Origin of the sequence: Roseivivax sp. THAF197b (assembly GCF_009363255.1) — a bacterium.
Taxonomy (GTDB): Bacteria; Pseudomonadota; Alphaproteobacteria; order Rhodobacterales; family Rhodobacteraceae; genus Roseivivax.
This window is the reverse complement of the sequence record NZ_CP045318.1, coordinates 2,888,361-3,115,035: the sequence shown is the minus strand read 5'-3', so window position 1 is coordinate 3,115,035 and position 226,675 is coordinate 2,888,361. Positions and strand designations below refer to the sequence as shown.

The following is a 226,675-nucleotide window of genomic DNA, read 5'->3' as shown; positions in this document are numbered from 1 at the left end:
TCCTCGAAGGCCCAGCCGGACCCTTCGGCCTGCAGCACATGCGGCGTCAGGCCAAGCTCCGTCATGACCTTGATGTAGGCGTCGCGGCGGCGGACGGCGTTGGGGTTGGCTGGTTGCGACATCTCGAAGAAGCACGGCGGCTCCCCGGTGCGGCGCAGGTAATCCACCGTCTGCGTGACGAAGCTGGCATTGTCGGAGCCCACGAAGGCCTCGCCCAACCCCTCGATATTGCTGTCGAAAAGGATGGTGGGTACGTCGCGGCAGAAATCCTCGATGATCTTGTGGTCCGAACTGCGCCGTCCAAGCGGCGCCAGCAGAACGCCCGCCGGTTTCATCGCGCGCAGGTTGTCGAGGATCGCGCTTTCGCTCTCGGGTTTGCCGTAGGGACTGAAGAGCGAGGGGTGAAATCCTGCCTCGATGCAACGCTCTTCGATGTTGCGGGCGATTTCCGCGAAGAACGGATCGGACAGATAAGGCACGACGATACCGACCGTCTTGGTCAGTTTCCGGTTCTGGTTCACCGCGTAGATGTTGGGGCGGTAATCATAGGTCTCGAGCGCCGTCTCGATCCGCGCGCGCGTCGAGGCCCGGACGCTGTCGGGGTCGTTGAAGTATTTCGACAGGGTCGGTCGCGAGATGCCGCTCGCCGAGGCGAACTCCTCCATGTTGCGCAGTTTTATGTGGCTCATGCGAGGCTCCGGGACCGAGTATTTTCCCCAGTATTGCCGATTTTTTTACGCGCGCAAATGATTTTCACTCCGCGCGCCACGTCAACTTCTCGCGCAACGCGGCCGCGAATGGAGCGATTCCAGAAGCTTGGCGTGTCTTCGCAAGATTTTAAGCTTTATGGCGTTCCTTGGGCGCGATTGTCCCAGAGAGATCGCGCAACACCGATGAATGCACCCAAATCCCTGTCGGAATTCTTCACCCGGACGGACCTGACCACGCTCGATAATTGCGACCAGGAACAGATACATTTCTCGGGCATGATCCAGAAGCTCGGCGGTTTGATCGCCGTGGATCCCGAAACGAACTTGGTGATCGCCGCGTCCGACAATATCGCCGATTTCCTGGGCGTCCCTGCCGACCGGATGCTGTCCGCCAACCTCTCCGATCTCGATCCGGAGCTTGGCGCCGAAGTGGCGGCGCTCTCCTACGGCACGCAGCTTCTGCATGAGGTCCTGAACTTCACCGTCACGCGCGACGGCGCCATTTTCGACACCGTGACCCATTGCCATGACGGGCTGCGCCTCATCGAGTTTCTGCCGAATTCCATCCCCTCGGCGCGGATCGCGCGCTCGAAGATGCGCCTGGCCACGAAAACGAGCGCGCAGATCATGCACGCGGACAATTTCGACGACGCGATGCGGATCACCGTGGACGCGGTGCGCGAGATCACAGGCTTCGCGCGGGTCAAGATCTACCAGTTCCTGCCCGATTGGTCGGGCAAGACGATCGCGGAGAGCTGTGCGTCCGGCATGCCATCCTATCTCGGGCTGCATTTCCCCGCGGGCGACATCCCGAAGCAGGTGCGCGAGATCATGACCATGGTGCCCTATCGCGCCATCGGCTCCATCTGCGACAATGCGGTGCCGATCCGCACGCTTCATCACCGGGGCAAACCGATTGACCTGACCTGGGCGGTTTCACGGTCCGTCTCGCACATGCATACCGCGTATTTGCGGAACATGGGGGTGGAGGCGACGTTCGGCTGTTCGCTCATGCAACGCGGCGCGCTGTGGGGCCTGATCGCGGCCCATAACGATCAGCCTGGCCTTCTGCCCTTCGACAGTTGGAGCCTCGTGCACGAGGTCGGCACGTCGCTCATGCTGCGGCTCGACCAGCATGAACGCATCCGGACCGCCTCGAAGATCACCGAACTTCGGCGGATCGAGAATGCCTTCGCCTCCGCGCTGCGCAATTCCGGCGATGTGGAGGATGTGGTCGTCACGCTTGTGCCCGTGCTGCAGGATTTCCTCGATGCCGATGGATTCGCGTTTCAATATGGCAGCAATCTGCACCTGTCCGGCCGCACGCCGCCGCCCGATATCATTCGCGACATGATCCAGTGGGCGATGAAGGAGACGGAGACGTCGGACCAGTTCCAAAGCACCGCATTTCACCGCCAGTTCCTCGCCGCCCGCGCACATATCGAAACCGCCTGCGGTGTTCTGATCCAGCCCATAGCCACGCACCGCGTCTGTCAGCTCATGTGGTTTCGCGGGCCGATCACCCAGAAGGTCGCCTGGGCCGGCAAGCCGCACAAAGCGGATGCCGATCCGTCGGGTGGCGATCCCATGGCGCGCCTCATGCCACGGGAATCCTTCGCCAAATGGGAAGAGGCGCACCGCGAGGAAAGCAAACCCTGGCTCGCCCATGAACTCGAAAGCGCGCGGGAGATCTTCAAGGAATTTCTCGATATCCTGATCGCGCAGCTCCTGCTCAAGGATGAAAACACGTCGCTGAAGCGGTTCGCTGCGACCGCTGCCCATGATCTGAAGGCGCCCCTGCGCGGCATCCGGAACGCTCTTGCCTTCATGCATGAAGACGGCTTCGAGCCCGAGGCCGTGCGCGAAAATCACGCGATGGCGGAAACCTACGCCGCGCGCCTGATCGATCTGACGGCGGGATTGCTCGAATTGGAAATGGTGCAGGAGCAAAAGCACAGTTTCTGTGATGTCGATCCTGGCAATGCGGCCCGTGACGCCCGCGCGCTGCTCAATGCGCAGATCGCGGAGGTCTCGGGCGAGGTCGACATCGCGCCGATCGCGATGGTGCGGGGAAATCCGCATCTCCTCGTGCGTCTTTTCCTGAACCTGATCGGCAATTCCCTGAAATATCGCGATCCGGACCGCCCGATCTGTGTGCGCATCATGCCGGTCGCAGGGCCGGACGGGTTCGTCAGTTTCGCGGTTGAAGATACGGGGATCGGCATTCCCGAGCAGTATGCGAAATACATCTTTGAGGCGATGCAGCGACTGCATCCCCAAAGCAAGTTCGAAGGCGCGGGGCTTGGCCTGTCCATTTGCGACCGCATCGTCAAGCGGCATGGCGGGCGCATCTATCTCGATACGGCGTATTCCGGCGGCTCGCGATTTGTCGTCTCCCTGCCCAACCCCGCCCAGGCGGAGCACGCCGCATGAGCGCTGAGCGCGACGACGGCGCGCATGCCGTTCGGACACGGATCGCCGCTGCCACACAGGCCGACCATCACGCGCTGCACGTACATCCCTGGCTGCGTCGCCTGTCTGCGCCGGATCTGACGCTTCGGGAATATTCCGTGCTTCTGCAGGCCTATTGCGCGTTTTTCTCGCGGATTGAGCAGGCCCGGCAGGCGCTCTGCGTTTTCGAGACGCTGTCTTTGGACCGGACACTCGCGGCGCTGCGTGCAGATCTGCGGTGTCTGGCTGTCCCGCTTGAACCCGTGTCCGCAGGCGATCCTGCAACGCCGGATCACCCCCGCGCGGTGCTCGCCGCCCTCTATGTGCTGCACGGGGCGCAATTCGGCGGGCAGGTGCTCCGCGGGAAGGTTGCGGGTGTGCTCCCCGGTGCGCCGCGGCATTTCTTCGGCGGGGCGCAGGACAGACGCCTCTGGGCGACACTTCTGACAGAGCTCGAAAGACATGGTCGGGATGATGCGGGATGCCAGGCCTTGTGTCGCGCGGCCGCTCAGACATTCCGCGATTTCGGGCAGTTTGTGACCGAGCATTGCATCGCCGAATTCAGCGCCTCTCCAATGTTCGGACAATTGCCGCCCATGACCTTTTCAAAGACGCCGCCCGTCATCGGCGAAGAGGCCGGTTCCGGCCGATGAGCTGCGCGTTTCGAAGCCGCAAAGCCCGACGGGAATCTCTGAAACAAACATTCGGCCGCAAACCGCTTCACACGATTCGCCACAACCGGCCCGGACCCGACGACCAACCCGGGCATGAAACCGTCAGAGACCACGGTTCAAGGGGGGATGTGCAACCTCTGGTTTAAGACGCGCGGTGCGCCTGTCCGCCTATCTCGAAGCGACGACTGAACGGGTCACGAAAATGCGCCGACTGCCCGCGATCTAGGCAATCGGGCGCGATGGATATTGATGAAAATCAAGCGCTTGGAAACAATTGCCTCTATATGTGTCATTTGGGTCAGGATTCCCTGACGCGACGTAGTTTAAGTTTACCGCTATGATCGGGGTCGCTATACATTTCACGTCTGTCGCGCTGCTCGGTATTTTTGGGTTGGCCGCATTTTTGCGAGTTTTGATCTTGGGGAGAGATTATGGAAAATCGTCGCTTGGCTCGGGACAACCAAGCTTTGCTGCGGGAGCGCTTCAAAGAGGGGATGGTCGCGCTCAAGCAGAATGATCTCGAAACGGCGGAGCAGATCTTCACCGATCTGCTCGAAGCGGAGCCCGAACTTGCCGTGGGCCATCTCGGTCTGGGCCAGGTCTTCGCCAAGTTCGAGGATCATCAGCGCGCGCTGGAACATTTCCAGGAGGCGCTGGTTCTGAAGCCCGACCTCGTGCCCGCTCAGGTTCTCGGCGCGCAGATGCTGCAGAAGCTGGGCGCTCCAGAAGAGGCGCTCGCGGAGCTTGAAACCGCTGTCGCGCTCGATCCGTCGGCCTCCACCGCCTATCTGCGCATGTCGCGCATCATGGCGGATACGGGCCGCACCGAAGACGCGCTCGGCGTTCTGCGCGATGCGGTTCTGCACAATCCTCAGGACATCCGGCTGCGTCTGTCGCTCGCCTCGGCCCTCGGGCGGGAAGGCGATATCGACGCGGCCAAGGCCGAGTTGGACCGCGTCACCCAGATGAAGCCCGATCTGTGGCTGCCGCATTACCAATTGGGCCGCATGCACATGAAAGCCGGTGAGCTCGAGGATGCGCTGAAGGCGCTCCAGCGCGCCGCAACGCTCGCGCCCGACAAGTCCCCGGTGCACCAGGCGATCGGCGCGGTGCAGGCAAAGATGGAGGAGCACGCCAAGGCGGTGAAGTCCTTCGACCGCGCGGTTGAGCTCAAACCCAACAACCTGCGCGCGACGCTGCGCGCGGCGCAGGCCCGTGCGCGGACGGGCCGTCACGCCGAAGCGCTGGACATGCTGCAGCGGCTTGGCCCGAAAGTGCGTCGCATGGGCTATGTCCAGAAGGTGATGGGCGATGTCTTCCTCGGGATGGAGCGGTACGACGATGCGATCGACACCTACCGCGCCGCGATCCTGAACGCGCAATCCATCGCGGAAAAGGCCCCCGATCTTGTCGCGCTCGCCACCGAGGCCGTGCCGGACGACAAGGCGGCCTTCGCGGTCAAGCTGCGCGACGAGATGAAGGCCCGCATGTCCGAGCTTTCCGGCGAGAACGGGGCTGCGGCCGGAGGCGGTGCGCGACGGTCGCGCCGCGGCGGACGCCAACGCTTGCTCGCCGGCTGAGGGGGGCCACACGATGCCGCGCAACCTTGTCCTCATCACCTATGACAGTTGCCGTTTCGACTCCGTGCTGGCCGCCAAGGCGCCCAACCTGCGAAAGCTGGGCGAGATCGAGAAGCGATATTCCTACGCGTCCTGGACGGCGCCGTCGCATTACACCTTCATGATGGGGCTGGTGCCGCACACCTCGCCGCCCAATGTCTACGCGTCCGAGGTCTACAAGGAAGACTTCGCCAAGTGGTCGGACCGGCTCGAGATCCCCGATCTCGCCTTCGAGACGTTCCTGCCGCAATTGTCGCTTCCGGGCATGCTGCGCCAATACGGCTATCGCACGGTGGGCCGGGTTTCGATGCCGGTTCTGAACCCGCAAACGGTGATCTCGAACGCGTTCGACGATTACAAGCTGATGTCCAACCACAACGATTTCGCGGGCATGATCGACGAGGTCAGCTTTTCGCGCGACCATCCCAGCTTCCATTTCTTCAATCTCGGCGAGACGCATTACCCCTACATGCTTCGGGACGATGCGCTGCCGCATATCTCCGGGCTGCACGGGGTGGCCAAGACGCTGGCGGCAGGCGGGGACGCCGGCGGGCGCGGCGCGGGTGCCATGTCCGTTGAGGAATTTTTCAGCGACGACGTGATGCGCGGCCTGCATGAGCAGCAGATCCGCTGCGTCGAATATCTCGATGGGTTGCTGGACGCACTTTACGACAAGGCGCCGTCGAACACGTGGTTCATGATCATGGGTGATCATGGCGAGGCATTCGGCGAGCAGGGATATTTCGGCCATGGCCCGGTCATGCACGAGAAGGTTTTCGAGGTGCCATTCGTGGAGGGGCCGCGGCCCCGCAAGGCACGACTGATTTAGACAGCGCTGCCAGGTGGGGCGGCACATTACGAAAGAGGGACAGGATGGCGGATTCAGAAAGTGACAAGCGGCGCGAAGCGTTGCAGCGGCTTCGGGAACGGCGCGGCGCCGGCGAGGGGCCGCGGCAGTTTCTGGGCCAGGGCGGTGCCGGTGGCGGAGCGGGCGCCGGTGCTGGCGGCGCGGGCGGCGGCGGCAAGCTGCGCGAACTCCTGAAAGCTCGTGCGGGCGGTGGCGCGGGCGGCGGTCTGGGTGGTGGACTGGGCGGCGGCGCGGGCCTCGGTGGCGGCGCGGCCGGTGCAGGCGGTGGCGGCAAGCTCCGTGAAATCCTCCAGGCACGGGCCGCAGGCGGCGGTGCAGGGGCCGGGCAGGGCGCAGGCGGTGCCGCGGGGCGGCGCGGCGGTCTTGGTGGCGGCTTGGGCGGCGGGGCCGGTGCGGGTGCCGCAGGCGGCGGCGACCGTCCTCTTCTGCGCAAGCTGATGCAGCAACGCGCAGGTGGCGGTGCTGCGGGCGGTGCCGGTCTTGGTGCCGGCCTCGGTGGCGGCCTGGGCGGCGGTGCCCGTGCAGGCGGCGGCGCGGCTGCAAACCGTGACCCCGACAAGCTGCGCCAGGTTCTGGAAGAGCGGATAGAGAAGTTGCAGGCGCGCATCGACGCGCTCGAAGCCGGATCGGGCACGCCCGATGACGGGATCGAGGATGCCGAGACCATCGACATCGCGGAGACCGCACCGCCGCCCGCAGCCTCGAAAGGCAAAACCACGACCTGACCTAGGAGCCCGGATCTGTGCGATCCCGTCGCACGGTCCGGTTTCGGAGTGACCCCATGGATCATGCATTCGGCATCATCGTTCTGACCCCGGCCGGCACCGGCGATCCCGCGCTCGCGGTCGCCGCGCAAAGAGCCGGGCATCTTGGGGTTCTGAACGCCGAGCTGCCCTTGCCGGAGGGCGTGTTGACCGACGCGCTCGACCATCTGGCGGCAAGCGCGCCTGCGGGCTGGGGTGTTGCCCTGTCCGACGCCGCCCTGGCGACCGAGATCGCGGGCGACTACGGCGCGCGCGGTCTGGCCACGGTGATCCTTCCCGCTGCGGCGGCCTTCGATGCGCCGACCGAGGTGGAGGCCCTGCGTGCGGCGGGTCTGCGCGTGATCCTTGAAGCCATAAGCTGGGACGACCGCCTGACGGGACCGATCGCGGCCCAGGGCGTCATCCTCAAAGGCCACGAGGCGGGCGGCCGGGTCGGCGAAGCCACCAGCTTCATCCTGTTGCAAAAAGCCCGCGCGGCTGGTCTCGCGCCCGTGTTCATTCGCGGCGGGATCGGGATGCATTCGGCGGGTGCCGTGCGCGCGGGTGGTGCGGCGGGTATCGTGCTCGACGATCAATGCCTGATGCTGCGCGAAAGCGCGCTTGCGGATCGCGTCGCCCCCGTGCTGGCCCGCATGACGGGCGGCGAGACAGCCCTGATCGAAGGGCAGGCCGGGATCCGCTGGCGCGGTGTCGAGATGCCGGGCCGGAACGCGGCGGCCACTTTGCGCGCAGTTATCGCGCAATCCGAGGTGGCGTCGCAGGACGGCGTCGCGGAAGCGGCGTTCGGCTGGGATATCGGCGCGGGCCAACTGGCCCCCATGGGGCAGGCCGCGGCCTTCGCGCCCGATCTTGCGCGCCGGTACGGTGGTCTTGGGCGGCTTTGTGCGGCCCTTCTGAAGGTCAGCGCGGATGCGGTCGCGCGCGCCGCCGACACGGATATCCTGGGCGCCGATTGTCCGCTCGCGCAGGATCACGGCACCACCTATCCCATCGTGCAGGGCCCCATGACGCGGGTCTCTGACGTCGCCCCCTTCGCGCAATCCGTGGCCGAGGGCGGCGCGCTGCCGATGATCGCGCTGGCGCTGATGCGTCCCGGTCAGGCGGACAAGCTCTTGGCCGACGTGGCCGAGCGGCTGAAGGGCAAGACCTGGGGCGTGGGCCTTCTGGGATTCGCGCCCTCGCAGCTCGTCAAGGATCAGGTCGCCGTCGCGTTGAAGCACGGCCCGTCCTTCGCGCTCATCGCAGGCGGGCGTCCGGATCAGGCTGTGGCGCTCGAGGCCGATGGCATCCCGTCCTACCTGCACGTGCCGTCACCCCGGCTTCTGTCGATGTTCCTCGAACAGGGCGCGCGGCGCTTCGTCTTCGAGGGGCGCGAATGCGGCGGCCATGTGGGCCCGATGTCCTCGCTCGTCCTCTGGGACAACATGGTGCGCACCCTTCTGGAGGAAGTGGACGACGCCAAGACCGCCTCCGAAATCCGGGTGCTGTTTGCGGGCGGCATTCACGATGCGACCTCGGCGGCGATCGTGGCGGCCTTCGCGGCCCCCCTGGCCGCGCGCGGCATCAAGGTCGGCGTGCTGATCGGCACGGCGTATCTCTTCACCGAAGAAGCGGTCCGCGACGGCGCCATCGCCGACACCTTCCAGCAGACCCTGCTCGACTGCACCGAGACCGTCACGCTTGAGACCGGCGCGGGCCATGCCTCCCGCGCCGCCATGACGCCCTTTGCCGAGGAATTCGCCGCGAAGCGCCGCGCGCTCGAAGCCCAGGGCATGGGCGCCGAGGACATGCGCGAGGAGCTGGAAAGCCTGACCCTGGGCCGTCTGCGCATCGCTTCGAAGGCGACCGAACGGCAGGGCGATGACCTGCTGGAGGTGCCCGTCGCGCGGCAGAAACAGGAAGGCATGTACATGATCGGGCAGGTGGCGCAGCTGCGCGACGGTCTGACCAATGTGAAGGGCCTGCATTCGGAGATCTGCGAAGACGGTGCCGCGCTGGTGCGCGAGATTGCCGCCGGTGCGTCCGAGCCCGAGCTGCTGCACGCCCGGCCCAAAGCGCCCGAACCTGCCGATATCGTTATCGTCGGCATGTCCGCGCTCTTGCCCGGTGCCAATGACCTCAAGGCCTATTGGGAAAACCTGCTCGACGGGCGCTCTGCGATCTCCGAGATCCCGCGCCATCGCTGGGATTGGCGGATCTATTTCGACGAGGATCCGACCGTCAAGGACAAGATCTACTCGAAATGGGGCGGGTTCCTTGAGGATATGCCCTTCGATCCGATGCGCTACGGCATCCCGCCGCGCGCGATCAAGGCGCTTGATCCGTTGCAGCTGATGACTCTCGACGTGGCGCGGCGCTGCCTCGACGATGCGGGTCTGACGGGGGAGGCGGGCGTCTCCGGCCCCCGGCTCAAGACCTCCGTGATCCTCGGCGCGTCGGGTGGCGCGGGCGATGTGGGCGCGCAATACGCTGTCCGCTCCGAGATGCCGCGCTTTCTGGGTGAGATTGACGAACAGGCGGCGGGCTTCCTGCCCGAATGGACCGAGGACAGCTTCGCGGGCATCCTCTTGAACGTGGCCGCGGGCCGCACGGCGAACCGGCTCGATTTCGGCGGCGTGAACTACACGATCGACGCGGCCTGCGCCTCGTCGCTGGCCGCCGTCTACCAGGGCGTCTTGGAGCTGGAGACGGGCCGGTCCGACATGGTGCTCGCGGGCGGCATCGACACGGTGCAGGGCCCGTTCGGCTATCTGTGTTTCTCGAAGACGCGCGCGCTTTCCCCGCGCGGGCGCTGTTCCTCGTTCGAGGCCGGGGCGGATGGCATCGTCATCTCCGAAGGCCTCGCGATGATCGCGATGAAGCGGCTGGCGGATGCCGAGCGCGATGGCGACCGCATCTATGCGGTGATCAAGGGTGTCGGCGGCTCCTCGGACGGCAAGGCCAAGTCGATGACCGCGCCGCATCCCGACGGGCAGATCCGCGCCCTTTCCCGCGCCTACGACATGGCGGGTTACGGGCCTGAAACCGTGGGCCTGTTTGAGGCGCATGGCACCGGCACCGTGGTCGGCGACACTGCCGAGATGGAAACGGTGACGCGGCTTCTGGAGGATGCGGGCGCGACCCCGCGTTCGGCCGCCATCGGCTCGGTGAAGACCCAGATCGGCCATACGAAGGCTGCCGCGGGCATTGCCGGTCTGATCAAGGCGTCGCTCGCCTGCCATCATGGTGTGCTGCCGCCCCATGGCCGTGCTGGTGCACCGAACGAGAAGCTTCTCGATGAAGAGCTGCCGCTCTACCTCGTGGATCGGCCGCGCCCCTGGCTTTCGGGGAATGGCCCGCGCCGCGCGGGCGTGTCGGCCTTTGGCTTCGGCGGCACGAATTTCCACGTCACCCTCGAGGAACATGACGCCAAGCGCGCGATCCCCGCGCTGGCCCCTGCCGCCCGCACGCGCTGGCCGCATGAGCTGCTGGTCTGGCGCGGCGCGTCGGCCAAGGGCGTGGCCAGCCAGATCCGCGCGCAGCTCGACCGGCTGGGACAGGGCTGGTCGCCCGCGATTGCAGACCTCGCGCGTTCGCTCTGGGAGGCGGCGCCGAAGAAGGGCCTGACAGCCACGCTCGTGATCTCGGATCCCGCGCAACTGCCCGAGAAGATGTCGGCGCTGCTCGCGGCGCTTGAGACCGGCACGCCGGTCCCGCCGGGGGCCAGCTGGTCCGAGACGCCGCGCCTCGCAGATGGTGGCAAACTCGCGCTGATCTTCCCCGGACAGGGCAGTCAGTATCCCGACATGATGGCCGATCTCGCGGTGCTGATGCCGCAGATGGCCGCGGCACTGTCGCGCGCCGATGCAGCACTCGGTCAGCCGCTCAGCCGGGCGATCCTGCCCGAAGCGGTCTATGATGCCGAGGCGCGGAAAGCCGCTGCCGCAAACCTGACGCGCACCGATGTGGCCCAGCCCGCTTTGGGCGCGGTCGAGGCCGGGCTCTGGGCAATCCTCGCGGATCTGGGTGTCGAGGCGCATATGGCCGCGGGCCACAGCTATGGTGAGTTCGTGGCATTGCATGCGGCAGGCGCCATCGCGGAGGATGACCTCTACCGCGTTTCCGAAGCGCGGGGCCGCTTCATGGTCGAGGCGGGCGAGGGCGCTGATCTCGGCACCATGGCCGCCGTGCGCGCCGAACGCGCGGAGATCGAGGCGCTGATCGACGGGCTGCCGGATGTGGTCATCGCCAATCACAACGCGCCCGAGCAGTCGATCCTGTCGGGCACCCGCGCCGCCATCGAGGAGGCTGGCAAACGCGCCGAAGCGCAGGGCCTTTCGTTCCGCCCGCTGCCCGTGGGTGCGGCCTTCCATTCGCCCATCGTGGCGCCTGCGGAGAAACGTCTGGCGAGCTACCTCAACAAGATGCCGGTCTCCGATCCGCGCTTCCCGGTCTATGCCAACACCACCGCGGAACCCTACGAGGCCGGCGCGAAGAAGATCCGCACGACGCTGGCGCGGCAATTGGCGCGGCCGGTCGAATTCCTGTCGGAAGTGCGGGCGATGCATGAAGATGGCGCGCGCGTTTTCCTCAGCGTCGGGCCGAAATCGGCCCATGCGGCGATGGTGCGGCAATGCCTGGCCGGACAGGATCATGCGGCGATCACTACCGATGACGAAGAGGGCGGGCTGAAGGGCCTGCTCACGGCGGTCGGCACGCTTCTGTCCGAGGGCGCGGCGCTCAATCTGGCTGCCCTCTTCCGGGGGCGCGAGGCGCAGATCGTGGCGCTGAAAGGCCCGGTCGAGGCTGAGGATGTGCCCGGCAAGAACATCTGGATGCTCAACGGCTCCGGCGCGCGACAGGCGGGCAGCCCGCCGCTGCCGGTGCTGACGCTGGAAGACATCGAAGCGCGCAAAACGGCACGCGCTGCCGCTGCTGCCATGCCCGTCGCAGCGCCGACCGCGCAATCGACGCAATCTCCGACCGGGTCCGCTGCCACAGCGCCTTCCATGGCCCGACCACCCCGACCGCGAAAGGAGTCCATCATGGATCACTCTCCACAGGACCTGTCTCAGAGCGAGGCGGTCCATCCCACTCAATATTACGAGGGGGACAGCATCATGGCGGCATTCCAGGCCACCATGACGCGCTTCCTCGAGACCCAGGAACGGGTGATGCTTGCGAGCCTCGGCGCGCAAGTGACCCAGGCTGCGCCGCAGCGCCCGATGGCGCGGCCCCCGATGGCGCGCCCCGCACCGCGCGCGGCGATCCCCGCAGCACCGGCACCGGCCGCACCGCCCGCCCAACCCGCGTCGGCACCCGCACCGGTCTCTGCACCGGCGCCTGCCGCAGCCGCTCCTGCGCCGCAGCCTGCTCCCGCAGCGCCTGCGCCCGCTCCGACACCGGCTCCGGCAGCAACAGCCGCACCGGCAGGGGCGCTCGATCGCGACGGCATCTCGGCGCTGCTTCTCGAGATCGTCGAGGACCGCACCGGTTATCCTTCGGACATGCTCGACATGGATCAGGGGATCGAGGCCGATCTCGGGATCGACTCGATCAAGCGGCTGGAAATCGTGGGCGCGCTGATCAAGGCGCTGCCTGCCGGGCAATCGGCGGCGGCGACGCCCGCGGGCGAGACACTGAACGCGCAGAAGACCCTCGGCGCGATTGTCGACACGCTGGTGGAGCATTTGGAAAAAGAGGGGGCGACAGCCCCTTTTGATCCCGCCGGGGCGGAGAATGCGGAGCTGCAGACGCAGTCCCGACCGCCCCGGTTCGTCACGTCGCCCGAGGCGCAGGAGGGGCCCGGCCCCGCCGCGCTGCCTTCGGGCACCTACCTTCTGACCGAGGACGCGAGAGGCGTGGCCCGGCTTCTGGCGGAGAAGATCGCAGCGGCAGGCGGCACCGCCGAGATCATGCCCGCCGCTGCGGCGGAGAGCATGTCCGCGCCCCTTGCGGGTCTTGTCCATCTCGCCCCGCTCGACGCGGTTCCGGTCACGCTCGATGCCGGGATATCGGCGTGGCGCACAGCCCTCTCTCAGTCCGAGAAAAGCGCCTATGCCCTCATGCGGACCCATGCCGACAGCTTGAAGTCGGGCCGTGTCCTTCTGGCCTCGGCCATGGGCGGGATGTTCGGGCGCGACGGCGCGTCCGGGCTGATGCTGTCGGGCGGCGCCACGGGGCTTGCGAAATCCCTGCGCGAGGAATGGCCGGATACGCGGAGCCGCGCGGTCGATCTCGATCCTGCGCTCACGCCCGAGCGTATGGCCGAGATCCTGTTTGCCGAACTCGCCGCCTCCGAGGGTCGGATCGAGGTGGGCTATCCCGGTGGCGCGCGCCACATTTTCCGCAGCCTGCCCGCCGAGGTCGCGGATCTGCCCGCCGCCGATCTGCCGAAAGCGGCGACGATCCTGGCCACGGGCGGCGCGCGCGGCATCACCGCCGAATGTCTGCGGCCCTTCGCCCGGGCCGGGGCGCGGCTCGTGCTTGTCGGGCGCTCTGCCTTGCCCGGCGCGGAAGATGCCGAAACGGTCAACCTCTCGGATGCGGGCGAGTTGCGCCGCGCGCTGGCATCTGCGGCCAAGGCGTCCGGCCAGCCCGTGAAACCCGCCGATCTGGAGCGTCGGATCGCCGCCATCCTGCGCGACCGCGAAATGCGCGCGAACCTCGCCGACCTGACGGCGCAGGGGGCGGCTGCGGTCGAATATCGCATCTGCGACATGTCCGATCCGGATGCGGTCGCGGCCCTCCTGGCGGATCTCGGCCCCGTTCACGGCGTGATCCATGGGGCAGGCGTGATCGAGGATCGCCGCATCGAGGACAAGACGCCCGAAAGCTGGGACCGCGTGGTCGAGACCAAGGTGATGGGCGCCATGGCGCTCGCAGCAGGGCTGGACGCGGCACCGCCTGCCTTCTTCGCGATGTTCGCCTCCGTCGCAGGCCGCTACGGCAATTCCGGTCAGACGGATTACGCCACGGCGAATGAAGTGCTGAACCGCCTCGCCGCGTCGCTCTCCGCGCGCTGGCAGGGCACCCGCGCGACGGCGATCAATTGGGGGCCGTGGGACGCGACCAAGTTCGGCGCGGGCATGGTGTCGGACGCGGTGCGGCTCAAGTTCGAGGCGCAGGGCGTGACGCTCGTGCCTGCGGAAGGCGGGGCAGAGGCCTTCTTCGACGAGATGTTGCGCGGCCCGCGCGCAGCGACAGAGGTCACGCTTGGCGCGGGGCCGTGGGAACGCCACGAGACCGACCGTGCGGGCGGCGATCCCGCGCCCGCGCTGGCCATGGCGCCATCCCTCGTGCCCGCCTCGCAAAGTGCCACGCCGCTCCTGGCCGATCCGCGTCCGGAACCTGCGCCCAAGGGCGGCACCGCCATTCCGCGCCGCCTGACGCTTGCGGGCGATCCCTGGCTGGGCGCGCATCGCATCGGCGAGACGCCGGTCCTGCCGCTGGCCTGCGCGGCGGAGCTATGCGCCGAGGCAGCTTCCGTGATCTGGCCCGATTGGCGCGTCGCGGGCCTGTCGGATCTGCGCGCGCTCGCCGGTCTGCGCCTCGAGGGTGAGGCGGATCGCGAGCTTCTCGTGGTCGGAAATTCGGCTGAGCATGGTGATCCCACGGGCTTTTCCGCCCGCGTCGACCTGAAAGCCGCCGAGCCGCCCCATCGCGGCCATTACCGGGCCTCGGCGATCCTGCGCCCCCATGGCAGCGGCCTGCCCGAGGGCGCCGAGGAGCTGGCGCTCGATGTGATGATGGCCCGCGCGAAGGCCTCCCCCGTCTCGGCCCGCCGTGCATACCGCGAGATGCTGTTCCACGGCCCCGAATATCAGCGCGTGAAGGACCTCGAAGGGCTCGATCAGGGCGCGGTCGTCGCCCGTGTCGCGCCCAGCCCGCAAGGGGCGTTCGGCGCTGGCACGGATTGGCTGATCGATCCCGGCCTGCTTGATGCCGTCGCGCAAATGGCTTGGGTCTGGTCCATCGTCACCCGCGAGGCGCCCGCGCTGCCCAATGCGATCGAGCGTCTTATCCCGATGGGAGACGGCGTGCCCGCGCGGATGATCCTCGCGATGCGACCCGATGCGCAGGCGCCGCAGGTCCTGTGCGATGCGGTGATCGTGGATGAAGCGGATCAGCCGGTCTTCCTCGTTCAGGGGCTGGAATGCACGTCCGATCCCGGGCTGGCGCGCTTCTGCGGCTTCAAGGGCGAGATCCTGCGCGACGTGATCGGCAATCCCCGCGCCGAGGCTGCCGAATGACCAGAACGCCTGCGACCGACCGGGACATCGCCATCATCGGCATGGCCGGGATGTTTCCGGGCTCGGACGATATTCACCGCTTCTGGGCCAATATCTGCGGCAAGCTCGATTTCGTCGGCGCGCCGCCCCCCGAATGGGAGGCCGAGCGCTACCTGAACGGGCAGGGGCCCACGCATATCCCGACCGCGCGCGGCGGCTATCTCGGAGAGGCCTTCGCCGCCGATCCTGCCGAGCTGGGCGTGATGCCCACATCCGTCGACGGCTCGGAGCCCGACCAGTTCCTCGCTCTCAAGATCGCTCGCGCGGCGCTGGCGGATTCGGGTTATCTCGACGGGGATCACGAACGCACCGGGGTCATCGTCGGCCATTCCACCTACCTGCATCGCGGCAATGCCGCCGTCGTGCAGCACGGTGTCGTGCTCGATCAGACCCGCGAACTTCTGGGCCAACTCATGCCCTGGGCCGATGCGGCGACGCTCGACCGGGTCCGCGCCGAGATGGCCAAGCAGCTGCCGCCCTTCAACGCCGATATCGCGCCGGGCCTCGTGCCGAACGTCATGTCGGGGCGCATTGCGAACCGACTCAACCTGAACGGGCCGAATTACATCCTCGACGCGGCCTGCTCGTCTTCGATCCTCGCGGTTCTGTCGGCGATGGAGGAGCTGCGCCATGGCCGGTCCGACCTGATGCTGGCGGGTGGGGTCAATGCCTCGATCTCGGCCGAGGTCTACATGGTCTTCAACCAACTGGGCGCGCTGTCGGGCAATGGCCATGTGCGGCCCTTTTCCGAAGGCGGGGATGGCACGCTTCTGGGCGAAGGGCTGGGCCTTCTGGCGCTCAAGCGCCGTGCCGATGCGGAACGCGACGGCGACCGGATCTACGCAATCCTGAAAGGGGCGGGCCAATCGAGCGACGGCAAGGGGTCGGGCCTGCTCGCGCCGCGTCTCGAAGGGGAGGCGCTGGCCATACGCCGCGCCATCGAAGACGCAGGCACCGAAGCGACCCCGCCGGGCCTCATTGAAGCGCATGGCACCGGCATCCCGCTTGGGGATCAGACGGAGATCGGCGCGCTGCAGACGATCTTCGGCAATCGCGACGCCTCGGGCCTGCCCACCACGGCCATCGGCTCGGTGAAGTCGATGATCGGCCATTGCATTCCGGCGGCGGGCGCTGCGGGCCTGATCAAGACCGCGCTCGCGCTTTATCACAAGACCCTGCCGCCCACCCTGTCGGACAAGCTGCGCGACGGGCTCGGGGTCGAGGAGACGCCGATCTACGTCAACACCGAGGCGCGGCCCTGGATCTCCGCGCCGGATACCCCGCGCCGGGCGGCGGTCAACGCGTTCGGCTTCGGTGGCGTGAACTCCCATGCGGTTCTGGAAGAGGCCGCACTTGATGCCGCGCGCCCCGCCGGTGCGACGCCTGCGCATTGGCCGCAGGAGCTGATCCTTCTGGCGGCGGAAAGCCCCGCGCACCTGGCCGAGACCGCGCAACATCTGGCGGATCGCATCGCCACCCATGTCGATGCCGATCTCTCGCAGGTCGCGGCCTACCTGGCCGAACATCGTGGCACGGGCCCGGCGCGACTGGCGCTCGTGGCCGAGAGCCGCGATGACCTGATCGAGAAGCTTGGCAAGGCCGCGGACCGTCTCGCCAAGGGCAAGGGCAGCTTCCGCATCAAGTCGGGCATCATCGCGAGCGACACGCCCGTCACCGGCAAGATGGCCTTCATCTTTCCGGGCGAAGGTGCGCAATATCAGGGCATGCTGTCCGAGATCCTGACCGCCTTCCCCGAGGCGCGATCCTGGTTCGACTTCTGGGACGGGCTGTTTCCCGACCGCGAGACGCCGCCCTCCGCCTCGGTCTTTCCGCCGCCGACCACGCTGTCGGGGCCGCTGGAAGCCGCGCTTGCCGACAAGCTCTTCGGGCTCGAATTTGGCTCGGAATCGATGTTCATCGCCGCGCAGGCGCTTCTGGGCGTGACCGACCGCGTGGGCCTCGCACCCGATCTCGTCGTGGGGCATTCCTCGGGCGAGCATTCGGCGTTGGCTGCGGCAGGCGTCTTCGGCGCCACCCGCACCGCCGAAGATCGGGCCGAGTTTGCATCGCGCATCCGCTCCCTCAACCGTCTCTACCAGGAGATCGAGGCGTCGGGCGGGATTGGCGGCGGCGCGCTCCTGACCGTGGGCGGCGTGCCGCGCGAGCGTATTCTCGCACTGACCGAGGCGGATCCGGACGTGCACCTGGCGCTCGACAATTGCGAACATCAGGCGGTGCTCTACGGGAGCCGCACCCGGATGGAGGAGGTCGCCGAGGAGTTGCGACCCGAGGGCGGCATGACCGCCTTTCTGCCCTTCGACCGGCCCTATCACACGCCGCTTTTCGCCGATGTCGCCGAGAAGGTGCAGGGCGTTTACGCGGACATGGCCTTCACCGCGCCGCACCTGCCGGTCTATTCCTGTGCCACCGCCGCGCCGATGCCCGAAGCACCCGCCGAGATCCGCGCGCTGGCCGCGCATCAATGGGCGTCGCGCGTGCGTTTCACAGAAACGGTCGAACGGCTTTACGAAGACGGCGTGCGTCTGTTCGTCGAGATCGGGCCCTCGTCGAACCTCACGGGCTTTGTCGACGACACGCTGAAGGGCCGCGATGCGCAGGCCATCGCGCTCGATTCGCGCCGCCGGGGCGGGCTGTCGCATCTCTTGCAGGCGCTGGGCCGGATCTGGTGCGCGGGCCGCGAGGTCGATGCAACAGCGCTCTATTCCGATCGCGGGCTGGAGGCTGTTGATCTCGCCGCCGAGCCGAAAAAGCGCCGTGCGCGCCATATCGACAACACGCTGCCCGTGATGCGCCTGCCTGCCGAGGTGGCCGAAGAGGTCGCGGCGGACATCGCGCAGGCGTTTGGCCGAGATACCGGGGCCGCCATGCCCCCGGTCGTGCCACAACCCGCGCAGACACAACCTGTGCAGACACAAGCCGCGCTGCCCACACCTGCAGACCCGCAGCCATCCGTTGTACCTTCCGCAGCGCAGGCATCTGTCATGCAGGACGTGCCGCAAGATGTGTTGCATGGGCATTTCGACCTGATGCAACGCTTCCTCGACACGGCCGGAAATGTCGCCGCTGTTGCCATGGGAGAGGCACAAGCACCCGGTCTCGCAGCCGCGGAGCCTGCTGCTTCGGAATGGTATCCGCCGCTCTTGCACCGCATCGATTACGGCGAAGACACGCTCGTTGCAGAAAGCGATTTCGACCCGCTTGGCGATCCATTCATCGCCCATCACACGTTCTATGCCGACATGGTGTCGGACACCGATCCGGAGCTGCAATCGCTGCCGGTTCTGCCGCTCGCTGTCAGCCTCGAGATGGTGCTCGAAGCGGCGGCCGCGCTGACCGGGCAAGTGCCCACGCGCCTTGAAAACGTGCGCGCGCGCGATTGGGTCGCCTTTGACGACGGCCCCGCCACCCTGACCACCGAAGCCGTACGCACGGGTGACCGGGTCGCGGTGCGGCTCCTGCGAGATGGCGGGCTGCTCTTCGAGGCCGAAGCGGTTCTGAGTGCAGGCGACCTGCCCCCGCCGCTTGCCAATCTTGCGCATCCGCAGCCGCCGATCTGGTCCGACGACGCGCTCTATACGACGGGCATGTTCCACGGCCCGCTGTTTCAGGGCATCGCGGCGCTGACATGCTGGGATGCGGGCGGGCTCGATGCCGAATTGCACGATCTGCCGCTTGATGGCTTCTTCGGCTATGGCGAGGCGCCCGATGGCCTTCTGATCAATCCCGCCCTTCTCGATCAGGTGGGGCACGTGACGGCCTTCTGGATCGCGCAGGGCTGGGGCACGGATTTCAGTTCGTTCCCGTCCGGCATTGCCCGGATCGACCTGCCCGGCGCGCGTGCCGAAGCCGTCGCGGGTGGCAGCGTGAAGGGGCGGCTGGGCTTTCGCGACGGCGACGACCGGCCCGTGGGCGATCCTGCCTATGCCCGCTTCCTCGAAGGCGATTTCGACTGCCTCGGCCCCGATGGCACGCGGCTTTTGTCGGTGCGCGGCTGGCGCGACCGTTTCTTCGATGTGCCCCATCGCTTCTACGAGGCCCGCTACCGCCCGCGCGAGGCATGGTACGGCCATGATGCCCGCGCGCTGTTCGATGGTGCGCCGGGCGACGTGACGATCTGGTCCGTTCCGCCGTTTCCGCAGGGCTTTCTCGACGATGCGGGCGGGATCTGGACCCGCGTTCTGGCCGCGACGATCCTGTCGGGTGCGGAACGCGCGGTCTTTGCGGGGTTCACCGGCAAGCGGCGCCGCGACTGGATCATGGGCCGGATCGCGTTGAAGGAAGCCGCACGCGCGCACATCCTGGCCAGCCACGGCCTGGCGCTGCTGCCCGCGGATATCGAGATTGCGGCTGATGAGGCCGGTCGCCCCTACGTGCTGCCTGACCGCCCCGCCTTGATGGGAGTGACCGGCCCCATGCCCGAGGTCACGTTGTCCCATGCCGGGGGGGCGGCCCTGGCTGCGGCCGGGCCCGCAGGCCGCAGGCTCGGCGTCGACATGGAGACGCCTGAGGGGATCGCGCCCGATCTTCTGTCCGAAGGCGCGTTCTCCAGCGAGGAACTGAGCCGGCTCGGACTGACCGGCACGCCGGATGCCGCCGCCTTGCCCGCGCTCTTGCGTGGATGGTGCGCCAAGGAGGCGGCGGCAAAGATGCTGGGCGAAGGTCTGACCGGACGCCCCCGCGCCTTCGTGCTGAGCGCGATTGACGAAAGCGCGGCCCAAGCCCGTGTCACGGTACCTTCGGGCGGAACCGTCTCCGTTTTGCTCGGTCAGGAGGGCAATTGCATCCTGGCTCTGGCCCTGGAATGAAATTGGCTGGATATGGCCCATGTCGCGTGGGCGGCGTAGACAGCCTGCAAGCGCATCGCGTACGGTCGCGCCAAATCGGCGGCGCTGACCCTCGACCCCTGAACCGTCGCTCCTGAGGATCAAGAGGAAGTCATAATCCATGTCTCGATTTCGTATCGCTGCATTGACGATCACCGCTGTTTTCCTGGTGGCCTGCACCGCCTCTGCGGTCCGAAACCCCGAGCCCGGGGTCTCCAACTCACCGATCCGGGATGCGATCCGGGCGCGCGCCGAAGAACGCCGCGCCGAGCGTCAAAGCGATGGCGGGATCTTCAATGCGGGCGGCGGGGCAGGCGTGGGCGCGGGCGCGTCGACATCCGACCTGCAATTGGTCAGTTTCTCGTTCCAGGGCCGTGAGCGATCCTATTTCGTCGATCCGGCCACCACCGGGGCCGGCAAGTCCGTGGTCCTCGTGTTCCATGGCGGCGAGGGCGACGGCACGAAAGCGCAACGCATCACCGATCTGGCGGGCCTTGCGCGCCAGCAGGGCTTCACGGCGGTGTTCCCGAACTCGCCCGGCCAGCAATGGAATGACGGGCGGGAGACGACCGCCTCGGGTATCGACGATGTGGGCTACACCCGCGCGATGCTGAACGATCTGCGATCGCGGTTCGGAACGGATACGTCGCGCGCCTTCGCGGCAGGCATGTCGAACGGCGGAATGTTCGTGCAGCGTCTGGCCTGCGATGCGCCCGGTCTGTTCCGTGCCTATGCCGTGATCGCGGCGAACATACCGGCAAATCTTGCGAGCCGGTGCAACACCGCCCCGACCAGCCCAATGATCTTCTTCAACGGCACCGATGATCGGATCATGCCCTTCGGAGGCGGTCAGATCGCATCGTCGCGCATGCTGGGTGCGGGGGCTGGTGGCTCGGTCCTGTCGAATGCGGAAACCCGTGATTTCTGGAGCCGGATCAACAATTGCGGCCCGGCCAATACAAGCGCGCGCGAAGATCGCGTGGCCGACGAGACCAAGCTTCAGCTGATCAGCTACGACTGCGCCAACGGCGTCGACCTGCGCTTCTACCAGATCGAGGGGGGCGGCCACACCTGGCCCGATTCCGATATGGGGGGCAGCTTCATCACCGGCGCCGTCAGCCGTGAGATCAGCGCAACCAGCGCCTCGCTGGGATTCTTCCGGGGATACGGCCTGTAACTATATGACCGCGCCTGCGCCTATCCTGGTGCTGGCCGCTCCCGGAGCGGGCGGCCCGACCATTGCCTCGGCCATCGGGCGAAATTCGGGCGCGTTCGGCGTGCCTGCGCTCAATCTCGAGCTGGAGGCGAGCGTCTACGACATCGTGCTCGAAATGCAGGGGCTGCGTGGGGCGCAGATCCACGGCCTCTTGCGGGTGCTTGCGCAATGCCTGGGCGGGGAGCAGAGCCTGCATTCCGTCGAGATGGCGCGCCGCTGGCTGATGGGGCGGCTGCACCTGCCAAGTGCCGAGATCGCCCATTGGCTGACCGCGCGCCTCGCCCCGCGCCGCATCGTGCAGCCCGTGGGCTCGGGACTTCTGAGCGAAACCGCAAGGCGGCGTCTCGTGGAGATGTACCACGACGCGGAATTGCTGATCGTGACCCGCGATCCGGACAGCCACGATCATGCGCTGATGGCCCAGCACGAGGGTGCCGCGGCCATCCTTCTGGGCGCCTACAGCTCGGACGGTGCGGGCACGGCGATCCCCGATTTCGACATGCTGCGCGATCTGACCGAAGCGGGCATGGAGCAGATGCTCGAATTGCTGCCCGAAAGCCGGGCGCATCATCTGCATCTCGACGATCTGCTGGCCGATCCGGCCGCGGAACTCAAACGGCTGGCGGGCGCGCTTTCCCTGCCATCGGATGCCGCCTCTCTGCAGCGCATGATGCATCCCGAGGCCGGTCTCTTCGCCGGGACGGGGCCCTACGGCGCGCACAGTCCCAGCGATGTCCATCGGTTCGATGCGTTGAGCCAAGGCGCGCTGGTCGGCTGATCGCAGCCTGCCCGCTGCGCAGCACCCCCGATCAGGTCCCGCGCAGGATGGTGAAGCCGTTGCTTTCCGTCTCCATCTGCGCGCGCACGGCGTCGGAATTGCGGCTCAGCACCTGCAGCAGTTTCGCATGCACCGTCGTGCCCATGAAAAGGCCGTCCGGCGTCGATTCCAGCGACCGCAGACCGGTATGCGACACATGGCCAAGCGCGTCGTTGATGACCCGCTCCCACGTGATGCCGTCTCCGCTGCGCCAAAGCTGGTAGCCACCCTGAAGCGGCTCGCCGCGCGCATTCAGGGCGTAGTCGAACGGCGCCCAATGGTGCGTGCCGACATAGAGCGCGCCCTCATGCACCTCCATGCACCAGACCACCGAATTATAGGGATCATCTAGGCCCGGACCCATCGCCGATAGTGGCACTTTCAGCCCGTCGGGCGTGCAGCGCGGCTCGCCGAAGACCACATCCCAGGAGCCGTCCTGACGCACGACCAGAAGCTCCGCCGCTGCCGGGCCGACATTGTTCTCGCGGTCTTCGCCGAGGCCCGGAATGCCGCCGCCCACGTACAGATCGCCGTCGAATTCCGCGAGGGTGGCGACGGAATGGTTGTGGTTGAAGCGCCACGCGCCGTCGACCAGCACCCGCTCCCAGGTGAAGGGCGGGGTGCCTTCGGCATCCGTGCGCCACAGCTGGAAACCGCGCTTGGCGGATGCGGTGCCCGCGTAAAGGTATCCATGTGCCTTGCCGAGCGCGAAGACCGCCTCGTTGATCGGGTCGTCAAAGCCCGGCAGGCAGGCCGCCTGCCACGTATCCGGGCCGCCTTCCGGGTCGGTGGTGCAATAGACCATGGCCTCGGTTTCGGGCGGGAAGTTCAGATCGGCGCGCTCTGCCGATGTGATCCCGGCGGGCGCGGTGAAAAGCCAGCCCTTGAAAGGCGTCAGTCCGCGAAACGACATGATCGTGGAATCGTGCAACCCGTCCGACACGACAGGCGCGAAGGTGATCCCGTCTTCGGACCGCAGGATCTGTCCGCCGAAGACCGACATCACCCCGGCATAGAGGCACGGATGCGGGTCGCTCGCGCCCTGATAGACCGCGAAGGAGCGCACGCCGAACGCATCGGCAAGAACCGGCGGGCTGGTCTTGATCCCGTATTCCGCCGATCGGGCCTGGTGCCGGGCGACGCTTTCGGCGTCGGTGTCGCGGGCCGGAGCCTCGTAGACGGTTTCCCATGCACCGGTCGCGGGCTTGTGGCGCAGGATGCGCGCGCAATCCTCGGGTCCGGCGCCACGCGGGGTCGTCACGCCGAGATAGAGCCAATCGTTGTACCAGATGAGCGCATGCGCCAGCGTCGACGCCTCGTTTCCGAGCCCGCGGCGGGCAATCGTCTTGAAGGAGATCGGGGACAGGGCTGTGTTCATGATCTCATCCGTATCCGAATTGCCGGGCCAGCTTGATCGTGTCGGCCGACAGGGAGCTTTGGTCATCGCGCCAGGGCGCGGGCATGGTCACGTCCGGTTCCTGGATGTTCTGCAGGCGCGACATGTCGAGCACCGGGTTTTTCAGGAAGTTCGGGTCGTTGCCGTAGCGCGCGGAGGGGGGACCAAGCGTCGCGAAGGGCGAGCGTTCGGGATGCATCATCTCCTCGATCGCAGCGGGATCGCTTGAAATCCCGATCCATTCGCAGATCTGGGCCAGGTATTTCTCCGGATCGCTCAGCAGCATTTCCGCCTTGATGCGCAGGCATTGTCCCACGGGCAGGGTAGCCGTGAAATTCGTGATGTTCTGATGTCCGCGCAGCCAGGACATCTCGGGGTCGAGGCCGCGCCGGGTTTGCATCGTCCCGCCCGAAACCTTACCCGATTGGATGTCCTTGCGCAGCGACATCGCGGATTTGCCGGTGGTGATCGGGTTGCGCGTCAGATGCAGATAGAAAGCGCTCGGGAAAATCTCGGCGGTGCGCTGCAGATTTTCGGGTTTCAACACCGTGAGCGGGCTCTTGTCGAACAGATGCAGGTCGCCGACTTCCGACTGGATATGCTCGTAAAGCTGGGCGATGCGCCAATGGCCGCGCTGCATCAGCCATTCCTTGGCGCGGAGCACGGCCTCTTCGGACTGTTCCTTTTCGTGCAATTCGGCCAGAAGCCGCAGGATGCCCGCCAGACCGAAGGCCAGTGGGCCGCGCAGGCTTTGCAGCGCCTCGCCGACCGTTTCCACATGCGAGATGCTCAGCTCCGGCATGCCGTAAATTTCTGGGTGTTGTCCGATCATGCCGCCGATCAGCGACGTGTAGGAGCGGCCCGGCGCAATCAAAAACAGGGGATCAGGCATCTAATATTCCAAAGGACCGTCCAACAAATAACGGCCTGCGACGAAGTGATAGCCCTCGGGCAATCACGCTCGCAACCCCTTTGTCGCGGCGCTGGAAAGAGTGTGGCGCGCGGGGCTACCTGTCGGAGGGCGATGCGGGTTCCTGCACGCTTTCCACGCGGTCGAGGGCGGACCGTTCGTCTTCCATGAGCTTCAGGATCGCGCGCATCACCTTGATTCGGTAATCGAGATCGCGCCGCCGCTCCTGAAGGGTTTCGGGATCGTCCGACACCTCAAGGCTCATATCCGCCAGGTCGAGGAAGGCAGGCGTCGTGAGAAATTCCTGCACATGCCGCATGCGGGTCTGGCGTTCCTGCTGATCGCGCAGCAGGTCCTGGAGATCGCGGTCGATCGTCGTCGCGTCTTCGGATTTCGCCGCGTCGTTCATGTACTGGCCCTGTTCATTCACAGACCGGGCTTAGCAGCCCGGCATCAGAGTGCAAGAAGTTGGTGCGCCAAGGGTTGCACCCCCTCCGGCTTCGGACTTTAACCCTTGAGAGGTCCATTGCGACTTCGATGCTTTATTCCGGAGTGAGTTTTGTCCAATCGCGTTTTGATGATCGGCCTCGACGGGGCCACGTTCAGCCTTCTGTCGCCCCTGTCGCAGGAAGGCCATTTGCCCTTCCTCACGAGCCTCATCCGCAAGGGCACCGTGGCGCAGCTGATGTCCACCCGCAATCCGCTGACGCCCCCCGCCTGGACTTCGATGACCACGGGTGTCAGCCCCGAGACGCATGGTATCTACGACTTTCTGCGGCCGGCCTTCCTCGAGGATGGGGGCGTCTTCCTGAAGATCAACGACCGCCGCGACAATCACGCCGAGACGGTCTTCTCCATCGCCAATCGCGGCGGCAAGCGGACGACGGCGCTGAACTTCTTCGGTTTCTATCCTGCGCCGCCGCTCGATGGGCATGTGGCCTCGGGCTTCGTGCCCTGGAAGCACCTGCGTGGCGGCATCCACCCGCCGGAGCTTTTCGACGCGCTGCGCAAATCCGAGGATTTCGACTATCGCGACCTCGGCATGGATATCGGCGAGGAGAAGAAGGTCGTCCAGGGCCTCGATGCCGATGAGCACGAGGAATGGATCGAGCTGCAGAACGTGCGCGACAAGGCCTGGACCGACGTCATGTGCCGTCTTCTCAAGAACGATCCCACCGACCTCGCGGCGATCGTCCTAGATGGGCCGGACAAGATCCAGCACCTCTTCTGGCGCTATCTCGATCCCGATTGCGTCTCGGGAGAGCCGGGAGAGCAGACCGACAAGATCACCCGCCTCGTGACCGATTTCTACGTGCGGATGGACGAGAATATCCGCCGCATGGTCGAGGCCTCGGGCCCGGACACGAATGTCATCATCACCTCCGATCACGGCTTCGGCCCGACGGACGAGATCGTCTACATCAACCAATGGCTGGCCGATAAGGGCTACCTGCATTGGCGCGATGGCGGACATGGCGACGGGCGGGCGCAACTGGCCGCCGACAAGCTCAAGGATCATCAGGCGATGATCGACTGGAAGCGCACTGTCGCCTTCTGTCCCACGCCGTCGTCGAACGCGATCTTCATCAAGCCCGATCCGGGCGATGGCACCGGCGTCTCGGCGGAGAATTACATGGAATTCGCGCTCAAGCTGCGCGAGGAATTGCTCGACTGGAAAGACAAGGACGGCAGGAAAGTCCTCGCGGGCCTCGACATGAACAAGATGCGCGGGCGGCCCTTCGTGGAGCCGTGCCCGGACATCACGCTCAAGCTGCGCGATGGCGGCTTCGTGTCGATCATCTCGTCGGACGAGACGGTTAAGCCGCGCGATCTGGCCGACGGCACGCATCGCCCTGAGGGCATCTTCATCGCCTCCGGGCCCGCCTTCCGCGAGGATGAGCAGGTCGATCCGCTGAGCCTTCTCGATATCACCCCGCTCATGCTGACGCTGCTGGGCTTGGCCGTGCCCAAGAACCTCGAAGGCCGCGTGCCGCATGAGGCGCTGGTGCCGGGCATTCACGCCACCAAGGCAGGCCATACCCGCGCGCTCGGCGAGGCCGATCAGGACCGTGCGGAGCCCTCCGAGGAAGAGCGCGAGGCGCTGCTCCGGCAGATGAAGAAACTCGGCTATATGGACTGACGGATCCCGCCCCATGACCGCCCTCACGCTTCCCGACGTGAAGCTGAATTATCAGCTTATTGGCGCCGATCCGGGCGATGGCTCCGTGCCGGTTGTCATGATCCACGGCCTGGGCGCGAACCTGTCCTTCTGGTTCCTGGGCGCGGTGCGGTATCTCGGGCGCGACCGTCCCATGCTGCTGCCAGATCTGCGCGGCCATGGCGCGAGCTCGATGCCGGTCGAAGGCTACACGCTCGGTCATCTGGCAAATGACATGCTCTCGGTGATGGATGCTGCCGGGATCGAACGGGCGCATCTCGTGGGCCACAGCCATGGTGGCCGCGTGGCGCTGGTGATGGCGCAGCGTGCGCCTGATCGCTTCGAAAGCCTGACCATTGCCGATACGCAGCTTCGGGCCTTGCAGCCGCCGATGCGCCTTTGCGACTGGGCGCATTGGCCCGCTTGGAAGGCCGAGTTGCAGCGCGAGGGCGTGACCAGCTTCCCGCCCGAAGACTCCGAGATCGATTTCCGCCTCTTGGCCTCCCTCGGTCCGCGGGGCCGCATTCCGGCTGCGGGAGGTCCCGCTGCGGCTGGCGGCGCCGGGCTGCGCGGACGCGGTGCACGCGGCTTTGGTCGCAGGGCCGGGCTGGCCGCTGCGGCAGGCGGCGACAACCCCACCGCGACGGAGCGTCCGGGACGCGGCATCAACCTGCGGTCCCGCCAGATGGGCGCGCGCGGCGCGCAACGCTGGGAGACGCTGGTCTCCGATACCTCCGCGAAGTCCGAAATGGATGACGAAACCGCCATCGACATTCCGGCCCTCTCCGAACTGACGATGCCGGTCCTTCTGGTCTACGGCGCGCAATCGCATTGCCTGCCCACCTCCGAGATCCTGTTGCAGAAGATGCCCGGCGCGCGGCGGATCGTCGTGCCCGGCGCGGGGCATTTCTTTCCCATCGTGAAGCCGCGCCGCTTCGCGTTGGCCCTGCGCGCCTTCATCGCCGGGGTGGACACGCCGGGCCGTGCAGCCAGCCGCCGCGATCACGCGCGCCGCGAACGCCGTCCCGTGCGGCGCTTCCTGCGGGGGCGGGGACGATGAGCGGGCCGCGCGTCGCCGTCGTGACCGGTGCGACCAGCGGGATTGGCCGGGCCATGGCGCTCGAATTTGCCCGCCGGGGCTACCGTGTTCTGGGCGTGGGCCGCGCGCCGGAAAAGCTGGCGGCCCTCGGGGCGGAACTGGCCGAGGCCGGTCCCGGTCTTGCGCATGAGGCCCTGGGCCTCGACGTGGCCGACCCCGCCGCGATGGCGGATCTCGCCGCGCGCCTGCGGGAGATTGGCCGCGCGGATGTGCTCGTGGCCTCCGCAGTTCTGGGCCGGGAAGGGCAGGGCGGGCTGCCGCCGCGCACGCGCGACCTGACGCTCGCCGAATGGCAAAGGGCGATCGACGTCAACCTGCACGGGGTCTTTCTGGCCACGCAGGCAGTGCTGCCCCTGATGTTGGAAGCCGGGGATGGCGACATCATCCACATGGCCTCGTCCACCACGCCCCACGGGCTGCGCGGCACGCCACTGGCGCCCGCCTATTGCGCCACGAAATTCGCGCTGTCCGCTCTGGGCCGCAATCTCAACCGCGAACTCGGCGACGATGGCATCCGCGTGCGCACGGTCTATCCCGGCTCCATCGATACGCCGCTCATCGCCGATACCTTGCTCGACGGGCCCTTCGGCGGCACGATGGCGCCCGAAAGTTTCGCCACCGCGCTCATTGGCCTGACAGAGCTGTGCCGCGGCATGGACGTCACCGATCCGCATCTCTTGCCGATGCCCAAACGCAAAGATCAGGCCTCCGGGACCTGAGAGGAGTATGAACATGGGCGACAGCCTTTCGGGAAAATCCGCCATCGTCACCGGCGCTGCAGGCGGGATCGGCGCGGCTTGCGCGCGGCACCTGGCGGCCGAGGGCGCGCAGGTTCTGCTCGTGGACCGCAATGCCGAAGGGCTTGATGCGGTTGCAGCCGAGATCGGCGCTTTGGCCCGTGCCTTCCCGGCCGATATCACCAGCGAGGCGGACATGGCCGCAATGGCCGAAGCCGCGCTCGAGGCGACGGGCCGGATCGACATCCTCGTGGCCGCGGCTGGCATCCTGCGCGTGGGCGGTACGCTCAAGCCCGTGGCCCAGACCACGTTCGAGGAATGGAAGACGGTGATCGACGTGAACCTCACCGGCACCTTCCTGTCGAACCGCGCGGTTCTGGCCGCGATGCTGGCGCAGAAAGAGGGCGATATCGTCAATATCTCCTCGGTGTCGGGCAAGCAGGGCCGCGCCTTCGACGGACCCTATGCCAGTTCCAAGTTTGGCATCGTGGGTCTGTCAGAAAGCCTCGCCGAAGAGGTCCAGCGCGAAGGTGTGCGGGTCCAGACGGTTCTGCCCGATGCCGTCGATACCGAGCTCTGGGCGCAATCGGGCACCGCAGCCCTGAAGCCGCGCGCGATGCTCAGCCCCGAACGCGTGGCCGAGTTCGTGCATTACCTCGTGACGCTGCCGCGCGATGCGTTCCTGTTCAATTCGGTCGTGGCGCCCGTGCCGATGCGCAAACGGCGCGGCAAGGCCAAGGGATGAGCGCTGCCGCCTCGCCTGTCGACCAGCCCGTCGACCGGCCTGCGGGCATGCCCACGCGGGGCCTGTCGGCACGCGATTTCCGCCGGGTGGGCGAGGCCGGGCTCGGCGACGGGCACAACAATTACGCGCATTCCATGGCCTGGTTCAAAGGCCGCCTCTATCTCGGCACGACCCGCTCCAACATGTGCATGCTGCGGTTCCAGTCCGCCTTTGCGAAGCTGCCGCTTCAGGTCTGGCCGGTGGATTGCCCGGAGACGATGGACGGGCTCTACAAGCTGGATCGCCGCTCGCAGATCTGGGCCTTCGATCCGGCAAGCGGCCAATGGGAGATGGCGTTCCGCGCCCCCATGGTCGACGGTATCGACGGCAGGCCCGTCCCGCGCGAGATCGGCTACCGCTCGATGAGTGTCTATCAGGGGGCGGGCGATCCGGAACCCGCGCTTTACGTTTCGGCCTGGGCGCCGGGACGGGCGCCGGGCGGTCTGCTGCTGCGGTCCTATGACGGGCAGAATTTCGATCCGGTCACCCCCTACGGCATCATCGATCCGCCGTTTTCCGTGACGCGTAGCCTGACGCCCTTTCTCGGGCGGATGCATTTCGCGCCCACCGCGCAGCGCGGCACGTCGGGCGCGCAGCAGAATGCCACCGACAAGCCGCTGATCTACGGCTCGGACAATCCCGAGGCCGGGGATTGGCAGATGGTCAACCCTCCCGGCTTCGACGATCCCGGCAACAAGGGCATCTTCAGCCTCGCCGTTGCGAATGACCAGCTTTACGCGGGCACGCTCAACCTCGACGGATTGCAGGTCTGGGCGACGGATGGCACGCCCGCGGACGGCGCCGAGGGCCCATATCCCTATCGCTGGCGCAAGGTGGTTGATCGCGGCGCCGGGCGCGGGCCGCTCAATCAGGCGGTCGCGTGCATGACGGCGTTCAACGGCGCGCTCTATGTCGGCACGGGCATCCAAGGCGGCGGGTTGGACCGGGTCAACAATGTCGGCCCGGCCGCGGCGGAAATCCTCAGGATCAATCCCGATGACAGCTATGACGTCATCGTCGGCGACCGCGACGACGAGGGCCGCGCGCCTCTTTCGGGGCTGAAGGCGGGCTTCGGCAATTTCTTCAACGGTTACATGTGGTCCATGGGTGTGCATGATGGCTGGCTCTATTGCGGCACCTATGACTGGAGCGTGACCCTGCGCTGGGCGATCTACGACAAGGCCCCGCGCATGGTGCGCGACTTGCTCGACCTCGTCGGCACCCAGAGCATCGTGGACAACGAAGGCGGCGCCGATTTGTGGCGCACCGCGGATGGCGAGAACTGGATGCCGGTCACCCGGCAGGGCTTCGACAACGCCTATAATTGGGGCGTTCGGAACCTCGTCACGACGCCCGCCGGTCTGTTTGTCGGCACCGCGAACGTGTTCGGCCCGCGCGTCGCGGTTCCGGGGGAGGCGCCCGCAGGGGCGGAGGATGCAGACAGCGCCCCCGCACCGGGATGGCACTACGCCGACAATCCGCGCGGCGGCCTCGAAGTCTGGCTTGGCCGGGGGGCGCCGTCAGATGTTGGCCCGCATGGCTGAGATGCGCGGCGGCGAGAATGCGCGCGGCGCCAAGGGCAAGGGGCTTCCGCGTCCGAGGACCGTTCGCATCAAGACGCGCCATGGCAAGCGGCTCGTCTGCCTGCCGCCGCAATTGCGGGCGGGACCACCGGCCCGGTCGCTGATCCTTGCGCTTCATGGTGGCCACGGCACGGCCTATGCCTTTGCCGAACGCTCCGGGCTTTGCGAGGCGTTCCACGCCTTCGGCCACGACATCACCTTCCCGCAGGCGCTGACGCATTGGGCCGATGGCAGGCCCCCGCTCGAGGCGGGCTGGCCCGCGGATCGTGACTTCATCGAGACCCTGCACGCGAAAAGCCGCGATGCGCTCGACGCAGACGCGGTACCGCTCGCGCTGATCGGCTCGTCGAACGGCGGCATGCTGACCCAGCGCTATGCCATCGAGGCCCGGATCAAGCCCGCGATCAGCGTGGCTGTCGTCTCGGCCCTGCCGGAGGCGCTCGCCCAGGCCGCCGGAGGCGCGCCCGATCCCACGCCGATGATGCTGATCCAGGGGGCCGCCGATCCGGTCATCCCGTGGAGCGGCGGCGAGGTGCTGGATATCGGCGGCAAGACCGTGAAGGGCCGTCTTCTGTCCATCGACGACACCGTGGCCTTCTGGAAGACCCGCAACCGGATTTCCGCCCCCCCGCGCGACGCGCGGCTGCGCATCGACGGGCAGCCCGCGGAATTCCGGTACTGGCCCGGCGGTGAGGACGGTGCCGATCTGTGGTTTGTGGTCGTCGAAGGCCGGGGGCACCGGTTGCTCGATGGCGAGCCAAGATCCCCCCGCCCCGGATCGCTCGAGGATTTCATCGCACGTACCGTCATGTGGTACGTCGACCGGGAAACATTAACGCCCCATGCGGGCACGTTTTGAAGTATTGGAGTTTGTCATGATCGCCGGGGATACGTCTTACGAAACCTATGCCGAGGATGAGAATTACATCGCGGTCAATCGCGAGATGGTCGGCAGCCTCGATCTGTCCGGGATCACCCGTGTGGCCGATCTGGCCTGCGGCACCGGCCTTCTGTCGCGGCTCCTGATCGGGCGGAAGCCGGAACTGGCGATCTGCGGCATCGACCTCGACCCGGTTCAGGTCGGGCTGGCGACGAAGGGGCTCTCGGCCGATGGCGTCACGCTCCATCCCTCGCTCGAGGCGTTGCGCGCGGCAGCCGAGGCCGGGCAGGGCGGCGCCTATCTGAGCGAAGCCTCCGCGATGGAGCTGCCCTTCGCCGATGACGAGATCGACCTCGTGATCATCGGCAACGCGATCCACATGATGCCCGATCGCGATGCATTTCTGGCCGAAGTTGCACGCGTCCTGCGCCCCGGCGGGACATTCGTGTTCAACTCCGTCTTCTACACCGGTACCTTCGTGGAGGGGACCGAGGCGGTCTTCACCGAAATGATGAAGGAAGCGGTCATCGCCATGAACGAGATCAACGCCGCGCGGCGTGCGGCCGGTGAAAAGCCCGTGCCGCGCAAGCGCGGGACAGTGGCGCGCGCCTTCCGCCAGACCGACTGGCTGAGCGAGGAGGGGTGGTGCGACGCCACCCGTGCTGCGGGCTTCGAGATCGAGAGCTCGGGCCAGAGTGCCATGCCCATCACCAAGGACGGGCTCGCCGCCATCGGCGGCTATGGCGGCCTTGCCGAGGTGCTGATGAGCGGCTATCCGACCGACATCGCCAGCCAGTGCATGCAGGACGGTGTGCACAGGGCATTTCAGAACCTCGCGATCGACGAAGTGCCGAGGAACTGGTTGCAGGTGGTCGCGACCCGTATTGAGTAGTTGAGAGTTTGGGAACGTAGGGAATTCAAAATGACTGACACAGCCAGCGCAGACCTTCAGAGCACTGTCGTCACGGTTCTGAAAGAAACCATCGAGGATTGGGATCTCGAACTCGAGGAGGAGATCGGACCGAAAACGACCCTGATCGACGATTTGCAGTTCGAGTCGATCGACGTCGTGCAGTTCTGCGTCGCCATCGAACAGAAGCTCGGCACCAAGGGTCTGCCCTTCGAAAAGCTGTTCATCCAGGAAGGCTCTTATGTCGATGATGTGACCGTCGCCGATGTGGTGGCGTTCCTTCAGGCTGAATTCCACACCGCCTGATCCGCGAAAACACCCGCCGCTCGCGACGCGCATGAGACTGCCCCTGGCCCGTTCGGGCCATGCCGGTGGTCGGCGCCGCCGCGAGCGCGCAGATGCTGCAACAGCCCCGTCAGGACCCTGCGATGACCGATGATCTTGCGACGATTTCCTCGGCGGCGGATTTCCGGAAGCTGGGGCCTGCACCCTTCAACCAGACGATCCGCATCAGCCAGGCTGCGACCTGGTGGCAGGGCCATCTCTATGTCGGAGGCGGGCGCGGCCCGGTCAATCAGCGCGGCGCGGCCAGCGACGGCCCGGCGGATCTCGGTGCGGAGATCATGCGCCTTGATCCGGCCACGGGCGCTTGGCAGGCGGCCTATCACAGCCCGGTCGGACCCGATGGGGTGGCGCGCGACCGCTCCGTGCGGGGCTTTGCGCCGTTTCAGGGCACCAGCGACACGGCGCCCGCGCTTTATGCGGCGGTCGGTTCGATGTCGGGACAGGTCCAGATCCTGCGATCCGAGGATGGCAGTGCGTTTGCGGATTGCGGCCCGCCTGCCTTGGGGCTGGGAGATGCCGATATCGCGGCTGTGCGCTGTCTCTTCGCGCATGAGGGCTGGCTCTACACGACGCCCATCGGCCTCAACAAGGCGCGCGGCTGGGCGGATGACAACATCACCGATCTGGCCGTGGTCCTGCGCACCCGCGATCCCGCGGGCGGAGACTGGCAGATCATCTCGCCGCCGAGTTTCGATGATCCGGCCAACGACTCGATCAATGAGCTCTGCCTCTTCGGCGGACGCCTCTACGCCGCGACCTATAACCGGACCTCGGGCTTTCAGCTCTGGCGCTCCGGCGATCTGTCGGACGAGGCCCCGGCCTGGGTGAAGATCCTCGACAAGGGCGCGTGGCGCGGCATGACCAATCCGATGCCCACCGCGATGAAGGTCTTCGACAACGCGCTTTATATCGGGACGGGCGTGCAGCGGCAGCCGGGCCAGGGGCTCGATGCGCATGGTCCCTTCGCGCCCGAACTTCTGCGCGTGCATCCCGATGACAGCTGGGATCTGATCGCGGGGCAACCCCGTCTGACGGCGCAGGGGCTGAAAACGCCGCTGACCGGGATGGGGCCGGGCTTCGACGATCCCTTCGTGCAGGCATTCTGGCGTCTGGAAGTCCACGACGGCGCGCTCTTCGTGGGAGGCTCCGACTGGCGCTTCTGGCCGACCTATCTGGGCCGCCCGGTGCGCCCGCGCACCGATGTCTCGCCCGTGCATCTCGAATGGCTGCGGGAGATGACGGCGGAATGGCAGGGTCATTACGGGATGTGGAAAACCACCGACGGGATGCATTTTGCCACAATCACCACCGAAGGCCTTGGTCGGAGCGAGACGCAATTCGGCATCCGCGGGCTGATTTCGACGCCGCATGGCCTCGTGGCGCTGCCTGCTGCGAAACGCGGCGGCAGCGGCGGCGGGGTGGAGCTTTGGCTCGGCGGCGGCAAGAAGGATTGAGGCTTGATGACAACGACACCTTCCCCGGTTTTCATCCTCGCTCCGCCGCGTTCCTTCACCTCCGTGATGTGTGGCGTGATCGGCAGCCATCCCGAGCTCATGGCGCTGCCCGAGGTCAATCTGTTTGCCGCCGACACGTTGGAGGCGCTGGCCGCGCTTCATGCCCGCAGGCAGCGGTTTCGGCACGGTCTGCTGCGCGCGGTGGCCGAGATCGGAATCGGCGGACAGACCGAAGAGGATATCGCGGCCGCCGATGAATGGCTGAACGCGAACGCGGGCGCGACTACCGGCGAGATCTATGCCGATCTCGCGGCCTTCGCCGCCCCGCGCCGCCTTGTCGACAAGAGCCCGGTCTACGTTCTGGAGGATGGCGCGCTCGACCGGATCATCGCGGCCTTCCCGGATTCCCGCTTCATCCACATGACGCGCCACCCCTGGGGGACCTGCCAATCCATGGTCTCGTTGCGCCGCTATATCGCGGAGCAGGGCGGCTTCATGCCCCGCAGCGATGTCGATCCGGACACGTTCTGGTTGGCGCCGCATCTGCGCGTGAAGGAATTCCTCGAAAGCGTCCCGGCAGAGCAATGGCTGCGGATGCGCGGCGAGGATGTTCTGGCAGATCCGGATCTCTACCTGCCGCAGATCGCGGAATGGCTGGGACTCGACACCAGCGCCAAGGCGATCGCGGCCATGAAACAGCCCGAACGCTCGCCCTTTGCGGGGGAAGGCCCGGCCAATGCGAAATTCGGCAATGATCCGGGCTACATGAACAGCCCGGAGCTGCGGCCCTATAGGCCGAAGATCCTGCGCCTCGACGATCCCGCGCCCGAAGGCGTGGCCGGCAACGTCACCGAGGATCTGCGCTTTTACGCCAACCTATTCGGATACGAATAGGCGCAGGCGTCACGCGTTCCCGGATCACCTCAACCCTTGATCAGGGGATCCAGGACCAGAATTCGATCTGGAAGAAACGGCGGATCGACCGCAGATAGGCCTGCCAGACGGGCATCTCCTGCGCCTCGATCTTGGCGTATCCGGTGGTGCCGGAGCGCAGGAAGTCATCGGGGTTCTCGAATGTGGCCTCGACGCGCACGGTCCGGCCGAAGCCGGTATCTTCGGCGGCGGGAGCGATATTCGACACCCGTCCCTCGATGGTCTCGTCGGGATAGCCGCGCACCTTCATCCGCACGATCCGGCCCGGCTCGGTCAGGTTGATGTCGGCCTCTGGCACGGAGATGGCGGCGCTGACCTGATCGGTGCGCTCGATCTCCATGAGGGTTTCGCCCACCTGCAGGAAACTGCCCAGACGCAGCGCGAGATCGGAGGTCACGACGCGGCCATCCATGGGCGCTTCGATCCGGGTCCGTTCGATCTCCGCCTCGCGGTATTCCAGCTCGAGCGTCATGCGCTCCACGTTTGCGCGCGCGATATCGAGCTCTTCCTCCGTGGCGCTGCTTTCCACCAGCGCGAGGTTGGCCCGCGCCGTGGCGACCTGGCTCAGATTGGCATCGTAATTGCTTTCGGCCTTTTCCAGCTCCACGGCGCTGATCGTGCCGCGGGCGACCAATTCCCGGCTGCGCTCCAGCTCCAATTCGGAAAAGCGCAAGGCGGCTTCCGCGCTTTCGAGCCGCGTGCGGGCGACGTCGATCTCTTCGGTCTTGGCCCCGGCCTCGAGCTGCGCAAGCGCGGCCTCGGCGGCGCGCAATTGCGACCGCGTGAGGTTGCGGGCGTTGACCTGCTCCCAGTTCGACAGGCGGGCCAGCACATCACCGCGGGACACGAGACTGCCTTCGCTCACGAACATCTCGATGACTTCGCCCTCGGTCCGCGCGACGGCCTGGGCCCGCGCGGCCGGCAGGATTTCCACCGGGCCGCCCGCCTCATAGTTGTAGGGCAGGAAGGCCACTGCGATGAGGCCCGTCACGATCAGCGCCCAGACCACCTTGGCCGCGCCGCTTGCTGCCGCTCCTCCGGCGGGTTCTGCGACCTGCTCAAGCGGATGAGCCTGCACCTCCGCGGTCTCCGCCATGGCCGGGATCGCAGCACCACCGCCCCCTTGCAGCGCGCGGAAGCGGCGTCCGATCATCGTCTTGAGGCCAATGAGCCAGAACAGGAACGCGCCCACGAGCGCGAGGAAAATGATCACCCCGGTGCCGCCGAGATCCTGCTCAAGCGCCAGAAGCGTGTAGCCCGCAAGCGTCAGAAGCCCCGTGGCGGAAGCGATCAGAACCGCGAGGCCAAACCACAGATAGGGGGCGGTGCTCATACCTGCGAGCTGCGGCGGCAGGGGCGCGCCGAGGAAGGTATGCCGCAGAACCAGAAGCGTGCGGGGCACGAGTTGCGGCTCGTTGATGTAGACGCCGACCCAACGCTGGCCTTCAGCCGGGAAAAGCGGGAAGGCGCTGAGGACGAACATGATGAGGCCCATATTCGCAGCGATTAGGCTGATATCGGCAAAGTTCGTGCCGGTCTCGCGCGAGACGGCCCAGAAGAACGTGCCGATGCCGAACACCCCGAGCCGCGCCAGAAGCGGCGCGCCGTAGCTCCAAAGCTGGCCCTGCCGGTCAAGCGCCCGGATCCCGGTCAGGTCGATGTAGAACCGGGGTAGAACGCCGAACATCGCCTTCAGGCCAAGCTGCCGGACCCGTCCGCCATGGGCCACGATGGCCACGCCCTGGGCCAGACGCGAGACGAGGTTCACCGTGCCCGCGGCAATCACCACGAGCCAGATGCGCGAGACCTGCGAAAGCGTGCCGCGCAGATCGTCGGCCAGCGCCGTCCAGTTCTGAAAGCAGATCATACCCGCGACAAGGGTCAGCGGCACGATGGCCCAGATGAAGTACTTGAGCGGAAAGCCCGCGATATAAAGCAGCTTGAGCAGGCCGGACGGGTTGAAGAGCGGCATCCTTGCCGGGCCGTCCTCCTGATCGCCCGGTGCGGGGGCCGCGTCCATGCGCATACCGCCACCGCCCATACCGCCACCCATGCCGCCACCACGGCCGCCGCCCATGGCACCGGCAAGACCGCCGCCCATGCCGCCGCCGCCGAGGCCTCCACCTATGCCGCCCGCCATGCCGCCGCCGCCCTCCTTGCGGGCGGCCAGAAGCGCGCGCAACCGTTCGCCCTGTGCCCCGGCACCACCGCCCCGACGGCCACCGCCGCCGAACCCGCCGAAGCCGTCCTCGTCGAGGTCCAGAAAATCCCCGAAACCGTCACCGTCGGGTTTCGGCGGCGCGGCGGTCAGATTGGCGGTCACAACGTCGAAGGCATTCGATGCGGGCTCTGGCGTGACCGGATCCGCGACCGGATCATGCGTTGGCGGTGTGTCGGCCTCCGATGCCGTCTTGCGCGCCGTCGCCTTGCGGGCGCTCGCGTCGTCCCGGGCCTTTTGGCGCAGGCTTGGAGACGGGGCTTTTTCGCGGCGCGCGGCGGGTTCAGCCTCGGGTGCGGCATCGGTCTTGGTGTCCCGCGCGACGGTCTCGGCCTTTGCAGGTTTTGCCCCTAGCGCAGCCTTCGCACTTTGTGACCCGGCCTTGTCATCATCGCGCTTGGACCGTGCTGTTTCGGCGGCGCGTCTTTCCGCCAAGGAAGCGATAGAGGCGCTTTTGGCCGAGGGCCGCGTCGCCCTCCCGGCTTTCGGTGCCGCCTTGGGCTCGGGCTGTTGCGCGCGGCTCTCCTTTTGGGCCCGCGCAGAAGCTGCCTTGGGCGTTGGGGTCTCCGCGGGAGCATCCGCCTTCTTTGCGACGTCCTTCTGCGCCTCGACCGGTTCCACCGCATCGTCGCGACGCGTGGCCTTGCCGCTGGCAGGAGCGCGCTCGTCGCCCCGTTTGGGCGTCGTGGCTGCGGCTTTCGGCTCCGTCCGGTCGTGTGCGGGCCGGTCGCGAGCAGGCGCGCGCTCCGTCGCGATGCGGCGCCTGCGCTCCAGCAGGGCACCGGCGCGCGGGCCGTGCCCGAAACCGGGCGTCGGGTCCATCGCCTGCGGGTCGGACTTGTCCAGTCGCGCAAGCAGCCCCCGCACGTTCAGCTGCCGAAAGAAGGTCAGGACCTGCTCGGGCGTCAACGCGGTCTGCCCGGCATGGAGCGCGCGAAGACTGGTGCGCCCGTCGGCGCGTTGCGCGAGGTCGTATTCGGCCTGACCGATATCGAGGCTCTTGCCGCTTTCGGGATCGCTGATCCTGTAGGTCTTGCCCGAGGGACGCGCGGATTTCGCGGGCTGCTCGGTCACCTGAACGTCGGCGCGCAGCAGCGGTCGGCTGTAGGCGGCGCCAGTCCTGACCTTGTCAAAGGGATCACCCGCTTTCGACATTTCTGCCCTTTCCGCGTCGCAGGACCGAAGCGGCCCTGCCTTTCAGGCCTGCGCATCCATGGCCGCCCGTTGGCAAAACATTAGACCCTGCGCCCCAAGCGCTCAAGACACGCCGCCGCGGCCTGCGTGCTATGGTGCGTGGTGTTGCATAGCCTCATAGCTGTCGGCACATTGCGAAGGCAGGAGGAGGAGCCAGTATGGATGGACAGGGTTCGCCGCATCACGAGGTGATCGAGGCGTTGCGCGCCGAATTGGGCGACAGGCTTTCAACCGGCACGTCGATCCGCGACCTGCATGGTCGGGACGAGGCGTATTCCGCACCGCACAGCCCCGATGCCGTGGCCTTCCCCGAGACGACCGAGGAAGTCAGCCGCATCATGACGCTCTGCCATGCGCATCGCTGCCCGGTCGTGCCCTTCGGGATCGGCTCCTCGCTGGAGGGGCATGTCATCCCGCTGCACGGGGGCATCTCGATCGATACGAGCCGCATGAACCGCGTGCTCGAGGTGCACGAGGCCGATCTCGACGCGGTCGTGCAGCCGGGCGTCACCCGCAAACAGCTGAACGAGGATCTGCGCGCGACGGGGCTGATGTTCACCGTCGATCCGGGCGCAAATGCCACGCTGGGCGGCATGGCTGCGACACGGGCCTCGGGCACCAATGCGGTGCGTTACGGCACCATGCGCGAGAATGTCCTCGCGCTTGAGGTGGTGCTCGCCGATGGCCGGGTGATCGAGACCGGAACGCGGGCGCGGAAATCCGCGGCGGGCTACGATCTGACGCATCTGTTCGTGGGCTCCGAAGGCACGCTCGGCATCATCACGAAGCTCACCGTGCGGCTTTTCGGTCAGCCCGAACAGATCTCGGCGGCGACCTGCGCCTTTCCCGATGTGGCCTCTGCGGTCGACACGGTGATCCTCGCCATTCAATCGGGCCTGCCCATGGCCAGGGTGGAGCTTCTGGACGAGGTGCAGATGCGCGGCATGGCGCGCTACAATCCCGATCTCGACATGCCGGAGACACCGCATCTTTTCCTTGAGTTCCACGGCTCAGAGGCGGGCGTGGCCGAGCAGGTCGAGACATTCCGCGATCTGGCCACGGAACATGGCGGCTCCGAATTCAAATGGGCCACGCGGACCGAGGATCGTACCCGGCTCTGGGAGGCGCGGCACAACGCCTATTACGCCGCACAGGCCTTGCGACAAGGGGCCAAGGGCGTGGTGACCGATAGCTGCGTGCCGATCTCGGCGCTTGCCGAGGCTATCGCGCGCACCAAGTCCGCCATCGCCGAGGCGGGGCTGATCGCGCCCTTGGTGGGGCATGTGGGGGACGGGAATTTCCACCTGTCGATCCTGGTCGATCCCGACGTGGCCGAGGAGGTCGCCGCGGCCAAGGCCCTGGCCTCCCGCGTGAGCCGCATCGCGCTGGAACTGGGCGGGACCGTGACCGGCGAGCACGGGATCGGCATCGGCAAGATGGGCTACATGCGCGAAGAACATGGCGACGCGCTTGACGTGATGGCCGATATCAAGCGTGCGCTCGATCCCTTGAACCTGATGAACCCGGGCAAGATCGTCGAGGTGTGAAAGGCCCTAGCGGCGCCGTGTCTGCTGTCAAAAAGGCCAAAGGCGGCAATTGATCTTAGACACGTTCGAAGTCGGTGAGATCGCCCTCAAAAGCGCAGAGCCGAGCCTTGGGCCGATCCATGCACTCAGAGCGCGGAATCAAGGCTGCGTGCAGCCGCCGCGCTCCAGCGCCTGCCCGGCCCGGACGGGCTGGCGCTTGGGTGACGCAAGCACCGCCGCTCGTTCTGCGGAGGGACTTGGCGGGCATAAAGCACTCCCGTCCGACCGTTGTAGCGCCACCCCACCGGGCAGGCGCTTCGGCGTTGCACCTTTCGCGCACGTCTCTTCACCCTCGTCTCGGAAAAGCGCACCCAGAGCGCGAGATCAAAGATGCCGGCAGCCGCCGCGCCTAGCGCCTGCCCGCCCCGACGGGCTGGCGCTTTGAAACGATGAACGCGCCGACTGATCTGAGCAACGATTTGGCCACATAAAGCGCGCAAGCCCGGCGCAGCAGTGCCATCCCGCGGGCAGGCGCATCTACGTCGTTCTCTTGAGACGCGACCGAGATGCGTGCGTCTTTCTACGTCACCCGACCGCGCACCTGGTATTCCGCCGCGCGCCAGGCCTCAGTCACCATGATCTCCTCCAGCACCTCCGCCGCGCGCACCACGTCGCCTTCGTCCAGATAGAGCGGCGTGAACCCGAACCGCAGGATGTCGGGCGCCCGGAAATCGCCGATCACGCCGCGCGCGATCAAGGCCTGCATGATGGCAAAGCCCTCGGGATGGGCGAAGGAGACCTGCGACCCCCGAGCACCCGCATCCCGCGGCGAGGCGAGCGTAAGGCTGGGACAGCGCGCCTCCACCTCGGTGATGAACCGCTCGGACAGCGCGACGGATGCAGCGCGCAGGCTTTCCAGCGACACACCCTCCCAGGCATCGAGTGCAGCCTCGAGAACCGCGAGCTGCAGAACCGGCGGCGTGCCGACGCGCATCCGCTCCACCCCCGGTGCCGGGCGGTAGTCGCGCGCCATCTCGAAGGGCGCGGCGTGCCCGAGCCAGCCTTGCAGGACCGGGTCGATGCTGTCGGCAAGATCAGGGCGCACATAGATGAAGGCAGGCCTCCCCGGCCCGCCATTGAGGTATTTGTAGGTGCAGCCCACCGCGAATTCGCAGTTGCACCCGGCGACATCCACGGGCAACGCGCCTGCGGAATGCGCCAGATCCCAGATCATGACGGCCCCCGCCGCATGGGCCGCTTCGGTGATCGCGCCGACGTCATGGCGCCGCCCGGTGCGGTAATCCACCTCGGTCAGCATCACGACCGCTACGCTTTCGTCGATGGCCGCGAGCACGTCCTCCGGCGCCGGAGTGACCACGCTGTGATCGCGCCCCAGATGCCGCACCAACCCGTCCGCCATGTAAAGATCGGAGGGGAAGTTTCCCGCATCCGACAGGATCACGCGCCGGTCGGGCCGCATCTCAACGGCGGCGGACAAGGCCTGGAAAACCTTCACCGACAGCGTGTCGCCCATGGTGACCGTCCCCGCGGGCGCGCCGATGAGCCCGGCCACGCGGTCGCCCACCCGGCGCGGCAGATCCATCCAGTCGCAGCTGTTCCAGGCGCGGATCAGCTCATTGCCCCAATCGTGCTCGATGACCTGCGCCGCGCGCGCGGCCGCCCCCCGGGGCAATACGCCCAGCGAATTGCCGTCGAGGTAGGTCACCCCCTCGGGCAGGTGGAAACGGTCCTTCACGGGCAGGTCGATCACGTCGGTCATGGCGCGTCCTTCGGTATTGCGTCCCGAAGGCGGTAGCCTTTGCGGCGCTGCAGGACAAGCATCACGGGGTCGGGCGGCGGGGGGCCGGGCCGCGCGGGCAGGGCCCCAAATGGGGGCCGGGGCTGATTTCGCGTCCTCGGGGCTACATAAACCCGCACGCGTCGCGTAAAGAGGGCGCAAACCTGTTGTCACAAGGAGCGGTCCGACATGATCCGCAGAACCTTCCTGTCTCTCGCACTGGCCTTCGGCGCCGCGTCGCCCGCGATCGCGCAAGACGGCCCCATCGTCGTCGGCGAGATCAACCACTTCAAACGCCTTGCGGCCTTCGCCGAGCCCTACCGCAAGGGCTACGAGATGGCGATCGAGGAGGTGAACGCCGCAGGCGGCGTGGATGGCCGCGAGATCGAGGTGATCTTCCGCGACGATCAGGGCGAGCCGGGCGAGGCGATCCGCATCGCCGAAGAGCTGATGACCCGCGAAGGGGCCGTCATGCTCACGGGCTCGATCCTGTCCAATGTGGGGCTCGCACTGTCCTCGCTCGCGGCTCAGAAGGAATGGGTCTACCTCGCCTCCGAACCGCTGGCCGATGCGCTCGTCTGGGAGAACGGCAACGACTGGACCTTCCGCCTGCGCGCCTCGACCTACATGCAGGCCGCGATGCTGGCCGAGGAGGCCGCGAAAACCGATGCCGTCCGCTACGCGACCATCGCGCCCAACTACGCCTACGGAAAGGATGCCGTCGCCGCCTTCAAGGAGGCGCTGACCGCGCTGAAGCCCGAGGTCGAGTTCGTGGCCGAGCAATGGCCGCAGCTCTTCCAGATCGACGCGGGCGCCGAGGTGCAGGCGCTGGAACGCGCGAAGCCCGATGCGATCTACAACGTGACCTTCGGGCCGGATCTTGCGAAATTCGTCCGCCAGGGCACGGATCGGGGCCTGTTCGACGGCCGCACGGTGTTCGGCCTTCTGTCCGGGGAGCCGGAATATCTCGAACCGCTCGCGGATGAGGCGCCCGAGGGCTGGGTCGTCACCGGCTATCCCTGGTACGCCTTCGAGGACGGCCCCAATGCCGATTTCGTCGCCGCCTATACCGAAGCGTTCGGCGAAAGGCCCAAGAACGGCAGCCTCGTGGGCTACATGACGGGCCTGTCCGTGGCGGCGGCGTTCAGCAAGGCCGAGAGCCTCGAGAGCGATGCGATCCGCGCGGCGTTTGAAGGGCTCGAAGTATCCGGGCCCGTCGGCACCATCACCTATCGCGAAATCGACAACCAATCGACCATGGGCGCCTTCGTGGGCACCACGGCGCTGGAAGATGGTGGCGGCATCATGGTCGACTGGACCTATCGCGACGGAGCCGATTACCTGCCCGATGACGCGACCGTGCGCGCGCGCCAGGGTCAGTAAGTCCGGAAATGGTGAACGGGGCGGGGCGCTAGCGTCCTGCCGCCCTAAAAAGGCGCCGCGCGATGGGCTTTTTCCTCGCTCAGATCCTGACCGGGCTCGCCAATGCGGGGGCGCTTTTCATGGTGGCGTCGGGCCTGTCGCTGATCTTCGGCGTCACCCGGATCGTGAACTTCGCCCATGGCTCGTTCTACATGCTGGGCGCCTATATCGGCTACACGTTGATGCAGGTGCTGCCAGGCGCGGTCGGGTTCTGGGGCGCGATGCTGCTGGCGGGCGTGGCTGTGGGCGTCATTGGCGCCTTTGTGGAGATGGTGATCCTGCGCCGGGTCTATGCCGCGCCGGAACTCTTCCAACTCGTGGCCACCTTCGGCGTGATCCTGATCGTGCAGGATTTGGCGCTGATGATCTGGGGGCCGGAGGATCTGCTCGGGCCCCGCGCGCCCGGTCTGCGCGGCGTGATCCGGATCATGGGCGAGCCTGTGCCGAAATACGACCTCGTGCTGATCGCCGTGACGCCGGTGGTGGCGTTCTTGCTGTGGGCGCTCATCACCAAGACCCGCTTCGGCATTCTCGTGCGAGCCGCGACGCAGGACCGCGCGATGGTGGGCGCGCTGGGCGTCAATCAACGCTGGCTCTTTACCGGGACCTTCGCGCTGGGCTGCGCGCTGGCCGGGCTCGGCGGGGCGCTGCAATTGCCCAAGGGCGGCGCGGATCTGCTGATGGATTTCACCATCCTGACCTCCGTTTTCGTGGTGGTGGTGATCGGCGGGATGGGATCGCTGCCGGGGGCGTATCTCGCCTCCGTGCTGATCTCGGTGCTGGGCGTCTTTGGCGTGGCCTATCTTCCTCAATCGACGCTCGCGCTGACCTTCGTCGTCATGGTCGCGGTTCTGATGTGGCGGCCCTTCGGCCTTCTGGGCCGCGAGGAGGTGGCGGGCGAGGCAGGTCAGGTCGGCCCGCCCGAAGACCCGATCCGCCCCGCGGGCTGGCCTATGCGCGCGGCCGTGGCGCTGGCCCTTGCCGTGTTGGCGGCGCTGCCCTTCTACGGGTCGGATTTCGCGCTGGTACTGGCGACGGATATCCTGATCTTCTGTCTCTTCGCGGCCTCGCTGCACTTCCTGCTGGGGCAGGCGGGGCTGGTGAGTTTCGGCCACGCGGCCTTCTATGGCGGCGGGGCATACGCGGCGGCCCTGCTGGTGCGGCATGCGGGCGCGCCGATGGAGCTGGCGCTGCTCCTCGCCCCTCTGATCGCGGGGCTCCTCGCGCTGGCCATCGGCTGGGTCTCCTTGCGGGCCACGGGCGTCTATTTCGCGATGCTGACGCTGGCCTTCGCGCAGCTTCTCTGGTCGCTTGTCTGGCAATGGGCAGAGTTCACCGGCGGCTCTGACGGCATGGTGGGAATCTGGCCCGCCGCGTGGGCTGCGGGCAACGCGGTGTTCTTCTGGCTGGCCTTCACGCTGTGTGTCTCGGGCATTCTGGTCCTGCGCCACACGGCCCATGCGCCCCTGGGCTACGCGTTGCGGGCGGCGCGCGATAACCCGGCCCGCGCTGCGGCGACGGGCCTTCCGGTGGCGCGCCTGCAATGGGTGGCCTTCGCCTTTGCGGGGGCGATGGCGGGCCTTGCGGGCGGGCTCTTCGTCTTCGCCAAGGGCTCCGTCTTCCCGAATGAGCTGGAGATCGCGCGCAGCTTCGACGCGCTCATCGTCGTGTTCCTGGGCGGGGTCAAAACCCTGTCCGGCGGCTGGGTCGGCGGTGCTGTGTTCGAGGCGGGCGTCGACTGGCTGACCCGCTTCGAGTATTGGCGCCTGGCCCTCGGCCTTACGGTCCTCTTCATCGTGACGCTCGCGCCCGAGGGGATCGTGGGGGCCCTGCGCCGCCTCTGGCGGAGGGTGCGGCCATGAGCGCGCTTTTGTCGGTCGAGGGCCTCTCGCGGCATTACGGCGCCCTGCGCGCCGTCGACGAGGTGAGCTTCACGCTGGCCCCCGGCGATATCCGCGCCCTCATCGGCCCCAATGGCGCGGGCAAGTCCACGCTGTTCAAGATGCTCATGGGCGAGACGCGCCCGACCTCCGGCTCCGTCACCTTCGAGGGGCGCCGGATCACCGGGCTCAGCCCCGCCCAGATCTGCCGCCGGGGTGTCGGGCGCACCTTCCAGATCACCGGGACCTGGCCGTCGATGACCGTGCTGGAGAATGTGCAGACCGCGAGGCTTTCGGCCCGGCGGCGCAGCTTCGCCGTTCTGCCCTTCGCCCGGTCGCTCGAGGTTGAGGCCTCCCGCGACCTGCTGGCAAATGTGGGCATGTCCGATCAGGCGGATCGCCCCGCCGCGGTCCTGGCATACGGCGACCTGAAGCGTCTGGAACTGGCCATTGCGCTTGCCCATACGCCGAAGCTTCTCCTGATGGATGAGCCGACCGCGGGCATGGCCGCCACCGAACGCGCCGACCTGATGGAGACCGTCACCGGGATCGCCCGCGACCGGGGCATGACGATCCTCTTCACCGAACACGACATGGACGTGGTCTTCGAACATGCCCGGACCGTGATGGTCCTCGATCGCGGTCAACTCATCGCGCATGACACGCCCGATGCCGTCCGCGCCGATCCGCGCGTCCAGGAGGTGTATCTCGGCGCGGGGCTCGATCCGGAGGCGTTGGACGATGCTTGAGGCGCGCGGGATCGACGTCTTCTACGGCAAGGCGCAGGTTCTGTCGGATCTGTCGCTGTCGGTCACGCGGGGTGAGGTCGTGGCCCTTCTGGGCCGCAATGGCGCGGGCAAGACCACCACGCTCAAGGCGTTGATGCAGATGCTGCCCGTGGCGCGCGGTTCGGTGCATCTTTCAGGCACGGAGATCACCGGCATGGCCCCCTATCGCGTGGCGCGGGCGGGACTGGGCTACGTCCCCGAGGAGCGGCGGATCTTCACGCAATTGTCCGTGCGCGAAAACCTCGAAGTGGGCCGCCAGCCTGCGCGCGACGATGTCCCGGCCTGGACCGAGCAGGGGCTCTTCACCCTGTTTCCGAACCTCGCAGAACGCGCCGAGGCGCCGGGCCGCGCGCTTTCGGGCGGGGAGCAGCAGATGCTCTCGATTGCGCGCACGCTCATGGGCAACCCTTCCGTCCTGCTGCTCGATGAGCCCTCCGAAGGGATCGCACCCGTGATCGTGACGGAGATGGTGCGCGCGATCCGGCGGCTGAAGCGCGAAGGGCTGACCATCCTGCTGTCAGAACAGACGATCCCCTTCGCCCGCGCCGTGGCGGACCGGGTCGCGGTGATCGATCATGGCCGCGTGGTGTTCGAAGGCACGTTCGATGATCTGGATGCAGCACCGGAAATCCGGGCCGATCATCTGGCCGTCTGAGCGAGGTAATCCGGCGCCGCCGCGTCAGGCGTTCCAGCGCACAAGGCCCGCCTCGCTGACATCGTACCCGCCAAGCTGGTCGGCATGATCCCGAAACGCCTGACCGCGCAGGAAGTGCAGAAGCGCCTGCAGCGGCGGATCGAAGGCCCGGCGCCGGTCAAGCAATAGATCGAAGCGCTCCTCGATCACCGGTAGGAAAGCCAGCCCATGCGCGGCGGCGACGGAAGCCAGCCCGAAGGTCACATCCGCCGAACCGCTTTTCACCGCGAAAACCGCGTCTTCCTCGCTTTGCGTGGTCTGGGCGATCTGCAGCAGCGCTGCGTCGATGCCCGCCTCGGCCAATGCGTGCCGCAGGAGCCGGTCACTGCCGGTGCCCGCGGGCCGCGCGGCCACCCGCAGTCCCGGCAGGTCGGCCAGCCCGGTGATCCGCCCCTGATCCTCGGACCGCAGGACGAGGCCGCGCTGGCGGCGTGCAAACGCGATCAGGACGGCATCCATCTCGCCCGCGATCTCCTGCACATCGGGGATGTTCCAGCTTCCGTCCGTGCCAATGAGATGCAGCCCCGCCGCGATTCCTTCGCCCGCCGCGAACCGGGTCAGGCCGTCCATCGAGCCGTCGAAATAGGTGGCAAGGCCAGCCCGCGATTGTCGCAGCGCCCAGCTCAGAAGCGGGTCGTGACTGCCAAGGATGACGTCCGGCGCGTCCGGTCGGGTGGCAATTGGTCCCGGCCCGGAGCGGCCGCTTGCGATCCAGGCGCGCACCTCCGCCTCGGGGAACAGCAGCTTTCCGGTGACCTTCGAACAGGGCACCGCGCCCGAAGCCGCGAGGTCGTAGACCTTCCGCTCCTTGATCCGCAGGAGTTCGGCCAGTTCCTTGACCGTCAGAAATTCGGGCATGTGACGTCCGTTCCGGCCTTTTTCGGCTACGCTATGATCGGCTGCACAACGATCGGGAGCACGATGCCCAGAAAAACGGTGTGGCGAAACCCCCTTCCCGCAGGCGAGAAGGGGGCACTCATGACCTGCGCACTCGTTAAAAAACCACCGCCGTCATCACTTGGTCGCATTGGGAAAGAATAATTGCTGTCCATCAATCGCGAATTCTGCAATCGCGGCCTGTCCGGTCGCGGCTGTCAGCCAATCAATGAATGTTGTTCCCGCGGAGACCTTAACATCCGGACAGCGTTCTGGCGAAACGAGAATGATACCGTATTGATTAAATAGTTGCGGATCGTGCTCTACGAGGACCGAAAAGTCCGATTTGTTGCCAAAGCTGATCCATGTTGCCCGATCCGTGAGCGTGTAGGCTCCCATGCCGATGGCCGCGTTCAGCGTGGCCCCCATGCCCGATCCGGTTTCGCGGTACCAGCCGCCCGAGGCCGCCTCGAGGTCCGTGCCGGTCATCGCCCAGAGCGCGGTTTCCTTCTTGTGGGTGCCGCTGTCGTCGCCGCGCGATGCGAAGGTCGACTCGGCAGCGGCGATGCGGGACAAGGCGGCCTCGGCATCGCTTAGGCCCGCGATGCCCGCGGGATCCGCCTCCGGTCCGACGATGACGAAATCGTTGTACATCAGGTCCTGCCGCGCGACGCCGTAACCGGCCTCCACGAAGGCCTCCTCGGCGGGTTTCGCGTGGACCAGAAGCACATCGGCGTCGCAATTCTGCGCGTTGCGGATGGCCTGACCGGTGCCGACCGCCACGACATTCACCGCGATCCCGGTCTCTTCCTCGAAGCGCGGCAGCAGGTGGTCGTAGAGCCCGGAATTGGCGGTCGAGGTCGTGGATTGCACCAGGATGCTCGTCTCCTCTGCCGTGGCAGTTTGGGTAATGAGAAGGGCCAGGACAGCGGGAAACAGGCGTCGGATCATCGTGAGGTCTCTGTATTTTGGCGTTGAAAATGGTGCGGGCAGGGCCGTCAGGGCACGAGCCGCCCTTCGAGGAAATCGCGCGCAATGGCCGTTCTGGGGGCGGCCAGCACGCGCATCGCAGCACCGGCTTCGGCGATGCGGCCGCGACACATGACCAGCGCATGGTCCGCGATACGGCGCGCCTGGGCGATGTCGTGGGTGACCATCAGGATCGTGGTGCCGCGTGCAGCAACGCGGCGCAGCACCTCCTCGATCATTGCCGCGGATGCGGGATCAAGGCTGGCTGTCGGCTCGTCCAGAAGCAGCAGTTCGGGATCCGTGGCCAGCGCGCGGGCGAGGGCCAGGCGCTGCTGCTCGCCCCCCGAGAGCCGTCGCGCCGGCTGTTTGGCATGGCCCAGCAGGCCCATCTCGGCCAGGAGCGCATCACGCCGCGCGCGGTCGCGGCCCAGCACGAAATCCATGTTCGCGGCGACCGAGCGGCGCAAGAGCACGGGCTTCTGGAAGACCAGCGCCTGTTTCGGCGCGGGTCTGTCCGCCCAGTCGATCCGGCCGTCATGGGGGATCAGGCCGTGAATGGCGCGCAGCAGCATGCTCTTGCCCGCGCCATTCGGCCCGAGAATGGTGGTGATGCCCCGCTGCGGCACGCCCGCCGCCACCCCGTCGAGCACGGCATGCCCGTCGATCCGGACCGAGACGTCGCGCAGGGTCAGGCGGGGGGTGGGCGCCGTGTCGGGGTGCATGAAATCACGCATGGGCCAGTCGTCCTTCGCTGCTGCGCACCCCGTGGACGGCGGCATTCACCGCCAATGCCAGCACCATCAGCACGATGCCGAGCGCCAGGGCGAGGGCCAGATCGCCCTTCGAGGTCTCAAGCGCGATGGCCGTGGTCATCACGCGTGTCAGGTGGTCGATATTGCCGCCCACGACGATCACCGCGCCGACCTCCGCAATGGCGCGCCCGAAGCCCGCAAGCCCGACGGTCAGAAGCGCGAAACGCCCGTCCCAGAGCAGCGCGCGGATGCTCGCCATCCGGCTCAGCCCGAACGAGCGGAATTGCTCATCATATTCGAAATGCAGTGCCTCGAGCACCTGCCGGGACAGCGCCGCAACGATGGGCGCGATCAGGATGGTCTGCGCGATGATCATCGCGGCCGGGGTATAAAGCAGACCGAAGACGCCAAGGGGTCCCGACCGGCTCAGCGCAAGATAGACCATGAGGCCCACCACGACCGGCGGCAGGCCCATCAGCGCGTTCACGCAGATGATGGCCGCGCTGCGCCCGGGGAATCGCTGCGTCGCAAGCAGCGCGCCCAGCGGCAGACCGATCAGACAGGCCAGCGCTGTGGCGGTCAGGCTCACACGCAGGGACAATGCCACGATCTCCCACAGGTCCGCATCGCCCGACAGAACGAGCGTGGCGGCGATCCGCAGCGCCTCTGCCATGTCGTTCATGTCGTAAACCTGCAAAAATTCCCGAGCTATGCAAAGTTTTCACCATCGGCTGAGGTTTTGCAAGGGCGAAGGCCCGTGGCGTTGCGCGGGCCTTGGGCTATTCTCCGGCCCGAAAGGGAAAGGAAAGCGGACATGGCCGAATCCGAAGACATGCACCCTGATGATCTGCGCCAAGGCGAGATGCGCCGCGATCCGCCCAAGCTCGGCGAGGCGGTCCTGCATTTCATCGGGCTTTGCCGGACGCCTTTCGCCACGCGCGCGGACTGCCCACGGCAGGGACGTATTGACGGGCCGCTCTGTCGGCTCGAGATCGACCCAGATTGGGCGCCCGCGCTGGACGGGATCGAGCGGTTTGCCGTGCTCGACGTGCTCTACTGGCTGGACGGGTCGCGCCGGGACCTCGCGGTGCAAACCCCTGCCAAAGACGGTGTGCCCCGCGGCACCTTCTCCTTGCGCTCCCCGGTCCGGCCCAACCCGATCGGGCTGTCGCGTGTCGCCCTAGAGCGGCGCGACGGCGCGGTTCTGTACGTGCGCGGCCTCGATTGCATCGACGGCACGCCCCTTCTCGACATCAAGCCCGAGCGCTGTTCGTACACGCCGCTCGCCCCGCCGAAAGCCGCGGATCAGGAGGATGCGGCGTCGTAACTTTGCCGATGCGGTGTGCGGGGGCGTTGCGCGTCTCTGCCTGCTTCCTGAGCATTTAGTCGCGCGGGCCCGTGAAAATCCGCCCCTCATGCTTGATTCGACCGGGCGAAGTCGCGTCCACTGAAACCCGGAGAGGTCTACGCCCTTTGCGTCAGATCAAGGAATCAGGTCGGGGCGCGTGCGATTGCAAAGCCCTGGGCGCCGCGACCGGAAAAATGCGCGCGGCGTGAGGCGAAGGAGTATCAAACAGGCGCGGAGTCGCCGATCCATCGGGTGAGTGTCATCAAACGTTGATCCCGATCCTGTATGCGGTGACATGAGGGGCAGGACCGCGCCGTGCGCCGCTCCGGTATGTAAACGTTCTGTTCATCGGTCTGTTTATCGTTATCAACTTGTATTCAACTTAAGCGCGAATTTTATCGTTGGAATGCATCATCTGACACTCGTATCGTGTCAGGGCCGTTCCGAGAAACGCGATGCGCCCTGCCTGGCGCATTTCTGGGGGTGGGAAGACCCCGTCACAGGTCATAGGGAGGGAAACATGACCTTTATCACGCCAATCGCCGCCACGAAGATGTGGTTTGCCTGGACCGGTGCGCTCTGGGCGCAGCAGATCAAGGTGGCCCAGGTCATGACCGAGGCGGCGCAACAGGGCAGCTTTGCCATGATGGGGATCGAGCCGCCGAAGCCGCAGGCTGCCGATCCGGGCGCTGAAACACGGGCCAAGCGGCGCGCCGCATCGCCGCGCGTCATGGGCGCGATCAAGGAGGCAGGCCAGACCCGCCGCCCGACACGCAAGCTCGCTTCGCCACCGAGCATGCCGCCGCGCCGGACCCACGCCACGCCGGTCTGATCCCGGCGACTCCCCCGGCGACCGCGCAAAGCGTCTCGGCAGGGGGCAAACATGTGCTAGGCTCCGAAGGGCGGGCGCTGCGATCCATGCAGCCCCGCCCTTTTCAATGGAGGATGCGGCATGTGCGATATTTGCGTAATGAACAAGGTGAAGGAGCGGATGCTGTCCCGGCGTCAGTTCTTCTCGTCCGGTGCGGGCGCGGCTGCGGCGGCGGCCACGCTCGGTGCGGTGACCGCCGCACCGCCCGCGATGGCGGCGGGCCATGGCAGCGTCGTCGACATGACGCACAAGCTCAGCCCCGACTTTCCCACCTTCTTCGGGCCTCCGGGCATCTCCATGGCGCAGGAGTTCAATTTCGCAGAACACGGCTTCAACCTGTTCAACCTCTCGGTCAATGAGCACACGGCGACCCATATCGACGCGCCTTTGCATTTCTCGGCCGATGGCGCCTCGGTGGACGAGATTCCGGTGACCGATCTGGTGGCGCCGCTGGTGGTGATCGACATCGCCGCGCGCGCGGCGGAAAACCGCGATGCGCAGGTGACGCCCGACGATCTGCAGGCCTGGATCGACGCCAATGGCGAGATACCCGATCGGGCCTGCGTCGCGATGCATTCGGGCTGGGCCGCGAAATCGGGCTCTGCCGAGGATTTCGTGGGCCGCGACGCCGATGGGGTGGGGCATTTCCCGGGCTTTCATGTCGAGGCGGCGCAGATGTTGCTGGAAACCGGCGCGGCGTCGATTGCGTCCGACACGCTGTCGCTCGATCACGGGCCGTCCGCGGATTTCGCCACGCATTACGCCTGGTTGCCCACGGGCCGCTTCGGGATCGAAAACCTCGCGGGCCTCGAAAACGTGCCGGCCGCGGGCGCCACGCTGATCATCGGCGCACCCAATCACGTCGGCGGAAGCGGCGGGCCCGCGCGTATCTTCGCGATGGTCTGAGCCGTGGCAACCGTTCCGCTTCTGTCGGATGAAGAGGTCAGCGCAGAGGCGCTGGCCGTCTTCGCGGATATCCGTGCGACCCGTGGCACCGATCATATCAACAATTTCTGGCGCGCGCTGGCCCATGATCCCGCGACCCTTTCGACGACATGGGCGCGGCTCAAGGATGTGATGGCGCCCGGCGCGCTCGATCCGCTGGTGAAGGAGATGCTCTACATCGCGGTCTCCACCGCCAATGGCTGTGAATACTGCATCCATTCCCACACTGCCGCGGCCCGCGCCAAGGGCATGAGCGACGCGCAATACGGCGAGCTGCTCGCGGTGATCGGCATGGCGATGCAGACAAACGGGCTGGTCTCGGCGCTGCAGGTGCCGGTGGATGCGGCGTTCCGGGCGGAGAGCAGGGATAATATTAGTTAATATTATCCGGCCCACCGCGCGCTGAAACATGGTGCCGTGTCAGGGCGTTGAGGTGTCCGGTCGCACGGGCGAGATAAAATTAGTTAATTTTATCAGACTGTTACCTTTCGCATGCGAAAGGTTCAGCCGATCTTGCCGCGCTGTCCGCCTGTCTGTGCGCGATCCATCAGCAGGTGATCGAGGATCACGCAGGCCATCATCGCCTCGCCCACCGGGACCGCGCGGATGCCCACGCAAGGGTCGTGGCGGCCCTTCGTGACGACCTCCGTGGGCTGGCCCGACTTGGTGATGGAGGCGCGGGATTTCAGGATCGACGATGTGGGCTTCACCGCAAAGCGCACCACCACGTCCTGCCCGGTGGAGATCCCGCCCAGGATGCCGCCTGCATGGTTCGACGAATAGACCGGGCGGCCATCATTGCCGAGGAAGATCTCGTCAGCATTGTCCTCGCCCGTCAGCGCGGCGGCGGCCATGCCTTCGCCGATCTCCACACCCTTCACGGCATTGATCGACATCATCGCTGCGGCGAGCTCGGTGTCGAGCTTGCCGTAAACGGGCGCGCCCAGGCCCTCGGGCACGCCACGCGCCACGACCTCGATGGCCGCACCGCAGGAATTGCCCGACTTGCGCAGCCCGTCGAGATAGACCGCCCAGTCTTCGGCGGCCTTGGCCGAGGGCACCCAGAACGGGTTCTTCTCGATCTCGTCCATGTCGCGCTCGGGGCCGATCTGATGCGGACCCATCTGCACCATGTAGCCCTGCACTTCGAGGCCGGGCACCAGCTCCGCCAGCACCGCGCGGGCAAGGCCGCCCGCCGCCACCCGTGCCGCCGTCTCGCGCGCGGACGACCGCCCGCCGCCGCGCGGATCGCGGATGCCGTATTTCTGCCAATAGGAGATATCAGCGTGACCGGGCCGGAAGGTCTCGGCAATGTCGCCGTAATCCTTGGAGCGCTGATCGGTGTTCTCGATCATCAGCTGCACCGGCGTGCCAGTGGTCCGCCCCTTGTAGACGCCCGACAGGATGCGCACCTGGTCGGGCTCGCGCCGCTGCGTGGTGTACTTGTTCTGGCCGGGTTTGCGCCGGTCGAGCCAGTGCTGGATTGCGGCCTCGTCGATCGCGATGCCCGGCGGGCAGCCATCCACCGTGCAGCCCAGTGCCGGCCCGTGGCTTTCGCCCCAGGTGGTGACGCGGAAGAGATGTCCGAAGGTGTTGTAGCTCATGGTGCCTCGCCTCTTGCCCGCCCCTGTTAGGGCAGGCCGCGTCGCGCCTCAAGAGGCCGGGCTTGCACGGGCCCGATCGCTGCTCTAGCTGTAGGGCCACCTCGGGGTGCCCGGAAGGGCTGAGATGCGCATGATGCGAACCCGTTGAACCTGAACCGGTTAACACCGGCGGAGGGAAGGTTTGCCGGGCCACAAGCCCCCTGATCTTGCCCATCCGCCGCAAAGAGGAGGATGGGACATGAAAGCCCTCACCACATTTGCAGCGGGCACGCTTCTGGCAAGCACCGCGCTTGCGCAGGACAATGTCCTGACCGTCTATGCAGGCGATTACATCGTCTCGAAATGGGGCCCCGGCCCCAAGATCGAGGAGATGTTCGAGGCCCGCTGCGACTGCGATCTGCAATTCAGCCCGGGCGACCTCATGCCGCGCCTGCGTCTCGAAGGCGACCGGACCGAGGCCGATATCGTCTTCGGGCTCAACACCGACGTCACGAAAGAGGCACGCGAGGCGGGCCTCTTCGCGCCGCACGGGCAGAACATCGCGAACCTGACACTGCCCGTCGACTGGACGGACGAGGTCTTCCTGCCGTTCAACTACGCCCATACCGCTTTCGTCTATGACACCGACCGGACCCCAGAACCGCCGGCAAGCTTCGACGCGCTCTTGGAGGCGGGCGACGATCTCACCATCGTGATCCAGGACCCGCGCACCTCGATCTCGGGACTGGCGCTCGCGCTCTGGGTGCAGGCGGTCTATGGCGAAGACGCGCAGGATGCCTGGGCGCAGCTGTCGGACAATGTGCTGACGGTCACGAAGGGCTGGTCGGAAAGCTACGGGCTCTTCACCGATGGCGAAGCCGATATGGTGCTGTCCTACACCACCTCGCCCGCCTATCACCTGATCGCCGAGGACGACCCCACCATAAAGGCCGCCATCTTCCCCGAGGGGCATTACTTCATGGTCGAGCTGGTGGGCAAAGTCGCGGGCACCGACAACCCGGAGCTGGCCGATCAGTTCATGGAGTTCATCCTGACCGAGGAGTTCCAGTCGATGATCGCGACCGGCAACTGGTCCTTCCCGGCAGCGCTGCCGCAGGATCAATGGCCCGAGGGCTTCCAGCAGCTCGACCTGCCGGACACCGCGCTCTTCTATTCCGAGGATGAGGCGGACGCGCTCAAGGATCAGGCGATCGAGGCATGGCGCGCGGGCCTTTCGCAATAATCGCAGCCCTCGCGGTGCTGGCGGTCACGCTGGTGCCGGTGGGCGCGGTCTTGATCCGGGCGGGGGGCTTTGCGGCCTTCGCGCCCGGTGACGTGGACGCGATCCGCTTCACGCTGTGGCAGGCGACCCTGTCGGCGTTCTTCTCGATCCTCTGCGCCGTGCCCGTATCCCGTGCGCTGGCGAGGCGAAACTTTCCGGGCCGCGGGCTTCTGGTGGCGCTTCTGGGCGCGCCCTTCATCTTGCCGATCATCGTGGCGGTGCTCGGGCTGATCGCGACCTTCGGCACCAACGGCATCGTCAATCGCGTGCTCGGCGCGCTGGGCCTGCCGGAGATGACGATCTACGGGCTTCATGGCGTGGTGATTGCGCATGTCTTCTTCAACCTGCCGCTGGCCACGCGGCTCATCCTGCAGGGCTGGCTCGCAATGCCGGGCGAGCGCCTGCGCCTTGCGGCCTCTCTGGGCCTCAGCCCCTGGGCGATGTTCCGCACGCTTGAGGCGCCGATGCTCGCGCGTATCCTGCCAGGCGCCTTCGCGGTGATCTTCGTGATCTGTCTCTCATCCTTCGCGGTGGCGCTGACGCTTGGCGGCGGGCCACGCGCGACCACGGTGGAGCTCGCGATCTACCAGGCGATGCGCTTCGATTTCGACCTCGGGCGCGCGGCAGCCTTTTCGGTCGTGCAACTTGCCCTTGCCATCGCGGCGGGGCTCGTGGCGCTGCGCCTGTCGGGGGGGACGGGCTTTGGCGCGGGTCTCGACCGGATCGTGCCGCGCTGGGACGGGCAGGGCGCTGCGGCCCGCGCCCTTGATGCGGTGGCCATTGCGGCGGTCGCGCTGTTCCTGCTGACGCCGCTTGTGCTCGTGACATTGCGGGGCGTGCCGGGGCTGGTCCTGCTCGGTCCCGAGATGCTGGAGGCTGCGTGGAATTCTCTTTGGGTGGCGCTTGTCTCCACCGCGCTCTGCCTCATCTGGGCGCTGCCGCTCGCCACGCGGCGGGGCGAGCTACTGGGCCTTCTCGGTATCGCGCTCTCGCCGCTCGTTCTGGGCACGGGGCTGTTCCTGATCGTGCGGCCCTACGTCAATCCGTTCACGCTGGCCCTTCCTGTGACGGCGCTGATCAACGCGCTGGTCAGCCTGCCCTTCGCTCTGCGCATCCTGCGCCCCGAAGCCGAGGCGATCCGCGCCGACTTCGCCCGCCTTGCGCAATCTCTGGGTCTGACGCCCTGGGCGTGGTTGCGCTTCGTCTTTCTGCCGCGCCTGCGCCGTCCCTTGGGCTTTGCGGCGGGGCTGACGGCGGCGCTGTCCATGGGCGATCTCGGCGTCATCGCGCTTTTCGCCGATCCCGAGCGCGCGACGCTGCCGCTCTATGTCTACCGGCTGATGGGCAGCTACCAGATGGAAGCCGCGCAGGGTGCTGCACTTGTGCTGCTGGCCTCCAGCCTGGCGCTGTTCTGGGCGTTCGACCGGGGAGGGCGGGTGCATGCTTGAGCTCGAGGGCGTCACGATCCGGGCGGGGGACTTTTCGCTAAGTGCCGACATGGCCCTCGCGCCCGGGGAGCGGGTGGCCATCATCGGCCCGTCCGGTGCGGGCAAGTCGACGCTGCTCGACGCGATCGCGGGGTTCCGCGCGCCGGAGGCGGGACGCATCCTCTGGCAGGGGGGCGACATCACCGCCGCTCCGCCCGGTGCGCGGCCCGTCTCGATCCTGTTTCAGGATCAGAACCTCTTTCCGCATCTGAGCCTCACGCGCAATCTGGGCCTTGCCCTGCGCCCCGATGGCGGACGCCTTTCGGGCGAGGACAGCCGCAGGGTGGACGAGGCCCTCGCCGAGGTTGGCCTGCCGGGGTTCGGCGCGCGCAAACCAGCAGAACTCTCGGGCGGGCAGGCCAGCCGCGCGGCGCTGGCGCGCGTGATGTTGCAGGACCGGCCCGTGCTTCTGCTCGATGAGCCGTTCGCGGCGCTGGGCCCCGCCCTCAAGACCGAGATGCTGGACCGGGTCCGCGAGATCGCCGCGGCGCGCGGCACACTGACGCTGATGGTCAGCCACGATCCCGCCGATGCGCGCCGTTTCGCTCAGAAAACCGTGCTCGTCGCGGATGGCCGCGCCCATGCTCCGCGCGAGACGGAGGCGCTCTTTGCCGACCCGCCTGCGGCCCTTGCGGCCTATCTCGGCGCGTGACCTCAAAGGCACCCGGCCGCCGAGGCCCGCTTGAGCGCGATTGACAGGACATGCCCCGCCGGAGGACAAGGTCGGGACCAAGACCCGGGCAACACGGGTCCGCGACACCCAATGAGGCGACATGACGAGCCAACCCAAAATCGACCCTTCCCTGCGCGATTCCCTGATCGAGCGGCCGGACCTTCTGCTTGAGGATGTCGACCTGATGCGCGCGCTGGTCGCGGCGAATGAACGGGCCATGGGCTCGAATATCGTGGATCTGCGCGGTATCGCGATGGAGCGGCTGGAGGCGCGGCTCGACCGGCTCGAAGAGACGCATCGCTCGGTGATCGCGGCGGCCTACGAGAATCTCTCGGGCACGAACCAATTGCACCGCGCCATCCTGCGCATGCTCGATCCCACCGAGTTCGAGGTCTTCCTGCGCGATCTGGGCGGCGACGTCGCCGATATCCTGCGCGTGGATTGCGTGAAGCTCATTCTCGAAAGCGCCAATGCCGAGGCCGAGGCCGAGACCGTCGCGCGGCTGGGCGGCGTTCTGATCGTGGCCGAGCCGGGCTTCATCGACGGCTATGTCTCAGAGGGGCGCAATGTCCCGCAGCGCCAGGTCAGCCTGCGCCAGATCGACGAGGGCGACGCGCGCATCTACGAGGAACTGAGCGACTGGATCCGGTCCGAGGCCTGCCTGCGGCTCGATTTCGGCACAGGCCGTCTGCCGGGTCTTCTGATCCTCGGCGCCGAGGATCCGCACCAGTTCACGCCGCAGCACGGCACCGATCTTCTGTCCTTCTTCGCGGGCGTCTTCGAACGCTCCATGCGGCGCTGGCTGCAATGAGCCTCGCGGTCTCGCCCCAGGCCCGCGACGCGGTGCAATCCTGGCTGGAGACCGCGCGCGCCCTCAAGGGGCAGGCCGAGAATACGGAGACCGCCTATCGCACCGACGTCATGGGCTTCATCGCCTTCATGACGGGCTATCATGGCGACAGCCAGGGCTTGGCCGCGCTGGCTCGGATCACCACCACCGACATGCGCGCCTATCTGGCGCATCTGCGCGGGCAGGGGGCCAGCCCCCGCTCGATGGCGCGCAAGCTCTCGGCGGTGAAGTCTTTCTACCGCTTCCTGGCCGAACGCGAAGGGTTCGAGCCCACGGCCGTCCTGTCTGCCCGGGCGCCCAAGTTCCAGAAGAAGCTGCCGCGCCCTCTGACCGAAGACGCAGCACGGGCGATGATCGACAGCGTGGGCGATCAGGGTCGCGAAGACTGGATCGGCGCGCGTGACGCCGCCGTGGTCACGCTCCTTTACGGATCGGGGCTGCGGATCTCGGAAGCGCTGGGGCTCACCGGCGCCGATCTGCCGCTGGGCGAGAGCCTGCGCATCACCGGCAAGGGCGGCAAGGAGCGGGTCGTGCCCGTCCTGCCCGTGACTCGCACGGCCGTCGAGACCTATCTGCGCCTTTGCCCCTACGAGATGACGCCCGGCGCGCCGGTCTTTCGCGGACAGCGGGGCGGGGCGCTCAACCCGCGGCTGGTGCAGAAGGTGACGGCGGCGGCCCGGATGCAGCTGGGCCTGCCTGCGACCGCGACCCCGCATGCGATGCGGCATTCCTTCGCCACGCATCTGTTGCAGGCGGGTGGCGATCTGCGCGCGATCCAGGAACTTCTGGGCCACGCGTCACTTTCGACAACGCAGGCCTATACCTCGGTCGACCAGGTGCATCTGATGAAGGTCTATGCCGCCGCCCATCCCAAGGCGGGCTGAGGAGGGAGGCCATGCACCCCAACCCCGTGTTCCGCTCCGCCGATCATGCCAAGGACATCGCCTTCGCCCGCGCGCGCGGGTTCGGCACGCTCTGTGTGTCCGCCGATCCGGTGCCGCTTCTGGCGCATATCCCGTTCACGCTGAACGAAGCGGGGGATGTGGCGATGCTGCATCTCGTGCGCTCGAACCCCATCGCGCGGCGCATCGACACGCATGCGCCCGCGAAGATCGCGGTCATGGGGCCGGACAGTTACATCTCGCCCGATTGGTACGGGGTCGCGGATCAGGTGCCGACCTGGAACTACGTGGCGGTGCATCTGACCGGGCGGCTCACGCGGCAACCGCAGGAATCCATGCGCGCCATGCTCGATCATCAGTCGCAGGCGGCGGAGACGCCTCTGGCCCCGAAGCCCGTCTGGCAGACGGAGAAGATGACGCCCGAAGTGCTCGAGCGGATGATGCGTCAGATCGTGCCGTTTCATTTCCACGTGGAGCAGATCGATGCGACCTGGAAGCTCGGTCAGAACAAGCCCGACGCGGTCCGGCTTGCGGCGGCGGATGCCGTGGAGACGGATGGCATCGGGCAGGAATTGGCGGCCCTTGCCGCCTTGATGCGCGATCCCCCCGCGCTCTGAGGGCTTGCGGGTCGCGGGCCGGCCTGTAGGCTCGCGCGGAACACGCCTTCGGACCCATTCAGGAAAGGCCCCGGCCATGATGAAACTCTACAAGCTCAGCCCGTCGCCTTACGTGCGCAAGGTGCATGTCACCCTGATAGAGACGGGGCTCATCGATCAGGTCGAGCTGGTGGCGGGGGCCAATTCGCCGCTCGACCCCGATCCCGAACTGACCGCCTTGAACCCGATCGGGAAGATCCCGGCGCTGGTGCGCGACGATGGCGGCACGCTCTATGATAGCCGGGTGATCTGCCGCTATCTCGATCATGTGGCGGGGGCTGGCCTTTATCCCGAGAGCCGGGTCTGGGACGTGCTGACGCTGGAGGCCACGGCGGACGGGATCCTGGATGCGGCGCTGGCGATGACCTACGAGGCGCGCTTCCGCGAGGGTGATCTCTATTGGCCCGAATGGGTGGAGGCGCAATGGGGCAAGATCGCCCGCGCGCTTGATGCGCTGGAGGGCCGCTGGATCAGCCATCTCGCGGGACCCCTCGATGCGGGGCAGATCGCGGTGGGTTGCGCGCTGGGCTATCTCGACCTGCGTCATGACGCGCGCGGCTGGCGGGACGGGCATCCGTCGCTGGCGCGTTGGTACGAGGGCTTCGCCGCGCGGCCTTCGATGCAGGAGACAGTGCCGCAGGGGTAGAGGCAGGCTGACCCGAGCGATTGAACACTGCATAATGAGCGCGGAATCAAGGCTGCTTGAAGCCGCCGCGCTCCAGCGCCGATCCGGCCCGACCGGATTGGCGCTTTGGTGCCGCTGGCGCATCGCATGAGCGACATGCAGACCTGACGAGATAAAGCGCAAAGCACAATCGGTGCAGCGCCAACCCGCCGGACCGGCGCTTCCCAAGTGCGGCGAAGCCGGGCGCCGTAACCCACCCCAGCCCACACCGTGGCGTCTCTGTCCCGGACCCGATCCAGGACCTGGGATCGGATGCCGCACCGCGCCGATTTGCGCCGGAGGCCCCGGATCACGTCCTGGGCCACGTCGGGCGAGACCCTTGCACCGGCGCGCGCCCTTGGATACCCGATCAGGCGACATTCCGAACCTGAAAGGCCGCCCCATGCGGATGCGCGACACCTTCCTCAAACCCATGCACCCCGAAGGGCGCCGCTTCGTGGCGATTTTCGCCGCGATCACGCTGGTGCTGTTCCTGATCTGGGAGCCCTTGGGCTGGATCGGCGTGGGCCTGACGATCTGGTGCTACTACTTCTTCCGTGACCCCGAGCGGGTGACGCCGGACCGCGCGGGCCTCGTGATCTCGCCCGCCGATGGCATCGTGTCGCTGATCGAAGAGGTCACGCCGCCTGCCGAGCTTGGGCTGTCCGAGGACAAGCGCCTGCGCGTGTCGGTCTTCATGTCCGTCTTCAATTGCCACGTGAACCGCGCGCCGGTCGCGGGCCGTGTGAAAACAGTGGCTTACACCCCGGGCAAGTTCCTCAATGCCTCGCTCGACAAGGCGTCGGAGGACAATGAGCGCAACGGCATGGTCATCACCATGGCGGACGGCCGCGATCTGGGTGTCGTGCAGATCGCGGGGCTCGTGGCGCGCCGCATCCTGTGTTTCACCCAGGAGGGTGCCGAGATCGCGCGGGGCGAGCGCTTCGGCCTCATTCGCTTCGGATCGCGCCTCGATGTCTACCTGCCGCCGGGTGTCACGCCGGACGTGGCCATCGGCCAGACCATGATCGCGGGCGAGACCGTGATCGCACGGCTCGATGGAGCGGCCGAATGACCGACGGGCCGCGCGGGGACAAGCTGACGCTGGTCCAGCTTATTCCCAACATGCTGACGGTGACGGCGATCGGCCTCGGGCTGACATCGATCCGCTTCGGCCTATCCGAGAGGTGGGAGCTTGCGGTCCTGATGATTCTGCTGGCCGCGATCCTCGACGGGATGGACGGGCGGCTTGCCCGCGCGCTGGGATCGGACAGCAAGATGGGCGCAGAACTGGACAGCCTGGCCGATTTCCTGAATTTCGGCGTGGCGCCGGGCCTGATCCTGTATCTCTGGGCGCTGGACGGCCTGCGCGGTTTCGGCTGGCTTGCGGTGCTTGTCTACGCGATCTGCTGCGTCATGCGGCTCGCGCGGTTCAACGTCGCCCGCAAGGAAGAGAGCCCCGGCGGCAAGGGTGGGGACAGTGCCTATTTCATCGGTGTACCGTCGCCTGCGGGGGCGATGCTCGCGATGTTGCCGATGTTCGTCTCCTTCGCCTTCGCGGACGGATTTGCGGACGGGCCGGTGCTGCCCGACCTGCTTCTGGCGCTTTACGTGATGGGAATCGGCCTCCTGATGGTCAGCCGGGTCCCGACCTGGTCGTTCAAGACGACCCGCGTGCCGCGCCGGAACGTGAAGCTGTTCCTGGTGGGCTTCGCCATCGCGGGCGCGGTTCTGTTCACCTATGCGTGGATCAGCCTCGTGGCGCTTTGCGTGGCCTACGTGACCGTCGTGATCGTCAAGCTTTTCGCCCTGCGCCGCCGGATCAAACCCTGATTCCCGCATCCTTGTCGGTGCCCCATGCCGCGTTGCCCGTCGCGGGCGGTGCGCGACGAATGTCCCCCTCACAGGCGCATGTAGACCCGCGACACATGGGCGCTTTTGTTCAATATGCGGGTTTTGGGTTCTGGACGGGCCGGCGAAGGGCCGCTAGGTAGCTCGTCAGAACTATAGGTCCGTCTTGGACCATGTCGTCTTGCCGCTTTGCCGGCGCCAGAACGGAGAAAACCTCGTGTCGAATGCAGAAGATCACGCAGGCACCCGGAGGGACTTCCTCTATTATGCCACCGCCGGTGCCGGTGCTGTCGCTACCGGAGCGGCCGTTTGGCCGCTCGTCAACCAGATGAACCCCAGCGCCGACGTGCGCGCCCTGTCGACCATCCGGGTCGATGTCGGCGCGGTCGCCGAAGGCTCGCAGATCACCGTGCAATGGCTCGGCAAGCCCGTGTTCATCCGCAACCGCGGTCAGGCCGAGATCGAGGAGGCCCGGTCGGTCGACCTGTCCGATCTGCCCGATCCCGTTGCCCGCAACGAGAACATCCAGGGCGAGGCCGAGGCCACCGACGAGAACCGCACCCTCGACGAAGAGGGCCGCTGGCTCGTCATGATGGGTGTCTGCACCCATCTCGGCTGCGTCCCGCTCGGCAATGGCGCCGGCGACTACAATGGTTGGTTCTGCCCCTGCCACGGTTCGCACTACGACGCCGCAGGGCGCATCCGTCGCGGTCCCGCGCCGACCAACCTGCCGGTTCCGCTCGCAGAGTTTGTTGACGACACCACAATCCTGCTCGGTTAAGGAGAGTATTAATGGCTGGTATTCCACACGACCATTATGAACCGAAGACCGGGGGCGAGAAGTGGCTTCACTCGCGCCTGCCGATCGTCGGTCTCATGTACGACACTCTGATGATCCCCACGCCCAAGAACCTCAACTGGATGTGGATCTGGGGCATCGTGCTGACCTTCACGCTGGTCCTGCAGATCATCACCGGCATCACGCTCGTGATGCACTACACGCCTGACGCGGATCTGGCCTTCGCCTCGATCGAGCATATCATGCGCGACGTGAACGGTGGCTGGGCGCTGCGCTACATCCACATGAACGGCGCGTCGCTGTTCTTCGTGGCCGTTTACGCGCACATCTTCCGCTCGCTCTACTACGGCTCCTACAAGGCGCCGCGCGAAGTGACCTGGATCATCGGCATCCTGATCTATCTGTTGATGATGGGCACCGCCTTCATGGGCTACGTTCTGCCCTGGGGTCAGATGTCCTTCTGGGGTGCGACCGTGATCACCGGCCTCTTCGGCGCCGTGCCGTTCATCGGTGAGACGCTGCAGACCTGGCTGCTGGGCGGACCCGCGGTTGGCAACTACACGCTGACGCGCTTCTTCTCGCTGCACTACCTGATGCCCTTCCTCATTCTGGGCCTCGTGATCGTGCACATCTGGGCCTTCCACACCACGGGCAACAACAACCCCACCGGTGTCGAAGTGCGCCGCACCTCGAAGGCGGATGCCGAGAAGGACACCGTGCCCTTCTGGCCCTATTACGTGATCAAGGACCTGTTCGCCTTGGCGATCATCCTGGCCGTGTTCTTTGCCATCGTGGGCTTCATGCCGAACTACCTCGGCCACCCCGACAATTACGTCGAGGCGAACCCGCTGGCGACGCCCGCGCATATCGTTCCGGAATGGTACTTCCTGCCCTTCTACGCGATCCTGCGTGCCTTTGACGGCGATGTCTGGGTCGTGATCGCGGCAAGCTGGCTGACCGGCGGCATCATCGATGCGAAGTTCTTCGGTGTGCTCGCGATGTTCGGCGCAATCGTCGTGATGGCGCTGGCACCGTGGCTCGACACGTCGACCGTCCGCTCGGGCCGCTACCGTCCGCAGTTCAAGTGGTGGTTCTGGCTGCTGGTCATCGACTTCTTCGTGCTGATGTGGGCAGGCGCCATGCCGGCCGAGGGGATCTATCCCTACATCGCGCTGATCGGGTCGGCCTACTGGTTCGCCTACTTCCTGGTCATCCTGCCGCTCCTCGGCGTGTTCGAAAAGCCGCTCGCACGGCCCGACACGATCGAAGCCGACTTCGAGGCCCACAAGGCCGCGTCGGGTGGCACGAAGACCGCACCGTCCGTTGCTCCGGCCGAATAAGAAAGGATCGGAAACCGTGATGTTCAAGAAAACCCTCCTGACCGCCCTCGTGGCGATGGGTCTCTCTGCCGGCGGTGCATATGCCGCCGGCTCCGAGGGCGAAGTCATCAACTACGACTTCTCCTTCGAAGGCCCCTTCGGGACTTACGACCAGAACCAGCTGCAGCGCGGCCTTCAGGTCTACACCCAGGTCTGCTCTGCCTGCCACGGCATGCAGTATGTCTCCTTCCGTTCCTTGCAGTGGGAGGATGGCCCAGGCTTCTCCGAGGCCGAGGTGCGCGCCTATGCGGAGCAGAACTTCGAAGTCTATGACGCGGAAGAGGACGATTTCCGTCCCGCGACCCCGGTCGACAACTTCCCGGCCAACGATGCGGTCGGCGCGCCCGACCTGTCGCTGATGGCGAAGGCCCGCGCTGGTTTCCACGGCCCCTACGGCCTTGGCATCAATCAGTTCTTCAAGGGCATGGGCGGTCCGGAATACATCGCATCGCTGCTGACCGGCTATACTGGTGAGACGATCGAGCAGGCGGGCACCGTGCTTTACGAAAACACCGCCTATCCGGGTGGCTACATCAACATGGCGCCGCCGCTCTATGGCGATGACGTGGAATATGCCAACCCCGATATCGAGGTCACCATCGAGCAGCAGGCGCAGGACGTCGCCGCGTTCCTGATGTGGACCGCCGAGCCGAAGCTGATGGCCCGCAAGCAGGCCGGTTTCGTGGGTGTTGTCTTCCTGACGATCCTGTCGGTGCTTCTGTACCTGACGAACAAGCGTCTCTGGAAGCCGATCAAGGCCCGCGCCAAGGAGTGATCCTTGTCGGACAGAACTTGGAAAGGCCCCGCTTCGGCGGGGTCTTTTCGTTTGAGCCCCGATCCCCGCGCGTGATGCGATACTTTGCGCGGCGACGCGAACGGCCCCCAGGGGGCATCTTCCGCCCGCGGAGCTTTGCCCGCCCCTTGTTTAAGGGCCATCCGCAATCTAAGTCCAAACACATGAAAAATCCGCTTTCCCTCTTCAAGAAAGGCCCGACCGTTTCGGTCGTACGGCTGCAAGGCGCAATCGGCATGGGACGGGCCAGCCTGTCGGACCGGTCGGTCGCGGATATGCTCGACAAGGCGTTCAGTCGGGGCAAACCGAAAGCCGTCGCGCTCGAGATCAATTCGCCGGGCGGCTCGCCCGTGCAATCCTCGCTGATCGGGGCGCGCATCCGCCGCCTCGCCGAAGAGAAGGACGTGCCGGTCGTGGCCTTCGTGGAGGATGTCGCGGCGTCGGGCGGTTACTGGATCGCCTCGGCGGCCGATGAGATTTACGCCGATGACAGCTCCATTCTGGGCTCCATCGGGGTCATCTCCGCAGGCTTCGGCGCGCATGTCTTCCTGCAGCGCCAAGGCTTCGAGCGGCGCGTGCACACGGCCGGCAAATCGAAGTCGATGATGGACCCGTTCCGCCCCGAGAAGGAGGAGGATATCGAACGTCTCAACCGCCTTCTGGAAGAGCTGCACGGCAATTTCATCGGCCATGTGAAGGCGCGCCGCGAGGGCAAGCTCGCCGATAATCCGGACCTCTTCACCGGCGAGGTCTGGCTTGGCCAAAGCGCGGTCGAGGTCGGGCTTGCGGACGGTATCGGCCATCTTGAGACGGAGATGAAGAAACGCTTCGGCAAGGACGTGAAGTTCCGCCGTTACGGGCAGAAGCGCGGCCTGCTGAGCCGCTTCGGGGCCGAGGCCGCCGAGAGTGCCTTCCACCAGATCGAGGAGCGTGCCTCCTTCGCGCGCTACGGCCTCTGACGTGATCGTAAAGATCGTTCTCCTCTTCCTGATCTTCATGGGCGTGCTGGCGATGTTCGGCAAGCTGCGGGTGCCCGGTGCCAAGCAGCTCGCGAGCCGCAAGTGCCGCTCCTGCGGGCGCTTCAGGATCGGCAAGGGCCCCTGTCCCTGCGGGAAAGGGGGGCGGACATGATGGTATACGTGACCGGCCTGCTGGGGCTGGGCATCCTGCTTCTGGCGGGCGACGCGCTGGTGAAGGGGGCTGTGAACCTCGCGCTGCGTCTGGGTGTGCCTGCGCTGATCGTCAGCCTGACCATCGTGGCCTTCGGCACCTCCGCGCCGGAGCTGCTGATCTCGATCAAGGCGGCCCTTGAAGGCGTGCCCGGCATCGCGATGGGCAACGTTGTGGGGTCCAACACGGCCAATGTGCTGATGGTGCTGGGCATTCCCGCATTGCTGGCGGTCATGCACACATCGAGCCATGACACGCGCAAAAGCTACTGGATCATGCTGGCCTCGACCTTCCTGTTCATCGCGCTGGCGTTCCGGGGCGTGTTCGACTGGATCGCGGGGCTGATCCTCGTCGGGGTGCTTGCGCTGATCCTGGGCGATGCCTTTCGGGACAGCCTGAAGCACCGCAACGGCGCGATGGATGCGGCCGAGGACGAAGATGACCTCGAAGGTGCCGATCCGAACATGCCGTGGTGGAAGGTCATTCTGTTCCTGGCACTCGGCCTGATTGGCCTGCCTGTCGGGGCGGATCTGCTGGTCGACAGCGCGCGGATCATCGCCATGCGTTTCGGGGTGTCGGACACGGTGATCGGCCTGACGCTCGTGGCCATTGGCACGTCGCTGCCCGAGCTTGCGACCACCGTCTCGGCGGCGTTGCGCAAACAGGCGGATGTGGCGCTTGGCAATGTCATCGGGTCGAACATGTTCAACCTTCTGGCCATCATCGGCGTTGCCAGCCTGATTGCGCCCATCGATGTCGATGCGGAATTCCTGCGCTTCGATCTGTGGGTGATGCTGGCCGCGTCGCTGCTGCTGGTGCCCTTCGTCCTGATGGGGCGCGACCTGACGCGGATCTGGGGCGTGATCTTGACCGCGCTCTATGTGGCCTACGTGCTCTACGTGTTGAGCTGACAGAGCAGGAGAGACAGGTATGAGCCATGCAAAACGCGCCATCGTCACAGGCGCCGGACACCGGCTGGGCCGCGCCATGGCGCTGTATCTGGCCGACCGCGGCCTGGATGTCGTGGTGCATTACAACAGCTCCGGCGATGCCGCTGAGGAGGTCGCAGGGCTCATCCGCGACAAGGGCCGCAAGGCCGCAACCGTGGGTGCGGACCTTCTGGACGAAGCGGCGGTGCAGCGCGTCGTGCCTGAAGCGGCCGAGGCTCTGGGCGGACCGATCACGCATCTCGTCAACAACGCCTCGATCTTCGAATATGACACACTGGAAACCGCGACCCGCGACAGCTGGGACCGGCATATCGAGAGCAACCTGCGGGCGCCCTTCGCGCTGACGCAGGCCCTGGCCGCACAGATCCCCCCAGCCGAGGCGGACGAGAACGGAGAGCCCGTGGCCCAGGGCCTCGTGGTGAACATGATCGACCAGCGAGTGCGCAAGCTGACGCCGGAATTCATGACCTACACGATTGCGAAGATGGGTCTCTGGGCCTTCACGCAGACCGCAGCACAGGGACTCGCGCCCAATGTGCGGGTCAATGCCATCGGACCGGGCCCCACGCTTCAAGGTGGACGTCAGAGCGATTCGCATTTTGCCAAGCAGCGGGCGGCGACGATTCTGTCCCGGGGGGCGAATATTGCCGATATCACCGGGGCGCTTGGCTATTTCGTCGATTCGCCCGCCGTTACGGGGCAGCTTCTGTGCATCGATGGCGGTCAGCACCTTGGATGGGAAACGCCGGACGTGGTTGGTGTGGAATAGCTTCCCCAAGGTCAGGTTATGCACCGCGGCCGGGCTTTCCTTACAACGTCTGAAAAATCCAATGAATTTCAGGGCGATGTGCGATAGGCAAAATATTATGACGTAAAATCAGTGCGTTATAAAATCGCCTAAAAATTGAGCAAGTTAACAAAACTGTCGTAAACAAAGGGAAATTTCGCCTGATCCAAAATTTCCCCATAGGTTTATCCACAGGTTCCGTGGATGCAAAATGGCTTGAACCGGGACCGCGACAATTGCAGCGCAGAAAGCGAATCGCCTCAATACAGAGAATCATGAAGATCCGATGACTGACGCCAATTCCGAGAGCGAAAGCGACACGCCCCTGCGCGGGCACGAGTGCATCCAGAGTTACCTCAAGACGCTGGATTCCTCGCCCGGTGTCTACCGGATGCTCGATGAGCAGAGCCGCGTTCTCTATGTGGGCAAGGCCCGCAACCTGAAGGCGCGGGTGTCGAATTACGCGCGGCCCTCGGGGCATTCGCGGCGCATCGCGCGGATGATTTCGGATACGGCGTCGATGATGTTCCTCACGACGCGCACCGAGACCGAAGCGCTGCTGCTCGAGCAGAACCTGATCAAGCAGCTCAAGCCCAAGTTCAACGTGCTCCTGCGCGACGACAAGTCGTTCCCGAACATCCTCGTGACCGGCGATCACAGCTATCCGCAGATCAAGAAGCATCGGGGCGCCAAGCGGGAAAAGGGGTCCTATTACGGCCCCTTCGCCAGCGCGGGTGCGGTGAACCGGACGCTGAACCAGCTGCAGAAGGTGTTCCTGCTGCGCAATTGCTCGGATTCGGTGTTCGAGACGCGCACGCGACCCTGTCTTCTGCATCAGATCAAACGCTGCAGCGCGCCCTGCGTGGGCCGCATCTCGGAGGCCGAGTATGCAGAGACGGTGCGCGACGCCGAACGGTTCCTGTCGGGGCGCGACACGAAGATCCAGGAGACGCTGGCCGCGCAGATGGCGGAGGCGTCCGAGGCGATGGAGTTCGAACGCGCCGCCGCCCTGCGCGACCGCATCCGCGCGCTGACGCAGGTGCAATCGGTGCAGGGCATCAACCCGCGCGGCGTCTCGGAGGCGGACATCATCGCGCTCCATATGGAGCATGGGCAGGCCTGCGTGCAGGTCTTCTTCATCCGGGCCAACCAGAACTGGGGCAACCGCGATTTCTACCCCCGCGTGGGCGAGGATGTGGATGCCGCCGAGGTGCTGGAAGCCTTCATCGGTCAGTTCTACGACACGAAGGAACCGCCCCGGCAGCTGATCCTGAGCCACGGGATCGAGAACCCGGATCTGATGTGCGAGCTCTTGAGCGAAAAGCTGGGTCGCAAGGTCGAGATCCTCGTGCCGCAACGGGGCGAGAAGGCCGAACTGGTCGAGGGGGCGGCGCGCAATGCCCGCGAGAGCCTCGCGCGGAAGATGTCGGAAACCGCGACGCAGACAAAGCTTCTGCGCGGGCTGGCGGAAGCTTTCGGTCTCGATACGCCGCCCGAGCGGGTCGAGGTCTACGACAACAGCCACATCCAGGGCACGAACGCGGTCGGCGGCATGATCGTCGCGGGGCCGGAGGGTTTCCTGAAAAGCCAGTACCGCAAGTTCAACATCAAGGGTGAAGACCTCGTGCCGGGCGACGATTTCGGCATGATGAAAGAGGTGCTGACCCGGCGGTTCAAGCGGCTTCAGAAGGAAGATCCGGACCGTGAAAAGGGCATGTGGCCGGACCTACTGCTGATCGACGGCGGGGCCGGGCAGGTCTCGGCGGTGCATGAGATCATGGCCGAATACGGGGTCGAGGACATCCCCATGGTGGGTGTGGCCAAGGGCATCGACCGGGATGCGGGCAAGGAGGAATTCCACCGCATCGGCCAGCGGCCCTTCGCGCTTCGGCACAACGACCCGGTTCTGTACTTCGTCCAACGGATGCGGGACGAGGCGCACCGCTTTGCCATCGGCACGCACCGCGCGAAGCGCGCAAAGTCGATGGGGAAGAACCCGCTCGACGAGATCTCGGGCGTGGGGGCGTCGCGCAAGCGCGCACTTCTGGCGCATTTCGGATCCGCGAAGGCCGTGAGCCGCGCGAACCTCGCCGATCTCAAGGCGGTCGAGGGCGTGTCAGAGGCGCTGGCCGAACGGATCTACGGATTCTTCCACGAAAAGGGCTGATGCCGCAGGCGCAGGCGCGCGGCGTTATTGGATCGACAGGTTGAGATCGAAGCCGGTCGTGGCGCCGGTGTCGCGGTCATTGCCCATCTGGTAGACCCGGATCGTGTAGGTTCCGGTCTCGGGCAGGTCGATCGTCGCCGTGGTGCCATAGGTGGAGCCGTTATAGATCGCGACCCCGTCGCTGCCGGGTGGCAGGAGATTGAAATAGACAGTGCCGTTGCCGGTGCTGTCGCCGACCACAAGCTCGATGAACATTTCCTGTCCTTCGGACGCGCCAAGCCTGAAGTCGTGGTATTCGTCTCCGGTGATCGTGCCGGAGACGCGCGTGCCGAAATTACCGGTATCGAAACGGACATCGCTGGTCATCTGCGCCTGTGCGGCAGAGAGCGCGAGTGCGAACGACATGGAGAGGGCGAGTGTCAGGCGAAGCATCTTGGCGCGTCCTCGTGTTTGAAACCGTCACCAGACTACCATGAAATGCCGATCACAGGGACGGGTTTCAGCCTCCTGCCGCCTCGGGCACCGCGATGCGGGACAGCCGCGCGCGCAGATCGCCCGGAATGGGCGTCGGGCGGGTATCCGCGCCGGTCAGCACGTTGACGAAGAAGCCGAGGCTTGCGGCCTCCTCCTCGCCCTCGCGGAATAGCCCGACCTCGATCCGGTAGGACGATCCGCCCAGACGCGCGATCCTGAGGCCTGCGCTCAGCGCGTCGGGAAAGCCCACCTCGCGGAAATAGGTGCAGCCGTTCTCGACCACCACGAAGCGCCAGGCATCGGGGCCGCGGACATTGATGCCGTTCTCCATCTGCCAATAGGTGATCGCGGTATCGAAGAGCTCAAAATAGGTGGCGTTGTTGAGATGGCCGTATTCGTCATTGTCGTTCCAGCGCGTCTGCAGCGGCACGAAGGCGGGAAAATCGGCGCGGAGGGGCGGCGGCGTGCGCGGCATCAGGACCTCAGAAGTTGCGTGACGGCGGAGGCAGTCCAGCCCGCGACGAGGGCGATCACCACCGCCAGAAGGCCGTAGAGCAGCGGCTGGCCCTGCGAGAGATTGTAGAGCCAGCGGCCAAGCCCGATCTTGCGCACCTCGATATCGCGCGCCATCTGGCCTACGACGCGGCCCTCCCGGGTCAGGAAGATGCGGGTCTGGTAGGTGCCCTCGGTCAGGTTCGCGGGCAATTGCACGCGAGTGGAAAAAAGCGTCTGTTCGCGGACCGATACCGCGCCATCGTTGAGCCGGTATTGCCCTCCGGCCTCCCGGATGCGGATTACGGCATCAGTGAAGACCTGCGCATTCTCCACCTCCACCGGCGCGCCCACCGACCGGATCGCGCGCGGGATGGAGACGTGGTGGCGCAGGTCCTCGACATTGCTGAGCACCTCGCCGAAGGGCCGCGTCGTGGCCACGGCGTAGAAGGACGGGGCGAGGTCGACCTCGACCGCATCGGTATTGACCCAGACGCCCAGGACGCGCGCCTTGCGGTAGACCGTGAGCGGCACATAGGGCCCCTCCACCGTGATGACGACGTCGAGCGTACTGTCGTCCGGGATCGCGTCTTCGCGTTTCACTGCCCCGTAGATCAGAAGGTCGGAGCCGTCGAAATTGGTGGAGATCGAGACGCTGTCCTGGCTGAGATCGAGGACCACGTCCTCGGCCGCCTTTGCGGGCAGGGCAGCAGCCAGAAGCATCGCGGCAAGGGCCAGAAGGCGGCGCATCATCCGGCCTCCGTGATAACGTAAAGCTCGTCCGGGGTCAGGAACAGATCGAGGCCGAGCTTGAAGCAGACCGCGAGGACGAGAGAGGCGAGAAGGATGCGCAACTGCTCCGCCTTGAGCTTGGAGCCCACGACAGCGCCCACCTGCGCACCCAGAACGCCGCCGGCAATGAGCGCCACGGCCAGAACGATGTCGACGGTCTGCGTGGTCGTGGCATGGAGAAGCGTGGTGAAGGCGGTCACGAAGATGATCTGAAAGAGCGACGTGCCGATCACAACCTTCGTGGGCATGCCCAGAAGGTAGATCATCGCGGGCACCATGATGAAGCCGCCGCCCACGCCCATGATCGCCGCCAGAACGCCCACCGCTGCACCAACGAGAAGGGGCGGAATGGCCGAGATATAGAGCCCCGAGGCGCGGAAGCGCATCTTGAAGGGCAGGCCGTGCACCCAGACATGGCTGTGCCGCTTCTTGCGCTTGCCGCCGGATTTCGAGCGGCGCATCGCGTTGACGCTTTCGACGAACATCAGCCCGCCGATGATCCCGAGGAAGATCACGTAGGCGAGGCGCACGAGCAGATCGACCTGACCCTGCTCCTTCAGGAAATTGAACACCCAGACGCCGAAGCCCGAGCCCACGAGCCCGCCTGCGAGCAGGACCACGCCCATGCGCAGATCGACCGTGCGGCGTTTGAGATGCGCCATAACGCCCGAGACCGAGGAGGCGACGATCTGGTTGGCGCCGGTGGCCACCGCCACGGCGGGGGGAATGCCCATGAAGAACAAGAGCGGCGTGATCAGAAAGCCGCCGCCCACGCCGAACATCCCCGACAGCATGCCGACCAGCGTACCGAGCCCCAAGAGGAGGATCAGGTTGACCGAAACTTCGGCGATGGGGAGGTAAAGCTGCATGGGTCCAGAATGTGCCGCCTTGCAGCGAAAGGCAACGTGATCTGGATGTGTGCGGAGCTTAGGCTCCGCACGCCGGTCATGTTGCAGGCGCGTGGCGCCTGCGCCGGCCGGGACCTTTGGCGGGGCTGCGGCCTAGCCGACTTGCGTCTTGCCGCGACGGTCGAGGCGCAGGGCCGCGTAAAGGACATGGGTGCGCCAGCGGCCGTTGATCTGCAGGTAGCTTTGCGCCACGCCCTCGTACTTGAAGCCTGAGCGTTCCAGAAGACCGCGAGATGCCACGTTCTCAGGCAGGCAGGCGGCTTCGATCCGCGACAGGTCCAGACGCTCGAAGGCGTAGTGCACCATCGCCTCGATCGCCTCGCGCATATAGCCCTGCCGCGCGAAGGGCGCGCCGATCCAATAGCCCATCGTGCCCGATTGCGCGGGCCCCCGGCGGATATTGTCGAGGGTGAGCGCGCCCAGAAGCGACTGATCTTCGCGCCGGATAAGGAAGACCGGCACCGCCGCGCCGCCCGAGATCGAGCGGTTCGCCCAGTAGACGCGGTTGGTGAAGGCGCGCCGTGTCAGGTGATCGCCTGCCCAGGTCGGCTCCCACGGGGTGAGGAACTCGCGGCTGTCCTGGCGCAGCGCCGACCAGGCGTTGAAATCACCGTGCACGGGCGGGCGCAGCGTCAGCCGCTCGGTCTCGATCTTCAGTTTCCGGCGGCGGTTCAGCATCAGGCGGCGCGGGCGGCGTTCAGATCGTCAAGGCTGGGCGCGTCCGAGACCGGGCCGTAAAGTGCCATGGCTGCAGGCGCGCGCGTCGCGAGGTTTTCCGCAAAGATGCGGACATCTTCGAGGGTGACGGCGTCGATCCGGGCGACGGTGTCCTCGAGCGGCGGGACCTTGCCCCAGATCTGCACCATGCGGGCCTGCCGTTCCGTACGGGCGGAGGCCGACTCGAGTCCCATCAGAAGCCCGGCCTTGAGCTGTGCGCGGGCGCGGTCGAGCTCTTCGCTGCGGATGTCGGAGGCCGCGCGCTTCATCTCGTCGATGACAAGGTGGGCGAGGGCAGGGACTTCGTCCGCGGATGTGCCTGCATAGATCGTCGTGGTGCCCGTGTCGGCATAGGCGCCGGAGGTGGCGAAGATCGTGTAGCAGAGGCCGCGTTTTTCGCGCACCTCCTGGAACAGCCGCGAGGACATTCCGCCGCCGAGCACGGTCGAATAGATCTGCGCGGGATAGAATTCGGGCGCGCGGTAGCCGGGGGACTCAAACGCCAGCGCGAAATGCGCCTGTTCAAGCGCGCGGGTCTCGCGGACCTCACCGCCACCGAATTGCGCGGGGTCGGCTTCGCGGAAGGCGCGCGGCGCCATGTCTCCGAAGAGTGCTTCGGCCTGTTTGACGATCCGGTCGTGATCGACAGCGCCGGCCGCCGACAGGATCAGCTGATCGGGGCCGTAATGTTCGTCCACGAAGGCCGCGAGATCGGATTTTGCAAAGCGCGAGACATTGGCTGAGGGGCCGAGGATCGACCGGCCGATGGCCTGACCGGGATAGGATGTCTCCTGCAGCCAGTCGAAGATGATGTCGTCGGGCGTGTCGCGGACCTGACCGATCTCCTGCAGGATCACGTGGCGCTCGGTCTCGATCTCGCGCGGGTCGAAGACGGGGTTGCGGAGGATATCGGCAATGAGTTCCAGCGCGAGGGGCACGTCAGGCTCCAGCACGCCCGCGAAATAGGCCGTGGTCTCGCGCGATGTATAGGCGTTGATGTAGCCGCCCACATCCTCGATCTCCTCGGCGATCTTCAGAGCCGAGCGGGAGGCCGTGCCCTTGAAGGCCATATGTTCGAGGAAATGCGCGATGCCGTTTTCCGTCTCGCGCTCATGCCGACCGCCCGCCGAGACCCAGATGCCGAGGGCTGCGGATTTCAGGTGCGGCATGTGTTCGGTGACGATGCGGAAGCCGTTGGGCAGCGTGGTGATGCGGGAGGTCAAAGGGCGATACGCTCCTTGATGAGGGTTTCAAGCTTGGTGAGGTCGTTCTCGGCGCGGGTCATGCGCTCGGGCCGGTCGAAGAGATCGGCCATGCGCGCAGGAAGAGGTGGGCGGATGCCGGACGCCTTTTCGACCGCGTCGGGGAATTTCGCGGGATGCGCGGTGGCGAGCGTGACCATCGGCACGGCGGGGTCGAGATGCCGCTCGGCTACGTGGACACCGATGGCGCTGTGCGGGCAGAGCAGCTCGCCCATCGTCTTGTGCGCGCGGGTGATCATGGCAAGGGTTTCGTCTTCCGACACGCGGCCAGAGGTGAAATCCTCGCGCAGTTTCTCGAGCGCGCCTTGGCTGACGTGGAAGCCGCCCGCTTTCAACTCGTCCATGAGCTGGGCGATGGCCGCGCCGTCGCGCCCGTAGGCGTCGAAGAGCGCGCGTTCGAAGTTGGAGCTGACCTGGATATCCATCGAAGGCGAGATCGAGGGTTCGACCTTGTCGGTCTTGTAATCGCCCGTCGACAGGCAGCGGTGCAGGATGTCGTTCTGGTTGGTGGCGACCACCAGCTTGTCGATGGGCAGGCCCATGCGCTTGGCGATATAGCCCGCGAAGATGTCGCCGAAATTGCCCGTGGGCACGGTGAAGCTGACCTTCCGGTCAGGTGCACCGAGCGCCACGGCGGAGGTGAAGAAATAGACCACCTGGGCCAGCACGCGGCCCCAGTTGATCGAGTTGACGCCAGCGAGCCGCACCGCGTCGCGGAACTCGAAATGATTGAACATGTCCTTCAGACGCGCCTGACAATCGTCGAAATGCCCGTCGAGCGCGATGGCGTGGACGTTGCTTTCCGTCGGTGTGGTCATCTGGCGGCGCTGCACGTCCGAGACGCGGCCATGGGGATAAAGGATGAAGACATCGACCGCATCGAGGCCCCGGAACGCCTCGATCGCCGCGGATCCGGTATCGCCTGAGGTCGCGCCCACGATGGTGACGCGGTCGCCGCGACGCTTCAGCGCTTCTTCGAACATCTGGCCGATGAGCTGCATCGCGAAGTCCTTGAAGGCCAGGGTCGGCCCGTGGAAGAGCTCTGCCAGGAAATGGCCGGGTGCCAGTTGCACCAGCGGCGCGCGGGCGTCGTGGCCGAAGCTCGCATAGGCGTTCTCGATGAGGCGCATGAAGGTGGCATCATCGAAGGCATCGCCCACGAAGGGGCGCATCACGCGGTAAGCGACTTCCTCGTAGGGCAGGCCATGGAGCGCGCGAATATCGGCGTGGGACATCTGCGGGATCGTCTCGGGCACATAGAGGCCGCCGTCGCGGGCGAGGCCCGACAGCATCGTCTCCTCGAAGCCGAGCGCGGGGGCCTGCCCCCTGGTCGAGACGTATTTCATGTGGCGGAGCCTTTCGCGGTTTTGCGCGTGCGGGCGATGTAGAACACAGTCATACCCGCCCAGATCGCGGCGAGCGAGAACCATGTGATCGCGTATTGCAGGTGGTCGTTGGGGATGCCGGTGATCGACACGGGCAGGGGCTGGATCGTGGGCGCGGGCGGGGTTTCGCCCTTGGCGATCACGAGAAGCGGTTCGGTTTGCAGTGCATCGGCCATCGCGCCGATATCGCGGGCGAACCAGATATTTGCGTCGCGGTCGTTCTCGGGGGTCGAGGAGGTGCGATCATCGGGCCAGTGCAGATTGCCGGTGATCGTGGTCTTGCCTGTGCGGCGCTCCTGCCTCTTGGCCTCGTTCGGGACATAGCCACGGTCGAGCAGAATGGTCCGGCCATCGTCGGTCGTGAAGGGCGCGATGATCCGGTAGCCGGCACCCTGCGCCTTGGTCGAGACCAGCACATGCACCTCGCCCTCATCGATCGTGCCGCTGAGAGCCACGGGCTGGTAGCGCTGGTCGCTGGGCGCGATCACGGTCGGCAGCGGTTCAGGCGCGCCGTCGATGCGGGCTTCGATCTCGGCCAGAATGCCCTCTTTCCAGGCAAGGCGCTGCACCTGCCAGGTCCCGAGCGAGATCAGGATGGCACAGCCGATCAGACCGAAGAGAAGGGGGGCGATGAAGCGCATGGGGTCGGGCGGAATCCGCTTGTTTGGCTGGAGGATCATCTATCGTCTGGCGCCAGCGGGTTCAATGGAGGGCGTTGCGGCGTTGGTCGGGGCGGTGGGTTTTCACCCACCCTACGCAGGCAGTGCGCGTTGGAATGTGTTCGACGAAAGCCAAATCCCGGACATGCGAACGCCCGGCCAAGGGACCGGGCGCTGCGAGGATCTCGCTGGCGTAGGGTGGGTGAAAACCCACCTGCCGTAGAAGCTTAGCCGCCCCAGACGTAGACCGCTGCGAAGAGGAACAGCCACACGACGTCGACGAAATGCCAGTACCAGGCAGCCGCCTCGAAGCCCACGTGCTTGGTCTGCGTGAAGTGGCCGCGCTGCAGGCGCAGGAGGCAGATGAACAGGAAGATCGTTCCGATGATCACATGCGCGCCGTGGAAGCCCGTCGCCATGAAGAAGTTGGCGCCGTAGATGTTGCCGGAGAAGCCGAAGGCCGCGTGGCTGTACTCATAGGCTTGGAAGACCGTGAAGATCAGGCCCAACACGACGGCAAGGATCAGGCCGTTCTTCATGTCCTTGCGGTTGTTCTCGTGCACGAGCGCGTGGTGCGCCCAGGTCGCCGCCGCACCCGAGCAGAGCAGGATCAGCGTGTTGATCAGCGGCAGGTGCCAGGGGTCGAAGGTCTCGATGCCCGCGGGCGGCCAGACACCGTCCACGGCGGGGCTTTCGGGGCCCATCGGGTACATGGCGTGTTTGAAGAACGACCAGAACCAGGCGAAGAAGAACATCACCTCGGACATGATGAACAGGATGAAGCCGTAGCGCAGGCCGATCTGCACGACGGGCGTGTGATCGCCCACCTGGCTTTCGGCGATGACATCCGACCACCAGGCGAACATCACGTATAGGACGCCCACGAGGCCGATGAGGAACAGCCACGGGCCGCTGTCCTTCATCCAGAGCACCGCGCCGAAAAGCATGACGAAGCCCGACACCGCCCCGAGGAACGGCCAGATGGAGGGGTTCAGGATGTGGTAGTCGTGATTTTTCGCGTGCGCCATGTTTATTCCCTCGCTCGCTTTCGCGTTTGATTAGTTTGTTTCGGTCTCGCCGGCCCCGGTATCCGCGTCAACCGCTGCCACGTCTTCCGGCAGGTCGATTTCGTAGAATGTGTAGGACAGCGTGATATGTTTGAGGTTCTTCGCGTCGGCATCCTCGATGATGGAGGGGTCCACGAAGAAGTTCACGGGCATCTCGACCCGCTCACCGGGCATCAGCACCTGCTCCTCGAAGCAGAAGCACTGCACCTTGGAAAAGTAGCTGCCCGCGATGAAGGGCGCGACATTGTAGCCCGCCTGACCCGCAATGGGCCGGTCGGTCGGGTTATAGGCCTCGTAGAAGGCCAGCCCGTCGCCACCGATCTTGACCGTCATCTCGGTCTGCATCGGACGGAATTCCCAGCCGAAGCCTTTTTCCGTGTTGGCGTCGAAGCGCACGGTGATTTCCTGGTCGAGCACCGTTTCGGACGACGCCGTGGCCGTTCCGGTCGTGCCGCCATAGCCGGTGACCGCGCAGAACCAGTCGTAGAGCGGCACGGACGCCCAGGCCATGGCGCCCATGAAGGTCGCCACGCCGACGAGTTGGGTCACGGTCTTGGTCTTTGCGTCCATCGCCATCACTGATCTCCGATGATCGTGGAATTGGCGCGCGGCACCTCGAAATCGCCGCGTGTGACCTTCACGAAGGTCAGGCCGAAGACGATACCGATCAGTGCCACGAGCGTCAGGCCGACGCCCAGGTTGCGGCTGAACCGGCGGGTGTGAATTTCGTGTTTATGCGTGAGGCTCATAGGAAGACCTCCCAGGTCAGTCCGACGCGCGCCAGCGCCTGATCGGCGAGGATCGCGCCAAAATGTGCGAAGAGATAGAGCAGCGACAGTTTGAAGAACTTGCGCTCCACGAGGTAGTTGTCCGCCTCGGCCATGTCCTCATCGCGGCGCCAGATCTGGACGGCGCCCTTGAGGAACAGCGCGTTCAGCACCAGCGCGGAGGCGAGGTAGACCGGGCCTGCAACGGCGGTCACGCCCATCGCGAGCGCCAGTGCGGCCAGCAGAACGGTGTAGATCAGGATGTGACGTCGCGTGGCCGGGCGGCCATGGGTCACGGTCAGCATCGGCACGCCCGCATCGTCGTAGTCGGAGCGCATGAAGAGGGCGAGCGCCCAGAAATGCGGGGGCGTCCACATGAAGATCAGCGCGAACATCAGCACCGATTCAACGGAAACGCCGCCCGTGGCCGCGGCCCAGCCGATCATCGGGGGGAAGGCGCCTGCCGCACCGCCGATGACGATGTTCTGCGGCGTCGCGCGCTTCAGCCACATCGTGTAGATCACGGCATAGAAGAAGATGGTGAAGGCCAGGAGGCCTGCAGCGACCCAGTTGGTCGCGAGGCCTAGGAACACCACCGAAAAGACCGACAGGGCCAAGCCGATGGCCAACGCCTCGTCGCCGGTGACGCGGCCCGAGGGAATCGGGCGCTTCGACGTGCGGCGCATCACCGAATCGATATCCGCATCCCACCACATGTTGAGCGCGCCGGAGGCGCCACCGCCGATCGCGATGAACAGGATCGCGCAGAAACCGACGAAGGGATGCACGCCGACCGGTGCGGCCAGCAGGCCGACAAAGGCCGTGAACACCACAAGCGTCATCACGCGCGGCTTCAGCAGCGCGAAATAGTCGCTGAATTGCGGTTCGTCCTCATAGGCGGTTTGCAGCGATGCGTCGGTCATTCAGGCACTCGAAGGGTCGGAGGGGAAGGGGGCGGCGCGAGGGATCCCGCGCCGCTCCGGATCTTGGGATCAGATCACTCGGCCGAAGCGATCTGGATCGGCGCGTCCGTGGCGGGTGCAGCTTCGTTCGAGGCGTATTCCTCGCGCATCTGCTCCAGCCACTGGGCGTATTCCTCTTCGCTGACCACTTTCACGGTGATCGGCATGTAGGCATGCGCGATGCCGCAGAGCTCGGAGCACTGGCCGAAATAGATGCCTTCACGCTCGGCTTCGAACCACAGTTCCGCCAGACGACCCGGGATGCCGTCCTGCTTCACGCCGAAGGCCGGGATGGTCCAGGAGTGGATCACGTCGCCGCCGGTGACCTGCACCACGACGGTCTTGCCCACGGGCACGACGACCTGGGTGTCGGTGGCGAGCAGGAAGTGCTCGGGCTCGTAACCGGCCTCCACAAGCTGCATCTCGACTTCCTCATTATAGGAATTGTCGCCGCCGGTCGCGGGCGAGCCGATCATGTAGCTGTCAAAGGAGAAGCCCTCTTCGGGGTATTCGTAGCCCCAGTACCACTGGTAGCCGGTCGCCTTGATGAAGACGTCGCCTTCGGGGATTTCCTGCTGCTTGAAGAGAACCGGCAGCGAGAAGGCGCCGATGAAAACGAGCACGAGGATCGGCACCAGCGTCCAGGCGATCTCCACGGGCGTGTTGTGCGTGAAGGCCGCGGGTGTCGGGTTGGCCTTCTTGTTGTAGCGCACGATGCACCACAGGATCAGGCCGAGCACGAACAGAACGATCGCGGTGATGATGATGTTGATCATCCCGTCGAGCCATTGCAGGTCCCGCGCCAGTTCGGTTACGGCGGGCTGAAAGCCCATGGCGCCGGCGGAGGGGGCGCCGACAACCTCGTCGCTCTGGGCGAAGGCCGGTGCGGCAAAGGTGGCCGCAAGCAGGCCTAGGAGCATCGTTTTAAGTCGCATATGTCACCTTGATCGGTTCTGTCGTTCCAGCGTCGGTCGGGGTTCGCGCCGCATTCTGCGGTATGCAATGGAATCCCCGGATTGTCTCTGCGACGCTTCAAACCATATTCTTACATCCAGATAAAGATGGATGCTTGCGGCAAAGAGCCGCTTTCGCTCAATCCGACCAAAGAAGGACCCACCATGTCAGACGCGCCGTTCCGCCCGCTAGAGACGCATCTCGACCGTGACGCCGCCCTGTCGCGTCTGCGCCAGGCGCTTGAGGGCGCGGAGGATGGCGAGCTCTTTTTCGAGCGTAAACGCAGCGAGGGCGTGGTTTTCGACGATGGCCGCGTGAAGGCGGCCAATTACGACGCCTCCGAGGGCTTCGGTCTGCGGGCCGTGAAGGGCGAGGTCGCAGGCTACGCCCATTCGACCGAGATTTCCGAGGCCGCACTGGCCCGCGCGGGCGAAACGGCGCGGCTGGCCATCGGCGACGGGGGCGGAGTGATGGCACCGGCCCCCCAGCCCACGAATCGCAGGCTCTATACCGATGCGGACCCGATCGCGGGTCTGAGCTTCCCCGCCAAGCTGGAGACCCTGCGCGACATCGACGCCTTCCTTCGGGATCTCGATCCGCGCGTCGTGCAGGTGTCCGCCTCGCTTGGTGCGTCGATCCAGGAAGTGACCATCCTGCGTGCCGATGGCGGCGTGGTCAGCGACACGCGGCCCATGACCCGGCTGAACATCAGCGTCATCGTCGAGGAGAATGGCCGCCGCGAAAGCGGCACGGCGGGCGGCGGCGGGCGCGTCCTGCTCGACGGTCTCGTGGACCGCGCGGATTGGGAAGCCAAGGCGCGGGAGGCCTTGCGTATAGCGCTGATGAACCTCTCGGCCGAGGCCGCACCTGCGGGCGTCATGGACATCGTTCTGGGCCCCGGCTGGCCCGGCATCCTGCTGCACGAGGCGGTGGGGCACGGGCTCGAGGGGGATTTCAATCGCAAGGGCTCCTCTGCCTTCGCGGGTCTCATGGGGCAGCGCGTGGCGGCACCGGGTGTGACCGTGCTTGATGATGGCACGATCCCCGACCGGCGCGGGTCGATCACCGTGGATGACGAGGGCACGCCCTCGGGCAAGAACGTGTTGATCGAGGACGGCATCCTCGTGGGCTACATGCAGGACCGCCAGAACGCGCGGCTGATGGGGGTGGAGCCCACGGGCAACGGGCGGCGCGAGAGCTATGCGCATATCCCTATGCCACGAATGACCAATACCTACATGCTGGGCGGGACCGCCAAGCGCGAGGACCTGGTGGCGGAGCTGAAGGACGGCATCTACGCCGTGGGTTTCGGCGGCGGGCAGGTCGACATCACCAACGGCAAGTTCGTCTTCTCCTGCACGGAGGCCTACCGCGTGAAGAACGGCAAGGTGGGCGCTCCGGTGAAGGGCGCGACGCTGATCGGGGACGGCGCCACCGCGCTGCAGCACATCCGCGGGCTCGCCGATGACATGGCGCTCGATCCGGGCATGGGCAATTGCGGCAAGCAGGGTCAATGGGTGCCGGTGGGCGTGGGCCAGCCCTCCGTTCTGATCGGAGGGCTGACGGTGGGCGGCGCGCAGGGCTGAGACCCGCGCGCTCGTGGCGGGCCGCCGCAAGATTTTCGCAGGCCCGCCGCATTGATGCCGCTGCCCTTAAGGGCTTGTTAACGCCGCGTGCCCTATACCTGATTCTGCAAGCAGACGGGGACGGGCGAATGGCCGAAGACCATCCTTCTTCCACTCACCCCCCAATCCCACCCACCACGGAAGACGACCGTTTTGACCGGCTCCGTCTCTTGCGCTCCCGCCGGGTGGGCATTGCCACCTACCTCCGGCTCATGGCGGAGCATGGCAGCGCGCGGGCGGCACTCGATGCCTTGCCCGATGTGGCGCGCGGTGCCGGGCTTTCCGATTATCACATCTGTCCCGAAGGCCTCGTGGCCGCGGAACTGCGCGCAGGCCGCACGGCGCGGGCGCGGCTGATCTTCCAGGGCGAGACGGATTATCCTGCGGGTCTGAACGATCTTGACGATGCGCCGCCGATGATCTGGGCTGTTGGCGACACGGCCGTTCTGCAACGCCCACTCGTCGCGGTGATCGGCGCGCGCAACGCCTCCTCGCTGGGGCTGCGCATGGCGCGATCCCTGTCGACCGATCTGGGCGCGCAGGGCATGGTCGTGGTCTCGGGCCTCGCGCGCGGTGTCGATGCCGCGGCCCATGCCGCATCGATCGGGACCGGTACGGTCGCCGTGATGGGCGGCGGGGTCGATGTGCTCTACCCGCAGGAAAACGCGCGGCTAGCCGAGGATATCGTCGCGGCGGGCGGGCTTCGGATCAGCGAGCAGCCCATGACGCTGGCCCCGAAGGCAAGGCATTTTCCCATGCGGAACAGGCTGATTTCGGGCCTCGCGCGCGCCGTCATCGTCGTGGAGGCGGCGCTCAAATCCGGCTCGCTGATCACGGCCCGCGCAGCCCTCGACCAGGGGCGCGACGTGATGGCCGTGCCGGGGCATCCGTTCGACGCGCGAGCGGGGGGCTGCAATGCGCTGATCCGCGACGGCGCGCAATTGGTGCGCGGCAGCCGGGACGTGCAGGAAGCTTTGAACCTGTCGGACAGCCCGGCGAACACAGCGCATGGCGCGCGCCTGCGGGCGGCACGCGATCTGCGTCCGCCATCAGAGGTGGCGCAACCGTCGGTGCCAGCAGCGCCGCCCCTGCGCGAGATTGCAAATCTGCATCGCCAGATACTGCAAAGGCTGGGCCCGTCGCCGATTGCCGAAGATCAGCTCATTCGTGATCTGGGGCATCCGCTGGGACAGATCGGGCCTGTGCTGACGGATCTTGAACTCGACGGTCGAATCGCTCGCGCACCGGGGGGGATGCTCGCGCTCAAAGAGGCATGATGCGACGCCGAGGCCGCAACATTGCGCTTAATTCATGTCGTCGCGTTGCCCAAGAGAAACAAAAACAGCCCTCTACAATGCGTAATTGATGCGAAGCCTTGCGCGCCAAGGCATGTGCTTTAGACTTTTCCACACGCCGGATTGCTGCAGATCTCGGAAAATTTTAACAGATAACGGGACATACAATGAAAAAAGTCGCATTGCTGCTCGCCGCGACGCTCGGCCTTTCCGCTTGTGCGGAAGAGGTCTTCACCGTCGAAATCACCGTGGATCCGATCCTCGCCAAGGATGGTACGGTCGTCGATTACCGCCCGACGGTGATGGCGCCGGTTGAGGAAGACTAAGACCTTCAGGGGGTCAGGCTGACAGGCTGAAAACCTTGGACTATCGAGCGCGTCGCATATCTGTGCGGCGCGTTTTTTCGTGGTCCAGGCGGCCAAAGCCCTGCCGAACAGACCGGATGGTGTACAGAAATCGGCCTGCCCCTTGGGCGATAAACCACTGCAGCTTCATGGACTTGGCAAAAGGTTCCCTTTCATTTCTGCAAACATGCCTTCTTTCCGCGCTTTGGTTGATGCCGGTTAGGATCGCCTTAGCCTCTTTCGCCAGCAACACGGTCGATACCGCGACCGGACACTGAGAACGTGAAACGAGGACATGATACTATGACTTTCAAGACGCTCGCCCTGATCTCCGCTTCCGCCCTGACGCTGGCAGCTTGTGCCCAGCAGGAAGAGCCGCAGCCGATGGCCGCATCGACGACGCCGATCTACGCCAAGGACGGCACGATCATCGGCGAACGCCCTGTCGTGGCTCCCTCCGACGATGACGACCTTGTTTCGGGCGATATCGAGCCGGTCGACAGCGTGCTCGAGCCGGACTTCTCGGAAGACGATTAAGACTGATTTGTAGTCGGCCGCCCGCATTTTCGGGCGCCGGTACAGCGATGACAGAGCCCGCAGGTCCCGGATCTGCGGGCTCTTTTTCGCCCGCAACACGCGCCGCAAGGGCCGTGGTTTGACATTGCCTCCTTGCACCCCACGTCCAGCGCGGCCATATCTGCCCCGTCTTTTCAGAGGTTTTTTCATGCCCGTTGTCGTCGTCGAGTCCCCCGCCAAGGCCAAAACGATCAATAAGTATCTGGGCTCCGATTACACGGTGCTGGCCTCTTATGGTCACGTCCGGGATCTGCCGCCGAAGAACGGATCGGTCGATACGGATAACGGCTTCGACATGACCTGGGAGATCGCAAATGACAGCCGCAAGCACGTCAAGGCGATCGCGGATGCGCTGAAGGACGACAACGCGCTCATCCTCGCGACGGACCCCGACCGCGAGGGCGAGGCGATCTCGTGGCACCTCAAGGAAGCGCTGACCAAGCGCCGCTCGATCAAGAAGGACACCGCCGTCAGCCGCGTGACCTTCAACGCGATCACCAAGGACGCGGTGACCGAGGCGATGAACAACCCGCGCGACATCGACGCGCCGCTCGTGGAGGCGTATCTGGCGCGTCGGGCGCTCGATTACCTCGTGGGGTTTAACCTCTCGCCGGTGCTGTGGCGGAAATTGCCGGGCGCGCGGTCGGCAGGCCGGGTGCAATCGGTGTGCCTTCGTCTCATCGTCGAGCGCGAGATGGAGATCGAGGCCTTCCGGGCGCGCGAATACTGGTCGGTCAAAGCGCAGCTGAAAACGCCGCGCGGGCAGGTCTTCGAGGCACGTCTCGTCAGCCTCTCGGGCAAGAAGCTCGACCGATACGATCTGGAGAACGAGACACAGGCCGAAATGGCCGTGCAGGCCATCACCAGCCGCGACCTGTCGGTTACCTCGGTGGAAGCCAAGCCCGCCAATCGCAACCCCTCGGCCCCCTTCATGACCTCTACGCTGCAGCAGGAAGCCAGCCGCAAGTTCGGAATGGGCGCCAAGATCTGCATGTCGACCGCCCAGCGTCTCTACGAGGCGGGGCACATCACCTACATGCGGACGGACGGCATCGACATGGCCCCCGAAGCGGTGAGCGAGGCGCGCGACGCGATCAAGGACCGGTTTGGGCCGGAATACGTGCCGTCCTCGCCGCGGATCTACAAGAACAAGGCCAAGAATGCGCAGGAAGCGCATGAATGTATCCGCCCGACCGACATGACCAAGGATGCCGACAGCCTCGGGCTGCGCGATGCGGACCAGAAAAAGCTCTATGACCTGATCTGGAAGCGCACGCTGGCCTGCCAGATGGAGGCCGCGCGGCTTGAACGCACCACCGTCGAGATCGGCAGCCGCGACGGCGAGGTGGGCCTGCGCGCCACCGGCCAGGTCGTGCTGTTCGACGGTTTCCTGCGGGTCTACGAGGAAGGCCGCGACGATGTCGTCGATGATGATGACAAGCGCCTGCCGCAGATCATGGAAGGGGAGAAGACCGCCAAGGAGGGCGTCACGCCCGAGCAGCATTTCACCCAGCCGCCGCCGCGCTACACCGAGGCGACGCTGGTCAAGAAGATGGAAGAGCTCGGCATCGGGCGTCCCTCGACCTATGCCAGCGTCATCTCGACGATCCAGGATCGCGAATATGTCCGCAAGGACAAGAACCGACTCTTCCCGGAGGATAAAGGCCGGATCGTCACGATCTTCCTTCTGAACTTCTTCAAGCGCTACGTGGAATACGATTTCACCGCGGCGCTCGAGGCCGAGCTCGATGATGTCTCGGCGGGCGAGGGGGATTACAAGGAACTGCTGGCGAAGTTCTGGCGCGATTTCTCGGCGGCCATTGCCGAGACGTCGGAGCTGCGCATCGCCGAAGTGCTGGATGTGCTGGATGACGCGCTGGCGCCGCAGCTCTACCCGCCGAAGGAGGACGGAAGCGATCCGCGCCTCTGTCCCTTGTGCGGGGAGGGTAGCCTGCACCTCAAGACCTCGCGCTCTGGCGGGTTCGTCGGCTGTTCGCGTTATCCCGAATGCCGCTACACCCGGCCCATCGGGGGCGATGCCGCCGAACAGGGCGACCGGGTTCTGGGCGAGGATCAGGGCGATGAGATCTCGCTCCGGTCGGGGCGTTTCGGGCCTTACGTGCAGCGCGGCGAGGTGACTGAAGAGAACAAGAAGCCGCCACGCGCGTCGCTGCCCAAGGGCTGGTCGCCGGACGACATGAATCTCGAGAAAGCGCTGACGCTCCTTTCTCTGCCGCGCGAGGTGGGCAAGCATCCCGAAGATGGCGAGCCCATCGAGGCGGGCATCGGCCGCTACGGGCCCTTCGTGAAGCACGGCAAGCTTTACGCGAACCTCAAGGAGGTCGATGAGGTCTTCGAGATCGGCATCAACCGCGCCGTCGACGTGCTGGCCGAAAAGGCCGCCAAGCGCGGCGGGGGACGGGCCGCGGCCAAGGCGCTCAAGGAATTGGGCGAGCATCCCGAAGCGGGCGGCGCGATGAACGTGATGGACGGGCGCTACGGGCCCTACATCAAGTGGGAAAAGGTCAACGCGACCCTGCCCAAGGACGTTCAGCCCGAGGATGTGACCGTCGCCATGGCGGTGGAACTGATCGCCGAGAAAGAGGCCAAGTCCGGCAAGGGCAAGAAGAAGGCCGCGCCCAAGAAGAAGGCGGCGGCCAAGAAGCCTGCGGCAAAAAAGCCTGCCGCCAAAAAGCCCGCGGCGAAAAAGCCCGCCGCGAAGGAATAGCGGCACGGGCGATATGCGCGGCGGCCCTTTCGGGTCTGGCCGCGTATCGCCGCACGGGCGCGCGCTGCTCGAGAAAATTGCGCTGTTTCGCGGTTTCGGCCGGGGGAAATTGGCGCGGTTTCACCCGCTCACCGGCGCGGTATCCCGCCCGGAAAAGCCAAGTCCGGCGGGCGCATTGACTTCGCGTCGGCACGCCGCCACAACAAGATGAAAATCACGCTTCAGAGGGATGACTTCCATGCAGAAAGTCTACAATTCCGCAGCCGAGGCGCTCGAGGGTCTGTTGCATGACGACATGCTGATTGCGGCCGGGGGCTTCGGCCTCTGCGGCATTCCCGAGCTGCTTCTGGAGGCGATCAAGCAATCCGGTGTCAAGGATCTGACCTTCGCGTCCAACAATGCAGGCGTCGACGATTTCGGCATCGGCATCCTTCTGCAGACACGTCAGGTCAAGAAGATGATTTCGTCCTATGTGGGCGAAAACGCCGAATTCATGCGCCAGTACCTCTCGGGGGAGCTGGAGCTGGAATTCACACCCCAGGGCACGCTCGCGGAGCGGATGCGTGCAGGCGGTGCGGGCATTCCGGGCTTCTACACCAAGACCGGCTACGGCACGCAGATCGCCGAGGGCAAAGAGGTCAAGGAGTTCGACGGCGAGCATTACATCCTCGAGCGGGGTATCTTCGCCGATCTGGCCATCGTGAAGGCCTGGAAAGCCGACACGACGGGCAATCTCGTGTTCCGCAAGACCGCGCGCAACTTCAATCCGCCCGCGGCCATGTGCGGCAAGACCTGCGTCGTCGAGGTCGAGGAGATCGTGGAAGCGGGCACGCTCGATCCCGATCACATCCACCTGCCGGGCGTCTATGTGCATCGCATGATCAAGGGCAATCACGAGAAGCGCATCGAGAAGGTGACAACGCGGAAGAAAGCGGCCTGAATCAATGTCGGCTGAGACGGTCAAATCCAAGCGACTGAGCGCGGTGCTCGATGACCGGGCCGCCATGGCGGGATTTTCCCGCCTGGCACTTGGTATTGTCATCACCAATCCGCAGGTCGAGGACAATCCGATCGTTTACGTCAACACGGCCTTCGAGCGCACGACTGGCTATGCCCGTTCAGCGGTGATCGGGCGCAATTGCCGCTTCCTGCAGGGCGAGCGGACGCGCAAGGCCGATGTAGACCGGCTCCGCGCCGGGATCGAGAACGGGCGCGACGTGACGGTGGATATCCTGAACTACCGCGCCTCGGGCGAGCCGTTCATGAACCGGCTGACCATCGCGCCGATCCTCGGGGAAGACGGCAATCCGATGTACTTCTTCGGAATGCAGAAGGAGCTTCGCGACGGCGATTTCTCCTCGGATTCGGACGACTTCGTGGTCGATATCCTGAGCGGCCGGGTGCATCGTGACCTCGGGCTCATCCTGTCCAGCATCGCCCATCCCAACATGCCGGAAGACGCGCGTGAGCCCATGGTCGAGATCGAGGCCATGCCGCGGCGTCTGGAATGTCTGCAGCTGACCTACGAGGAACTGCAGCGCAGCGACAAGGACGTCCACCGTGTGGGGATCGACCTTGGTGCGCTTCTGAGCCGTGTCGCGGCCAGCGTCACCTATATCGAAAGCCGGCCGGGCATCCGGGTCGTGCAGCAATTCGAACAGCTCCAGGTGGATCTCGATGATGCCTTGCGCATTTCGCTGATCCTGTCGGAAGTGCTGTCGAACGCCTTCAGCCACGCCTTCGAGGGGCTTGAGCGCGGCTTCATTGACCTGCGGGTGACGCGTCTGACCGAAGGCGGGTTGCGGCTCATCCTGTCAGACGATGGCGTGGGCATTCCTTCCAAGATCGACTGGCCGTCGGAGACGACCGTGGGCGGAAGGCTGCTCTCGGCGCTGCTCGAGGGGCTGGACGCAACCATCAATGTCGCGCGGGGCGCGGCGGGCACCGTGATCATGGTCGATGTGCCCGTGGACCCGCACGACCTCGCACAAAAAGGAGCATGAACCATGCCATGGGATCGTGAACAGATGGCAGCGCGCGCTGCCCAGGAACTCGAAGACGGCACCTATGTGAACCTCGGCATCGGGATCCCGACGCTGGTGCCGAACTACATCCCCGAAGGCGTCAACGTGACGCTGCAATCGGAGAACGGCATGCTCGGCATGGGTCCGTTCCCCTATGAGGGCGACGAGGATCCGGACCTCATCAACGCGGGCAAGCAGACCATTACGGAGCTGCCCGAAACGTCCTATTTCGATAGCGCCACGTCGTTCGGCATGATCCGGGGCGGCAAGATCGCAGCGGCCATCCTCGGCGCCATGGAAGTGGCCGAGAACGGCGATCTGGCCAACTGGATGATCCCCGGCAAGCTCGTGAAGGGCATGGGCGGCGCGATGGATCTCGTTGCGGGCGTGCAGCGTGTGGTCGTGGTGATGGATCACCAGAACAAGCATGGCGAATCGAAGCTTCTCAAGGAATGCAGCCTGCCGCTGACCGGCACGGGCGTCGTCGACCGCGTGATCACCAATCTCGGCGTGCTCGACGTGGTCGAGGGTGGCCTGAAGATCGTGGAATGCGCCGATGGCGTGACCGAGGACGATATCCGCGCCGCAACCGAGGCGACCATCGTCAACTGAGCCTTCGCGCTCGAGGATCAGGCGGCGGCGCGGTGCCAGGAACCGGGCCGCCGTTTTCATGTCTGACAGGATCACCCCATGAAAATCGCGACCGCCGCTTACCCGATGGATATCCTGCCCGACTGGGCCGCTTATGCCACCAAGATCGGGGATTGGGTGGCCGAGGCGGCGGGGCAGGGCGCGGAGCTTCTGGTCTTTCCCGAATATGGCGCGATGGAGCTGGCCACATTGGCGGGCCTCGACGTGGCGGGCGATCTCGAAGCGTCCTTGCGCGCAGTGTCGGACCGCATTCCCGATGCGGATGCTCTGCACCGGGAATTGGCGATGCGGCACGGGGTGCATATCCTCGCCGCCTCCGCACCGGTTTTCGATGCGTCGATCGGGCCGCGTCCCGTCAATCGGGCCCGGCTCTTCACGCCCGGTGGGCAGATGGGCATTCAGGACAAGCAGATCATGACCCGGTTCGAGCGCGAGGTCTGGGGTGTCGTGCCGGGCGGGCCGTTGCGGCTCTTCGACACGACGCTGGGCCGGATCGGCTGTCTCATCTGCTATGACGGGGAATACCCGCTTCTGGGCCGAGCGTTGGCGGAGGCGGAGCTCTTGCTCGTGCCGTCCTGCACCGAAGCGCTTGCGGGATATTGGCGCGTGCGGATCGGCGCGATGGCCCGCGCGCTCGAGGCGCAATGCATCACGGTCATGGCCTCGACGGTGGGCGATGCGCCCTGGTCGGAGGCGGTGGATACCAATTGCGGCATGGGTGGGGTCTTCGGGCCGCCGGATACGGGCTTTCCACCCACGGGGGTTCTGGCCGAAGGCAGCCTGAACGCCCCCGGCTGGACCTATGCGACGGTCGATCTGGGCCGCGTCGCCGCCGTCCGGGCGGATGGCGTCGTGCTCAATCGCGCGCATTGGGCGGACCAGGCGGGCCGCGACACAGCGCCGGCGCTCCAAACGCTGCGGTGATATTGCCTCTTGAAAAAAGCGTGAAACGGGCTCATTTACCGCGCATCGCACGGTTTCCTTCGGGAAGCGGTGTAAAACCCAATGCAGGAGAGACCATGGCCAAGGAAGATACGCTCGAATTTCCCGGTGTCGTAAAGGAACTCCTGCCGAATGCGACGTTCCGGGTCGAGCTTGAAAACGGCCATGAGATCATCGCGCATACGGCAGGCAAGATGCGCAAGAACCGCATCCGGGTTCTGGCAGGCGACAAGGTGCAGGTTGAAATGACGCCTTACGACCTGACCAAGGGGCGGATCAACTACCGCTTCAAGTAAGCCGACCATTCAAGGGATCGGCGATGACAGGGGCCTCCGGGCCCCTCTCGCATGTCTGGGGGACGCATCATGGCGCTTATTCTGGGATCGGGCAGCCCCCGGCGGCTGGAATTGCTGGCAACGCTCGGGCTGACGCCCGACGCCGTGCGCCCGCCCGAAATCGACGAGACCCCGCTGAAGGGCGAGTTGCCGCGGCCCTATTGCCAGCGCATCGCCCGCGAGAAGGTCCGCGCGGTCGAGGCCGCCTCCGATGACATCGTGCTCTGTGCGGACACCACCGTGGCGCTGGGCCGACGCATCCTGGGCAAGCCCGCCGATGCGGGCGAGGCCGCGGCCTTTCTCTGGGCCTTGTCCGGACGTCGGCACCGCGTGGTGACGGCCATCGCGGTGAAGCGCGGCGCGCGGATCTGGGAACGGGACGTGGTGAGCCAGGTGAAGATGAAGTCCCTGTCCGATAGCGAGGTAAACGGCTATCTCGCCACCGGCGATTGGCAGGGCAAGGCAGGCGGTTACGGCATTCAGGGGCCTGCGGGGGCGCTGATCCCGTGGATGCAGGGCTCCTATTCGGCCATCGTGGGCCTGCCGCTTGCGGAGACCGCGCAGCTTCTGCAGGCAGCGGGTCACAACATTTGGCAGGAGGGTGCGGCATGAAGGGCGCACAGATCGCATTGGGCCGGATCGGCGAGCGGGAGGCGGCAGCGCTGATGGTGGATGGGCGGCTCGAGGATCTGTTCGTCGCGGGCGACCAACCGGCCCCCGGCACGATCTACCGCGCCATCGCGAGGCGCCCGATGAAGGGCCAGGGCGGCATCTTCTGCGACACACCGGACGGGCCGGTCTATCTGCGCCAGATCAAGGGCGTGGCCCCGGGCGATGCGCTGATGGTGCAGGTCACGGGTCATGCGGAGCCGGGCAAGGCGGTGCCGGTGACCACGAAGCTCTTGTTCAAGTCGCGCTACGCCATCGTCACGCCGGACGCGCCGGGGCTGAACGTCTCGCGCCAGATCCGCGACGAGGAGATGCGCGACGCGCTTCTGGAAATCGCCCATGAGGTGATGGAGGGCGATGCGGGCCTGATCCTGCGGTCCTCCTGCGCAGGGGCCGATCCCGAGGCCATCGCCGAGGATATCCGCGCCATGCAGGACGTGGCGGCCAAGGTCGCGGGCGATCGCGGCACCGGCGCCGAAATCCTTCTGGAAGGCGACAGCCCCGAGATGCGCGCCTGGCGGGAATGGGTCATGCCCGCCGATGTGGTCGAGGGACCGGATGCCTTCGAGATCACCGGCGCTGCCGATGCGCTGGAGGCGCTGGCCTCGCCCATCGCAGCGCTGAAGGGCGCAGGCTCCATGGCGGTCGAGGAGACCCGCGCGCTGGTGGCTGTCGATGTGAACACGGGTGGCGACACGTCTCCGGCCGCAGGGCTGAAGGCCACGATCGCGGCCTTGCGCGATCTGCCGCGGCAGCTGCGAATCCGGGGTCTGGGTGGCGTCATCGTAATCGATCCTGCGCCCTTTCCGAAAAAGGAGCGGCGGCAGGTGGAGAGCGTCTTGCGGGCTGCGCTCAAGTCCGACAGCGTCGAGACGACATTCGTGGGCTGGACGCCCATGGGCAATATCGAGTTGCAGCGCAAGCGCGACCGCGTGGCGCTGTCGGAGGTGATGGAATGAGCTGTCCGATCTGTTCGGAGAAGAGCGACGCGAAATACCGCCCCTTCTGTTCGCGGCGCTGCGCGGATCTCGACCTCGCCAAGTGGTTTTCGGGCTCCTACGCGGTGCCGTCGAAAGACCCCGAGGACATGGAAGAGGCGCTGGACGCGGCATTGGCTGCGCGGGCGCGCGATGACGGGGAGAGCACGCATTGAGCAAGATGGTTCCGATCGAGGCGCGGGAGCAGCTCATTGAGCGCGTGCGCGCTCGCTTCGCGCATGTGGACGAATGCCCGCTGACCGGCCCGCGCATCTTCTTCGAGAATGCGGGCGGGGCGCTGACGCTGAAATCCGTGGTGGAGACGAGCGCTAAGTTCGCCGCGATCCCGGACAATCAGGGCCGGATGAACGCGGCGTCGAAAAAGCTGCAGGAGATCATCGACACCGCGCGCGTGGATGCGAAACTGTTCTTCAACGCCGAAGGGGGCCGCGTCTTCGTGGGCGAATCCGGCACCGAATTGCTGTTCCGTCTGATCCGCGATGCCTGCCTTGGCGCGCCCGAGGGCGGTGTCGTGCTGGGCTCGACGGTCGAACATCCAGCCTCGCGCTCCGCCGCGCAGCGCTGGGCGGAGGTGGCGGGCAAACCCTATGTCCAGGTCCCGCATGACGATGCGGAGGGGCGCGTCACGGCGGAGGCCTACGCCGCAGAGGTCACGCCGGACACACGCGTCGCAACGATCCTGCATACCTCGCCCGTCACGGGCATCGGCATGGATATCGCGGCAATCGCGGCGGCGATCCGGGCCAAGGCGCCCGAGGCCTTCATCATCGTGGACGGCATCCAGCATGCCTGCCACGGGGGCATCGACCTCAGGGCGGCGCGCGTCGATGGCTACGTGATCTCGCCCTACAAGGTGTTTTCGCGCCATGGCTACGGCGTGGCCTGGGCCTCGGACCGGCTGACCGCGCTAGCGCATGACGCGCTGATCGGCGGGCCGGAGGGGAACTGGGAGCTCGGCACGCGGGACACGGGCGCTTACGCGACCCTGTCGGACGTTGTCGCCTATTTCGACTGGCTGGGCGGCGAGGTCTCGGATGCCAGCGATCCCCGCGCGCGGATCGAGGCGGCGGGTGCGGCCATCGCGGCGCAGGAAGAAATGCTCTGCGAGGCGATGCTGCATGGCACGGGCAACCTCAAGGGTCTTGCGGAGATGCCGGGTATCACGGTGATCGGCGGGGTGGAGAACGCCCATCGCGAGGGTCTCGTGACTTTCGTGGCCGAAGGGCGCAAGGCGGCGGAGATCGTCGAGGCGCTGGAGGGCGAAGGCGTGCGGGTGCATATCCGCAAGGCCGATCATTACTCCGGTAACATCCTGACGCCGCTCGGTTTCGAGGCGGCGGTGCGGGTGTCGATGTGCCATTACAACACGCGCGCCGAAGTGGCGGCCTTCCTCGCGGCGATGGCGAAGATCGCCTGATCAGTCGGCCCGACGGGTGCCCGACAGCGTGACAATGGCGAGGCCTGCAAGCACGAGGAGCGCGCCTGCGATGCTTTGCGTGCTCACGGGCTCGCCCACGAGGAAGGTGGCCAGAAGCCAGGCGGTGACCGGCTCGGCCAGGGCCAGCGTCACGGCGGTGGAGGCGGCCACGCGGGTCAGTCCCCAGGTGTAAAGCGCATAGGACAGACCCGTGGCGGCTATGCCGAGAAATCCGATGGCGGCCAGCGCGCCGGGGGCGGCGAGCCAGCCCAGAGGCAGGATGAACAGCACGGGCAGGGCGAATAGCGCGGCGATTGTGAAGGTCGCGGCGGCAATGGCCGTGGAGGGCGCGCGTTGGCCCACGCGGCTCGTCGCCAGCGAATAGGTGGCGTAACACGCGCCCGCGCCCAGGGTGAGCGCGATGCCCAAGGCCGATGCCGCGCCGGTCGTGCCTGCGGTCGCCAAAAGCGCAACGCCCGCGACCGACAGGACGAGACCCGCGGCGCGCAGGGGCGTGGGCAGGCGGCGAAGCGCCAGAACCTCGTAGGCCGTGGCCCAGAACGGTGCGGAGCCGATGGTGATCGCGGTGCCGATACCGACACCGGCCTCGGTCACCCCCCAGAAGAACAGCAGGTTATAAAGCCCGATGGCGGCGCCGGCGAAGGCGATGCCGCCCAGGGGCAGGCTGCCGATTGCGCGGCGGCAGGCCGGTTGCGCGAGGGCGAGCGCCACGAGCGAAAGCGCCCCCACGGCGAGGCGCAGCGCGCCCACGGCGAGCGGCGCGCGTTCGGGGGGCAGGAGGGTTTGGACGGTGCCGGTCGTGCCCCAGAGCATCGCGGCGGCAATGACCGCGACCAGGCCGAGGATGCGTGCGCTATTGTCCAACCAGGATCAGAGGCCCTTGCGGGCGGCCTTTTCGGCCAGGCCCGAGCGTTTCTGCCGCTTGGCAAGCTCGGCCATAACGTCCGACAGCGGCACCTTGCGGGCTTCCAGCATGACGAGGAAATGAAACAGCACGTCTGCGGCCTCGGAGGTCAGGGCAGCGCGGTCGCCCTTGGCGGCCTCGATGATCGCCTCGATGGCTTCCTCGCCGAATTTCTCGGCGCATTTTTCCGGACCCTTGGCGATGAGGCGCGCGGTCCAGCTGTCCTCGGGGTCGGCCTTGGCGCGTTTCGCGACGGTCCTCGCCAGCTCTTCGAGGGTCATTTCCGCACCGCGATGCCGTGCTGGGCCATGTAATCCTTGGCCTCGCCGATGGTGTAATCCCCGAAATGGAAGATCGAGGCGGCCAGCACGGCGGAGGCGCCGCCCTCGGTCACGCCTTCGACGAGGTGATCGAGATTGCCGACGCCGCCCGAGGCAATGACGGGGATCGTGACCGCGTTCGAGATCGCGCGGGTGAGCGGAATGTTGAAGCCCGAGCGCGTGCCGTCCTTGTCCATTGAGGTCAGGAGAATCTCGCCCGCGCCCTTGGCCTGCATCGTGAGCGCGAAGTCGATGGCGTCGATGCCGGTCTCCCGCCTGCCGCCATGGGTGAAGATTTCCCACTTGTTCTCGCCCACGGACTTGGCGTCGATGGCCACGACGATGCACTGGCTGCCGAACTGGTCGGCGGCCTCCGACACGACGTCGGGGTTGGCCACGGCTGCGGAGTTGAAGCTGACCTTGTCCGCACCTGCGAGCAGGAGATTGCGCACATCCGCAACCGAGCGCACGCCGCCACCCACGGTGAGCGGGATGAAGCATTGCTCGGCGGTGCGGGTCACAACATCGAGCATGGTGTCGCGGTCTTCGTGGCTTGCGGTGATGTCGAGAAAGCAGATCTCGTCGGCGCCTGCGGCATCATAGGCGCGGGCGGCATCGACGGGATCGCCCGCATCGCGCAGATCGACGAAATTGACGCCCTTGACCACGCGGCCATCGGCCACGTCGAGACAGGGAATGATCCGGGTCTTCAGCATCGCTTGGGTCCTTCTGGCTTGGCTCCGATATGCCGAAAGCCGGCGCGGATCACAAGAAAGGATGGCGGTCTTGGCGCCGGGATCCGTGCGTTCGTGTCACGGCGATGTGTTGGGCGGCGCGGAACGGTCGGAGGCGTCTGCCGGTTCGTCCTCTTTGACCGGAGGAAAACCCATGTCCATTCTGACCCGCACATTTGCCGTCCTGTCCGTGACCGCCCTGTCCACAGGGGCCGCCTGGGCCGAGTATATCGAGACCGAAAGCCCTCATTCCGTCGAAGTCACCATCGACAAGCTGGAGACGGCCGTGAAGAACGCAGGCGCCACGATCTTCGCGCGGGTCGATCATGCGGGCGGCGCTGCGAATGTGGATATGGAGATGGCCCCGGCGGAATTGCTGATCTTCGGCAATCCCAAGCTGGGCACGCCCGCCATGCAGGACGACATTCGGGCAGGCGTGCAATTGCCGCTGCGGGTTCTGGCCTATGAGGATGCCTCGGGACAGGTCTTCGTGACCTACGAGAACCCGGCCGACATGCTGGGCGATCTGGAGGTACCGGAGGACGCGCAATACGTCACGATGATGACCGGCGCGCTTGAGAAGCTCACGGGTGCGGCTGTTGCGGAGTAATTCGGCGTTGCAGGACATGCGGCCCCGGCGGTGATGCCGGGGCAGTGCGCCAATTGTTGGGCCGGATAAGGGGGCGCTCAGCCCAGGGCTGCCAGCGCAGCCTTGAGATCGAGCGCGCCGTCGTAAAGCGCCCGGCCCGAGATCGCGCCTGCAATCACGTCGGTGTCGCGCAGGGCTTCGAGATCGGCGAGCGAAGAAACCCCGCCCGAAGCGATGACCGGGATCGACACGGCCCGCGCGAGCGCCTCTGTCGCCTCGATATTCGGGCCGCCCATGGCACCGTCGCGGTTGATATCGGTGTAGATGATGGCCGCGACGCCCGCATCCTCGAAGCTGCGCGCAAGATCGGTGGCATCGACATCCGTCTCCTCGGCCCAGCCCTTGGTGGCGACTTTGCCGCCGCGCGCATCGATGCCGACCGCGACCTTGCCCGGGAAGGCGCGCGCGGCTTCACGCACGAGATCGGGATTTTCCACCGCGACAGTGCCGAGGATGACGCGGGCGAGACCCTTCTCGATCCAGGCCTCGATCGTGGCCATGTCCCGGATACCGCCGCCAAGCTGGGCCGGCACGCCGGGGCAGGCGGCGAGGATCGCCTCGACCGCCGCGGCATTGACGGGCTGCCCGGCAAAGGCACCGTTCAGATCCACGAGATGCAGCCATTGGCAGCCGCTCTCGACGAAGGCGCGGGCCTGGGCGGCCGGGTCGTCGTTGAACACGGTCGACTTGTCCATATCGCCGCGCAGGAGGCGCACGGCCTGGCCGTCCTTGAGGTCGATGGCGGGGTAGAGGATCATGAGCGGGTGTCCTTCTCGGTGGGTGCGGCCAGATGACATGACGGAACGGCATGTGCAACGCGACCTTGCGTCAATCTTGATTTGCGACGGGGCGCGCGGGCAGGGTTTGCCTGTCTCATGGAGAGGAGGAAACCCATGAAAGCCATTCTGACCGCCATCGCGGGCCTTGCGCTGAGCGCGACCGCTGCTTTCGCCGACCCGATCGAGGGCACCTGGAAGACCGAAGTCGACGAGGGCAATTACGCCCATGTGCGGATGGTGCCCTGCGGCGACAAGCTCTGCGGCGTGATCGCGCGGACCTTCAACGGGTCGGGCGAATACAACTCGCCCAACAAGGGCAAGGTGCTGGTGCGCAACATGGTCGCCCAGGGCGGCGGCAAGTATGAGGGCCGCGTCTGGCGTCCGTCGAACGACAAGGTCTATCTCGGCAAGATGGATCTTAGCGGCAACACGCTGAAGCTGCGCGGCTGCGTGGCGGGCGGGCTGCTCTGTTCGAGCCAGACCTGGAGCCGGATCCAGTAACGTCGCACAAGGTTTGAACGAAGGATGCCACGCGGTTGCCCACCCCCGCGTGGCATTTTTCGTGCTGGGTTTGTCTCGCGCGCAGCCCGCGTTTCGCAGGGCCGCGGTGCGGCGATCCTGACCGCAGGTCTGCGCACTTTATCTCTCAATATCCGGAAGACCATCGACCGACGCGCCCGGCGGGACAAAATCGCCGTGCCGGGGGGCGGCCCGGCGATGCGCGGGCGGCTTTCAGCCGCTATTCCGCGCAGCAAAGACCGACCCGATCGTAGGGCTGGGGCAACCTCACAACACCGTCACTCGGCGGCAAGCTGCAGATCCGCATAGTGGAACCCGTCCCGCGTTTCCACATTGCCCGGCGTGATCGTCAACGGCGCCGCAAATTCCGGGCTGTCCGTCACCACCGTGTGAAATTCGCCGTTCTCGCCACAGGGATCGACGCCCTCGGGCAGATCGAGCAGCAGATCCGCGTCCCAGGCGCGCCCTGCGAAATCCGGGCCGAGCTTTTCCGCGTTACATGTGGCGATCCGGGCGCGGAGGCCGCTCTCCATCATCTCGGCGGCCAGAAACTCCGTCGTTTGGGGTGTGCCGAAGATCGGAAACAGCGGCGTCAGCCCAATCCTGCGCATTTTCTCCTCGCGGTAGGCGCGGATGTCCTCAAGGAACAGGTCGCCGAAGACCATATGCGTGATCCCGTCTGCGACGAGCTTCGCGGTCTCCTCGGCCATGATCCGTTCGTATTCGGTGTTGGGGCAGGGCCATGGCAGCGTGACCTCGATGAGCGGCAGGCCGACGGACCGGGCCTGCGCGCGCAGGATCGCAAGGCGTGTTCCGTGCATGGCAACGCGGCCCGAGGGCCCGCTGATCGTGGTGAACAGCGCCTCGATCCGCGCGAGCCCGTCCCGGCGGCAGACATGCAACGCATGGGCGCAATCCTTGCCCGAGGACCAGGACAGGACCGCGCGGGGTGCGCTCACGGGGTCCAGCGCAGGAAGTTGGAAATCATCCGTAGGCCGGTCTCGGCGCTTTTCTCGGGGTGGAATTGGAGCCCGATGCGGTTCTCGCTGCCGACGATCGCGGTGACCTCCTCGCCGTAATCGCAATAGGCGATGCGCTGCGACGGGTCGGCCATGCGGATCTGATAGGAATGCACGAAATAGGCGTGATCGCCGGTTTGCACACCTTCAAGCACGGGATGCGCCTGCTCGATCACCAGATCGTTCCAGCCCATATGCGGGACCTTTAGGGTGGGATCGGTCGGCACGATCTTCAGCACCTCGCCATCGACCCAGCCAAGCCCGTCGGCTTCCTCGTATTCGTGGCCCTTGCGCGCCATGAGCTGCATGCCGACGCAGATGCCCATGAAGGGCACGCCGCGATTTTCGACCGCATCGATGAGCGCCTCGTAGACGCCGTCCTTGCCGCGCAGGGCCGCTGCACAGGCCGGAAACGCGCCGTCGCCGGGCAGCACGATGCGGTCGGCTTTTGCCACCACCTCGGCCTTGTCGGTGACGACGACCTCGCCACCCGCGCCTTCGCGGGCCATCTTCTGGAAGGCCTTGTCTGCGGAATGCAGGTTGCCGGATTCGTAGTCGATGATCGCCGTGAGCATGCTCAGAGCGCTCCTTTGGTCGAGGGAATGGCGTCGGATTTGCGGGGGTCGGTTTCGAGCGCGTCACGCAAGCTGCGCGCGACGGCCTTGAATGCGGCCTCGGCGATGTGGTGGCTGTTGAAGCCGTGCAGCGCATCGACATGCAGCGTGATGCCGCCATGCGTTGCGAGCGCCTGAAAGAATTCGCGCACGAGCTCGGTGTCGAAACTGCCGATCTTGGCGGTGGGCATCTCGACGTTCCAGACAAGGAACGGGCGACCCGAGAGATCGAGCGCCGCGCGCACCAGCGCGTCATCCATTGGCAGCAGGCAGGACCCGTAGCGGGTGATGCCGCGCTTGTCGCCCATGGCCTGCGTCAGGGCCTGACCGAGCGCGATGCCCACATCCTCGACGCTGTGATGGTCGTCGATATGCAGATCGCCATCGCAGCGGACAGTCATGTCGATCAGCGCATGCCGCGCGAGCTGGTCGAGCATGTGATCGAAGAACCCCACGCCCGTCTGATTGTCGTAGCTGCCGCTGCCATCGAGGTCGAGCGTGACGGAGATATCCGTCTCGGCGGTCTTTCGGGTGATCTCGGCGCGGCGCATGGCGGATCCTTCGAGGCTGGTTCGGGGCGGTTATAGGTGCGGGGCCCGCCGAGGAAAAGGGCAGGCGCGGGCCCATTGTGCCCCCGTGACTTCCGTGCCAGCTTGGCCGGGCCGTGAACCCGAGGAGAGATTATGAGCGCCCTGTTCATCCAGATCCGCTGCACCCCCGGAAAGACCTACGAGGTCGCCGAGAAGATCGCGCTGCGCGAGCTGCATTCGGAGCTCTATTCGACGTCGGGGGAATACGACCTGCTTCTGAAGATGTACGTCCCCGAGGGCGAGGATGTGGGCAAATTCATCAACGAGAACCTGCTGGTGATCCCGGGGATCGAGCGGTCGCTGACGACGCTGACGTTCAAGGTGTTTTGAGGGCGGGCGGCCGCAGGAAGGTGACTGCGATGCCTTTTTGGCGGGGTGATTTAGGCCTGAGACAGAAGCGGCCTTCTTGCCTGTGCCTCAAAGGGCTGAGTCCCGGCACATTCTGCGGTGCAGCGAATGACGGGTTCGAGCCCAAACACGCAAATACTGCATTTTGGTCCGGTGCAAGAGGTTCCGTTAGAAGCGAGAATTAAATTACTAGTGTTTTTAATCGTTTAATTGAGAAGCGGCCCAGTGCTTGGCAAGGTTGTCGAGCCGAGCATCATCGTTTTCGAAATCTGGTCCATTTCGACCATTGGATAAGTCTTCGTAGTGATCCAGTAGGTCGTTATGAAACCGCCATAATAGTCTTTCCGGCTCGACCGCGATTAGACCTAGATCGAATAGTCTATGAAGGTCTCGCCGCAGGAGGAGGCCGTTAGATGGTTCGGAATGACCTCCAGAAGCGTGGCTTATAATGTGACAGGCTTCCAAAGCTACTTCAACTTCGCATCCTGAAATTGCGCATCGCGTTGTGTAGGCCTTTTTAAGTTCAGAACGAAATTGAGCCTGCTCGCGACGCGACAATCGGCTAAACGTCTCATATTCTGTAGACTGCGGGGGTCTTTCCTCACCCAGAACAGCGTTTAGGTCTCCTTCTATAACGCCCTCACGGAGCTTTTTATTTCTCACCACTGGCAGACCGGCAGCCGTCAGAAATCTGGCGACTGCCGTCGTTTGCGGACTGTCCCAAATAATTCCGTATCGGATGTAAGCGAGCCTCGTAACAGCTTTAAGGAAGACGATTGAATTCTCGCGGACAAGCCAGTGGGACGCCCGAGGGGTATCGGGACGTGAATCCAGAACAAGATCTTTTGAGCTGCCGCCGCTAATTACTACTTCTTCCAGGTCGGCCCAAGCAGCGTACCAAAAATCGATGGGGATATCCTCAAACGACATAAATTATTCCTCTTAATTCAAAGTAATCAACCTGATATTAATACTCAAATTACGTGAAGCTATATAGGAATTTGCACCTGACTTTGCTTTACGCAAGACGAAACCGGGTTTTGCCCGACTGACAGAGATAGCATCTTGCATTAAATTCGCGTCAACAGCGGCGGCTCTGTAGCGCGAAGCTAAGGTCAGTGGCACTGAGTGCGGTGTGTGTGGGTGCCGATACGGTAACGGTATTCCCGGCGTTCGCATCTTGGGTTTGCGCGGTCAGACCGGTATCGAATTTCTCGTAGACGCGGCACGCGGATCGGCGCGCAGCACAATTCCCCACAACGCGCGACACAGGCGGGAGAACAGCACAATCGTGGTGAAAAAAGTCCGATGGAGCGGGCGAGGCGATTCGAACGCCCGACCCTTACCTTGGCAAGGTAATGCTCTACCCCTGAGCTACGCCCGCATATCCATCGTCGGACCCGGTTGGAGCGGGCGAGGCGATTCGAACGCCCGACCCTTACCTTGGCAAGGTAATGCTCTACCCCTGAGCTACGCCCGCTTACCAATCGAGTAGCGGGGATGTAGAAAATCGCGGCGCGCGCTGCAAGGGGAAAATCGCGCCTAGGGGCGGGAATCTTGCGCCGATCCTACCAGAGCGCGTGGGCGATGAGCGCTATGGAGGTGGCGGCGATCGACAGGATCGTGAGCAACATCCCGCCCGATCGCAGGAACATCGACGGCGTCTCACGCGTCAGCGCCAGGCCGTGCATCGCACGCCCCACCAGCAAGAGCCCGCCTGCAAGATGCAGCGCCTCCGCCGGTGCGCCCATGAGTTCGGTCATCAACAGGAGTATCAGGCCCAGAGGCGCGAATTCGGCGAAATTGGCATGGGCGCGGATGCGGCGCTCCAGTGCGACGTCGCCGCCATCGCCGAGCGATGTGCCGGTCGCCCCCCGACGGGTGATGACCCGCGCGGTCAGGGCCAGGAAGACGAGGCCCAGAAGGCCTGCATAGATCGCGGTGATCGCGAAGGGCGCGGAGCCGTCCATCAGCGCGACCGGTCGTCTTTTTCGACCGCACCGCCCTTGGCCACCCAATCGTTGAAGCCGTCTTTCATATGCGCGGCCTCGAAGCCCATCTTCTGCAACTGGAATACGGCGAGGGCCGAGCGCCAGCCCGACGCGCAATGGAAGACGTAGCGTTTGTCCTCTTGGGCGAATTCGGGCTTGTGATAGGGGCTGTCGGGGTCGACCCAGAATTCCAGCATGCCGCGGGGCGCGTGCAGCGATCCGGGGATGAAGCCCGTCTTGGCGCGCTCGCGGATATCGCGGATGTCGACGATGACCACGTCGGGCTCTGAGGCCATGGCAAGCGCCTCTTCGGTGGTGACCTCGGGGATCTGGCTGCGCGCCTCGGCAACGAGATCGGCGGCGGAGAGCTTGAGCTTGGTCATGTGTACGTGCGGCCTTGTCTGGCGGAGGGGCTGTGATGCGCTCCGAGCCTAGGCGCGAGGCGCGCGGGAAGGCAAGGGCGCGCAGGACGGCAAAGGCGCGCAGGACGGCAAGGGCGCCCGGGCGAGGCCGGGCGCCTAGCTATTATTCCGGCTCGTATTCGACCAGCAGGTCCTTGGCGTCGATCTGGCCGCCCGGTGTGGCATGCACGGCCTTGATCACCGCGTCATGCTCGGCATGCAGGCCGGTCTCCATCTTCATAGCCTCGATGGTCAGCAGAAGATCGCCCTGTTTCACCTTCTTGCCCGGCTCGACCGCGACCGAGGCCACGACGCCCGGCATCGGCGCGCCCACATGGTTCGGGTTGCCCATCTCGGCCTTGGGCGCCGCCGCCTTGCCGCCGGTGGACTTTCGGTCCGCCACACGAACGGAGCGGGGCTGGCCATTTAGTTCGAAGAAGACCCGCCGCTCGCCGTTTTCCTGCGGCTCGCCGATCGTGATGAGACGGATCTCCAGCGTCTTGCCGGGGTCGATCTCGGCGGTGATCTCCTCGCCGGGCTGCATCCCGTAGAAGAAGGTCTTCGTCGGCAACGTGCGGACGGGGCCGTATTGCTGGTGGCGCGCCACGTAGTCCGTGAAGACCTTGGGATACATGAGGTAGGCGTTCAGGTCCTCGTTATCGAATTCGACGTCCTCGAACTTCGCCGTGAGTTCGGCGCGCATCGCCTCGAAATCGACCGGCTCGAGATGCTTGCCGGGACGGTCGGTGATCGGCTTTTCCTTCTTCAGGATGCGCTTCTGGATGTCCTTGGGCCATCCGCCGGGCGGTTGCCCGAGCGATCCGCGCATCATGTCGATGACCGAGTCGGGGAAGGAGATGTCGCGCCCCGGATCCTCGACGTCGGCGCGGGTCAGGTTCTGGCTGACCATCATCAGCGCCATGTCCCCCACAACCTTAGAGGAGGGCGTGACCTTCACGATATCGCCGAACATCTTGTTCACCTCGGCATAGGTATGCGCGACTTCGTGCCAGCGTTCCTCAAGACCCATGGAGCGGGCCTGCGCCTTGAGGTTGGTGAACTGCCCGCCGGGCATTTCGTGCAGGTAGACCTCGGAGGCGGGAGCCTGAAGCGACGATTCAAACGCCGCATATTGCCCGCGCACGGCTTCCCAATAATTGGAAATCTCGCGGATCGCCTCGATGTCGAGGCCGGTTTCGCGCGGGGTGAAACGCATCGCCTCGACAATTGAGCCGAGCGTCGGCTGCGAGGTATTGCCCGACAGCGCGTCCATCGCGGCATCGACCGCGTCGACGCCTGCCTCGGCGGCGGCCATGACGGTGGCAATCGCGGCCCCGGACGTGTCGTGCGTGTGGAAGTGGATGGGCAGGCCCACCTCTTCCTTGAGCGCGCGGATGAGCGGGCCGGCCGCTGCGGGTTTCAGAAGGCCCGCCATGTCCTTCAGCCCGAGGATATGCGCCCCGCCATCGCGCAGCGCCTTGCCCATCTCGACATAGTAGTTGAGATCGTACTTGGCGCGGTCGGGATCGTTGATATCGCCGGTATAGCAGATGGCGCCTTCGCAGACCTTGTTCGTCTCAAGCACCGCATCCATCGCGACGCGCATGTTCTCGACCCAGTTCAGCGAGTCGAAGACGCGGAAGACATCGACGCCGGATTCGGCGGCTTGCTTCACGAAGCCCTGCACGACGTTGTCGGGATAATTGGTGTAGCCCACGCCATTGGAGGCGCGCAGGAGCATCTGCGTCATCAGGTTGGGCATCTTCGCGCGGATGTCGCGCAGGCGCTGCCAGGGGCATTCCTGCAAGAAGCGGTAGGACACGTCAAAGGTCGCCCCGCCCCAGCACTCGACCGAGAAGAGCTGCGGCAGGTTCGCGGCATAGGTGGGGGCCACCTTGATCATGTCGATGGAGCGCATCCGCGTCGCCAGTAGCGACTGGTGCCCGTCGCGCATCGTGGTGTCGGTGATCAGGAGCTGCTTTTGCGCCGCCATCCAATCGGCCACGGCCTGCGGGCCCTTCTCCTCGAGCAGGTTGCGGGTGCCGGGCTGCGGCTCTTCGACGTTGGAGGCGGGCGGGCGCGCGGGGCGCAGATCGGCCGCGGGTTTCGGGCGGCCTTCGACCTCCGGGTGCCCGTTCACGGTGATGTCCGCGATATAGGTCAGAACGCGCGTGCCCCGGTCCTTGCGCGGTTTGAAGTCGAAGAGCTCCGGCGTCTCGTCGATGAACTTCGTGGTGTATTGATTGTTCAGGAAGGTCGGGTGCTGCAGCAGGTTCTGTACGAAGTCGATATTCGTGGAGACGCCGCGGATGCGGAACTCGCGCAGGGCGCGGTCCATGCGCTTGATCGCCTTCTCGGGCGTCGCGGCGCGGGCCGTGACCTTCACCAGAAGCGAATCGTAGAAGCGCGTGATGACGCCGCCCGCATAGGCCGTTCCGCCATCAAGCCGGATGCCCATGCCCGTGGCCGAGCGGTAGGCGGTGATGCGGCCGTAATCGGGGATGAAATTGTTGGTCGGATCCTCGGTGGTGATCCGGGTCTGCAGCGCGTGGCCATTCAGGGTGATGTCGTACTGGCTGGCCTTGCCCGTGGCTTCGGCCAGCGATTTGCCCTCGGCGATGGAGATCTGGGCCTGCACGATGTCGATCCCGGTGACTTCCTCGGTCACCGTGTGTTCGACCTGCACGCGGGGGTTCACCTCGATGAAGTAGAACTTGCCCGTCTCCATATCCATCAGGAACTCGACGGTGCCCGCGCATTCGTAATCCACATGGGCGCAGATTTTGCGGCCGAGCTCGCAGAGCTCTTCTCGCTGGGCGGCGGATAGGTAGGGCGCGGGCGCGCGTTCCACGACCTTCTGGTTGCGGCGCTGGACGGAGCAGTCGCGCTCGAAAAGGTGGTAGATATTGCCCTGCTTGTCGCCGAGGATCTGCACCTCCACGTGGCGGGCGCGGGTGATCATCTTCTCGAGATAGCCTTCGCCATTGCCGAAGGCGGCCTCGGCCTCGCGGCGGCCTTCCTTGACCTTGGTCTCCAGCTCGTCCGGGCCTTCGATGGGGCGCATGCCGCGCCCGCCGCCGCCCCAGGAGGCCTTGAGCATCAGCGGGTAGCCGATCTCCTCCGCTTCCTTGGCGATGGCCTTCATGTCGTCGCCCAGAACCTCCGTCGCGGGGATCACGGGCACGCCCGCCTCGATGGCGACGCGCCGCGCGCTGGCCTTGTCGCCAAGGGCGCGCATGGTCTCGGCGCGGGGACCGATGAAGGTGATGCCCGCCGCGTCGCAGGCATCGACGAATTCAGGGTTCTCCGACAGAAGCCCGTAGCCCGGATGGATCGCGTCGGCGCCGCAGGCTTTCGCCACGCGGATGATTTCCGGGATCGAGAGATAGGCCTGAACCGGACCCAGCCCCTCGCCGATGCGGTAGGCCTCGTCGGCCTTGAAGCGGTGCAGCCCGAGCTTGTCCTCCTCGGCGAAGACGGCGACAGTCTTCTTTCCCATCTCGTTTGCGGCGCGCATGATACGGATGGCGATCTCGCCGCGATTGGCGATGAGGATCTTCTGGAAGTCGGGCATGTGGGTGTCCTTCAGGGAAAGTCTGCTGCCTTCTTAGGCAATCGCACCTGCCTGCTCAACTCGTAGCACTGGGTAGGACATGCCCGCGCAGATCTTTGGGGTGGCGCGCGCCCAATTGGCCCAAATTAGCGGCAAGATCGGCCTTCAACAGGGCGATCAGGTGATCGGGTCCCTCGGGGCCGAGGGCGGCGAGCGCATAATGCCAGGCCCGGCCCAGCATGATGAAATCGGCCCCCATCGCCATGGCGCGGATGATGTCGAGCCCGCCTTCGATGCCACCGTCGAAGACGATGGGCAACTCCGTGGCCGCGCGGATCGCGGGCAGGACGTCGATGGCGCATGGGCCCCCGTCGAATTGGCGTCCGGCATGGTTCGACACCCAGAGCGCATCGACGCCCGCCGCCTCCAAGCGCGGCGCATCCTCGGCGCGCAGCACGCCCTTCACGATCAGCGGCCCGTCCCAGAGATCGCGCACGGCATCGAGGTAGTCCCAGTCGGGCCCGACGCGCAGCTGGTAGCCCACATGCGCGGTGGAGGAGAGGCTGCCCTCCGCTTTCACGTATTTGTCCAGCGTCTCCATCCGGGGCAGGCGTCCCTGCATCGCCCAGGCCCAGGCCCAGGTGGGACGGAGCGCGGTCTGCGCCAGAAGGCGCGGGGTCAGGCGGGGAGGTTGGGTCAGCCCGCCCTTGACCTGCCGCTCGCGCCGGGAGGCCGCGGGCAGATCGACGGTCATAACCAGCGTGGAAAACCCCGCATCGCGGGCGCGGGCCAGCATGTCGGCGCGCACATCCGGGTCGCGGGGCGTGTAAAGCTGGTACCAGCCGCGCCCCGCGACATGTCGGCCGATCTTCTCGGGCGTCGAGGCGGCGACAGTGGACAGCGTGTAGGGCAGCCCCGCTGCGGTGGCGGCACGGGCCAGATGTCGCTCCGCCTCGGGCCAGATGAGCCCGGACATGCCAACGGGCGCCACGCCGAAGGGCAGGGCGTAGTCGGTGCCGAGAAGCGGGGTTTCGAGCGCGGGCGCGACCTCTCCATGCAGGATCGAGGGGGCGAAGCGCAGCCGGTCCAATGCCGCGCGATTGAGCCATTGCGTCGTCTCGCGCCCCGTGGCGCTGTCGAGGTAATCCCAGACAAAACGCGGCAGGCGGGCGCGGGCGCGATCACGCAGATCGGCAATGGCGGGGTAACGGGCATCAAGAGACATGGCCCGATAAGAGAGCGCATGGGCGGGTTTGTCCAGATGAGCGGGACCCGCATGGAACGGGCCGTCCGGCTCTTCGTTCCCTTCCCCAGCACAGAGTAGAATTGGAGATAAGACATGGCACGTTTCGACGGCAAACGCGTTCTGATCACCGGCGGCACGAGCGGCATCGGCCTCGCCACCGCCAAGCGCATCGCGGATGAGGGCGGCACGGTCGCCGTGACCGGCACCTCGCAGGAGCATCTCGACGAGGCCAAGGAGGCCCTGCCCGAAGGCACGCTGGTTCTGAAGAACGACGCGCGTGATCCCGAGGCGGCAAAAGCGCTGGCCAAGACCGTGAAAGAGGAGATGGGCGGCCTTGACGGGCTCTATCTCAATGCGGGTTTCGGCAAGTTCTGGGACACCGAGGAAATCGAGGCCGACGATTTCGACAAGATCATGGATGTGAACGTGCGCGGCCCGGTCCTGCAGATGGCGGCCCTGAAGCCGATGCTGAACGATGATGGCGCGGTACTGCTGACCTCCTCGGTCGCGGGGTATCTGGGCCAGGCGGAAGGTGCGGTCTACGGCGCCACCAAGATCGCCTGCTACGCGCTGGCGCGTAGCTGGGCGTCGGATCTCGCACCGAAGGGGATCCGCGTGAACGCCGTGGCCCCCGGTCCGATCGACACGCGCTTTTTCGCGGGCACCGGCATGGACGAGCAAAAGCAGGATGAGTTCGTCGAGCAGGTGAAGCAGGCGGTCCCGCTGGGTCGCGTGGGCACCGCCGAGGAAGTGGCGGGTGTGACCTGCTTCCTGCTGTCCGATGACGCGTCTTACGTGACCGGGTCGGAATACTTCGTCGATGGCGGCATGACCAAGCGCTGATCGGTGATCTGATTGTGGGCCGCGCGGCGGCCCGCTTTTCTGGCAGGCGGATCCGGGGGATCCGCCTGCGGGTGACGCGCCCTTCGACCGGATTTACCGGATTTTAGACGGCGCGCGTCGCAAGGTGAGGGGGCTCTCTGCCCCCTCACACTCCCCCGAGAGGTATTTTTGGTCCGAACGTGACAGGGGGTTGCGCTGCCTCCCTTGCGTGGGACGCGCGGGTGCATACGGGTTTGGAGCCGAGGTCCGAAGGCGGAAAAGTCGCGGGAACATTATGCGAACGCCGCTTTATCTCGAGGCCGATTGCGGCTATCTTGTCGGCCATGAGCAGTTTCGACGATATGGATGCCTTCGAGGCAGCGGCACAGCCGGGTCTGGCCGCGCGGGCGATGCAGGCGCGGGGCGCGCCGTATCTTGACGGGCTGAACCCCGCACAGCGCCAGGCGGTGGAGACGCTGGACGGTCCGGTGCTTATGCTGGCCGGGGCCGGGACGGGCAAGACACGCGCGCTGACCGCGCGAATCGTGCATCTCTTGAACCAGGGAAAGGCGCGGCCGAACGAGATCCTTGCCGTGACCTTCACCAACAAGGCCGCGCGCGAGATGAAGTCCCGCGTGGGCGGCATGCTGGGGCAGGCGATCGAGGGCATGCCGTGGCTCGGCACCTTCCATTCGATCTGCGTGAAGCTTCTGCGGCGGCATGCGGAGCTGGTGGGGCTCAAGTCGAACTTCACCATTCTCGACAGCGACGACCAGGTGCGGCTGATGAAGCAGCTCATCGTGGCGCGCGGCATCGACGAGAAGCGTTGGCCTGCGCGGCAGCTCGCGGGCATCATCGACGGCTGGAAAAACCGCGCTTTGACGCCGGACAACCTGCCTGCGGCCGATGCGGGCGCGTTCAACCACGAGGGCCCCGCGCTTTACGCCGAGTACCAGGCGCGGCTGAAGGATCTGAATGCCACGGATTTCGGCGACCTGCTTCTGCACATGGTCACGATCTTCCAGACCCATGAGGACGTGCTGTCGCAATATCAGCGCTGGTTCCGCTACATCCTCGTGGACGAGTACCAGGACACCAACGTCGCGCAATATCTGTGGCTGCGGCTTCTGGCGGGCGGGCACAAGAACATCTGCTGCGTGGGCGATGACGACCAGTCGATCTATGGCTGGCGGGGCGCCGAGGTGGGCAACATCCTGCGCTTCGAGAAGGATTTCCCGGGCGCGCATGTGGTCCGGCTGGAGCAGAATTACCGCTCCACGCCGCATATCCTCGCGGCCGCCTCGGGCGTGATCGCGGGCAACAAGGGACGGCTCGGCAAGGAGCTATGGACCGAGGCCGAAGAGGGGGAGAAGGTCCGCCTCATCGGCCATTGGGACGGCGACGAGGAAGCGCGCTGGGTCGGCGAGGAAGTCGAAGCGATGCAGAAGGGCACGCGGGGGATGCGGGACTTTTCGCTCGACGAGATGGCGATCCTCGTCCGTGCGTCGCATCAGATGCGCGCCTTCGAGGACCGGTTCCTGACCATCGGTCTGCCCTACCGTGTCATCGGCGGCCCGCGCTTTTACGAGCGGATGGAGATCCGCGATGCCATGGCCTATTTCCGGGTCGTGACCTCGCCAGAGGACGATCTGGCCTTCGAGCGGATCGTGAACACGCCAAAGCGGGGCCTGGGCGACAAGGCGCAGCAGGTGATCCAGCAGACCGCGCGGTCGCGCGGGGTGAGCCTCGTGGAAGGCGCGCGGATCGCGGTCGAAGACGGCGCGATCAAAGGCAAGGGCGGAGCGGCGCTGCGTGTGCTGGTCGAGGATATCGCGCGCTGGGGCCGGATGGCGGGCGATGCCGACCTGACTCATATGGAGCTGGCCGAGATCATCCTCGACGAGTCGGGCTATACGGGCATGTGGCAGGCCGACAAGACGCCCGAGGCGCCGGGGCGGCTCGAAAACCTCAAGGAACTCGTGAAGGCCTTGGAAAGCTTCGAGAACCTGCAGGGGTTTCTGGAGCATGTCAGCCTCGTCATGGACAACGAGAGCGATGACGGCGGCGCAAAAGTGTCGATCATGACGCTGCATGCCGCCAAGGGTCTGGAGTTTCCCGCCGTGTTCCTGCCGGGCTGGGAGGACGGGCTGTTCCCCTCGCAGCGCTCCATGGATGAGAGCGGGCTCAAGGGCCTCGAGGAAGAGCGGCGGCTGGCCTATGTCGGCATCACCCGGGCAGAGGAAGTCTGCACGATCTCCTTTGCGGGCAACCGGCGCGTCTTCGGACAATGGCAAAGTCAGATGCCGTCGCGCTTCATCGACGAGCTGCCAGAGGCGCATGTGGAGGTGCTGACGCCGCCGGGTCTTTATGGTGGTGGATATGGTGCAGCGGGCATGGCGGCCTCCGCCTCGCCCGAGATCATGGCGAATGCGCAAAGCGGCCTGCATGACCGCGCGGCGCGGGCCGATGTCTACAATTCGCCGGGCTGGCGGCGGTTGCAGGAGCGGTCGAAAGAGCGGCCCATGAGCCAGCCGCGCGAAAGCCGGAACCAGGTGATCGACCTCGATGCGGTGTCCTCCTACGTGATGGGAGAGCGGGTCTTTCACCAGAAATTCGGCTATGGCGAGATCGTGGGCATCGAAGGCGACAAGCTGGAAGTGGCCTTCGATAAGGCGGGCACGAAGAAGGTCGTGTCACGTTTTGTCTGCGCGGCGGACGACGTGCCGTTCTGAGGCCGGATCGCCGCTCGGGAACATGGCAGCTTGCGCGCATGCGTGTTGGGGCGGCCTTGACGCCTCTGCATAGCGGCCTTTCGGTCAGGGCGATTGTGCACATGCAGCATCGGCTTATGTCTGCCTCAAGCGATGCAATTCCGCATCGAGACAGCACAGGAGCCGACACATGGCCTTTGTCCAGAACGTCATCGCGCAGACCGGCCAATCCAAGCTGGCCGCACGTATCCACACCTTCCGCGAAACGCTGCGGGAACGGGCCGCGCGCCGGGCCGTCTACCGCCAGACCGTATATGAGCTGCAAGCGCTCAGCGACCGCGAGCTGGCTGATTTCGGCTTTCACCGCAGCGAAATTCCGCGTCTCGCGCGGCAGGCCGCCGACGAGAAATAACAAGACCCGGGCCCCTGCGCGCATCTCGTGCGCCGGGCGGCCCGCAGGTGCATCGCGCTGGCTTGACGCAGGCTGCGCGCACGGTCTATGAGCACCTTCACGTGGCGATTTGTTTACCGGATTGCGGGCCACGCTAAACATTCCGCTAAAGAGGTCAGCCGAGAGTGCCCTTCCGAGGAGACCCCTTTCGCTTGACCGCGACGGGGTTTTTTTGTGGCCCGAGACAGGGCCGAGACGGAGCGAAGACGATGTCCAAACGCAAGACACGCACCAACCTGGTCCATGGCGGCACGCGCCGCAGCCAATATGGCGAACTTTCCGAGGCGATCTTCCTCACGCAGGGCTTCGTCTACCCCTCGGCCGAGGCGGCGGAGAGCCGCTTCATCGAGGCGGGCGAGGACGAGTTCATCTACGCCCGCTACGGCAACCCCACGGTGCGGATGTTCGAGGAACGGATCGCCCTTCTGGAAGGCACCGAGGACGGCTTTGCCACGGCGTCCGGCATGGCGGCGGTCAATGGCGCGCTGATGTCGATGCTGAAGGCGGGCGATCACCTGGTCTCTGCCCGGGCGCTGTTCGGATCCTGTCTTTATATCGTCGAGGAAATCCTGCCGCGCTTTGGCGTGGAGGTCACGCTTGTCGATGGCGCGGACCTGCAGCAATGGCGCGACGCGGTGCGCGACGATACCAAGGCGGTGTTCTTCGAGTCCATGTCGAACCCGACGCTGGAGCTTGTCGATGTCGAGGCCGTGGCCGAGATCGCCCATGCAAAGGGTGCGAAGGTCATCGTGGACAACGTCTTTTCCACGCCGGTCTTTTCGGATGCGGTGGCGCAGGGCGCGGATGTCATCATCTATTCCGCCACCAAGCACATGGACGGGCAAGGGCGCACGCTGGGCGGTGTGATCCTCGGCACGCGCGATCATATCCGCAAGGTCGTGGAGCCATACATGAAGCATACCGGCGGCTCGATGAGCCCGTTCACGGCCTGGGTGCTGCTGAAGGGTCTCGAGACGATCGATTTGCGGGTGCGGGCGCAGAATGCGAATGCCGAAGAGATCGCGGCGGCCCTGTCGGACAATCCGCATTTGTCGCGCGTGCTCTATCCCGGGCTCGAAAGCCATCCGCAGCACGCGCTGGCGGTGCGGCAGATGGGCGCGGGCGGCACGATGATCGCCTTCGAGGTGAAGGGCGGCAAGGAGGCGGCATTCCGCTTCATGAACGCGCTGGAGGTCATCCTGATTTCCAACAATCTCGGCGACGCCAAGACCATTGCGACCCATCCCGCAACCACAACGCATCAACGGCTTGCGGCTGATCTGAAGGCCCAACTCGGCATCACGGACGGGCTGATCCGGCTGTCGGTCGGGCTTGAGGATGCCGAGGACCTCGTGGGTGATATCGAGCAGGCGCTCACGGCGATGTGACAGGGAATGTTCCCCCTTCAAACAGGGGGGAACATTTTGATCCGGCAGGTTCTTTGCCCCGTAGAAAGGCATATAAAGTGGGCAAGCCTTCGGCGACGCCCTATCTATGTCGGACTGGATGCGGAGTGCCCCTCATGAACGTTTACGATCCTGAATTCGACCGGAAGCCGAGCCGCGATGAAGCGGAAGCGGCCTTGGCCGTGCTGCGGAAATGGGCCGATCGCGCCCATGAGGCCGAGATCGAGGCGCTGGATCCTGCGGTACAGAAACTGCTGCCGGGCGCGGATTCCTATCCGGTGCTGGCGCGCGACTACGATTCCGCCTTCGATGTCGATGCGGATTACAAGAACACGCTGCCCGACCTGCAGAACGGCCCGTCCTCGCTGATCCGGGGCGCCAACCGCCCGATCCAGCATGTCGGCATCTCGAACTTCCGGCTGCCCATCGCGTACCACACCCGCGACAACGGCGACCTGCATCTCGAGACGAGCGTGACCGGCACGGTCAGCCTCGAGGCGGACAAGAAGGGCATCAACATGTCCCGCATCATGCGGTCCTTCTACAAGCATGCCGAAAAGACGTTTTCCTTCGAGGTGATCGAGGCCGCGCTCGACGATTACAAGACCGACCTCGAAAGCTTCGATGCGCGGATCAACATGCGCCTGCGCTTCCCGGTGAAGATCGACAGCCTGCGCTCGGGCCTGTCGGGCTTTCAGTATTACGACATCGCGCTGGAACTCGTCGAAATTGACGGCGTGCGCCGCAAGATCATGCATCTCGATTATGTATATTCGTCGACCTGCCCGTGCTCGCTGGAACTCAGCGAACATGCGCGGCGCGAGCGGGGCGTGCTGGCCACGCCGCATTCGCAGCGCTCGGTGGCGCGGATATCGGTCGAGCTGAAGGGCGACGACGTGCTTTGGTTCGAGGATTTGATCGACCTGTGCCGCATCGCCGTGCCGACCGAAACGCAGGTGATGGTGAAGCGCGAAGACGAACAGGCCTTCGCGGAGCTGAACGCGGCCAATCCGATCTTCGTCGAAGACGCGGCCCGGCTCTTTGCCGATCAATTGCAGCGTGACGCCCGCATCGGCGATTACCGCGTGCTGGCCAGCCATCAGGAAAGCCTGCACAGCCATGACGCCGTGTCGGTGCTGACGGAGGGTGATCTTTTTGCGCAGGAAAGCCTCGATCCGCAGCTGTTCTCGACGCTGTTTCACGTCGGCTGACGCAGACAGATTAAAGTGGATGGAGCGCCGCGCCTTCGGGTGCGGCGTTTTTTTGTGCGCGGTTCCCCCGGCGTCGAGCTGGCGGCGCGGGGTGCGTTTGCGTTTTTTTGGAAAGGTGAAGCGGCAGGGGGGCACGCGCGACCCGGAGGGTGGTCCCGGCGGCGCTTTCGGGGTCCAATAACGGCGAAGAAGGCCGCTTCGGGACCTGCGTGCACTCGGGTTGCCGATGCAGCGCCTCGGGGCAGGGCGGCGCGGGCGCGCGGGGTCTCTTGACTTGGAAGGTGGCGCGGTCCAACGCTCGTCCTCATGTTCGATCTGCGCCCCGTGGCATATGTCATCGGCCTTCTTGTGATGTGCCTCGGCCTGACCATGCTGGTTCCCATGCTGGTCGATATCGTCGAGGGGCGCGGGCAATGGGCCGTCTTCTTCGAAAGCGCCATCATGACCACCCTTGCGGGCGGTCTGATCTCGCTTGCCTCGCAGAACGCGGTGAAGGACCGGCTGTCGCTGCAACAGACCTTCCTGTTGACCACCTCGGTCTGGGCAGTGCTGCCGGTCTTCGGCGCGATCCCCTTCGTGTTGGGCGCGACCGAGGCGCGCTTCGTCGATGCCTATTTCGAGGCCATGTCGGGCCTGACCACCACCGGATCGACGGTGTTCAGCGGGCTGGAGGAGTTGCCCAAGGGCATCCTTCTGTGGCGCGGGCTGCTGCAATGGCTGGGCGGGATCGGGATCATTGTCGTGGCCATGGTCTTCCTGCCGGAACTGCGCGTCGGCGGCATGCAGATCTTCCGCTCCGAAGCCTTCGATACGATGGGCAAGGTGCTGCCGCGCGCCGCCGAGATCGCCTCCTCGATCTCGTCGATCTACATCACGATCACGCTGGCCTGTGCCCTGGCCTATCTCGCCTGCGGGATGGATGTCTTCGATGCCACCGTTCATGCGCTGACAACCGTGGCCACGGGCGGATTTGCCAATTACGACAGCTCCTTCGCGGTGTTCACGGGTTCCGCGGAATATGTCGCGGCGCTGTTCATGATCCTCGCGGGGCTGCCCTTCGTGCGCTACGTGCAGATGCTGAACGGCGATTCCCGCGCGATCTTCCGCGACAGCCAGGTGCGCGCCTTCCTGAGCATCATCGCCATCGTCTGCCTCGTGGTGGCCGCGGCCCTGCTGTGGCTCTTTCCCCACGCGCCCGAGCGCGCGGGCCGCGAGGCGCTCTTCAACATCGTGTCGATCATGACGGGGACGGGCTATGCCTCGGCCAATTACATGCTCTGGGGGCCGTTCCTCGTGGCGTTGTTCTTCTTCATCGGGCTCATTGGCGGCTGCGCGGGGTCAACCGCCTGCTCGATCAAGGTGTTCCGCTGGCAGCTTCTCGTGGTGTCCGTGCGCGCGCAGCTGGGCCGGATCCGCGCGCCGCATGGCATCTTCACACCGCGCTTCGAGGGAAGGCCCGTGGCCGATGACGTGCTGTCTTCGGTGATGACGTTCTTTCTGTTCTTCATCGTCACGCTGGGGCTGTTCGCGGTGGCGCTGGGCATGACCGGGCTCGATTTCATCACCGCTTTGTCGGGCGCTGCCACGGCTTTGGGGAATATCGGGCCGGGCCTCGGGCCGATCATCGGACCGGCGGGCAATTTCGCGCCGCTCAACGACACGGCGAAATGGCTGCTCATCCTTGCCATGCTGATGGGCAGGCTGGAGCTGATGGCGGTCTTCGTGCTCTTTACCGTGCGGTTCTGGCGCGCATGAGCTTTCCACCCATTCCCCGATGAGCGACACTGGCCCGGACCATGAGTAACGCCCTGTCCCTTGCGATCGACACCGCACCCGAGCGCCATTTTGTGCGCTTGACGGGCGCCTTCACCGTGCATCAACTGCCCGAGGCGGAACCGCGGCTGCGGGCCATCGCGGCGGACCGTGCGGTGACGCTGGATCTGGGCGGGCTGGAGCGGCTGGACACGGCGGGCGCCTGGGCGCTCGACCGGCTCGAGGCGCGGATCGCGGCGGCGGGCTTCTCCCTTGAGACGCAAGGCGCGGAGCCGCATCTCGTGGCCCTGATGGAGCGGGTGGACAAGGCCATTCCGACGCCCGACGCGCCGGAGGATACGCGCCCCAAAGGGCTGACTGGCAGGCTCGACGCCATCGGGCGGCGCGTCGTCGATATGGGCAAGCATGGCGGCGTCTTCCTGAACGCCTTCGGGATGTTCCTTTACCGGCTGGGCCAAAGCCTGCGGCATCCGAGCAAGTTCCACTTCACCGCGCTTGTCGCCCATTGCGAGGATGTGGGCTGGCGCGCCGTGCCCATCGTGAGCCTTCTGTCCTTCCTGATCGGGGTCGTGCTGGCCTTCCAGGGCGCCACGCAGCTGCGGCAATTCGGTGCCGAGGTCTTCGTGGTGGATCTCATCGCGATCTCGATCCTGCGCGAGCTGGGCATCCTTCTGACCTCGATCATCGTCGCGGGGCGTACGGCCTCGGCCTTCACTGCGGCCATCGGGTCCATGAAGATGCGCGAGGAGATCGACGCGATGCAGACCTTGGGCATCGATCCGGCGCACGCGCTTTTCGTGCCGCGAATCCTCGCGCTGATCCTGATGCTGCCGATCCTCGGGCTCGTCGCCAATGTGATGGGCCTTCTGGGCGGCGGGATCATGTCCTACCTCGTTCTCGACATCTCGCCCGGCATCTTCGTTGTGCGGCTGATCGAGGGCACGGATGTGTCGAACGTCTTTATCGGCCTCGTGAAAGCGCCGGTCTTCGCGGTCATCATCGGGGTCGTGGGCTGCAATGCAGGCATGCAGGTCGGATCGAATGCCGAGAGCCTCGGGCGGCAGACCTCGAACGCGGTGGTGCAGGCGATCTTCGCGGTGATCGTGGCGGACGCGATCTTCTCGGTCTTTTTCGCGGAGATCGGCCTATGAACGCAGAACGCGACGTCGTCATCCGCCTGCGCGGCATTCACAACCAGTTCGGGCGGCAGGTGGTGCATCACGACCTCGACCTCGATGTCTACCGGGGCGAGATCCTGGGTGTCGTGGGCGGTTCGGGCACCGGCAAGTCGGTGCTTTTGAAGACCATCGTGGGGCTTCAGACCCCGCAAGAGGGCGAGATCGAGGTTTTGGGCTACGACCTGCGCCGCGGCGGCGAGGAGGCCCGCGACAAGGTCGATGACCGCTGGGGCGTGATGTTCCAGGATGGCGCGCTGTTCTCGTCGCTCACGGTGCGGGAAAATGTCGAGGTGCCGCTGAAACACGTGCCGGACCTCGATCCGAAAACGCGCGCGGCGCTGGCGGATCTGAAGATTTCCATGGTCGGGCTGTCCTGGTCGGCGGGCGACAAGTACCCGTCCGAGCTGTCGGGGGGCATGCGCAAGCGGGCAGGGTTGGCGCGTGCGCTGGCGCTCGATCCCGATATCGTTTTCCTCGACGAGCCGACGGCAGGGCTCGATCCCATCGGGGCTGCGGCCTTCGACCAGCTTATCCATGGACTTAGCCGGTCGCTGGGTCTAACGGTGTTCCTTGTCACCCATGACCTCGACACGCTTTACGCCGTCTGCGACCGGGTCGCGGTGCTGGCCGAAAGGCGCGTTCTGGTCTCGGGCACGATTGAAGAGATGGGGCGCGTGGATCATCCATGGGTCCACGATTATTTCCACGGGCCGCGAGCCCGGGCGGCGCTGACCGCCAAAGGCGAGACGTAGGGCAAGGGCGATGGAGACGCGGGCGAATTTCATCCTGATCGGCGCCTTCACGGTGGCGGGATTCGTCGGAATCCTGGGCTTCTTCCTGTGGTTCGCGGGCGTGGAGCTCGATGAGCGCTATTCCTATTACGACGTGAATTTCGCCTCCGTCTCGGGTCTCTCCAACGCCTCTGACGTGCGCTTTGCAGGCTTTCCGGTGGGCCAGGTCGTCGATATCCGCCTGTCGCCCGACCGCGACGGCACGGTGCAGGTGCGCCTTGAGATCGACGCGGAGACGCCCGTGCGCGTCGATTCCGAAGCCACGATCGAAAGTCAGGGCGTCACCGGCGTGTCCTATGTGGGCATCAGCGCGGGCACGCCCGAGGCGCCGATGCTGGAGGCCGAGAGCGCCGAGGACGTGCCCGTGATCCCCGCAGGCCGGTCGGTACTGCAATCGTTGAGCGAGGACGCGCCGCAACTTCTGGCGGAATCGCTTGAGGTGGTGCAGGACCTCAACACGCTGCTGAGCGCCGAAAACCGGGGCCGCGTCGATCAGATCCTCGGGAATGTGGCCGAAGCCTCGGCAAGCTTCTCGACCGTGCTTGAGGATTTTTCGGCCGTGACGGCGGAAGTGTCGGATTTCTCCGAACAGATCGACCGCTTCAACACCACGCTGGAGACGCTATCGGACGACCTGTCGGTCGTGTTGCAGACCGCCGACGGCACGCTCAATTCCGTGACCGCGCTGGCCGAGGACGGGCAGGACCTTTTGCAGCGCGGGCAGGGCACGCTCGATGCGACCACGCGCACGATCGACAGCGCGCAGGGCTTCCTGTCGAACGACCTGCCTGCGCTGACCATCGAATTGCAGGGCGCCGTCGCCGATCTGCGGCGCGAGCTTCTGGTCCTGACCGACGAGGCGTCGGAGACACTGGCCACGATCAACGATGCGGGCAGTACCGCGCAGCAACGCTTCGAGGAGGCGGGCCCGCTCATCGCCGAGACCTCCGCACTGATCGCGAGCTTTGAAGAGGCGTCCGACTCGATCTACGAGACCTCCGAGAATATCGACATCCTCTTCGAGGAAGACGGCCAGTGGCTGATCGACGAAATGCGCATCGTCGTGGCAGACACGTCCGAGGTCGTGGATATCATTGCCGAGGCCGCGCGCACCGATCTGCCCGTCGTGCTTGAGGATGTGCGCCGCGCCACGACCACCGCCCGCCGGGTGATCGAGGAGGTTGGCGCGAGCGTGACCGAGACCGCGGACAACGTGCTCGAACTCAGCGATGAGGGGAAGGCGGCCCTGGAAGCGGCGACCACCACCTTCGAGACGGCGAACAACACGCTGGAGGCGGTCGATACCGCGCTCGAGACCGGCAACCGGACGCTGATCGCCGCGGAGCGGGCCTTCAATGGCGCGGACCGCGTGATCAACACCGAAGTTGCGGCCATCACCGAGGATCTGCGCAGCGCGATCACCAGCTTCGATACGGCCATCGGCGAGGTGTCCGAGGATATTCCCGCGCTCAGCCAGGATCTGCGCGAAGCCGCCGCCGCCGCACAGGCCACCTTCATCGAGCTGCAGCGCGTGGTGAGCCAAACGGGCGCACCGGTGGCGACCTTCGCCCGCGAAGGCCTGCCGCAATATTCCGCGCTGGCCTCCGAGACGCGTCGGTTGATCCGCAACCTCGACAGCCTCACGCGACAACTCAGCCGCGATCCGACGCGGCTTCTGCTTGACCGCGACACGCCAGAATTCCGAAGGTGAGCCTCGTGATGACCATGCTCCGCCCCCTCGCGCTTTGTGCGCTGATCCTGCTGCCCGGCTGCTCGGCCCTCTCCGCGTTGTCCTCCGCGACCGAGGTGCTGGATGTCTACGAGCTGCGCGCGCCCGACAACATCGCCGAAGCCCCGCGCCGGTCGCGCCTGAATGTCACCGTCGAGGAGCCCACGACCACGGGCGCGCTTCTGACCGACCGGATCATGATCAAGCCGTCGGATCTGGAGGCGCAGTACCTGCCGGGCGCACGCTGGGGCGAGGAAGTACCGGTCATGGTCCAATCGCTGATGCTGCGCGCGCTGCAGGCCACGGACGGTCTGGCCTATGTGGGCCGGGAGCCGCTGGGCCTGTCGGGCGACGTGGCCATTGTGAGCGATATCATCGACTTCCAGGCGCGCGAGGTGCCGGAGGCCGAGGCCGCCATCGTCACCCTGCGCGTGTCGGTCCAGCTTGTGCGCGAACAGGACGTGGCGATCCTGGCGAGCCGCACCTTCGTGGCAGAGGCGCAATCGGCTGGGTTGGAGAATGCACAGATCGTCGCGGCCTTCGATCAGGCGTCGGACGCGCTGCTCGTGGAATTCGCCGATTGGGTGGTGGGCGGCCTGCGCTGAGGCGCGGGGCTCAGAAAAAGCTCTGCGGGTCGATATCGACCGAGACGCGCAGATCGCCCTTCAGCTTGAACTGCCCGACCCATTCCGCCAGCGCCGGTTGCAGCGCCGTGCCCTTCGGCGCCTTCACCAGAAGCCGCACGCGGTGACGTCCGCGCACCTTGGCGATGGGCGCGGGGGCGGGCCCGTAGACCTCGGCCCCGACGGCGCGGAGCATCCCCGATTGCCGGGCCAGCGCATTGCCCAGGTCGAAGACGCGCTGCACATCCTCTGACGACAGCACGATCCCGGCCATGCGCCCGTAAGGCGGCACGCCTGCCGCTTCGCGTTCGCGCGCTTCGGCCCGCCAGAAGCCTTCCTCGTCGCCCGACAGGATCGCGCGGATGACGGGATGCTCGGGCTGGTAGGTCTGCAACAGCGCGATGCCGGGCTTCTCGGCGCGGCCCGCGCGTCCCGCGACCTGGCGCATGAGCTGGAAGGTGCGTTCGGCGGCGCGCAGGTCCGAGCCTTGGAGGCCCAGATCGGCGTCGATCACGCCCACCAGCGTCAGAAGCGGAAAATTGTGCCCCTTGGCCACGAGCTGCGTGCCGACGATGATGTCGGCGTCTCCGGCCGCGATGGCCGCGATCTCGGCCTTCAGTTGGCGCGCGGTAGTGTACATGTCCGAAGACAGGACTGCGATCCGGGCGTCGGGAAAGAGCGTGCGCGCTTCCTCGGCCAGCCGCTCCACGCCCGGGCCTACGGCCGCAAGCTTGCCCTCAACCTCGCAGGACGGACAGACCTCGGGCCGCGGTTCCGTTTCGCCGCATTGATGGCAGACGAGGCGCTTGAGGAAGCGGTGCTCGACCATGCGGGCGTCGCAATGCTTGCAGCCGATCTGGTGTCCGCAGGCGCGGCAGATCGTGACGGGCGCGTAGCCGCGGCGATTGAGGAATAGGAGCGATTGTTCCTTGCGCGCGATCCGCGCCTCGACCGCGCGCGCCAGCGTGTTCGACACCCAGCGGTCGGCGGGCAGATCTTCGCTGCGCATGTCGAGGCTGCGCATCTCGGGCAGGGCGGCGGTGCCGAAGCGCGAGGTCAGCGTGAGCCGGTCGTACTTGCCTGCCTCCGCATTGGCCCAGCTTTCCAGCGACGGCGTGGCCGAGGCCAGAACGACCCGCGCCTCGTTGATGGACGCGCGCAGCACGGCCATGTCGCGGGCATTGTAGAGGACGCCATCCTCCTGCTTGTAAGAGGTGTCGTGTTCCTCATCCACGACGATGAGGCCCAGATCCTGAAACGGCAGGAACAGCGCCGAGCGCGCGCCCACCACCAAATGCGCGCCATTCTCGGCCACCATCGCCCAGGTGCGGCGGCGTTCGGTCTGGGTGACGCCGGAATGCCATTCGGCGGGCCGCGCGCCGAAGCGGGCCTCCACGCGGGTCAGGAATTCGGCCGACAGCGCGATCTCGGGCAGCAGGACCAGCGCCTGCCGACCCTGGCGCAGACATTCCGCTACGGCTTCAAGATAGACCTCGGTCTTGCCCGACCCGGTCACGCCCTTGAGAAGCGTGCTGCCGTAGCGGTGGCTTTTCAACCCGTCACGCAGATGCTCCGCCGCGCGGGCCTGATCTTCGGCCAGAGCCTTGCTCGGCAGGGAGGGATCCAGGCGCGGGAAGGGGGTGTCGCGCGGGCTTTGCTCCTCGCGCACGACGCCTTGCTTCACGAGGCCCTTAATGACGGAGGTCGAGACGCCCGCCATCTGCGCAAGCTCCGACAGGGTCAGGGCGAGGCCGCCCATCTCGGACATTGCCTCCATGACGCGGCTGCGCGCGGCGGTTTCGCGGTCAGGGCGACCATCGCCCGCGCGGTAGACCTTGCGCATGCCGGGCGGTTGGCCGAGCCCCGGCGCGCGGGTCGCCAAGCGCAACATCTGCGGCAGCGGTGTCAGCGTGTAAGCGCCCGCGCGGATCAGAAACGCGCGCATCTCCTCGCGCATGGGCGGTATGTCGAGCACCGCGCCCACGCGGCGCAGCTTCGCGGCATCAAAGCCACCTTCGCCCGGGCCCCAGACCACGCCCATCACGCGGCGCGGACCAAGCGGCACCTCGACAAACGCGCCCAGCATCACGCCGCCTTCGGGCGCACGGTAATCGAGCGCGCCGCCCAAGGGCTGCGTCGTCAGGACCGCGATCCGGTCGCCTGCCGCAAAGAATGTGGGTGTTTCCGCTAACATCCGGGGCTTTTGCCTTGCTTGAATCTCAGGTAAAGGCTCTAGAGCCTGAGGCCAAGCCATGCGGGAGGAGTGCCCAATGAAATTCTTTGTCGACACCGCCGATATCGACGCAATCGCCGAGCTGAACGAGCTCGGGATGGTGGACGGCGTCACCACGAACCCGTCGCTCATCATGAAATCCGGGCGGGACATCCTCGAGGTCACGAAAGAGATCTGCGAGATGGTCTCCGGCCCCGTCTCCGCCGAGGTCGTCGCGCTGAAAGCCGATGACATGATCGCCGAGGGCCGCAAACTGGCCGAAATCGCCGAGAACATCGCCGTGAAGGTCCCGCTCACTTGGGACGGCCTGAAAGCGTGCAAGACGCTGAGCGACGAGGGCCGGATGGTCAACGTGACGCTGTGTTTCTCGCCCAATCAGGCGCTTCTGGCCGCCAAGGCGGGCGCGACCTTTATCTCGCCCTTCATCGGGCGTTTGGACGATCTGAACCAGGACGGGCTCGATCTGATCGCGGATATTCGCCAGATCTACGACAATTACGGCTATGAGACGCAGCTTCTGGCCGCCTCGATCCGGACCGCGAACCACATGTCCGAATGCGCCAAGATCGGCGCGGATGTGGCCACGGCACCTCCGGGCGTGATCAAGGCGATGGCCAACCACATGCTGACGGACAAGGGTCTCGACCAGTTCGTCAAGGATGCGGAAAAGGCCGGTATCAAGATCGTCTGAGCTTTGCGTTAGGCGCGAGACGCTCCATGCATCCGAAGATGCATGGGGTCAGACATGCAAAACAGCGCCCCTTGAGGCGCTGTTTTTCGTTTGGATCAGTCCCGTGTCAGCTGGCCACGCGCTTCGGCGGCTGGAACCCGATCTCGTCGGACGCCGTGAATCGGCCGCCATCGAGCTTTGCGATTTTGCCCTCGCGGAGAAGCTTTCCGAGGACGCGAAGGCGGTCCTCACGGCTGCTCTCGGCATTCTCAGCCTCACGAAGCTTGGTCATAAGCTGTGGGCGCGAGAACGCGTCGAGCCCTTCCACATGGGCCATATAGGCCGCCGCGGCTTCGAGGAGGTCGCGCAGATCGTGGGCGCCGACGCTTTCGGCATATTCCGCAAAGCTTTGATCCGGTTTCACCCCGGAGCCTTGCGGTGTTTCATCGACGAGCGCGACGCGACGCGGTTGAACCGGACGGCTGGCGGATTTGTCCACATCGACCCGTTGTTCGGCCACCAGTTTCAGCGGTGCGGGACGGCTCGGTGCCGGACGGCGTGACCGCTCCGCAGCAGGGGGCGGTGTGGCCGGGCGGCGTGGACGCACCACGTCGGCCAGATCCTCGCGGTAGCGCTCGGTCTTTTCGGCCTCGTCGGCCTTGCGACCCAGGAGCCGGTCGGCGCGGGTGGCGGCCACGGCGGCGCGCAGATGCTGGATGGCGGAGCGGCGTCCCTTGCTTTCGGGCTCGTCCATCTCGCGGTCGGTCTCGTCCATGAGCCGTCCGACGCCGGAATCGCCATCTTCGATCGGGCTTTCGGTCAGCATCGCCCGCGCGGGCGACGACATCTTGACGGTGCGCCGGGCATCCTGCGCGGTGCGGGCCATCTCGGCCTCGGTGTCGCGCGCCTCCAGATCGTCGTCTGCGAGCGCATCCTCATCCGCCTCGACCGCCTGCGCGGTCGCCCGCAGATCGGCATCCTCATCGTCGGCGAAGGCGGCATCGAGCTCATTTCCGAAGGCGTCTTCGAAATCATCCTCGTCGCTGTCTTCATCGGATGCCTGGGCGACATCGTCTTCCTGCTCGGACGCGTCGTCTGCGGCGTTCTCCGCCGTGTCCTGCGCGGGCAGGTCGTCGTCCAGATCCTCATCGTCGAAATCGTCTTCGAATGCGGCGGAGGTCGCGTGCGCGGCGGTCAGCTGGAACGGTTCAGCCGGGGCTGCGTCGATGTCATCGTCATCGTCGTCGTCCAGGTCTTCGGCCTCAAGAGCGGCCAATTCGCGGGCGAGATCGGCCTCCTCTTCGGGAGAGAGGCTGCTGTCGCCGGGCAATTCGCGCGGCGTGGGCGCCGTTTCCTCGTCCGCGTCGTCGTCGTCGGACACGGCTTCGAGCGCGCCTTCCGAAAGCGCGCGGTCGAAATCGGCACGCTTCACCTTCATGACGCGCAGCTGGTTTGCCGGGGCCGTGGCGGGCGCCTCCTCGGTTGCCACTTCCGGAAGGGCCTCCGGTTCGGGTGTGGCCTCCGGTTCAAGCGACTCGGCGACCTCTTCGATGTGATCATCGTCCGCGTCTTCCGCCGGGGTGGTGGTCTCTAGCGCTTCTGCGGCGGCTTCGGTGTCTGCCTCGGCCTCGGCTTCGCGTTTCGCCTCTGCGGCCTTGGCGGAATTGGCTTCGGACCAGGCGAGCATTTCGTCGAAGTCGAAATCGTCGTCGCTGTCCGCGTTCGGCGTCGCGTTGGGCGCTTCGGCTTCCGCGAGCGGGGCGTCCTCTTCGGACGTGTCGGCCGCAACGGGGGCGTCCACTTCAGCCACGGTTTCCGACGCGGCAAGCATGCTGGAGATGGTATCGCCAAGGTCCGAGTCGCCATCGGCAGCCTCGTCTGACAGGTCGGCTTGCTCCGCCTCAGGCGTTGCTTCCTCGCCAGTGTCGGCGACTTCGTCGCTCGAAGTTTCGGAGACATCCGCCTCGTCGTCGAGCAGTGAGGCGCGCATGGCAGCGGCCAGCGCTTCGGCGTCGAACGGATCGTCCTCTTCCGCCGTGTCGTCGATTTCCGCGGGCTCGGACGCTTTGGCGTCGTCCGCCTCTTCCGTGACCGCGAAGGCGACCTCGGCGCGCGCATTGGTCTCTTCGGCTGCCGCGACGGGGGCGCCATTCGTGTCATCCGCATGTTCGTCTTCGGTGAAGGCGCTGGCGATCACGGGCGCGGCGGCTGCAGGCACGGTCTGAGCGGACACGACGGCCCGAATGCGCGCGAGCTTGGCGGCGACGCTGTTTTCTGCAGTGGCGGCTTGGGAGGTGGCGCTCTGTGGTGCGGCGACAGGCGCAGCTTCCGTCGTGGCGATCTGGCCCTCGTCGGTCTCGTCCGCCTCGTAGATTTCCTCCGCCACCTTGGCATCGGCTGCAGCGGCAAGGGCGTCGGTTTGCGAGTCGCGCGTGGTGTCGTCGGGTTGTGCGGCGCTCACCGCTTCGGATGGGACGGGGGTCTCGTCCGTCGCCTGAGGCACGGGCGTCACGGCGGGCGCCTCCATCTCAGCGGCCTTCGGAGCCTCCGCAACCTCTTCCTTTACCGGAGCCTCGGCGGCATCAGCCGTAGCGTCTTGCGTATCCGCATGGGCATCAGCGTTAACGCTGTCGTCGCTCAGGCGAGGGCGCAAGACGACGCCGCCATTATCCTCGAACCGGGCCTCCACGCGGCGGGCGATTTCACGCTCCGCGATCCGGGCCAGCATCTCCGCATCGGGGGTGGGCGGCTCCGCGCCGAAATACCGATCATCCTGCGCCAGATCACGAAAGTATTCCGCGATAGCCTTCATCGTGTCGAACGAATCGTCGAACCCTTCGAGGGTGCACGAGAAGGTCCCGTAGGAGACCGTCAAAATTTTGCTCGAACTCACCATGGCTGCTCACTTTCAGTCTATACGCAACAGACTGTTTAGCATCGGGACAGGGACCAAAGCTGACCGAATCTGCGCCTTTCAGCGTATCATTTCGTGTCTGTATTGTGATCTATGGCTTAAATTGAGATGAATTCGCCATGATTTCCCCCATTGTTTCCAGTGCAGAACCAATCCTCCTCGTTGGAGGCGGATCCGTGGACAATGATGGCCTCCGGGATGCTGTTGGACGGTATAGCACGATTGTGGCGGCCGATAGTGGCGCGGCTGCGGTGCTGGACGCCGGGGGGATGCCTGACGCGGTGATCGGCGACATGGATTCGCTGCCCGCCGAGGCCCGCGCCGCATTGCCGCCCGAGGTCATCCACCGGATCGGCGAACAGGACAGTACGGATTTCGACAAATGCCTCGCGCGGATCGATGCGCCGCTGATCGTGGGCATGGGATTTCTCGGACGCCGGGTGGATCATCAGCTTGCGGTGTTCACGGGGCTGATGCGCCGCGCGGCGCGGAAGGTGCTTCTGATCGGGGCGGAGGATGTGGTGACGCTTTGTCCCTCCCGGATCGCGCTCGATCTCGCGCCGGGCACGCGGGTCTCGCTCTGGCCGCTTTCGGAGGTGACGGGGCGCTCGGACGGGCTGCGCTGGCCGATTGCCGACATCCCCTTTGCGCCGTGGCGGGTGACCGGGACATCGAACATGGCGGACGGGCCCGTCACGCTTGAGATGGACGCACCGGGCATGTTGCTGATCCTGTCTGCGGCGCGCGCGGAGGACGTGGCCCTGGCCCTCAGGGCGGCGCCGCATTGGTCCGCATGATCGACCGCGCCGTCACCTGTTCGCGCCAGATCACGTAGAGCCCAGCTGCACAGATCACCGCGATCCCGAAGCTCGCCTGCGGTCCGGGCAGATCGCCGAAGATCACGAAGCCGAAAAGCGTGGCGATCGGGATCTCGATATATTGCATGGGCGCCAGCGTGGTGGAGGGCGCGAATTTCAGCGACCAGATCATCAAGAGATGCGCATAGGTGCCGAGAAGCCCGAGCGCGGCGAGAAGCAGCGTGTCTTGCCAGGACGGCACCACCCACGCGCCTTGCAGAATGACGACGGGGGCCAGGATCAGCGTCGCCATCCAGCCCGAGATCGCATGCATGCGCATGGGCGCGATGTCGCGTGAGACGTGACGCGTCACCAGCATGAACAGCGCGAAGGTCACCGCGACGCCGAGGGGAAGAAGCGCGACCCAGCCAGAGTCGCGAAAGGCCGGTTGCAGCACCAATAGCGTGCCGCCGAAGCCCAGGATGCAGGCGGCAATTCGCCGTATCCCAACGGCCTCATCCAGCCACAGCCAGCCCAGAAGCAGCAGGATGAAGGGCATCACGAAGGCGATGGAGATCGCGTCGGCGAGCGGCATGTAGAGAAGGGCCGTGAACATCATGCCGATCCCCCCGATATGCAAGGCGGTGCGCAGGGCGACCAGCCAAAGGATGCGCGGGGTCAGTCTGGTACGGCCGCGCGCCCCAGCCATGGGCGCCATGAGAACCCCTTGCGCGACAAACCGGACGAGCAGGAGTTGCAGCACGGGGATCGACGCGCCGAGCAGCTTGGCGAGGCTGTCGCCAAGCGGCGCCAGTACGCAGAATCCGGCCATCAGCGCAATGCCGAGAAGCGGACGGTCGGTCGAGGGAAGGCTGCTCATGGCGCCATGCTGAGCCTTGCGCCCGGTGATGTCGAGTGGCGCGGACCGCGGATTTTCGAAAGGCCGGGTAGGCGGGTTTGGTGGGTGCCTTCGAGCATGTTCTATGGCGGGACCGCACTGCGCAAAAGAAAACCGCCCCGCGCATTCCTTCGGCGGGGCGGTCTGTGGGTCAGGCCGGGCGTGGAGAGTTCTCCGGGCGCCGCGTGCCGTCTATCCCTTATGCGAGGGCGAGGTTGGTCGCGCTCTCGCGGCCGTCGCGGCCGGTCTCGAGGTCATAGGTGACCTTCTGATCGTCGGAAAGACCGGTGAGGCCCGAACGCTCGACGGCGGAGATGTGCACGAACACGTCCTTGCCGCCTGTTTCGGGTGCGATGAAGCCGAAGCCTTTGGTGGTGTTGAACCACTTAACGGTGCCAGTTGCCATGATAGCATTCCTTGCTGTTGTATGCTGCCCGCAGAAGGCGGCAGCGCGGCGAAGTCACGTCTGGATCGATAGACCTGAGTGCCGGTTTGAAGAGAACAGCAGGGTCGACAGAGAAGATCGTTAGCCCCTGCCGTATGACAGGACGGGCGCTGTCTTGCAAGGAAATTCAGGGGCGTGTGCCACGTTCACCCGTCCTTAACCAAGCGTCGGTAGAATGACGCCCATGGCTTTTGTACATCCCTATATCGCTGGTGTGACGCTCTATTTTTCGCTCGCTTTGGCGCGGCCCGGAACGTCGCTTCTGGTCGATGAGATCGATCTGCTCCGGGCTGCCGTGCGCGATGTCTTGCGCAAGCGGCCGTTTCATATCGATGCCTTCGTGGTGCTGCCGGACGGGCTGCATGCCGTCTGGACCTTGCCCGAAGCCGATCCGAATTACTCCGAACGCTGGGGCAATGTGAAATCGCATTTCTCGCGCCATCTGCGACGGACGGGGCGCGCGCCGGATCCGCCACCGGGCCGGTTGTCGGCCAAGGCAGTCCGCAGGGGCGAGGTGGGAATCTGGGCCCAGGGCTTCACGCGCCGCGTCATCGCGGATGCGGAAGATTACCGCGCCGCCTTGTGTCGCTGCCACGATGCGCCGGTCATGCGGAACCTGGTCTCTCGTCCGCAGGACTGGCCCTACTCTTCCCTGCACCGCGATCGACGGCTGTCGGGATCGGGCGCGCCAGACCACCACGGGGCGGCTTTGCCGGTGCGAACACCCCAACCTGCGCAATCCTCTCTCTTCGCGCTCGGCTAGGCCGGGACGAAAAGCCCCCCGCCGCGAGGCGAGGGGCGCATGAGGACCTGTTCGGGATCGCGGCGATCAGCGCGCGAATTTCTTGTGCTTGATGCGCTTGGGCTCCAGCGCGTCGGCCCCGAGGCGACGCTTCTTGTCTTCCTCGTAATCCTCGAAATTGCCTTCAAACCATTCCACATGGGCCTCGCCCTCGAAGGCCAGGATATGCGTGCAGATCCGGTCGAGGAAGAAGCGGTCGTGCGAAATGACCACTGCACAGCCCGCGAAATCCGTCAGCGCATCTTCGAGCGCGCGGAGCGTCTCCACGTCGAGATCGTTGGTCGGCTCGTCAAGGAGCAGCACATTGCCGCCGGACTTCAGAAGCCGCGCCATGTGCACCCGGTTGCGCTCACCACCCGACAATTGGCCCACGACCTTCTGCTGATCGCCGCCCTTGAAGTTGAACGCACCGCAATATTTGCGGCTGTTCACCTCCGCATCGCCGAGCTTGATGACTTCCGCCCCGCCCGAAATCGCCTGCCAGACCGTATCGGTCGGGTTCAGATCGTCGCGGCTTTGATCCACGTAGGACAGGTCCACCGTGTCGCCGAACTCGATCGTGCCGCCATCGGGGGCCTCGTTGCCGGTCAGCATCTTGAACAGCGTGGACTTGCCCGCGCCGTTGGGGCCGATCACACCGACGATGCCGCCCGGCGGCAGCGAGAAGGTCAGATCCTCGATCAGAAGCTTGTCGCCCATCGCCTTGTTAAGATTGGCGACCTCGATCACCTTGTTGCCCAGGCGCTGGCCATGCGGGATGACGATCTGCGCCTTGCCGACGCGTTCGCGCTCGGACTGGCTCGCCATCTCTTCATAGGCCTGGATGCGCGCCTTCGACTTGGCCTGACGCGCCTTCTGGCCCTGCCGCATCCATTCCAGTTCGCGCGAGAGCGTGCGCTGCTTGGCCTTGTCCTCGCGGGCCTCCTGCTCGAGCCGCTTGGCCTTCTGCTCCAGCCAGGAGGAGTAATTCCCCTCATAGGGAATGCCGCGCCCGCGATCGAGCTCGAGGATCCAGCCGGTGATCGAATCGAGGAAGTAGCGGTCGTGGGTGACGATCAGGATCGTGCCCTTGTAGTCGATCAGGTGCTGCTGCAACCACGCGATCGTCTCCGCATCGAGGTGGTTGGTCGGTTCGTCCAGAAGCAGCATGTCGGGCGCTTCCAGCAGCAGCTTGCAGAGTGCCACGCGGCGCTTCTCACCGCCCGAAAGCGTCGTGACATCCGCGTTGTCAGCGGGGCAGCGCAACGCCTCCATGGCGACATCGATCTGACTGTCGAGATCCCACAGGTTCTCGCCATCGATCTCGTCCTGCAGCTGCGCCATCTCGTCGGCGGTCTCGTCCGAGTAGTTCATCGCCAGCTCGTTGAAGCGGTCGAGCTTGGCCTTCTTCCCGGCCACGCCCAGCATCACGTTGCCGCGCACATCGAGCGCGGGGTCGAGCTCGGGCTCCTGCGGCAGGTAGCCGACCTTGGCACCTTCCGCGGCCCAGGCCTCGCCCTGGAAGTCCTTGTCCATCCCGGCCATGATCTTCAGCAGCGTGGACTTACCCGCGCCGTTGACGCCGACGACGCCGATCTTCACGCCGGGCAGGAAGTTGAGCTTGATGTTCTCGAAACAGGTCTTGCCACCCGGATAGGTCTTGGAGACGCCATCCATATGGTAGACGTATTGATAGGCTGCCATGTCCGGCCCCCCTTGTTCGCGCATGTGACGTATTGGCGGCTCTCTACGGGATTTGGCGGGGTACTGGAAGGGGCGCGATGCGACCCCGCGCGCGGGAGGCGGGCATGACGACACTGGCGGAGATGATCGCACGGGTGGCACAGCCGGGACGCATCCTGTGGCTTGGGCTGAGGCCTGCCCGGCGCGAAGGCATCGTGGCGGTGCCGGAGGCCCGGATCGACGCCGCGGGCCTTCTGGGCGATCACGGCCGCGCGGGCAAGCGGGCAGTAACGCTCCTGCAGGCCGAACACCTGCCCGCGATTGCCGCCTATCTCGGGCGCGACGACATCCCGCCCGAGATCCTGCGCCGCAACATCGTCGTGGCGGGGCTGAACCTCGCGGGGCTGAAGGAGCGCCCGCTCCGGATAGGCACCGCGCTCTTGCGCCCCACGGTGATCTGCGCACCGTGCTCACGGATGGAAGCGGCTTTGGGCCACGGGGGATATGCCGCGGTCCGGGGCCATGGCGGCTGGTGCGCCGAGGTGCTGGAGCCGGGCCGCGTGGCCCTGGGTGATCGGGTCCGGCCCGAGGATGAGCACGCGGCATGATTGCCTTTCGCCCCGATCCGGTGTTTCACACCGCCCATGAGCATTGAACGCAGCGGCTTTGGCTTGTCCTTGCCCGATCATGCGCGGATCGGGTTGCTGGGCGGGTCCTTCGATCCGCCCCATGCGGGGCATGTGCATCTGAGCCGCGAGGCCATGAAGCGCTTCGGCCTTGACCGGCTGATCTGGCTCGTCTCGCCTGGAAATCCGCTCAAGGCCAACGGCCCCGCGCCCTTGGCGGACAGGGTGCAGGCCGCGCGCGCCCTGATCGCCCATCCGCGGATCCTCGTGTCGGATATCGAGGCGCGGCTTGGCACGCGCTACACGGCCGACACGCTGGCCGCCCTGCAGGGGCTTTTCCCGCGCGTGGCGTTCACATGGCTGATGGGGGCCGACAACCTCGCGCAGTTTCATCGCTGGGACCGCTGGCGCGAGATTGCGGGCACTGTTCCGATGGGCGTTCTGGCGCGACCCGGATCGCGGATGGCCGCGCTCAATTCGCCCGCCGCCCGTGCGCTGCACGCTGCGCGTCTTCCCGCACATGCCGCGCGGGCGCTGCCCGGCGCCCATGCGCCTGCCTGGTGCTTTCTGAACATGCCGATGAGTCCGCTGAGCTCAACCGCGCTGCGCGCCGAACGGGCGGGCAGGTAGCGCTGCGGCGGGTCGCGCCGGGCCGGGACCGGCTGGTCCAAATGATATTCGCGCTATCTCAGCTTTGGGGCGCGGAAAAGCCCCGCTCCCGTCCTTGTTCTGCCCAAGGCAGGCGTATTAACTCAGGGCCATGACATCGATGATTTCCCGAAGACGGCTTCTGACCGGAATGGCGGCGGCGCTCGCTGCCGGCCCTGCGCTGGCCGCGGCGCCGGAGGCCTCGCTGCGTCCCTTGGCGCGTGCGCCCGATCTGCTGATCAAGTCCATCCCGACCGTGCAGACGCTGGTGTTGGAATCGGGGCTTCAGGGGGCCACTTCGGTGGCGGTGGCGCATGTGGCGTCGGACGAGATCCTCGAAGACCATGCGGGCATGCTGAACCTGCCGCCCGCGAGTGTGGCGAAGGCGCTGACGGCGGCCTATGCGCTTGAGGCTCTGGGGCCCGAGCATCGCTTCGCCACGCGGCTTCTGGCGACGGGCGAGGTTTCCGATGACGGCATTCTCGATGGCGATCTGATCCTTGCGGGCGGGGGCGATCCGACGCTCGATACCGACCGGCTGGCGGATCTCGCCGCGGCGATGAAGGCGGCGGGCCTGCGCGAAGTGCGCGGGCGGTTCCTTGTCTGGGGCGGTGCGTTGCCGCGACTGGACGAGGTCGACGCGCAGCAGCCCGACCATGTGGGCTACAACCCGGCAATCTCGGGCCTGAACCTCAATTTCAACCGCGTGCATTTCGAATGGCGCAGGGCGGGCTCCGATTACAGCGTCACGCTTGATGGCCGCTCGGCGAAGTACCGGCCCGAAGTGTCGATGGCGCGCATGGTGGTCGTGGCCCGGCGCGGTCCGATCTACACCTACCGCGAGGCGGAAGGCCGCGACGACTGGACCGTGGCGAAATCCGCGCTGGGCAATGGCGGCGCGCGCTGGCTGCCGGTGCGCCAGCCCGAGCTTTACGCGGGCGAGGTCTTTCAGACCATGGCCGGCGCGCAAGGCATCCGCCTGAAAGCGCCCGAAAAGGTGGACGCGCTTCCGGAGGCAACCACCGAGGTCAGCCGGATCGAAAGCGACGTTCTGCGCGAAATCCTGGAGGACATGCTCCTTTATTCGACCAACATCACGGCCGAAGTCGTGGGCCTGTCGGCCACGGCGGCGCGGACCGGGGCAGTGCCCGAAAGCCTTGCCGCCTCGGCCGAGGAAATGAACCGCTGGGGCCGCGAGGTGCTGGCTCTGGACCGCATGGCCTTCGTCGATCATTCGGGCCTTGGCGATGCGAGCCGCATCTCGGCTGTGGACATGGTCCATGCGCTGGTGCGCCTGCGCACGCGGGGCACGCTGAAACCCATCCTCAAGGACATTCCCCTGCAGGATGACACGCGGACGCCGCTGCCCAATTCGGGCGTCGAGATTCGCGCCAAGACCGGTACGCTGAACTTCGTCTCGGGGCTTGCGGGCTTCCAGACGCTGCCCGACGGGACCGAACTGGCCTTCGCAATCTTCTCGGCGGATCTGGGGCGCCGGGCAGAACTGACGGTCGAGGAACGTGAGCGCCCGCCGGGTGGACGCACGTGGAATGGCCGGGCGAAACGCCTGCAACAAGCGCTGCTGCGCCGCTGGAGCGTGGTCTACGGCCCCGTCTGATCGGGCATCGAACAGGTCGCCCTGCAGTGCGGCGGAAAGGACTTCCATGGCCATCAAGATTGCGGATGATCTGCGGCTTGGCACGCGTACGGGACTGCCCGACGCGTTGCGCGTCCTCGTGAAGGAATACCCGCGTAGCGGCTGGCAGGAGCATGCGCATTTCACCGGCCTCGTGGAATTCTGGCTCGGGCGGCATGGCATGTTCCGCCAGATCTGCGAGGCGCTGCAGACAGATTCCGAGGCCGAGATGGACGGCAAGCTCGATCCGCAGATGCGCAATCAGCGGCTGTCCCGGTATGGCGGCATGTTGCTGAACGAATTGCACGGGCATCACCAGATCGAGGATCACCACTATTTCCCGAAGCTCGTGGATCTCGATGCGCGGGTGACGAAGGGGTTCGATATCCTCGAGGCCGATCACGACGACATGGACGGGCTGCTGAGCCGTTTCGCCGAGAGCGCCAACGGTGTCCTGCAGGGCAAGATCGAGACCGGGCGCTTCCGCGAGGAGCTGCTCTCCTTCGAGGCGCTGCTCGACCGGCATCTGAATGACGAGGAAGAGCTGATCGTGCCGGTCATCCTGAAGAACGGACCGCAAGGGCTGCACTGATCGGCGGACAGCAGGCGCTTATGTCAGCGCGGGAATTGCAGGCTCGCGCGCAGGCCGGGGCGATTATCCGACAGATCGAGCACGGCGCGATGGGCCTGCGCGATGGCCGTGACCAGTGCGAGGCCGAGGCCATTACCGGGGGTCGTCCGGCTCGTCTCCAACCGGTAGAGGCGCCGGGTCACGAGGCCGCGTTCCGCTTCTGGAATGCCCGGGCCGCTGTCGGTCACGCTCAGGGCCGGCCCGTCCGCCCCGTTGGTGACCGAGACGACAATCGGCGTGGCGTTGCCATGGCGCAGCGCATTCTCGATCAGATTGGCCAAAGCCTGACCCAGAAGCGCGCGGTCGCCGGTGACCGGGACCGGGCCTGACGGCAATTCGGTGCTGAGTGCTACGCCTGCCTCCTCCGCGACGGGCTCGTAAAGCTCGGCCATTTCGCGCGCGATCTCGGTCAGATCCACCGGGGCGGCATCGGCCCGCGCGCCGGCCCCTTCGATCTGGGCGATTTGCAGAAGCGACTGGAAGACGCGCACGGCGCGGTCGGCCTCGGCGCGGGCGCGGTCGGCAAGGGGCGCGCGAGGGTCGTCCTCATCGGTCTTGGCCTGCAACTCGTCGAGCAGCACCGCGATGCGCTGCAACGGCGTGCGCAGATCATGGGCGATATCGGCGCTGACCTGGCGCAGGGCCTCCGTTGCCTCTTCCTGACGGGCGGCCATGCGATTGACGCCGCGCCCGATGCGGGTGAGGTCATCCTCGCCCGAGGCACCGGGATCGTAGCGCGCGGTCAGATCGCCGCCCGCAATCCGGCTCAGCGTCGTTTCGATCCGCGCCACGCGCCGGGCGGAGCGCCGGGCGATGAGCGTGCCAAGCCCCAGCGACAGCACCACGGTCGGCAGCAGCGACAGCGCCAGAAGCCACAGGAAGGTGCGGCGCAGATCCTCCACCCGTTCGAGGCTTTGGGCTATCACGAGGATGCCGGACGACAGCCGCCGGACCTCCTGCACATAGCCGGTATGGGACAGCGCCTGACCATCCGAGGCGCTGAGGATCACGTTGCCGTCCGACAGGCGCGCATCGGCATTGCCCGCGCGGCGTCCGTCATCGCCCAGAAACAGGTAGACCCGGTCGCGAGGATCGGTGGCGCGGGCGCGCACCTCCACGAGGCGGCGCAGCGCATTGGGCGTGGCAGTGATGTCGAGGCCCGCGATCTCGGCGGTCAGATCGGCGCGGATCTCGGCCTCGGCCTGGGCCTTCAGCGTCACATAGGCACCGCCCAACGTCACGAGGTTCACAGCCGCGAAGACCAGCACGAGCCAGAGCGCGATCCGCACCGGGGTGGAGCGGATGATATTCGACAGGCTGGCGCGCGGCGTGTTCATTCAGTGATCTTGTAGCCCGCCCCGCGCACGGTGACGATCAGATCGCGGTCGAAGGGTTTGTCGACCTTGGCGCGCAGCCGCGAGATATGCGTCTCGACCACGTTGGTCTGCGGATCGAAATGGATGTTCCAGACCCCTTCGAGCAGCATGGTGCGGGTCTGGACGCGGCCCTTGCGGCGCAAAAGATGCTCCAGCAGGGCAAATTCGCGCGGCAGCAGATCGAGGGGCTGGCCGCCACGCGTCACCGTGCGGCGCACGACGTCCATCTCCAGATCGCCCGCGCGCAGCACCGTCTCGGCGGCCTCCGACATCGGCAGGCGGCGACCGAGGGCCGCGATGCGTGCCGAGAGCTCGCCGAAGGCGAAGGGTTTCACGAGGTAATCGTCGCCTCCCGCGGACAGCCCTTCAATCCGGTCATCGAGCCCGCCCATCGCCGTGAGGAAGATCGCGGGCGTCGTGACCTTGGCAGAGCGCAACGCCTTCACCAGCGAAAGCCCGTCGAGATCGGGCAGCATCCGGTCGACGACGATCACGTCATAAGGCTGGGACATCGCGAGGCTGAGCGCTTCGCGGCCCGAGGTCAGGTGATCGACCGCGTGGCCCTCTTCGGTCAGGCCACGGGTGATGAACTCGGCCGTGGTCGTGTCGTCTTCGATGACGAGTATCTTCATGGGTGTCACCCGCAAGGCAGCTCTCAGTGTCGGTCCGTTTGAGAAGGGACGCCTGCGCGCCCGTTTCAAGGCCCGGATGCGGCCTTACAGGGTCTTTGCCTCTCGTTTGAGATATCTTGCGAAATTGTAATCGCAGGGCCTGTATGGCTGCAATCTTCGAGGTCGATCTTCTCCACCATGCCCGGGGTGCTTCGCGCATGCCCCCGGACGGAAACAGACATATTCGGATCACCGAAGAGAGAAGACACATGACCCATCCCAATCGACCCGCCAGAAAATACCTGACCGGCGTGGCGCTGGCCGCCCTTGTCGCCACCGGCGGCGCGCTGAGCCTCGCGCCCGCGACCACACCGGCCCATGCCGCGCCCAGCATGGGCACCGACTATGTCGACCTCGTGGCCGAACTGACCCCCGCCGTCGTCACCATCGAGGTCACGCAACGCGCGCAGACCGCCTCCGCCGAGATCCCGCAGGACCAGCGCGACTTCATGGAGGAATTCCAGAAGCGCTTCGGCATGCCGATGCCGGGCATGCCCGGTCAGCGCGGTGGTCCGGGCGGCGAGATGAAGGGCGCGGGCACGGGCTTCGTCATTTCCGAGGATGGACGCATCGTGACCAACGCTCATGTGATCGACGGCGCCGATGAGGTCACCGTAACCTTCGAGGATGGCCGCGAATTCACCGCGGAGATCGTCGGATCGGATCCCGCCACGGACCTTGCCGTGCTCGATATCGACGCAGAGGGTCTGACGGCCGTGTCCTTCGGCGACAGCACCACGCTTCAGGTCGGTCAGAACGTCATCGCCATCGGCAACCCGTTCGGGCTGGGCACCACCGTGACCACTGGCATCGTCTCGGCGCTGGGCCGCAACATCAATGCAGGTCCCTTCGACGATTTCATCCAGACCGATGCCGCGATCAACCGGGGCAATTCCGGCGGGCCGCTCTTCAATGAGCAGGGCCAGGTTATTGGCGTGAACACCGCGATCATCTCGCCCACGGGCGGCTCGGTGGGCATCGGCTTCTCGGTGCCGTCCGAACTGGCCTCGGCCATCGTCGAGGACCTCGCCGATGACGGCACGGTGGAGCGCGGCTGGCTCGGCGTGCGGATCGCGCCCGTCAGTGAAGACGTCGCCATGGCGCTGGGCTTTGACGAGGGCACCGGCGTGATGATCGAAGACGTCACCGCGGACACGCCCGCCGAAGCGGCCGGGTTCCGCAAGGGCGATATCGTGCTGTCGGTGAACGGCGAGGGTGTCGAAACCCCGCGCGATCTGACCCGCGCCATCGCCACGCTGCGCCCCGGCGCCGAGGTTGAAATCACCTATCTGCGCCGCGGCGAGGAGACGGATGTGACCGTCACGCTGGGCGACCGGGCGAATATCGACGCCTGATCGGGCACGCCCCGGCGGGCGGCCCCAAGACGATTATCCGCCGGGGTGCGGGAAGGCGCGGGAGGGAAGTCCCGCGCCTTTTCCTGTTTTGGGCAGAGCAGGCTTCGGAAGGATCAGTTCCGGGGCCGTGGCAGGGATTGGCCATAACGGATGCGCGTCGCCGCAAATGGCGGCGATGATCGCGCGGACGCTGTTCGTCGGTCAGCCTGCCGTGACCGAGCTTGCGGAGAGAGACCCGGCTGCGCGCGCGTCATCCCCGCCCGCCGCATCGCTCTCGTCGGAGGTCTGCGTCTCCATGGCCGTTGCGATCCGGGCGAAGGTCGCGGGCAGGCGGAAGGGCAGGCGCTCCTGCATGCGCGGCGCGCCCACGCCACGCCCCCGGCCGCGAAAGCCTTCGCGCACCAGGTCATGGAAGGCGATGTAGCTTTCCTCGTAGCTCGGGATCTCATCGCCTTCGGGCGTCAGGGAGACGTCGCGCTCCACCCCCTCTTTCCAATGATTGGTAAAGCGCGCGCGGTCGGGCCAATGCGCCGCCACCTCCGATTGGATCGCACGGCGCGCCTTCAACTGGCGGCTGTCGGCGTAATGCAGATGCGCGAGGTGCAGACCCGGCGCGAGGTAATAGGGCACGTCGAGCGCGCGATGCCCGCCCGGGCGGTAGAAGACCGGCTCAAATGTCACGGCGGGCTTGGAATAGCCCGACGCCCACAGCCCGTATTGCCGCTGGGCCCAGACGGGGCGGCTGTCGTCAAACGGCGCGTCGAGATCGGGATGCTCCACCAGATCGAAGCCCGCCGCGAAAACGCAAGGCCGCGTCCGCCACTGCGCGAGCATGTCAGCCAGCGGACGGTCCACGTCCGAGCCGAAGATCAGCTCGTCCACATCGCCGGTGATGACGCAATCGTAGCTGTCATGCAGCTCGGCCTGCCGGGTGTTCAACTCGTGCCAGCGCACATCGTCGAAATTCTCCAGATCCGTGCGGGGATAGGGAATGATCTGCGCGCCCTCGGCGATGGCGCGGATTTCGGGCTCGTCCCCATGGCTGAGGATCACGCAGTTCTCGCGTCCGATCTGCGCATCGTAATGCCGAAGCCATTGGCGCAGATACCAGTGGTCGCGATAGACCATCGTCAGGGCGGCAATTCTCATCCGGGCTCACTTTTCGGGGTTTTGCGGAAAGGCTACCGGGCGGGCGGCGGCGCGGTAAAGGGGCAGGTCCGACGCGCGCCTCTTCTGTTGCCGGGAGGACAAGGCGCCTCTCGCGTCAAGTGTCGGCGGGGATCGTGGCGCGACAGGTTTGGGCGGCGGCTTCGGCGGCGGGGCGCAGTTCCGCGATCTCGCGGCGCAGATCGTCCCGGCGGCGGCGCACCTCGTCGAGATTGACGGGGACGCGGACGGTGCGGGTGCTGGTGACATCCTCGAAGCAGGGCACGCGCTGTCCGAGCCCTTCGTCATAACAGGTCGTGTAGAAGGGCACGGAGCTTTCGACACTCTCCAGCGCGAACCCTCGGGCCAGGGTCGCTTCGGTCTCGCGCAACTCCGCCTCCGCGGCCCAGAGGCTGCGATTGGCCTGTTCGACGCAGCGCTCAAGCGGGCTGAGACAGGCGGCGAGGCCCAGGCAGGCGGTCAGGCAAAGCGGGATCGACAGACGCATGGCGAATAGTCCAGATGGGTGGCCGGTGCTGGCCAGGATGCTGAAGCCACGATAGACTTGTCGTGCTGTGATCGAAAGAGGCCCTGATGCGTCCTGCGTTTATCCTGTCCTTGTTTGTCATGTTTGCGGCCTGTTCCGAGACGGACGCGCCCGCAAGCGGTGACCTTCCCGGAATGCCGCAGGATTGCGACGCGGATCGCCACGCGGCCTTTATCGGTCAGCCAGCAGACAGCCTCGAGCTGGACCATGCAGGCCCTGTGCGCGTCCTGGCGCCGGGCAGCCTGATGACGATGGATTACCGCACCGACCGGCTGAACGTCCGAACCGATGATGCGGGTATTGTCACCGATTTTTTCTGCGGGTGATCCAGATCAAAGCGGATCCTCGGGCGACGTGGCAATCCTCGGAAAACAAGGAGGATTTCCCATGTACAAGAATGTCCTGATCCCCGTAGCCCCGGATCATCCCGAGCGGCTGAGCGAACAGTTGAAAGTCGCCCGCGCACTGGCGGCGGAGGGTGCGAAAATCACTGTGGTGTCGGTGATCGAAGCCGTGCCGCTTTACATCGCCGCCGAAGTGCCTGCTGTCATCTTCGAACAGGCGCAGGACGAGGCCGAAGAAGCGCTGAAAGAGGCGCTGAAGGACGAGGGAGATGTCACGCTCGAGGTGGTGCATGGCCATGCGCCGACGCTGATCTTGGACAAAATCAAGGATCTGGGCGCTGATCTGGTGATCGTGCGGTCGCACAAGCCGGATATGAGCGATTGGTTCCTGGGCTCGACCGCGGGTCGGGTGGTGCGGCATGCCCCTTGCGGGGTGCATGTTATCCGCTGATCCGCAAACTGGGCCGGGGCGCGCCCCAAACGCGCCCCGGTTTGGCATTCGCGCCGCCTCGAGGCCGCGCGGGGTGTCGTCGGTTCAGACCCGGACGGAGCCGCCGCGCGGACCCGCGACGAGCCAGGCGATGAAGCCCAGAACCGGCAGGATGATGATCGCGAGGGTCCAGAGCAGTTTGGCCAGCGTCGAGGCGCCGGAGGTCAGCGTCTGGTAGATCGCGTAGATGTCGAGGACCAGGATGATGAGGCCGAGAAGTCCGTATTCCATTGTTCAACTCCTAAATGCATAACTTATTATCACATTAACGAAAGCTGGGCTGGTTGGTTCCGAACGAAACCGCAGCCGGACACGGCCGAAAGGCGGTGCAACAAGGGAAAGGGAGGCAATATGTTAAAAAATATCATGAATTATGCGGGGATTTTCGCCTGTCTGGGGATCGGAGCCGCGGCACAGGCCGAGGAGGCGGTGAATATCACGCCCGAACTCAGCGCGGTCACGGTCGAGACGGGGCAGGGCCCGGTCGAGATTTCGCGCATTCAGGACGTGGACAACGTGCTGACCGGCGCTTTCGCGCGCACCTCGCGGCCTTGTCCCAATTTCTGCATCCAGCCGATGCAGGCCGCCCCGGGGGTGACCACGATCGGCGAGCTCGAATTACTGGAGGCGCTGCAGGACCCGGAGGTCACGGTGATCGACAGCCGTGTGCGGCCCGATTGGGAAACCGGCACGATCCCGGGGTCGATCTCGATGCCCTACACCGAAATGGCCGACCGGCTGCACGAGCTGGGCTGTGAGCCCGATTTCGAAGGCTATGAATGTGGCCCCGACGTGGGCGAGATCGTGCTGTTCTGCAATGGGCCCTGGTGCGGACAATCGCCCACAGCCATCGGCCGGATCATCGAGGCGGGCTTCCCGGCGGAAAAGATCAGCTATTACCGTTGGGGCATGCAGGGCTGGCGGTTGCTGGGTCTGACGGTCGCGGGCGGATCCTGACCGCGCGGGCCATCGCCCCGAGGGCTGTCATGCGCTGTTGCGCGTGGCACCGGGGCGCGTAAGCTCGGCCGCGAATAGCACGCTGTTCGCAGGAGGTATCCATGGAAGCGTTTCTCGATGTGCTGGGCGCGGTGTCGCTGACCCTGCTGATCCTGACCGGCCTCTTGGCGGGTTTCATCGCCGGGGTGATCGCGGGCCGGGACCGGCTGCTTTACATGGTGCTGGGCGTGGCGGGCGCGGTGGCGCTGCCGTTCCTGCTGGCCGCGCTCGGGATCGGAATCCTGGCCGCCGGGGGCATTCTGGTCATCCTCGCCGTGGCGCTGATCGGCGCGGTGATCGTGCTGGCGATTGCGCAGATGATCCGCAGGTAGGCGCCCGCGCGCCTACCGTTTCTTGCGCCGCTGCACATTGCCCCCGCGCATGCCGCCGCGTCCGGCGGTGGAGCGGCCGGAACGCCTTGTCGCCTCTTCCGAGGCCTTCTCGACCGCCTGCTGGCGCGCCATGGGGTCGTCGGCCACGGCAAGATCCACCGCTTCGAGGCGCTTGACCTCGTCGCGGAGCCGCGCGGCCTCTTCGAATTCGAGGTTCTCGGCAGCCTTGCGCATGTCCTCGCGCAGACCGTCCAGCACCGCCTGCAGGTTCGAGCCCTGGCTTTTCGGGTCGATCTGCGCGGTCACGCGGTTCATGTCCACATCGCCCTGATAAAGCCCCGCGAGGATGTCATCGACGTTCTTCTTGATCGTCGCGGGCGTGATGCCGTGTTCCTCGTTATAGGCGATCTGCTTTTCGCGGCGGCGGTTGGTCTCGCCGATGGCGCGCTCCATCGAGCCGGTCATGCGGTCGGCATACATTATCACGCGGCCCTCGGCGTTCCGCGCCGCCCGGCCGATGGTCTGGATGAGCGAGGTCTCGGAGCGCAGGAAACCTTCCTTGTCGGCGTCGAGAATGGCCACGAGCCCGCATTCGGGAATGTCGAGACCCTCGCGCAGGAGGTTGATGCCGATCAGCACGTCGAAGGCGCCCAAGCGCAGATCGCGCAGGATCTCGATCCGTTCGATCGTGTCGATGTCGGAATGCATGTAGCGCACGCGAATGCCCTGTTCGTGCAGGTATTCGGTCAGATCCTCGGCCATGCGCTTGGTCAGCACGGTGCAGAGCACGCGGTAGCCGTTCTGCGCGACCTGGCGGATCTCATCCAGAAGGTCGTCCACCTGCGTCTCCACGGGCCGGATTTCCACCTGCGGATCGAGCAGCCCGGTGGGCCGGATGATCTGTTCGGTGAAGACGCCGCCCGTCTGGTCCAGCTCCCACGCGGCGGGGGTGGCGGAAACGAAGACCGATTGCGGGCGCATGGCGTCCCATTCCTCGAACTTCAGAGGGCGGTTGTCCATGCAGGACGGCAGGCGAAAGCCATGCTCGGCCAGCGTGAACTTGCGCCGGTAGTCGCCTTTGTACATGCCGCCGATCTGCGGAACAGATACGTGGCTTTCGTCCGCGAAGACGATGGCGTTGTCGGGGATGAACTCGAAGAGCGTCGGCGGCGGCTCGCCCGGCGCGCGGCCCGTCAGGTAGCGCGAATAGTTTTCGATGCCGTTGCAGACGCCTGTCGCCTCCAGCATCTCGATGTCGAAATTCGTGCGCTGTTCGAGCCGCTGGGCTTCCAGCAGCTTGCCCTCTGCCACGAGCTGATCGAGCCGCATGCGCAGCTCTTTCTTGATCTCGACCACGGCCTGTTTCATCGTCGGGCGCGGCGTCACGTAGTGCGAATTGGCGTAGATGCGGATGCGGTCGAAGCTGCCGGTCTTGGTGCCGGTCAGGGGATCGAATTCGGTGATCGCCTCCAGCTCCTCGCCAAAGAAGGAAAAGCGCCAGGCGCGGTCTTCGAGGTGCGCGGGCCACACCTCAAGCACGTCGCCCCGCACCCGGAACGAGCCGCGCTGGAAGGCCTGATCGTTGCGGCGGTATTGCTGCGCCACGAGATCGGCCATCACCGCGCGCTGGTCATATTCCTTGCCGGTGAAGAGATCGAGCGTCATCGCGCCGTAGGTTTCGACCGAGCCGATACCGTAGATGCAGCTGACCGAGGCCACGATGATCACGTCGTCACGCTCCAGCAGCGCGCGCGTCGCGGAGTGGCGCATCCGGTCGATCTGTTCGTTGATCTGGGATTCCTTCTCGATATACGTGTCCGAGCGCGGCACGTAGGCCTCGGGCTGGTAATAATCGTAATACGAGACGAAATATTCGACCGCGTTCTCCGGGAAGAACTGCTTGAACTCACCGTAAAGCTGCGCCGCCAGCGTCTTGTTGGGCGCAAGGATGATCGCGGGGCGCTGCGTCTCCTCGATCACGCGGGCCATGGTGAAGGTCTTGCCGGTGCCGGTGGCGCCCAGCAGCACCTGATCGCGTTCGCCCGCATTGACCGCCTCGGAGATCTCGACGATGGCATTGGGCTGGTCGCCCGCCGCGCTGTACTCGGTATGCATCACGAAGCGCTTGCCGCCTTCGAGCTTTTCGCGCTCGGCGACATGGGGTGCGGGCGCGTGCAGCAGCGCTGGCATCTGTTCGGGATTGTTGTTGTGCATCGGGCAGCATCCTTCCAGATGCACACTTGCGCCCGATTGATGCGGTTTCAAGAGGGCGGGGCGCCCGGCGGCCGGATCAGCGCACGACGTAGCGTGCGGCGATCTCCGCGATCCGCTCCGGTCCGAGGATGGGCGGCACCAGTGTCAGGAATGCGCCCGTCCCGTCGAGCAGGTAGATATGGCTGCCATGGGCATAGACGGGCTGGCCCGACGGTTCGGTGAAGAGCACCTCATGCTCCACCGCGAAGAGGTCATAGACCGGTTGCAATTCCGCAGGCATGCCGGTCAGGCCCTCGAAATCCGGGTGGTGGTTGTGCAGCGGCGGGCCAATGGTCGCGACCGTGTCGTGATCGGGATCGACGGTGATCATGACCGGGCGGGCCTCAAAGCCCTGTTCCACCAGCATATCCGTTGCCGCCGCCATCGTGGGAAGCGCTACCGCGCAGATCGAGCGGCAATTGGCATAGCCAAAGAAGAGCAGTTGCAGATCGGCCTCGGGTGCGGCTTCGGTGCGGGGCGCGCCCGATTGGTCGGTCAGCGTGAAAGGCCCGCCGAGCGCGATGGGAAAGGGAAGGCCCGCGGGGGCAGGCGTCTCCGCTCCAGCGCCGCCCGCGGCGAGGCACAGCGCCAGAAGCCACGCAGCCCCCTTCATTCGATGCCGAGCCAGTCTTTGAGGAAGGCTTCCTCTTGCGCAACACCGAGGCCCAGATAGCCCTCCGTCGCGATCTCGGCATTGATGCGCGGATCGCGCCGGAACCATGGCCCGTCGCCCGCCGCGTCGGGATGTGCATCGGCCCAATCATCGGTGAAGCGGTTCGCCACCGCCCATTCGCCATCCGGCAGGGCGCGGATGCGCTGGACCTGATAGACATGCGTGGCGCCGTTTTCCGGGTTCTCGATCATCAGCCCGTCCACCTCGACCTGCTGGCCGCAGAACGGGGCCAAATCGGCGGCCGCGCCCGTGAAGATCGGCTGGTTGTTCTTCAGCGGCATGATCAGCGCGTCATCGGCGCTGCGCAAAAGGGCGGATTGCCGACCCGGTGCGCAGGCATCGTCGCATTGACTGGAGAGCACGCAGATCGGGTCCACGACGCGGGCTTCAAACCGGGCCTTTTGCTCGCCCCAGAGGCCCCATTCATTGGCCTCCGACCCTTCGGAGAAATCCTGTGCTGCGGCAGGCAGGGCGGTGCAGGCGGCAAGGGCGAGTGCGGGTATTACACGGGCCATCTCAGTTCTCCAACGCATCATCGGGGATCGCGAAGCCCGGCACGACGCCGTAATCCTCGTGATTGAGATTGGTGATATCCATGTCCGACAGCACGGTTTCGACCATGATGTAATTCAGCCCGTCGCGGGCGTAATGCAGCCCCTCGGCGCGCACATTGTGGGAGGCCAGCGTCAGGGCCGTATCGCCGCCTGCGAGCTGATCCGTGCCGGGCAGCTTCAGAACCATGTAGACGGTGCCGTCGGGCGCGAGCAGGCCCACCGGGATGCCGCCCGCCGAGCACCAGAGCGCGCAGGTGTGATGCGCAGAGCCCACGACCGCCTCCGGCCCGCCCATGACGCCCGAGAAATAGCACCAGGTGTCGATGATCTCGCCCTCGATGGTGATCTTCTCACCCTCCTGGGCCTCAGCCATCGTCGCGGTCATCGCAACGAGTGCGGCGCTTGCCAGTGCTTTCATGCCAGCCTCCGGGTCCGGGTTCATGTCCGTCCAGTGTACGCCCTTTCCTGCGACATGTTGTCACGAATCCGTGGCCGGGCCGTGTGCTGCGGTAAATTGCCCGCCGCCTTGCCAAGGCGCGGGAATTTGACGATAAGCGGCCTGCACACCAAACGGGGGTCCTCATGCGCGCACGTATCTATCAGCCCGCCAAGACGGCCATGTCTTCCGGCTTTGCCAAGACCAGGCAATGGGTGCTGGAATTCGTCCCCGAAACACCGCGTTCCGTCGACCCGTTGATGGGCTGGACCTCGTCGTCGGACACGCAGGCGCAGGTGAAGATCCGCTTCGACACCAAAGAAGCCGCGGTGGAATATGCCAAGGATCACGGCATCGACGCGCAGGTCTTCGAGCCCAAGCGCCGCAAGCACAATGTGCGCCCCAAGGGCTATGCGGAGAACTTCTCCTACACGCGCCGGGCGGCCTGGACGCATTGAGCCGCTGACATCGGAGCGCTTGTGCTCGGGTGCAGGGACATGCGGGGTTTCGGTGAGACAGTGACGATGCGCAGGGGTCGTGGCGTTTTTCGTCCGTTCCAATAGCATTTGATTTGACCCAGCGCGCGCGGCCACTTTGAACCGCATCCCCCAAATCCGCCTTGTCCTGATCCAAGTCGCAGCCGTGTCGACGCGGAGCGCGCCTTTCGGCGCGGCTTGGTGACCAAGTCACCGTTGGTCTCACATCTCTCATGTCATGGATGGCTCAACACTTAAGGAGCCCCGCCATGACACCGTCCCATCAAAGACCCGCCGATACCTGGTCGCCGCTCTATTTTCTCGCCTCGCTCGGCGCAGGCGGGCTCGCCGTGACCTTCTTCATGTTTCTGATGTTCTGGGTGCCGCATCCCGGCCAGCCCGTGCCGATCTTCGAAGACATCCTGTCCGCCTTCACGCAGGGCGCATGGCCGCTGAAAATGGCCATTGCCGCCGCTGTCACCGGGATTTCGGGCTTCGCCGTCCTCAATATCAAGCTGCTGGTATGGAACCTGGCCCGGCTGTCCGACTTCCAAAAGACCGACGCCTACAGCGATCTCTTGCAGTCGAACGGTGAGACACAGCTTCTGGCGATGCCCTTGGCCCTCGCCATGAGCGTCAATGTCGGGTTCATCCTCGGGCTGGTCTTCGTGCCCGGGCTCTGGAGCGTCATCGAATACCTGTTTCCTCTGGCGCTGATCGCATTTGCGCTGATCGGCTATCTCGCCTTCCGCAGGATCGGCGATTTTCTCGTGCGCGTGCTGAGCGAGGGCGGCGTCTTCGAGGTCACCGCGCACAATTCCTTCGCGCAGCTCCTGCCCGCCTTTGCCCTGTCGATGATCGCCGTCGGCCTGTCCGCGCCTGCCGCGATGAGCGGCAATGCCCTGACCGTCGGCATCTCGTTGATCCTGTCGGTGATGGTGGGCGCGATCGCGGCGCTTTACGCGCTGGTCGCAGCGATCACCGCGTTCAATTCGATGCTTCATCACGGAACCGCCCGGGAAAGCGCGCCGACGCTGATGGTCGTGGTGCCGATCCTGACGGTGCTCGGCATCATGACGATGCGGCAGGAGCACGGGTTGCATACGACCTTCGAGGCCCATGGCGCGCGTGCGGACACGCTGATCCTCACGACCACGATCCTTGCCATCCAGCTTGTCTTTCTCGCGCTTGGTCTGCTGGTGCTGCGGCGCCAAAAATACGCCGATGCCTACCTTCGCGGGGCGGGCAATTCGGCGGGTGCCTATGCGCTGGTCTGCCCGGGCGTGGCGCTGAGCGTGATGCTGCATTTCTGGATCAACAAGGGTCTCGTCGGCGCAGGTCTGATCGCGCAGTTCGGGGCCGCCTATTGGGGGCTTTCGATGCTCGCCGTGGCGGCGCAGGTTTCGATGATCGCACTCGTTCTCTACCTCAATCGCCGTCATTTCGCGCCCCGCGCAACAGCTCATGCCGTCGCGGCGGAGTGAGCCCGAGCGCGCAGGGCGCTTCGGCCGTCGCTCCAGGAAAGAGAATGCCGACATGACGCAATATGCCCGATCGAGCGCCGCGGCCGCGTTGGCGTAAGCGCTCCATGCGAACCGCCTGCCGCGCAGATCGCGGCAGGCAGAGGAAAGACCCGGCATGACCCAACCCGACAGCGACGCGGTGCGCGCATCAAGAGACCGCGCCAAGACGCGCATCATCGCCCCCGTCGCCCGCGAACTTCGCATAGCCGGGCTGTTGTCGGTGCTGGCGGGTCTGATTTGGCCCGTTCAGGCCGCCGTTCTGGCCTGGGCCGTGTCCGCCTGGGCCGGGGGGGCGGCGCCCCTGGATGTGGCAGCGCGCGCCGCCGCTCTGTTCTTTCTCTGCGCGGTGTTGCGCGCCTTGCTGGAGCATCGCTCCGGCGCGCTTCTGTTCGACGTTGCGGATCGCGTGATCGCCCGGGAACGCGCATCGCTTCTGGCACGTGAGGCCCGGTTTCCCGCTCCCGCAGGCTCCGCCCAGATCGCATCGCTTGTGGTGCAGAAGCTGCCGCTCCTGCAGCCCTGGATCACCCGGTACCACGTCGCGATGACCCGCGCCTCGGTGCTGCCGGTGGTTCTGCTGATCCTCGCCTTTTCGCAATCCTGGGTCGCGGGGCTCACGCTTCTGATCGCGGGGCCGCTCATCCCGATCTTCATGGCGCTGGTGGGCATGGCCGCAGAGAATGCCTCGCGGCGCCAGATGGACGAGATCGGAACAATGAACGACATGGCGCTCGACCGGCTGGCGGCGATGCTGGATATCCGCCTTCTGGGCGCGACGGAGCGGGTGGCCGCGGTCTTCGCCACGCGGGCCGAGGCCCTGCGCGAGCGGACGATGGCGGTGCTGCGCATCGCCTTCCTGTCATCGACCGTGCTTGAGCTCTTCTCCGCGCTCGGGGTGGCGATGGTCGCGGTTTTCGTGGGGTTCACGCTTCTGGGCGAGATCGGTTTCGGATATTGGGGCAGCGAGCTGACCCTCGGTCAAGGCCTGTTCCTTCTGCTGATCGCACCCGAATTTTTCCAACCGCTCCGCGACCTTGCTGCCGCGTGGCACGACCGCGCGGCGGGATTTGCGGTGGTGGCCGATCTGGACGCGCTGGACGCCGCCCCGCGCACGGGCCTTGTGGGCGCGGGGACGGGCGCGGCGCCGCTGGGTGGTCCGGTCGAGCTGCGGATATCGGGCGCTGTGGCAGACGTCGCGGGGCGCGCGGTGCCGCTGCCCGACCTCACCCTGCGGGCCGGATACAGCCTTGCCCTGACGGGACCGAGCGGCGTGGGCAAGACAACGGCCCTGGCCGCGCTGGCGGGTCTGGTGCCGCTGACGAACGGCGAAATCAGGATCTGCGGACAGCGCCTTGGCACGGAGAACGCGGACGCGTGGCGGGCGCGGATCGCGATGATGCCGCAACGTCCGCACTTTCCCGATGAGACCTTGCGCACCTGGCTCGAACCCAAGGGAACAGGCGCGGACCCGATGCCTGCGCTGAAGCTTGCGGATGCGGCCGATATCGTGCGCCGGTTGCCGGAGGGCCTCGAGACGCGGCTCGGGGAAACCGGAGGCGGCGTGTCGGGCGGCGAGGCGCGCAGGCTTCTTCTGGCGCGCGCGATCCTGACCGGGGCCGACCTGATCCTCGCGGACGAGCCGACGGCCGATCTCGATCCCGAAACCGCGCAAAGGATCACGGCGTCGCTGCGGCGCCTGCAATCAGAAGGGCGCACGATCCTCGTGGCGACCCATGATCCGGAGCTTGCAGCGGCGATGGATGCCCGCATCGAGGTGGCGCGATGAGGGCTGTGCTGCGCATCGCGATGCTTCTCGTGCGGGCCGACCCGCAAGCCGTGGCGCGGGGCACTGCATTGTCGGTCGTGGTCCTTCTCATGGGGGCCGCGCTGCTGGGATTGTCGGGCTGGTTCATCACCGCGACGGGATTGGCCGGGCTCGCGGGCATCGGCATTGCCTTCGATGTCTTCCGCCCTTCGGCCGGGGTGCGCTTCCTGGCCCTCGGTCGGGCGGCCGCGCGCTACGGCGAACGCCTTCTGACCCATGACGCGACGCTCAGGGCCCTGGCCGCCCTGCGCGTCGTCCTCATGCGCAGCTTTGCCGGACGCGACGCGGCCCACCTCATGCGATTGCGCGGCGAAGGCGCCCTGACGCGCATCATCTCGGATGTGGATGCGCTGGACGGGGTGATGCTGCGCCTCGTGCTTCCGATTGCGGCGGCGCTCATGACGCACGCCCTGGTCTTCGCGGCGCTTGTCTGGCTCGTCGGTCTGCCGGTCGCGGCTATCGTCCTCGTGGGCTATCTGTCGCTGGCGTGTCTGATCCTCGTCCGTCTCGCGCGGGGCAGTTTGCGACCATCGGCGGAGATGGAAGAGAAAAGCCAGGACCTGCGGCGCGGGATCATCGACATGATCCGGGACCGGGAGGCGCTGATCCTTGCCGGGCAGATCGCGGCGCGGGAAACGCGGTTGATGGAGGTTGATGCAGGGGCGCGGGATGCCGCGCGCCGCCTTGACCGGGCGGAACGCGACGCGGCGATGTGGATGTCGATCCTCGTGGCGGGGGTTGCAATGGGGGCGCTCTTGGCGGGTGCGTGGCTTCTGGGCGCAGGCATGATCGATCCGGCGCTGGCCGTCATCGGGGTGTTCGTGGCGCTGGCTCTGGCGGAGACCTTGCTGCCGCTGCGCCGGGGTGTCTCCGATCTGGGGCGGATGGTCGGTGCGGCGCAACGGGTCGCGCCGCAGATCGACCCCGAGGCTTCTGCCCGCGCGGATCTGCAATCGCCCGCGGCACCGCTCCTGGTCATTGACCGCGGCGATGCGAACGGCGTGTTCCACCCCGGTGAGGCAATCGCGCTGACAGGGCCATCCGGCGTTGGGAAATCGACGCTTCTCCTTCAGATCGCGGGCTTGCTCCCCGGGAAGGGTCTCCGCATCAAAGGTGTGGCGCCCACCCTCTGGGCGGAGGCGGCGCTGCGGGCGCAGGTCAGCGTTCTGCCTCAGCGCAGCGCGCTCATTGCCGGGACGATCCGGGACAATTTGTGCCTTGCCGGGGAATTCGGCGACACCGAGATGTGGACGGCGCTCGACGCGGTCGCGCTCTCGGGAGATGTGGCGGATCGCGGCGGGCTCGACGCGCGGTTGGGTGAGGGGGGAAAAGGCCTCTCCGGCGGTCAGGCGCGGCGGCTTTGCCTTGCGCGCGTGCTTCTTGCGAGGACCGATATCCTTCTTCTCGATGAACCGACCGAGGGCCTCGATCCCACAACGGCGCAGGCCGTTCTGACCGGTCTGCGCGACGCCTTGCCCGACGCGCTGATCATCGCGGCGATGCATCGGGGAAGCGCGCACGGAATTTTCGACCGGACCCTGCAATTGCGCCATCCCACGGTGACGATGTCACCGAGCGGCGCCGGTACACACTCATATACCGGCACCTGAAGAATCGCGGCACCAAGGCCGGTCCTGTCACGACCCGCGCCCCCGTGCCGCCGAACCTCAGGAGGGCTCAGATGGAGCTGGATGTCGTAGAGCTGTCACGCCTGCAATTCGCAATGACAGCGATGTATCACTTTCTTTTCGTGCCGCTGACATTGGGTCTGTCGATCATCGTCGCGATCATGGAGACCGTCTACGTGATGACGGGCCGCCCGATCTGGCGGCAGATGACGAAGTTCTGGGGCACGCTGTTCGGGATCAACTTCGTGCTCGGCGTCGCCACCGGCATTACCATGGAATTCCAGTTCGGGATGAACTGGAGCTATTACAGCCATTACGTGGGCGACATCTTCGGTGCGCCGCTCGCCATCGAGGGGCTGATGGCCTTCTTCCTCGAGGCAACCTTCGTGGGGCTGTTCTTTTTCGGCTGGGACAAGCTGAGCCGGGTGCAGCACCTGACGGTCGCGTGGCTCGTGGCGCTGGGGTCGAACTTCTCGGCGCTGTGGATCCTGATCGCCAATGGCTGGATGCAGAACCCGGTCGGGGCCGAGTTCAATCCCGACACGATGCGGATGGAGATGACATCGTTCTTCGATGTGCTGTTCAACGAGGTCGCGCAGGCGAAATTCGTCCACACCGTGTCTGCGGGATACGTGACGGCCTCGGTCTTCGTGCTGGGCGTGTCGGCCTGGTACCTGCTGAAAAGCCGTCATGTCGAGCTGGCGCGCCGGTCGATCACGGTCGCGGCCGCCTTCGGTCTGGCCGCCGCCTTGTCGGTCGTCGTTCTTGGCGATGAATCGGGTTATTCCGCGAGCCACACCCAGAAGATGAAACTGGCCGCGATCGAGGCCATGTGGGAGACCGAAGCAGCGCCTGCCTCCTTCACGGCGGTCGGTTTCCCCGATCAGGAGGCGCGCGAGACGCATTACGCGGTCCATATCCCTTGGGCGATGGGCATCATCGGCACCCGGTCGCTGACGCAGGAAATTCCGGGCATCAACGATCTGGTTGCAGAGGCGAAGACCAAGGTCGAACGCGGCATCATCGCCTATGACGCGCTGCAGACCATCCGGGAGGCGCGGGACGCCACGCCCGAAGAGGTGCGCGCCACCTTCGAGGAGCATTCCGGCGATCTGGGCTTTGCCTACCTGCTGTTGCGGTACGTCGACGACCCGCGCGAGGCGACACCGGCGCAGATCGCGCAGGCCGCCGAGGATACCGTGCCGACCGTAGCGCCGCTCTTCTGGGCGTTCCGGCTGATGGTGGGGCTGGGCTTCGCGTTCATCGCGGTGATGCTCTATTTCTTCTACCGCTCGTCCTTCAAGGGCCAGACATATCCGCGCTGGGCGCTCTGGGGAGCCGTGTTCGCGATCCCGATGCCCTGGATCGCGGCGGAGCTGGGCTGGTTCGTGGCCGAGTTCGGGCGTCAGCCCTGGACCGTGGATGGCGTGCTGCCGACGGCCCTGTCCGCGAGCCATCTGAGCGTCGCCGATCTGCTGATCACCCTTGCGGGCTTCATGCTCTTCTACACGATCCTCTTCATCGTCGAGATGGGGCTGATGCTGAAATACATCCGCAAGGGCCCGTTCCAGGATGTCGCGGAAACCGAGGCATGGAATGCCCGCCACGAACATCGCCTGCGCACCCATGACGGCAAGGGGCCCTTCGCCCCGGCCGGAGCGCGCGCCGCCTCTGCCCTGGACGACGTGGTCCCCGGCGCAAGCGCAACCCCTGCGGAGTAAGACAGATGATCCTTTTCGAACTTATCGATTATGCAACCTTGCGCGTGATCTGGTGGGCCCTTCTGGGCGTGCTGCTGATCGGCTTCGCATTGACGGACGGCTTCGACATGGGGGTGGGGGCGCTCCTGCCCTTCGTCGCCAAGTCGGATGTGGAGCGCCGGGTCGTCATCAACACGGTCGGCCCGGTCTGGGAGGGCAACCAGGTGTGGTTCATCCTCGGAGGTGGCGCGATCTTTGCCGCCTGGCCCCCGCTCTACGCGGTCAGCTTCTCGGGCTTCTACCTGGCGATGTTCGTGGTGCTGGCAGCATTGATCGTGCGCCCCGTGGCCTTCAAGTACCGCTCGAAGCGCGATGCTGCCACCTGGCGCAACAGCTGGGACTGGGCGCTGTTTGCAGGCGGTGCCGTGCCGGCCCTGTTGTTCGGCGTGGCCGTGGGCAATGTGCTTCTGGGCGTGCCGTTTCACCTGACCGACATGCTGATGCCGCGCTATGACGGCAATGTTTTGATGAAGTTCTTGGGACTTCTGCGACCCTTCGCGCTACTGGTCGGGCTGGTGTCGCTGTCGATGCTGCTGATGCACGGCGCGGCCTGGTTGAGCCTCAAATCCGAAGGCCTCATCGCCAACCGCGCGCGGCGGATCGGAACCCTGGCCGGACTGGTCGCCATGGCGGGATATGCGCTTGCGGGTCTGTGGCTGGCCTTCGGCATCGACGGCTTCGCGCTGGTGGGCGAAGTGGTGACCGATGGTCCCTCGAACCCGCTTTATTCGGAGGTGGCCCGTGGCGGGTCTTGGCTTGACGCCTATGGCGCGCGTCCGTGGATCGTGATCGCGCCGGTGATGGGGTTTGTCGGCATGGCGCTCGCCGTGCGGGGGCTGGTGGCGGGGCGTGAGGTCTCGACCCTGCTCTGGTCCAAGATGGGCATTGCCGGGGTCATCGCATCGGTGGGCCTGACGATGTTCCCGTTCATCCTGCCATCGACCATCGATCCGAACAGCTCGCTGACCGTGTGGGACGCGTCGAGCTCGCATCAGACCCTGTTCATCATGCTGGTCTGCACGGTGATCTTCATGCCCCTGATCCTGATGTACACCGCATGGGTCTACAAGGTGCTCTGGGGCAAGGTCACCGAGGCGGATATCACCGGCAATTCCGATACCGTTTACTGAGAAAGGATACCGCAATGTGGTATTTCGCCTGGCTGCTCGGCCTCCCGCTCGCCGCGATCTTCGCCGTCATGAACGCCATGTGGCTGGAGCTGCAGCGCGATCGCAAACTTGCCGAGGAAGACGATGACCGCACACCGGTCGTCGTCGGGGAATAGCGGCACCCGCAGCGCCGGGTCGGCGCTTTCGCCCGAGGGGGACATCATGGACAGACGACATTTTCTGACAACCGCATTGGCGGGCGGTGCCGCGGCAACATTGGTGCGTGCCAATGACGCCGCAGCCGCGCCGACCCGCACATCCGCGAAGATCGTTATCATCGGCGCAGGTGCCGGCGGGACGGCCCTGGCCAACCGGGTGGTCCGCAGGCTCGACGGGGCGGAGATCACCTTGATCAATCCGCGGCAGGAGCATCTCTATCAGCCCGGTCTTTCGCTGGTCGCCGCCGGGTTGAAGCCCGCGGATTACGTGGTCTCGCAGACCGGGCAATGGTTGCCCGATGGCGTGACCTGGCTGCGCGAGCGCGTGGCCGCCGTCGATCCCGAGGCCAAGATCGTCGAGACGGAAAGCGGCGCCTCCCTGGCCTATGACTGGCTGGTCGTGGCGCCCGGGCTGGTCCTCGATCACGATGCGATAGAGGGGTTCAGCCTCGACATGGTCGGCAAGAACGGGATCGGCGCGCTTTATGCCGGGCCGGATCATGCCGCGCGCACATGGGACGCGGCGCGCCGCTTCACCGAAGAGGGCGGCACGGGCCTCTTCACACGGCCCGTGACGGAGATGAAATGCGCGGGCGCGCCGCTCAAGCACACGTTCCTCATCGACGACATCGCCCGGCGGGCAGGCAATGCGGGGCGCATGAACATGCTTTATGCCGCGCCGCAAAGCGCGCTTTTCGGGGTGCCCATCGTGGCCGAAAAGGTGCGGATGTTGTTCGAGGATCGCGGCATCGACAGCCTGATGAACGCGACGCTGACCGCCATCGACGCGGGTGCGAGGCGCGCGACTTTCGCGACCGCGACCGGCTCCGAGGAGGTGGATTACGACTATATCCACGTGATCCCGCCGCAACGCGCGCCGGACTTCGTGGTGCAATCGGGGCTCGCCTGGGCCGACAAATGGACCGATCAGGGCTGGGTCGAGGCCGATATGGCCACGCTGCAGCACCTCCGATACCCCGAGATATTCGCGCTGGGAGACGTGGCGGGCGTGCCCAAGGGCAAGACCGCGGCGTCAGTCAAATGGCAGGTGCCGGTGGTCGAGGATCACATCGTCGCAGCGATCGAGGGACGCGAAAGCCCGGAGACCTATGACGGCTACACCTCCTGCCCGCTGATCACCCGGATCGGCCGCGCGATGCTGGTGGAGTTCGATTACCACGACAACCTCGTGCCGTCGTTCCCGGGCATGATCGCTCCGCTCGAGGAACTCTGGATCAGCTGGCTCATGAAGGAGGTGGCGCTCAAGGCCACCTACAACGCCATGCTGCGCGGCCGGGCCTGAGGAGACATCGCCATGAAAGACATGACATTCGGAACCCTGATCGCCGTCTTCGAGGAGATCTTCGGACGCGGCCTGTTCTGGGCCATGGTGGCCGCCGCCCTGCTTGTGACGCTGGCCTATCTTTACGTGCTGGTGCGCGACCGCGCGGTGAGTTGGCGCAAGTTTCTGATTGCGCAATTGTCGATGCCTCTTGGCGCTGTGCTGGCCGTCTGGTTCGTGATGGTGATGACGCAATCCCACCTCAGCGACCTGGGCGGGCCGGTGGACCTGATCGTCTTTCTCGGCATCGGCGCGATGGGCGCCGTCGGGATGGCGATCCTCGTCTACGTGCTGGAATCGCTCCTGCGGACCAAACGCACAACCGGTGCGACCGACCGATGACAGCGGCAAGGGCGACAGGGGATCGCGCCTCTCGCTTGGCACGTCCCCTCCAGCTCGGCCTGCCTGCCACCACCATTCCCATGCCGGGGCGTCGCGCGCACCGTGCCGCCCTTGCCGGGGATATCCGCCAACCCGAACACATTCTGAACCAAAGGACATGACCCATGAAGAAACTTCTGCTTTCCGCCGTATTCGTTGCAGCCTCCGCGGTTTCCGCTTTCGCTGAAGGCCCTGCCAAGGTGGTCACCGTCGTGACCTCGCCCGATCCGCAGACTCAGCTGATGTCGATGGTGCTGACGATGCAGGCGGCCCAGCAAGGCGTCGAGGCGCATATCCTCTTGTGCGGCCCCGCAGGCGATCTTGCGCTGCAGGACGCGCCTGAGACCGCCACGGCAGGCCAGCCGCCGCGCGACATGAGCCCGCAAGGTCTGATGCAGATGATCCAGGCGAACACCGGCGCGACAATCGAGGTGTGCGCGATCTATCTGCCGGGAAGCGGGGAGGACCAATCCGTCCTGCTGGAGGGCGTGGGTGTCGCGGATCCCGCCGAAATGGCCGCACGGCTGATGGCGCCCGATGCGCGCGTCCTGTCGTTCTGAGCCGTGACAGCTGCCGCGCCGGTCAAACCGGTGCGGCGGCGTGTTCCAGCTCCGCCCGCGCGTCGCTCAGGCATTTGGCGACCGTCTGAAACAGCGCCGCGTTCGGGGAACTCTTCCGCCAAGCGAGCGCCACCTGCCGCGGACGCGCGCCTTCCACATCCCCCAGATGCAGCTTGTGCCCCTTGGAGATGCCACCATCGACCGCGAGCTTCGGCAGCAGCGTGATGCCCAGATCCTCTTCCACCATCGCCACGAGCGTGGACAGGCTGGTGGCCGAGAAGCTTTCGTCCTCCCCGAGATCGATGCCTGAGAAGCTGGAGAGCGCATGCCGTTGCAGGCAATGGCCCTTTTCCAGAAGGAGCAATTCGCGATTGGCCAGATCCTCGGCGCCGACGCTGTCGCGATTGCCGAGCGCGTGGTCCTTCGGTGTGGCCAGCCAATACCCGTCCGAGAACAGCACGTCCGTCTCGATCTGGGCGGGCAGGGGATGTGGCAGCGCGATCAACAAGAGGTCGAGACGCCCTTCGAGCAATCCCTCGACCAGCCGGTCCGTGAGTTCTTCGCGCAGATAGAACTTGGTGTCGGGCAAGGCCTGCCGCAGTCGGGGCATCGCCCGGGGCATCAGGTAGGGGCCCACGGTCGGAATCGTGCCCATGCGCAACGCGGTGGCGCCCGCCGCGTGTTCCTGATGGGCGCGATCTTCGAAATCCTGCACCTCGGCCAGGATGCTGCGCGCCCGTTCCGCCAGATCGCGGCCCACAGGCGTCATCAGAACGGATTGCTTCGTGCGCTCGGCCACCTGCGTGCCAAGCCGCGCCTCAAGCTCTTTCAGGCCCGTCGACAGCGTGGATTGCGTGACGTGACATATCTCCGCCGCGCGGGAGAAGTTCTGGGCGTCGTCGAGCGCGACAAGAAAGCGAAGCTGGCGCAGGGTGGTCATGGTGATCGGTTTATTGAATAACGAGCAGCGGTACAATCAATTTCACAGATATGCCTGCGCGGCGTACCTTCTGTTCAGACACTCATGAAGGAGTTTGAACATGAACGCCCACACGACCCCCGCCGCCGAAAACATGGCCCAGCCCGTCGGGTTTCCGCGACTGAACGAGCCCGCGCCCGCCTTTGATGCGCTGACCACCGATGGCCGCAAGACGCTGGCCGATTACAAGGGCAAGTGGCTGATCCTCTTCTCGCATCCGGCTGATTTCACGCCGGTCTGCACCACGGAGTTCGTGGCCTTCGCGGAGCGCGCGGAGGAATTCGCCGCAATCGACACGGAGCTTCTGGGCCTCTCGATCGACAGCCATTACGCGCATATCGCCTGGATGCGGTCGATCAAGGAGACCTTCGGTGTCGATATCCCGTTCCCGATCATCGCGGATCTCGACATGAAGGTCGCGCAGGCCTTCGGCATGATCCAGCCCGGCGCCTCCGACACGCAGGCGGTGCGGGCCACCTTCATCATCGACCCCGACGGCATCCTGCGGGCGATGGTCTATTACCCGATGACCAATGGCCGCTCGGTCGATGAATTCGTCCGTCTCGTCAAAGCGCTGCAGACCTCGGATGCGCACAAGGTGGCAACGCCGGAGAACTGGCAGCCCGGTCAGGATGTGATCGTGCCGACGCCCCAGACGGCGGATGCCGCCGAGGCCCGGATGGCGGAGGGCTTCGAGACGAAGGATTGGTATTTCTCGACCCGGTCGCTCTGACCTTCTCGCGTGTCGCGGTCGGCGCATCATCGCGACACGCCCTTCCCATATCTTCGGAGGTCAATGACATGAACACGTCATGGATAGACAAGTTCAGCGGGTTGAGCCGCCTGCCAGATGACATCCGCGCGGAACTGGAAGCCGGAAGCCAGATCGTTTCGGTTCCGCGCGGGACCCAGATATTCGCGCCGGGCCAGACCGCCGACAATCTCTGGCTGCTTCTCGACGGGACCGTGCGGGTCCAGCAGAAATCCGAAACCGGACGCGAGGTGTTCCTCTACCGGGTGCATGCGGGTGAAAGCTGCGTGCTGACCACGGCCTGCATGCTGGCCTTCGAGGAATATTCCGCCGAAGGCACTACGGAGACGGAGGTCACGGCGGCTGCGATCCCGCGCAAGATCTTCGACGACCTCGTGGCCAAGTCGCCTGTCTTCCGTGAGTTTGTCTTCACCGCCTATTCGCGCCGGATCACCGACCTGTTCACCCTGATCGACGATATCGTCTTTCAGCGCATGGATGTGCGTCTGGCCTCGCGGCTCCTGGAACTCGCGGATGACGCCGATGTCGTGCATGCGACCCACGCGATGCTCGGCACCGAGCTTGGTACCGCGCGGGAGGTCATCTCGCGCACATTGTCCGAATTCCAGCGGCGCGGCTGGGTCGAACAGGCACGCGGAGAGCTGCGCCTGACGGGCCGCGAAGGTCTGAGCCGTCTGGTGAAATCCGCGGGCGGAGCGCATTGAGCGGCCCTTTTCCACACCGGCCGATCCTTCGGTGACCAAGTCACCGAAGGATCGCGCCATCCCGTGCGAAAACGGTTCAAATGATTCTGAAAGGACTTCGACATGATGACGAATATGGGAAAACTGGATCGTGGCGCACGGTTGGTCCTCGCGGCCCTTCTAGTTGTGCTGGCACTGGGCACAAACGTCCTCGGCGCGGGTATCCTGTTCTGGGGCGCGCTGATCGTGGCGGCCGTGTTCACGCTGACGGCCCTCATCGGAAATTGCCCACTTTACAGCGTCGTCGGCCTGAAAACCTGCCGCGACTGCTGAGGCACGGGGCCGCGCGATCGTCCGCCCAAGGATGATCGGCCCGCCACAGCCCACCCCAGGACGCCCCCCGGAGGAGATACGAACATGACCGCCTATCCCGTCAACATGGACGTCAAACCCGACGTTCAGGCCTTTTTCGACGAGGCCACGAACACGATCAGCTATATCGTCAAGGACCCGTCCTCTTCCGCATGCGCCATCGTCGATAGCGTGATGGATATCGACTACGCCGCGGGCCGGATCACCTATGATCATGCGGATGAACTGATCCGCCAGATCAAGGCGCAGGGCCTCAAGCTCGAATGGATCATCGAGACGCATGTCCATGCGGACCACCTGTCGGCCGCGCCCTACATTCAGGAAAAACTGGGCGGCAAGATCGGCATCGGCTCGAAGATCATGGTCGTGCAGGACACGTTCGGGAAGGTCTTCAACGAAGGCACCGAGTTCCAGCGCGACGGCAGCCAGTTCGACCGGCTGTTCGAGGATGGCGACACTTACCAGATCGGCAACATGCAGGCCTTTGCCATGTACACGCCCGGCCATACGCCGGCCTGCATGGTTCATGTGATGGGCGACGCGGCCTTCGTGGGCGATACGCTCTTCATGCCGGATGGCGGATCGGCGCGTGCCGATTTCCCCGGCGGAGATGCTGCCGTGCTCTTCGACAGCATCCAGAAGGTGCTGGCGCTGCCCGACGCGATGCGGCTCTTCATGTGTCACGATTACGGGCCGAACGGGCGTGACATCCAGTGGGAGACCACGGTGGGCGACGAGAAGGCGCACAACATCCATGTGGGCGGCGGCAAGACGAAGGAGGATTTCGTCCGTTTCCGCACCGAACGGGATGCGACGCTCGCCATGCCGAAGCTCATCATCCCGTCCCTGCAGGTGAACATGCGCGCGGGCGAGGTCCCGACGGATGCCGACGGGAACCCGATGCTCAAAGTGCCCGTTAACGGCCTGTGAAAGGACGACAGGATGAGACTTACCGCACTCGCGATGGCGCTCACCCTCGCCGTTTCCCCGGCCTGGAGCCAGGATGCCCGGCCCGGCGCGCATTTCATCGAAAACTGGGATATCGACGGCGACGGGGTGGTCGACCTTGGTGATATCGAGACGCGGCGCGGAGATGTCTTCCTGACCTTCGATGCCGACGACAATGGCGCGCTCGATGCGGACGAATACGTCTATTTCGACGCGGCACGCGCGAACGACATGGAGCAGATGGGGGCCCAGGGCGCCGGTCCGGCCATGCGCCGCGCCTCCGAAGGCATGACGCTCGCCTTCAATGACACTGACGGTAATGGCGAGGTCTCGCGCGCGGAATTTCTCGCCCGGGCAGGCGACTGGCTGGCGATGCTCGATCGCGATGGCGACGGGCGTGTCACCTCATCGGATTTCGGGCGTGGATAAGGGGAAGAGCATGGAACTGAAGACGATTTCACCCAAGGTCACCGTCAGCCCGCAGATCACGCCGGAGGATATTCCGGCCATCGCCGCGCAGGGCTTCCGCGCGATCATCTGCAACCGGCCCGACGGTGAGGGGGCCGACCAGCCCTCCTTCGAGGAGATCGAGGCCGCCGCCAAGGCCGCCGGGATCGAGGCGCGCTACGTTCCGGTGCAATCGGGCATGGTGAGCGATGCGGATGTCGCGGATTTCGGCGCGGCCCTGAACGACCTTCAGCGTCCGGTTCTGGCCTATTGCCGGACGGGCACACGCTCGGCGACGCTCTGGTCCTTCCACGAGTCGAAGAAACGCCCGATGTCCGAAATCTTGGCCGCGACGCAGGCGGCAGGCTACGACATGAACGGCGTGGCACGCCGCATCGCAAATGGCGGCAAGACGCCAACCGATACGGGTGATGCGCATTTCGAGGTGGTGATCGTGGGCGCGGGTGCGGGCGGCATATCGGTCGCGGCCAGTCTCAAGGCGCGCAAGCCCGGCCTGAATATCGCGGTGATCGACCCGGCGGATATCCACTATTACCAGCCGGGCTGGACCATGGTGGGCGGCGGGGTCTTCGACGCGCAGACAACCGCCAAGACGATGGGCAGCCTGATCCCAAAAGGCGTGCATTGGATCAAGTCGGCTGTCGCGGCCTTCGAGCCGAAGAACAACGCGGTGATCCTCGATGGCTGCCGCGTGGTGAAATACGACCGATTGGTGGTCTGTCCGGGCCTGAAGCTCGACTGGGACAAGGTCGAGGGGCTGGAGGACACGCTGGGCCGCAACGGTGTCACCTCGAATTACCGCTATGATCTGGCGCCCTATACCTGGGAGCTGGTGCAGCAGATGAACGAGGGGCGGGCGCTCTTCACCCAGCCTCCCATGCCGATCAAATGCGCAGGCGCGCCGCAGAAGGCCATGTATCTGTCGGGCGATACCTGGCATCGTCGCGGCGTTCTGAAGGATATCGATATCCAGTTCATGAATGCGGGCGGGGTGCTCTTCGGGGTGAAGGATTACGTCCCGGCGCTTGAGAAATACGTGGAGAAATACGACGCGACGCTGAACTTCTTCCACAACCTCGTCGCGGTCGACGGGCCGGGCAAAACCGCGACCTTCAGGGTCGCAAAGCCCGAGGCAGAGCACACCGAAGTCACCGTCGAATTCGACATGCTCCATGTCTGCCCGCCCCAGACCGCGCCGGATTTCATCCGGGTCTCGCCGCTGGCCGACGCTGGCGGGTGGGTCGACGTGGATCAGGCCACGCTGCGCCACAAGGAATACGACAATATCTGGTCGCTGGGGGATGTGATGAACGCGCCCAATGCCAAGACGGCGGCGGCGGCGCGCAAGCAGGCCCCGACCGTGGCTGCCAATATCGTCGCCGATATCGCCGGACGCTCTGCCGTCGCGCAATATGACGGCTACGGTTCCTGTCCGCTGACCGTCGAGCGCGGCAAGATCGTTCTGGCGGAGTTCGGGTATGGCGGCGCGCTGCGGCCATCCTTCCCCAGCTTTCTTCTGGATGGGACCAAACCCTCGCGCGCGGCGTGGTTCCTGAAGGAAACCGTGCTGCCGCCGATCTATTGGAAGGCGATGCTCAAGGGCAAGGAATGGATGGCCAAGCCCGAAAAGCTGAAGGCCGCCGCCGAGTAGGTTTCCACGCGAATTGCGCATTCCCTCCCACGATGCGCGATGACTGACGGGCGGAACGCGCGCGTTTCCGTCCGTCATTTTTCATCGGATTTCAGAATGACACCCCATCTCAGCCGCTATCTCCCCATCCTCGATTGGGGCCGCCGGTATGACCGCAATGCGTTTTCGAATGACGTGGTTGCGGCCGTGATCGTGACGATCATGCTGATCCCGCAATCGCTGGCCTATGCGCTTCTGGCGGGTTTGCCCCCGCAGGCGGGCATCTACGCCTCGATCGCGCCGATCATTCTCTATGCGATTTTCGGGAGCAGCCGGGCGCTTGCCGTGGGGCCGGTCGCCGTGGTGTCGCTGCTGACGGCCTCGGCCATCGGTCAGGTCGCGGAGCAGGGGAGTGCAGGCTACGCCGTGGCGGCGTTGACGCTGGCCTTTCTGTCGGGCGGCTTTCTTGTCCTGATGGGGGTGTTCCGGCTTGGCTTCCTCGCGAATTCGCTGAGCCATCCGGTGATTGCGGGCTTCATCACCGCGTCGGGTCTCCTGATCGCCACGAGCCAGCTGAAGCACATTCTGGGCGTCAGCGCCCACGGGCATACGCTGCCCGACATGGTTCTGTCGCTTGGCGCGCATCTGGACGAGGTGAACGGCGTCACGGCAATCATCGGCATCTTGGCGACCGGTTTCCTGTTCTGGACACGCAAGCACCTGAAGCCCGCCCTGCGTCGGCTGGGTCTGCCGCCCGTCCTGGCGGATGTTCTGACCAAGGCGGGCCCTGTCGCCGCGGTGGTGGGCACCACGGTTGCGGTCTGGGCGCTGGGCTTGAGACAGCAGGGGGTCAAGACCGTCGGAGAGGTGCCGCAGGGCTTGCCGCCGCTGACCTTGCCCGATGTCTCGCCCGACCTCATAGGCGCGCTCATCGTGCCCGCGATCCTGATCTCGATCATCGGGTTCGTGGAATCCGTCTCCGTGGCGCAGACCTTGGCCGCCAAGAAGCGCCAGCGGATCGATCCCGATCAGGAACTGATCGGGCTGGGTGCGGCCAATCTCGGCGCGGCTTTCACGGGCGGCTATCCGGTCACGGGTGGTTTTTCGCGCTCGGTCGTGAATTACGACGCCGGGGCCGAAACGCCCGCGGCCGGGGCCTTCACCGCGATCGGGCTGGCCATCGCGGCGGTCGCATTGACGCCGTTGATCTACTACCTGCCCAACGCGACGCTGGCCGCGACCATCATCGTCGCCGTGCTGAGCCTCGTCGATCTGTCGATCCTGAAAAAGACCTGGGATTATTCGCGTGCGGATTTCACCGCCGTGGCGGCCACCATCTTCCTGACCCTCGCCTTCGGGGTCGAGGTCGGCGTGGCGGCGGGCGTCGCGATCTCGGTGCTGTTGCTGCTGTACAAGACGTCGCGCCCGCATGTGGCCGAGGTGGGGCGCGTTCCCGGCACGCAGCACTTTCGGAACATTCACCGCCACAGCGTCGAGACCGATCCCGCGCTGGTCACGCTGCGGGTCGATGAAAGCCTCTATTTCGTGAATGTCCGCGTCCTCGAAGACCTGATCCTGAAACGCCTTACCGAGGGGCCGGACGTCCGGCATGTTGTGCTGATGTTCTCGGCGGTGAACGAGGTGGATTATTCGGCCTTGGAAAGCCTCGAGGCGATCAATCACCGACTTCGGGACATGGGCGTCGGCCTGCACCTGTCGGAGGTCAAAGGCCCTGTGATGGATCGGCTCAAGCGCTCCCACTTCATCGATGAGCTGAACGGCGAGGTCTTCCTGTCCCAGCATGATGCCTGGTCGCGTCTGGCAGAGGCATCGCGGAAGGTCGCCGCAGAATAGCGGCGCGGCGCCATCGCCGAGACTATCCGAGAATTCCCGAGATCCGCGACACGAAGAGCGGCCTCCGGAATGCAAGACGGGCGATCCAGAAGGCCGCCCGCTCGTCACGCGACACAGGCGGGTCATCACTCCGCGTGAAGCATCTCCATCCGCAGGCTCTTGGCAGTACGGTTCGGGAAACCGGCCCAATAGGTATGGTCCTCGGTTGGCGTTCCGGTCTCGTCCATCGACCAGACACCATCCTCGGCCCGCTCAACGAGGTCGAAATAGCGCCCGGCCTCATCCGCGCCTTTCAGGTGCTGGTCGAACCATGCCGTCGCGAAATGCTGGAGCACGTTATTCATGCGCGTCGTGTCCCAGACCGCGTCGGCGTAATGCTCGAACGGCGCCCAGCCCAGCTTTTCGGAAATCTCCCAGGAATTTTCCGGGGCGGGCATCGGGGCCGCGGCGTTGTGATTGGCGCCCACGAAGCTGAGGAGGTAACGATCCGTGCCGGTCGTCTCTTCGAAGATCTTGCGCATGTCCGCATAGCCCGACACGTCGTCCTGATCGCCTGCGACCAGCAGCAGCGGCTTTTCAAACCCCGCGAGCCCCTCGGCGTCCCAGAAATCGCGGTTGCGGCCCCAGGGGCCGATGGCGATCACCGCCTTGACGCGCGGGTCGATCAGGTCGGCATGGCTGTCGCTGCCCGCCGCGTGTTGGTCCAGCAGATCGCGCGGCGCGACATAGGCGGCCGGTTCCGCGCGCGTCACGGCGGTGTCCGACAGACCCGCGCCGCCGAAGATCAAGGCACCGTAGCCGCCCATCGAGTAGCCGACAAGGCCCGCATTCTCCGCATCGATGATGGCCCCGATCTCGTCGTCCAACTGCGAGAGCGCGTCGAACAGGAACGCCTGATCGAGCGGCCTGTTGACCAGCGTGGAGGCGAAAAGCGCCATGTCGCTATAGGTGCTGTCCGGGTGATCCGCAGAGACCGCGACGTAGCCCTTGGAGGCGAGGTTCTCGCCCAGATGGCTCATCAGGAAGCGGTTGCCGGGATACCCGTGCGAGATCAGCACGAGCGGAAACGTACCCGAGGCGGGGGCCGCATCGCGCGCGGCCCGACCCGAGAGCTGCACCGGCGTCTCGCCATCGCGCAGCACCGTGTCGTAGGTCGTGCCGGGCGCGGTGCCGTCCGCAGCCGGGTACCAGATTTCCGTGGTCAATGTCCGGTCGGCGCGGGGCATCTCGCCCTCGGTGTCCTGCGCGGCAATCACGTCGGCGCGGCCTGCATCGGTGAAGCTGCGCGTGACGACGCCCACGGGCAAGCTGCCATAGGCGGCCCGCTCCGGCGCATCCGGGCGCACCCGGTCGATCGGGTTCTCCGCATGGGCGGGTAGCGCTGCGGTGATCGCCGCGGCCAGGGCCATTAGAAACGGTTTCATGGGTTTCCTCCTCTTTCCGGGCCAGCTTCGCCTTAAGCTTGTGCCTCTTCAACCAAAGGATGCGCGTCTGCCTCCGTGTCGCGCAACACGAACTGCGACAGGACATGGGCGATCAGCGCGTCGTCGTGATCGAGCGTCGCCACATGCAGGGAGCGCGACAGCCAGACCATGCGGATGTCGTCGGAGCCCGCCGCGCAGGCGATGGTGGTCGCGTTGGCCGGGGCGACCACGTTGTCGGTCCGCGATTGCAGGATCAGCAGACGGGAGCGCAACAGCGGCAACAGCGCGCCCGTTGCATTGGTCAGCAGGAACCGATGCTGCAGCGTGCTGCGCGGAATGCGGTCATAACAGACCTCCCGCACACCGTGCCGCGCGATGTCGCTGCCGATGCCCGGCACGAATTCGGCGGCGTCTTCCGCGTAAAGGGGTGCGACCACTTCGGGGCGGTAAAGCCCAGTTGAGCCGTTGATGCTGAACACGCCGTCGATATCGCCCGGTCTGCGCGCCGCGATGTTGAGCGCGATGGTCGCACCGAGCGACAGACCGCCGATGATCACCCGGTCGCAGCGCCCGCGCAATGTATCGAGCGCCCCTTCAGCCGAGCGGACCCAGTCGAGATGCCCGGTCCGGGCAAGGTCTTCCGGGACCGTGCCGTGACCTGCCAGCAGGGGGCCCATCACCGTGGCTTGCGTGCTTTCATGGAGGCGGCGCGCGACGGCGCGGACGCTTTGCGGCGTGCTGGTGAAGCCGTGCAGGAATAGGACGCCAAGCCTGCTGCCCTCGAACAGGAAGGGTTGCGCGCCCGGCTCCTCGATGAGGGATCGCTCGGTCTGTGTCATGCGGACATCTGGCCCGGAGGCGGGGCGACTGACAAATAGACTTGCGCGATCACCTGATAGCGGAACTATATCACCCGGGCCGGAAAGTGCTGCCGAAACGCGCTGAGCAACCCCGTATCGGCCTTTGCGCCCCAGGCCATGGCGATGGTGACTTCATCCTCGAAACCATCCACCGGGCGCGCGTGCAGGGCCGCCGGAAGGCTGTCCGCCGACGTCATGGGAAGAAGGGTCACGCCGCGGCCTTCGGCGACACGTTGCAGGATGACCTGAACGTCCCAGATCTCTTCCACAACCGGGGGTGCGATGCGCGCGGTGGCAAATGCCTCGTCCAGAAGAAGCCGCCAGGACCGCCAGTTTTCGCGCACGCCGAGGATCAGTTCCGCCTGCGCAAGCGCCCGAAGGGATGTCGGAAGCGCCCCGTGCGGGGCCACCGCGCCAATCCGGGATCGCCAGACCGGCACCTGTTGAATTGCCGGGTTCTGCGCAGTCGGATGGGAGAGGAGGAAGCCCACGTCGATCGCACCGCTTCGAAGCGATTTCAGGATGTTATCGGTCGACATGACATGCATCTCGACCTGCACGCCGGGTGCCGCGGCATGAAACGCGTCCAGCCCCTCAGAGATCTGCGGCGCGGTGGCGAGCGCCGAATAGCCGACGATGATATGTCCGCGCGCGCCTTCCGCGTTCTGCCGCGACGCCCGGATGGCGCGTTCGAATTGCGCCACGGCCAGCCGCGCATCCTCAAGGAAGGTCCGGCCCGCATCGGTGATGCCGACGCCGGTTCCGAACCGCTCGAAGATCGCGAAGCCGAGGTCGATCTCGGCATCCTTCACGCTTTTCGAGATGGCGGGCTGTGCCACGTTCAGCACTTCGGAGGCGCGGCGGAACCCGCCCGCATCAGCAACCGCGATCGCATATCTGAGGTGCCTGACGTCGAGGCGCGATGGCTTCATGTCCAGATCCATGGTCCAAGCGATAACAGATCGCGATCAAGCGATCATGAAACGCTATTTGTCAACAGGCCGTCCATCTTGAAGGCTGGCCCGGATGCGACTGGGTCGCGTTGACTGGGGAGGAAACATGCTCGGATTGTTCCAGCGGATAACCGCGGCGCTCATGCTGCTCGGAGGCGTTGGCGTTGTCCTGATGATGCTGACCATTGTCGCCGACGTGGTCTCGAAGCTCCTCTGGAACACGCCCATTCAGGGCACTGTCGAGATCTCCTCCTACTATTACATGATCGCGCTCGTGATGCTGCCCATGGCCTTTGTCGAGATGCAGGACGAACAGATCTCCGTCGATCTGCTGTTCGATCGCTTCCCGGACCTGATCCAGCGGGTTTTGCTGGTGGTGACCGGCTGCGGCGCGGCGGCGATCCTGTCGGTCATGGCCTGGCGGACCGGGCTTGACGCCTTGCGCGCCATCCGGGTGGGCGAGGTCGTGATGGGCAGCCGCGAGGTCATCGTCTGGCCTGCGCGCATGGTGCTGCCACTGGGCTTCGGGCTCGCGGCCATTGCCTCGCTTCTGCGCGCGCTGCTCGTTCTTGGCGGCCGCACGACCGCGCGCGACACGGATCTGCGGGGCCAGTCATGAGCAATCTCGAGATCGGCTGGACCGGCATCGCCATCCTTTTCGCGCTGTTGGCCATGCGCATGTCCATCGGGGCCGCCCTCATGGTCGTGTCCTTTGTCGGCATCACCGTCATGCTGAACCTGCAAGCGGCCCTGGGCATTGTCAGCGCCATGCCCTTCAACCTGATCGGGGATTGGTCGCTGACGGCGATTCCGATGTTCCTGTTCATGGGTTTCGTCGCCGCGAATACCGGGCTGACGGCGGGTGCGTTCGATCTTTTGCGCGTGCTCCTCGTGCGCGTGCCCGGCGGGCTTGCCTCGGCCAGTGTCGGGGCCTGTGGGCTCTTCGCGGCGGCCTCCGGGTCGTCCATCGCGACGACCGCCGCCATGGCGCGCATTGCCGTTCCCGAAATGCTGCGCGCAAAATATCACCCGTCGCTGGCAACCGGCGTGGTCGCGGCTTCGGGCACGCTTGGCTCCCTGATACCGCCTTCGATCCTGATGGTGCTTTACGGGATCTTCACCGAGCAATCGATTGGGCAATTGTTCGTCGCGGGGCTCATCCCCGGCGCGTTGTCGGCCCTTGTCTACATGGCCATGATCACCACGCGGTCGGCTTTGCAGCCCGATCTGGCGCCCCCCGTGCACCGTCGCATCGACCGGGCGGAGCTGGGGCGGCTCGTCCTGTCGGTCTGGCCGTTTCCGGTTCTGGTGCTGGGGGTTTTGGGGGGCATTTTCGGCGGCTTCTTCACCCCGACCGAGGCCGGGGCCGTGGGCGCGTTCCTCGCCCTGTGCGTCGCCATGCTGCGCAGATCGCTGACGCTGGAGGCGCTCAAGATCGCAATCCGGCAGACGACGCTGGCCACCTCGTCGATCTTCTTTCTGTCCATCGGCGCGGTGATGTTCACCCGGTTCATGGGTCTCTCGGGCGTGCCGGGGTATCTGGCCGACGCGATGCTCGCGGTGTCGGACAACCAGATCGTCATCATCCTGATGATCGCGATGCTGTTCGTGGTGCTCGGCATGGTGATCGACTCGATCGGGTTGATCCTGCTGACCCTGCCTGTGCTTCTGCCGGTGCTCGAGGCGGCGGATGTGAACCTCATCTGGTTCGGGATCATCTGCATCAAATTGCTCGAGATCGGGCTGGTGACGCCGCCGGTCGGCCTCAATCTTTACGTGCTGCACAGCGCTCTCGCCGGAGAGGTCAAGCTGCGCGACATCATCTCCGGCACGACCTGGTTCATCGCGATGGACATCGTGACCCTGCTGCTGCTGATCGCTTTTCCCGCCATCAGCCTGTTCCTGCCCTCGCTGATGCAGTGAGGCACAACCAATCCAAGGGAGGATAACATGAAACGACAAACAGCCATGATTGCGCTCTGCGCGAGCGCTTTGGGCACGGTCGCGACTGCCCAGAACGCCAACCACTTCTTCGCCGAGCGTCACTCGATGGTGCGCGGGCCCTATGTGGAGTTTGCCGAGAAGGTGGCCGAGGCCACGGATGGAGAGCTGTCCTTCACCGTCTTCACCGGTGGGGCACTCCTGCCGCCGGCCGCGTCGCTGCAGGGGCTGCGCGACGGGGTCGCCCAGGTCAGCTATCACGCCGGGACCTACACGCCGTCAGAGCTGCCCATCGCCAACCTCGTGGGCAATGCCGCCTTCTACAACACCGATCCCATGGTCATGGCCTTCGCCTCGACCGAGTTCGGCCTGACCAACGCGGCGGCGCTGAGCGAGTGGCGCGAAAACGGCATGGTCTTCGGCGGCGGTTATTCCACCTCGGAATACGTCATGATGTGCAACACGCCGGTCGAGACCTATGACGACATCCAGGGCAAGCGTCTGCGCATGGCGGGCGGCGCATGGTCGCGCTTCGCCGAGTATGTGGGCGCGGTGCCTGTCTCGATCCCGTCCTCGGAGATGTATACCGGCCTCGACACGGGCTCGCTCGACTGCGCGGTGGCTGCGGCCGACGCGCTGGACAGCTTCTCGCTGTCGGATGTCGTCACGTCGATGAACACGCTGGCGGTCGGCAATTACTACGCGGGCTTCGAATGGGGCTACAACAAGGCCTTCTGGCAGGGCCTGTCGCCCGAGCATCGCGCCGTGTTGTTCGACCAGATGGCCTATTACCTCGCGCAGCACCGGGTCGAGTTCGATGCCGATGTGGAGAAGGCGGTCTCCAGCGCGGTCGAGAACGGCATGGAAGTCTTCGAGCCGGACCAGAAGCTGCGCGATGAACTGGCCGCCTTCGTGGAAGCGGACGAAGCCGTTCTGATCGAGAACGCCACATCGCGGGGTGTCGAGAACCCCGAGGCGATCCTCGCCGATTACAAGCGCATCGTGGATCGGTGGGCAGAGCTTCTGGCGGATGTCGATCACAGGGATGTCGAAGCTTTGGCCGAATTGGCACGCACCGAGATCTACGACAGGCTCGATCCGGCGACCTACGGCACCGACTGAGCCGCGCGTTTAGAGAAATGAAAACACGGCCGACGGAATAGTCGGCCGTGTTCGCGTTTTCGGGGAGGGTGCACCGTGCCGCCTAGGGGCAGCGTCAGGCACGCATTCAGGCGGATTGCATCAGCAGCGCCTTGCCGGTCCAGCCGCTGTCTTCGAGCGCATTGGCCAGCACGAAAGCGACGTCGCCACGCGCGGCCTTGGCTTCGACATCCACATCGTCGCCCAGCTTGATGTCGCGGTCGCCGTCTTCTTCGGTCAGCGCGACAGGGCGGACGATGGCGTAGGCCAGCCCCGACGCCTTGAGGTGTTCGTCGGCGTCGTGCTTTGCCTGAAGGTAATGGGCGAGCTTGTGGTCGACATCGGGATTGTCGGCGCCCACGGTGCTCAGCATCACGAAGCGCGACACCTGCGATTGCACGGCCAGATCTGTGAGGCGCTGCGCACCGTCGCGGTCGATCTTGTCGGTCATTTCCGGGCCGGTCGAGCTGCCGGAGCCCGCAGCAAAGATGACGGCGTCGCAGCTGTTGCAGACCGTGTAGTGCAGATCGGCCAGATCGCCGTGGCGTAGTTCGACGTCTTCCGGCAGGGCGCTCGTGTCCGAGCTGTCGCGCACGAGCGCGATGGGGTCATGGCCCCGGGCTTTCAGTTCCTTGACCAGGCGTAGGCCAGTCTTGCCGGTGGCACCGGCGACGAGGACTTTCATGGTAATCTCCTTTGATCGTGGCGTGTGTTCAGACGTCTTTGTGGCCGGGCGCCGACAGCGGATGCGCCGCGCGCCCGGCCGACCACGTCAGAGCATGGCGAGAAGCTTGCGCGCCGCTTCTTCCGAGGAGGCCGGGTTCTGACCGGTCACGAGCTTGCCGTCCGTCACAACGAAGGACGCCCAGTCATCACCTTTTTCGTAGCTGCCGCCATTGGCCTTCAGCATGTCCTCGACGAGGAAGGGCACGACATCGGTCAGGCCGACGCCCTCTTCCTCGGTATTGGTGAAGCCGGTCACGGTCTTGCCTGCGACCAACGGCTTGCCGTCCGCGCCCTTGGGGTGCTTGAACACGGCAGGGGCGTGGCAGACGGCGCCAACCGGACGGTCGCTATGCGCGAAGGTCTCGATCAGACGAGTGCTGTCGGCATCCTCGGCGAGGTCCCAAAGCGGGCCGTGGCCGCCGGGATAGAAGATGGCGTCAAAGCCGCTCGCATCGACCGAAGAGAGCACTTCGGTATGGGCAAGCTCTTTCTGGGCATCGTCGTCCGCCTTGAAGCGCTTGGTCGCCTCGGTCTGCGCATCTTCGCTGTCACTGCCGGGATCGACCGGCGGCTGGCCGCCCTTGGGCGAGGCAAGCGTGATTTCCGCACCGGCATCCTTGAAGACGTAATAGGGGGCGGCGAATTCTTCGAGCCAGAAGCCCGTCTTCTTCCCGGTATCGCCGAGTTGGTCATGCGAGGTGAGAACCATCAGGATCTTCATGGTCATTCCTTTGTATCGTGCATCGGATTGGATGGCGCAGCTCGGGGCCGCGCCGCATTCACCCAAGAGAACACGCAGCCCAGCCAGTCGTTCCGTAGGATCGTGTCGCTGACGTCAGGGGAGCAGGCCGAAGGCGTCGGCAGGCCCGGTTCCCGCCCTGCGCTGCGTGTCGAGGCAGGGGCGCGCTCGGCTGACAAAACGGCGTCTGTATCACCGAGAGAGGGGGCGATCTCGTGGACGCCCAAGCCATCCGGCTGGCAGGTCCCGGTCTTCCGTCCGACCCGCGCGCGTTGGCAGCCGTTGGATCGTCATGTCCCCTGCGGCACAGGAGCCTTGTGTGCACAACGCAATGTCTTTGCACCCACTTCAGGCCGACGCCTGATAAGCGTATGGTTGCGCTAGATTTTTCAGGGTTTTGCGTAATGACCCTTCCCTGATTTGCACTTGTCGTCGCTCCCGCGGTCGTTTTAGAACGACATCCAGCGGTCCCTTAGCTCAACTGGATAGAGCAGCTGACTTCTAATCAGCAGGTTGAGGGTTCGAGTCCTTCAGGGATCGCCAGTACTTCCGTCAAGTAATTGATTTAAATAAATTAATCCTGAGTTTTACAATTTATCTCAGGAGGGTTTTACAGGTTTCACCTTCTGTTCCTGCTGAAATGCAGCCCGGCGCTGCGCCCTTCGCGTGTAATGCTCGATCTCCGAGAGGGTCGCGTGACCGCACCAAGCCTGCATCTGCAGCACCGATTTCCCCGCCTCCGCCAGCGCATTGAGACGATACTTGCGCAAGCCATGTGCGCTGAGCCCGTCCAGCGCGGCCGCGCGGGCTGCATCGGCAAACCAGCTCGAGAAAGCCTTGTTTGATCGGGCTTTTCCCGAAACGGTCACGAGAAAGACCATGTGGGAGACGTCCGGCATCACAGCCATCAGCGCGGCGTGATCTTTCTCGAGGCCTGCGGGGGCAAAGCTCCACGGCACGAACACCTCGCCCTTCGTTTTCTGCTGCCGGAATGTCAGCATCCCGCGTTTGATCATCCCGGGCCCGAGCCGAACGACGTCGGATGCCCGCGCGCCTGTCCATTGCAGCAGTTCGAATGCAAACCGCTGCGGGGTGCCCTCCGGCCAGCGGGTCCGGAAAGCCGCGACGTCCTCGATCGTCCATTCGCGGTGCCCTTCGGTCTTGGGCATTTGCTTGCCTGTCGCGGCCTGCGCAAAGTCGCTCTCTACCCAGCCCCGTTTCTTCCAGTAGCCCGAAAGCTTGCGCCACGCCTTGAGGCGATGGCTGGCGACAGCTGGCGTCAGTGGCTCGATGTCAGTTTCCACATGGCGCGGTAACAGGTGGGCCATCTTCGCTTGCCCGGCACGTTTGTTGATGGCGTCCACATGGCGGCGCACAAGCGCACGGTATCCGTCGCTCAAATCAAGATAGGATCGCGACGCAAGATAGCTCTGGCAGCCCGCCGCGATGGTTCCAGCCGGTGCCTTGGGATCGGGCCGTTCCGCCGCTCCGCGGGCTTCCTCGGTGCTCCAAGCGTTCAGGAATGTAGGGTGGTCTTCAGGCACATCGCGCGGCAGCTCCGCGCGCGTCGCGCGGTGGTATTTATAGACGACGCCTTTGCGCGTCACGCGATGTACACGTGGTAGTTTCACCCGCTCGCTCCGAATATGGCGTCGCATGAGTTGACCTCCGATTCCCCTTCCACGGGCAGGCCATCAGCGTAAGCGATCAAGTCGTTGATGTGATACAGCTTCTTCGCATCCAAGATGCGTCGAGGAATCGGCAGGGTCCGCAGCTTGCTTTCAGACACGCCGAGGTACTGCGCCGCCTGGGGGGCAGGCAGGAGACGCGGTGTGAAAGAGATCGGAACTGCGTGGCGGTTCAATCTAACCTCGAGCCAGTAGGCCCGCCTCCTTCTCTGCAGTCAGCTTCACGATAAAGCAGCACGAGACGCGCAGTTTGCTTGCCGCGCTCATCCCATCGCCAGCACGGCAATCACCGCGGTTGCGAGAACCCAGCCGAGCCCGATGATGCAGAGGATTCGCCACGCCTGGCAGCGCTGCATTGTCCAGTCGAAGTCGTCTTCGCTGCGTGGTTCAAAGTTCTGCGCTCGGCGCGCCGTATCGGCGTCGATCCGGCGCCGCGTCTCGGTGGCGACGTCCGCGCTGTTCCATGCGTGGTAAGGGGTCATGCCAGCACCCACAGAACCGCCACAGGTACCGCCAAGGCATAGGCCAACACGCTCCACATGAAGCCGCGCAGGAAGGTTATGTGCTGATCCATGCGCTCTATTTCAGCGCGCAGGTCTTCCGATCTGAGGCCGAAGTCGGTCATGGCTTGGCTTTCTTTTTCGTTTGCAAGTCGTGCTCGAGCTTCGCGATCGCCATGATGGTCGGCTTCAATTCGGCGGGGGCCTGATCATATCCTCGGCCGAAGCGACCGTTCAGGCGCGGTGCGAGTGCCATAGGCACCGGTTCCCAGTTCGAAGGATCGCAATTGGTCTTGTCGCCATCGAGGCACTTCAGTCGATGGCCTTCCGGGATGGGGCCGTTCGCCTTTTCCCAGAGGTAACGATGCTTGTGCACAGGCCGGGTCTGTGCGCCCGTCCAAGGGTTCGGCTCCGCGATGATCATGATGACATAACCATCCTTTGAGCAGATGCGCTCATGCCCCGCGCCGCGGTAGGTGTGAGGCCTATTGCCTTTCTTGAACTGAGTTCTCGCGCTGTTTGGGTTGTAGGGCATCTTCTTGCCCTTGTTGGCTGGGGCAGCGCCCTTTGCGAAACATCCGGTTCGCCCTGTCATCCAACCTTTGCGCTTGCAGAGTGAGTTGAAGTTCGAAAGTGAAACGTCTGGCCGATCCCAAACGTAGACAAATTCGGAATGCGCTTCCTTGCGCGGGCGCTGCGCGTTGTCCTCGATCCAGAAAAGCTCGGCATCGCTGTATTCGATCGCTTGGCCCTTCATTCGCTTTTCCCGATCGCTGGAAGGTGCGGGACGATCTTGTCGCCATGCTCGGCGTAGAGCTTGGCGGCGGACAGGCGGAGCCGCTGGTTGTCGACGATTTGGTCCGAGACTGAAACGATCGCAGCTGCGCGCTTTACCTCCGCCTCGATCTGCTCGGGGCTCATATCTTCATTGGCCAAGCGTTCGATCTGAGAAAACAGATGATCGTTCAAATCGGTCAACTTGTTCTTTGTCATCGGTTTCTCCTTAGCATTCCCTGCAGCTCGCGGGCCTCTTCCTTCTCGTCGCGGGGCACGGCGCTGTCCGCGCGCAGGGCGAGGCAGGCGCGGCGGATCTCCCTGTCGCTGTGGTGGACGATGTCAGCCAGCACGGCGCGAGCTTGCGAGGTCGGGGAGGGGATGAGCACGATCATGCGGCGTCACCGCCGCCAGTACGTCCGGAGCGTTCGAGGTGGGCGCGGACCAGGGCCGGGATCCGAGCAAGGCGTGCCTCGACTTCGGTTTTCTCCGCCTGCGGGACATCGAGCGCAATCGGCGCTTCAATCTGTCCCGTGGCCGGGCCGATCCGATGGCAGGCAGGTCCAAGATTTTCGAACCGGGTTGTCATACCACGCGCCTCGGCCAGCGTCAGGAAGGCGTCTGCCATTAGCGCGGGATGCACCCGGACCAGGGCCGGTTCAGTAACCGCGCGACGGCAGGCTTCGATATGTTTTAGGTTTGTCATATGTGTCTCCCATCTGATGCCAGCGGCGATGATAAGGAGAGACTATCGGGGTATTAATACCCCGTCAATGGAAAAGGGGTAATAATACCCGATATGCAGATGCGCGCCATCTCGCCTGGCGCTATGCCGTCCCTGTCAGCGCGAGGTGGTCGCGCACAAAAAGGCCTCTCGGAAGCAAGGCTTGATAGGAGGTCGGGAATGTTCGACGGCAAAGCGAGGCGCGTCCGTCGCCTCAAGATCGCCTTTTGGATCAGCTAAAGCGTGCCCGTGGGCGTGAGGCCGGGCTTCCTCATTTAGGACCGAACGTCTTCATATTGTGGCGGTAGGTCTCGAACACGATGGCCTTATCTTTCTTGTAGTCCAGGGCGCCGAAGAGCGCAGTGTGGACCTCATCGACAGACTTCGTGGTATCAAGAAAAACGCACGATGTAGTCTTGTCCTCTATCGAATTCAGCCGCTTTAGAACCCTGTGCAGGGCGTCATACCGGTCCGAATAAGTATCATCGTACTTGATGTTGAATGTAACGCCCTTGAGGCTCATTGAAAATTTCCATCGCTAGGTTTCGCAGCCGCGATTTTGAAGCGCTTCCTTGGATGAGTCCAGCTTTTGGCGGCATTCGAACAAGAAAGCCCGGCGCGATGGCCGGGCGAAGGGGGTATGTATAAACTGTGCCGTTTTTGTCTTGGCGTTGCGGTTTTCAGTTTGACCTTGGTGCTCCGCAAAGTTCGTCGTGCGGTGGTTACGAGGAAGTGGGAAGCATTGCCGCCAGGCGGGGACCAAAAATGGCTGCGGCCATTAAGGCGCCGACTACGAAGAAAACGACCTGAGCCATGTCCCACTTGCTTGGAATTTTGTTTTCTATGCGGTCAAGGCGGCTGTCGATCGAACGAAGTCGATCATCAATGCCTTCAAACTTAACCTCTAAGCGAGCGATGCGTTCCATTGTGCCGTCACCTCCTCCGCCATCATATGGTCCGCCGCCGCCTTCGCGCAAGATCCTAGGATTTTGGGCATGGGTCGCAGCTTGGCCCCACCTACGCGCAGCTTCATTAACCTTCGTCTCACTCATCAGGACTCTCATCTTCATTGAGCGCAATAATTGCATCAACAGTCGAGCTTGTAAGATAATCATTTAACTCAATGATTTTTTTAACCTTTTCAGGCCATTCATCATGTGAGGAAATATCTAACTCAAGTAGACTCCGGCAGAGTTCCGTAGTTAGCACAAATTGCGAAAGCAAGAATGCAATATCAGATTTTGTCGCTGGCCTCTGATCGTTGGCATACGCATTGGTGATGGTATCTGCCAAGCTTTGGGCAGCGGTCTTCTCGCTGGTTGCGCTGTCGTCACTTTCGCTCACACTCTCCTCCCGTAACATAGCACTCTATCCACCGACCTTTCTCACCAACTCAGGTGACAGGTTGAACCGCACGCGGGCGGCCCATTTCACGCGCTTGTTCCACATGGTCTCGGAACCAGAATTGATAGAGACGAGGTGGAATAGGCCAGGTTCGTCGCCTGTGCGAAGCTGCTTCACCCACCCCATGCCGTCGATATCCTCAATAACGCAAATGCGGCCGATTGCATCATCCGGGACGCCGTCCGGTGTGGCGCGGGTATAGAACAGCATTTCGCCTGGTGAATAGGTCGGGGCCATGCTGTCACCCTGCACCTCAACGGCCACGATGCCTGATGACGGGAAGCCAGCTGGCACCTCGACGCGAGGGCCAGCGCCTTTTTCGTAGACCTCGAACACGGGAACTTTAGCGCCTGCACCTACCGACCCCGCAACTTCGACGCTGGGTGGGTGGCCTTTAATGTCACCTTCCATGAAACTCTCAAACGATACCCCAAACGCTTGTGCTATTCGGTAGGCATCGTCAGCGTTGGTGGAGTTAGTCCTACCCCGTGCGACCTGCTTAAGTCTTTCGTATGGCACGCCTGACTTCGCGGCGATGCTGCGCACGGATGAACCGGTTTGCTTAAGCGCTGACTGCAAAGCCTCTATGAAAGTCAGCTGTGACATGGGGTATTTATCCCCATTTGCTGTGGCGGGCGTTAGGGGTGAAAAATACCCTTGCTTTGACGGGTATAAATACCCCATAACGAGATCCATGGAACAACTCATTTCAGAAGTGGAAGCGTACGCGCGCGCCATTGGGCAGAAGCCTCAACGGGTCCTGCGAGATGCACTCGATGCCGGTTGGCGCGAATGGGACTCGTGGAAGGGCGGCAGGTCCAGCCCGACAATGGCCCGCGCTGATCGCTTGCGCACATACATGGCTGAAAACCCACCTGAGGAAGACGCAGCCTGATGCCTCCCAACCACTGATCCAATCGTCTGTCATGTCCTGAGATTGCGGCAGGCCGATCCAAAAAAAAGCTAAACCATAACGAGGCGTTTCACATGAGGAACCATCGACCAGGCACGATCCAGAGCGCGGTCAGCGCGGCGCTCGATGCCACTTGCGAGCCACGAGAAACGCTTGCCGACTTCCTCGGTATCCGCGGCTCAACGCTCAGCTACGGCACCGAAATCAGTGAAACGCGGCCTGGCGGTCTCGGAATCAATTACTTGCACCGTCTGGCCGTCGCGGATCCTCGTGCGGCCCTGCCGATCGCGCGGCATTTCTGTGCGCTGGCAGGAGGAATGTTCCAGCCGGTGGTAGCTGCTGAGAATGTCACAACGCTGTACGCGCACTGCAGTGCAATCGCCAAGGAATGCGGCGAAGCGCAGGCGGCAACGATCCGCGCCGCCGAGTGCATGAGCGCAGATGCTCTCGATGCAGCTGAGCGTGAACTTGACGAGGCGCAAGCCGCAATCGCGAGGGCGCGGGGCGAGGTTCGGGCCAGGAGACGCTTGGCATGAAACGGCGTAGCTTTAATCCCCGCGAAGAAGCCTTGGCGTTCCGGATCTGGCAGATCTCTGAACAGGTCGACTGGATGCTGAGCCTGCCCCAACTGACTGCTGTGCTCGGTGAAGATGAGGGTGAGCTGCGGAGTGTTTGCAGGAAGAAAGGTTGGCTCGCTCGATTAGCTCAAGCATCCCGTTCGGATTTGGCAGCATGAACGCTGCATTTGGTTTCTCCCTCCGCCAGCCTGTGGCGGAACTCGCGCGGTCGTTGGGCCGCCACTTGGCGCGGCGGGCGGCGCACTGCGTCGGCCCCGCTGCGCCTTTTTTCGGCAAAGACAGATCAGGACGCGTCTTGTTGCAGCCTTCTCTATGTCCAATAACGGCGGAGTGCGCACGATGTCCGTGAAATTCGAAGCGCATGGCATACCGGACTGCTCGGGTTTCCGAGCTTTATGGCAAGCTGGCCTCTCTGAACACGAGATCGCGAGTATCGCCCTGGTTTCTGAACGCGCTGTGCGAGAGGCTGCGCGTGGCTATGGATACCCAATGCGCGATCGTTGCTCAGGTGCCATCCTGGACCCGATGCCGTCGCAAACGACGATAGACCCAGATCCCGTCGTGGTACGCAACTGGCTCGAGCGCAATCGTGGTCTGAAGCCAGCAGAGATATCGAAATGCATGGCTCCAACCGTCAGAGGGCTCGACGCTGAGCGTGTAATCGCGCTGATGAAGACTGGGGGATCATATAAGAAACTGAGCATTCTGGCCCTGCGGACTGGCGAGCCTGAACGAAAGTTGCTTGGACAATATCACCGAGTCAGGGCAGCGCTATGAGCAATGCAGCTGCCCCGCGTGTGCTAGTCGCTGCGGCTCTGGCTTTGGTGCTCAAGCCCTGGCCAATATCGAGTGTCGAGACAGAGCCAGATATCCGGCGTATTCGCAAGCTCCTCGCCGAAATCGATGCTCGAGACGCCCCTCACATGACAAACATCATTCGTGCTTGCCATGCTGTGGTCGAGGCGGGGTTGGTGCCCGGCGGGCTGGATCGGGAGTACGCACTTCAGCGGCTCCGCGTTGCTTTGCAATCATACTGTTCCAACCTCGCGAGCCAAGGCATGGTGCAAAGCCGAGGGCGGGGGCGATGAGGCGAGATCAAAGCTTCATGACACCCGTGGCGGCAGACGAATTCCCGGACTATCCGCTCTCGACTGATGAGCGGATAGACCACCACTACTTTATGACTTGGGAGCGCCGACGCTGGCTCAACAGCGATATGCGGATGAAGGCGAACGCAGAGTGCCGGGCGCTTTACTTTGATCTGATCTGCATCAGCTATGATCATTCCCCGATCGGTACGCTGCCGCTCGACTTAGATGTGCTCGCCAAGTTGACTATGACCGAGCCGGGGCACTTCCGTTCGCTATGCGAGCTGACATACGGTCCTTTGCACAAATGGCACCGCTACCGTTGCGATAACGGAGAGATCCGCTTCGGGCATGCCTATGTGGTGCGCACACTTCAGGACGCGATCTCGCGAAAAGAAGACAATCGGGCAAAAACCGAAGCCGCGAACGTTTCAAAGCGTCTCCAGCGGCTCCGTCAGACGGTCGCTGGACTACACCTCGAGCTGTCGAAGAACGATGCCGCCATTCGGTGGATGGACGAATGGCTGCAGCAGGAAGGCTGCGGCTATCGCAGCACGACATGGGTGGAGCGGGGAATGACCGCCTGGGTGCGGCACATGCGAGATCTCGATCAGCCGCGACGCGGGGGAGATCTAAGATGAATTGTCCGAAGTGTCTTCAAACTGTCCTGCGGACAGTCTTTGGACGGATCGCGGACACTTTTCCGGAATTACTTATTCTTTACAGTCACTTCTTCAAAGTGTCCCGAAGTGTCCACGTCGAAAGAGACAAAGACAATTACAATGAAAAGACATTTGACACTATGCGCCCAGTTGGCGGGCGCGGAGGCAAATCCCATCCGCAACTTGCTAAGAAAGGAGGGCCGCATGGACAGTGCAGAGCTTAAGCCCGAGACGAAGCGCGGCCGTGTAAGGCGCTGCCTGATCGAGCCCCTGATAGAGGCGGGCTTCCGAAAGCTGGGGAATGTAAAGGCGGACCGGCACGAGGCCTTTCTGGTGAAGCTTGCCGACCACCTTGGCTATATGGAGGAAGATCAACTGGCCGTCCTCAAATCGATGCTGGTCTATCGGGGGCAGGGGCCTTCGAAAGATGCCTGGCCGTCGATGGCCCACATTATGTCGCTGGCCGAGACGGTCGCGCCCCGACCCGTCGAAGAGCATCCGACGATTGTCAGCTGGTTCCGCTCGGCCCGAGGCGCGCAGGCGAAGGCCGAGGGTACGCTGGTGGCTGAGTTCCTGTTTCTCGAAAAGCGCAAGCGCCCGCCGCTCAGCGATGGCGACTGGCGCGCGGTGCGCGAGCGGGCGGCGGAATGGACGCGGCAGGTGGTTCTAATTGAGGAGCGGCAGGCCCGAGGCGCCGCAGCGCCAGACGATGGTCAATGGCTCGCCTGGTACCGAGCGATCGAAGCGCGCGCGGAAACGCTGGTTGAGCCGAGGAGAGGCGGAGCATGACAGTCATGGCGAAGGTGCGCCCCGGCCGCGCTAACAAGCGGTCGGTGTCAGTTTGGGAGTTGCTTGTCTGGGCGTTCCAGGTCGAGCGTGTGTCGATCGACTTCGATGAACTGGCGTCCACCGCGGGTGAGCGTCCGGGTATCTCTCTGGAATACATCTTGATGCAGCGCCACAACCTAGGTTGCAGCGTGGATGGCGGTGGGCGATCCGAGCCGCATCCGGACGCGGATCTCGTCGCCTCTGCTGTCGCTTGTTTGCCCGAGGGCTATGGCGGTCGGCGCATGGCGATTAGGATCGCAGAGCATGCGCGGACAGGAACCCAGCCTGACTGGGGTCAGCACGTTCGTCCGCGCTGCGTGCCGGTTGCTATGCGGCGGACCAAACACGGCCTCTTTGCGGAACGCAGCTATTGGGTCGGCGATGGGCGCGTCGGCAGGTGGCCAGCGAACCAGCTTAGCCAGGATGATGGCTATGTCTGTCTCGTCACCTACGAGGGCACCGCGACGGAAATCGCGGCACGGCGGCGAGACTGGCTGCTGTGGTGCGCTGCGTTGCGGGAAATCCGGGATACGTTTCGGCTGGGTTCGGGGCTGACGGCGTTTGAGGTTGATGGCGCGATGCCAGAGTTATTTCCATGGGTGCAAGGGTAGGACGGGCGGGAAGCAGGCTTTCGCTGCGTGTGCGCGAAAAGAGCTGATCGAAAGTGCGAGCAGACGTTCCACCACGCTTTCTGGCCGACACTGAGAGATTTTTGACTACGCGGCAGCCTCAGACAGGCTGAGTTGCGTGCACAATGGCTAATCGATAACCCAGCGCCTAGCTGAGAGCTGGTGTTTCGCGTTGAAATGCAGTGTGCGGCAAACTACCGTTGCGCTGTCAAGGCACAGGTAATAAGTGCGCAGCAGAATAACTTGAAGGATATTTTATGAAGAGCATGGCCGTCTTCAATAATAAGGGCGGAGTTGGGAAAACAACTCTGAGTTTTCACATGGCTCATGCTCTGGCTGAGATTGGGCAAAAGGTTTTGGTTATCGACCTGGACCCGCAATGCAACTTCTCCATTTTTTCTCTTACTGAGGAGCAGATCGAGGAGATCTGGAGCGCGGAGGAGGACTTCGTAGACCAGTACCAAGTGGCGGTTGATTCGCGGACGCCAGCTCAAATGTCGAAAGTGACTGAAAGTCATCGATCAATTCATTTCATTATGAAGCCAGTGGAGGAGGGCATTAGTGATCCTGCCTATATGCCTCCATCGATAAGGTTGGCTGACAATCTAAACTTCATTCCTGGCCGGTTGTCCCTGCACATGTATGAAGATAGAATTTCCTCTCGTTGGGCTGAGGTATTTGTCGGTGATGATTTGGCCATTCGGACTATTACAAATATTAGATCTATCGCTGAGCGGTATGCAAAGAATATTGGTGCGGATATAGTTATTTATGATACCTCTCCAAGTCTTGGAATGCTCAATAGGGTTGCGCTTTCAATGGCAGATGCGTTTGTTGTGCCATGCAACCCTGACCTGTTCTCGCTCTACGGGATTAAAAATATTGGCCGTAGCCTAGATTCTTGGAGCAAAAACTTCGGGATATTGAGACAAGTTTTGCCGCAGAGTAGGCGGTCATTGCTACCTAGTTCTGGGGTCAAGTTTCTGGGTTACTCTGTCTACAAGGCCACACGATATGCGGGGCAGAATGAATGGAATCTTGCCACTGGCCATTACAACTATGCCAAGAAAATTCCGAGGACTATCGATGACAACATCTCATCTGAACTCCGCGCCAACCTACCTTCCGATACTCTAAATTCACCGATTGGTGGTGAAGCGGTGATGCATTCGCACCAGACTATGGCCACAATGGCGCAAAAATACAAAGCGCCAATATGGTCAGTGCCTGATTGTAATCTTGAAGCAGGGGACAGAAGTACCATTGGTGGCAATGCTGCGCGATACCGAGAGACACAAGCGGCGTACCACGCTTTTGCGCAGGATATCCTTGATCGTCTAGCGGCAGTCTGATGAGTGCTACTGAAAGCTATGAAGCTGCGATTGACACGCTTGAAAAAAGTGAAAAGGCTTACGAATTCTTCTGTCGAAGGATTCAAGTGCTTCTGGATGGCAATCCAGAACTCGATATGGAAGGCCTGAACTGCGTTCATTCGATAAGGTTTCGCAAGAAGAGCCGCGCAAGCATTAAAGATAAGTGTGAGCGGAAAAAAGAGAAAGGAATCGTTGTTAATAGTGAAAACTGCCATTCGGAGATCGAGGATTACTTCGGTGTAAGGCTTCTGCATTTGCATCTCGATCAACTTCCAAAGATCCACTCTTTTCTTGTTGAGCAGTGCAGCAAAGGAGAGTTTATTTTCGGTGAAAAGCCTAAGGCTTACACTTGGGATCCTGAGTTTAAAGCGATTTTGGAAAGTCTTGATTTTCGGGTGGAGTTCAAGGAGTCGCTCTACACAAGTGTCCATTACATTCTAAGAAACAGTGAGGACAGCCCCGTTCGCTGCGAACTGCAGGTGCGGACACTTTTCGAAGAGGCATGGGGGGAACTTGATCACTGGATGAACTATCCTGTGCAAACCGATAAGATGGCGCTCCGAGAACAATTGTTGGTATTGTCGCGCGTAGTCACCGCAGGAAGCCGATTGGCAGTCTCCATACATCGCCTCCAAACTGAAAGAGACGACGACAGGCGCTGAAGCAGAGACAAAATTCTGATGCGATCACTACGAATGACAACTTCGGTCACGACTCGCCGCAGCGGCAGGAAATTTGGTGAATGTCTACAAAGGGTCGCTCTCTATTATTTGGAAGTCACTCGAATGCAGTTAATTGAAAAATGCGTGAGTGTTGCATTCAAGCTTCCGGTGCAAGAAGTTCTGCATCTTGAATTGGGACTCAACGCTGAATTTGAGCTTATCGAACGGTATAGCAACCGTCAGTTTGAGTGAGCTCACCGTCCGACCAGAACTCCATTTTGAGGTATGGTCTCAGATGTAGACGCGCGGTCGGCCCGCCATTAGAGGTGCTGGCCGTAACTACATGCGACTTGTCCGAAAAATCGTCGACAAGGATTGAATAAGTTGTTCGGCCAGAGTCAGGATTTAAAATCAAATCCGACGCTCCCGGCGAGTAAACTACAAGGTATTCGCGCCGAGGATTCTCGCAAATCAGTCGCGTTTCAGCGTGTGCAGGCATGCTGAGAGCCATGACTGTGATACTGGCAATTATAATATTCGTCATCATTGAACTGATTTTATTGATCAAAGGTTTGTCCCTACAGTTTTAAATCAATCAATTTAAAGAGATTAGCACGCTCCAGCTTGCTGAGCTCCGTAACTTGCCTGCGCATTAGTATACTTGTCTCCTGCAGCTGAGGATAATTGCTCTATGAGACCGTTGCAGGAAAAGCCCATCATTGAGAGATACTGCTCGGCGGACCTCTTGGCCTGAAAGTTCCAGTCAACTGCTAGGCTGTCTACCGCCGCTGTCGCATCGACATGATCGTAATCGTCTCCGTACGGTGATGATAATTGCTCGATAAGGCTATCTCGGGAGAACCCTGACATACTCAAGTAGAGTTTGGCGGATCTAACCGCGTTCTTTTGCGGACCAGTAAGATCTTGGGCGTAACTCGATGAGCTTGCCAGAAGCACGGTGACAGCAACCATTGAGCCAAATACACTTTTCATTCTGAATTTCCTAAGCAATGCAGGTGGACGCGCGTGAAAGACTAGAAGGAATTCTTCTTGATCACGAAAGTCAATCTGCGTCCTTGGTTTCAGGGGATGATTTTTTCTGATTTTTCACATTTTCCAGGTATTGGTAACGAAAAAAGATAACTTGACCTCAGCCAGCTTCGCCTCCAGTGCCGAGAGCACCATTCCGTTTTGGGGATAGATTGTACAGCTCTTCTATGCGAATGCCAGCGTTGCGCATGGAGATGTCGATGCCCTGTGGGTCTAACATGCGGACCTCTGTTCACGTTCTCGCGCAAAGCCAATTGACAGAATGTCACCATCTTGCGATGTTGCCAGGGAACCGATCCGCGCCCGGGGCAGAGATGCCACCGGGCGTTTTCGTTGGAGGCTAGCCACATCGCCCCGGAAAACAGCGGGTCCCTCCTGGGGCTCGAATGTATACGGGGCGGCTAAGCGCGTGTGTTGAGACACGTTAAACAAGTTGGAAAGCCTAAACTTTAGTTCGTTTAGGCGGACAGGCCGAAAGTTCAGACAGGACGATGAGGAGGGCGACCGATCCGCGGCAGCGGCGCCGGAGGTAAAGCGATGCAGCAGCAGGTGAACGCGACGGAATTGGCGAGGGGGCTGAACCTTTCGCGGAGCCGCATTAGCCAGCTTGTCAGCGATGGACGCTTGAACGGGTGTTACTCGGGCTCTGGTCGATCGCGTCGGTTCGATATCGCCAAGGTTGCCCAGGCTCTCGGCCAGAAGCTCGACCCCGGTCAGCTGCTGGGCAACGGCGCGGGCACCAAGGCCAGCCTTGGAACGATCGCGGCGGACGCCGGATCTGACAGAGGCGATGGCGGCCCAGCTAATGAGCAGGCTGCACCTCAGCCCGCGACGAAAGATCCGAGCCGGTACGAGCAGGCCCGAACGCTCGAGCTGGAAGAAAAGGCTCGGCGCGCGCGTCGGCAGAACGAGGCGGAAGAGGGGCACTGGGTTCTTGCGAGCGAGGTCGCAAGCGAGACGTCGCGACAGATGGCGATGGAGATCGCGGCGATCGAGAGCAAGGTCCTGCGCGGTGGTGCGCGGCGGCTCGCAGACGAGCTGGGCGTCGACTTCCTGCAGGCCCGCGCGATCCTGACACATGTCTGGCGTGAATATCGCGGCGAGCGCGCCGAGGAAAAATCGGATGAGGCTGCAGCAGCGCAGCCCTCCGAGGTCGAACAAGAGGCAGATTTCTGATCAATGGGTTTCCTGGCTTCGGTCGAGGCGGTGGTAGCGCGTGCTATCGCCCAGTCGATCGCACCCCCGCCTCCGCCTGACATCACCAGGTGGTGCGAGGAGAACATCGTTTTCGACGCCCGGTCGCCGATGCCTGGCCCGTTCGATATCTCTCGGTTCGCCTTTCTGCGTGAGATCCACGATGTGCTGTCACCGGAACACCCGGCGCGCGAGGTGACGATCCGAGGCTCCGCACAATGGGGCAAGACAGTTTCGATCATTCAGCCAACGCTGGCGGAATGGCACGAGTACACACCGCTCGACAGCTTGATCGTGCATCCGACCGGGAGCGCAGCGAGTGAATGGGTCAACAACAAGTGGATGCCAATGCGTCGACAGGCGCCCGGCCTCATTCGCGTGTTTGGATCTGGCCGCGGTGAGAACCGCGACAACACGTTCAATCAGGAGACCCTCGATCGAAACGGCTCGATCAAGGTCGCCTCGGCGGGTTCGCCCGCGGATCTCACGGGCACGAGCCGACGGCTTGTGATCCTCGATGACCTTTCGAAGTTCGAGACGTCGGAAAAGGGCGATCCGGAGAAGCTCGCCGAAAGCCGAGCGTCGGGATACGAGGATGCAAAGATCCTTCGCGTCTCAACAGCGATGATCAAGGGCACCTGCCGGATCACGTTGTCTTACGAGCGCAGTGATCAGCGCCTCTATTACGTTCCGTGCCCGCATTGCGGACATGGACAGCCGCTGACGTGGGAGAACTTTCGGGAGAACATCGATCCCGAGCGCCTGCACGCGGCGCATTTCACCTGCATCTCTTGCGGCTGCGAAATCCGTCATGGCGACAAGGAGCGCATTGTGCGCCTCGGCCGATGGGTGAAGCACAACCCGAACGGCGATCACCCGGGCTTTCACCTCTGGCGGGCCTATGCGCCGCAGCGGGACTGGGGCTCGATAGCTGTTGAATATGCCCAGGTCATGGGCTGGTCGCGCATCTCTGCGCGCACCGATCGACCGGCAACTGAGGACCCGGATGCTTCGGCATCGCCAGGTAAGAAACTGAAGGCCACGCAGCCGGTGGTCAGCTCTACCGTCGAGCAGGTGTTCTGGAACGACGTGCTGGGCCTGCCGTATGAGCAGGCCACGGATGCGCCCGACTGGGAAATCTTGCGGGACCGCACCGAGAATGCGGCTCCTGGCGAAGTCCTCGAGCGGGGCTTTCTGCCCGCGACGGGGTTTATCTTTTCCGCGGGCGTCGACTGCCAGGAGGATCGCATCGAAGTTCACCTCGTGGCTTTCGGTGCGAACCGCAGGCGGTGGGTGATCGATTACAAGGTGATCCCGCACCACATCGGCGACGAGGAAGGCCGGACGCAGTTGAACGCGCTCCTCAAGCAGGAATGGCGGACTGAGTTCGGTCTGACCTTCGCGCTCGACATCCTGGCGATCGACGGTGGCGCCTATACCGACGACGTCTGGAGCTGGGCGAAGACCCATAGCTGGAACCGGGTGATTATCGTCAAGGGCGGCTCAAAGCAAAACGGTCCGCTGATGGAGCTGCAAAAGTTCGAGCGGCGCAAGGATGGCAAAGCAAAGAGATCGCAGAAACGCGCGTTCATCCTGAACGTCTCGTCGCTGAAGGCCGGACTTTACCAGCATCTCGAGAAGGAGATGCCGGATGAGCGTGGCTACACGCAGTTCGCGCGGGATCTCGGAGACGAGTTCTATCGCATGCTGACCGCCGAAACGCGGGTCCTGCGGCGCAACGTGGTGGGGGTGATGACCAGCCGTTGGGAATTGGTCGAACCGACACGGCGGAACGAAGCGCTCGACACGATGAACTACGCAGAGGCCGGGGCACTTCGGAAAGGCTGGGCCTCGATGACCGATGATCAATGGGATGCGCTCGCCGCCGAGCGGGGCGCCGTTCCGGACACACCGCAAGGCGATCTTTTCGACGCTGAGCTGCCGATGGCCGCGGCGAGTGCCGCGCCAAAACCGAAACAGAACCGTGCGGCTGATCCTGCCGCGCGCCTAGCGAAAGCATTGAGGCCCCATGACTGACACAGCCATCCTCGAGCAGAACCTCGCGGACGCCGAGACCGCTCTTCACAAGGTCATGATCGGGCAAAGCGTGACTGTCGTTTCCTATGACGGCCATCGCACGGAATTCACGCCCGCCATGGAAAGCCAATTGCGCCGCTACATCAATTCGCTGAAGCGTCAGCTCGGGCAGGGCGCCGGGGCAGGTTCGCGCACGGTGGTGTTCTGATGGCGCGCTCTCTATCTCAGGTGCCAGCGGTGCCCCGTCGTGCGACCGCGGGCGGTCTCCGCGATGCGGGTATCAATGCGTCGCATCCCTACGCGGCCGCGGATACCGCGATCGACACGCTGGCCGGGTATCTGCCGCAGAACCGCGCAGCTGACGCCGAGATCCTGTCCGGCAAGAACCGGATCACTGCCCGGGCCCGTGATCTCGTGCGAAACAACGGCTGGGCAGCTGGTGGGATCGCCAAGGAAGTCGATAGCGTCATCGGCGCGAACTTCCGGCCGCTCCTGAAGCCTGACTGGCGCGCGTTGGGGCTGAGTGCAGACTGGGCGCGGGAGTTCAAAGAACTCGTCGAGGCGCGTTGGCGGTCCTATGCCGAAGACCCGCGCTTTTTCGCGGACACGACGCTTAGCCAGACGGTCCCGCAGATGTTCGCCCTTGCCTACCGTACTTATCTGATCGAGGGCGAGGCACTGGGCGTGGTCAATTGGCGCCGTCAGCGTGCCACCAAAACCTGCCTCAGGATCGTCGATCCGGATCTGCTGTCGAACCCGTATGGCTCGGCCGACGAGGTAACGCTGCGCGGTGGTGTCGAGGTCTCGCGAGATGGCGCGGCGCGGGCGTACCATTTCCGACAGGCGCATGCGCATACCGGCTGGGCACAGCCTGCCGATCAGTTCACCTGGAAGCGCATCGGCCGGACCGGCCGCACCGGCCGTCCGCAGGTGATCCATTTCTTCGACAAGAGCCGGGATGGCCAAACGCGCGGTGTCAGCCGCCTCGCGCCGATCATCGAAAAGCTGAAGATGGAGGACCACTACGCGCGGGTCGAGCTGCAGGCGGCAGTCATCAATGCGGTCCTCGCGGCCTTCATCAAGTCGCCCATGGGCCCCGAAATCATCGACGAGATGTTCACCGAGGGCGGTGGTAAAGGCTTCCTCGATTACCAGGAGGCCCGCGGTGGGTATTACGGCCAGACTGCGGGCATCAAGGTCGGCGGCGCGCGTGTCTCGACGCTCTATCCCGGCGACGAAATCGGCATGGTCAACACCGCCCGGCCCGCTGCGCAATTCGCTGATTTCGAATCTGCGGTGCTGCGCAACATCGCCTCGGGCCTCGGTATCAGTTACGAGCAACTCGCCGCGGACTGGTCAAAGACGAACTATTCGAGCGCACGCGCCGCCATGATCGAGATCTGGCGCGGCTGGACGGCACGGCGGACGGCGTTTTCGCAAGGCTTCTGTCAGCCGTTCTTCATGGCTTGGCTCGAAGAGCAGGTCATGGACGGCCATATCGCGCTGCCGCGCGGCGCGCCGGACTTCTACACCTTTTGGCCCGCCTACGCCCGGGCGAAGTGGATCGGCCCCGGCAAGGGGTTCGTCGACCCGGTCAAAGAGGCGCAAGCTGCAGCGATGCGCGTTGCGCTCGGTCTTTCGACACTCGAGGAGGAGGCTGCCGAGCTGACCGGCACAGATTACGCCGACAACATGGAACAGATCCGCGCCGAGATCGCGGCGATGCCTGAGGACACCCTGCACCCGATGCAGGAGAGCTTTGCGAAGCTCCTCGGCCACAATGGCGGCCCCCCGCTCAAAGAAGAGGACTGACAGGATGCGACATCCGCAGATTGCGGCGCGTGTGTTTCACACGCCGCTTCTGGCTGCGCCCGCAAAGGCCGCGGCTTTCATCATGGGGCTCGGCTCCCGCGTGCTGGGAACCGAGCGCGATATTTCGGTCATCGGCGCGGAGGCCAGTGAAGCCAGTCGAGTTCGGCCGCAAGCCTCGCTGCTCGATGAACGGCTCGAGGAGGATCTCCGGAATGGGCGGCGGTCCGGCTATCGCGTGATCGACAGCGTCGCCGTCATTCCGGTGACCGGAACGCTCGTGCATCGCGGTGCCTGGCTCGGAGAATCCTCGGGCGAAACCAGCTATGAGGGGCTCGCGGCCCAGATCGAAGCGGCCGCGACGGATTACAAGGTCCGTGGGATCGCGCTCGAGATCGACAGCTTTGGTGGTGAAGTCGCGGGCTGTTTCGCGCTTGCCGACCAGATCCGCGCAGTCCGGGAAAAAAAGCCGGTCTGGGCCTTTGTTTCGGATCACGCCTATTCGGCGGGCTACGCGATCGCGTCGCAGGCCGATCATATCGTCGTGCCACGCACGGCCGGGGTGGGCTCGATCGGTGTTATCGCGATGCACGCCGATTACAGCGGGCGGCTTGATGCCATGGGCGTGCAGGTGACCGTGATCTCGGCCGGCGCACACAAGGCCGACGGCAATCCCTACGAGCCGCTGCCCGAGAGCGTGCGCGCGTCGCTGTCGGCGGAAATGGAAAACCTGCGCCAGATCTTTGCCGAAACGGTCGCCGCTGGACGCGGTGACCGCCTGAGCGCGGTTGACGCGCTGGCGACCGAGGCCGCGACCTTCCTGGGCGCAGCCGCTGTTGAAGCGGGGCTCGCCGACGAGGTCGCGAACCCGCGCATCGCTTTCGAGAGCTTCATCGAGAAGGCCAACGGCCGGACCGCGCGGTCCGGTGTTTCTGCAACCACGGAAAGGACTGAACCCATGACCAAGAAAACCGAAGGCCCCGACGCGACCGCGCAGCCCACGGCCCCGGATGCGAACGCGCAGGCGCCCGCACCTGATGCCACGAGCGCGCCGCCCGCCGCAGCCAGCGCCCCGGCGCCTGCCGCGCCGCCCGCCCAGGCTCCCGCAGCGCCGTCTGCATCGGATGAGCGCGCGCGGATTGCGGCGATCATGAACCACCCAGAGGCGTCGGGTCGCGAAGAGCTCGCAAAGAGCCTCGCCTTCAACAGCGACATGAGCGCCGAGGAGGCGGGCAAGCATCTGGCCGCTGCACCGAAAGCGCAGCCTGCGCAGGGCCTTGGCAACAATATCGACGCGGAGGCTACCGAGTTGTCCGCGCCGAGCCCCGCCGCGACCGAAGCGCGTCCCGGCATCGCGGCCCGCGCGAAGGAGCGCTACGCGAATTGATCCGGTCCGGCCGCATGGCCGGTCCGTTCCCCCAAGGCTCATAAGATCAGAGGAGATCGAACATGACCAAACTGAGCGAGGGCAAGACGCCCGGAGACTTCCTGCTCTTCGAGACGCAGAACTACTACTGCCGCGAACGGGCAACGATCGGCACTGGCGCAGATCTCGAGCCGGGCGCCGTGCTCGGGAAGGTTACGGCGACAGGCAAGTACATCCTCAGCGTCCAGACCGCGACGGATGGGTCCCAGACCCCGGCCGCTGTGCTGATGACCGAAGCGAAAGCGGCGGCTGCGGATGTCGAGGCGACCATTTTGAAGCGGGGCCCCGCGCAAGTGCGTCGCCAAGGCCTGACCTTCGATGCGACCTGGTCGAGCGAGGCGCTGCGCGACACGGCCTGCGCGGCGCTCGAGGATAAAGGGATCGTCGCGCTGGCCTAAAAACCAGCCGCCATCGGCCCTCGGGCCAACCATCATGCGCGCGCCACTGGCGCGCGTTTTCTTTTCCAGAAAGGAGCGTCCTATGGCGCATATCGATATCTTCAAAGGCGACGCCTTCAGCGCCATGGAACTCGGCGAGGCGATCCGCATCATCCCGAACCAGTGGGGCACGATCGGCGAGATGGGGCTCTTCAGCCCCAAGAGCATCCGCGGCACGAAGTTCTCCGTCGAGATGAAAAACGGCGTGATCCAGCTCGTCGGCTCCTCGGAGCGTGGCACGCCGCTTGGCGGCCAGCGCCGCAGCAAGCGCGATCTCGTGGATTTCCGGACCGAGCGCTTCGGCAAGACGTCCGAGATCAATGCCGACGACATCGACAATATCCGCGCGTTTGGCTCCGTGACCGAGCTGCAGGACGCCGAACGCGAGGTGCTGGATCGGCAAGAGGATCTGCGCGGGTCGATCGACATCACGCGCGAATACCTGCGGTCCGGCGCCCTACAGGGTCAGGTGCTGGATGCTGATGGCTCGGTGATCGTGGATCTCTTCGACAAGTTCGAGATCACGCGCAAATCGGTCGACTTCGTCTTCGGGACGTCGACGACCGACCTGATGGCGAAGTGCCGCGAGGTGACCCGCCATATCCGCCTGAACCTGCTCGGTGACGTGATGACGGGTGTTCAGGGGCTGATCCACCCGGATTACACCGACAAGCTCATGGGGCACGCGGACTTCAAGGAGCGCTACAAGCACTACCAGAATGCCAATGGCGGCGACCCGCTGCGCGATGATACCTCGGATGGCTTCGACTTCGGCGGCATTCGCTGGAAAGAGTATCTCGCCGAGGCGCCGGTTCCGCAGGAGGACGGCACCTTCTTGACGCGCGAATTCCTCCCGCAAGCGGAAGCCGTGTTCTTCCCGCTCGGCACCCGGCAGACGTTCCGTCAGTTTGACGGCTCGGCCGATTATGTCGGCATGGCGAACCTGCCAGGCGAGCCCTTCTATTCGATGGTCCACATCGATCCGAAGGGGCGGTTTGTCGAGGTCGAGGCGATGATGCAGACCCTGCCGATCTGCATGCGCCCGGCCGTTTCGGTGCGCGGCTTCACGTCCAACTAAGGTCCGGTCGCGATCTGAGGATACGCGCTCGCGAGATCCAGGCCCGGGCCACTGAAGGCCCGGGCCTTTCCATTCATTTCCGGAGAGAACCAATGTCGAAACCCGACGTTCATGTGAAAATGTCCGCGTCCTTCAGCTATCGCACTGGCAGCAGCACGAAGCGCACGCTTCCCGCTGGCTGGTCGGGCTTCGTGCCTGACACCGTTGCGGGCGAGATCGAGAAGGAAAAGGCCGGCGAGCGCACGCCCGCGAAGGATGCCCCCGCCCACGCTGCTTCGAAGAAGAGGGGCCGCAAGCCGAAGTCGGAGGCCACGACCGGCGCCTCGGGTGCCGCGTCGACTGATGGCGGTAAGGCCGCGGCTGAGACCAGCAAGTCCGCGACGGCCATAGCCGCTGCGGCAAGCGATGCGACCGCAGGCACCGCCGGTCAGTCCGATACCGCTGCAACCGGCTGACCGTGGACGACTTCACGCGCGCCGTCGATGCCGCTTTCGAGCATCATGGCATCGACGGCACCTTTGATCCGGACGGTGAAGCTCGCGCGGTGCGGCTTCTGCCGACACGTCCCGACGACATCGTCCAGGTCGGCTCGCTCGACCTGCAATCCTCGACGGCGCTTTTCGAGATCCGCGTCTCCGAGGCGACAGGGCTCGGCAAGGGCTCGATCCTTGCGGTCGGCAGCGAGCGGTTTCGCGTCCAGGCGCCACCCAGGGCACGTGATCCGCGGCGGATCAAATACCTCTTGAACACGGTGCAGATCTGATGCGGATCGAGGCAGCGCTCCGGGGCGATCTCGAGCGGTATATGCGCGAGGAACTGGCCGACGCAGAAAAGGCTGTCACGGTGGGCGTGCATGAGACCGGCCGCGACGTGCAGGTCGCCCTTCGGGTCGATACTGAGCGCGGGCTCGGCCGTCGGCTGTCGCGCTCCTGGCGCTTGCAGTTGTACCCCAAAGGCCAGGCCTCTCTGGGCGCTGCTGCAGTCGTCTACACGAAGGCCCCGGAGCTTGTCCGAACCTTCGACGAAGGCGCAACCATTCGCTCCGAAAACGGGCTGTTCTTGGCAATCCCGACGCCTGCCGCACCCGCTCGAGGGACTGATCGTAAGCGCCTTTCGCCGTCGAATTTCCCCGAGGCGCGCTTCGGCCCGCTCAGATACGTCTATGTGCGGTCGAACCTGTCGCTGCTCGTCGTCGATAATCAGCGCGAGCGGCAAGGCAAGCGCGGCGGCTACGCCCGCTCGCGGAGCAAGCGCGCGCTGAAGACCGGCTACGGGCTGCAGACTGTGCCCATGTTCTACCTGGTCCAGCAGGTCCGTCTGAAACGCCGCTTGAACGTGAAGGCAGTCAGTGCCGGGGCGTCCGGCAACCTTGCCAGAAACATCGACCAGGCGTTTCGCCGCCTGCCCCGGAGATCCTGATGCCAAGTCCACAGGAAACGATCACGCTCGCGCTCGTCGACGCGCTCGCGCCGCACATCGCGACGATCCTGCGCAAGCGGGAATTGCCGGAAATCTGCCCGCTGAACGGGCTGATCAATGTCATGCCGGAAGATCCGCGCGAAGAAGGTGAGCGGCTGGGCGACGGCGTTCGCGAGTGGTCACAGGTCTTCACGCTCGAGGTCGTGGTCCAAAACGCAGACGAGACGGCGCGGTCGACCGCGCTCGACACAGCTTTGAGAGAGATTGCAACGCTGCTGATCGGTTCCAACCTGGGCGGCGCGGTAGACTACCTCCGCCTCGACGCGCCGCAAGAAAGCGAGGTCGTGCCGATGGACGGCGCGGCAAGCCTGAAGGCGGCGACGATGCCCGTCACCGTCTTTTACGAAACCACCCAAAATCCAATGGAGACACTCTGATGACCAATGCACGCGGCGATGAAGCCAAACTCCTCGCGCGCCAGCAGGCGGCGTTCGGCACCGCTGAGGCGAGCGCAGCGGGCGCATTCATGGCGCTCCCGTTCTACAGCTACAACGTCTCGCAGAGCGAGGATCGGACCGAGGATGACGCGATCTATGGCGATGCGTTCCCGGGCGACTCGGTGCAAGGCCTTCGCAGCCTGTCGGGCGCCATGGTCGTTCCGATCGGCATCAACTCCTTCGGCTGGCATCTGCGCAGCATCCTGGGCGCACCCGTAACGACTGGCGCGGATCCGAATTATGAGCACGTCTTCACTCCGAAGGCGCAGCCGGTCATCCCGGTCCTGACCCACGGGATTTCGCACACGCGCATCGGCACGCATTTCGTGCAGGACAGCTTGACCTGCACAAGCCTCGAGATTGCCGCACGGAAAGACGGCCAGCGCGCACGTGCCACGCTGAATATGATGGGCCGCTCGGAAGCAAAGCTCGGCGCCGTGATCGACAGCGCACCTATCCTCTATGAACCCGATGCTGTGCCGGTGGGATTCCAGGGCCGGGCACTGGTGGGCGGCGCGCCGGTCGCGGAGATCACTGGCGTTGATCTGACGCTGACATCGGGCGTCGAGATGGATCAGGAAACGCTGAACCAGTCGCCCTCGGCCGCGGGCTTCGAGAGCCCGCGGTGGGGGCTGTCCGGATCGGTCTCGGCACGCTATCGCGACAATACCTGGTACGATTACGGGGCGAACAACACGGCGGTAAATCTTCAGCTCGAATTGCTGATCTCCGCGACGAAGTCGCTCCTGATCGACATGCCGGATGTTCGTTTCGAGATGACGGGCATTCCGATCGAGGGCCGCGGTCCGATCTCCGCGCAGTTCAACTGGCGTGCCGAGCGTCCGGCGCCGGGCGTCGAACTGGCGACGATCACGCTCAAGAACCAAACCGCAGACTACGCGAACCCGGCCTGATATGGCGTTGCGATTGTCGCGCAAACTCATGGGGCCACGTCGTATCGATATCGGATACGGTGTGGTCTTTCATGTGCGCCCCTTCACCTTTGCCGACTTCAAGAACGCCGAGGCCAGCGCGGTGCGGATCGCCGAGGAGAGCCGATCGCCAATGGATGCGGCCGCGGTCGAGGCTATCGACGAGGAGGACATGCCGCCCGAAGTCGAAGATGCGTTCCGCGGCGACTTCGCCCAGGCTCTCCTTTTGGTGCTTCTGCAGCGTTACGGGGAAGGCTGGGAGGGTGTCGAGACCGAGGCTGGCACACCCGCATCTTTTGACCGGCGGTCGATCCTCGAATTTCTCGATCTCTTCCCCGGTGCCGGACAGACACTGCAGCGCGAGATCCTCTTGCCGTTTCACGTTCTGGTTTCGGAGGGAAACGGCTCCGCGCCCTCGCAAGATACCGCTTCAGCGGAGGCTTGAGCCACTGCGCAGGGTGTCCAGGCTCTGAGAGCTTTGCCTGCGCGCGGTTCGGCGGCGAGGGCGCATGCCCGGAAATCACACATCGCCCGCGCTCGATCGAGGGCCGGGCTCTGGCGGCCGACGCTTCGGCGATCGGCAGCCAGATGCGCACGGGATGGCAGGGGTTTATCGGCCTCGATCTTGGCGCCACGACGACGCTGCTCGCCGCGCGCGGGCACGATCCAAAAATCCTCGCGATCCTGCTGCCTTACTGGGAGCAGGGCATCAAGAGCGCGGCCGACGCCGCCCGCCAGAACGGTGATCCATGAACACGACGGTCCGAAACTACAGCATCCGCCTTTCAGCGGAGGGCAAGCGCCAGCTCGAGGCGGATCTGCGGTCGCTTGGCAAGGATGGCGAGCGCAGCCTGAAGATGATCGAAGGCGCAGCGCGCCCCGCAACCGCAGGGCTTAAGGCCACGAACCGAGCGTCGAAGGATCTGAGGGGCGGCCTGCGCGGCCTCTCCGGCGAGATCCCCGCACTGCAGCGGCTCGGCCGTCTTCTGGGAACGACGGCACTTGCAGGCGGCCTCGCCGCCTTCGGACGCTCCTCGATCAATGTGGCTGGGCAGTTCGAGGCGTCTATGAAGAGGGTCGAAGCCGCGACACGGGCGCCGGTCGAAGTGCTTGAACGCCTCCGGAACGCGGCACGTGACACGGGCGCTACGACTGCGTTCACAGCGCGCGAAGCGGCTGATGCTATCGAGGTTCTCGCGAAAAACGGACTTGATGCCGAAGCGATCCTTGGCGGGGCATTGAAGGCCACGGTCAGCCTCGCCGGTGGCCTTGGCGCCGAACTTGCACCCGCTGGGGATCTCGTGACCGATGTCATGCAGCAGTTCCGGCTCGAGGCGTCAGAGCTTCCGGCGGTCGCGGACGCGATTGCCGGGGCCGCGCTGACATCGAAGTTCAGTTTTGATGATCTGCGCTTGGCGATCGGTCAGGCGGGCGGCGTGGTCGGCAGCTTCGGGGCCGATTATCAAGAGTTTCTGACCGCGCTATCGGCAACCGCGTCGGGCTTCGCCTCCGGCTCGGATGCGGGCACCAGCTTCAAGAACTTTCTGCAGCGTCTCAATCCGCAGTCAAAGGAGGCCGCCACGGCGATGCGCGAACTGGGCCTCGAGTTCTACAACACCGACGGCTCCATGAAATCCATGCTCGAGATCACGGGCGAGCTGGAAGAGGGCGTGAAGGGACTGAGCGATAGCGCGCGCAATTCGGCGTTTCAGTCGATCTTCGGCACGGACGCGATCCGAACAGCCTTGCTGCTGGCTGACACGGGCGCGGCAGGCTTCAGGGAGCTCGGGGAGGCGCTCGGGCAAGTCTCGGCAGAGGATCAAGCGGAGGTTCGGTTGCAGGGGCTGCAAGGCGCTTTGCGCGAAGTGAACGCCGCATGGGAGGCGCTTCAGCTCACTGCGGCTGATAGTGGCGGGCTCGAACTGGCAGAGGATGCCACGCGGCGCCTCACCGAAGCGCTGCGCTACCTGTCAGAGAACTTCGAGGAGGTCGAAGAGATCGCCGAGCGTGTGGCGCAGGCCCTTATCGTCTATCTGGTCGGACGTGGGGTCACCCTGGCGGTGGCGAAAGCCGTCGCGATGCGCGCGGCCTATATCGAGATTGCAGGGGCCGTCACAGGCGTTGGCACGGCGGCACAGCGCGGCCTTGCGCCGATCTCACGGCTGGGCGCGGCGGCGCGCGTGCTGACCGGCGTTTTGGGCGGGCCGCTTTCGCTGGCGATCACAGCCGCTTCGCTGGCCGCGTTCTTCGTCGATCTCGACCGCACCTCTGATGCGCTCGACGCGGCTGAAAGCGCTGCGAATGAGGGGGCACGGGCGCTCGATTCTTACCGTGAGGCAAGCCGCAGGGCCGCAGAAGAGCAGAAGACGCTCGGCGGGGAGGTGTCCGAGGCCACGCGCAAGATGCTCGAGCAAAGCCGTGCCCAGCTGCAGCAGGCACTGACGGATGCGCAGCGAACCTACTCAGAGGCTCGCGCGGCTATGTCGGGGAGCCTGTTTGATACAGACGGCATAGACGACTTTCAAAACAAGTTGCGGCGGTCGGGTAGCCGGGGGGACAAGCGGCGTGCCAATCGGACCGGACAAACTGTGGCCGATGGGGAGTTAAACTCGTTTGTTCTGTCGATCTCGGAAACCGCTCGTGCGCTTGAGGCCGGAAAGATCGATGCGCGTGCCTTTCTTGCTGAATTCGACCAGCTGCGGGCAATCGGCTCGGAGCTCGAGACAGTGCGGGATGTGCTGCTAGATGCAGTCGATTCCGGTGCGGCCCTGGCGGGCGATGAAGTCTTGAGGCGTATGGTCGATATCGCGCGGGAAACCGGCCTCTTTGCCGATGAGCTAGCCCGGGTGGATGCTGCAACCAACGAGCAGGATCTTGCGGCTGCCTTCTTCGATTTGATTAACGCCATCACGGAGGCAGCAGAGGCGGGTAAGCTTTTGCGCTCGGAGGGGCTTTCGGGCTTCCGCGAGAACATCGAACAGCTGGCCGATACGGAGGCGGCTGTCGACGAGTTGAACGATGCGCTGCAGGGCAATCTCGACCTGAGCGAAGAGATCGACGGAAGCCGTCCATTCGATTCGACCGAGGAAAGCGCGACAGAGGCCGCGGCGGCCGTAAAGAAACTGATTTCAGCGCATGGCGAATACGTTCGGACGCGGCAGGCGTCAGTGGCGGTGTCCGAAACCGGCGAGGGGATCATCAAAGCGCTCAGCGGAACTACTGACGGGCGCGAGGCGACTGCGGTTTTGCTCCGGCGGCTTGAGAGCTTTATTCCTACACCGAAATGGGACGTTAATGCCCTCAGAATTGGATATGGGTCCGACACGATCACGCTCCCCGATGGCTCTTCGAAGGAGGTCGTCGAGGGAATGCGGATTAGCGTGGAGGAAGCGAACCGCGACCTTTATCGCCGCATCGGCGAATTCCAGAGCACGGTCGTGCGTCAGATCGGCAGTGACCGATTTTCGTCATTCACGGCAGCGCAGCAGGCTGCACTCAACTCGATCGCCTATAATTACGGATCTCTGCCAAAACGGATCCTGGATGAGGTGCGCGGCGGAACGAATGCGGATATCGCCGAGGCGATCCGTGGGCTCGGCGGAGATAACAAGGGGATCAACCGCGGTCGGCGAAATACTGAAGCCGCGATCTTTAGTCGGAATATTGGCGTCGGTGCCCAGGAGGAGGCATTTATCAAAGATGCCGAAGAAGCAGAGCGTAAAGCCAAGGAAGCGGCAGCCGAATTGACAGCTGAGCGCGCCGAACAGGCCGAGACTCTTCAGCGCCTCCTGGAAATCGGTGACGATCAGATCGCACAGCTTGAGCTCGAAGCGTCGCTCGCCGGGAAAAGTGCGGGCGAGCAGGCGCGCCTTCGGTTCATGTTCGAGCAACTGACCGCCGCGAAAAAGGCAGGGATCGATCCGGAAAAGCAGCTGACCGAAGATGGCCGCCTCCTGATCGATGTCTATCGCGAGCAGGCCGACGCCCTGGCTGCGCGCACGGCAGCGCAGGAGCAATCGAAGCAGGCAACGGAAAAATCCGCGGAAGATCTCGAGGCTTCAAAGGATGCGGTCAGATCCGCTTTCGACAATCTGAAGCCGGGCGGTGAAGGCGCAATGGCCGCGATCGACGAGATCGCGTCTTACATCACCGGCAGGCTCTGGGAACTGGCTTTCGATCCCGTCTGGGAAACGCTGGGCGGGCTTCTCGATGATATTTTTTTAAACCTGGCTGCGGGTTTCGGAACTCCCGCCCCGGCTGTCGAGGTCGCGGCACCGGGCAACGCGAACGGCGGAAGCATTCCGGGCTATGCGGGCGGCGGCGGTTTCCCGACGGTCCGGCGTGCGGCTGGTCAGCTGACCGGCGCGGGAGGCAAGCGGCAGGACAATCATCTTTTCTGGGGGTCCGCAGGCGAATTCATGCAGCCCGCGGCCTCCGTGGATTATTACGGCCCGGCCTTCATGGAAGCGGTGCGGCAGCGGCGCTTCCCGAAGTTCGCCGATGGTGGCGGGCTGGGGCGGTCGGTGCGTGACGGTATGTCGGGAGGCGGCGCGTCCTCTTTCGGCATCGGCAAGTTCGTCATCGAAAATCATGGCGCGCCGATCGAGGCCGAAGCGCCGCGCATGGATGGCAACGGGGATTTTCGCCTTGTCATTCGGGAGTCGGTGCGCGCTGAACTGCGCGCTGGATCCTATCAGCGGGAGTTTCGCGAGGCTTACGGGCTGTCGAAAACGCCGAAACGGAGGACTTGAGCATGCCAAGCTGGCCTGCAGGCATTCCTTTCTTTGCGTCTCGCGAAGGCTACCGAAGATCCGGCCCGTCGGGCACCTTTCTCGAAAGCCAATTTTCGATTGGGCCGCCCAAGCGCAGGCCCCTGTCGTCGATCGCGCCGCGTATCTTCCAGGGCCGGATCAATAACATCAGCCTCGCTCAGCTTGCGACATTCGAGCAGTTTTTCGAGGTCGATCTCGCAAACGGACTTCACCCGTTTGAGGCCAGCGATCCGCTGAACGGTGTGATCCGGACTTACCGTTTCCAGGTCGAAACTCCGTATCGAGTCGCGCCGCAGGGTCTCCGCGTATCTGTCGAGGCCGACCTCGTCTTCTATGTCTGAGGCCTATTCCGCGAAGGAAATCTTGCCATGAGCAGAGACCTTTCCCCCACATTCCGGCAGGCGATGTTCGACGAGAACCCCGACGAGACTGTCATCGAATACCTGACGCTCGATCGGGCGACGTGGCAGGCGCCGGTGCGCCTGGTGGCCCATGTCGACCCGAAGACCCGCGACGGCGAGACCTTTGTGCCGTATCCGCTCGCAACGAAGCTGCCAGACGACGTTGACGATGGACGGGCGCCGGTTCTCGAACTGCTCGCTGACAACGTGTCGCGTGAACTGACGGCGCATCTGCGCACCGACAAGTCGATCATCACGGCCAAGTCGGAACGGGCGCTGCTATCGTCTTTCGATCAGCCCGAGGTGACCTTCGAGGGCGAGATCCGCGAGGCCATCATCGGCCAACGTGACATCCGCGCGGAGATCCGCGTCGAGCCCGTGCTTGATGAGACCTTTTCCCGCCTGCGCATGGACGCAGAGAACGCACCCGGCCTGCATCGCGGCGGGCGAGGCCTCAAGGTCTGAGCCTCATGCAATGGTCAGACGAGTGGATCGGCCTTCGCTACGCGGAGGGCGCCCGGGGGCCTCATGCCTTCGATTGCCTGGGCCTGTTCATCGCTCTGCAGAAGGCGCGCCATGGTCGCGAGATCCCCGACCCGGCCTGCAGCATTCAACAGGCGGTGCGACGCCGCGTTGTGGCAGGGATGAAGGCAAGCGGGGATTGGCTGCCGGTGGATCGGCCGGAAGCGGGCGATGCGCTCCTGTTCCGCGTCGGCAGGCATGCGGTGCATGTCGGCTACTGCCTCGGGCCGCGCCTGATGCTGCACACCGAACGGGAAGGCCCCGGATCGGTCATCGAAGACTTCACCTTTGAACCCTGGCGCGCGCGCCTCAATGGAGTGTTTCGCTTCAATGCTTGATGATTCCGCATTCTTCGAGACGCTGATCCAGCCGTCGCCGCTTATGGCCGGTCGGAACGAGGGCGCCGCGCCGGTCGGCTCAACGATCGAGGAAATCGTTATCGGCGCCATGGGGCGCAGTGAGGTGCTGCCGGTGGTGCGCGCGATCTCGGGCGGCAAGACATGGGACGTGCCTGTCGCGCTCTGGCCCATGGTGAAGCCGAAGGCCGGAACGACGATCGAGGTATATTACCCGACGCCGCGCGGGGGCTTGGCCGCATCCGCGCTGATGGCCGTCCTCTCTGCGCAGGCGGGCACCATTGCGACCGGCGTCGCGAACGCTCTCAACCTGACCCTGACGGCGGCGCAGTTGAACCTTGCGACAACGGCGGTGACCGTCGTCGGTGCCCTTGCGGTATCGGCGCTGATTCCTCCGCCGAAACAGCCCGAGGGGCCGAGTTTCGAGACGCAGAACCAGTTGACCAACGCTGGCAACGCTCTGGGCACGGATCGCGTTTATCCGAAGCTGCTCGGGCGCCATCGCATGTTCCCGATGAAGTCGGCCAAGGGCTACACGGAGACCGTCGACGACGACATCTATGTCCGCGAGCGCATGACGTTCGGGTGGGGTCCGGTCTTCATCGAAAGCCTGATGGTTGGTGACACCCCGATCCATGAATTGACAAACGTCGAACTTGAATTCCTGAACGTCGACAAAGAGCGGACCCTTGCCACCTATCCCGAACTCGCCGACCTGGTGATCGTCGAGGAAGAGGAACGCCACACGCCGCGCCGCCGCCTTGAGGCCATCGGCGACAGGTGGACCCTGCGCCCGCGCAGCGCCACCGGCACCGTGATAACCACGATCGCGACGCGGACCAATCGCGTTGTCGAGACCTTCGACGTGATCTTCGAAAGCCGGGTGCGCGGTCAGTTGCAGTGGACCACCGACGGCACCTTCGAAGGGCTCTATGCTTCGCTCCTGACCGGCGGGCCGGATTTCGAGCGCACCTTCACCTGGCCGACCTATGACGACGGGCTCGAGCGTGATTTCCGCGTCGAGATCACGAACCTGACCTATACCGCCGAGTACCAGGCGGAGCCGATCGCGACCGCGATCCTTCCGGGCGGCAAGGCCGCGGTGATCGTGCAGTCGGCAGACGTCCGGTATCAGGACGGTTTCGGCATCGAGGGGTGGCGCCAGGGCACCGAGCAGATGACGCTCTATGCCGACGACGTCGACGAAACCGGATATGATGTCGTGCTGCTGGGACCGAATGACCCGGTCGTGCGCCGCACGGCGGAGAACACGGCAGCCGTCAGCGTCGACGTGACCTTCAAGAGCGGGGTCTACGACGGCAAGGACGACTCGGCGGACGTGAAATCTAACAGCCGGACGGTCTTCTTCGAATACAAGCGCGCGTCGGAGCCCGACACCGCCTATCGGAAGACCAGCGTCGAGCCGATCACCTTCTCGGGCAAAAGCCAGACGCCACTGCGGTTCAGCCACGATTTCAAGGTGCCCGGTCAGGATCAGTGGGATATCCGCGTGACGGCCCAACAGGGCAAGGACGGCGACGAGCCCGAAGACCAGAGCGAACTGCACATGACCGGGATCCGGTCATTCCAGGCGACAGACCTGCCCAGCCACGAAGGCGTGGCGGAGATTGCCGTCCGCGCGAAGGGCAGCGACCAGTTGCAGGGATCCTTGGGCAATCTGAACGCGGTCGTTCAGCAGCTTTTGCCGATCTACGGCGCCGGGCTGCACACGATGTTTCCCGATGGGCTCGGCGCGCCCGCTTTCCAGTTGGACCAGGGCGCGACGGTGGCAGAGGCTCCGCATCGCGACGAAGAGGTCACCATTGCCGCGCGCGGGATCCGGGTCGACGAGACCACGGAGGGCCTTCTGTTCGAGGCTGGCGCGACCGGGACCGGCTTCGGCTTGTCCTTCGATGCGGGCGGCGATCTGGTCGCGATGGCAGGCGACGGGCAGACATCGGCCACGGGCACTGCGGGAGTCCGCTGCACCTTACCGCGCGACGCCCTCGAAGGCCGCGCGGTCGATATCTACGCCGCCATCCGCCCGCAGGCGACCGGACGCATGGTCCTCTACGCCATCGACACCAACACCGGCCTAATCGCGGCCACGTCGGCGGCAGAGACAACTGACGGCAGCAGCCTAGAGATTGGCGCATGGGCGGGCACCGATGACGCCGGGGCCGGGACCGCTGGTGGCACTGGTGTCCGGGCAGGCGTCAACTCTGCGGACTTCTCGGGCGACATGCCGCACGGTATCGAGATCCACACCGAACTGCCGGCCGATTTCGAAGACGCGGACCCGAAGGCGCGCCGTGCCTGGTCTGGGCCTATCCCGGTCAGGCATCCGGCGTGGATGGTCAACGAGGCGCTGACCGGCCCGCACATGACCAAGCCGCGCGACCAATCTCAGATCATCGTCGACGAACTGCACGCCTGGGCGGATGAGGAACCCTGGTGGACCTGCGACTACATCTTCGACAGCGACGCGACGCTTGGCGAGGTGTTGCGCCTGATCACCGCGTCTGGCCGCGCGACCTTGAGCCAGGCAGATATGCGCTATGGCGTGATCCGCGACGGCGGGGCCGGGCCGGTGCGCCAAGTCTTCACCCCGCGCAACTCCATGCCGCTGCAGCTGACCATGCAATTCTCCGACGAGTTGCACGGCGTCCGGTGCGAATTCATCAGCGAGCGGAACAACTGGGAGCGCGACATCGTCACCGTCTACAAGGACGGCTACGACGCCTCGAACGCGACCGAGATCGAGCGGCTTGTCCTCGATGGCACGGTCTTGACGAAAGACGATCTGAAACTCGGTAATATCCAGCGCCTTGCGCGGTACTTCCTCGCCGTCGCGGAATTGCGCCCGGGCGAGTACGAGATCCCGACCGACTTCGAACATCTGGTCGTCCGTCGCGGCGACAAGATCCGCGTGACGAGCGACGTCATCCTCAAGGGCTATGGCGCGGGCCGGGTGCGGTCCTGGACGGCCAATGGCGCGGACGTCGCCACTATCACGATCGACGAGCGCTTGAACCTGCCGACCGGGACGCCCTTCCGCGTCTCTCTGCGCTTGATCAATGGCGCCGGTGACACCGTTTTCCTGACCGCAGAAGCGACGATCGACGACACGCCGGGCAATGTCTGGACGATCACAGATGGCAGCTTCCCGGTCGACATCATGCGTCGCGAGGCGCTGATGTACGTTGACGAGGTCGGGCAAGAGGATCTTGACCTTCTGGTGAAGGCCATTTTCCCCGGCGAGAATGACAGCGCCCGGATCATCGCCGTGGACGCTGCGCCCGAGGCGACGCAGGACGGCACCCCGATCCCGACTTACTCGCCGAAGATCACGAACCCGGTCGACACGTTCGGCCCTGACAAGCCGGTCGTGCAATCGGTGCGGTCTGACGACACAACCACCTTGCGGCTGCCAGACGGCGCGCTGCAGGCCCGTGCGGCGGTTATTCTGGACTCCGTGCCGGTCTCGACTGCCGACACGTTCCTGCGCCTTCGTTGGAGCGTGGACGCGGGCAAAAGCTGGGTTCTGGGCGATGCTCGACGCCCGGCCGCAACGATGCTGACCGGCGCGCTCGATCGCGGCGACAGCGTCATCCTGCAGGTCCGGTCGGAGGATGCCCGCGGCGTGACGCGCGGATGGGTGACCGCCGGGACCGTCACCGCCAGCGATGCAGCGCCTTTCGGCATGCCGCCCGTCGTGGCGTTCAACGCGAACGGCGATCAGGTGACCGACGGCAACCGGCAGAAGCCCGTGATCCGCCTGACCTGGGATATCGCCAACCGTTCGGCCTATCGCTTCACCTGGCGCGTGACGCTGGTCTCGACCGGCGAAGTTGTCGACGCGGGGCGCAATGTGCCCGGCGCGGATGGCGCGGTCGTCTTGTCCGAGGCGCTGTTGCCGCAAACCGCCTACACGGTCGAGGGCGGCTTCACGGACGTCTCGAACACCGCGCCGACCTGGGCGGGCCCGATCTCGGTCACCACCGGCGCCGCGGCAGCCGTCCTTGCGGATCTCGGCAGCGACGTGACCGGCGCGATCGATGACGCCTCGCAGAGCGCAGCCGGTGACAGGGCAGCGGCAGAGGCGGCAGCAGCAGCGGCAGCGCAGGACGCCACAGACGCGGAAGATGCCCGCGATGCGTCGATCCTTGCCCGCGATGCCTCCGAGGCTGCAGCGGACATCTCCGAGGCCGCACGGGACGCCTCACAGGCCGCGCGCGACGGGGCCGAAGATGCCGAGGGCGTGGCGATTGCGAAGGCAGGCGAGGCTTCGGGAAGTGCTGGCGTCGCGGCTGGGCACGCGCAGACCGCGTCGGACGAGGCGGATGCAGCGGAAGGCTTCGCCAACGCTTCTTCCGGCAGCGCCACGATCGCGAACACGAAGGCGGGCGAGGCGGTTTCTGCGGCTGGTCAGGCGGTCGAGGCGCGCGACGATGCGGACGGGTTTGCGGCCTCTGCGGCGAGCTCCGAGACCGTTGCCGCCGGGGCGCGGGACGCGACGATCCGGCAGGCCGCGCTGGCAAGCATGGTCATCCCGATCACAAACCCGGACGCCTTCATCGACAGCAACCAAGGCAACCCGGAAACTGCGGTCCCGACGCGGCCCACGGGAACGATCACGGGCGGTGTGGTGGTGTTCGACACACGGTCTGCGCTGGCAGCGCGGGCCTATATGGCTGCAATTCCGGGTCACACCTACCGCGTGACGATGCGCTGCCGCGTGACGACGGACGCCCCCGATAACTCGAACCGTCTCAGCTTCTCGTTTATGAAAGACGACCTGTCGGACAATGGGCTTGACGGCTCTTCGTGGGGCGATCTGCGGCCCGCCACGGTGGCTGACGGTGTGAAGATTGAAACGGCGGAGTACACCCTGCCGTCTAGTGGCAACACGGCGTATATCCGCCCGATGTTTGCGCTGAACTCTGACGGCACCAGCACCAACCCCTCCGGGGCGGTCAGCGAGATCTTGGCGCTGCAACTCGAAGACATCACCGAGAGCAAGCGCGCCGAGGACGAAGCCAACGCAGCCGCGCTTTCGGCGTCGTCGGCGTCGGCCTCCGAGGACCAGACCGGGCAGGACGCGGCAGCGACGCAGCAGGACCGAGTCGACGCAGAAACCGCGCTTGCAGGTGCCGAGGGCGCTCGGGACGTCGCCGTGCAAGCTGCGTCTGACGCGGAAGGCTCTGAGGCCAATGCCGCGCAGTCTGAGAGCCTCGCGGTCGAGGCAAAGAACCAGTCCGTGTTTGCGTCGGCGGACCCTGAACTGACCCTGGGATTAGAGTCTCTGGCGGCGAACTCCGCAGACCCATTACCGCCTGATCCGCTCGACGAGCACTCGGAGCGATCACTAGAGGCCAGCACCGACCCAGAGGTGGGGGGACAAGACCTCGTTCTGCTTGGGCGCCATAACATAGGCACCCGCAAAGCCATTCCGCTTGACCGTTCGCGGCGATATCGCCTTCGGTTCCGGGTCAAACAATACGCAAACCCTGATGGGGTGCGTATTTTTGCGGGCGTGACGTGCTTCGAGGCTGACGGCAGCGTAACACCTAGTGCGCCCGATTGGAGTGGAGGCGACTTTCGCAATCCAAACCACTATTTTGCAGCGTCGGGATCAACGCTGATCACGGGGCAATGGCAGGAATTGGTGGGCGAGTTCGACGGCTCGCAGGTGCGTCAGGACGCCGCATATATCCGCCCGATGATCCTCGGAAATTACAATAGCCCCAACACCGGAAACGTCCTGCGTATGTCGTATATCGGCATCGAAGACATCACCGAGAGCTACGCCGCCGAGCAGGAAGCAGCGGCATCAGCAGCAAGTGCCGTCACGGCAAGCGCGAAGGCCGACGAGGCGGGCCAAGAAGCTGACGCCGCGCGCGATGAGCGTATCGATGCGGAGACCGCCCGCGTGGGCGCAGAGGCCGCTGAAACCACTTCTGTATCTGCCAAGGACGACTCTGAGAGCGCAGCGGCCACGGCCACGCAGCAAGCGGTACTGTCTGCGCGCGCAAGGTTTACGCCGGACTCCCCGGTGCAGGGTGCCGTGAACGGGGGATTTGAATCAGGCAATGTTGGCGACCGGGGCGTCCCGATCGGGTGGCTCGGCAAAGCGCATGACATGGCGCAATTCACGAATGGCGCGCTGGCGGTCCGGGCCGGGGATCCTGGTTCTTCTGGTTCTCGTTCTTTCGGCGCCGTGGACACGTCAGCGGATTGGTGGGCGCTCGGGAAGCGGTTCGTCGCGGAGCCGGGACAGGCGTTCAAGGTCGAGGCGACCGCCTACATGGCGACGATCAATGGGAATGCCACAAGCGACAGCTATATCGGCGAAGACGATATCTTTGCGGAGTACATCTGGCTCGATGCCTCGGGGGAGGTGATCAGCAAGACCTACGGCGTGACGTGGGAGCGCAAATATTACATCAACAACGGGTCCGCCCCGGCAGACGGCCAGTGGGTTCAAGGCTCCGATCAGAAAACCGCGCCTTCCGGGACGGCCTATGTCGAAATCTACCTTGTCGCGGTGGACAATTCGGCCAGCACTTCGCAGGCGATCAGCAACTATGAGAACTGGTCTTTCGGCTCCGGTCGCAAGTCTCACGTTCGCCTGGACGACGTCGTGTTTTCGTCGACCAACGGGCAAATCCTCGAAGCGTTCAACGCTGTTTCCAGTGCCCGCGTCATTGAGCAGGCCGAGGTGCTTGCCACGGTCGAGGGGCGGCTTGAGGCCAGTGTCGGCTGGAAGGCCGAGACGAACGGGGCCTATTCGGAAATCAAGCTGTACGCCTACGAAGACCTCGACGATCCCGGCGCGCAGCCGCAGAGCGGCGTGCTGTTCGACTCTGACCTGTTCACGTTCCGGGGCGGCATGGCTCTCTTCGAGGGCACCAACCTGCAGTCCGATGACTTCGTCGCGGGCATATCGGGCTGGATCATTCGAGCCGATGGCACCGCCGAGTTTACCGACATCATCGATCGCTCGGACCTGATCGAAGGCTCTGTGTCCGACGGCGAGACAGTGGTCGACTACATCATCGCGCAGCAGGTCGACGACAACACCGACAGCAACGAGACCGCGCCGCTCGGGCCGAGCAGCCCCGACCAAGTCTGGTTTATCGGCGTGAAGGGTGACGTCCGCGAGCCGCGCAACGGATCGGGCCGCACTGAGGTCTGGATCCAGCGGCAGTTGAATTCCGGCGGTTCCTGGGGGCTGTGGCGAGACATCACACCACTGCCCTCGATCGACAGCACGGCGAACAACTTCGAGGAACAGAGCGACGTGCTGATGTATGCGCCCGCGACCAGCGTCGACAACATCCGGTTCCGCTGCCGCGTCCGTCTCGTCGGGCACACGACCGCCACGCAGACGAACGTGGAAGATCTCATTCTCAACGTCACCGGGATCAGGAGGTAAGCCGTGCCCTACGTCCAATTTTCTGAGACCGGGCTGCCGATGAATGCGTCGTCCAGGCCCCGTGCGGGCTTCCACCAACTGCCCGAGGGCGTGCCCGCTAAGGAAGCAATGCTCGATGACGCAGGTGACGTCGTGCGCCGCCCCTCGCTGCCCGTGGCGCGCTTCATCGAGCCGGATGTCATGGTTCCGCCGTGCCCGCTTGGAACAGTCGTCACCGTCTTCGACATGGCGATCGGAGAGGTGATCTTCGCGCACACGACGGAGGTCGAGGGATGGACGGAGACGCTACACATCGCCGAGGTCGGCGCCTTCGAGGTCTCGATCGTGCCGCCGATGCCGTGGATGGGCGAGACCTTCGTCGTCGAGGTGACGGCATGATCACGGTCGAACGCGCCCCCGAGCAGAAGGCGAAGGCAGCCGCGCAGGTTGCAACAGACGTCAATGCGCGGATCACACTCGAGCGTGACCGGCGGCTCGCCTCTGGCGCCAGCTTCAACGTGATCGGCATTGCGGATCCCGTGCCGCTGACCGGGCGCCCCTCCGACCAGACCGTCTATCTCGCGCTTCTGATGCAGGCGCAGGCGCTCAAGGCCGCGCTGAACGACACGGCGACGATCACGCTGCGCGACGGCGCAAACCATATCCACGAACTGACGCCCGACCAGGTGTTGCAGCTGATCGGTCAGGGGCAGGCATGGTTCGAAGCCGTGATGGTCACAAGCTGGGCCATGAAAGACGGCACCGCGCCATTCGAGGCCGGGCCCCCGGATGATCTGACCGACGACGCCCATTGGCCCCCCGTATTTCCTGCGTCCATGGCTCAAGCCGCAGGACGATTTCAACGAGCCACAACATGAGGACGAAAACCATGGCGACCAAGAAACTCTCTGACCGCATCCGCGAAACGCTGGCAACCGCCGAGGCCGACATCGCGAAGATGCCCGACACGCACGACGGCATTGACCTCAAAAGCCACAAGCGCACCGCGCTTATCCAACTGCAGCAGTCGCTGAACGGCGTGCTGATGCTGGAAAAGCTGACGGCGTGACCGTCCGCGTCCTGTTCTATGTGGCGCCTGGCGATTGGCGCGACCGGGCGATCCGGTCGGCCACGGGCTCGATCTATTCGCACTGTGAGATGGTCGCGCCCGAAGAGCGCGGCCATGTCGTCGAGGTGATCGGCGCCAGCAAGCGCGACGGCAACCAGGTGCGGATGACACGCATCGATCTGAGCCGGGGCCGGTGGCATCAACTGGAATACCCCGGCGACGAGATCGCCGCATTCCAGCGCGTTTCCGGCCTGCTCGGGCAGCCCTATGACACGCTCGGCGCGCTCCTATCCGCGACCCGCTGGGCGCGATCAAGGCCGGGCAGGTGGTTCTGCTCGGAACTGGTCGCGCACGCCCTGGGCTTCCGTGAGCCACATGAATTCAGCCCTGGCATGCTCGCCGCGGCTGCCTTGCACTGACAATCGGGGGACAGATGACGAATGAAGAAAAGAAGATGCTCTACGATCTGCATAGGGCATTCATGGAGCCGTCGAAGACGGGCGAGCCGCCCCTAATCGAGCGCATGGCCGGTGTGGTCATCGTCGTGGAGCGATCAAACTGGGCGGCGCGCCTCCTGATCCGCGCTTTCCTGACGCTCGGGGGCCTGGCGGGCGCTTTCGCCGCCATCATTGCAATCAGAGGTGGGAAATGAACCGACCGACACACGATCTACGCTGGCAATTCGCGGACAAGATGGCTGCCGTTCTGGTGGTTCTTGCCGTCATGATAACGGCCTTGTGGCTGGCTGTGCCCTCTGGGATCTTTATCAAGACGATCTCACTCGATTTGCAGGACCGGACGGTTCGCTTTGTGCGCGAACTGCCATTCGGCACTGTCGACGCGCGCTGGCGTTCCGAAATCACGCTGATCGACGGAGGCGGCTTCGAATGCAACTCTGGCGATTGGGGCCTTGCGACCTATCAGGCCATCCCCGGCAACACCGTGACGTATCATCTGGGAGCGTGGGCAGACGACTGCCTTGAGGCCGGTCCTCCGTTGTACCTGACCACGACGCGACAGGTCATGTTGCTGGGCGTGATCCCTCTCCGCCAAGACGTTTCGGTAACGGAAATCGAAGGCAACCGCGAGCCCGGCGAGATTTTCGCGGTTGATCCCGAGGGCTGATCTCTCAATCCCAGCACTGCCAACCCGACCCACGCCCCGCCATTGAGCGGGCTTTTTTTATGGAGAAACGACATGCCTATGCACCTTGGTCACCGCCTCATTCAGCTGGGCGTTCGTTCGCTCGGCTACGACCCCGGGCCCATCGACGGCTGGTGGGGCCCGAAGACGGACGGCGCCTGCTCCGCGCTCGTCGAGGAAGGCCCTGCAAAGTCGACCCTTTGGGCGCTCCGCACGCTGCAAAGCGGAATCGAGGATCTGGGCTATCCGGTCACGATTTCGGGCGAGTGGGACGCGCAGACCCGCCTTGCGCTGCAAGCGGTGCTGGACTTCGACGGCGATCCGCTGGCGAGCCACGCGCCCCCTGTCATACTCGAGCCGGAAAAGCCGCGCTTCGAGCCGCTGCCGCACGTTGGCGAGATCCGGCAGGGCAGCGCGGGCTATGTGATCGACACGATATGCCTGCACTGTGCTGCCGTGCCTGGCCGTTGGCACATGGACAAGAGCAACGGCGAAATCGCGTCCGCCATTCACCGCATGCACACCCTGCCGCCGTCCAAGGGCGGTCGCGGCTGGTCGGATACGGGCTATCACGGGATCACCTGCCCAGACGGCGAGATCCGCGCTGCGCGCCCGATTACGCGGATTGGCGCCGGTGCGCGCGGGTATAACCGCGGCGTCTATCACCTGCTGATGATCGAGGTCGGCACGATCACCGACACGCGGCAGCCCGAGGATTACTTCACGCCCGAGGCGCTGGCAGCGGCGAAGGCCAAGATCGAAGAGATCGCGCGGCAGACGCCCATCACGCGGCTGATGGGGCATCGGGAAGTTGCGAGAAAACTTTGCCCTGGGTTTGAGGTCGTCGATAGAGAATGGACGAATAGAGAGGTTTCTTAGGGCGGAAAATTGAGGCGGGCAAATTCGCCGTGATGCCGAATCGCTGCGGCGTCGTATGCACGAGCAGCTTCTTCCTCGCTTTTATATGTGCCAAGGAACTTCTGCTTTCCATCAGTAAAGATCACGGCACGCCAAATGTTTCGATCCCGCCGAAATGAAACTCCAAGATAGGAAGACGTTGAGCCCGTCCTAGATTTTACATTCCGGCAATTCTCGCTTTTCTCCGCGGCGCGGAGATTTATCCAGCGATTGTCTGTTCGATCGCCATTCCTGTGATCGATTTGGGCAGGAGGGTAGGCACCCATAACGATGGCCCAAACGACTCTGTGCGCTAGAAGATGAATCCCATCGACAGTGCCATAGAGATAGCCGTTTTCGTTCAGTTGGACAAAAGCCGGTGTGCCCGAATATCGTGAATTCCACCTCGATTGAACTTGGGCAGCACTCCACTTCATATCGTTATTGAAGTGCCAAATGGGCCTGCTTTGCCATCTGATCTTGCCGGAATCTCGATCGTAAACCAGCGCTTCTCTCAGTGTAATAATTGGGACTTGCATGCCCTAAATATCGAGCAAAGGTGTGCCCAATTCAAGCTGTGCCCTGGCTTCGAAGTAATCGACGCCGAGTGGACCGATCGGGCCGTCGCCTGATGGTCCCGTTTCCCCTGACACCAATCACATGCTGGCGGCTGTCGCTGGCTCTCGACGCCGTCGCGCGTCGCTCAACGCGGCGCGGCCGCATTCAGAAAGGCAACTGACATGACCGGATCCAAGAAGTTCTACCAATCGAAAGGCGTGATGGGCGGGCTTGTCGCCGTCGCAGGCGCGGGCAACGGCATTGCGCCGATCCTAGCAATCGCGCTCGGCTCGATGGGCTACCAGGTCACCGGCGCTGACGCGGCCGAGATCCTGCAGGGCGTGGAGCAGATCATCACGGCAGGCGCCGGACTTATAGCGGTCTGGGGGCGCGTGAGTGCGTCGGCAAAGGTCGAGCGGTAAATCGCGAGGCCGACCCAGTGAGGTCACCGGCGTCCTGGTCTCGTTACATTCCTCACCGTTCGTCGAATGATGTTGATATGCAACTCTCGCGACGAACGGTGAGAAAACACGGGCTCGTGATCGGACTCAAGGCGTAGAGCTGTTATCGGTAAGCAGCATTTTGGGTGCGTTTTTTCCGGACCATTGGAAAATGCGGGATTTTATTTGCCCAAGTTTTTTCAGAGTTTCCCGCGCCGCCGGTGCCTTCCTGTCGGTGGCGCATCTTCAGATAGAATTTACGCATCGCGACGCACCAATAGGGCCCCGAAGTCGGTGTCGATGTGTGGAAACGGCAGCAAACCATGCTGGCGCAGATCTCGGTTACGGACGCAGTGTGCGCGCTAGTGCCGGGCGAAGGCGTTCTCGATCGGATTGTGGAGCCCTACGCCCTGCAGAAGGTGGCCCGGCGGTTCGACTTCCTTTCGGATTATTCGCAGCATGCCGCTGATACGCCTCTGCACTCGTCATGAAACTGTGAACGCCGTGCCTTTTTTGCGGTTGGCTTAATCTATCTGAGCACGTCAGTAGGCTCAGCTTGACCAATCTTCTTCAAGTCGTCAGAGCCATCTCAGGCCACATTCCTTGTTTTTAGATAAGACATGAACTGCGGCCTAGCGCTACAGATTGTCGAGCCCACCAATCCGTCGCAGGTTGTACGCCCCATGATAAAACATGAGCACAGCGAAATTCGCTCAATGCAAAAAGTTCTTCACAATAAAGAACCTAGTAAGTTGAGCTTTCGACTTGCGTTAGTGGCGGGAAAACCAAACGGGCTTGAGCTTCCGGCGGCAGGTGCGAACTTTTCGCTTCAAACGATTGCCCGCATTAATAATTTCGCTTAGCCGTTGTGGTTCAGCTTGACGAAGTGTGGATCCAAAATCACCTCTTGTGAGCGCATCTTCAAAACGATCCAATTCCAAGTCGCATGCACCTCTGAGATCTATCCTATTCTGGAATAGGCCCTCAATGCAGGTCGAAATTTCGGGCATCGCAGCCACTATTCTCGCTTCAATCGCAGCCTCATCTTTAAGCGCATCTCGACTCCAGTAGTCGGTGGCTTCCTCTACAGCCGCAGCTACCGTGCTTGATATGGACGTCACATCATCGGTACGCTCACTTTCAAGAAAAGTTGCGTGGTTGAAGCGAGACTTTAGCCACGCCGTTAGAAACTGAACGACTAGGAAACCTAGTGCAGAAGCTGCAACTGTTCGCAAAAAGTCCAAAATAACGTTGCTACTCAGTTCGATACCATCGAAGCGCGGTCGATATGTTCCCAGATTCGACGCTCGTAGCGTTTAAAGCCTGGCTGCGAGTACTTGAACTTCAAGAATTCGCGAATCACTTCCGGCTTCACTTGCTCTCGAACCAAACCGCCGAACGCTTCTTCCAGGAAGGAGGATGGGTACCCTGGAGCGCCGTCGAGATCGACAACCACCGGTGTTCTATTTCTAAGAGCCGGAAGCAAGAAACGCTCGCGAAATGTTGTACCATTTCCTTCGCCGTCCGCAGGATATCGACCCGCGGGCCGGGGATGGAAGTCTTGTACGACTCTGATTACGTCCATCAGGTTTCCTCCTGTTGCGTACGAGCTTGTGCAGGCACGTCCCACTCGATCAGTGTACCACCAATGTGCCGATCCAGCGAGTGCGCTCGAAGCCCTTGCAGAGCGTCATATAAGACTTCTCCGTGGCCGCTCAATACACGAACTTTCGCTCCTTCTACCTCGTCTACGATCGAAAAGATCTCTTTCAACCCCTGACCTCTGCCTTGATCGCTCTCACGAGCAGTGCGCGACACTTCGATGGCCGCTGCGATCATGTATGCGTCTTCTTTGACCAAACGCGAAATTTCCGGAGCAAGGTTACCAATCTTTTCCAGTACCCGCTCGTACCGCCCCCAGCGCGGAAGCGACGCAGGTATTCCAATACCTTGATCAAATACTACTACGCGAATCTGCTGAGATTTGGCGGAATAGCTGGCAGTAGCCCACCAATTAGATCCGGGTAGTGGTGGATATTTGAACTTAGCGTCTGATGGGTAGGCGTGATCAACAGTATTGTGTACGGCCTCAACAACGCCTTCATAAACAAAAAAGCTTTGCTCAAAGAAGTCCGCGACACCTTTCAGTTCATTGGTTAGCCTAGCGACTCTTTCAGTATCGAAGCGTCCGCACTGTATTAGCTGAACTAATGAAAAACCATCATTGAACAAGTCGGATGGCCATTCGATGTTTAGAGATATGCCGAGAAGGCTAAAGAATCCCACATCATCTAAGTGAGCAGTTACCTTACTGTCCCATGCTCCAAGGCGATATGCTACAAAACGGCGATTTCTCATACGGCCATTTCTTGCTAATACGCGGTTGATCTCTGATGACATAACCAGGATTGCCCCAATCGAAATCGAGTGACACTCGGTTAAGTCCAGTTGAATACGGCGAGGTTTGACGCCTACTGCATGCCCGAATTCCTTAATTTGCTCTATTGTCTCCATAGATGCCGAATAATTTTCTGTCAGGGAGAAGTTTCCTGGGAAAACAATGTCGAATACTTGATTTGAAACGTAAGGGAACTGCTTTCTTCGCAGGTTTCTTTGTTGTCTTTTGTGGGAAAGCCGAATAGATCTCTGTCGATCTTTTTTAGATAATTTCTTCAAAGAGGCCTGCTGGATTATTGATAAAGGGTTCTGTTGGGCGCAATGGAATGCTCACTGGGTTCCGGTCTAAGCTCAGATTTTCTGGGAGTCTACTCACGCGCTTCACCTTTTCATCCAACGCGCCTGTTAGTCGACACTACCTCGTCAAAAGTGCCATCACTTGCCTTGCTTCGAATGTGTTTTTCGGACCTGCGCTAAACGCGTGAGATCTGAGTCAAGAGCGTCGCGTTGCGCCGATCTGGGGGTAACCGTTGTTACAGCAACCAGCGCACGAAGCAACAGGGGAATTGATGTTGCTTACGAAGCGCGCCCTGGTTCATTGAACCAGCATGAACCGATACATGCTCCTCAGACGTGAATATTTCCATGAATAAAAAGAGTGCCTTGGACTAAATCGTTGTACGTTGACTGGCGGTCGCTTCGTTAACACCGAAGAGGTCGGCGGTTCGAACCCCATCGCACGGTCATTATCAAGATGCTTGCCCGCGCTCGGTCTCATCACGCGCCGGGCGTGCTTCGCAAAAGCCCGACTACCCGGCCTCTGGCAATTCGACGTAGAATGTCGTCCCAGAGCCGATCTCGCTCTTGAACGAAATATGTCCGTGGTGCTGGTCGACGATCGCTTTGACGATACTCATGCCAAGGCCTGTGCCGCCACCAAAGCGGTATGAGGTCTCGCTTGCTTTTGTGAACCGGTCGTAGAGGACCGGTCTCATCTGTTCGGGGATGCCGTTTCCACGATCTCGGACCCAAAATCCGCAGCGGCGTTCCAGTAGCCCGAGCTCGACTTGACCGCCTTTTGGCGACGCCTTGATAGCGTTCGTCGCTAAATTGACCGCGAGCTGCAGGAGCATGGCTTCGACGCCGTGCACGATGTAGTCCCTCTGAGCCGAGCTGGAAAAGCTCACAGAGACATTGTTGTCGGCTGCAAACTGTTTCGTGTCGATGATGCAGACGTTGAGCAAAAAAGTGAGGCTCACCTCTTCGCGATCTACGTTGGTCTGCTGGCTGGATAATTTACCCGCATCCAAAATCGCTCGTGTCAGTGCCTCAAGGCGATCCGAGTTCCTCGAAGCGGTCTTGAGCAGCTGCTTCGCGTCAGATGGCAGATCGGCGGCATAAAGGTCCAGAAGGCGAAGGGCGCCCTTAAGGGACGTAAGGGGGGTCTTGAGCTCATGGCTTGCCGTAGAGATCGCGTTGTCGCGCTCCGCGTCCAACTTGCTGCGCTGAGTGGCGTCCCGGATGACTGCGAGGTAACCCATCCGGCTTCCATCACGTGAGTCCATCGGAATTGAGTGCGTTTCGCCGACAATCATGCGACCGGACTGGTGCATGTACTCGACGAGCATTGGTTCGTTCTTACCGGATTTCCAACCGTTGTAAGCTTTTTCTCCGGCTTCCTGGTAGGCTGCTAAGCTCGAGTAAAGCGCTGAGGTTTGACGCCCGATCAAGTCGGAGACGGGATAGCCGAACATTGCCTCGGCAGCAGGGTTCACGGAGATGATTTCGCGTTCAGGGCTCGCGAAGACAACGGCGTCCGGCATCGAAGTGAGGATGGCTTGCAGAAGCGTCGTTTGTTGGTCGAGCTCACGTTTCGATTTGGCATGTTCCCACTCTTTGGAGATCCATTGGCCGAAGTGACGTATTAACTGGTACTCTTTGTCATTGAAGGGCCGGTTTAAGGCCTTCGGGCTCGAGAAGTTGAGAGTGCCGTGTACCTGCCCGTTCACCCGCAAGGGAACCCCGATGTAACTCTCAAGGCCAAAATCCCTATAGCACGGATGGGTTCGGATCTCGGACTCGGCAACGTGGTGGAAGGCGGTCACATCGTCCGCCTGAAGCGTGTGGGCGCAATAAGTGCCCGACAGGTCAAATGCTGTCCCTGGCGCAGGAGCGTCCTCAAGCGCATGACTGAAGCGAACAACGTACCGGCCGTCTGTGACCACACTTATGATTGCCAGCGAGAGGTTAAGAGCTTCGCAGCCAATACCCAGAAGACGTTGGGCCTTTTCCTCAAATGCAATTTCACCATCGAGCGCCAGAAGAAAGAGCTGTCGAAGACCTTCGTCAATCCGACTATCGCCTGCCGAAGGTGTAGGCCCGATCGGGGATATATCGTTCATTATGCCTCCTCGGTGGCTGATGTCGCACCAGACCGTAGTTTGTGGAGCCAATCTGTAACACTAACCGAAGCCGCGACGAACAGTTGTGTTGCGCTTCTCCCACAAGCAATGGTGTCCACGACACCCAAAGGCGCCCACATCTGCTCTTTGAACCCTCTGGGCTCAAAAGGCCAGACAGATCATAATATCGCTGAGGTGATCGTCCTTCGTCTGTCGAAGCCCTAGGCGATGGCTACGACTATGGTCATTCCGACAAAAACGGTGAGGAGCGCAACCGACCAATTTTGAGATTTGTTCGTCGGCTCGCGTTCAGCCAAGTCTTGGCGATCTCGTCGGTGTTGAAGGCAGTTTTCCTCAGCTCCATTCTGACCATCGGTTGCCACCGCTGTCTTTCGGGGAGTTTTCGCCGTTCTTGTGACCGCAGGCCGCTGGAAAACTTGCCTTACATGGTCAGGCACATCGCCGTAAAATTCATAGATACGTCCACCTCGTAAAGCCTGTCGCATGGCGTCTACGAAAGCCTTGCGCTCCCACGGATTGCTTACGTGGATGAAGATATTCGGCAAATCGGTTGACCGGAGCTTGATCCTAACGCCAGTCAGGTTCCGAGATGCCTCCATCTGCCTCGAGGTGATGATCGGCGCACCCATCCCTGCACCGACGGCGTGTGCCTTGGTCGCCCAGCCGTGAGTTGCCTGATCGGCGCCGGAAACGACCTCCTCTTCGTATAGGTCGAGTACGTTTGACGAGCTGAACTCTTTGACTATCCAACCTCTCGCGGTGTTCCGAAAGATAAGAAGCCTGTTCAAGTCTGTGTTTATGGTGAGGCCGTCATTGGCATCGAAGTATATGACGTCGTCATCTTCAAACTGGTCGACAAACATGCTGGCCCCAAAGACGGTCTTGGCAGATGGGTTTCTGCTGATTGATGCATGATCAAGTTCCAACCGGAACGAGGCACGCGGATCCGTAAGCTCTTACACAGAGTCCTCAGCGTTTGCCGCACCACTCCGTCCAAGTGTGCCAGGAAAATTACCTGTGAGACATGAAAGCCATATCCTGAGCGACGGTTTTACAAAACTCAGAAAAAACCGTTGAAAATCAATGGGGTCATTCAGGCTGTTTTACAGCGTAAGTGACTGATTCAACTATGAACGCGCCGACCTTCAGGGATCGCCAGCATTTAACTCTCAAAACCCGTCCGGGCCACGTGATCCGCGCAGGTATCCCCGCTTTCCCGCCCCGGCTTCCGTGGCGCGATTGCCAGATCGCACGGGCCCCGTTAGCGTCGGGGCCGAGTCTCCAAGGCAAGAACGTGGCTGTATGATCCGGAACCTCTTCCCTCTCGGAGCCCTGCTGCTCGGCTCCGCGCTTTTGTTGTTCGCGGGCGGGCTGAATGGCCTGATCCTTCCCATCCGCGGCGAGATCGAGGGGTTCACCGCGGCCTCGCTCGGCCTTCTCGGCACGGGATGGGCGTTGGGCTATGTGCTGGGCTGTCTCTTCACGCCGTGGCTGGTGAAGCGGGTGGGGCATGTGCGGTCGTTCGGCGCGATGTGCGCGATTGCCGCGATCACCGTCCTCGCATCGCTGCTGTTCCTGACGCCCTGGGTCTGGATTCCGCTGCGCGGTCTTGCCGGGTTCTGCTTCGCGGGTGCGGCGATGGTCGTGGAAAGCTGGCTCAACGACAAGGCGGACAATGCCTCGCGCGGGCGGATCTTCGGGGTCTACACGATGGTCAATCTCGGCGCGACGACGGCGGGTCAATTGATCATCACGCTGGGGGATCCGGCGGGCTATCTGTTCTTCGTGCTGGCCGCCATGGTCTATTGCCTGGCGCTTCTGCCGACCGCGGTTTCGGCCACGACGACGCCCACGGCGCTGGTCAGCGTCCGGCTCGATCTCAAGGGGTTGTGGCTCAACTCGCCCATCGCGGTCTTTTCGGTGCTGATGGTGGGCGTGTCGAATGCGGCCTTCGGCGCGCTTTCGGCGGTCTATGCCGCGCGGATCGGGCTGAGCTTGTCGGATGTGGCGCTGTTTGCCTCCGTGCCGGTGCTGGCCGGCGCGCTGGCGCAGGTGCCGGTGGGGGCGCTTTCAGACAAGCTCGACCGCCGGGTCGTGCTGGTGGGCGTGGGGCTTCTGGGGCTATGCGCGGATGCCACGTTCATATTCGCGGGGCTCGAGGCGGTCTGGCCGGTGCTCGCCGTCTCTGCCGTCTTCGGCGCGTCGGTCTACGCGATGTATCCGCTCATTGTGGCGCATGCGAATGACCACGCTCCGCCCGGCACGTCGCTGCAGGTCTCGGGCGGGCTTTTACTGGTCTTCGGCGTGGGCTCCATCGTCGGGCCGACCGTGGCGGGCTTTGCGATGACCGGGATCGGAACGGCCTCCCTATTTTGGGTGACCGGCTCGGCGCATGTGCTGCTGATCCTGTTCGCGCTGTTGCGGATCCGGACCCGCGCGGCTGTCGCCCCCGAGGACAAGACCGCGTTCCGGGCCGCGCCCTCCACCCGCGCCACGACGCCTGAAACGGCGGTTCTGGCCGGAGACGACGATGCGCCGCTCACGCGCGATCCCGAATAGGACGCGGCGGCGGGGGCGATCACTCGGGCGGGCGGACCGCGGGGTTGCTTGGCCCCGCATCGCCCACGCGCACTGCCGAGGGGCTCGCGGTCGTGTCCGCGGCGGAGAAGCCCCAGACATTGAGGCCATACCAGGCGCCGACGGCAATAACGGCAATTGCGGCGAATCCGATGAACATGGCTTTCATTCCAGTGTCTCCTTTGGCGCCGTCTCGCGGCGCAGATAGGCGATCAGATCAGCCCGGTCATCCGGGCCGGTGATGCGTTGCATCGGCATCTTGGTGCCGGGGATATAATGTTCCGGACCGATATCGAAGAGGGCATCGACCGTCTCTTCGGTCCAGACCAGATCGCGCCCGTCGAGCGCGTCGGAATAGCTGTAATCGGCGACCATGCCTGCGCGGCGTCCGAACAACCCGTAAAGCGACGGGCCCGCGCGGCGGGCGGAGCCGGGTGTCAGCGTATGGCAGATGGAGCATTTGCGTTTGAACTGCCGCTCGCCGTTGGGCATCGACGCGGGATCGGCCAGAAAGGCGCTGTCCTCGGTCTGCATCTGCCCGTCTTCCCCGAGACGGGCCACGGGCCAGGAATGCACGCGGGTATCGAGCCCGGCGGCGTGCACGTTCTCTCCCGAGGGTGAGAAGGCCAGCGCCCAGATGGGGCCGCGCGTCGTGGCGCGGAAATCCTGCGTGATGCGCCATCCATCCGTGGCGATGACGGAGATGTATCCCTCGCCATCGCCAATCGCGATCTGGCTGCCATCGGCGGAGCGGGTGAGGGCCAGGATCGGGCGACGGTCGAGGGTCAGATCGGCGAGGCTCTCGCCGGTCTTCAAGTCGATCACGCGGGTGACACCGTCGACCGCCCCGTAGGCCAGCCAGCCTGCGGCCTCGTCAAGGACGATCTCGTTCAGCCCGAAGCCATGCTCCACGACCACCTCGATCAATTCGCCGGTGGCGGCATCCCAAAGGCAAAGCGTGCCGTCGGCAGAGGCGGAGTAGAGCCGCGCGCCATTCGCGATGAAGGCCACGTCGTTGACCGGCCCGTCATGGCCATCCAGAAAGCGCGGCTTATTGCCCGCTAGGGGCCAGAGCCCGATCGTGCCGTCCCAGCTCGCTGAGGCGATGTGGCTCCCCGCTGCATCGAGCGCCATGACCTTGCCCTGATGGCCGGGCAGGCGAGTGGCCGCCCCCGTGGCGAGATCCCAGCGGATCAGGTCGAAATCATCCGCGCCGGAGACCGCCTCGGTCTCGGACAGGAACAGCACGGTGTTCACCGCCGCCTCATGGCCATCGAGCCAGCGCGGTGCCCGGTCGGACCAGAGGCCCACGGCATTGTCGAAGCTCGCCGTGGCGACCGTGCCATCCGGGCCGACGGTGACATCCATCACCGGCCCGCCATGGCCATCGAGGGTGTAATAGTCCTGAGCCGCCGCCGATTGCGCGGCGACGGCCAGACAGGTCAGGAGCGCGGGCAGACGCATCCTCGTCTTACTCCGCAGGCGTGGCCGATGTGCCGGAGCCGGAGGTCTTGGGCGAGACGTTGCGCTTGGCGATCTCTTCCTCGGCCCAGATCGAATGGTGCTCCTTGGCCCATTGTTCCTCGACCTCGCCGTTGCCCATGGCGTCGAACGCGCCCTCCATGCCGACGGAGCCGATATAGATGTGGGCGAGGATCACGGCCATCATCACGAAGGAGATGATCGCGTGCCAGAGCTGCGCGTACTGCATCTCTTCCTGCGGTTCCATGCCGGTCGGGAAGGCCTCCATCCCGATCATCGAGGGCACGCCCCAGGAATTCAGAAGCGCGAAGGTCGGCTCGAACAGGGTGATCTGGAACGGGAACAGCAGCGCCAGGCCCGATGCCGACACGGAGGCACCGAACAGGATCACGACCCAGAAGATCATCTTCTGACCGGCGTTGAACTTCTTCGCGGGCGGGTGGCCCTTGATCAGCAGGCCGCCGCCCTTGAGGATCCAGTTGATGTCCGTGCGGTCGGGGATGTTGTGCACGACCCACATCACGAAGACGAGGACGAGGGCAATCATGAACGCCCAGGAGACGTTGTTGTGCAGCCACTTGGAGACCTGCGCCATGGTCGCGAAGGCTTCGTGGCCCAAGAGCGGGATCAGGAAGGTCCGGCCCATCAGCGACAGGATGCCCGTCAGCGCGAGGATGATGAAGGAGCCTGCAAGAAGCCAATGGCCGAAACGCTCGATCCCGGTGAAGCGCGTGATGGTGCGGCCGGTCTTGTCGCCGTCAATGCGGATCCGCCCCTTCAGCAGGTAGAACAGCGCCAGAAGGCCGATCGTGCCGAGCAGCAGGTAGCCGCCATAGGTCATGACCGGACCCTGGCGCAGATCGAGCCACCATTGGCCGCCGCCCTGCATGATCACATTGGTGGCCGGGCCGCGGGCCTGGGTGGTGATGTCCCGCTCGTCGAAGCGGAAGGCGCGCCAGAGATCCGAATCCGACGATCCGCCCAGCGTGCCGAGCGTGGTGTCGGTGTTCTGCGCGGGCTCGATGCCGGAGCCCACGATCTCGCGGCGGGCCTCGGTGTCGTCGGAGCTGAGGCCTTCCTGGCGGCGCAGGATGTCTTCAAGGGTGGTGGTGGCCTGATCGGGCTCGGATTGCAGCACTTCGGGATCGACCGATTGCGCGTCCGCGGCCTGTGGCAGCCCGACGCTCAGAAGTGCCAGCGTCAGAAGGAGAGATCTCAGGATGGTCATCGCTATGCCCCCATGAACCGTGTCTTTGTGTTTTGTCGTGCGGAAAGACCGAAACGGCCCGGCCCGGGGCGCGCGGTTGCAGCACTCGGGGCCGTTCGGGTCTGCCCGCCGGGTCGTGCGATTGCCGACCGGGACGGAAAACGGGGGCCGATGCGAGACCGGCCCCCGTCTTTGGATACCGAGCCTTACTGGCTCTTCTGGTCGTAGGCGGTTCCCCAGCCCCAGGCGCCCGAGCCGAAGCCGCGGGCGACGACGCGCTCGCGGTAGATGCCCGAGACCACGTCGCCGTCACCGGCAAGCAGGGCCTTGGTGGAGCACATCTCGGCGCAGATGGGCAGCTTGCCCTCGGCGATCCGGTTGCGACCGTACTTCTGGAACTCGGCCTGGCTGGTGTCCTCTTCGGGGCCACCGGCGCAGAAGGTGCACTTGTCCATCTTGCCGCGGGAGCCGAAATTGCCCGCCTGCGGGTACTGCGGCGCGCCGAAGGGGCAGGCATAGAAGCAGTAACCACAGCCGATGCAGAGGTCCTTGGAGTGCAGGACGACACCATCGGAGGTCTCGTAGAAGCAATCCACCGGGCAGACGGCCATGCAGGGCGCGTCCGAGCAGTGCATGCAGGCGACCGAGATCGAGCGTTCGCCCGGCTGGCCGTCCTGGATGGTCACCACCCGCCGACGGTTGATGCCCCACGGCACCTCGTGCTCGTTTTTACAGGCCGTAACGCAGGCATTGCATTCGATGCAGCGTTCGGCGTCGCAGAGAAATTTAGCGCGTGCCATTTATCGTGTTCCTCCTTACGCGGCTTCGATGCGGCAAAGGGTTGCCTTGGTTTCCTGCATCTGGGTCACCGAGTCGTAACCGTAGGTCTGTGCAGTGTTGGTGGATTCGCCCAGGACATAGGGGTCGGCGCCCTCGGGGTAGTGGCTGCGGCGATCCTCGCCCTGCCAGAAACCACCGAAGTGGAACGGCATGAACGCGACGCCTTCGGCAACCCGCGGGGTCACCATCGCCATCACCTTCACCTTGCCGCCATTCGGGCCGTAGACCCACACGTCCGCCCCGTCACGGATGCTGAGATTGTTCGCATCGCGCGGGTTGATCTCGACGAACATGTCCTGCTGCAGTTCCGCAAGCCACGGGTTGGACCGTGTCTCGTCCCCGCCGCCCTCGTATTCGACCAGACGGCCGGAGGTGAGGGTGATCGGGAAGTCCTTCGAGTAATCGTCCTTCTGGATCGACGCGTAGAGCGTCGGAACCCGCCAGAACTTCTTGTCCTCGTAGGTCGGATAATCCGCGACCAGATCGTAACGCGGCGTGTAGAGCGGCTCGCGATGGACCGGCACCGGATCGGGGAAGGTCCACACGACGGCGCGGGCCTTGGCGTTGCCGTAAGGCGCACAGCCATGCTTGATCGCGACGCGCTGGATACCGCCAGAGAGGTCGGTCTTCCAGTTCACGCCACCCACCTTCTCGGCGTAATCCGACGGGATCGGGCCGGTCTGGCTCTGCTCGCCGGTCTCGGGCGTGTCGGGACGCATGTAGCCTGCGACCTTCTCGATCGAGGCGCGTTCCTCGTCGGTCAGATCACCGTCCCAGCCGAGATCGATCAGCATCTGCATGGTGAACTCGGGGTAGCCGTCCATGATCTCGGAGCCGACGGGTGCCACACCCTCCGCAAGAAGGTTGTCGCCATCCCGCTCCACGCCGAAGCGCGCGCGGAAACCCATGCCGCCATCGGCGACGGGCTTGGAGATGTCATAGAGGTTGGGCGAGCCCGGATGGTTCATCTCCGCGGTGCCCCAGCTCGGCCACGGCAGACCGTAATAGTCGCCATCTGCCGGACCACCCAGCGCCTTGAGCGTGGTGCGGTCGAAGGTGTGCTGGTTCTCCATGTGCAGGCGCATGCGCTCGGGCGACTGGCCGGTATAGCCGATCGTCCACATGCCACGGTTGAACTCGCGGGTGATGTCTTCGATCAGCGGCTCGTCACCGTTCACCTCGATGTTGCGGAACAGACGGTCCGAGAAACCGAACTTGTCCGCGAACAGCTTCATGATGACGTGGTCGGGCTTCGATTCGAAGATCGGATCGGTGACCTTCTCACGCCACTGGAGCGACCGGTTCGACGCGGTGACCGAGCCATAGGTCTCGAACTGCGTCGCGGCCGGCAGCAGGTACACGCCATCGGTGCGATCGTTCATGATCGCCGAGACTGTCGGGTAGGGATCGATCACGACCAGCAGGTCGAGCTTCTCCATCGCCGTCTTCATCTCGGGCAGGCGGGTCTGCGAGTTGGGCGCGTGGCCCCAGAACACCATGGCCTTGGTCTGATCGGGCTGGTCGATATCCTCGGCTTCTTCGAGGACACCGTCGATCCAGCGCGACACCGGGATGCCGGTGACGTTCATCATCGGAACGTCGTCCTTGCCCTTGTCGGAGGCGGTCTCCTGGCTGAACTGACCCTTGAGCCAGTCGAGGTCTTCCTCCCAGACGCGCGCCCAGTGGGCCCAGGACCCGGCGGACAGGCCGTAATAGCCCGGCAGCGTGTCGGCGAGAACACCGAGGTCGGTCGCGCCCTGCACGTTGTCGTGGCCACGGAAGATGTTGGTGCCGCCACCGGCCGCACCCATGTTGCCCAAGGCAAGCTGCAGGATGCAGTAGGCACGGGTGTTGTTGTTGCCGTTGGTGTGCTGGGTGCCGCCCATGCACCAGATCACGGTGCC

The 226,675-nt window shown here is 64.6% G+C and carries 218 protein-coding genes, 3 tRNA genes and 2 riboswitches (2 of these 223 only partly in view); of the genes, 140 read left to right on the top strand and 81 right to left on the bottom strand.

All coding sequences use genetic code 11. The features are described from left to right. Positions 1-689 carry the 5' portion of a LacI family DNA-binding transcriptional regulator gene (locus FIV09_RS15015; protein WP_152451117.1) on the bottom strand. 346 nt of this gene lie to the left of the window's left edge, so only the first 689 of its 1,035 coding nucleotides appear in the window; the start codon lies at positions 687-689; its stop codon lies beyond the left edge, outside the window. 204 nt (positions 690-893) lie between these two features. On the opposite strand from FIV09_RS15015, the gene FIV09_RS15010 reads away from it, so the two are divergent. The 9 genes from FIV09_RS15010 (at position 894) to FIV09_RS14970 (ending at position 22,194) form a co-directional block, all read left to right on the top strand. Next, positions 894-3,143 (top strand): ATP-binding protein, encoded by a 2,250-nt coding sequence (locus FIV09_RS15010; protein WP_152451115.1) that lies wholly within the window; start codon positions 894-896, stop codon positions 3,141-3,143. After that, positions 3,140-3,814 (top strand): biliverdin-producing heme oxygenase, encoded by a 675-nt coding sequence (locus FIV09_RS15005; RefSeq protein ID WP_152451113.1) that lies wholly within the window; start codon positions 3,140-3,142, stop codon positions 3,812-3,814. Before FIV09_RS15010 ends, FIV09_RS15005 begins: the two co-directional genes overlap by 4 nt. A gap of 452 nt (positions 3,815-4,266) precedes the next feature. Continuing rightward, on the top strand, positions 4,267-5,415 hold the full coding sequence (locus FIV09_RS15000) for a lipopolysaccharide assembly protein LapB (RefSeq protein ID WP_152451111.1): 1,149 nt from the start codon (positions 4,267-4,269) through the stop codon (positions 5,413-5,415). 13 nt (positions 5,416-5,428) lie between these two features. Next, a complete protein-coding gene (locus tag FIV09_RS14995) occupies positions 5,429-6,283 on the top strand; it encodes a sulfatase-like hydrolase/transferase (RefSeq protein WP_152451109.1) in 855 nt (284 codons plus the stop codon). 44 nt (positions 6,284-6,327) lie between these two features. Beyond that, positions 6,328-7,047 (top strand): hypothetical protein, encoded by a 720-nt coding sequence (locus tag FIV09_RS14990; protein ID WP_152451107.1) that lies wholly within the window; start codon positions 6,328-6,330, stop codon positions 7,045-7,047. 56 nt (positions 7,048-7,103) lie between these two features. After that, on the top strand, positions 7,104-15,317 hold the full coding sequence (locus FIV09_RS14985) for a type I polyketide synthase (protein WP_152451105.1): 8,214 nt from the start codon (positions 7,104-7,106) through the stop codon (positions 15,315-15,317). Then, a complete protein-coding gene (locus FIV09_RS14980) occupies positions 15,314-20,182 on the top strand; it encodes a type I polyketide synthase (protein WP_172975748.1) in 4,869 nt (1,622 codons plus the stop codon). Before FIV09_RS14985 ends, FIV09_RS14980 begins: the two co-directional genes overlap by 4 nt. A gap of 139 nt (positions 20,183-20,321) precedes the next feature. Further along, complete coding sequence (locus tag FIV09_RS14975; protein ID WP_152451101.1) at positions 20,322-21,377, top strand: PHB depolymerase family esterase; 1,056 nt, start codon at positions 20,322-20,324, stop codon at positions 21,375-21,377. Between the two features lie 4 nt (positions 21,378-21,381). Beyond that, positions 21,382-22,194, top strand: coding sequence for a hypothetical protein (locus FIV09_RS14970; RefSeq protein WP_152451099.1), 813 nt, complete (start codon positions 21,382-21,384; stop codon positions 22,192-22,194). A 31-nt stretch (positions 22,195-22,225) separates the two neighbouring features. Here FIV09_RS14970 and FIV09_RS14965 read toward each other — a convergent pair whose 3' ends face one another. The 3 genes from FIV09_RS14965 to FIV09_RS14955 form a co-directional block, all read right to left on the bottom strand. Continuing rightward, positions 22,226-23,611, bottom strand: coding sequence for a hypothetical protein (locus tag FIV09_RS14965; RefSeq protein WP_152451097.1), 1,386 nt, complete (start codon positions 23,609-23,611; stop codon positions 22,226-22,228). A 4-nt stretch (positions 23,612-23,615) separates the two neighbouring features. Beyond that, the gene (locus FIV09_RS14960) at positions 23,616-24,521 is read right to left on the bottom strand and encodes a sulfotransferase (protein WP_152451095.1); all 906 of its coding nucleotides are present in this window, start codon (positions 24,519-24,521) and stop codon (positions 23,616-23,618) included. A gap of 115 nt (positions 24,522-24,636) precedes the next feature. After that, a complete protein-coding gene (locus FIV09_RS14955; RefSeq protein ID WP_152451093.1) occupies positions 24,637-24,948 on the bottom strand; it encodes a hypothetical protein in 312 nt (103 codons plus the stop codon). A gap of 150 nt (positions 24,949-25,098) precedes the next feature. Between FIV09_RS14955 and FIV09_RS14950 the strand changes: the two genes are divergently transcribed. The 10 genes from FIV09_RS14950 to FIV09_RS14905 all read left to right on the top strand — a co-directional run bounded on the left by FIV09_RS14950 (position 25,099) and on the right by FIV09_RS14905 (position 35,383). Continuing rightward, complete coding sequence (locus tag FIV09_RS14950; protein ID WP_216646435.1) at positions 25,099-26,679, top strand: alkaline phosphatase family protein; 1,581 nt, start codon at positions 25,099-25,101, stop codon at positions 26,677-26,679. Positions 26,680-26,692: 13 nt separating this feature from the next. Next, positions 26,693-27,757, top strand: coding sequence for an alpha/beta fold hydrolase (locus FIV09_RS14945; RefSeq protein ID WP_152451091.1), 1,065 nt, complete (start codon positions 26,693-26,695; stop codon positions 27,755-27,757). After that, positions 27,754-28,515 carry an SDR family oxidoreductase gene (locus FIV09_RS14940; protein ID WP_152451089.1) on the top strand — a complete coding sequence of 254 codons (762 nt, stop codon included), beginning with the start codon at positions 27,754-27,756 and terminating at the stop codon, positions 28,513-28,515. The genes FIV09_RS14945 and FIV09_RS14940 overlap by 4 nt, the downstream gene beginning before the upstream one ends. Positions 28,516-28,528: 13 nt before the next feature. Next, a complete protein-coding gene (locus tag FIV09_RS14935; RefSeq protein ID WP_216646434.1) occupies positions 28,529-29,278 on the top strand; it encodes an SDR family oxidoreductase in 750 nt (249 codons plus the stop codon). Continuing rightward, entirely contained in the window at positions 29,275-30,861 is a 1,587-nt protein-coding gene (locus tag FIV09_RS14930; RefSeq protein WP_152451085.1) for a hypothetical protein, read from the top strand. Before FIV09_RS14935 ends, FIV09_RS14930 begins: the two co-directional genes overlap by 4 nt. Further along, on the top strand, positions 30,854-31,759 hold the full coding sequence (locus FIV09_RS14925; RefSeq protein ID WP_152451083.1) for a PHB depolymerase family esterase: 906 nt from the start codon (positions 30,854-30,856) through the stop codon (positions 31,757-31,759). Before FIV09_RS14930 ends, FIV09_RS14925 begins: the two co-directional genes overlap by 8 nt. Positions 31,760-31,775: 16 nt before the next feature. Continuing rightward, positions 31,776-32,672: a class I SAM-dependent methyltransferase gene (locus tag FIV09_RS14920; RefSeq protein ID WP_172975747.1), complete on the top strand. Its 897-nt coding sequence runs from the start codon at positions 31,776-31,778 to the stop codon at positions 32,670-32,672. A 30-nt stretch (positions 32,673-32,702) separates the two neighbouring features. Next, entirely contained in the window at positions 32,703-32,996 is a 294-nt protein-coding gene (locus FIV09_RS14915) for an acyl carrier protein (protein ID WP_152451079.1), read from the top strand. Between the two features lie 122 nt (positions 32,997-33,118). Next, positions 33,119-34,489 (top strand): hypothetical protein, encoded by a 1,371-nt coding sequence (locus tag FIV09_RS14910; RefSeq protein ID WP_152451077.1) that lies wholly within the window; start codon positions 33,119-33,121, stop codon positions 34,487-34,489. Between the two features lie 6 nt (positions 34,490-34,495). Beyond that, entirely contained in the window at positions 34,496-35,383 is an 888-nt protein-coding gene (locus tag FIV09_RS14905) for a sulfotransferase (protein WP_152451075.1), read from the top strand. Positions 35,384-35,423: 40 nt separating this feature from the next. Here the strand turns inward: FIV09_RS14905 and FIV09_RS14900 are convergent, their stop codons facing one another. Then, entirely contained in the window at positions 35,424-38,795 is a 3,372-nt protein-coding gene (locus tag FIV09_RS14900) for an efflux RND transporter periplasmic adaptor subunit (protein ID WP_152451073.1), read from the bottom strand. A gap of 197 nt (positions 38,796-38,992) precedes the next feature. On the opposite strand from FIV09_RS14900, the gene FIV09_RS14895 reads away from it, so the two are divergent. Continuing rightward, the gene (locus tag FIV09_RS14895) at positions 38,993-40,381 is read left to right on the top strand and encodes an FAD-binding oxidoreductase (RefSeq protein WP_152451071.1); all 1,389 of its coding nucleotides are present in this window, start codon (positions 38,993-38,995) and stop codon (positions 40,379-40,381) included. Positions 40,382-40,940: 559 nt separating this feature from the next. Here FIV09_RS14895 and kynU read toward each other — a convergent pair. Then, positions 40,941-42,140, bottom strand: a complete 1,200-nt coding sequence (gene kynU / locus FIV09_RS14890) for a kynureninase (RefSeq protein ID WP_152451069.1) — start codon at positions 42,138-42,140, stop codon at positions 40,941-40,943. Between the two features lie 207 nt (positions 42,141-42,347). Here kynU and FIV09_RS14885 point away from each other — a divergent pair, with 207 nt between their 5' ends. The 4 genes from FIV09_RS14885 (at position 42,348) to FIV09_RS14870 (ending at position 46,903) form a co-directional block, all read left to right on the top strand. Further along, positions 42,348-43,541: an ABC transporter substrate-binding protein gene (locus FIV09_RS14885; RefSeq protein WP_152451067.1), complete on the top strand. Its 1,194-nt coding sequence runs from the start codon at positions 42,348-42,350 to the stop codon at positions 43,539-43,541. 62 nt (positions 43,542-43,603) lie between these two features. After that, complete coding sequence (locus tag FIV09_RS14880) at positions 43,604-45,442, top strand: ABC transporter permease (protein ID WP_152451065.1); 1,839 nt, start codon at positions 43,604-43,606, stop codon at positions 45,440-45,442. After that, complete coding sequence (locus tag FIV09_RS14875; RefSeq protein WP_152451063.1) at positions 45,439-46,209, top strand: ABC transporter ATP-binding protein; 771 nt, start codon at positions 45,439-45,441, stop codon at positions 46,207-46,209. Before FIV09_RS14880 ends, FIV09_RS14875 begins: the two co-directional genes overlap by 4 nt. Beyond that, a complete protein-coding gene (locus tag FIV09_RS14870; RefSeq protein ID WP_152451061.1) occupies positions 46,202-46,903 on the top strand; it encodes an ABC transporter ATP-binding protein in 702 nt (233 codons plus the stop codon). Before FIV09_RS14875 ends, FIV09_RS14870 begins: the two co-directional genes overlap by 8 nt. A 24-nt stretch (positions 46,904-46,927) precedes the next feature. Here FIV09_RS14870 and FIV09_RS14865 read toward each other — a convergent pair whose 3' ends face one another. From FIV09_RS14865 to FIV09_RS14850, 4 genes are all read right to left on the bottom strand, one after another. Beyond that, positions 46,928-47,800: a helix-turn-helix transcriptional regulator gene (locus tag FIV09_RS14865; protein WP_152451059.1), complete on the bottom strand. Its 873-nt coding sequence runs from the start codon at positions 47,798-47,800 to the stop codon at positions 46,928-46,930. 156 nt (positions 47,801-47,956) lie between these two features. After that, positions 47,957-48,769 (bottom strand): substrate-binding domain-containing protein, encoded by an 813-nt coding sequence (locus FIV09_RS14860; protein WP_152451057.1) that lies wholly within the window; start codon positions 48,767-48,769, stop codon positions 47,957-47,959. A 47-nt stretch (positions 48,770-48,816) separates the two neighbouring features. Next, complete coding sequence (locus FIV09_RS14855; RefSeq protein WP_152451055.1) at positions 48,817-49,521, bottom strand: ATP-binding cassette domain-containing protein; 705 nt, start codon at positions 49,519-49,521, stop codon at positions 48,817-48,819. Continuing rightward, a complete protein-coding gene (locus FIV09_RS14850) occupies positions 49,514-50,221 on the bottom strand; it encodes an ABC transporter permease (protein ID WP_152451053.1) in 708 nt (235 codons plus the stop codon). Before FIV09_RS14850 ends, FIV09_RS14855 begins: the two co-directional genes overlap by 8 nt. A gap of 132 nt (positions 50,222-50,353) precedes the next feature. Here FIV09_RS14850 and tsaA point away from each other — a divergent pair, with 132 nt between their 5' ends. From tsaA to FIV09_RS14830, 4 genes are all read left to right on the top strand, one after another. Then, on the top strand, positions 50,354-50,866 hold the full coding sequence (gene tsaA, locus FIV09_RS14845) for a tRNA (N6-threonylcarbamoyladenosine(37)-N6)-methyltransferase TrmO (RefSeq protein ID WP_371417711.1): 513 nt from the start codon (positions 50,354-50,356) through the stop codon (positions 50,864-50,866). A gap of 541 nt (positions 50,867-51,407) precedes the next feature. Further along, complete coding sequence (locus FIV09_RS14840; protein WP_152451051.1) at positions 51,408-51,719, top strand: hypothetical protein; 312 nt, start codon at positions 51,408-51,410, stop codon at positions 51,717-51,719. 120 nt (positions 51,720-51,839) lie between these two features. Further along, positions 51,840-52,664 carry a cyclase family protein gene (locus tag FIV09_RS14835; RefSeq protein WP_152451049.1) on the top strand — a complete coding sequence of 275 codons (825 nt, stop codon included), beginning with the start codon at positions 51,840-51,842 and terminating at the stop codon, positions 52,662-52,664. Between the two features lie 3 nt (positions 52,665-52,667). After that, the gene (locus FIV09_RS14830; RefSeq protein WP_152451047.1) at positions 52,668-53,084 is read left to right on the top strand and encodes a carboxymuconolactone decarboxylase family protein; all 417 of its coding nucleotides are present in this window, start codon (positions 52,668-52,670) and stop codon (positions 53,082-53,084) included. A 122-nt stretch (positions 53,085-53,206) separates the two neighbouring features. On the opposite strand, the gene aroC is transcribed toward FIV09_RS14830, so the two are convergent. After that, positions 53,207-54,307 (bottom strand): chorismate synthase, encoded by a 1,101-nt coding sequence (gene aroC / locus FIV09_RS14825; RefSeq protein ID WP_152451045.1) that lies wholly within the window; start codon positions 54,305-54,307, stop codon positions 53,207-53,209. A 92-nt stretch (positions 54,308-54,399) separates the two neighbouring features. After that, positions 54,400-54,501, top strand: a riboswitch (TPP riboswitch). 44 nt (positions 54,502-54,545) lie between these two features. Between aroC and FIV09_RS14820 the strand changes: the two genes are divergently transcribed. The 17 genes from FIV09_RS14820 (at position 54,546) to uvrC (ending at position 70,696) form a co-directional block, all read left to right on the top strand. After that, the gene (locus tag FIV09_RS14820) at positions 54,546-55,529 is read left to right on the top strand and encodes a thiamine ABC transporter substrate binding subunit (protein WP_152451043.1); all 984 of its coding nucleotides are present in this window, start codon (positions 54,546-54,548) and stop codon (positions 55,527-55,529) included. Beyond that, entirely contained in the window at positions 55,505-57,016 is a 1,512-nt protein-coding gene (locus FIV09_RS14815) for a thiamine/thiamine pyrophosphate ABC transporter permease ThiP (protein WP_152451041.1), read from the top strand. Before FIV09_RS14820 ends, FIV09_RS14815 begins: the two co-directional genes overlap by 25 nt. Continuing rightward, positions 57,009-57,707, top strand: a complete 699-nt coding sequence (locus FIV09_RS14810) for an ATP-binding cassette domain-containing protein (RefSeq protein ID WP_152451039.1) — start codon at positions 57,009-57,011, stop codon at positions 57,705-57,707. The genes FIV09_RS14815 and FIV09_RS14810 overlap by 8 nt, the downstream gene beginning before the upstream one ends. Positions 57,708-57,828: 121 nt before the next feature. Then, on the top strand, positions 57,829-58,539 hold the full coding sequence (locus FIV09_RS14805; protein WP_152451037.1) for a DUF484 family protein: 711 nt from the start codon (positions 57,829-57,831) through the stop codon (positions 58,537-58,539). Then, a complete protein-coding gene (locus FIV09_RS14800) occupies positions 58,536-59,462 on the top strand; it encodes a tyrosine recombinase XerC (protein ID WP_152451035.1) in 927 nt (308 codons plus the stop codon). The genes FIV09_RS14805 and FIV09_RS14800 overlap by 4 nt, the downstream gene beginning before the upstream one ends. An 11-nt stretch (positions 59,463-59,473) precedes the next feature. Beyond that, entirely contained in the window at positions 59,474-60,097 is a 624-nt protein-coding gene (locus FIV09_RS14795; protein ID WP_152451034.1) for an FMN-binding negative transcriptional regulator, read from the top strand. Positions 60,098-60,176: 79 nt separating this feature from the next. Further along, positions 60,177-60,782 (top strand): glutathione S-transferase, encoded by a 606-nt coding sequence (locus tag FIV09_RS14790; RefSeq protein ID WP_152452637.1) that lies wholly within the window; start codon positions 60,177-60,179, stop codon positions 60,780-60,782. A 421-nt stretch (positions 60,783-61,203) separates the two neighbouring features. Beyond that, complete coding sequence (locus tag FIV09_RS14785; protein ID WP_152452635.1) at positions 61,204-61,875, top strand: phosphatidylserine decarboxylase; 672 nt, start codon at positions 61,204-61,206, stop codon at positions 61,873-61,875. Then, a complete protein-coding gene (gene pssA, locus FIV09_RS14780; protein ID WP_152451032.1) occupies positions 61,872-62,633 on the top strand; it encodes a CDP-diacylglycerol--serine O-phosphatidyltransferase in 762 nt (253 codons plus the stop codon). Before FIV09_RS14785 ends, pssA begins: the two co-directional genes overlap by 4 nt. Before the next feature lie 235 nt (positions 62,634-62,868). After that, on the top strand, positions 62,869-63,432 hold the full coding sequence (gene petA, locus FIV09_RS14775; protein WP_152451030.1) for a ubiquinol-cytochrome c reductase iron-sulfur subunit: 564 nt from the start codon (positions 62,869-62,871) through the stop codon (positions 63,430-63,432). Between the two features lie 11 nt (positions 63,433-63,443). Next, positions 63,444-64,790 carry a cytochrome b N-terminal domain-containing protein gene (locus tag FIV09_RS14770; RefSeq protein WP_152451028.1) on the top strand — a complete coding sequence of 449 codons (1,347 nt, stop codon included), beginning with the start codon at positions 63,444-63,446 and terminating at the stop codon, positions 64,788-64,790. A 19-nt stretch (positions 64,791-64,809) separates the two neighbouring features. After that, on the top strand, positions 64,810-65,604 hold the full coding sequence (locus tag FIV09_RS14765; RefSeq protein ID WP_152451026.1) for a cytochrome c1: 795 nt from the start codon (positions 64,810-64,812) through the stop codon (positions 65,602-65,604). A 182-nt stretch (positions 65,605-65,786) separates the two neighbouring features. Further along, positions 65,787-66,581 (top strand): S49 family peptidase, encoded by a 795-nt coding sequence (locus FIV09_RS14760; RefSeq protein ID WP_152451024.1) that lies wholly within the window; start codon positions 65,787-65,789, stop codon positions 66,579-66,581. Between the two features lies 1 nt (position 66,582). Then, a complete protein-coding gene (locus FIV09_RS20480; protein ID WP_172975746.1) occupies positions 66,583-66,753 on the top strand; it encodes a hypothetical protein in 171 nt (56 codons plus the stop codon). Then, a complete protein-coding gene (locus FIV09_RS14755; RefSeq protein ID WP_152452633.1) occupies positions 66,753-67,703 on the top strand; it encodes a calcium/sodium antiporter in 951 nt (316 codons plus the stop codon). Before FIV09_RS20480 ends, FIV09_RS14755 begins: the two co-directional genes overlap by 1 nt. 19 nt (positions 67,704-67,722) lie before the next feature. Continuing rightward, on the top strand, positions 67,723-68,511 hold the full coding sequence (locus tag FIV09_RS14750; protein WP_152451022.1) for an SDR family oxidoreductase: 789 nt from the start codon (positions 67,723-67,725) through the stop codon (positions 68,509-68,511). A gap of 304 nt (positions 68,512-68,815) precedes the next feature. Continuing rightward, positions 68,816-70,696: an excinuclease ABC subunit UvrC gene (gene uvrC, locus FIV09_RS14745; protein WP_152451020.1), complete on the top strand. Its 1,881-nt coding sequence runs from the start codon at positions 68,816-68,818 to the stop codon at positions 70,694-70,696. Between the two features lie 24 nt (positions 70,697-70,720). On the opposite strand, the gene FIV09_RS14740 is transcribed toward uvrC, so the two are convergent. From FIV09_RS14740 to coxB, 13 genes are all read right to left on the bottom strand, one after another. Continuing rightward, positions 70,721-71,128, bottom strand: a complete 408-nt coding sequence (locus FIV09_RS14740; RefSeq protein WP_152451018.1) for a hypothetical protein — start codon at positions 71,126-71,128, stop codon at positions 70,721-70,723. A 67-nt stretch (positions 71,129-71,195) separates the two neighbouring features. After that, complete coding sequence (locus tag FIV09_RS14735; protein WP_152451016.1) at positions 71,196-71,645, bottom strand: thioesterase family protein; 450 nt, start codon at positions 71,643-71,645, stop codon at positions 71,196-71,198. Next, on the bottom strand, positions 71,645-72,415 hold the full coding sequence (locus FIV09_RS14730; RefSeq protein WP_152451014.1) for a TIGR02186 family protein: 771 nt from the start codon (positions 72,413-72,415) through the stop codon (positions 71,645-71,647). Before FIV09_RS14730 ends, FIV09_RS14735 begins: the two co-directional genes overlap by 1 nt. Beyond that, complete coding sequence (locus FIV09_RS14725) at positions 72,412-73,323, bottom strand: sulfite exporter TauE/SafE family protein (RefSeq protein ID WP_152451012.1); 912 nt, start codon at positions 73,321-73,323, stop codon at positions 72,412-72,414. The genes FIV09_RS14730 and FIV09_RS14725 overlap by 4 nt, the downstream gene beginning before the upstream one ends. Positions 73,324-73,455: 132 nt before the next feature. Then, positions 73,456-74,040, bottom strand: a complete 585-nt coding sequence (locus tag FIV09_RS14720; RefSeq protein ID WP_152451010.1) for a GNAT family N-acetyltransferase — start codon at positions 74,038-74,040, stop codon at positions 73,456-73,458. Next, positions 74,040-75,302, bottom strand: coding sequence for a pitrilysin family protein (locus tag FIV09_RS14715; RefSeq protein ID WP_152451008.1), 1,263 nt, complete (start codon positions 75,300-75,302; stop codon positions 74,040-74,042). The genes FIV09_RS14720 and FIV09_RS14715 overlap by 1 nt, the downstream gene beginning before the upstream one ends. Continuing rightward, positions 75,299-76,687, bottom strand: coding sequence for a threonine synthase (gene thrC, locus FIV09_RS14710; RefSeq protein ID WP_152451006.1), 1,389 nt, complete (start codon positions 76,685-76,687; stop codon positions 75,299-75,301). Before thrC ends, FIV09_RS14715 begins: the two co-directional genes overlap by 4 nt. Beyond that, positions 76,684-77,406, bottom strand: a complete 723-nt coding sequence (locus FIV09_RS14705; RefSeq protein ID WP_254702239.1) for an SURF1 family protein — start codon at positions 77,404-77,406, stop codon at positions 76,684-76,686. Before FIV09_RS14705 ends, thrC begins: the two co-directional genes overlap by 4 nt. A gap of 206 nt (positions 77,407-77,612) precedes the next feature. After that, the gene (locus FIV09_RS14700) at positions 77,613-78,413 is read right to left on the bottom strand and encodes a cytochrome c oxidase subunit 3 (RefSeq protein ID WP_152451004.1); all 801 of its coding nucleotides are present in this window, start codon (positions 78,411-78,413) and stop codon (positions 77,613-77,615) included. Positions 78,414-78,443: 30 nt separating this feature from the next. Next, positions 78,444-79,028 carry a cytochrome c oxidase assembly protein gene (locus tag FIV09_RS14695; protein WP_152451002.1) on the bottom strand — a complete coding sequence of 195 codons (585 nt, stop codon included), beginning with the start codon at positions 79,026-79,028 and terminating at the stop codon, positions 78,444-78,446. Continuing rightward, on the bottom strand, positions 79,028-79,201 hold the full coding sequence (locus FIV09_RS20475) for a hypothetical protein (protein WP_172975745.1): 174 nt from the start codon (positions 79,199-79,201) through the stop codon (positions 79,028-79,030). The genes FIV09_RS14695 and FIV09_RS20475 overlap by 1 nt, the downstream gene beginning before the upstream one ends. Then, positions 79,198-80,142 carry a heme o synthase gene (cyoE, locus tag FIV09_RS14690; RefSeq protein WP_152451000.1) on the bottom strand — a complete coding sequence of 315 codons (945 nt, stop codon included), beginning with the start codon at positions 80,140-80,142 and terminating at the stop codon, positions 79,198-79,200. Before cyoE ends, FIV09_RS20475 begins: the two co-directional genes overlap by 4 nt. Before the next feature lie 74 nt (positions 80,143-80,216). Next, positions 80,217-81,116: a cytochrome c oxidase subunit II gene (gene coxB / locus FIV09_RS14685; RefSeq protein ID WP_152450998.1), complete on the bottom strand. Its 900-nt coding sequence runs from the start codon at positions 81,114-81,116 to the stop codon at positions 80,217-80,219. A gap of 183 nt (positions 81,117-81,299) precedes the next feature. Here coxB and tldD point away from each other — a divergent pair, with 183 nt between their 5' ends. The 14 genes from tldD (at position 81,300) to FIV09_RS14620 (ending at position 94,739) form a co-directional block, all read left to right on the top strand. Then, positions 81,300-82,721: a metalloprotease TldD gene (gene tldD, locus FIV09_RS14680; RefSeq protein WP_152450996.1), complete on the top strand. Its 1,422-nt coding sequence runs from the start codon at positions 81,300-81,302 to the stop codon at positions 82,719-82,721. A 128-nt stretch (positions 82,722-82,849) separates the two neighbouring features. Next, the gene (dprA, locus tag FIV09_RS14675) at positions 82,850-84,037 is read left to right on the top strand and encodes a DNA-processing protein DprA (protein ID WP_152450994.1); all 1,188 of its coding nucleotides are present in this window, start codon (positions 82,850-82,852) and stop codon (positions 84,035-84,037) included. A gap of 185 nt (positions 84,038-84,222) precedes the next feature. Then, entirely contained in the window at positions 84,223-84,381 is a 159-nt protein-coding gene (locus tag FIV09_RS20470) for a hypothetical protein (RefSeq protein WP_172975744.1), read from the top strand. A gap of 321 nt (positions 84,382-84,702) precedes the next feature. Next, complete coding sequence (locus FIV09_RS14670) at positions 84,703-84,936, top strand: hypothetical protein (protein ID WP_152450992.1); 234 nt, start codon at positions 84,703-84,705, stop codon at positions 84,934-84,936. A 187-nt stretch (positions 84,937-85,123) separates the two neighbouring features. Further along, positions 85,124-87,703, top strand: coding sequence for a type I DNA topoisomerase (topA, locus tag FIV09_RS14665; protein WP_152450990.1), 2,580 nt, complete (start codon positions 85,124-85,126; stop codon positions 87,701-87,703). Between the two features lie 238 nt (positions 87,704-87,941). Next, positions 87,942-88,643 carry a CoA transferase subunit A gene (locus FIV09_RS14660; protein WP_152450988.1) on the top strand — a complete coding sequence of 234 codons (702 nt, stop codon included), beginning with the start codon at positions 87,942-87,944 and terminating at the stop codon, positions 88,641-88,643. A 4-nt stretch (positions 88,644-88,647) separates the two neighbouring features. After that, complete coding sequence (locus FIV09_RS14655) at positions 88,648-89,706, top strand: PAS domain-containing protein (RefSeq protein ID WP_152450986.1); 1,059 nt, start codon at positions 88,648-88,650, stop codon at positions 89,704-89,706. A gap of 3 nt (positions 89,707-89,709) precedes the next feature. Then, positions 89,710-90,339 (top strand): 3-oxoacid CoA-transferase subunit B, encoded by a 630-nt coding sequence (locus FIV09_RS14650; protein ID WP_152450984.1) that lies wholly within the window; start codon positions 89,710-89,712, stop codon positions 90,337-90,339. Positions 90,340-90,417: 78 nt separating this feature from the next. After that, a complete protein-coding gene (locus FIV09_RS14645) occupies positions 90,418-91,302 on the top strand; it encodes a carbon-nitrogen hydrolase family protein (RefSeq protein ID WP_152450982.1) in 885 nt (294 codons plus the stop codon). A 95-nt stretch (positions 91,303-91,397) separates the two neighbouring features. After that, entirely contained in the window at positions 91,398-91,616 is a 219-nt protein-coding gene (infA, locus tag FIV09_RS14640) for a translation initiation factor IF-1 (RefSeq protein WP_005978431.1), read from the top strand. A 69-nt stretch (positions 91,617-91,685) separates the two neighbouring features. Further along, positions 91,686-92,267 carry a nucleoside triphosphate pyrophosphatase gene (locus FIV09_RS14635; protein ID WP_152450980.1) on the top strand — a complete coding sequence of 194 codons (582 nt, stop codon included), beginning with the start codon at positions 91,686-91,688 and terminating at the stop codon, positions 92,265-92,267. Next, positions 92,264-93,283 carry a ribonuclease E/G gene (locus FIV09_RS14630; RefSeq protein ID WP_152450978.1) on the top strand — a complete coding sequence of 340 codons (1,020 nt, stop codon included), beginning with the start codon at positions 92,264-92,266 and terminating at the stop codon, positions 93,281-93,283. Before FIV09_RS14635 ends, FIV09_RS14630 begins: the two co-directional genes overlap by 4 nt. Further along, positions 93,280-93,477 (top strand): DNA gyrase inhibitor YacG, encoded by a 198-nt coding sequence (locus tag FIV09_RS14625; protein WP_152450976.1) that lies wholly within the window; start codon positions 93,280-93,282, stop codon positions 93,475-93,477. The genes FIV09_RS14630 and FIV09_RS14625 overlap by 4 nt, the downstream gene beginning before the upstream one ends. A 5-nt stretch (positions 93,478-93,482) precedes the next feature. After that, complete coding sequence (locus FIV09_RS14620) at positions 93,483-94,739, top strand: aminotransferase class V-fold PLP-dependent enzyme (protein WP_152452629.1); 1,257 nt, start codon at positions 93,483-93,485, stop codon at positions 94,737-94,739. Here FIV09_RS14620 and FIV09_RS14615 read toward each other — a convergent pair whose 3' ends face one another. Genes FIV09_RS14615 through hisF form a run of 3 tightly spaced genes read right to left on the bottom strand, consistent with a single transcriptional unit; the run spans position 94,740 to position 96,700 of the window. Beyond that, the gene (locus FIV09_RS14615) at positions 94,740-95,624 is read right to left on the bottom strand and encodes a DMT family transporter (protein WP_254702238.1); all 885 of its coding nucleotides are present in this window, start codon (positions 95,622-95,624) and stop codon (positions 94,740-94,742) included. A gap of 6 nt (positions 95,625-95,630) precedes the next feature. Next, a complete protein-coding gene (locus tag FIV09_RS14610; protein ID WP_152450974.1) occupies positions 95,631-95,945 on the bottom strand; it encodes a phosphoribosyl-ATP diphosphatase in 315 nt (104 codons plus the stop codon). After that, the gene (hisF, locus tag FIV09_RS14605) at positions 95,942-96,700 is read right to left on the bottom strand and encodes an imidazole glycerol phosphate synthase subunit HisF (RefSeq protein ID WP_152450973.1); all 759 of its coding nucleotides are present in this window, start codon (positions 96,698-96,700) and stop codon (positions 95,942-95,944) included. The genes FIV09_RS14610 and hisF overlap by 4 nt, the downstream gene beginning before the upstream one ends. 172 nt (positions 96,701-96,872) lie before the next feature. Here hisF and FIV09_RS14600 point away from each other — a divergent pair, with 172 nt between their 5' ends. After that, the gene (locus tag FIV09_RS14600) at positions 96,873-97,328 is read left to right on the top strand and encodes a DUF302 domain-containing protein (RefSeq protein WP_152450971.1); all 456 of its coding nucleotides are present in this window, start codon (positions 96,873-96,875) and stop codon (positions 97,326-97,328) included. A 77-nt stretch (positions 97,329-97,405) separates the two neighbouring features. On the opposite strand, the gene hisA is transcribed toward FIV09_RS14600, so the two are convergent. After that, positions 97,406-98,125 (bottom strand): 1-(5-phosphoribosyl)-5-[(5-phosphoribosylamino)methylideneamino]imidazole-4-carboxamide isomerase, encoded by a 720-nt coding sequence (hisA, locus tag FIV09_RS14595; protein WP_152450969.1) that lies wholly within the window; start codon positions 98,123-98,125, stop codon positions 97,406-97,408. Between the two features lie 135 nt (positions 98,126-98,260). Between hisA and FIV09_RS14590 the strand changes: the two genes are divergently transcribed. Beyond that, complete coding sequence (locus tag FIV09_RS14590; RefSeq protein ID WP_152450967.1) at positions 98,261-98,647, top strand: DUF2147 domain-containing protein; 387 nt, start codon at positions 98,261-98,263, stop codon at positions 98,645-98,647. A gap of 296 nt (positions 98,648-98,943) precedes the next feature. Here FIV09_RS14590 and FIV09_RS14585 read toward each other — a convergent pair whose 3' ends face one another. Genes FIV09_RS14585 through hisB form a run of 3 tightly spaced genes read right to left on the bottom strand, consistent with a single transcriptional unit; the run spans position 98,944 to position 100,849 of the window. Beyond that, positions 98,944-99,624: an ATP-binding protein gene (locus FIV09_RS14585; protein ID WP_152450965.1), complete on the bottom strand. Its 681-nt coding sequence runs from the start codon at positions 99,622-99,624 to the stop codon at positions 98,944-98,946. Continuing rightward, positions 99,621-100,259: an imidazole glycerol phosphate synthase subunit HisH gene (hisH, locus tag FIV09_RS14580; protein ID WP_152450963.1), complete on the bottom strand. Its 639-nt coding sequence runs from the start codon at positions 100,257-100,259 to the stop codon at positions 99,621-99,623. Before hisH ends, FIV09_RS14585 begins: the two co-directional genes overlap by 4 nt. 2 nt (positions 100,260-100,261) lie before the next feature. Further along, on the bottom strand, positions 100,262-100,849 hold the full coding sequence (gene hisB / locus FIV09_RS14575) for an imidazoleglycerol-phosphate dehydratase HisB (RefSeq protein ID WP_152450961.1): 588 nt from the start codon (positions 100,847-100,849) through the stop codon (positions 100,262-100,264). 132 nt (positions 100,850-100,981) lie between these two features. On the opposite strand from hisB, the gene FIV09_RS14570 reads away from it, so the two are divergent. Next, positions 100,982-101,218 carry an Lrp/AsnC ligand binding domain-containing protein gene (locus FIV09_RS14570; RefSeq protein ID WP_371417710.1) on the top strand — a complete coding sequence of 79 codons (237 nt, stop codon included), beginning with the start codon at positions 100,982-100,984 and terminating at the stop codon, positions 101,216-101,218. A gap of 216 nt (positions 101,219-101,434) precedes the next feature. Here the strand turns inward: FIV09_RS14570 and FIV09_RS14565 are convergent, their stop codons facing one another. From FIV09_RS14565 to FIV09_RS14535, 7 genes are all read right to left on the bottom strand, one after another. Continuing rightward, a complete protein-coding gene (locus FIV09_RS14565; RefSeq protein WP_152450957.1) occupies positions 101,435-102,166 on the bottom strand; it encodes an HNH endonuclease in 732 nt (243 codons plus the stop codon). A gap of 379 nt (positions 102,167-102,545) precedes the next feature. Then, positions 102,546-102,620, bottom strand: a tRNA-Gly gene (locus tag FIV09_RS14560). 21 nt (positions 102,621-102,641) lie between these two features. Beyond that, positions 102,642-102,716 (bottom strand) — tRNA-Gly (locus tag FIV09_RS14555). 88 nt (positions 102,717-102,804) lie between these two features. Then, positions 102,805-103,206, bottom strand: a complete 402-nt coding sequence (locus tag FIV09_RS14550) for an MAPEG family protein (protein ID WP_152450955.1) — start codon at positions 103,204-103,206, stop codon at positions 102,805-102,807. After that, positions 103,206-103,610, bottom strand: coding sequence for a rhodanese-like domain-containing protein (locus tag FIV09_RS14545; protein ID WP_152450953.1), 405 nt, complete (start codon positions 103,608-103,610; stop codon positions 103,206-103,208). Before FIV09_RS14545 ends, FIV09_RS14550 begins: the two co-directional genes overlap by 1 nt. Before the next feature lie 142 nt (positions 103,611-103,752). After that, a complete protein-coding gene (locus FIV09_RS14540) occupies positions 103,753-107,202 on the bottom strand; it encodes a pyruvate carboxylase (RefSeq protein WP_152450951.1) in 3,450 nt (1,149 codons plus the stop codon). A gap of 55 nt (positions 107,203-107,257) precedes the next feature. Continuing rightward, positions 107,258-108,406, bottom strand: coding sequence for an alpha-hydroxy acid oxidase (locus FIV09_RS14535; RefSeq protein WP_152450949.1), 1,149 nt, complete (start codon positions 108,404-108,406; stop codon positions 107,258-107,260). Between the two features lie 114 nt (positions 108,407-108,520). Between FIV09_RS14535 and FIV09_RS14530 the strand changes: the two genes are divergently transcribed. The 10 genes from FIV09_RS14530 to FIV09_RS14485 all read left to right on the top strand — a co-directional run bounded on the left by FIV09_RS14530 (position 108,521) and on the right by FIV09_RS14485 (position 121,104). Further along, entirely contained in the window at positions 108,521-109,270 is a 750-nt protein-coding gene (locus FIV09_RS14530) for an SDR family oxidoreductase (protein WP_152450947.1), read from the top strand. Positions 109,271-109,593: 323 nt separating this feature from the next. Then, positions 109,594-111,981: an ATP-dependent helicase gene (locus FIV09_RS14525; RefSeq protein WP_152450945.1), complete on the top strand. Its 2,388-nt coding sequence runs from the start codon at positions 109,594-109,596 to the stop codon at positions 111,979-111,981. Between the two features lie 169 nt (positions 111,982-112,150). Further along, positions 112,151-112,372: a DUF1127 domain-containing protein gene (locus FIV09_RS14520; protein ID WP_152450943.1), complete on the top strand. Its 222-nt coding sequence runs from the start codon at positions 112,151-112,153 to the stop codon at positions 112,370-112,372. 91 nt (positions 112,373-112,463) lie between these two features. Further along, a riboswitch (SAM riboswitch) is annotated at positions 112,464-112,542 on the top strand. Positions 112,543-112,620: 78 nt separating this feature from the next. Beyond that, positions 112,621-113,799, top strand: coding sequence for an O-succinylhomoserine sulfhydrylase (metZ, locus tag FIV09_RS14515; protein WP_152450941.1), 1,179 nt, complete (start codon positions 112,621-112,623; stop codon positions 113,797-113,799). A gap of 134 nt (positions 113,800-113,933) precedes the next feature. Further along, on the top strand, positions 113,934-115,028 hold the full coding sequence (gene folE2 / locus FIV09_RS14510) for a GTP cyclohydrolase FolE2 (protein ID WP_152450939.1): 1,095 nt from the start codon (positions 113,934-113,936) through the stop codon (positions 115,026-115,028). A 306-nt stretch (positions 115,029-115,334) separates the two neighbouring features. Beyond that, on the top strand, positions 115,335-116,783 hold the full coding sequence (locus tag FIV09_RS14505; RefSeq protein ID WP_152450937.1) for a TrkH family potassium uptake protein: 1,449 nt from the start codon (positions 115,335-115,337) through the stop codon (positions 116,781-116,783). 41 nt (positions 116,784-116,824) lie between these two features. After that, entirely contained in the window at positions 116,825-117,952 is a 1,128-nt protein-coding gene (locus FIV09_RS14500; protein WP_152450936.1) for an MlaE family lipid ABC transporter permease subunit, read from the top strand. Continuing rightward, positions 117,949-118,731, top strand: a complete 783-nt coding sequence (locus tag FIV09_RS14495; protein WP_152450934.1) for an ABC transporter ATP-binding protein — start codon at positions 117,949-117,951, stop codon at positions 118,729-118,731. The genes FIV09_RS14500 and FIV09_RS14495 overlap by 4 nt, the downstream gene beginning before the upstream one ends. 10 nt (positions 118,732-118,741) lie before the next feature. Continuing rightward, a complete protein-coding gene (locus FIV09_RS14490; RefSeq protein ID WP_152450932.1) occupies positions 118,742-120,481 on the top strand; it encodes an MlaD family protein in 1,740 nt (579 codons plus the stop codon). Positions 120,482-120,489: 8 nt separating this feature from the next. Then, positions 120,490-121,104, top strand: a complete 615-nt coding sequence (locus FIV09_RS14485; RefSeq protein WP_152450930.1) for an ABC-type transport auxiliary lipoprotein family protein — start codon at positions 120,490-120,492, stop codon at positions 121,102-121,104. A gap of 10 nt (positions 121,105-121,114) precedes the next feature. On the opposite strand, the gene FIV09_RS14480 is transcribed toward FIV09_RS14485, so the two are convergent. Continuing rightward, entirely contained in the window at positions 121,115-123,316 is a 2,202-nt protein-coding gene (locus tag FIV09_RS14480) for a primosomal protein N' (RefSeq protein ID WP_152450929.1), read from the bottom strand. 76 nt (positions 123,317-123,392) lie between these two features. Here FIV09_RS14480 and fsa point away from each other — a divergent pair, with 76 nt between their 5' ends. Continuing rightward, positions 123,393-124,046 carry a fructose-6-phosphate aldolase gene (fsa, locus tag FIV09_RS14475; RefSeq protein ID WP_152450927.1) on the top strand — a complete coding sequence of 218 codons (654 nt, stop codon included), beginning with the start codon at positions 123,393-123,395 and terminating at the stop codon, positions 124,044-124,046. A gap of 106 nt (positions 124,047-124,152) precedes the next feature. Here fsa and FIV09_RS20465 read toward each other — a convergent pair whose 3' ends face one another. Beyond that, the gene (locus tag FIV09_RS20465) at positions 124,153-126,921 is read right to left on the bottom strand and encodes a hypothetical protein (RefSeq protein ID WP_172975743.1); all 2,769 of its coding nucleotides are present in this window, start codon (positions 126,919-126,921) and stop codon (positions 124,153-124,155) included. A gap of 194 nt (positions 126,922-127,115) precedes the next feature. Between FIV09_RS20465 and FIV09_RS14465 the strand changes: the two genes are divergently transcribed. Then, positions 127,116-127,736: a thiamine diphosphokinase gene (locus FIV09_RS14465; RefSeq protein ID WP_254702438.1), complete on the top strand. Its 621-nt coding sequence runs from the start codon at positions 127,116-127,118 to the stop codon at positions 127,734-127,736. Here the strand turns inward: FIV09_RS14465 and FIV09_RS14460 are convergent. Further along, positions 127,708-128,616, bottom strand: coding sequence for a DMT family transporter (locus FIV09_RS14460; RefSeq protein ID WP_152450924.1), 909 nt, complete (start codon positions 128,614-128,616; stop codon positions 127,708-127,710). The genes FIV09_RS14465 and FIV09_RS14460 overlap by 29 nt on opposite strands. Positions 128,617-128,833: 217 nt before the next feature. Continuing rightward, positions 128,834-129,040, bottom strand: a complete 207-nt coding sequence (locus tag FIV09_RS14455; protein WP_152450923.1) for a cold-shock protein — start codon at positions 129,038-129,040, stop codon at positions 128,834-128,836. Positions 129,041-129,263: 223 nt separating this feature from the next. Between FIV09_RS14455 and FIV09_RS14450 the strand changes: the two genes are divergently transcribed. Then, the gene (locus FIV09_RS14450; RefSeq protein ID WP_152450921.1) at positions 129,264-129,842 is read left to right on the top strand and encodes a transposase; all 579 of its coding nucleotides are present in this window, start codon (positions 129,264-129,266) and stop codon (positions 129,840-129,842) included. 66 nt (positions 129,843-129,908) lie between these two features. Here the strand turns inward: FIV09_RS14450 and ettA are convergent, their stop codons facing one another. Continuing rightward, positions 129,909-131,564: an energy-dependent translational throttle protein EttA gene (gene ettA, locus FIV09_RS14445; protein ID WP_152450919.1), complete on the bottom strand. Its 1,656-nt coding sequence runs from the start codon at positions 131,562-131,564 to the stop codon at positions 129,909-129,911. Between the two features lie 104 nt (positions 131,565-131,668). Here ettA and FIV09_RS14440 point away from each other — a divergent pair, with 104 nt between their 5' ends. The 4 genes from FIV09_RS14440 to FIV09_RS14425 all read left to right on the top strand — a co-directional run bounded on the left by FIV09_RS14440 (position 131,669) and on the right by FIV09_RS14425 (position 135,045). Beyond that, positions 131,669-132,151 (top strand): MOSC domain-containing protein, encoded by a 483-nt coding sequence (locus tag FIV09_RS14440; RefSeq protein WP_152450917.1) that lies wholly within the window; start codon positions 131,669-131,671, stop codon positions 132,149-132,151. A 36-nt stretch (positions 132,152-132,187) separates the two neighbouring features. After that, complete coding sequence (locus FIV09_RS14435) at positions 132,188-132,799, top strand: nicotinate-nucleotide adenylyltransferase (RefSeq protein WP_152450916.1); 612 nt, start codon at positions 132,188-132,190, stop codon at positions 132,797-132,799. A gap of 139 nt (positions 132,800-132,938) precedes the next feature. Further along, entirely contained in the window at positions 132,939-134,435 is a 1,497-nt protein-coding gene (gene dacB / locus FIV09_RS14430; protein WP_371417708.1) for a D-alanyl-D-alanine carboxypeptidase/D-alanyl-D-alanine-endopeptidase, read from the top strand. A gap of 46 nt (positions 134,436-134,481) precedes the next feature. Beyond that, positions 134,482-135,045: a hemerythrin domain-containing protein gene (locus FIV09_RS14425; RefSeq protein WP_152450913.1), complete on the top strand. Its 564-nt coding sequence runs from the start codon at positions 134,482-134,484 to the stop codon at positions 135,043-135,045. A gap of 23 nt (positions 135,046-135,068) precedes the next feature. On the opposite strand, the gene FIV09_RS14420 is transcribed toward FIV09_RS14425, so the two are convergent. Beyond that, positions 135,069-136,421, bottom strand: coding sequence for a HAMP domain-containing sensor histidine kinase (locus FIV09_RS14420; RefSeq protein ID WP_152450911.1), 1,353 nt, complete (start codon positions 136,419-136,421; stop codon positions 135,069-135,071). Further along, positions 136,418-137,092, bottom strand: coding sequence for a response regulator transcription factor (locus FIV09_RS14415; protein ID WP_152450909.1), 675 nt, complete (start codon positions 137,090-137,092; stop codon positions 136,418-136,420). The genes FIV09_RS14420 and FIV09_RS14415 overlap by 4 nt, the downstream gene beginning before the upstream one ends. Before the next feature lie 248 nt (positions 137,093-137,340). Between FIV09_RS14415 and FIV09_RS14410 the strand changes: the two genes are divergently transcribed. Continuing rightward, positions 137,341-138,486: a S1C family serine protease gene (locus FIV09_RS14410; protein WP_152450907.1), complete on the top strand. Its 1,146-nt coding sequence runs from the start codon at positions 137,341-137,343 to the stop codon at positions 138,484-138,486. A gap of 201 nt (positions 138,487-138,687) precedes the next feature. On the opposite strand, the gene FIV09_RS14405 is transcribed toward FIV09_RS14410, so the two are convergent. Both FIV09_RS14405 and FIV09_RS14400 read right to left on the bottom strand, forming a co-directional pair. Beyond that, positions 138,688-139,635 carry a glycosyltransferase family 2 protein gene (locus FIV09_RS14405; protein WP_152450905.1) on the bottom strand — a complete coding sequence of 316 codons (948 nt, stop codon included), beginning with the start codon at positions 139,633-139,635 and terminating at the stop codon, positions 138,688-138,690. Positions 139,636-139,750: 115 nt separating this feature from the next. Next, the gene (locus FIV09_RS14400) at positions 139,751-140,140 is read right to left on the bottom strand and encodes a hypothetical protein (protein ID WP_152450903.1); all 390 of its coding nucleotides are present in this window, start codon (positions 140,138-140,140) and stop codon (positions 139,751-139,753) included. 86 nt (positions 140,141-140,226) lie between these two features. Here FIV09_RS14400 and FIV09_RS14395 point away from each other — a divergent pair, with 86 nt between their 5' ends. Both FIV09_RS14395 and FIV09_RS14390 read left to right on the top strand, forming a co-directional pair. Next, positions 140,227-140,505, top strand: coding sequence for an I78 family peptidase inhibitor (locus tag FIV09_RS14395; RefSeq protein ID WP_152450901.1), 279 nt, complete (start codon positions 140,227-140,229; stop codon positions 140,503-140,505). Between the two features lie 61 nt (positions 140,506-140,566). Next, entirely contained in the window at positions 140,567-140,974 is a 408-nt protein-coding gene (locus FIV09_RS14390) for a universal stress protein (protein ID WP_172975742.1), read from the top strand. 84 nt (positions 140,975-141,058) lie between these two features. Here FIV09_RS14390 and FIV09_RS14385 read toward each other — a convergent pair whose 3' ends face one another. Then, positions 141,059-141,244 (bottom strand): PLD nuclease N-terminal domain-containing protein, encoded by a 186-nt coding sequence (locus FIV09_RS14385; RefSeq protein WP_152450897.1) that lies wholly within the window; start codon positions 141,242-141,244, stop codon positions 141,059-141,061. Between the two features lie 120 nt (positions 141,245-141,364). On the opposite strand from FIV09_RS14385, the gene FIV09_RS14380 reads away from it, so the two are divergent. After that, the gene (locus FIV09_RS14380; protein WP_254702237.1) at positions 141,365-141,970 is read left to right on the top strand and encodes a rhodanese-like domain-containing protein; all 606 of its coding nucleotides are present in this window, start codon (positions 141,365-141,367) and stop codon (positions 141,968-141,970) included. 101 nt (positions 141,971-142,071) lie between these two features. Beyond that, positions 142,072-142,341: a GlsB/YeaQ/YmgE family stress response membrane protein gene (locus FIV09_RS14375; protein ID WP_152450895.1), complete on the top strand. Its 270-nt coding sequence runs from the start codon at positions 142,072-142,074 to the stop codon at positions 142,339-142,341. Positions 142,342-142,353: 12 nt separating this feature from the next. Here FIV09_RS14375 and uvrB read toward each other — a convergent pair whose 3' ends face one another. The 4 genes from uvrB to FIV09_RS14355 all read right to left on the bottom strand — a co-directional run bounded on the left by uvrB (position 142,354) and on the right by FIV09_RS14355 (position 146,239). Beyond that, positions 142,354-144,555 carry an excinuclease ABC subunit UvrB gene (gene uvrB, locus FIV09_RS14370; RefSeq protein WP_152450893.1) on the bottom strand — a complete coding sequence of 734 codons (2,202 nt, stop codon included), beginning with the start codon at positions 144,553-144,555 and terminating at the stop codon, positions 142,354-142,356. Between the two features lie 76 nt (positions 144,556-144,631). Then, positions 144,632-145,207: an SCO family protein gene (locus tag FIV09_RS14365; RefSeq protein ID WP_152450891.1), complete on the bottom strand. Its 576-nt coding sequence runs from the start codon at positions 145,205-145,207 to the stop codon at positions 144,632-144,634. Beyond that, positions 145,204-145,782 carry a hypothetical protein gene (locus FIV09_RS14360; protein ID WP_152450889.1) on the bottom strand — a complete coding sequence of 193 codons (579 nt, stop codon included), beginning with the start codon at positions 145,780-145,782 and terminating at the stop codon, positions 145,204-145,206. The genes FIV09_RS14365 and FIV09_RS14360 overlap by 4 nt, the downstream gene beginning before the upstream one ends. A 1-nt stretch (position 145,783) precedes the next feature. Next, a complete protein-coding gene (locus tag FIV09_RS14355; protein ID WP_152450887.1) occupies positions 145,784-146,239 on the bottom strand; it encodes a hypothetical protein in 456 nt (151 codons plus the stop codon). A 164-nt stretch (positions 146,240-146,403) separates the two neighbouring features. On the opposite strand from FIV09_RS14355, the gene FIV09_RS14350 reads away from it, so the two are divergent. The 10 genes from FIV09_RS14350 to FIV09_RS14305 all read left to right on the top strand — a co-directional run bounded on the left by FIV09_RS14350 (position 146,404) and on the right by FIV09_RS14305 (position 157,079). Beyond that, on the top strand, positions 146,404-146,715 hold the full coding sequence (locus FIV09_RS14350) for an ETC complex I subunit (protein ID WP_152450885.1): 312 nt from the start codon (positions 146,404-146,406) through the stop codon (positions 146,713-146,715). 287 nt (positions 146,716-147,002) lie between these two features. Then, entirely contained in the window at positions 147,003-148,217 is a 1,215-nt protein-coding gene (locus FIV09_RS14345; RefSeq protein ID WP_152450883.1) for a hypothetical protein, read from the top strand. A 154-nt stretch (positions 148,218-148,371) separates the two neighbouring features. Next, positions 148,372-150,042, top strand: coding sequence for an ABC transporter ATP-binding protein/permease (locus FIV09_RS14340; RefSeq protein ID WP_152450881.1), 1,671 nt, complete (start codon positions 148,372-148,374; stop codon positions 150,040-150,042). After that, complete coding sequence (locus FIV09_RS14335) at positions 150,039-151,691, top strand: amino acid ABC transporter ATP-binding/permease protein (RefSeq protein ID WP_152450879.1); 1,653 nt, start codon at positions 150,039-150,041, stop codon at positions 151,689-151,691. The genes FIV09_RS14340 and FIV09_RS14335 overlap by 4 nt, the downstream gene beginning before the upstream one ends. 71 nt (positions 151,692-151,762) lie before the next feature. Beyond that, positions 151,763-153,430, top strand: a complete 1,668-nt coding sequence (locus FIV09_RS14330; RefSeq protein WP_152450877.1) for a cytochrome ubiquinol oxidase subunit I — start codon at positions 151,763-151,765, stop codon at positions 153,428-153,430. A gap of 5 nt (positions 153,431-153,435) precedes the next feature. Then, positions 153,436-154,599: a cytochrome d ubiquinol oxidase subunit II gene (gene cydB / locus FIV09_RS14325; protein ID WP_152450875.1), complete on the top strand. Its 1,164-nt coding sequence runs from the start codon at positions 153,436-153,438 to the stop codon at positions 154,597-154,599. Between the two features lie 14 nt (positions 154,600-154,613). Beyond that, the gene (gene cydX, locus FIV09_RS14320) at positions 154,614-154,754 is read left to right on the top strand and encodes a cytochrome bd-I oxidase subunit CydX (protein ID WP_152450873.1); all 141 of its coding nucleotides are present in this window, start codon (positions 154,614-154,616) and stop codon (positions 154,752-154,754) included. A gap of 46 nt (positions 154,755-154,800) precedes the next feature. Beyond that, complete coding sequence (locus FIV09_RS14315; RefSeq protein ID WP_152450871.1) at positions 154,801-156,099, top strand: FAD/NAD(P)-binding oxidoreductase; 1,299 nt, start codon at positions 154,801-154,803, stop codon at positions 156,097-156,099. A 12-nt stretch (positions 156,100-156,111) separates the two neighbouring features. After that, positions 156,112-156,480, top strand: a complete 369-nt coding sequence (locus FIV09_RS14310; protein WP_152450869.1) for a DUF5368 domain-containing protein — start codon at positions 156,112-156,114, stop codon at positions 156,478-156,480. A gap of 164 nt (positions 156,481-156,644) precedes the next feature. Next, positions 156,645-157,079, top strand: a complete 435-nt coding sequence (locus tag FIV09_RS14305; RefSeq protein WP_152450867.1) for a hypothetical protein — start codon at positions 156,645-156,647, stop codon at positions 157,077-157,079. A gap of 22 nt (positions 157,080-157,101) precedes the next feature. On the opposite strand, the gene FIV09_RS14300 is transcribed toward FIV09_RS14305, so the two are convergent. Further along, entirely contained in the window at positions 157,102-158,019 is a 918-nt protein-coding gene (locus FIV09_RS14300; RefSeq protein ID WP_152450865.1) for a hydrogen peroxide-inducible genes activator, read from the bottom strand. Positions 158,020-158,119: 100 nt separating this feature from the next. On the opposite strand from FIV09_RS14300, the gene FIV09_RS14295 reads away from it, so the two are divergent. From FIV09_RS14295 to FIV09_RS14265, 7 genes are all read left to right on the top strand, one after another. After that, on the top strand, positions 158,120-158,791 hold the full coding sequence (locus tag FIV09_RS14295) for a peroxiredoxin (RefSeq protein ID WP_254702236.1): 672 nt from the start codon (positions 158,120-158,122) through the stop codon (positions 158,789-158,791). 68 nt (positions 158,792-158,859) lie between these two features. Continuing rightward, entirely contained in the window at positions 158,860-159,534 is a 675-nt protein-coding gene (locus tag FIV09_RS14290) for a Crp/Fnr family transcriptional regulator (RefSeq protein ID WP_152450863.1), read from the top strand. Between the two features lie 102 nt (positions 159,535-159,636). Beyond that, positions 159,637-159,846 carry a DUF2892 domain-containing protein gene (locus FIV09_RS14285; protein ID WP_152450861.1) on the top strand — a complete coding sequence of 70 codons (210 nt, stop codon included), beginning with the start codon at positions 159,637-159,639 and terminating at the stop codon, positions 159,844-159,846. 84 nt (positions 159,847-159,930) lie between these two features. Beyond that, on the top strand, positions 159,931-160,815 hold the full coding sequence (locus FIV09_RS14280) for an MBL fold metallo-hydrolase (RefSeq protein ID WP_152450859.1): 885 nt from the start codon (positions 159,931-159,933) through the stop codon (positions 160,813-160,815). Between the two features lie 12 nt (positions 160,816-160,827). Then, complete coding sequence (locus FIV09_RS14275; RefSeq protein ID WP_152450857.1) at positions 160,828-161,262, top strand: EF-hand domain-containing protein; 435 nt, start codon at positions 160,828-160,830, stop codon at positions 161,260-161,262. Positions 161,263-161,272: 10 nt separating this feature from the next. Further along, positions 161,273-162,952: a bifunctional protein tyrosine phosphatase family protein/NAD(P)/FAD-dependent oxidoreductase gene (locus FIV09_RS14270; RefSeq protein WP_152450855.1), complete on the top strand. Its 1,680-nt coding sequence runs from the start codon at positions 161,273-161,275 to the stop codon at positions 162,950-162,952. 96 nt (positions 162,953-163,048) lie between these two features. Continuing rightward, on the top strand, positions 163,049-164,785 hold the full coding sequence (locus FIV09_RS14265) for a SulP family inorganic anion transporter (RefSeq protein WP_152450853.1): 1,737 nt from the start codon (positions 163,049-163,051) through the stop codon (positions 164,783-164,785). A gap of 125 nt (positions 164,786-164,910) precedes the next feature. Here the strand turns inward: FIV09_RS14265 and FIV09_RS14260 are convergent, their stop codons facing one another. From FIV09_RS14260 to FIV09_RS14250, 3 genes are all read right to left on the bottom strand, one after another. Continuing rightward, positions 164,911-166,209 (bottom strand): dienelactone hydrolase, encoded by a 1,299-nt coding sequence (locus FIV09_RS14260; RefSeq protein ID WP_152450851.1) that lies wholly within the window; start codon positions 166,207-166,209, stop codon positions 164,911-164,913. A 32-nt stretch (positions 166,210-166,241) separates the two neighbouring features. After that, positions 166,242-167,048: a carboxylesterase gene (locus FIV09_RS14255; protein WP_152450849.1), complete on the bottom strand. Its 807-nt coding sequence runs from the start codon at positions 167,046-167,048 to the stop codon at positions 166,242-166,244. 65 nt (positions 167,049-167,113) lie between these two features. Further along, entirely contained in the window at positions 167,114-168,001 is an 888-nt protein-coding gene (locus FIV09_RS14250) for a LysR family transcriptional regulator (protein ID WP_172975741.1), read from the bottom strand. A 127-nt stretch (positions 168,002-168,128) separates the two neighbouring features. On the opposite strand from FIV09_RS14250, the gene FIV09_RS14245 reads away from it, so the two are divergent. The 3 genes from FIV09_RS14245 to FIV09_RS14235 are packed head-to-tail and all read left to right on the top strand — an operon-like array spanning position 168,129 to position 171,085. Next, entirely contained in the window at positions 168,129-168,641 is a 513-nt protein-coding gene (locus tag FIV09_RS14245; protein WP_172975740.1) for a TRAP transporter small permease subunit, read from the top strand. Further along, entirely contained in the window at positions 168,638-169,945 is a 1,308-nt protein-coding gene (locus FIV09_RS14240) for a TRAP transporter large permease (protein WP_152450844.1), read from the top strand. Before FIV09_RS14245 ends, FIV09_RS14240 begins: the two co-directional genes overlap by 4 nt. A 27-nt stretch (positions 169,946-169,972) precedes the next feature. Further along, the gene (locus FIV09_RS14235) at positions 169,973-171,085 is read left to right on the top strand and encodes a C4-dicarboxylate TRAP transporter substrate-binding protein (protein ID WP_152450842.1); all 1,113 of its coding nucleotides are present in this window, start codon (positions 169,973-169,975) and stop codon (positions 171,083-171,085) included. 106 nt (positions 171,086-171,191) lie between these two features. On the opposite strand, the gene FIV09_RS14230 is transcribed toward FIV09_RS14235, so the two are convergent. Together FIV09_RS14230 and FIV09_RS14225 are read right to left on the bottom strand one after the other, a co-directional pair. After that, complete coding sequence (locus FIV09_RS14230) at positions 171,192-171,788, bottom strand: SDR family oxidoreductase (protein WP_152450840.1); 597 nt, start codon at positions 171,786-171,788, stop codon at positions 171,192-171,194. Positions 171,789-171,875: 87 nt separating this feature from the next. Further along, positions 171,876-172,550, bottom strand: coding sequence for a type 1 glutamine amidotransferase domain-containing protein (locus FIV09_RS14225; RefSeq protein WP_152450838.1), 675 nt, complete (start codon positions 172,548-172,550; stop codon positions 171,876-171,878). Between the two features lie 484 nt (positions 172,551-173,034). Between FIV09_RS14225 and FIV09_RS14220 the strand changes: the two genes are divergently transcribed. Beyond that, positions 173,035-173,111 (top strand) — tRNA-Arg (locus FIV09_RS14220). Between the two features lie 56 nt (positions 173,112-173,167). Here FIV09_RS14220 and FIV09_RS14215 read toward each other — a convergent pair. The 11 genes from FIV09_RS14215 to FIV09_RS14165 all read right to left on the bottom strand — a co-directional run bounded on the left by FIV09_RS14215 (position 173,168) and on the right by FIV09_RS14165 (position 178,354). Further along, complete coding sequence (locus FIV09_RS14215; protein WP_152450836.1) at positions 173,168-174,226, bottom strand: tyrosine-type recombinase/integrase; 1,059 nt, start codon at positions 174,224-174,226, stop codon at positions 173,168-173,170. Between the two features lie 293 nt (positions 174,227-174,519). Then, on the bottom strand, positions 174,520-174,738 hold the full coding sequence (locus FIV09_RS14205) for a hypothetical protein (RefSeq protein ID WP_152450834.1): 219 nt from the start codon (positions 174,736-174,738) through the stop codon (positions 174,520-174,522). Next, a complete protein-coding gene (locus FIV09_RS20460; protein ID WP_172975739.1) occupies positions 174,735-174,881 on the bottom strand; it encodes a hypothetical protein in 147 nt (48 codons plus the stop codon). Before FIV09_RS20460 ends, FIV09_RS14205 begins: the two co-directional genes overlap by 4 nt. Continuing rightward, complete coding sequence (locus tag FIV09_RS14200) at positions 174,878-175,513, bottom strand: HNH endonuclease signature motif containing protein (RefSeq protein ID WP_152450832.1); 636 nt, start codon at positions 175,511-175,513, stop codon at positions 174,878-174,880. Before FIV09_RS14200 ends, FIV09_RS20460 begins: the two co-directional genes overlap by 4 nt. Then, positions 175,510-175,749 carry a hypothetical protein gene (locus FIV09_RS14195; RefSeq protein WP_152450830.1) on the bottom strand — a complete coding sequence of 80 codons (240 nt, stop codon included), beginning with the start codon at positions 175,747-175,749 and terminating at the stop codon, positions 175,510-175,512. Before FIV09_RS14195 ends, FIV09_RS14200 begins: the two co-directional genes overlap by 4 nt. Beyond that, positions 175,746-175,925: a hypothetical protein gene (locus FIV09_RS14190; protein ID WP_152450828.1), complete on the bottom strand. Its 180-nt coding sequence runs from the start codon at positions 175,923-175,925 to the stop codon at positions 175,746-175,748. Before FIV09_RS14190 ends, FIV09_RS14195 begins: the two co-directional genes overlap by 4 nt. Further along, positions 175,922-176,236: a hypothetical protein gene (locus tag FIV09_RS14185; protein ID WP_152450826.1), complete on the bottom strand. Its 315-nt coding sequence runs from the start codon at positions 176,234-176,236 to the stop codon at positions 175,922-175,924. Before FIV09_RS14185 ends, FIV09_RS14190 begins: the two co-directional genes overlap by 4 nt. Positions 176,237-176,525: 289 nt before the next feature. After that, positions 176,526-176,777, bottom strand: coding sequence for a hypothetical protein (locus tag FIV09_RS14180; protein WP_152450824.1), 252 nt, complete (start codon positions 176,775-176,777; stop codon positions 176,526-176,528). A gap of 199 nt (positions 176,778-176,976) precedes the next feature. Further along, entirely contained in the window at positions 176,977-177,306 is a 330-nt protein-coding gene (locus tag FIV09_RS14175) for a hypothetical protein (RefSeq protein ID WP_152450822.1), read from the bottom strand. Then, complete coding sequence (locus FIV09_RS14170; RefSeq protein ID WP_152450820.1) at positions 177,299-177,598, bottom strand: hypothetical protein; 300 nt, start codon at positions 177,596-177,598, stop codon at positions 177,299-177,301. Before FIV09_RS14170 ends, FIV09_RS14175 begins: the two co-directional genes overlap by 8 nt. 24 nt (positions 177,599-177,622) lie before the next feature. Then, positions 177,623-178,354: a S24 family peptidase gene (locus FIV09_RS14165; protein ID WP_254702437.1), complete on the bottom strand. Its 732-nt coding sequence runs from the start codon at positions 178,352-178,354 to the stop codon at positions 177,623-177,625. 291 nt (positions 178,355-178,645) lie between these two features. Between FIV09_RS14165 and FIV09_RS14155 the strand changes: the two genes are divergently transcribed. From FIV09_RS14155 to FIV09_RS14125, 7 genes are all read left to right on the top strand, one after another. Then, entirely contained in the window at positions 178,646-179,107 is a 462-nt protein-coding gene (locus FIV09_RS14155; RefSeq protein ID WP_152450816.1) for a hypothetical protein, read from the top strand. Continuing rightward, positions 179,104-179,307 (top strand): hypothetical protein, encoded by a 204-nt coding sequence (locus FIV09_RS14150; protein ID WP_152450814.1) that lies wholly within the window; start codon positions 179,104-179,106, stop codon positions 179,305-179,307. The genes FIV09_RS14155 and FIV09_RS14150 overlap by 4 nt, the downstream gene beginning before the upstream one ends. Positions 179,308-180,254: 947 nt before the next feature. After that, positions 180,255-180,878 (top strand): hypothetical protein, encoded by a 624-nt coding sequence (locus FIV09_RS14145; protein ID WP_254702235.1) that lies wholly within the window; start codon positions 180,255-180,257, stop codon positions 180,876-180,878. A 225-nt stretch (positions 180,879-181,103) separates the two neighbouring features. Beyond that, positions 181,104-181,688, top strand: a complete 585-nt coding sequence (locus FIV09_RS14140) for a hypothetical protein (protein WP_152450812.1) — start codon at positions 181,104-181,106, stop codon at positions 181,686-181,688. Then, positions 181,685-182,338, top strand: a complete 654-nt coding sequence (locus FIV09_RS14135) for a hypothetical protein (protein WP_152450810.1) — start codon at positions 181,685-181,687, stop codon at positions 182,336-182,338. The genes FIV09_RS14140 and FIV09_RS14135 overlap by 4 nt, the downstream gene beginning before the upstream one ends. A gap of 275 nt (positions 182,339-182,613) precedes the next feature. Next, positions 182,614-183,708: a ParA family protein gene (locus FIV09_RS14130; protein ID WP_152450808.1), complete on the top strand. Its 1,095-nt coding sequence runs from the start codon at positions 182,614-182,616 to the stop codon at positions 183,706-183,708. Further along, positions 183,708-184,391: a RelA/SpoT domain-containing protein gene (locus FIV09_RS14125; RefSeq protein ID WP_152450806.1), complete on the top strand. Its 684-nt coding sequence runs from the start codon at positions 183,708-183,710 to the stop codon at positions 184,389-184,391. The genes FIV09_RS14130 and FIV09_RS14125 overlap by 1 nt, the downstream gene beginning before the upstream one ends. Before the next feature lie 609 nt (positions 184,392-185,000). Here FIV09_RS14125 and FIV09_RS14120 read toward each other — a convergent pair. Further along, positions 185,001-185,384 carry an Ltp family lipoprotein gene (locus FIV09_RS14120; protein ID WP_152450804.1) on the bottom strand — a complete coding sequence of 128 codons (384 nt, stop codon included), beginning with the start codon at positions 185,382-185,384 and terminating at the stop codon, positions 185,001-185,003. 594 nt (positions 185,385-185,978) lie between these two features. On the opposite strand from FIV09_RS14120, the gene FIV09_RS14115 reads away from it, so the two are divergent. From FIV09_RS14115 to FIV09_RS13990, 26 genes are all read left to right on the top strand, one after another. After that, complete coding sequence (locus FIV09_RS14115) at positions 185,979-186,617, top strand: hypothetical protein (RefSeq protein WP_152450802.1); 639 nt, start codon at positions 185,979-185,981, stop codon at positions 186,615-186,617. A gap of 3 nt (positions 186,618-186,620) precedes the next feature. After that, complete coding sequence (locus FIV09_RS14110; RefSeq protein WP_152450800.1) at positions 186,621-188,672, top strand: phage terminase large subunit family protein; 2,052 nt, start codon at positions 186,621-186,623, stop codon at positions 188,670-188,672. Next, positions 188,665-188,880, top strand: coding sequence for a gpW family head-tail joining protein (gpW, locus tag FIV09_RS14105; RefSeq protein WP_152450798.1), 216 nt, complete (start codon positions 188,665-188,667; stop codon positions 188,878-188,880). Before FIV09_RS14110 ends, gpW begins: the two co-directional genes overlap by 8 nt. Before the next feature lie 29 nt (positions 188,881-188,909). Then, positions 188,910-190,484 carry a phage portal protein gene (locus FIV09_RS14100; protein WP_254702436.1) on the top strand — a complete coding sequence of 525 codons (1,575 nt, stop codon included), beginning with the start codon at positions 188,910-188,912 and terminating at the stop codon, positions 190,482-190,484. Positions 190,485-190,488: 4 nt separating this feature from the next. Further along, entirely contained in the window at positions 190,489-191,868 is a 1,380-nt protein-coding gene (locus FIV09_RS14095) for a S49 family peptidase (protein WP_152450794.1), read from the top strand. 62 nt (positions 191,869-191,930) lie between these two features. Then, the gene (locus FIV09_RS14090; RefSeq protein WP_152450792.1) at positions 191,931-192,305 is read left to right on the top strand and encodes a head decoration protein; all 375 of its coding nucleotides are present in this window, start codon (positions 191,931-191,933) and stop codon (positions 192,303-192,305) included. An 82-nt stretch (positions 192,306-192,387) separates the two neighbouring features. Further along, positions 192,388-193,422, top strand: a complete 1,035-nt coding sequence (locus tag FIV09_RS14085; RefSeq protein ID WP_152450790.1) for a major capsid protein — start codon at positions 192,388-192,390, stop codon at positions 193,420-193,422. Positions 193,423-193,514: 92 nt separating this feature from the next. Then, positions 193,515-193,877 carry a hypothetical protein gene (locus tag FIV09_RS14080; RefSeq protein WP_152450788.1) on the top strand — a complete coding sequence of 121 codons (363 nt, stop codon included), beginning with the start codon at positions 193,515-193,517 and terminating at the stop codon, positions 193,875-193,877. Positions 193,878-193,879: 2 nt separating this feature from the next. Then, the gene (locus FIV09_RS14075) at positions 193,880-194,185 is read left to right on the top strand and encodes a hypothetical protein (protein ID WP_152450786.1); all 306 of its coding nucleotides are present in this window, start codon (positions 193,880-193,882) and stop codon (positions 194,183-194,185) included. Continuing rightward, on the top strand, positions 194,185-194,841 hold the full coding sequence (locus FIV09_RS14070; RefSeq protein WP_152450784.1) for a DUF6441 family protein: 657 nt from the start codon (positions 194,185-194,187) through the stop codon (positions 194,839-194,841). The genes FIV09_RS14075 and FIV09_RS14070 overlap by 1 nt, the downstream gene beginning before the upstream one ends. Beyond that, positions 194,841-195,278, top strand: coding sequence for a hypothetical protein (locus FIV09_RS14065; protein ID WP_152450782.1), 438 nt, complete (start codon positions 194,841-194,843; stop codon positions 195,276-195,278). The genes FIV09_RS14070 and FIV09_RS14065 overlap by 1 nt, the downstream gene beginning before the upstream one ends. Then, a complete protein-coding gene (locus FIV09_RS14060) occupies positions 195,278-196,252 on the top strand; it encodes a phage tail tube protein (RefSeq protein WP_152450780.1) in 975 nt (324 codons plus the stop codon). The genes FIV09_RS14065 and FIV09_RS14060 overlap by 1 nt, the downstream gene beginning before the upstream one ends. 13 nt (positions 196,253-196,265) lie before the next feature. Then, positions 196,266-196,715 carry a hypothetical protein gene (locus FIV09_RS14055; RefSeq protein ID WP_152450778.1) on the top strand — a complete coding sequence of 150 codons (450 nt, stop codon included), beginning with the start codon at positions 196,266-196,268 and terminating at the stop codon, positions 196,713-196,715. After that, positions 196,712-197,023: a hypothetical protein gene (locus tag FIV09_RS14050; protein ID WP_152450776.1), complete on the top strand. Its 312-nt coding sequence runs from the start codon at positions 196,712-196,714 to the stop codon at positions 197,021-197,023. Before FIV09_RS14055 ends, FIV09_RS14050 begins: the two co-directional genes overlap by 4 nt. After that, entirely contained in the window at positions 197,020-201,021 is a 4,002-nt protein-coding gene (locus FIV09_RS14045) for a phage tail tape measure protein (protein WP_152450774.1), read from the top strand. Before FIV09_RS14050 ends, FIV09_RS14045 begins: the two co-directional genes overlap by 4 nt. Positions 201,022-201,023: 2 nt before the next feature. Continuing rightward, a complete protein-coding gene (locus tag FIV09_RS14040; RefSeq protein WP_152450773.1) occupies positions 201,024-201,383 on the top strand; it encodes a hypothetical protein in 360 nt (119 codons plus the stop codon). 27 nt (positions 201,384-201,410) lie between these two features. Next, positions 201,411-201,908: a hypothetical protein gene (locus tag FIV09_RS14035; protein WP_152450771.1), complete on the top strand. Its 498-nt coding sequence runs from the start codon at positions 201,411-201,413 to the stop codon at positions 201,906-201,908. A 5-nt stretch (positions 201,909-201,913) separates the two neighbouring features. Beyond that, complete coding sequence (locus FIV09_RS14030) at positions 201,914-202,303, top strand: C40 family peptidase (RefSeq protein ID WP_152450769.1); 390 nt, start codon at positions 201,914-201,916, stop codon at positions 202,301-202,303. Continuing rightward, positions 202,296-209,759 carry a hypothetical protein gene (locus tag FIV09_RS14025; protein ID WP_152450767.1) on the top strand — a complete coding sequence of 2,488 codons (7,464 nt, stop codon included), beginning with the start codon at positions 202,296-202,298 and terminating at the stop codon, positions 209,757-209,759. Before FIV09_RS14030 ends, FIV09_RS14025 begins: the two co-directional genes overlap by 8 nt. A gap of 3 nt (positions 209,760-209,762) precedes the next feature. Next, complete coding sequence (locus FIV09_RS14020; protein ID WP_152450765.1) at positions 209,763-210,137, top strand: hypothetical protein; 375 nt, start codon at positions 209,763-209,765, stop codon at positions 210,135-210,137. Continuing rightward, positions 210,134-210,616 carry a hypothetical protein gene (locus FIV09_RS14015; RefSeq protein ID WP_152450763.1) on the top strand — a complete coding sequence of 161 codons (483 nt, stop codon included), beginning with the start codon at positions 210,134-210,136 and terminating at the stop codon, positions 210,614-210,616. Before FIV09_RS14020 ends, FIV09_RS14015 begins: the two co-directional genes overlap by 4 nt. An 11-nt stretch (positions 210,617-210,627) precedes the next feature. Continuing rightward, entirely contained in the window at positions 210,628-210,807 is a 180-nt protein-coding gene (locus FIV09_RS14010; protein WP_152450761.1) for a hypothetical protein, read from the top strand. Next, the gene (locus FIV09_RS14005) at positions 210,804-211,226 is read left to right on the top strand and encodes a hypothetical protein (RefSeq protein WP_152450759.1); all 423 of its coding nucleotides are present in this window, start codon (positions 210,804-210,806) and stop codon (positions 211,224-211,226) included. Before FIV09_RS14010 ends, FIV09_RS14005 begins: the two co-directional genes overlap by 4 nt. 14 nt (positions 211,227-211,240) lie before the next feature. Beyond that, positions 211,241-211,459, top strand: a complete 219-nt coding sequence (locus FIV09_RS14000) for a hypothetical protein (protein WP_152450757.1) — start codon at positions 211,241-211,243, stop codon at positions 211,457-211,459. After that, entirely contained in the window at positions 211,456-211,932 is a 477-nt protein-coding gene (locus FIV09_RS13995) for a hypothetical protein (RefSeq protein ID WP_172975736.1), read from the top strand. Before FIV09_RS14000 ends, FIV09_RS13995 begins: the two co-directional genes overlap by 4 nt. A 72-nt stretch (positions 211,933-212,004) precedes the next feature. Next, complete coding sequence (locus FIV09_RS13990; RefSeq protein WP_152450753.1) at positions 212,005-212,829, top strand: N-acetylmuramoyl-L-alanine amidase; 825 nt, start codon at positions 212,005-212,007, stop codon at positions 212,827-212,829. Here the strand turns inward: FIV09_RS13990 and FIV09_RS20760 are convergent. Further along, positions 212,826-213,134, bottom strand: coding sequence for an HNH endonuclease (locus FIV09_RS20760; protein WP_371417778.1), 309 nt, complete (start codon positions 213,132-213,134; stop codon positions 212,826-212,828). The genes FIV09_RS13990 and FIV09_RS20760 overlap by 4 nt on opposite strands. Before the next feature lie 453 nt (positions 213,135-213,587). Here FIV09_RS20760 and FIV09_RS13980 point away from each other — a divergent pair, with 453 nt between their 5' ends. Further along, a complete protein-coding gene (locus tag FIV09_RS13980) occupies positions 213,588-213,827 on the top strand; it encodes a hypothetical protein (RefSeq protein WP_152450749.1) in 240 nt (79 codons plus the stop codon). Between the two features lie 788 nt (positions 213,828-214,615). Here the strand turns inward: FIV09_RS13980 and FIV09_RS13975 are convergent. The 5 genes from FIV09_RS13975 to FIV09_RS13955 form a co-directional block, all read right to left on the bottom strand. Next, complete coding sequence (locus FIV09_RS13975) at positions 214,616-215,089, bottom strand: hypothetical protein (RefSeq protein WP_152450747.1); 474 nt, start codon at positions 215,087-215,089, stop codon at positions 214,616-214,618. Positions 215,090-215,103: 14 nt separating this feature from the next. Then, positions 215,104-215,430: an STAS-like domain-containing protein gene (locus FIV09_RS13970; protein WP_152450745.1), complete on the bottom strand. Its 327-nt coding sequence runs from the start codon at positions 215,428-215,430 to the stop codon at positions 215,104-215,106. Next, complete coding sequence (locus tag FIV09_RS13965; RefSeq protein WP_152450743.1) at positions 215,430-216,521, bottom strand: hypothetical protein; 1,092 nt, start codon at positions 216,519-216,521, stop codon at positions 215,430-215,432. The genes FIV09_RS13970 and FIV09_RS13965 overlap by 1 nt, the downstream gene beginning before the upstream one ends. 530 nt (positions 216,522-217,051) lie before the next feature. Then, positions 217,052-218,644 (bottom strand): ATP-binding protein, encoded by a 1,593-nt coding sequence (locus FIV09_RS13960; protein WP_152450741.1) that lies wholly within the window; start codon positions 218,642-218,644, stop codon positions 217,052-217,054. 221 nt (positions 218,645-218,865) lie between these two features. Further along, positions 218,866-219,528 (bottom strand): hypothetical protein, encoded by a 663-nt coding sequence (locus FIV09_RS13955; protein ID WP_152450739.1) that lies wholly within the window; start codon positions 219,526-219,528, stop codon positions 218,866-218,868. Between the two features lie 439 nt (positions 219,529-219,967). On the opposite strand from FIV09_RS13955, the gene FIV09_RS13950 reads away from it, so the two are divergent. Then, entirely contained in the window at positions 219,968-221,224 is a 1,257-nt protein-coding gene (locus FIV09_RS13950) for an MFS transporter (protein ID WP_152450736.1), read from the top strand. Positions 221,225-221,243: 19 nt separating this feature from the next. Here FIV09_RS13950 and FIV09_RS20445 read toward each other — a convergent pair whose 3' ends face one another. From FIV09_RS20445 to FIV09_RS13930, 5 genes are all read right to left on the bottom strand, one after another. After that, complete coding sequence (locus tag FIV09_RS20445; protein WP_172975734.1) at positions 221,244-221,411, bottom strand: hypothetical protein; 168 nt, start codon at positions 221,409-221,411, stop codon at positions 221,244-221,246. Continuing rightward, positions 221,408-222,706, bottom strand: coding sequence for a c-type cytochrome (locus FIV09_RS13945; protein ID WP_152450734.1), 1,299 nt, complete (start codon positions 222,704-222,706; stop codon positions 221,408-221,410). The genes FIV09_RS20445 and FIV09_RS13945 overlap by 4 nt, the downstream gene beginning before the upstream one ends. Positions 222,707-222,713: 7 nt before the next feature. Beyond that, positions 222,714-223,952 carry a formate dehydrogenase subunit gamma gene (locus tag FIV09_RS13940; protein WP_152450732.1) on the bottom strand — a complete coding sequence of 413 codons (1,239 nt, stop codon included), beginning with the start codon at positions 223,950-223,952 and terminating at the stop codon, positions 222,714-222,716. A 185-nt stretch (positions 223,953-224,137) separates the two neighbouring features. Then, on the bottom strand, positions 224,138-224,731 hold the full coding sequence (fdh3B, locus tag FIV09_RS13935) for a formate dehydrogenase FDH3 subunit beta (RefSeq protein ID WP_152450730.1): 594 nt from the start codon (positions 224,729-224,731) through the stop codon (positions 224,138-224,140). Positions 224,732-224,746: 15 nt separating this feature from the next. After that, positions 224,747-226,675, bottom strand: partial view of a formate dehydrogenase subunit alpha gene (locus FIV09_RS13930; RefSeq protein ID WP_152450728.1) — the 3' portion only. The gene runs 1,047 nt beyond the window's last position; only the last 1,929 of its 2,976 coding nucleotides appear in the window; the start codon falls outside the window, past its right edge; its stop codon occupies positions 224,747-224,749.

Bases quoted from the DNA above. Each gene is read 5' to 3' on its own strand.
- FIV09_RS14435 (WP_152450916.1), top strand. From the start codon at position 132,188: ATGAGCATTGAACGCAGCGGCTTTGGCTTGTCCTTGCCCGATCATGCG.
- FIV09_RS14765 (WP_152451026.1), top strand. From the start codon at position 64,810: ATGTTCAAGAAAACCCTCCTGACCGCCCTCGTGGCGATGGGTCTCTCT.
- FIV09_RS13995 (WP_172975736.1), top strand. From the start codon at position 211,456: ATGAACCGACCGACACACGATCTACGCTGGCAATTCGCGGACAAGATG.
- FIV09_RS14390 (WP_172975742.1), top strand. From the start codon at position 140,567: ATGTACAAGAATGTCCTGATCCCCGTAGCCCCGGATCATCCCGAGCGG.
- FIV09_RS14135 (WP_152450810.1), top strand. From the start codon at position 181,685: ATGACAGTCATGGCGAAGGTGCGCCCCGGCCGCGCTAACAAGCGGTCG.
- folE2 (WP_152450939.1), top strand. From the start codon at position 113,934: ATGAACGTTTACGATCCTGAATTCGACCGGAAGCCGAGCCGCGATGAA.
- FIV09_RS14670 (WP_152450992.1), top strand. From the start codon at position 84,703: ATGACTTTCAAGACGCTCGCCCTGATCTCCGCTTCCGCCCTGACGCTG.
- metZ (WP_152450941.1), top strand. From the start codon at position 112,621: ATGTCCAAACGCAAGACACGCACCAACCTGGTCCATGGCGGCACGCGC.
- FIV09_RS14315 (WP_152450871.1), top strand. From the start codon at position 154,801: ATGGACAGACGACATTTTCTGACAACCGCATTGGCGGGCGGTGCCGCG.
- FIV09_RS14450 (WP_152450921.1), top strand. From the start codon at position 129,264: ATGGCTTTTGTACATCCCTATATCGCTGGTGTGACGCTCTATTTTTCG.
- cydB (WP_152450875.1), top strand. From the start codon at position 153,436: ATGATCCTTTTCGAACTTATCGATTATGCAACCTTGCGCGTGATCTGG.
- FIV09_RS14480 (WP_152450929.1), bottom strand. From the start codon at position 123,316: ATGTTAGCGGAAACACCCACATTCTTTGCGGCAGGCGACCGGATCGCG.
- FIV09_RS13970 (WP_152450745.1), bottom strand. From the start codon at position 215,430: ATGGACGTAATCAGAGTCGTACAAGACTTCCATCCCCGGCCCGCGGGT.
- FIV09_RS14085 (WP_152450790.1), top strand. From the start codon at position 192,388: ATGGCGCATATCGATATCTTCAAAGGCGACGCCTTCAGCGCCATGGAA.
- FIV09_RS14965 (WP_152451097.1), bottom strand. From the start codon at position 23,611: ATGAACACAGCCCTGTCCCCGATCTCCTTCAAGACGATTGCCCGCCGC.
- FIV09_RS14645 (WP_152450982.1), top strand. From the start codon at position 90,418: ATGAAAATCGCGACCGCCGCTTACCCGATGGATATCCTGCCCGACTGG.
- FIV09_RS14625 (WP_152450976.1), top strand. From the start codon at position 93,280: ATGAGCTGTCCGATCTGTTCGGAGAAGAGCGACGCGAAATACCGCCCC.
- FIV09_RS14030 (WP_152450769.1), top strand. From the start codon at position 201,914: ATGCAATGGTCAGACGAGTGGATCGGCCTTCGCTACGCGGAGGGCGCC.
- FIV09_RS14870 (WP_152451061.1), top strand. From the start codon at position 46,202: ATGCTTGAGGCGCGCGGGATCGACGTCTTCTACGGCAAGGCGCAGGTT.
- FIV09_RS14760 (WP_152451024.1), top strand. From the start codon at position 65,787: ATGAAAAATCCGCTTTCCCTCTTCAAGAAAGGCCCGACCGTTTCGGTC.
- FIV09_RS14090 (WP_152450792.1), top strand. From the start codon at position 191,931: ATGACCAAACTGAGCGAGGGCAAGACGCCCGGAGACTTCCTGCTCTTC.
- FIV09_RS14795 (WP_152451034.1), top strand. From the start codon at position 59,474: ATGCACCCCAACCCCGTGTTCCGCTCCGCCGATCATGCCAAGGACATC.
- FIV09_RS14985 (WP_152451105.1), top strand. From the start codon at position 7,104: ATGGATCATGCATTCGGCATCATCGTTCTGACCCCGGCCGGCACCGGC.
- FIV09_RS14655 (WP_152450986.1), top strand. From the start codon at position 88,648: ATGTCGGCTGAGACGGTCAAATCCAAGCGACTGAGCGCGGTGCTCGAT.
- FIV09_RS14300 (WP_152450865.1), bottom strand. From the start codon at position 158,019: ATGACCACCCTGCGCCAGCTTCGCTTTCTTGTCGCGCTCGACGACGCC.
- FIV09_RS14335 (WP_152450879.1), top strand. From the start codon at position 150,039: ATGAGGGCTGTGCTGCGCATCGCGATGCTTCTCGTGCGGGCCGACCCG.
- dacB (WP_371417708.1), top strand. From the start codon at position 132,939: ATGATTTCCCGAAGACGGCTTCTGACCGGAATGGCGGCGGCGCTCGCT.
- pssA (WP_152451032.1), top strand. From the start codon at position 61,872: ATGACCGACGGGCCGCGCGGGGACAAGCTGACGCTGGTCCAGCTTATT.
- FIV09_RS13940 (WP_152450732.1), bottom strand. From the start codon at position 223,952: ATGACCATCCTGAGATCTCTCCTTCTGACGCTGGCACTTCTGAGCGTC.
- FIV09_RS14880 (WP_152451065.1), top strand. From the start codon at position 43,604: ATGGGCTTTTTCCTCGCTCAGATCCTGACCGGGCTCGCCAATGCGGGG.
- FIV09_RS14115 (WP_152450802.1), top strand. From the start codon at position 185,979: ATGCAGCAGCAGGTGAACGCGACGGAATTGGCGAGGGGGCTGAACCTT.
- FIV09_RS14215 (WP_152450836.1), bottom strand. From the start codon at position 174,226: ATGCGACGCCATATTCGGAGCGAGCGGGTGAAACTACCACGTGTACAT.
- FIV09_RS20760 (WP_371417778.1), bottom strand. From the start codon at position 213,134: ATGGGTGCCTACCCTCCTGCCCAAATCGATCACAGGAATGGCGATCGA.
- FIV09_RS14700 (WP_152451004.1), bottom strand. From the start codon at position 78,413: ATGGCGCACGCGAAAAATCACGACTACCACATCCTGAACCCCTCCATC.
- FIV09_RS14920 (WP_172975747.1), top strand. From the start codon at position 31,776: ATGATCGCCGGGGATACGTCTTACGAAACCTATGCCGAGGATGAGAAT.
- FIV09_RS14490 (WP_152450932.1), top strand. From the start codon at position 118,742: ATGGAGACGCGGGCGAATTTCATCCTGATCGGCGCCTTCACGGTGGCG.
- FIV09_RS14790 (WP_152452637.1), top strand. From the start codon at position 60,177: ATGAAACTCTACAAGCTCAGCCCGTCGCCTTACGTGCGCAAGGTGCAT.
- FIV09_RS14000 (WP_152450757.1), top strand. From the start codon at position 211,241: ATGACGAATGAAGAAAAGAAGATGCTCTACGATCTGCATAGGGCATTC.
- FIV09_RS14195 (WP_152450830.1), bottom strand. From the start codon at position 175,749: ATGACAAAGAACAAGTTGACCGATTTGAACGATCATCTGTTTTCTCAG.
- FIV09_RS14810 (WP_152451039.1), top strand. From the start codon at position 57,009: ATGCTTGAGCTCGAGGGCGTCACGATCCGGGCGGGGGACTTTTCGCTA.
- FIV09_RS14855 (WP_152451055.1), bottom strand. From the start codon at position 49,521: ATGCGTGATTTCATGCACCCCGACACGGCGCCCACCCCCCGCCTGACC.
- FIV09_RS14895 (WP_152451071.1), top strand. From the start codon at position 38,993: ATGGATGGACAGGGTTCGCCGCATCACGAGGTGATCGAGGCGTTGCGC.
- FIV09_RS14835 (WP_152451049.1), top strand. From the start codon at position 51,840: ATGTGCGATATTTGCGTAATGAACAAGGTGAAGGAGCGGATGCTGTCC.
- fsa (WP_152450927.1), top strand. From the start codon at position 123,393: ATGAAATTCTTTGTCGACACCGCCGATATCGACGCAATCGCCGAGCTG.
- FIV09_RS14520 (WP_152450943.1), top strand. From the start codon at position 112,151: ATGGCCTTTGTCCAGAACGTCATCGCGCAGACCGGCCAATCCAAGCTG.
- FIV09_RS14345 (WP_152450883.1), top strand. From the start codon at position 147,003: ATGACACCGTCCCATCAAAGACCCGCCGATACCTGGTCGCCGCTCTAT.
- FIV09_RS14945 (WP_152451091.1), top strand. From the start codon at position 26,693: ATGACCGCCCTCACGCTTCCCGACGTGAAGCTGAATTATCAGCTTATT.
- FIV09_RS14365 (WP_152450891.1), bottom strand. From the start codon at position 145,207: ATGAAGGGGGCTGCGTGGCTTCTGGCGCTGTGCCTCGCCGCGGGCGGC.
- kynU (WP_152451069.1), bottom strand. From the start codon at position 42,140: ATGACCGACGTGATCGACCTGCCCGTGAAGGACCGTTTCCACCTGCCC.
- FIV09_RS14410 (WP_152450907.1), top strand. From the start codon at position 137,341: ATGACCCATCCCAATCGACCCGCCAGAAAATACCTGACCGGCGTGGCG.
- FIV09_RS14130 (WP_152450808.1), top strand. From the start codon at position 182,614: ATGAAGAGCATGGCCGTCTTCAATAATAAGGGCGGAGTTGGGAAAACA.
- FIV09_RS14545 (WP_152450953.1), bottom strand. From the start codon at position 103,610: ATGACCAAGCTCAAGCTCTCCGCCGCCGATCTCGTTGCCGAGGCGCGC.
- FIV09_RS14980 (WP_172975748.1), top strand. From the start codon at position 15,314: ATGACCAGAACGCCTGCGACCGACCGGGACATCGCCATCATCGGCATG.
- FIV09_RS14820 (WP_152451043.1), top strand. From the start codon at position 54,546: ATGAAAGCCCTCACCACATTTGCAGCGGGCACGCTTCTGGCAAGCACC.
- FIV09_RS14750 (WP_152451022.1), top strand. From the start codon at position 67,723: ATGAGCCATGCAAAACGCGCCATCGTCACAGGCGCCGGACACCGGCTG.
- FIV09_RS13945 (WP_152450734.1), bottom strand. From the start codon at position 222,706: ATGCGTCTGCCCGCGCTCCTGACCTGTCTGGCCGTCGCCGCGCAATCG.
- FIV09_RS14730 (WP_152451014.1), bottom strand. From the start codon at position 72,415: ATGATGCGCCGCCTTCTGGCCCTTGCCGCGATGCTTCTGGCTGCTGCC.
- FIV09_RS14045 (WP_152450774.1), top strand. From the start codon at position 197,020: ATGAACACGACGGTCCGAAACTACAGCATCCGCCTTTCAGCGGAGGGC.
- FIV09_RS14815 (WP_152451041.1), top strand. From the start codon at position 55,505: ATGGCGCGCGGGCCTTTCGCAATAATCGCAGCCCTCGCGGTGCTGGCG.
- FIV09_RS14885 (WP_152451067.1), top strand. From the start codon at position 42,348: ATGATCCGCAGAACCTTCCTGTCTCTCGCACTGGCCTTCGGCGCCGCG.
- FIV09_RS14770 (WP_152451028.1), top strand. From the start codon at position 63,444: ATGGCTGGTATTCCACACGACCATTATGAACCGAAGACCGGGGGCGAG.
- FIV09_RS14925 (WP_152451083.1), top strand. From the start codon at position 30,854: ATGGCTGAGATGCGCGGCGGCGAGAATGCGCGCGGCGCCAAGGGCAAG.
- thrC (WP_152451006.1), bottom strand. From the start codon at position 76,687: ATGAAATACGTCTCGACCAGGGGGCAGGCCCCCGCGCTCGGCTTCGAG.
- FIV09_RS14600 (WP_152450971.1), top strand. From the start codon at position 96,873: ATGTCCATTCTGACCCGCACATTTGCCGTCCTGTCCGTGACCGCCCTG.
- FIV09_RS14485 (WP_152450930.1), top strand. From the start codon at position 120,490: ATGACCATGCTCCGCCCCCTCGCGCTTTGTGCGCTGATCCTGCTGCCC.
- FIV09_RS14185 (WP_152450826.1), bottom strand. From the start codon at position 176,236: ATGACAAACCTAAAACATATCGAAGCCTGCCGTCGCGCGGTTACTGAA.
- FIV09_RS14255 (WP_152450849.1), bottom strand. From the start codon at position 167,048: ATGACACAGACCGAGCGATCCCTCATCGAGGAGCCGGGCGCGCAACCC.
- hisH (WP_152450963.1), bottom strand. From the start codon at position 100,259: ATGCTCACGGCGATCATCGACTACGAATCCGGCAACCTGCATTCCGCA.
- FIV09_RS14270 (WP_152450855.1), top strand. From the start codon at position 161,273: ATGGAACTGAAGACGATTTCACCCAAGGTCACCGTCAGCCCGCAGATC.
- FIV09_RS14155 (WP_152450816.1), top strand. From the start codon at position 178,646: ATGAGGAACCATCGACCAGGCACGATCCAGAGCGCGGTCAGCGCGGCG.
- uvrB (WP_152450893.1), bottom strand. From the start codon at position 144,555: ATGCACAACAACAATCCCGAACAGATGCCAGCGCTGCTGCACGCGCCC.
- FIV09_RS14065 (WP_152450782.1), top strand. From the start codon at position 194,841: ATGCCAAGTCCACAGGAAACGATCACGCTCGCGCTCGTCGACGCGCTC.
- FIV09_RS14415 (WP_152450909.1), bottom strand. From the start codon at position 137,092: ATGAAGATACTCGTCATCGAAGACGACACGACCACGGCCGAGTTCATC.
- hisB (WP_152450961.1), bottom strand. From the start codon at position 100,849: ATGCGCCGCGCCGAGATCACCCGAAAGACCGCCGAGACGGATATCTCC.
- FIV09_RS14310 (WP_152450869.1), top strand. From the start codon at position 156,112: ATGAAAGACATGACATTCGGAACCCTGATCGCCGTCTTCGAGGAGATC.
- FIV09_RS14330 (WP_152450877.1), top strand. From the start codon at position 151,763: ATGGAGCTGGATGTCGTAGAGCTGTCACGCCTGCAATTCGCAATGACA.
- FIV09_RS14110 (WP_152450800.1), top strand. From the start codon at position 186,621: ATGGGTTTCCTGGCTTCGGTCGAGGCGGTGGTAGCGCGTGCTATCGCC.
- FIV09_RS20460 (WP_172975739.1), bottom strand. From the start codon at position 174,881: ATGACCGACTTCGGCCTCAGATCGGAAGACCTGCGCGCTGAAATAGAG.
- coxB (WP_152450998.1), bottom strand. From the start codon at position 81,116: ATGCGACTTAAAACGATGCTCCTAGGCCTGCTTGCGGCCACCTTTGCC.
- FIV09_RS14150 (WP_152450814.1), top strand. From the start codon at position 179,104: ATGAAACGGCGTAGCTTTAATCCCCGCGAAGAAGCCTTGGCGTTCCGG.
- FIV09_RS14305 (WP_152450867.1), top strand. From the start codon at position 156,645: ATGAAGAAACTTCTGCTTTCCGCCGTATTCGTTGCAGCCTCCGCGGTT.
- FIV09_RS13955 (WP_152450739.1), bottom strand. From the start codon at position 219,528: ATGTTTGTCGACCAGTTTGAAGATGACGACGTCATATACTTCGATGCC.
- FIV09_RS14900 (WP_152451073.1), bottom strand. From the start codon at position 38,795: ATGTCGAAAGCGGGTGATCCCTTTGACAAGGTCAGGACTGGCGCCGCC.
- FIV09_RS14440 (WP_152450917.1), top strand. From the start codon at position 131,669: ATGACGACACTGGCGGAGATGATCGCACGGGTGGCACAGCCGGGACGC.
- FIV09_RS14245 (WP_172975740.1), top strand. From the start codon at position 168,129: ATGCTCGGATTGTTCCAGCGGATAACCGCGGCGCTCATGCTGCTCGGA.
- FIV09_RS14225 (WP_152450838.1), bottom strand. From the start codon at position 172,550: ATGAAGATCCTGATGGTTCTCACCTCGCATGACCAACTCGGCGATACC.
- FIV09_RS14265 (WP_152450853.1), top strand. From the start codon at position 163,049: ATGACACCCCATCTCAGCCGCTATCTCCCCATCCTCGATTGGGGCCGC.
- FIV09_RS14205 (WP_152450834.1), bottom strand. From the start codon at position 174,738: ATGACCCCTTACCACGCATGGAACAGCGCGGACGTCGCCACCGAGACG.
- FIV09_RS14635 (WP_152450980.1), top strand. From the start codon at position 91,686: ATGGCGCTTATTCTGGGATCGGGCAGCCCCCGGCGGCTGGAATTGCTG.
- FIV09_RS14995 (WP_152451109.1), top strand. From the start codon at position 5,429: ATGCCGCGCAACCTTGTCCTCATCACCTATGACAGTTGCCGTTTCGAC.
- FIV09_RS14620 (WP_152452629.1), top strand. From the start codon at position 93,483: ATGGTTCCGATCGAGGCGCGGGAGCAGCTCATTGAGCGCGTGCGCGCT.
- FIV09_RS14610 (WP_152450974.1), bottom strand. From the start codon at position 95,945: ATGACCCTCGAAGAGCTGGCGAGGACCGTCGCGAAACGCGCCAAGGCC.
- gpW (WP_152450798.1), top strand. From the start codon at position 188,665: ATGACTGACACAGCCATCCTCGAGCAGAACCTCGCGGACGCCGAGACC.
- FIV09_RS14525 (WP_152450945.1), top strand. From the start codon at position 109,594: ATGAGCAGTTTCGACGATATGGATGCCTTCGAGGCAGCGGCACAGCCG.
- FIV09_RS14375 (WP_152450895.1), top strand. From the start codon at position 142,072: ATGGAAGCGTTTCTCGATGTGCTGGGCGCGGTGTCGCTGACCCTGCTG.
- uvrC (WP_152451020.1), top strand. From the start codon at position 68,816: ATGACTGACGCCAATTCCGAGAGCGAAAGCGACACGCCCCTGCGCGGG.
- FIV09_RS14180 (WP_152450824.1), bottom strand. From the start codon at position 176,777: ATGAGCCTCAAGGGCGTTACATTCAACATCAAGTACGATGATACTTAT.
- FIV09_RS14040 (WP_152450773.1), top strand. From the start codon at position 201,024: ATGCCAAGCTGGCCTGCAGGCATTCCTTTCTTTGCGTCTCGCGAAGGC.
- FIV09_RS14290 (WP_152450863.1), top strand. From the start codon at position 158,860: ATGAACACGTCATGGATAGACAAGTTCAGCGGGTTGAGCCGCCTGCCA.
- FIV09_RS14905 (WP_152451075.1), top strand. From the start codon at position 34,496: ATGACAACGACACCTTCCCCGGTTTTCATCCTCGCTCCGCCGCGTTCC.
- FIV09_RS14120 (WP_152450804.1), bottom strand. From the start codon at position 185,384: ATGAAAAGTGTATTTGGCTCAATGGTTGCTGTCACCGTGCTTCTGGCA.
- FIV09_RS13980 (WP_152450749.1), top strand. From the start codon at position 213,588: ATGACCGGATCCAAGAAGTTCTACCAATCGAAAGGCGTGATGGGCGGG.
- FIV09_RS14460 (WP_152450924.1), bottom strand. From the start codon at position 128,616: ATGAGCAGCCTTCCCTCGACCGACCGTCCGCTTCTCGGCATTGCGCTG.
- FIV09_RS14910 (WP_152451077.1), top strand. From the start codon at position 33,119: ATGACCGATGATCTTGCGACGATTTCCTCGGCGGCGGATTTCCGGAAG.
- FIV09_RS14535 (WP_152450949.1), bottom strand. From the start codon at position 108,406: ATGTCTCTTGATGCCCGTTACCCCGCCATTGCCGATCTGCGTGATCGC.
- FIV09_RS13950 (WP_152450736.1), top strand. From the start codon at position 219,968: ATGATCCGGAACCTCTTCCCTCTCGGAGCCCTGCTGCTCGGCTCCGCG.
- FIV09_RS14190 (WP_152450828.1), bottom strand. From the start codon at position 175,925: ATGATCGTGCTCATCCCCTCCCCGACCTCGCAAGCTCGCGCCGTGCTG.
- FIV09_RS14550 (WP_152450955.1), bottom strand. From the start codon at position 103,206: ATGGACGGCTCCGCGCCCTTCGCGATCACCGCGATCTATGCAGGCCTT.
- FIV09_RS13960 (WP_152450741.1), bottom strand. From the start codon at position 218,644: ATGAACGATATATCCCCGATCGGGCCTACACCTTCGGCAGGCGATAGT.
- FIV09_RS14630 (WP_152450978.1), top strand. From the start codon at position 92,264: ATGAAGGGCGCACAGATCGCATTGGGCCGGATCGGCGAGCGGGAGGCG.
- FIV09_RS14590 (WP_152450967.1), top strand. From the start codon at position 98,261: ATGAAAGCCATTCTGACCGCCATCGCGGGCCTTGCGCTGAGCGCGACC.
- FIV09_RS20475 (WP_172975745.1), bottom strand. From the start codon at position 79,201: ATGAGCCTCACGCATAAACACGAAATTCACACCCGCCGGTTCAGCCGC.
- FIV09_RS14695 (WP_152451002.1), bottom strand. From the start codon at position 79,028: ATGGCGATGGACGCAAAGACCAAGACCGTGACCCAACTCGTCGGCGTG.
- FIV09_RS14400 (WP_152450903.1), bottom strand. From the start codon at position 140,140: ATGCGTCTGTCGATCCCGCTTTGCCTGACCGCCTGCCTGGGCCTCGCC.
- cyoE (WP_152451000.1), bottom strand. From the start codon at position 80,142: ATGACCGACGCATCGCTGCAAACCGCCTATGAGGACGAACCGCAATTC.
- aroC (WP_152451045.1), bottom strand. From the start codon at position 54,307: ATGAGCTACAACACCTTCGGACATCTCTTCCGCGTCACCACCTGGGGC.
- FIV09_RS14800 (WP_152451035.1), top strand. From the start codon at position 58,536: ATGAGCCTCGCGGTCTCGCCCCAGGCCCGCGACGCGGTGCAATCCTGG.
- FIV09_RS14865 (WP_152451059.1), bottom strand. From the start codon at position 47,800: ATGCCCGAATTTCTGACGGTCAAGGAACTGGCCGAACTCCTGCGGATC.
- FIV09_RS14930 (WP_152451085.1), top strand. From the start codon at position 29,275: ATGAGCGCTGCCGCCTCGCCTGTCGACCAGCCCGTCGACCGGCCTGCG.
- FIV09_RS14570 (WP_371417710.1), top strand. From the start codon at position 100,982: ATGAGCGCCCTGTTCATCCAGATCCGCTGCACCCCCGGAAAGACCTAC.
- FIV09_RS14080 (WP_152450788.1), top strand. From the start codon at position 193,515: ATGTCGAAACCCGACGTTCATGTGAAAATGTCCGCGTCCTTCAGCTAT.
- tsaA (WP_371417711.1), top strand. From the start codon at position 50,354: ATGGCCGAATCCGAAGACATGCACCCTGATGATCTGCGCCAAGGCGAG.
- FIV09_RS14960 (WP_152451095.1), bottom strand. From the start codon at position 24,521: ATGCCTGATCCCCTGTTTTTGATTGCGCCGGGCCGCTCCTACACGTCG.
- FIV09_RS14280 (WP_152450859.1), top strand. From the start codon at position 159,931: ATGACCGCCTATCCCGTCAACATGGACGTCAAACCCGACGTTCAGGCC.
- FIV09_RS14955 (WP_152451093.1), bottom strand. From the start codon at position 24,948: ATGAACGACGCGGCGAAATCCGAAGACGCGACGACGATCGACCGCGAT.
- FIV09_RS14565 (WP_152450957.1), bottom strand. From the start codon at position 102,166: ATGTCGTTTGAGGATATCCCCATCGATTTTTGGTACGCTGCTTGGGCC.
- FIV09_RS20445 (WP_172975734.1), bottom strand. From the start codon at position 221,411: ATGAAAGCCATGTTCATCGGATTCGCCGCAATTGCCGTTATTGCCGTC.
- FIV09_RS14095 (WP_152450794.1), top strand. From the start codon at position 190,489: ATGCGACATCCGCAGATTGCGGCGCGTGTGTTTCACACGCCGCTTCTG.
- FIV09_RS14660 (WP_152450988.1), top strand. From the start codon at position 87,942: ATGCAGAAAGTCTACAATTCCGCAGCCGAGGCGCTCGAGGGTCTGTTG.
- FIV09_RS15010 (WP_152451115.1), top strand. From the start codon at position 894: ATGAATGCACCCAAATCCCTGTCGGAATTCTTCACCCGGACGGACCTG.
- FIV09_RS14785 (WP_152452635.1), top strand. From the start codon at position 61,204: ATGCGGATGCGCGACACCTTCCTCAAACCCATGCACCCCGAAGGGCGC.
- FIV09_RS14275 (WP_152450857.1), top strand. From the start codon at position 160,828: ATGAGACTTACCGCACTCGCGATGGCGCTCACCCTCGCCGTTTCCCCG.
- FIV09_RS14010 (WP_152450761.1), top strand. From the start codon at position 210,628: ATGGCGACCAAGAAACTCTCTGACCGCATCCGCGAAACGCTGGCAACC.
- FIV09_RS14530 (WP_152450947.1), top strand. From the start codon at position 108,521: ATGGCACGTTTCGACGGCAAACGCGTTCTGATCACCGGCGGCACGAGC.
- FIV09_RS14725 (WP_152451012.1), bottom strand. From the start codon at position 73,323: ATGCAGCTTTACCTCCCCATCGCCGAAGTTTCGGTCAACCTGATCCTC.
- FIV09_RS14755 (WP_152452633.1), top strand. From the start codon at position 66,753: ATGGTATACGTGACCGGCCTGCTGGGGCTGGGCATCCTGCTTCTGGCG.
- FIV09_RS14540 (WP_152450951.1), bottom strand. From the start codon at position 107,202: ATGCCCGACTTCCAGAAGATCCTCATCGCCAATCGCGGCGAGATCGCC.
- FIV09_RS14850 (WP_152451053.1), bottom strand. From the start codon at position 50,221: ATGAACGACATGGCAGAGGCGCTGCGGATCGCCGCCACGCTCGTTCTG.
- cydX (WP_152450873.1), top strand. From the start codon at position 154,614: ATGTGGTATTTCGCCTGGCTGCTCGGCCTCCCGCTCGCCGCGATCTTC.
- dprA (WP_152450994.1), top strand. From the start codon at position 82,850: ATGGCCGAAGACCATCCTTCTTCCACTCACCCCCCAATCCCACCCACC.
- FIV09_RS14235 (WP_152450842.1), top strand. From the start codon at position 169,973: ATGAAACGACAAACAGCCATGATTGCGCTCTGCGCGAGCGCTTTGGGC.
- FIV09_RS14145 (WP_254702235.1), top strand. From the start codon at position 180,255: ATGACACCCGTGGCGGCAGACGAATTCCCGGACTATCCGCTCTCGACT.
- FIV09_RS14250 (WP_172975741.1), bottom strand. From the start codon at position 168,001: ATGAAGCCATCGCGCCTCGACGTCAGGCACCTCAGATATGCGATCGCG.
- FIV09_RS14970 (WP_152451099.1), top strand. From the start codon at position 21,382: ATGACCGCGCCTGCGCCTATCCTGGTGCTGGCCGCTCCCGGAGCGGGC.
- FIV09_RS14240 (WP_152450844.1), top strand. From the start codon at position 168,638: ATGAGCAATCTCGAGATCGGCTGGACCGGCATCGCCATCCTTTTCGCG.
- topA (WP_152450990.1), top strand. From the start codon at position 85,124: ATGCCCGTTGTCGTCGTCGAGTCCCCCGCCAAGGCCAAAACGATCAAT.
- FIV09_RS14035 (WP_152450771.1), top strand. From the start codon at position 201,411: ATGAGCAGAGACCTTTCCCCCACATTCCGGCAGGCGATGTTCGACGAG.
- FIV09_RS14735 (WP_152451016.1), bottom strand. From the start codon at position 71,645: ATGCCGCGCACGCCGCCGCCCCTCCGCGCCGATTTTCCCGCCTTCGTG.
- FIV09_RS14650 (WP_152450984.1), top strand. From the start codon at position 89,710: ATGCCATGGGATCGTGAACAGATGGCAGCGCGCGCTGCCCAGGAACTC.
- FIV09_RS14070 (WP_152450784.1), top strand. From the start codon at position 194,185: ATGCGGATCGAGGCAGCGCTCCGGGGCGATCTCGAGCGGTATATGCGC.
- FIV09_RS14350 (WP_152450885.1), top strand. From the start codon at position 146,404: ATGCGCGCACGTATCTATCAGCCCGCCAAGACGGCCATGTCTTCCGGC.
- FIV09_RS14935 (WP_216646434.1), top strand. From the start codon at position 28,529: ATGGGCGACAGCCTTTCGGGAAAATCCGCCATCGTCACCGGCGCTGCA.
- FIV09_RS14175 (WP_152450822.1), bottom strand. From the start codon at position 177,306: ATGAGTGAGACGAAGGTTAATGAAGCTGCGCGTAGGTGGGGCCAAGCT.
- FIV09_RS14455 (WP_152450923.1), bottom strand. From the start codon at position 129,040: ATGGCAACTGGCACCGTTAAGTGGTTCAACACCACCAAAGGCTTCGGC.
- FIV09_RS14385 (WP_152450897.1), bottom strand. From the start codon at position 141,244: ATGGAATACGGACTTCTCGGCCTCATCATCCTGGTCCTCGACATCTAC.
- FIV09_RS14355 (WP_152450887.1), bottom strand. From the start codon at position 146,239: ATGAAAGCACTGGCAAGCGCCGCACTCGTTGCGATGACCGCGACGATG.
- FIV09_RS14405 (WP_152450905.1), bottom strand. From the start codon at position 139,635: ATGAGAATTGCCGCCCTGACGATGGTCTATCGCGACCACTGGTATCTG.
- fdh3B (WP_152450730.1), bottom strand. From the start codon at position 224,731: ATGGCACGCGCTAAATTTCTCTGCGACGCCGAACGCTGCATCGAATGC.
- ettA (WP_152450919.1), bottom strand. From the start codon at position 131,564: ATGGCAGCCTATCAATACGTCTACCATATGGATGGCGTCTCCAAGACC.
- FIV09_RS20470 (WP_172975744.1), top strand. From the start codon at position 84,223: ATGAAAAAAGTCGCATTGCTGCTCGCCGCGACGCTCGGCCTTTCCGCT.
- FIV09_RS14165 (WP_254702437.1), bottom strand. From the start codon at position 178,354: ATGGATCTCGTTATGGGGTATTTATACCCGTCAAAGCAAGGGTATTTT.
- FIV09_RS14230 (WP_152450840.1), bottom strand. From the start codon at position 171,788: ATGAAAGTCCTCGTCGCCGGTGCCACCGGCAAGACTGGCCTACGCCTG.
- FIV09_RS15000 (WP_152451111.1), top strand. From the start codon at position 4,267: ATGGAAAATCGTCGCTTGGCTCGGGACAACCAAGCTTTGCTGCGGGAG.
- FIV09_RS14495 (WP_152450934.1), top strand. From the start codon at position 117,949: ATGAACGCAGAACGCGACGTCGTCATCCGCCTGCGCGGCATTCACAAC.
- FIV09_RS15005 (WP_152451113.1), top strand. From the start codon at position 3,140: ATGAGCGCTGAGCGCGACGACGGCGCGCATGCCGTTCGGACACGGATC.
- FIV09_RS20465 (WP_172975743.1), bottom strand. From the start codon at position 126,921: ATGGTGAGTTCGAGCAAAATTTTGACGGTCTCCTACGGGACCTTCTCG.
- FIV09_RS14840 (WP_152451051.1), top strand. From the start codon at position 51,408: ATGACCTTTATCACGCCAATCGCCGCCACGAAGATGTGGTTTGCCTGG.
- FIV09_RS13990 (WP_152450753.1), top strand. From the start codon at position 212,005: ATGCCTATGCACCTTGGTCACCGCCTCATTCAGCTGGGCGTTCGTTCG.
- tldD (WP_152450996.1), top strand. From the start codon at position 81,300: ATGTCAGACGCGCCGTTCCGCCCGCTAGAGACGCATCTCGACCGTGAC.
- FIV09_RS14295 (WP_254702236.1), top strand. From the start codon at position 158,120: ATGAACGCCCACACGACCCCCGCCGCCGAAAACATGGCCCAGCCCGTC.
- FIV09_RS14425 (WP_152450913.1), top strand. From the start codon at position 134,482: ATGGCCATCAAGATTGCGGATGATCTGCGGCTTGGCACGCGTACGGGA.
- FIV09_RS14380 (WP_254702237.1), top strand. From the start codon at position 141,365: ATGTTAAAAAATATCATGAATTATGCGGGGATTTTCGCCTGTCTGGGG.
- FIV09_RS14200 (WP_152450832.1), bottom strand. From the start codon at position 175,513: ATGAAGGGCCAAGCGATCGAATACAGCGATGCCGAGCTTTTCTGGATC.
- FIV09_RS14875 (WP_152451063.1), top strand. From the start codon at position 45,439: ATGAGCGCGCTTTTGTCGGTCGAGGGCCTCTCGCGGCATTACGGCGCC.
- FIV09_RS14260 (WP_152450851.1), bottom strand. From the start codon at position 166,209: ATGAAACCGTTTCTAATGGCCCTGGCCGCGGCGATCACCGCAGCGCTA.
- FIV09_RS14060 (WP_152450780.1), top strand. From the start codon at position 195,278: ATGACCAATGCACGCGGCGATGAAGCCAAACTCCTCGCGCGCCAGCAG.
- FIV09_RS14990 (WP_152451107.1), top strand. From the start codon at position 6,328: ATGGCGGATTCAGAAAGTGACAAGCGGCGCGAAGCGTTGCAGCGGCTT.
- FIV09_RS14720 (WP_152451010.1), bottom strand. From the start codon at position 74,040: ATGCTGAACCGCCGCCGGAAACTGAAGATCGAGACCGAGCGGCTGACG.
- FIV09_RS14805 (WP_152451037.1), top strand. From the start codon at position 57,829: ATGACGAGCCAACCCAAAATCGACCCTTCCCTGCGCGATTCCCTGATC.
- FIV09_RS14340 (WP_152450881.1), top strand. From the start codon at position 148,372: ATGACCCAACCCGACAGCGACGCGGTGCGCGCATCAAGAGACCGCGCC.
- FIV09_RS14285 (WP_152450861.1), top strand. From the start codon at position 159,637: ATGATGACGAATATGGGAAAACTGGATCGTGGCGCACGGTTGGTCCTC.
- FIV09_RS14740 (WP_152451018.1), bottom strand. From the start codon at position 71,128: ATGCTTCGCCTGACACTCGCCCTCTCCATGTCGTTCGCACTCGCGCTC.
- FIV09_RS14395 (WP_152450901.1), top strand. From the start codon at position 140,227: ATGCGTCCTGCGTTTATCCTGTCCTTGTTTGTCATGTTTGCGGCCTGT.
- FIV09_RS14025 (WP_152450767.1), top strand. From the start codon at position 202,296: ATGCTTGATGATTCCGCATTCTTCGAGACGCTGATCCAGCCGTCGCCG.
- hisA (WP_152450969.1), bottom strand. From the start codon at position 98,125: ATGATCCTCTACCCCGCCATCGACCTCAAGGACGGCCAGGCCGTGCGC.
- FIV09_RS14860 (WP_152451057.1), bottom strand. From the start codon at position 48,769: ATGATCCGACGCCTGTTTCCCGCTGTCCTGGCCCTTCTCATTACCCAA.
- FIV09_RS14360 (WP_152450889.1), bottom strand. From the start codon at position 145,782: ATGGCCCGTGTAATACCCGCACTCGCCCTTGCCGCCTGCACCGCCCTG.
- FIV09_RS14125 (WP_152450806.1), top strand. From the start codon at position 183,708: ATGAGTGCTACTGAAAGCTATGAAGCTGCGATTGACACGCTTGAAAAA.
- FIV09_RS14975 (WP_152451101.1), top strand. From the start codon at position 20,322: ATGTCTCGATTTCGTATCGCTGCATTGACGATCACCGCTGTTTTCCTG.
- FIV09_RS14505 (WP_152450937.1), top strand. From the start codon at position 115,335: ATGTTCGATCTGCGCCCCGTGGCATATGTCATCGGCCTTCTTGTGATG.
- FIV09_RS14915 (WP_152451079.1), top strand. From the start codon at position 32,703: ATGACTGACACAGCCAGCGCAGACCTTCAGAGCACTGTCGTCACGGTT.
- FIV09_RS14015 (WP_152450763.1), top strand. From the start codon at position 210,134: ATGATCACGGTCGAACGCGCCCCCGAGCAGAAGGCGAAGGCAGCCGCG.
- FIV09_RS14705 (WP_254702239.1), bottom strand. From the start codon at position 77,406: ATGATCCTCCAGCCAAACAAGCGGATTCCGCCCGACCCCATGCGCTTC.
- FIV09_RS14940 (WP_152451089.1), top strand. From the start codon at position 27,754: ATGAGCGGGCCGCGCGTCGCCGTCGTGACCGGTGCGACCAGCGGGATT.
- hisF (WP_152450973.1), bottom strand. From the start codon at position 96,700: ATGCTGAAGACCCGGATCATTCCCTGTCTCGACGTGGCCGATGGCCGC.
- FIV09_RS14420 (WP_152450911.1), bottom strand. From the start codon at position 136,421: ATGAACACGCCGCGCGCCAGCCTGTCGAATATCATCCGCTCCACCCCG.
- infA (WP_005978431.1), top strand. From the start codon at position 91,398: ATGGCCAAGGAAGATACGCTCGAATTTCCCGGTGTCGTAAAGGAACTC.
- FIV09_RS14140 (WP_152450812.1), top strand. From the start codon at position 181,104: ATGGACAGTGCAGAGCTTAAGCCCGAGACGAAGCGCGGCCGTGTAAGG.
- FIV09_RS14500 (WP_152450936.1), top strand. From the start codon at position 116,825: ATGAGTAACGCCCTGTCCCTTGCGATCGACACCGCACCCGAGCGCCAT.